General features: G+C 73.6%; 145 protein-coding genes, 4 tRNA genes, 3 pseudogenes and 1 riboswitch. Of the genes and pseudogenes, 80 read left to right on the top strand and 72 right to left on the bottom strand.

Features of this window, described 5'->3' with window-relative positions; all coding sequences use genetic code 11:
- Nucleotides 1–212: 212 nt before the first annotated feature.
- Both ACFVTF_RS14805 and ACFVTF_RS14800 read left to right on the top strand, forming a co-directional pair.
- Entirely contained in the window at nt 213–1,163 is a 951-nt protein-coding gene (locus ACFVTF_RS14805) for a phosphatidylinositol-specific phospholipase C (RefSeq protein ID WP_387813641.1), read from the top strand.
- 65 nt (nt 1,164–1,228) lie between these two features.
- Nucleotides 1,229–1,819, top strand: coding sequence for an alpha/beta hydrolase (locus ACFVTF_RS14800; protein ID WP_387813639.1), 591 nt, complete (start codon nt 1,229–1,231; stop codon nt 1,817–1,819).
- Nucleotides 1,820–1,994: 175 nt separating this feature from the next.
- Here the strand turns inward: ACFVTF_RS14800 and ACFVTF_RS14795 are convergent, their stop codons facing one another.
- Nucleotides 1,995–3,464 (bottom strand): MFS transporter, encoded by a 1,470-nt coding sequence (locus tag ACFVTF_RS14795; RefSeq protein WP_387813637.1) that lies wholly within the window; start codon nt 3,462–3,464, stop codon nt 1,995–1,997.
- 102 nt (nt 3,465–3,566) lie between these two features.
- Here ACFVTF_RS14795 and ACFVTF_RS14790 point away from each other — a divergent pair, with 102 nt between their 5' ends.
- Nucleotides 3,567–4,475, top strand: a complete 909-nt coding sequence (locus tag ACFVTF_RS14790; RefSeq protein ID WP_387813635.1) for a helix-turn-helix transcriptional regulator — start codon at nt 3,567–3,569, stop codon at nt 4,473–4,475.
- A 15-nt stretch (nt 4,476–4,490) separates the two neighbouring features.
- Here ACFVTF_RS14790 and ACFVTF_RS14785 read toward each other — a convergent pair whose 3' ends face one another.
- Together ACFVTF_RS14785 and ACFVTF_RS14780 are read right to left on the bottom strand one after the other, a co-directional pair.
- Nucleotides 4,491–4,877 (bottom strand): hypothetical protein, encoded by a 387-nt coding sequence (locus ACFVTF_RS14785; protein ID WP_387813633.1) that lies wholly within the window; start codon nt 4,875–4,877, stop codon nt 4,491–4,493.
- On the bottom strand, nt 4,874–5,572 hold the full coding sequence (locus tag ACFVTF_RS14780; protein ID WP_387813631.1) for a hypothetical protein: 699 nt from the start codon (nt 5,570–5,572) through the stop codon (nt 4,874–4,876). The genes ACFVTF_RS14785 and ACFVTF_RS14780 overlap by 4 nt, the downstream gene beginning before the upstream one ends.
- 135 nt (nt 5,573–5,707) lie before the next feature.
- Here ACFVTF_RS14780 and ACFVTF_RS14775 point away from each other — a divergent pair, with 135 nt between their 5' ends.
- The 6 genes from ACFVTF_RS14775 (at nt 5,708) to ACFVTF_RS14750 (ending at nt 13,694) form a co-directional block, all read left to right on the top strand.
- Nucleotides 5,708–6,934 (top strand): histidine kinase, encoded by a 1,227-nt coding sequence (locus ACFVTF_RS14775; protein ID WP_371516875.1) that lies wholly within the window; start codon nt 5,708–5,710, stop codon nt 6,932–6,934.
- Entirely contained in the window at nt 6,922–7,566 is a 645-nt protein-coding gene (locus ACFVTF_RS14770; RefSeq protein ID WP_387813629.1) for a response regulator, read from the top strand. Before ACFVTF_RS14775 ends, ACFVTF_RS14770 begins: the two co-directional genes overlap by 13 nt.
- Before the next feature lie 2 nt (nt 7,567–7,568).
- Complete coding sequence (locus tag ACFVTF_RS14765; RefSeq protein ID WP_371516873.1) at nt 7,569–8,357, top strand: DUF4097 family beta strand repeat-containing protein; 789 nt, start codon at nt 7,569–7,571, stop codon at nt 8,355–8,357.
- Nucleotides 8,358–8,454: 97 nt separating this feature from the next.
- Nucleotides 8,455–9,624: a tRNA dihydrouridine synthase DusB gene (gene dusB, locus ACFVTF_RS14760; RefSeq protein WP_387813627.1), complete on the top strand. Its 1,170-nt coding sequence runs from the start codon at nt 8,455–8,457 to the stop codon at nt 9,622–9,624.
- A 564-nt stretch (nt 9,625–10,188) separates the two neighbouring features.
- Complete coding sequence (gene ppdK / locus ACFVTF_RS14755; RefSeq protein WP_387813625.1) at nt 10,189–12,897, top strand: pyruvate, phosphate dikinase; 2,709 nt, start codon at nt 10,189–10,191, stop codon at nt 12,895–12,897.
- 281 nt (nt 12,898–13,178) lie between these two features.
- Nucleotides 13,179–13,694, top strand: coding sequence for a ribonuclease (locus tag ACFVTF_RS14750; protein WP_387813623.1), 516 nt, complete (start codon nt 13,179–13,181; stop codon nt 13,692–13,694).
- A gap of 36 nt (nt 13,695–13,730) precedes the next feature.
- Here ACFVTF_RS14750 and ACFVTF_RS14745 read toward each other — a convergent pair whose 3' ends face one another.
- Nucleotides 13,731–14,726 carry a hypothetical protein gene (locus tag ACFVTF_RS14745; RefSeq protein WP_387813621.1) on the bottom strand — a complete coding sequence of 332 codons (996 nt, stop codon included), beginning with the start codon at nt 14,724–14,726 and terminating at the stop codon, nt 13,731–13,733.
- Between the two features lie 111 nt (nt 14,727–14,837).
- Here ACFVTF_RS14745 and ACFVTF_RS14740 point away from each other — a divergent pair.
- Together ACFVTF_RS14740 and ACFVTF_RS14735 are read left to right on the top strand one after the other, a co-directional pair.
- Nucleotides 14,838–15,008 (top strand): annotated as a pseudogene (locus ACFVTF_RS14740) (ADP-ribosylglycohydrolase family protein); the annotation flags it as partial.
- On the top strand, nt 14,978–15,505 hold the full coding sequence (locus ACFVTF_RS14735; RefSeq protein WP_387813718.1) for a hypothetical protein: 528 nt from the start codon (nt 14,978–14,980) through the stop codon (nt 15,503–15,505). The pseudogene ACFVTF_RS14740 and the gene ACFVTF_RS14735, both read left to right, overlap by 31 nt.
- 30 nt (nt 15,506–15,535) lie before the next feature.
- On the opposite strand, the gene ACFVTF_RS14730 is transcribed toward ACFVTF_RS14735, so the two are convergent.
- Entirely contained in the window at nt 15,536–16,264 is a 729-nt protein-coding gene (locus ACFVTF_RS14730) for a GNAT family N-acetyltransferase (protein ID WP_063347487.1), read from the bottom strand.
- Nucleotides 16,265–16,909: 645 nt separating this feature from the next.
- Here ACFVTF_RS14730 and ACFVTF_RS14725 point away from each other — a divergent pair.
- The 5 genes from ACFVTF_RS14725 (at nt 16,910) to ACFVTF_RS14705 (ending at nt 23,869) form a co-directional block, all read left to right on the top strand.
- A complete protein-coding gene (locus ACFVTF_RS14725; RefSeq protein WP_371516867.1) occupies nt 16,910–17,854 on the top strand; it encodes a PAC2 family protein in 945 nt (314 codons plus the stop codon).
- A 221-nt stretch (nt 17,855–18,075) separates the two neighbouring features.
- The gene (locus tag ACFVTF_RS14720; protein WP_387813618.1) at nt 18,076–19,041 is read left to right on the top strand and encodes an SGNH/GDSL hydrolase family protein; all 966 of its coding nucleotides are present in this window, start codon (nt 18,076–18,078) and stop codon (nt 19,039–19,041) included.
- A gap of 126 nt (nt 19,042–19,167) precedes the next feature.
- Nucleotides 19,168–20,481, top strand: a complete 1,314-nt coding sequence (locus tag ACFVTF_RS14715) for a deoxyguanosinetriphosphate triphosphohydrolase (RefSeq protein WP_387813616.1) — start codon at nt 19,168–19,170, stop codon at nt 20,479–20,481.
- 132 nt (nt 20,482–20,613) lie between these two features.
- Nucleotides 20,614–22,518 (top strand): DNA primase, encoded by a 1,905-nt coding sequence (gene dnaG, locus ACFVTF_RS14710; protein WP_350878164.1) that lies wholly within the window; start codon nt 20,614–20,616, stop codon nt 22,516–22,518.
- A 136-nt stretch (nt 22,519–22,654) separates the two neighbouring features.
- Nucleotides 22,655–23,869, top strand: coding sequence for an RNA polymerase sigma factor (locus ACFVTF_RS14705; RefSeq protein ID WP_387813614.1), 1,215 nt, complete (start codon nt 22,655–22,657; stop codon nt 23,867–23,869).
- A 29-nt stretch (nt 23,870–23,898) separates the two neighbouring features.
- Here ACFVTF_RS14705 and ACFVTF_RS14700 read toward each other — a convergent pair whose 3' ends face one another.
- The 4 genes from ACFVTF_RS14700 to ACFVTF_RS14685 form a co-directional block, all read right to left on the bottom strand.
- Nucleotides 23,899–25,056, bottom strand: a complete 1,158-nt coding sequence (locus ACFVTF_RS14700) for a DUF2690 domain-containing protein (protein ID WP_387813612.1) — start codon at nt 25,054–25,056, stop codon at nt 23,899–23,901.
- 437 nt (nt 25,057–25,493) lie between these two features.
- A complete protein-coding gene (locus ACFVTF_RS14695) occupies nt 25,494–26,897 on the bottom strand; it encodes a glutamate decarboxylase (protein WP_387813609.1) in 1,404 nt (467 codons plus the stop codon).
- Between the two features lie 124 nt (nt 26,898–27,021).
- The gene (locus tag ACFVTF_RS14690) at nt 27,022–28,455 is read right to left on the bottom strand and encodes an FGGY family carbohydrate kinase (RefSeq protein WP_371516861.1); all 1,434 of its coding nucleotides are present in this window, start codon (nt 28,453–28,455) and stop codon (nt 27,022–27,024) included.
- A gap of 107 nt (nt 28,456–28,562) precedes the next feature.
- Nucleotides 28,563–28,868, bottom strand: coding sequence for a hypothetical protein (locus tag ACFVTF_RS14685; protein WP_350878155.1), 306 nt, complete (start codon nt 28,866–28,868; stop codon nt 28,563–28,565).
- 245 nt (nt 28,869–29,113) lie between these two features.
- Here ACFVTF_RS14685 and ACFVTF_RS14680 point away from each other — a divergent pair.
- Both ACFVTF_RS14680 and ACFVTF_RS14675 read left to right on the top strand, forming a co-directional pair.
- Nucleotides 29,114–29,186, top strand: a tRNA-Asn gene (locus tag ACFVTF_RS14680).
- Between the two features lie 61 nt (nt 29,187–29,247).
- A tRNA-Asn gene (locus tag ACFVTF_RS14675) sits at nt 29,248–29,320 on the top strand.
- A 159-nt stretch (nt 29,321–29,479) separates the two neighbouring features.
- Here the strand turns inward: ACFVTF_RS14675 and ACFVTF_RS14670 are convergent.
- The gene (locus ACFVTF_RS14670) at nt 29,480–30,232 is read right to left on the bottom strand and encodes a serine protease (protein WP_371516860.1); all 753 of its coding nucleotides are present in this window, start codon (nt 30,230–30,232) and stop codon (nt 29,480–29,482) included.
- A gap of 107 nt (nt 30,233–30,339) precedes the next feature.
- Nucleotides 30,340–31,218 (bottom strand): serine protease, encoded by an 879-nt coding sequence (locus ACFVTF_RS14665; protein ID WP_371516859.1) that lies wholly within the window; start codon nt 31,216–31,218, stop codon nt 30,340–30,342.
- Between the two features lie 189 nt (nt 31,219–31,407).
- Here ACFVTF_RS14665 and ACFVTF_RS14660 point away from each other — a divergent pair.
- A tRNA-Ile gene (locus ACFVTF_RS14660) sits at nt 31,408–31,481 on the top strand.
- A gap of 847 nt (nt 31,482–32,328) precedes the next feature.
- Entirely contained in the window at nt 32,329–33,030 is a 702-nt protein-coding gene (locus ACFVTF_RS14655) for a BTAD domain-containing putative transcriptional regulator (protein WP_387813603.1), read from the top strand.
- A 17-nt stretch (nt 33,031–33,047) separates the two neighbouring features.
- Here the strand turns inward: ACFVTF_RS14655 and ACFVTF_RS14650 are convergent, their stop codons facing one another.
- Nucleotides 33,048–34,934 carry a phosphatidylglycerol lysyltransferase domain-containing protein gene (locus tag ACFVTF_RS14650; protein ID WP_387813600.1) on the bottom strand — a complete coding sequence of 629 codons (1,887 nt, stop codon included), beginning with the start codon at nt 34,932–34,934 and terminating at the stop codon, nt 33,048–33,050.
- A 319-nt stretch (nt 34,935–35,253) separates the two neighbouring features.
- Between ACFVTF_RS14650 and ACFVTF_RS14645 the strand changes: the two genes are divergently transcribed.
- The 4 genes from ACFVTF_RS14645 (at nt 35,254) to ACFVTF_RS14630 (ending at nt 42,174) form a co-directional block, all read left to right on the top strand.
- Nucleotides 35,254–39,147: an amino acid adenylation domain-containing protein gene (locus ACFVTF_RS14645; protein WP_387813597.1), complete on the top strand. Its 3,894-nt coding sequence runs from the start codon at nt 35,254–35,256 to the stop codon at nt 39,145–39,147.
- A 73-nt stretch (nt 39,148–39,220) separates the two neighbouring features.
- The gene (locus ACFVTF_RS14640; protein ID WP_387813594.1) at nt 39,221–40,198 is read left to right on the top strand and encodes a TauD/TfdA dioxygenase family protein; all 978 of its coding nucleotides are present in this window, start codon (nt 39,221–39,223) and stop codon (nt 40,196–40,198) included.
- A 60-nt stretch (nt 40,199–40,258) separates the two neighbouring features.
- Nucleotides 40,259–41,071 (top strand): phytanoyl-CoA dioxygenase family protein, encoded by an 813-nt coding sequence (locus ACFVTF_RS14635; protein WP_371516854.1) that lies wholly within the window; start codon nt 40,259–40,261, stop codon nt 41,069–41,071.
- Nucleotides 41,071–42,174, top strand: coding sequence for a zinc-binding dehydrogenase (locus tag ACFVTF_RS14630; RefSeq protein ID WP_387813712.1), 1,104 nt, complete (start codon nt 41,071–41,073; stop codon nt 42,172–42,174). Before ACFVTF_RS14635 ends, ACFVTF_RS14630 begins: the two co-directional genes overlap by 1 nt.
- Nucleotides 42,175–42,254: 80 nt before the next feature.
- On the opposite strand, the gene ACFVTF_RS14625 is transcribed toward ACFVTF_RS14630, so the two are convergent.
- Complete coding sequence (locus tag ACFVTF_RS14625; RefSeq protein WP_387813591.1) at nt 42,255–43,760, bottom strand: MFS transporter; 1,506 nt, start codon at nt 43,758–43,760, stop codon at nt 42,255–42,257.
- A 43-nt stretch (nt 43,761–43,803) separates the two neighbouring features.
- On the bottom strand, nt 43,804–44,430 hold the full coding sequence (locus ACFVTF_RS14620; protein ID WP_387813588.1) for a TetR/AcrR family transcriptional regulator: 627 nt from the start codon (nt 44,428–44,430) through the stop codon (nt 43,804–43,806).
- Between the two features lie 178 nt (nt 44,431–44,608).
- On the opposite strand from ACFVTF_RS14620, the gene ACFVTF_RS14615 reads away from it, so the two are divergent.
- The 8 genes from ACFVTF_RS14615 (at nt 44,609) to ACFVTF_RS14580 (ending at nt 51,342) form a co-directional block, all read left to right on the top strand.
- Nucleotides 44,609–45,562, top strand: coding sequence for an SPFH domain-containing protein (locus ACFVTF_RS14615; protein ID WP_363620342.1), 954 nt, complete (start codon nt 44,609–44,611; stop codon nt 45,560–45,562).
- A 9-nt stretch (nt 45,563–45,571) separates the two neighbouring features.
- Nucleotides 45,572–45,799: a hypothetical protein gene (locus ACFVTF_RS14610; RefSeq protein WP_063347470.1), complete on the top strand. Its 228-nt coding sequence runs from the start codon at nt 45,572–45,574 to the stop codon at nt 45,797–45,799.
- A 37-nt stretch (nt 45,800–45,836) separates the two neighbouring features.
- On the top strand, nt 45,837–46,481 hold the full coding sequence (locus tag ACFVTF_RS14605) for a GPP34 family phosphoprotein (RefSeq protein WP_387813584.1): 645 nt from the start codon (nt 45,837–45,839) through the stop codon (nt 46,479–46,481).
- Between the two features lie 268 nt (nt 46,482–46,749).
- On the top strand, nt 46,750–47,652 hold the full coding sequence (locus tag ACFVTF_RS14600; protein WP_387813581.1) for an ABC transporter ATP-binding protein: 903 nt from the start codon (nt 46,750–46,752) through the stop codon (nt 47,650–47,652).
- A 48-nt stretch (nt 47,653–47,700) separates the two neighbouring features.
- Nucleotides 47,701–48,474: an ABC transporter permease gene (locus ACFVTF_RS14595; RefSeq protein ID WP_387813578.1), complete on the top strand. Its 774-nt coding sequence runs from the start codon at nt 47,701–47,703 to the stop codon at nt 48,472–48,474.
- Nucleotides 48,471–49,754 carry a sensor histidine kinase gene (locus ACFVTF_RS14590; RefSeq protein ID WP_387813710.1) on the top strand — a complete coding sequence of 428 codons (1,284 nt, stop codon included), beginning with the start codon at nt 48,471–48,473 and terminating at the stop codon, nt 49,752–49,754. Before ACFVTF_RS14595 ends, ACFVTF_RS14590 begins: the two co-directional genes overlap by 4 nt.
- A gap of 4 nt (nt 49,755–49,758) precedes the next feature.
- Nucleotides 49,759–50,409 carry a response regulator gene (locus ACFVTF_RS14585; RefSeq protein WP_387813575.1) on the top strand — a complete coding sequence of 217 codons (651 nt, stop codon included), beginning with the start codon at nt 49,759–49,761 and terminating at the stop codon, nt 50,407–50,409.
- 24 nt (nt 50,410–50,433) lie between these two features.
- On the top strand, nt 50,434–51,342 hold the full coding sequence (locus ACFVTF_RS14580; RefSeq protein ID WP_387813572.1) for a 1-aminocyclopropane-1-carboxylate deaminase/D-cysteine desulfhydrase: 909 nt from the start codon (nt 50,434–50,436) through the stop codon (nt 51,340–51,342).
- Between the two features lie 50 nt (nt 51,343–51,392).
- On the opposite strand, the gene ACFVTF_RS14575 is transcribed toward ACFVTF_RS14580, so the two are convergent.
- The gene (locus ACFVTF_RS14575) at nt 51,393–52,934 is read right to left on the bottom strand and encodes an LCP family protein (RefSeq protein WP_387813569.1); all 1,542 of its coding nucleotides are present in this window, start codon (nt 52,932–52,934) and stop codon (nt 51,393–51,395) included.
- A 120-nt stretch (nt 52,935–53,054) separates the two neighbouring features.
- The gene (locus tag ACFVTF_RS14570; RefSeq protein ID WP_387813566.1) at nt 53,055–53,519 is read right to left on the bottom strand and encodes a MarR family winged helix-turn-helix transcriptional regulator; all 465 of its coding nucleotides are present in this window, start codon (nt 53,517–53,519) and stop codon (nt 53,055–53,057) included.
- A gap of 105 nt (nt 53,520–53,624) precedes the next feature.
- Between ACFVTF_RS14570 and ACFVTF_RS14565 the strand changes: the two genes are divergently transcribed.
- Both ACFVTF_RS14565 and ACFVTF_RS14560 read left to right on the top strand, forming a co-directional pair.
- Complete coding sequence (locus ACFVTF_RS14565) at nt 53,625–54,650, top strand: NADP-dependent oxidoreductase (protein ID WP_387813563.1); 1,026 nt, start codon at nt 53,625–53,627, stop codon at nt 54,648–54,650.
- A gap of 353 nt (nt 54,651–55,003) precedes the next feature.
- Complete coding sequence (locus tag ACFVTF_RS14560; protein WP_063347462.1) at nt 55,004–55,498, top strand: DUF3145 domain-containing protein; 495 nt, start codon at nt 55,004–55,006, stop codon at nt 55,496–55,498.
- A gap of 106 nt (nt 55,499–55,604) precedes the next feature.
- Here ACFVTF_RS14560 and fabF read toward each other — a convergent pair whose 3' ends face one another.
- The 5 genes from fabF to ACFVTF_RS14535 form a co-directional block, all read right to left on the bottom strand.
- Entirely contained in the window at nt 55,605–56,870 is a 1,266-nt protein-coding gene (gene fabF, locus ACFVTF_RS14555) for a beta-ketoacyl-ACP synthase II (protein ID WP_371516842.1), read from the bottom strand.
- A 179-nt stretch (nt 56,871–57,049) separates the two neighbouring features.
- Entirely contained in the window at nt 57,050–57,298 is a 249-nt protein-coding gene (locus ACFVTF_RS14550) for an acyl carrier protein (RefSeq protein WP_063347460.1), read from the bottom strand.
- An 82-nt stretch (nt 57,299–57,380) separates the two neighbouring features.
- Nucleotides 57,381–58,412 carry a beta-ketoacyl-ACP synthase III gene (locus ACFVTF_RS14545; protein WP_350878134.1) on the bottom strand — a complete coding sequence of 344 codons (1,032 nt, stop codon included), beginning with the start codon at nt 58,410–58,412 and terminating at the stop codon, nt 57,381–57,383.
- Nucleotides 58,409–59,359 (bottom strand): ACP S-malonyltransferase, encoded by a 951-nt coding sequence (locus tag ACFVTF_RS14540; protein WP_371516841.1) that lies wholly within the window; start codon nt 59,357–59,359, stop codon nt 58,409–58,411. Before ACFVTF_RS14540 ends, ACFVTF_RS14545 begins: the two co-directional genes overlap by 4 nt.
- A gap of 90 nt (nt 59,360–59,449) precedes the next feature.
- Nucleotides 59,450–60,646, bottom strand: a complete 1,197-nt coding sequence (locus ACFVTF_RS14535) for a PucR family transcriptional regulator (RefSeq protein WP_371522645.1) — start codon at nt 60,644–60,646, stop codon at nt 59,450–59,452.
- 207 nt (nt 60,647–60,853) lie between these two features.
- On the opposite strand from ACFVTF_RS14535, the gene ACFVTF_RS14530 reads away from it, so the two are divergent.
- Nucleotides 60,854–61,630, top strand: coding sequence for a pirin family protein (locus tag ACFVTF_RS14530; RefSeq protein ID WP_371516840.1), 777 nt, complete (start codon nt 60,854–60,856; stop codon nt 61,628–61,630).
- 27 nt (nt 61,631–61,657) lie between these two features.
- Here the strand turns inward: ACFVTF_RS14530 and ACFVTF_RS14525 are convergent, their stop codons facing one another.
- Entirely contained in the window at nt 61,658–62,491 is an 834-nt protein-coding gene (locus ACFVTF_RS14525; RefSeq protein WP_371516839.1) for a serine hydrolase domain-containing protein, read from the bottom strand.
- A gap of 122 nt (nt 62,492–62,613) precedes the next feature.
- Here ACFVTF_RS14525 and ACFVTF_RS14520 point away from each other — a divergent pair, with 122 nt between their 5' ends.
- Entirely contained in the window at nt 62,614–63,090 is a 477-nt protein-coding gene (locus tag ACFVTF_RS14520; protein ID WP_371516838.1) for a MerR family transcriptional regulator, read from the top strand.
- Between the two features lie 71 nt (nt 63,091–63,161).
- Nucleotides 63,162–64,175, top strand: a complete 1,014-nt coding sequence (locus ACFVTF_RS14515; protein ID WP_371516837.1) for an aldo/keto reductase — start codon at nt 63,162–63,164, stop codon at nt 64,173–64,175.
- Between the two features lie 52 nt (nt 64,176–64,227).
- On the opposite strand, the gene ACFVTF_RS14510 is transcribed toward ACFVTF_RS14515, so the two are convergent.
- Entirely contained in the window at nt 64,228–64,806 is a 579-nt protein-coding gene (locus ACFVTF_RS14510; protein WP_387813554.1) for a TIGR03086 family metal-binding protein, read from the bottom strand.
- Nucleotides 64,807–64,907: 101 nt separating this feature from the next.
- Here ACFVTF_RS14510 and ACFVTF_RS14505 point away from each other — a divergent pair, with 101 nt between their 5' ends.
- Nucleotides 64,908–65,891 carry a helix-turn-helix transcriptional regulator gene (locus tag ACFVTF_RS14505; protein ID WP_387813551.1) on the top strand — a complete coding sequence of 328 codons (984 nt, stop codon included), beginning with the start codon at nt 64,908–64,910 and terminating at the stop codon, nt 65,889–65,891.
- Between the two features lie 16 nt (nt 65,892–65,907).
- Here ACFVTF_RS14505 and ACFVTF_RS14500 read toward each other — a convergent pair whose 3' ends face one another.
- From ACFVTF_RS14500 to ACFVTF_RS14470, 7 genes are all read right to left on the bottom strand, one after another.
- Nucleotides 65,908–67,122: an alpha/beta hydrolase gene (locus ACFVTF_RS14500; protein WP_371516833.1), complete on the bottom strand. Its 1,215-nt coding sequence runs from the start codon at nt 67,120–67,122 to the stop codon at nt 65,908–65,910.
- A gap of 154 nt (nt 67,123–67,276) precedes the next feature.
- A complete protein-coding gene (locus ACFVTF_RS14495) occupies nt 67,277–67,630 on the bottom strand; it encodes an MmcQ/YjbR family DNA-binding protein (protein WP_387813548.1) in 354 nt (117 codons plus the stop codon).
- Between the two features lie 156 nt (nt 67,631–67,786).
- Nucleotides 67,787–69,016: an acyltransferase gene (locus ACFVTF_RS14490; protein WP_387813545.1), complete on the bottom strand. Its 1,230-nt coding sequence runs from the start codon at nt 69,014–69,016 to the stop codon at nt 67,787–67,789.
- 32 nt (nt 69,017–69,048) lie between these two features.
- Nucleotides 69,049–70,287, bottom strand: a complete 1,239-nt coding sequence (locus tag ACFVTF_RS14485) for an alpha/beta hydrolase (RefSeq protein ID WP_387813542.1) — start codon at nt 70,285–70,287, stop codon at nt 69,049–69,051.
- A 185-nt stretch (nt 70,288–70,472) separates the two neighbouring features.
- Nucleotides 70,473–71,147 (bottom strand): response regulator transcription factor, encoded by a 675-nt coding sequence (locus ACFVTF_RS14480; protein ID WP_063347446.1) that lies wholly within the window; start codon nt 71,145–71,147, stop codon nt 70,473–70,475.
- Nucleotides 71,144–72,448: a sensor histidine kinase gene (locus ACFVTF_RS14475; protein ID WP_371516829.1), complete on the bottom strand. Its 1,305-nt coding sequence runs from the start codon at nt 72,446–72,448 to the stop codon at nt 71,144–71,146. The genes ACFVTF_RS14480 and ACFVTF_RS14475 overlap by 4 nt, the downstream gene beginning before the upstream one ends.
- A gap of 139 nt (nt 72,449–72,587) precedes the next feature.
- Entirely contained in the window at nt 72,588–73,277 is a 690-nt protein-coding gene (locus tag ACFVTF_RS14470) for a TetR family transcriptional regulator (protein ID WP_371516828.1), read from the bottom strand.
- A gap of 215 nt (nt 73,278–73,492) precedes the next feature.
- Here ACFVTF_RS14470 and ACFVTF_RS14465 point away from each other — a divergent pair, with 215 nt between their 5' ends.
- Nucleotides 73,493–75,097 carry an MFS transporter gene (locus ACFVTF_RS14465; protein WP_371516827.1) on the top strand — a complete coding sequence of 535 codons (1,605 nt, stop codon included), beginning with the start codon at nt 73,493–73,495 and terminating at the stop codon, nt 75,095–75,097.
- 188 nt (nt 75,098–75,285) lie between these two features.
- Here ACFVTF_RS14465 and aceE read toward each other — a convergent pair whose 3' ends face one another.
- Nucleotides 75,286–78,036, bottom strand: coding sequence for a pyruvate dehydrogenase (acetyl-transferring), homodimeric type (aceE, locus tag ACFVTF_RS14460; protein ID WP_387813537.1), 2,751 nt, complete (start codon nt 78,034–78,036; stop codon nt 75,286–75,288).
- 517 nt (nt 78,037–78,553) lie between these two features.
- Between aceE and ACFVTF_RS14455 the strand changes: the two genes are divergently transcribed.
- From ACFVTF_RS14455 to ACFVTF_RS14435, 5 genes are all read left to right on the top strand, one after another.
- A complete protein-coding gene (locus tag ACFVTF_RS14455) occupies nt 78,554–78,994 on the top strand; it encodes a DUF3052 domain-containing protein (RefSeq protein WP_363580692.1) in 441 nt (146 codons plus the stop codon).
- Between the two features lie 313 nt (nt 78,995–79,307).
- On the top strand, nt 79,308–79,766 hold the full coding sequence (locus ACFVTF_RS14450) for a peroxiredoxin (RefSeq protein WP_363580694.1): 459 nt from the start codon (nt 79,308–79,310) through the stop codon (nt 79,764–79,766).
- Nucleotides 79,767–79,974: 208 nt separating this feature from the next.
- Nucleotides 79,975–80,550, top strand: coding sequence for a TerD family protein (locus ACFVTF_RS14445; protein ID WP_363620377.1), 576 nt, complete (start codon nt 79,975–79,977; stop codon nt 80,548–80,550).
- A gap of 261 nt (nt 80,551–80,811) precedes the next feature.
- Complete coding sequence (locus ACFVTF_RS14440; protein WP_350878116.1) at nt 80,812–81,390, top strand: TerD family protein; 579 nt, start codon at nt 80,812–80,814, stop codon at nt 81,388–81,390.
- Between the two features lie 157 nt (nt 81,391–81,547).
- Entirely contained in the window at nt 81,548–82,651 is a 1,104-nt protein-coding gene (locus ACFVTF_RS14435) for a DUF475 domain-containing protein (RefSeq protein ID WP_371516824.1), read from the top strand.
- 70 nt (nt 82,652–82,721) lie between these two features.
- Here ACFVTF_RS14435 and ACFVTF_RS14430 read toward each other — a convergent pair whose 3' ends face one another.
- Nucleotides 82,722–83,882, bottom strand: a complete 1,161-nt coding sequence (locus ACFVTF_RS14430) for a DUF2637 domain-containing protein (protein WP_387813526.1) — start codon at nt 83,880–83,882, stop codon at nt 82,722–82,724.
- Between the two features lie 373 nt (nt 83,883–84,255).
- Between ACFVTF_RS14430 and ACFVTF_RS14425 the strand changes: the two genes are divergently transcribed.
- Complete coding sequence (locus ACFVTF_RS14425) at nt 84,256–85,002, top strand: Tellurium resistance (protein ID WP_371516822.1); 747 nt, start codon at nt 84,256–84,258, stop codon at nt 85,000–85,002.
- Nucleotides 85,003–85,065: 63 nt separating this feature from the next.
- Here the strand turns inward: ACFVTF_RS14425 and ACFVTF_RS14420 are convergent, their stop codons facing one another.
- Nucleotides 85,066–86,253, bottom strand: a complete 1,188-nt coding sequence (locus tag ACFVTF_RS14420) for a TerD family protein (protein ID WP_387813523.1) — start codon at nt 86,251–86,253, stop codon at nt 85,066–85,068.
- Between the two features lie 373 nt (nt 86,254–86,626).
- Between ACFVTF_RS14420 and ACFVTF_RS14415 the strand changes: the two genes are divergently transcribed.
- From ACFVTF_RS14415 to ACFVTF_RS14405, 3 genes are all read left to right on the top strand, one after another.
- A complete protein-coding gene (locus ACFVTF_RS14415; protein WP_387813520.1) occupies nt 86,627–87,823 on the top strand; it encodes an HpcH/HpaI aldolase/citrate lyase family protein in 1,197 nt (398 codons plus the stop codon).
- A 122-nt stretch (nt 87,824–87,945) separates the two neighbouring features.
- Nucleotides 87,946–90,444 (top strand): phosphoribosyltransferase, encoded by a 2,499-nt coding sequence (locus ACFVTF_RS14410; protein WP_387813517.1) that lies wholly within the window; start codon nt 87,946–87,948, stop codon nt 90,442–90,444.
- Nucleotides 90,444–91,355, top strand: a complete 912-nt coding sequence (locus ACFVTF_RS14405; protein WP_387813514.1) for an HAD family hydrolase — start codon at nt 90,444–90,446, stop codon at nt 91,353–91,355. The genes ACFVTF_RS14410 and ACFVTF_RS14405 overlap by 1 nt, the downstream gene beginning before the upstream one ends.
- Nucleotides 91,356–91,371: 16 nt before the next feature.
- Here the strand turns inward: ACFVTF_RS14405 and ACFVTF_RS14400 are convergent, their stop codons facing one another.
- Together ACFVTF_RS14400 and ACFVTF_RS14395 are read right to left on the bottom strand one after the other, a co-directional pair.
- The gene (locus ACFVTF_RS14400) at nt 91,372–91,602 is read right to left on the bottom strand and encodes a zinc ribbon domain-containing protein (protein WP_063347431.1); all 231 of its coding nucleotides are present in this window, start codon (nt 91,600–91,602) and stop codon (nt 91,372–91,374) included.
- Nucleotides 91,603–91,682: 80 nt separating this feature from the next.
- Nucleotides 91,683–93,050, bottom strand: a complete 1,368-nt coding sequence (locus tag ACFVTF_RS14395; protein ID WP_387813511.1) for a hypothetical protein — start codon at nt 93,048–93,050, stop codon at nt 91,683–91,685.
- A 162-nt stretch (nt 93,051–93,212) separates the two neighbouring features.
- Here ACFVTF_RS14395 and ACFVTF_RS14390 point away from each other — a divergent pair.
- The 3 genes from ACFVTF_RS14390 to ACFVTF_RS14380 all read left to right on the top strand — a co-directional run bounded on the left by ACFVTF_RS14390 (nt 93,213) and on the right by ACFVTF_RS14380 (nt 97,196).
- Nucleotides 93,213–93,287: transfer RNA gene (locus ACFVTF_RS14390), tRNA-Val, on the top strand.
- Nucleotides 93,288–93,407: 120 nt separating this feature from the next.
- Nucleotides 93,408–94,451 carry an HNH endonuclease gene (locus ACFVTF_RS14385; protein ID WP_387813508.1) on the top strand — a complete coding sequence of 348 codons (1,044 nt, stop codon included), beginning with the start codon at nt 93,408–93,410 and terminating at the stop codon, nt 94,449–94,451.
- 159 nt (nt 94,452–94,610) lie between these two features.
- Entirely contained in the window at nt 94,611–97,196 is a 2,586-nt protein-coding gene (locus ACFVTF_RS14380; protein ID WP_387813707.1) for an ATP-dependent Clp protease ATP-binding subunit, read from the top strand.
- 54 nt (nt 97,197–97,250) lie between these two features.
- On the opposite strand, the gene ACFVTF_RS14375 is transcribed toward ACFVTF_RS14380, so the two are convergent.
- Nucleotides 97,251–98,126, bottom strand: a complete 876-nt coding sequence (locus tag ACFVTF_RS14375) for a metallophosphoesterase (RefSeq protein WP_371516813.1) — start codon at nt 98,124–98,126, stop codon at nt 97,251–97,253.
- A 225-nt stretch (nt 98,127–98,351) separates the two neighbouring features.
- Here ACFVTF_RS14375 and ACFVTF_RS14370 point away from each other — a divergent pair, with 225 nt between their 5' ends.
- The 6 genes from ACFVTF_RS14370 (at nt 98,352) to ACFVTF_RS14345 (ending at nt 105,021) form a co-directional block, all read left to right on the top strand.
- Entirely contained in the window at nt 98,352–99,263 is a 912-nt protein-coding gene (locus tag ACFVTF_RS14370) for a serine protease (protein ID WP_387813505.1), read from the top strand.
- A gap of 277 nt (nt 99,264–99,540) precedes the next feature.
- A complete protein-coding gene (locus ACFVTF_RS14365; RefSeq protein WP_371516811.1) occupies nt 99,541–101,031 on the top strand; it encodes a S28 family serine protease in 1,491 nt (496 codons plus the stop codon).
- 165 nt (nt 101,032–101,196) lie between these two features.
- On the top strand, nt 101,197–101,862 hold the full coding sequence (locus ACFVTF_RS14360) for a TetR/AcrR family transcriptional regulator (RefSeq protein WP_371516810.1): 666 nt from the start codon (nt 101,197–101,199) through the stop codon (nt 101,860–101,862).
- Nucleotides 101,846–103,480 (top strand): acyl-CoA dehydrogenase family protein, encoded by a 1,635-nt coding sequence (locus ACFVTF_RS14355; protein ID WP_387813500.1) that lies wholly within the window; start codon nt 101,846–101,848, stop codon nt 103,478–103,480. Before ACFVTF_RS14360 ends, ACFVTF_RS14355 begins: the two co-directional genes overlap by 17 nt.
- Nucleotides 103,477–104,355, top strand: a complete 879-nt coding sequence (locus ACFVTF_RS14350) for an amidohydrolase family protein (RefSeq protein ID WP_371516808.1) — start codon at nt 103,477–103,479, stop codon at nt 104,353–104,355. The genes ACFVTF_RS14355 and ACFVTF_RS14350 overlap by 4 nt, the downstream gene beginning before the upstream one ends.
- A 177-nt stretch (nt 104,356–104,532) precedes the next feature.
- Nucleotides 104,533–105,021, top strand: coding sequence for a hypothetical protein (locus tag ACFVTF_RS14345; RefSeq protein WP_387813498.1), 489 nt, complete (start codon nt 104,533–104,535; stop codon nt 105,019–105,021).
- A 7-nt stretch (nt 105,022–105,028) separates the two neighbouring features.
- On the opposite strand, the gene ACFVTF_RS14340 is transcribed toward ACFVTF_RS14345, so the two are convergent.
- The 3 genes from ACFVTF_RS14340 to ACFVTF_RS14330 form a co-directional block, all read right to left on the bottom strand.
- Complete coding sequence (locus ACFVTF_RS14340; RefSeq protein ID WP_371516806.1) at nt 105,029–105,865, bottom strand: helix-turn-helix domain-containing protein; 837 nt, start codon at nt 105,863–105,865, stop codon at nt 105,029–105,031.
- Nucleotides 105,866–106,030: 165 nt separating this feature from the next.
- Entirely contained in the window at nt 106,031–106,513 is a 483-nt protein-coding gene (locus ACFVTF_RS14335; protein ID WP_371516805.1) for a DUF2269 family protein, read from the bottom strand.
- Nucleotides 106,514–106,703: 190 nt separating this feature from the next.
- A complete protein-coding gene (locus ACFVTF_RS14330) occupies nt 106,704–107,411 on the bottom strand; it encodes a 4'-phosphopantetheinyl transferase superfamily protein (protein ID WP_371516804.1) in 708 nt (235 codons plus the stop codon).
- 332 nt (nt 107,412–107,743) lie between these two features.
- Between ACFVTF_RS14330 and ACFVTF_RS14325 the strand changes: the two genes are divergently transcribed.
- The gene (locus ACFVTF_RS14325; protein WP_387813494.1) at nt 107,744–109,144 is read left to right on the top strand and encodes a choice-of-anchor A family protein; all 1,401 of its coding nucleotides are present in this window, start codon (nt 107,744–107,746) and stop codon (nt 109,142–109,144) included.
- A gap of 96 nt (nt 109,145–109,240) precedes the next feature.
- Here the strand turns inward: ACFVTF_RS14325 and ACFVTF_RS14320 are convergent, their stop codons facing one another.
- From ACFVTF_RS14320 to ACFVTF_RS14310, 3 genes are all read right to left on the bottom strand, one after another.
- A complete protein-coding gene (locus ACFVTF_RS14320; RefSeq protein ID WP_387813491.1) occupies nt 109,241–109,738 on the bottom strand; it encodes a hypothetical protein in 498 nt (165 codons plus the stop codon).
- Between the two features lie 126 nt (nt 109,739–109,864).
- On the bottom strand, nt 109,865–111,091 hold the full coding sequence (gene kynU / locus ACFVTF_RS14315; RefSeq protein WP_387813488.1) for a kynureninase: 1,227 nt from the start codon (nt 111,089–111,091) through the stop codon (nt 109,865–109,867).
- Between the two features lie 14 nt (nt 111,092–111,105).
- Complete coding sequence (locus tag ACFVTF_RS14310) at nt 111,106–111,936, bottom strand: tryptophan 2,3-dioxygenase (protein ID WP_371516800.1); 831 nt, start codon at nt 111,934–111,936, stop codon at nt 111,106–111,108.
- Between the two features lie 215 nt (nt 111,937–112,151).
- Between ACFVTF_RS14310 and ACFVTF_RS14305 the strand changes: the two genes are divergently transcribed.
- The gene (locus ACFVTF_RS14305) at nt 112,152–112,595 is read left to right on the top strand and encodes an Lrp/AsnC family transcriptional regulator (protein WP_063347413.1); all 444 of its coding nucleotides are present in this window, start codon (nt 112,152–112,154) and stop codon (nt 112,593–112,595) included.
- A gap of 67 nt (nt 112,596–112,662) precedes the next feature.
- Nucleotides 112,663–113,208 (top strand): NADPH-dependent FMN reductase, encoded by a 546-nt coding sequence (locus ACFVTF_RS14300; protein WP_371516799.1) that lies wholly within the window; start codon nt 112,663–112,665, stop codon nt 113,206–113,208.
- A 61-nt stretch (nt 113,209–113,269) separates the two neighbouring features.
- On the opposite strand, the gene ACFVTF_RS14295 is transcribed toward ACFVTF_RS14300, so the two are convergent.
- Nucleotides 113,270–113,902 (bottom strand): MarC family protein, encoded by a 633-nt coding sequence (locus tag ACFVTF_RS14295; protein WP_371516798.1) that lies wholly within the window; start codon nt 113,900–113,902, stop codon nt 113,270–113,272.
- Nucleotides 113,903–114,102: 200 nt separating this feature from the next.
- Between ACFVTF_RS14295 and ACFVTF_RS14290 the strand changes: the two genes are divergently transcribed.
- The 3 genes from ACFVTF_RS14290 (at nt 114,103) to ACFVTF_RS14280 (ending at nt 117,634) form a co-directional block, all read left to right on the top strand.
- Complete coding sequence (locus ACFVTF_RS14290) at nt 114,103–114,663, top strand: DoxX family protein (RefSeq protein ID WP_387813483.1); 561 nt, start codon at nt 114,103–114,105, stop codon at nt 114,661–114,663.
- A gap of 150 nt (nt 114,664–114,813) precedes the next feature.
- On the top strand, nt 114,814–115,440 hold the full coding sequence (locus tag ACFVTF_RS14285) for a hypothetical protein (RefSeq protein ID WP_387813480.1): 627 nt from the start codon (nt 114,814–114,816) through the stop codon (nt 115,438–115,440).
- 364 nt (nt 115,441–115,804) lie between these two features.
- Nucleotides 115,805–117,634 carry a glycosyl hydrolase family 18 protein gene (locus ACFVTF_RS14280; RefSeq protein WP_363580760.1) on the top strand — a complete coding sequence of 610 codons (1,830 nt, stop codon included), beginning with the start codon at nt 115,805–115,807 and terminating at the stop codon, nt 117,632–117,634.
- A 132-nt stretch (nt 117,635–117,766) separates the two neighbouring features.
- On the opposite strand, the gene ACFVTF_RS14275 is transcribed toward ACFVTF_RS14280, so the two are convergent.
- Nucleotides 117,767–118,327 carry a MarR family winged helix-turn-helix transcriptional regulator gene (locus tag ACFVTF_RS14275; protein ID WP_371516796.1) on the bottom strand — a complete coding sequence of 187 codons (561 nt, stop codon included), beginning with the start codon at nt 118,325–118,327 and terminating at the stop codon, nt 117,767–117,769.
- Between the two features lie 147 nt (nt 118,328–118,474).
- Here ACFVTF_RS14275 and ACFVTF_RS14270 point away from each other — a divergent pair, with 147 nt between their 5' ends.
- The 4 genes from ACFVTF_RS14270 to ACFVTF_RS14255 all read left to right on the top strand — a co-directional run bounded on the left by ACFVTF_RS14270 (nt 118,475) and on the right by ACFVTF_RS14255 (nt 123,267).
- Nucleotides 118,475–119,779 (top strand): MFS transporter, encoded by a 1,305-nt coding sequence (locus ACFVTF_RS14270; RefSeq protein ID WP_387813475.1) that lies wholly within the window; start codon nt 118,475–118,477, stop codon nt 119,777–119,779.
- Nucleotides 119,780–120,011: 232 nt separating this feature from the next.
- Nucleotides 120,012–121,628, top strand: a complete 1,617-nt coding sequence (locus ACFVTF_RS14265) for a dolichyl-phosphate-mannose--protein mannosyltransferase (RefSeq protein WP_387813472.1) — start codon at nt 120,012–120,014, stop codon at nt 121,626–121,628.
- Between the two features lie 50 nt (nt 121,629–121,678).
- Nucleotides 121,679–122,395, top strand: a complete 717-nt coding sequence (locus tag ACFVTF_RS14260; RefSeq protein ID WP_387813705.1) for an ABC transporter permease — start codon at nt 121,679–121,681, stop codon at nt 122,393–122,395.
- Nucleotides 122,396–122,676: 281 nt separating this feature from the next.
- Nucleotides 122,677–123,267, top strand: a complete 591-nt coding sequence (locus ACFVTF_RS14255; protein ID WP_350878273.1) for a TMEM165/GDT1 family protein — start codon at nt 122,677–122,679, stop codon at nt 123,265–123,267.
- Nucleotides 123,268–123,277: 10 nt separating this feature from the next.
- Here ACFVTF_RS14255 and ACFVTF_RS14250 read toward each other — a convergent pair whose 3' ends face one another.
- Nucleotides 123,278–124,405 carry a peptidoglycan-binding domain-containing protein gene (locus ACFVTF_RS14250; protein WP_387813469.1) on the bottom strand — a complete coding sequence of 376 codons (1,128 nt, stop codon included), beginning with the start codon at nt 124,403–124,405 and terminating at the stop codon, nt 123,278–123,280.
- Nucleotides 124,406–124,785: 380 nt separating this feature from the next.
- Between ACFVTF_RS14250 and ACFVTF_RS14245 the strand changes: the two genes are divergently transcribed.
- Nucleotides 124,786–126,858 (top strand): MFS transporter, encoded by a 2,073-nt coding sequence (locus tag ACFVTF_RS14245; RefSeq protein ID WP_387813466.1) that lies wholly within the window; start codon nt 124,786–124,788, stop codon nt 126,856–126,858.
- Here the strand turns inward: ACFVTF_RS14245 and ACFVTF_RS14240 are convergent.
- Nucleotides 126,855–127,913 (bottom strand): S41 family peptidase, encoded by a 1,059-nt coding sequence (locus ACFVTF_RS14240; protein ID WP_387813463.1) that lies wholly within the window; start codon nt 127,911–127,913, stop codon nt 126,855–126,857. The two genes, ACFVTF_RS14245 and ACFVTF_RS14240, sit on opposite strands and share 4 nt — an antisense overlap.
- A 41-nt stretch (nt 127,914–127,954) precedes the next feature.
- Nucleotides 127,955–128,467, bottom strand: a complete 513-nt coding sequence (locus ACFVTF_RS14235) for a MarR family winged helix-turn-helix transcriptional regulator (RefSeq protein ID WP_387813460.1) — start codon at nt 128,465–128,467, stop codon at nt 127,955–127,957.
- A 63-nt stretch (nt 128,468–128,530) separates the two neighbouring features.
- Between ACFVTF_RS14235 and ACFVTF_RS14230 the strand changes: the two genes are divergently transcribed.
- Entirely contained in the window at nt 128,531–128,941 is a 411-nt protein-coding gene (locus tag ACFVTF_RS14230) for a cupin domain-containing protein (protein WP_387813457.1), read from the top strand.
- 76 nt (nt 128,942–129,017) lie between these two features.
- On the opposite strand, the gene ACFVTF_RS14225 is transcribed toward ACFVTF_RS14230, so the two are convergent.
- Nucleotides 129,018–129,206, bottom strand: coding sequence for a hypothetical protein (locus tag ACFVTF_RS14225; RefSeq protein WP_387813454.1), 189 nt, complete (start codon nt 129,204–129,206; stop codon nt 129,018–129,020).
- A gap of 213 nt (nt 129,207–129,419) precedes the next feature.
- Here ACFVTF_RS14225 and ACFVTF_RS14220 point away from each other — a divergent pair, with 213 nt between their 5' ends.
- Nucleotides 129,420–129,746: an antibiotic biosynthesis monooxygenase gene (locus tag ACFVTF_RS14220; protein WP_363580788.1), complete on the top strand. Its 327-nt coding sequence runs from the start codon at nt 129,420–129,422 to the stop codon at nt 129,744–129,746.
- A gap of 61 nt (nt 129,747–129,807) precedes the next feature.
- Here the strand turns inward: ACFVTF_RS14220 and ACFVTF_RS14215 are convergent, their stop codons facing one another.
- The 4 genes from ACFVTF_RS14215 to ACFVTF_RS14200 form a co-directional block, all read right to left on the bottom strand.
- Nucleotides 129,808–130,521, bottom strand: a complete 714-nt coding sequence (locus tag ACFVTF_RS14215) for a creatininase family protein (protein ID WP_387813450.1) — start codon at nt 130,519–130,521, stop codon at nt 129,808–129,810.
- A gap of 17 nt (nt 130,522–130,538) precedes the next feature.
- Nucleotides 130,539–130,943, bottom strand: coding sequence for a hypothetical protein (locus tag ACFVTF_RS14210; protein WP_387813447.1), 405 nt, complete (start codon nt 130,941–130,943; stop codon nt 130,539–130,541).
- A 122-nt stretch (nt 130,944–131,065) separates the two neighbouring features.
- Nucleotides 131,066–131,713, bottom strand: coding sequence for a M15 family metallopeptidase (locus ACFVTF_RS14205; RefSeq protein WP_387813444.1), 648 nt, complete (start codon nt 131,711–131,713; stop codon nt 131,066–131,068).
- A gap of 95 nt (nt 131,714–131,808) precedes the next feature.
- Entirely contained in the window at nt 131,809–132,984 is a 1,176-nt protein-coding gene (locus ACFVTF_RS14200; RefSeq protein WP_371516779.1) for a macrolide family glycosyltransferase, read from the bottom strand.
- Between the two features lie 389 nt (nt 132,985–133,373).
- Here ACFVTF_RS14200 and ACFVTF_RS14195 point away from each other — a divergent pair, with 389 nt between their 5' ends.
- Nucleotides 133,374–133,703 carry a hypothetical protein gene (locus ACFVTF_RS14195; protein ID WP_387813440.1) on the top strand — a complete coding sequence of 110 codons (330 nt, stop codon included), beginning with the start codon at nt 133,374–133,376 and terminating at the stop codon, nt 133,701–133,703.
- A gap of 28 nt (nt 133,704–133,731) precedes the next feature.
- Here ACFVTF_RS14195 and ACFVTF_RS14190 read toward each other — a convergent pair whose 3' ends face one another.
- Nucleotides 133,732–134,202: an NUDIX domain-containing protein gene (locus ACFVTF_RS14190; protein ID WP_387813437.1), complete on the bottom strand. Its 471-nt coding sequence runs from the start codon at nt 134,200–134,202 to the stop codon at nt 133,732–133,734.
- Between the two features lie 109 nt (nt 134,203–134,311).
- Here ACFVTF_RS14190 and ACFVTF_RS14185 point away from each other — a divergent pair, with 109 nt between their 5' ends.
- A complete protein-coding gene (locus ACFVTF_RS14185; protein ID WP_387813434.1) occupies nt 134,312–135,526 on the top strand; it encodes a helix-turn-helix domain-containing protein in 1,215 nt (404 codons plus the stop codon).
- A gap of 214 nt (nt 135,527–135,740) precedes the next feature.
- On the opposite strand, the pseudogene ACFVTF_RS14180 reads toward ACFVTF_RS14185, so the two are convergent.
- Nucleotides 135,741–136,341, bottom strand: a pseudogene (locus tag ACFVTF_RS14180) (flavoprotein).
- Nucleotides 136,338–136,622 (bottom strand): annotated as a pseudogene (locus tag ACFVTF_RS14175) (transcriptional regulator); the annotation flags it as partial. The pseudogenes ACFVTF_RS14180 and ACFVTF_RS14175, both read right to left, overlap by 4 nt.
- Nucleotides 136,623–137,137: 515 nt before the next feature.
- Here ACFVTF_RS14175 and ACFVTF_RS14170 point away from each other — a divergent pair.
- A complete protein-coding gene (locus tag ACFVTF_RS14170) occupies nt 137,138–137,974 on the top strand; it encodes a helix-turn-helix domain-containing protein (protein WP_387813431.1) in 837 nt (278 codons plus the stop codon).
- Between the two features lie 26 nt (nt 137,975–138,000).
- Here ACFVTF_RS14170 and ACFVTF_RS14165 read toward each other — a convergent pair whose 3' ends face one another.
- From ACFVTF_RS14165 to ACFVTF_RS14140, 6 genes are all read right to left on the bottom strand, one after another.
- Entirely contained in the window at nt 138,001–138,864 is an 864-nt protein-coding gene (locus tag ACFVTF_RS14165) for an ECF transporter S component (protein WP_387813428.1), read from the bottom strand.
- On the bottom strand, nt 138,861–140,468 hold the full coding sequence (locus tag ACFVTF_RS14160) for an ABC transporter ATP-binding protein (protein ID WP_387813426.1): 1,608 nt from the start codon (nt 140,466–140,468) through the stop codon (nt 138,861–138,863). Before ACFVTF_RS14160 ends, ACFVTF_RS14165 begins: the two co-directional genes overlap by 4 nt.
- Nucleotides 140,465–141,568, bottom strand: a complete 1,104-nt coding sequence (locus tag ACFVTF_RS14155; RefSeq protein WP_371516769.1) for a CbiQ family ECF transporter T component — start codon at nt 141,566–141,568, stop codon at nt 140,465–140,467. The genes ACFVTF_RS14160 and ACFVTF_RS14155 overlap by 4 nt, the downstream gene beginning before the upstream one ends.
- 58 nt (nt 141,569–141,626) lie before the next feature.
- The gene (locus ACFVTF_RS14150; protein WP_387813422.1) at nt 141,627–142,394 is read right to left on the bottom strand and encodes an SCO2322 family protein; all 768 of its coding nucleotides are present in this window, start codon (nt 142,392–142,394) and stop codon (nt 141,627–141,629) included.
- Nucleotides 142,391–143,632, bottom strand: coding sequence for a prenyltransferase/squalene oxidase repeat-containing protein (locus ACFVTF_RS14145; protein ID WP_387813419.1), 1,242 nt, complete (start codon nt 143,630–143,632; stop codon nt 142,391–142,393). Before ACFVTF_RS14145 ends, ACFVTF_RS14150 begins: the two co-directional genes overlap by 4 nt.
- Nucleotides 143,633–143,749: 117 nt before the next feature.
- Nucleotides 143,750–143,825, bottom strand: a riboswitch (cobalamin riboswitch).
- Between the two features lie 92 nt (nt 143,826–143,917).
- A complete protein-coding gene (locus ACFVTF_RS14140; RefSeq protein WP_387813703.1) occupies nt 143,918–144,547 on the bottom strand; it encodes a TetR family transcriptional regulator in 630 nt (209 codons plus the stop codon).
- Between the two features lie 254 nt (nt 144,548–144,801).
- Between ACFVTF_RS14140 and ACFVTF_RS14135 the strand changes: the two genes are divergently transcribed.
- From ACFVTF_RS14135 to ACFVTF_RS14125, 3 genes are all read left to right on the top strand, one after another.
- Nucleotides 144,802–146,112 carry a glycosyltransferase family 4 protein gene (locus ACFVTF_RS14135; protein WP_387813416.1) on the top strand — a complete coding sequence of 437 codons (1,311 nt, stop codon included), beginning with the start codon at nt 144,802–144,804 and terminating at the stop codon, nt 146,110–146,112.
- Between the two features lie 123 nt (nt 146,113–146,235).
- Nucleotides 146,236–146,985, top strand: a complete 750-nt coding sequence (locus ACFVTF_RS14130) for a methyltransferase domain-containing protein (RefSeq protein WP_363372252.1) — start codon at nt 146,236–146,238, stop codon at nt 146,983–146,985.
- A complete protein-coding gene (locus ACFVTF_RS14125) occupies nt 146,982–148,043 on the top strand; it encodes a prenyltransferase (protein WP_371516765.1) in 1,062 nt (353 codons plus the stop codon). Before ACFVTF_RS14130 ends, ACFVTF_RS14125 begins: the two co-directional genes overlap by 4 nt.
- Nucleotides 148,044–148,154: 111 nt before the next feature.
- Here ACFVTF_RS14125 and ACFVTF_RS14120 read toward each other — a convergent pair whose 3' ends face one another.
- The 4 genes from ACFVTF_RS14120 to ACFVTF_RS14105 form a co-directional block, all read right to left on the bottom strand.
- Nucleotides 148,155–149,075 (bottom strand): hypothetical protein, encoded by a 921-nt coding sequence (locus tag ACFVTF_RS14120; RefSeq protein ID WP_387813412.1) that lies wholly within the window; start codon nt 149,073–149,075, stop codon nt 148,155–148,157.
- Between the two features lie 195 nt (nt 149,076–149,270).
- Entirely contained in the window at nt 149,271–150,233 is a 963-nt protein-coding gene (locus tag ACFVTF_RS14115) for an N-acetylmuramoyl-L-alanine amidase (protein WP_387813410.1), read from the bottom strand.
- Nucleotides 150,234–150,240: 7 nt separating this feature from the next.
- On the bottom strand, nt 150,241–151,419 hold the full coding sequence (locus ACFVTF_RS14110; RefSeq protein ID WP_387813408.1) for a hypothetical protein: 1,179 nt from the start codon (nt 151,417–151,419) through the stop codon (nt 150,241–150,243).
- 170 nt (nt 151,420–151,589) lie between these two features.
- A complete protein-coding gene (locus ACFVTF_RS14105) occupies nt 151,590–152,246 on the bottom strand; it encodes a class I SAM-dependent methyltransferase (RefSeq protein WP_387813405.1) in 657 nt (218 codons plus the stop codon).
- Between the two features lie 176 nt (nt 152,247–152,422).
- Here ACFVTF_RS14105 and ACFVTF_RS14100 point away from each other — a divergent pair, with 176 nt between their 5' ends.
- On the top strand, nt 152,423–153,514 hold the full coding sequence (locus ACFVTF_RS14100; RefSeq protein ID WP_387813402.1) for a Zn-dependent alcohol dehydrogenase: 1,092 nt from the start codon (nt 152,423–152,425) through the stop codon (nt 153,512–153,514).
- Between the two features lie 113 nt (nt 153,515–153,627).
- On the opposite strand, the gene ACFVTF_RS14095 is transcribed toward ACFVTF_RS14100, so the two are convergent.
- The 6 genes from ACFVTF_RS14095 to ACFVTF_RS14070 all read right to left on the bottom strand — a co-directional run bounded on the left by ACFVTF_RS14095 (nt 153,628) and on the right by ACFVTF_RS14070 (nt 163,235).
- Nucleotides 153,628–153,801 (bottom strand): hypothetical protein, encoded by a 174-nt coding sequence (locus ACFVTF_RS14095; protein WP_350885024.1) that lies wholly within the window; start codon nt 153,799–153,801, stop codon nt 153,628–153,630.
- 167 nt (nt 153,802–153,968) lie between these two features.
- Nucleotides 153,969–155,675 (bottom strand): ATP-binding cassette domain-containing protein, encoded by a 1,707-nt coding sequence (locus ACFVTF_RS14090; protein ID WP_387813399.1) that lies wholly within the window; start codon nt 155,673–155,675, stop codon nt 153,969–153,971.
- A gap of 206 nt (nt 155,676–155,881) precedes the next feature.
- Complete coding sequence (locus ACFVTF_RS14085) at nt 155,882–157,537, bottom strand: ATP-binding cassette domain-containing protein (protein ID WP_387813396.1); 1,656 nt, start codon at nt 157,535–157,537, stop codon at nt 155,882–155,884.
- Nucleotides 157,538–157,652: 115 nt separating this feature from the next.
- Entirely contained in the window at nt 157,653–157,796 is a 144-nt protein-coding gene (locus ACFVTF_RS14080; protein ID WP_159398410.1) for a VenA family class IV lanthipeptide, read from the bottom strand.
- Between the two features lie 238 nt (nt 157,797–158,034).
- On the bottom strand, nt 158,035–160,032 hold the full coding sequence (locus tag ACFVTF_RS14075) for an alpha/beta hydrolase family protein (protein ID WP_387813392.1): 1,998 nt from the start codon (nt 160,030–160,032) through the stop codon (nt 158,035–158,037).
- Complete coding sequence (locus tag ACFVTF_RS14070; RefSeq protein WP_387813389.1) at nt 160,029–163,235, bottom strand: lanthionine synthetase LanC family protein; 3,207 nt, start codon at nt 163,233–163,235, stop codon at nt 160,029–160,031. The genes ACFVTF_RS14075 and ACFVTF_RS14070 overlap by 4 nt, the downstream gene beginning before the upstream one ends.
- A 655-nt stretch (nt 163,236–163,890) precedes the next feature.
- Between ACFVTF_RS14070 and ACFVTF_RS14065 the strand changes: the two genes are divergently transcribed.
- From ACFVTF_RS14065 to ACFVTF_RS14055, 3 genes are read left to right on the top strand one after another with little or no spacing between them, the layout of a single operon-like run.
- Complete coding sequence (locus tag ACFVTF_RS14065; RefSeq protein ID WP_350885034.1) at nt 163,891–164,727, top strand: Nif3-like dinuclear metal center hexameric protein; 837 nt, start codon at nt 163,891–163,893, stop codon at nt 164,725–164,727.
- 23 nt (nt 164,728–164,750) lie between these two features.
- Complete coding sequence (locus ACFVTF_RS14060) at nt 164,751–165,494, top strand: zinc ribbon domain-containing protein (RefSeq protein WP_371516754.1); 744 nt, start codon at nt 164,751–164,753, stop codon at nt 165,492–165,494.
- A gap of 4 nt (nt 165,495–165,498) precedes the next feature.
- Entirely contained in the window at nt 165,499–166,635 is a 1,137-nt protein-coding gene (locus ACFVTF_RS14055; protein ID WP_371516753.1) for a bifunctional RNase H/acid phosphatase, read from the top strand.
- Between the two features lie 68 nt (nt 166,636–166,703).
- Here the strand turns inward: ACFVTF_RS14055 and yaaA are convergent, their stop codons facing one another.
- A complete protein-coding gene (gene yaaA, locus ACFVTF_RS14050) occupies nt 166,704–167,489 on the bottom strand; it encodes a peroxide stress protein YaaA (protein WP_387813384.1) in 786 nt (261 codons plus the stop codon).
- Between the last annotated feature and the right edge of the window lie 65 nt (nt 167,490–167,554).

The following is a 167,554-nucleotide window of genomic DNA, read 5'->3' as shown; positions in this document are numbered from 1 at the left end:
CCTATTGCGCCCCCCCCTCCCCCCGGGGCCTGTATCCACCCATCACCAACAAACCCCCCGCCCGCCAAAACCCCCCCCCCCCCCCCCCACTATACGCCCCCCGGCCCCACTCCGGGGGCGCCGCGCCACGGGTTTCGGGGCCCGTTCCATCGAGCAGATCGGGGAGGGGGCATGACAACTCCCCCTTCCAGAGGTCGATGTGAGGAGTCCGCATGAGCCCCACCCGTCGTGACGTCCTGCGCTGGGGAGCCGGTGCCGGCGGCGCCCTCCTGGCCGCCGCCGCGTTCAGTCCGGACGCGGCAGCAGCGGCGGCGGCACCCGCAGCCGCAGCCGTCAGCCCGTCCGTCTGGATGAGCGCCCTGGACGACGCCACGCCGCTGACCGCCCTGACGATCCCCGGCAGCCACGACTCCTGCTGCACCGACCCGCTGCACGGCACCGAGTGGTCCCACACCCAGAACTGGGGCCTGCCCGAACAACTCCAGCGCGGCATCCGCTTCCTCGACATCCGCTGCAACGGGCTCGCCGGGACGGCCGACGAACTCGGCATCTACCACAGCGACAACTACCAGTACGTCCGCCTCCAGGACGTCCTCGACCAGTGCCGCGCCTTCCTCGCCGCCAACCCGGGCGAGGGCCTGGTCATGCGCGTCAGGAACGAGTACGCGGGCGGGAACCGGCTCGACGACGCCGAGTTCCAGCGCCGGATCAACCACTACCTGGACGGCCTCGGCTACCGGAGCCTGTTCTGGACCAACCCCTGGTGGCCCACCCTCGGCCAGGCCCGCGGCCGCGTCGTCCTCGCCGCCGACTTCGCCAACCCCTGGTCCGTCATCCAGTGGTCGAGCGCCACCAACACCTGGTTCGCCACCCAGGACACCTTCCAGGGCATCAGCCTCGCCGCCAAGTCCAAGGCCGTCACCGACTGGTTCGACCGCGCCTTCCTCGACCAGGGCTCCGCGCGGATGTACGTGAACTTCACCAGCTACGCCAACGGCGGCTGGCCCAAGGTCAACGCGGCCGCCATCATGCCCCCCGTCCGCGACTACCTGAACGCCCGCCGCCAGCAGCCCGCCCACTTCGGCATCGTCCCGATGGACTTCCCCGACTTCCACACCGACGTCCTGCAACTGCTCATCGACAAGAACTTCATCGGCCGCTGACCAGCCCCCGAACCGGCCCGCCGACTCGCCGTTGCAGGCTCCCCGCCGCTGGGTAGCCTGCCGGCATGCCTGATCCCTCCCCCCTCGCGCTCCCCACCCGTTTCGACGGCGACCCCGACCGCGTCGCGCTCGTCATTCCCGGGGTCGGTTACTCGCCCGCCAGGCCGCTGCTCCACTTCGCCCGTGCCGTACTCATCCACCACGGTTGGACGGTGCAGGAGGTGTGGTGGCAGGTCCCGCACGACTTTCCCCAGCTGACCGTGGACGACCGGATCGCGTGGGTCGAGCGGCAGGTCGGCGGGGCCGTCGCCGCCGAGGGGGAGGCCTGCCGTCTTCTGGTCGGCAAGTCCTTGGGCTCGCTCGCCTGTGGCATCGCAGCCGATCGGAGGATGGCGGCGGCCTGGCTGACGCCCGTCCTGACGCTCGACCAGGTGGCCCGCTCCCTGCGCCGATCCGAAGCGCCGACGCTCCTGGTCGGCGGGAGCGCCGACAAGCTGTGGGATCGGCAGGTCGCCGGGTCGGTGGGGCACGAGGTCCTGGAAGTGCCCTCGGCGGACCACTCCCTTGAGCTGGCGGATGATCCCGTGGGGTCGGTCGGGGTGCTGCGGCAGGTCGTCTCGCGGCTGGACCGCTTCGTCGGCTCGCTCGAACTCTAGAAGGCGGTCGGCCGCTTCCCTCGGGGCACCGACGGGGTTCACACCTCCCGGCTGGCGGGCTGCGCAGGTGCGGGCGACTCGGGGCCGGTGATGCCCTGCGGCGTGGCGGCGGCCCCGCGATCGGGTGTCGATCGCGGGGCCGTTGCCGTCGCCGTGGCCCGTGGGGCCGGTGGGCTCAGCCGATGGAGCGGGGGAGGCGGGTGGTGAGGTACAGGATGACGAAGGAGCCGATGAGCTGGAGGCCCAGGCAGAGGGCGAGGGCGCGGTCCATGCCGAGGCTGGGGGAGAGCGACAGGTAGAGGGTGCCGAGGGTGGCGACGCCGAGGGCGAGGCTGGACTGCTGGCCGGTGGCCAGGACGCCGCTGCCGACGCCGGCCCGGGCGGCGGGCACCTTGGCGAGGACGACGCGGAACAGCGGGGTGCCGATCAGGCCCTGTCCGATGCCGGCGAGGGCGACGCCGGGCGCCATCCGCAGCGGGGAGAAGTGCGACCAGTCGGCGAGGACGGTGACGGCGAGGGTGGCCAGGCCGGCGGCCTGGATGACGGCGCCCGCGCTCAGTACCCGGCTGCCGTAGCGGCCGATCAGACGGGGGCCGGAGAGCGAGGCGGTGAAGTAGCCGACGGCCATCGGCACGAGCGCCCAGCCGGCCGCGACCGGACCGAGGTGCAGGCCCTGCTGGAGGGCGACGGCGATGACGAACATGAAGCCGCCGAAGCCGGCGAAGTAGGGCAGGGCGATGCCGAGGCCGCGCCGCATCTCGGGGATGCGCAGCAGGGACGGCGGCACCAGCGGGGTGGCGCCGAGCTGCTCCGCCCGGCGTTCGACCAGGACGAAGGCGGCGGCGAGGACGGGGAACAGCCCGAGCAGCACCCAGGACCAGATCGGCCAGCCCGCGGCGCGGCCCTCCATCAGCGGGACGAGCAGGGCGAGCAGCGAGGCGGTGAGCAGGACGGTGCCGGGCACGTCGACCCGGGCGGCCTGGGTGGCCCGGCTCTCCGGGACGTAGCGGACGGCGAGGACCAGGGCGAGCAGCGCGAACGGCACGTTGAGCAGGAAGACGGAGCGCCAGCCGGTGCCGAACAGGTCGGCGGCGACGAGCATGCCGCCGAGCACCTGGCCGATCACCACGGAGATGCCGCCGACGGCGCCGTAGATGCTGAGGGCGCGGCCGCGCCGGGCGCCGTCGGTGGCGGCGGTGATGGTGCCGAGGACCTGCGGGATCAGCAGCGCGGCCGAGGCGCCCTGGGCGGCGCGGGCGGCGACCAGCGTCCAGGCGCCGGGTGCGAGGCCGCAGGCGAGCGAGGTGAGGGCGAAGGCGGCGGCGCCGACGACGAAGAGCCGGCGGCGGCCGAAGATGTCGCCGAGGCGCCCGCCGAGGACGAGCAGGACGGCGAAGGCGATGCCGTAGCCGGCGGCGACGAGTTCGAGGACGGCGGGCCCGGCGGCCAGGTCGTGGTCGATGGTGGGCAGCGCGACGTTGACGATGAAGAAGTCGAGCATCGGCAGGAAGGCCCCGAGTAGGACGGTGACCAGCCCGGCGGTGCCGAGGGTGGGGACAGCGGTGCGGGCGGCGGTCGCGGTCGCGGTGCCGGGGGTGGTGGCGGTGCGGACCGGGTCGGGGGCGACGGCGAGTTGTTGGGTCACGGGTCCTACGATCCGCCTGGTCGTACCCTGGTACCAGAGTGTGGTTATCCAGGTATAAGAAGTACCTGGCAACAGGCTCCGGGCTGGCGCATGCTAGGAACCATGAGCCTCACCACTCCGGCCGCGCAAGCCCGGTCCGCCTCGGTCGCGCAAGCCCGGACCACCCCGGCGACGCATGCCCGGACCACCCCCGACGACGCCCGCCGGCACGACCTGGCGGCCTTCCTGCGCAGCCGCCGCGAGCGGATCGCACCCGACCAGGTGGGCCTGCCCCCGACCGGCCGCCGCCGCACGCCGGGGCTGCGCCGCGAGGAGGTCGCGCAGCTCGCCGCCGTCGGGGTGACCTGGTACACGTGGTTGGAGCAGGGGCGCGACATCCAGGTGTCCACCCAGGTGCTGGACGCGGTCTCCCGCGCCCTGCTGCTGGACCCGAGCGAGCGCGCGCACCTGTTCACCCTGGCCGGCGCGGAGGATCCGGCGCCGGTGAGGGAGTGCCCCTCGGTCACCCCGAGCGTGCGGCTGGTGCTGGAGCAGATGGCGCCGTACCCGGCCGTGGCCGTCAACACCCGCTACGACGTGCTCGCGTACAACGCCCAGTACACCGCGATCGTCGGCGATCTCAGCGAACTGCCGCCCGAGGACCGCAACTTGATGTGGCTGGCGTTCACCCCCTCGCGGTTCCGCGAGGTGCTGATCGACTACCGGACCGAACGCGTCGGCATGGTGGCCCGGTTCCGCGCCGCGATGGCCGACCACAGCGCGGAGCCCGCCTGGAAGGCACTGTTGGCCCGGCTCAAGGCCTCGCCGGACTTCGCGGAGGTCTGGCAGCGGCACGAGGTGATGGGGCCGAGCAACGGGATCAAGCGGTTCCAGGTGCCGGGTGTCGGGCTGCTGCGCTGCGAGTACACCAGCTTCTGGCTGGGCCCCCGACTCGGGACGCGGATGATCACGTACACCCCGCTGGACGAGGAGACCCGCGCGCTGATGAACGAGCTGCCCGGCAGCTTCTAGCCTGCCCGACGGCTTCTAGCGGGGGGCGAGGACGGCACGCCCGAGCAGCACGCACACCACCGCGAGCGGCAGTTCGACGCCGAGCGCCATCACCAGGGCGGCGAGCACCGCGTGGCCCGGGCCGGCGCAGGCGATGTCGGCCAGTGCGTCCCCCGCGAGCAGCAGGGCCACCGCGCCGCCGGCCCAGCCGGCGGCGGCGTTGCGACGGCGCAGCAGGGCGTCGAGCGAGAGCAGCGCGGAGAACTCCAGCAGGTCGAGCACCACCCACGGGGTCTCGTGGCAGGCGGCGAGGACCGCGAGCCAGGGCAGCAGCGCGACGGCGGCCACGACCGGCACCCGCTCGAAGCGGGCGGGCAGGACGAGGGCGGCGGCCGGGCGGCCGGCGAGGACGGCGGTGCTCATGCGGCCCCTCCGGCGACCGAGGTCTCTCCGGCGACCGCGGCCGCGCCGGCGACCGCGGCCGCGCCGGCGACCGCGGCCTCGCCCCGGCGCCGCACCCGCTCCAGCGGCTGCCGCTCGGTGGTGTCCCCGCCGGGGTGCCGGACCAGCACCCCGGTGTACGGGCCCTCGGCCCAGGCGAGCCAGAACCGCCCGGCGACCGTGACCACCTCGGCGCCGACGGCCGGCCGCTCGAACCGGAACGGCCCGGCCGACCAGAGCGACCGCACGGACCAGAGCGACCGCACGGACGGGAACGGCCGCACGGACCAGAGTGACCGCCCGGACCGGAACGGCCCGGCCAGCCTCCCGGCGGTGAACGCCACCGAAGGCGCACCGCCGTCGGCCGCCAGCCGGCCCCAGGCGAGCACGTGCTGCGCCCGCCCGCCGGCCGGGCTGCGCCGAGCACCGCGCAGCAGCTGCGGGGTGAGCCGGGCGGCGACCAGGACATCGGCCAACTCGCCGTCCTGGTACACCTCCAGCGCGGCCCGGCCGCGGCGGCCGACCAGGCTGCGGACCGACCAGGGCCCGGCCCCGACCGGCAGCGTCCCCTCCGGCTCCGCCGTCCGGCGGTGCGCGTCCCCGGGAACACCCCCGTGGCTCCCGGGGACGGGCCGCCGGTGCGGCGGGGTGGCGGAGTGCGATGCGGTGCTCGTCATGCCGTCCAGCTTCCCGTCGATCATGGGCCGCTGTCGGTGGTGCCGTGCTCCGAATCCGGGGTGTACCTAGATACACCCCGACCGTGAGCCCCCCTTCATGGCGGCCGTTGATCATGGCGCCCTACGCTGTCGGTCATGCCCTCCACCACGTTGCGCCGAGCGCTCGTCAGGAGCCTTCGGCGCCCCCCGTGGTCGCCCGAGGCCTGGCGGGACACCCGCTTCATAGCCGCCGGCCTCCCGATGGCCCTGCCGGTCTGGCTGGCCGCCACCGAGTCCAAGCTGCTCTTCCCGATGACGGTCCTGGTCCTCATCTGCACGCGCCCGCTCACCGCCGCCCAGCGAGGCCGGCTGCGCGCCCTGCGCGGGGTGGAGGTGTCGCCGCCGCGCCCGGGCGAGCCGTGGGCCTGGCTGCCGGGCCGGCTGCTGCTGGGGCTGACCTGGCGCCAGAGCGTCCACCACCTGCTGGCCGGCCCGCTGCTGGCGGTGGGCGCGCTGGTGGTGCTGTACGCCTGGGGCGCCGGCGTGGTGATGGCCAGCGTGTACGGCTGGGTCTGGCTGATGCCCGTCGGCAGCCCGCTGCGTTCGGAGCTGGCCGGGCTGGACGTGGTGATCACGGTCGCCGGGGTGCTGCTGCTGGCCGTGATGCCCTGGCTGGCGGCGCTGGCGGCCTGGCTGGAGGTGCGCACGGCCCAGCTGCTGCTCGGCCCCAACCGGGCGGAGGCGCTGGAGCGGCGGGTCGAGGAGATCGCCGAGAGCCGGGCCGGGCTGGTCGACGTGGTGGACGCCGAGCGCCGCCGGATCGAGCGGGACCTGCACGACGGCGCCCAGCAGCGCCTGACCTCCCTCGCGATGAACCTGGGCCTGGCCCGGCGCACCCTCAAGGACGTCCCGCCCGAGGTCATGCAGGTGATCGTGGACGCGCACGAGGAGGCGCAGGCGGCCATCGACGAACTGCGCGATCTCGTCCGCGGCCTGCACCCGGCGGTCCTGGAGGACCGCGGCCTGGACGCGGCGCTGTCCGGCATCGCGGCCCGCGCCCCGCTGCCGGTGCGCCTGGACGTGCACCTCGCCGAGCCGGTCGCCCCGACCGTCGAGGCGGTCGCCTACTTCACCGTCTCCGAGGCCCTGACCAACGTGGCCAAGCACGCCCGCGCCCAGCGGGTCGACCTCTCGGTGCGGACGGTCGGAGGCCGGCTGCGCCTGGTCATCAGCGATGACGGCGTGGGCGGCGCGGACGCCTCCCGCGGCACCGGGCTGACCGGCCTGCGCAAGCGTGCCGCCTCCGTCGACGGCACACTGTCCGTTCTCAGCCCCCTCGGGGGCCCCACCACCATCACCGTGGAGTTGCCGTGCGCGCTGTGATCGCCGAGGACTCGGTCCTGCTGAGGGTCGGCCTGGTCAAGGTCCTGGAGGCGGTGGGCTTCGAGGTCGCCGCCGCCGTCGGGGACGCCACCGAGCTGCTGGCGGCCGTCGAGGAGCACCGCCCGAAGGTGGTGGTGGCGGACGTCCGGATGCCTCCGGGCTTCACCGACGAGGGCGTGAAGGCCGCGCTGATGATCCGGCAGCAGTGGCCGGACGTCGCCGTGCTGCTGCTCTCCCAGTACGTGGAGGAGCGCTACGCCGCCGACCTGCTGGCCACCAACACCAGCGGCGTCGGCTACCTGCTCAAGCAGCGGGTGGCCAACGTGGACGACTTCGTGGAGGCGCTGCAGCGGGTCGCCGCGGGTGGCACCGCGCTGGACCCGGAGGTGGTGGCCCAGCTGCTGGTGCGCCGCCACCGGGACCCGCTGGAGAAGCTGACCCCGCGCGAGCGGGACGTGCTCGGCCTGATGGCGGAGGGCCGCTCCAACGCCGCGATCGCGGCCGCCCTGGTGGTCAGCGACAGCGCGGTGGCCAAGCACATCAACTCGATCTTCACCAAGCTCGACCTGCCGCCGGCCGACGACAGCCACCGCCGGGTGCTGGCGGTGCTGCGGTTCCTGGAGGTCGGGTAGCCGTGGGCGGACCGAGGAAGGCGTGGGGGCGGAAGGCCTGGCGGACCACCGGGACGCTCGCGATCGCGGTCGTCATGATCGCCGCCGGGATGCAGACCTGGGCGATGGTGGTGCAGGAGCAGACGACCTCGACGCAGCCGTACAACGTCGTCATCCACAAGCTCCGGCTGGACACCGGCAGCGCCTCGGTGCGGATCAGGGCGGGCCGCGAGGGCCGGGTGGTGGTCCGGCAGAACCTGGACTGGATGGTGCGCAAGCCGTCGGTGTCGACCACCTTCGACGGTGACGTGCTCACGGTCGGCATGGAGTGCCGGAAGTTCCTGCCGTTCGCCGACTTCGGCTGCGGTGCCCAGATCGAGCTGGAGGTGCCGGCCGGTACCGACGTGTCGGGGCAGGTGAGCTCGGGCAGCGTCGAGGTGGACGGCCTGAGCGGCGGCGTCCGGATCGACCTCACCTCGGGCGAGCTGAAACTCACCGGCACGTCCGGGCAGGTGTACGCGCACGCCACCTCCGGGATGGTGCAGGGCACCGACCTGAGCTCGGAGCAGGTGTACGCGGAGACCACCTCGGGGGCGGTCGACCTGGCCTTCTCCAGGGCGCCGCGGTCGGTGGACACCAGGAGCGGGTCCGGCTCGGTGAAGCTGGCCCTGCCGCAGGACTCCCACTACGCCTTCAGCGGCGAGGTCGGCAGCGGCAGCCGCCACATCGACCCGAGCCTGGCGGACCCGGCCAGCCCGAACCGGATCCACGGCTCGGTCACCTCGGGCTCGATCACGATCGACCCGGCCTAGCGAGGCCCTGGGAGACCCGGAACGGCCCGGAAACCGGGGCTGACCCGAGTGGGGGACAATGGAGAGTCCCGTTCCCCTGCCCCGAGGTCAGCCGCGCATGACAGCCACGCCCGCACCCACCGCGCCCGACGCCGAGTTCGCGCCGCTGGACATCGGCCCGATCCGGGTGTGGCCGCCCGTCGTGCTGGCGCCGATGGCCGGCATCACCAACGCGCCGTTCCGCACCCTCTGCCGCGAGCAGAGCGGCGGCAAGGGCCTGTACGTCTCCGAGATGATCACCACCCGGGCCCTGGTCGAGCGCAACGCCAAGACCATGCAGCTGATCAAGTTCGACGCCAGCGAGAAGCCGCGCTCGATCCAGCTGTACGGCGTGGACCCGGTGACGGTCGGCAAGGCCGCCCGGATGATCGCGGACGAGGGCCTGGCCGACCACATCGACCTCAACTTCGGCTGCCCCGTCCCCAAGGTGACCCGCAAGGGCGGCGGCTCGGCGCTGCCGTACAAGCGCAACCTGCTGCGCGAGATCCTGCGCGAGGCCGTGGCCAACGCGGGCGACCTGCCGGTCACCATGAAGATGCGCAAGGGCATCGACGACGACCACCTCACCTACCTGGACGCCGGCCGGATCGGCGCCGAGGAGGGCGTGTCCGCGATCGCCCTGCACGGGCGCACCGCCGCCCAGCACTACGGCGGGACGGCCGACTGGTCGGCGATCGCCCGGCTGCGCGAGTCCGTTCCGGCGCACGTCCCGGTGCTGGGCAACGGGGACATCTGGTCGGCGGACGACGCGCTGCGGATGATGCGGGAGACCGGCTGCGACGGCGTCGTGGTGGGCCGCGGCTGCCTGGGCCGGCCGTGGCTGTTCCGGGACCTGGTCTCGATCTTCGAGGGCGAGGTCGACTACGCCCGTCCGGACTTCGGCTACGTGGCGCGGGCCATGGTGCGGCACGCGCAGCTGCTCGGCGAGTGGATCGGGGACGAGGCGCGCGGCGTGATCGACTTCCGCAAGCACGTCGCCTGGTACACCAAGGGCTTCTCGGTCGGCTCGGAGCTGCGGGTGAAGCTGGCCAACTCCTCCTCCCTGGTCGAGCTGGCCGAAACCCTGGCCCTGGTGGAGCAGTCCCAGGCCTGGCCGGCCGGTGCGGACGGGCCGCGCGGGCGTACCGCCGGCAACAACCGGGTGGTGCTGCCCGAGGGCTGGTTGGACGATCCGTACGACTGCGCCCGACCGGGGGCTGACGCCGAATCGGACACCTCTGGCGGATGATCTGTCCGTATTGGCGAAATCGGTCCTCCCGGGGCCATTGCCACTCGGTCCCAGCCCTCTTGTCCAATCTGGACAGGAGGGCTCCTTTTCGGCGGTCCGATGTCACGGAACGGGCACGTTTCTGGACGGAGTGCGACGATCGGCGGAGGCGGACTACGTTCGACCGGTGAGATGCACTGGTGACGCTTGCCACATGCGGTGGCGCCTGACGGCGGGTCGGTGGACGAAATGGACAGGTCGACTGTGAATCGCTTCCCGAAGCCGGTGGGCCGGTGATCGGCCGATCCGGGTGCAGGAAATCAAGCCGGGGCAACGCGGGCGACCCGCGACCGCTACCCAGCGTCCGAATCGTGCGATCTTCGTGTTTCCATTCGTTCAAGACTTGAAGGCGGGCTAGCGTCATCCGGACGATTTCACCAACAGAGGTGAACGCCTTTATGTGCATTCGATCTATCGGGTTACCCCCGGGTACCGGCCTCGTACGGCCTATTCGGGGCAGAGAAGAACCTTCGAAATGGGTATGTTCTCCGGCGTCAGGGCAACCGCGTACGAGGAGACCGACCCGTGCCGTCCCAGCAGAAGTTTGTTTACTCCTTCACTGAAGGAAACAAGGACCTCAAGGACCTTCTCGGCGGCAAGGGCGCGAACCTGGCCGAGATGACCAACCTTGGCCTCCCCGTCCCTCCGGGGTTCACCATCACCACCGAGGCCTGCAAGGTCTTCCTGGAGACCGGCAGCGAGCCGGCCTCGCTGCACCAGGAGATCAGCGCCCACCTGGACGCGCTCGAGCAGGAGATGGGCAAGAAGCTCGGCCAGCCCGACAACCCGCTGCTGGTGTCGGTGCGCTCGGGCGCGAAGTTCTCCATGCCCGGCATGATGGACACCGTCCTGAACATCGGCCTCTCGGACGCCTCGGTGGTCGGTCTCGTCGCCCAGTCCGGCAACGAGCGCTTCGCCTGGGACTCCTACCGCCGCCTGGTCCAGATGTTCGGCAAGACCGTGCTGGGCGTCGACGGCGAGCTGTTCGAGGAGGCCCTGGACGAGGCCAAGCACGCCAAGGGCACCGCCAACGACCTGGACCTGGACGCCGCCGACCTCCGGGCACTCGTCGAGGTGTTCAAGGGCATCGTCGAGCGCGAGACCGGCCGGGCCTTCCCGCAGGACCCGCGCGAGCAGATGGACCTCGCCATCCACGCCGTCTTCCACTCCTGGAACGGCGACCGCGCCCGCCTGTACCGCCGGCAGGAGCGCATCCCGAACGACCTCGGCACCGCGGTCAACGTCTGCAGCATGGTCTTCGGCAACCTCGGCGAGGACTCCGGCACCGGTGTCGCCTTCACCCGCGACCCCTCCACCGGTGCCCAGGGCGTCTACGGCGACTACCTGTCCAACGCCCAGGGCGAGGACGTCGTCGCCGGCATCCGCAACACCCTGCCGCTGGCCGAGCTGGAGAAGCTCGACAAGAAGTCGTACGACGAGCTGATGACGATCATGCAGACGCTCGAGAACCACTACCGCGACCTCTGCGACATCGAGTTCACCATCGAGCGCGGCAAGCTCTGGATGCTGCAGACCCGCGTCGGCAAGCGCACCGCCGCCGCGGCCTTCCGGATCGCCGTCCAGCTGGTCGACCAGGGCCTGATCGACCTGGACGAGGCCCTCATGCGGGTCACCGGCGGCCAGCTCTCGCAGCTGATGTTCCCGCGCTTCGCCCCGAACTCCGAGTCCCAGCAGATCGCCTGGGGCCTCGCCGCCTCGCCCGGCGCCGCCATCGGCAAGATCGTGTTCGACTCCTACACCGCCGTCAAGTGGTCCCGTTCCGGCGAGAAGGTCATCCTGGTCCGCCGCGAGACCAACCCGGACGACCTGGACGGCATGATCGCCGCCGAGGGCATCCTCACCTCGCGCGGCGGCAAGACCTCGCACGCCGCCGTCGTCGCCCGCGGCATGGGCAAGACCTGTGTCTGCGGCGCCGAGGAGCTGGAGGTCGACACCAAGCGCCGCCGGATGACCACCGCCGGCGGCCTGGTGCTGGAGGAGGGCGACGTCGTCTCCATCGACGGCGCCACCGGCAAGGTCTACCTCGGCGAGGTCCCCGTCCTGCCGTCCCCCGTCGTCGAGTACTTCGAGGGCACCCTGCACGCCGGCGCCGACGTCCAGGGCGGGCTCGTCCAGGCCGTCCACCGGCTGATGGCGCACGCCGACGTCCGCCGCCGGCTCGCCGTGCGCGCCAACGCCGACAACGCCGAGGACGGCGGGCGCGCCCGCCGCTACGGTGCCCAGGGCATCGGCCTGTGCCGCACCGAGCACATGTTCCTCGGCGAGGAGCGCCGCAAGGAGGTCGAGCATCTGATCCTGGCGGACAACGACAAGGACCGCGAGCTCGCCCTCTCCACCCTGCTGCCGCTGCAGAAGGGCGACTTCCTGGAGCTCTTCCAGGCCATGGACGGCCTGCCGGTCACCGTCCGCCTGCTGGACCCGCCGCTGCACGAGTTCCTGCCGGACATCACCGAGCTGTCGGTGCGCGTCGCCCTCGCCGAGGCCCGCAAGGACCCGAACGAGAACGACCTGCGCCTGCTCCAGGCGGTGCACAAGCTGCACGAGCAGAACCCGATGCTGGGCCTGCGCGGCGTCCGCCTCGGCCTGGTCATCCCCGGCCTGTTCGGCATGCAGGTCCGCGCCATCGCCGAGGCCGCCGCCGAGCGCCGGCTGGCCGGCGGGGACCCGCGCCCCGAGGTGATGATCCCGCTGGTCGGCACCGTCCAGGAGCTGGAGCTGGTCCGCGACGAGTGCGAGCGCGTGCTCGCCGAGGTCGCCCAGTCCACCGGCGTGCAGCTGGACATCAAGCTCGGCACCATGATCGAGCTGCCGCGCGCCGCGGTCACCGCCGGTCAGATCGCCGAGGCCGCCGAGTTCTTCTCCTTCGGCACCAACGACCTCACCCAGACCGTGTGGGGCTTCTCCCGGGACGACGTGGAGGCCTCGTTCTTCACCGCGTACCTGGAGAAGGGCATCTTCGGGGTCTCCCCGTTCGAGACCATCGACCGCGACGGCGTCGGCGCACTCGTCAAGCACGCCGTCGAGGCCGGCCGGGCCACCCGCCCCGACCTCAAGCTCGGCGTCTGCGGCGAGCACGGCGGCGACCCGGACTCGGTCCACTTCTTCCACGAGGTGGGGCTGGACTACGTCTCCTGCTCCCCCTTCCGGATCCCGGTGGCGCGCCTGGAGGCAGGCCGCGCCGCCATCGAGACGGCGGGCAGCGACCCGCGCTGAGAGAGGGTAGGCATCCCCTCCTCGGCCGCGGGCCGGACTGACCGCTTCCCTCCCCGTCGGGAGGGCGTACACCGGAGCTCGGCGCAGGAGAACCGGCGTACGTAACAACGGCCGGGCGGGAACGGACAATGGCGTCCGTCCCCGCCCGGCCGTCCGTCTGTGGCCGTCCTTCCCCGGCCGTCCCTGCCCGCCCGGCCGCCCGTCCCCGGCCGGCCGGATGTGGCGGCGGCCACGTGTGTAGCTGGCCGGGCGGCGCCCGCGGGCCTGCCAAGCTGGGGCGCATGACCAGACGTAAAAGCCCGCTCGTCGTCGTGGCCGTCCTGATCCTGGCCCTCGTCGCCGGCATCGGGTACCTGCTCGCCGGCAAGGGCGGCAGCAGCCACCCCAACGCCGCCGCGAGCTCCGCCGCCACCTCGGCGGGTGCCTCGGCCGCCAAGTCCTCGGCCCCCAAGCCGTCCCCGCCCGCCGGCGGCACCCCCGCCCCGAGCGGTACCTGGGTGCCCGCCGACCCGGCGCTCGCCGACGTCTGCCGCAGCAAGCTCCCCAGCCAGGCCCAGGACACCCTCGGCCTGATCGCCAAGAACGGCCCGTACCCGTACAACCGCGACGGCATCGTCTTCGAGAACCGCGAGAGCCGCCTGCCGAAGAAGTCCGGCGGCTACTACCACGAGTTCACCGTGGTCACCCCGGGCTCCAACGACCGCGGCACCCGCCGCGTGGTCACCGGCGGCTCCGGCGAGCAGTACTGGTCGCCGGACCACTACGCGACCTTCCAGGAGATCGACCCGCGCTGCTGACACCCCGAACCGCGTGACACCCCGCGCCCGCACCCCTCACCGGGCCCGGCGCCAGCTGATCCGGCGGTGGGGGCCGTGCGGGCCGGTGGTGAGGAGGGCGGTCAGTTCGTGGAACACCGGGACGGGGTCGCGCCGGAGCTGGACCGGGGTGGTGCGGACCACGGGGAGCCCGACGGCGGTCAGCCGGTTGGCGCGGGCCAGGCCGCGTTCGTGGTCGGCGGGGCGCAGGTGCCAGGCGCGGGAGTCGATCTCCAACGCCACGCAGGCGTGCGGCCAGTAGGCGTCCGGGACGGCGAGGAAACGGCCGTCCAGGAAGAGCACCGGGTTCCACAGCGGCTCGGACAGGCCCGCGTACGCGAGGAGTTCGCGGGCCTCTCCCTCCACCACCGACCGCACTCCGGCGGTGAGGTCCTCCACCACCCGGGCCACCTGCGGCAGTGCGAGCGCGCCCGGCCGGGCCAGCAAGTGGTCCAGCAGTTCGCCGAGTTCGCAGTGCCGCCGCTGGACGGCCTCCGCGCACAGCGCCCGGAACCGGCGCTGCCCGGTCTCGCCTGGCGCGAGGTCGGCCAGCGCCCGGGCGACGGTGGTGCTCCACAGCCCGTCGTCCCGCTCGAAGCCGCCCGGCAGCGGCCCGGCCGACCGGTGGATCCGGACGAACTCGCGGTCGCCGACCCGGCGTTGGGCGGGGATCAGGACGTCGATCCGGGCCAGGTCGGCCGGGTGTCCGGCGCTCGGCAGCCCCGCGTCGGCCAGCACCGCGTCCCCGGTCAGCAGCACCTCCCCGGCCTGCGGCGCCCGCCCCTTCGGGCTCGCGTACGCCAGCGCGGCGCGCAGCCGCTGATGCGCCGTCAACCGGCCGGACTGCAGGCAGATCACCCGGGGCAGCACCTGTTGCCAGGGCCCGTCGGGGCGCAGCCGGTGGGCGATGGTGCCGGACGGCACGCCGAGCCGGCGCAGTTGCGCCCGGGTGACGATGTGCTGCTGGTCGGCGCCGAGCAGCACGACGGGGTCGAGCGGGTTCACGCGGGTCATGCCCGGGGTGCTGCCCACCAGGGTCGGATGTATGCGAAACATCGCCCGTCGGGGGAGCCCACGAGAATGAGGTTGACGCGGCACCGGTCGAACCGCTGAGCTGAGCGCCATATGACGACTCCACCCACCGGCCCCGCGCTCGACGCGCTCAACGGCCTTTCGGTAGGCGATGCCTACGGTGCACAGCTCTTCGTCCCGGCCACCGCCGCCGCCCATTTCGCCGCCCGCACCGACCCGCCCGGCCCCTGGCCGTGGACCGACGACACCGAGATGGCCTGCTCGCGGCCGGCGGCGACATGGACACGGTGGCCGCGATCACCGGGGGAGTGGTCGCCGCGCGCACCGGGACCGAGGGCGTTCCGGCCGCCTGGCTGGCCGCCCGCGAACCGCTGCCCGGCTGGGCGTTCCCCGAGCCGGGCGGCGTCCGGCCCGCCCCGGAGTGCGAGGGCCGTCTGAAGCCCATGCTGCTGCCCCGCGCCTGCCCGGTGCCGGACGTGGTCTGGACGGACGAACAGTGGCAGCGGATCCGGGCCGGGCTGCGCCCCCGGGAGATGGAGGACACGTGGGTGTCCCACACCGCCGAGGGCGTGCTGCACCTGCACCGCAGCTGGACCGGCTTCGAGATCTGGAGCGTCCGGGTCGCCCCGGTGCGCGGCGGTTGGCGGCCCGGGTCGGCGCTGGCGGAGGCGCACCCCGACCGCTTCCGCGGAGCTGCCGATCCGGAGCTCCTCGCCCGGGTCCTCGACTTGGCCACCAGGGGCTACGGGTGGCGGCCGTAGCCCCCTTCGGGCCGTGATCGGACGTCCGCTTCAGGCCGTGATCAGGTGCCCGGGGCCGCCGCCGTGTCTAAGGCACTCCTGGTTGATCGCCGGATCCGGGGCGCTGGGCGAGGTGGCGGCGGCGATCCGCAGCTCGATGATGTCCCGCACCGCGGGCCACTCGTCGTCGAGGATCGAGTAGAACGCGGTCGAGCGCACCACCCCGTCGAGCCCGCGCGAGTGAGCCCGGCGGACGCCCTCGGAGGTGGCGCCGAGCCGCTCGATGGCGGTGCGCGAGCGCTGGTTGCGGGCGTCGGCGCGCAGCGAGATCCGCTGCACCCCCCAGGTCTCGAAGGCGTGGCGCAGCATCAGCAGCTTGGCCTCGGTGTTGATGCCGGTGCCCTGGGCGCGCGGCGAGAGCCAGGTGTTGCCGATCTCGGCGGCGTCGGGGACGGCCGTGGCCGGGTCGCCGAACGGCACCCCGGGCACCGGCGGCCAGACCATCGGCCCCTGCCAGTAGTCGAGTTCCAGGAAACGGGTGGAGCCGACGACCCGGCCGGTTGCCACGTTCACCGTCGCGAACGGCAGCGACCGGCCCGCGGCCTGGTCGGCGAGGGCGCGCGCGATGTAGTCGCGGGCCGCTTCGAGGCCGTGCGGGACGGGCGTGAAGGCGTAGGTCGTACGGTCCTCGGCGCCGGCCTCGGCGATGGCCGAGGCATGGTGCGCGGCGAGGGGCTCCAGCCGCACGGTGCGGCCGGTGAGGATGACAGGTACGGGCACGGAACCTTCGGTCCTTCATCGGTCGGAGGGTGCCCACCGTGCCGGGGTACGGCTCGGGAGGCAGGGACAGTCGCCCCGGCCCCGGAGCACGCCCGCCGGTACCCGCGCACGCCGGAGAGCCGGTCGGGCGGGGCGGGGGCGGCGGCCCGGAGGCGGGCAGCGCGGTGCCGGAACGGACTCGGGTCCACGGACCGGTCCGGCGGGGATGAGCGAGGGGACAGTGTGCGTCCGCGAGATGGCCGATGAGGAAACGGGAGCGCGAAGGAAACAGGCGGCCAGATGAAGGCAAGATGCGTCGTGTGGGCTGGCCGAGCACCGGTCCGGGACGTGGCCGACGGCGTTACGGGACGACGTGACGACGACGCGACGATGCGAGGCAGCGAGAGGACGATACCCGTCAGAAGGCGGTGCGTCACTTCGCGGCACGCGAATGGCGGTGCGGGCTGCTGCGACCCGCCCCCGGACGGGCCGTTGAACACCCGTGACCAGGGGCTTTCCACCCGGGTGCGATCATGGTCCGGAGCGGTCCGGAGAGGCCGTCGGACCCGCCGCCGGGCGGGTCGGGAATTCCGGCGGTGCCCGGCACGCTGGAGAGGACGAGAAGCCGGTACGTCGTGACGAGTAGAGAACGGGGTTGGGTGCGCGGTGCGTGACTTCCAGGCGCTGTACGAGCTGGATCAGCAGGGCGTGGCCGCGGTGGCCGCGGCCACCGCGGAGCTGCGCGACACCGGTGCGGGCCTCGTGCTGCTCCAGCACTTCGAGGGCTTCATGGACGCCGGCGAGGCCGGCGGCCAGGTGGTGGCCCACCTGCTGGAGACGGGATCGCCGCAGGTGGTGGCCCGTTTCGACCACGACCGCCTGGTCGACTACCGGGCGCGCCGCCCCGCGATGGTCTTCGACCGGGACCAGTGGTCGTCCTACGAGCCGCCGGAGATCCTGCTCCAGCTCGTCCGCGACGGCGCGGGCGCGCCGTTCCTGCTGCTCACCGGCCCCGAGCCGGACGTCGAGTGGGAGCGCTTCGCCGGCGCCGTCCGCGAGCTGGTGGAGCGCTTCGAGGTCCGGCTGGCGGTGGACTTCCACGGCATCCCGATGGGTGTGCCGCACACCCGCCCGGTCGGTCTGACGCCGCACGGCAACCGGCTCGACCTGGCGGCCGGCTACCCGCAGTGGTTCGAGCAGGCGCAGGTCCCGGGCAGCGCCCAGGCGCTGCTGGAGTACCGCCTGGCCGAGGCCGGGCACGACGTGCTGGGCTTCGCCGTGCACGTCCCGCACTACGTGGCGCGCTCGGAGTACCCGGCGGCCGCCGTGCTGATCCTGGAGGCGGTGCAGTCCGCCACCGGCCTGGTGCTGCCGGGCACCCGGCTGCGCGAGCGGGTCGGCGAGGTGTACGCCGACATCGAGGAGCAGCTGGCGCACGGGGACGGCGAGTTGCGCTCGGCGATCCGCGGCATGGAGGGCCAGTACGACGCGGTGGCGGGGGCGGAGGGCCGGGAGAGCCTGCTGGCCGAGCCGGTGGACCTGCCGTCGGCGGACGAGCTGGGGCGGCGCTTCGAGCAGTTCCTGGCCGAGCACGAGCGCGGCGCGGAGTAGGCCCGGAGTGGGCCGGGGCGGGGGGTAGACCCGGGCGGGGAGCAGGTCCGGCACGGAATCGGCCTCGCAGGGGCGGGAACCGGCCGGGTCGGCGACGGCGCCGGGAGTCACGGGAGTCATTCGCGGGCCCCGTTCGTTGGTGGTGGCGGCGTCGGGGGACGCGCCGCCGTACGGAGCTGCCCGTGACGCCTATCCCCCGGGGGGATGCCATGCCCACGACCATGTCCAGGACCATCCGCCCGGCCGTCGCCCTGACGGCCGGGCTCGCCGCGCTGCTGCTCGCCGGGTGCACCCCCGCGGACGGCGGGTCGGACGGCTTCGCGGGCGCGCTGCCCGCCAAGAACGCCAAGACCACGCCCCCGCCGAACGGTCCGTACGTGGCGCTCGGCGACTCGTACACCGCCGGCCTGAAGATCGCCCCGCAGGTGGGTGAGCCGAAGGGCTGCTCCCGCTCGGGGGTCAACTACCCGTCCCTGGTGGCGAAGGGGCTCGGGCTGCCGGCCGGCCAGTTCCAGGACGTCAGTTGCAGCGGCGCCCGCACCGGGGACCTGACCGGCGCCCAGGAGACCGACCACGGCACCAATCCGCCCCAGCTGGACGCGCTGAACGCGGCCACCCGCCTGGTGACGGTCGGCATCGGCGGCAACGACGCGGGCTTCATGGAGGTCGTCAAGGAGTGCGCCAAGGAGAACCTGGTGGACGCGGTGAAGGGCATCGTGGGCGCCACCCGCGCCTCCTCGCCCTGCCGCGAGCACTACGCCTCCGGCGGGACGGACGAGGTGCAGCGCAAGGTCGACGCGGCCGGTGAGCAACTCGGCCGGATCCTGCAGGACATCAAGCACCGCTCCCCGCAGGCCCGGGTGTACGTGATCGGGTACCCGACGCTGCTCCCGTCCGACCCGGCGAGCTGCCGGCCGGTGCTGGGCAAGGCGGTCGCGGCGGGGGACCTGGGCTTCCTCTCGGAGAAGGAGCAGCAGCTCAACGGCATGCTCAAGCGGCGGGCGGAGGGCGCCGGCGCGGTGTTCGTGGACGCGGCCGCCCCCTCGGCCGGGCACGACATGTGCGCGGGCCAGGCCACCCGCTGGGTCGAACCGCCCTTCCCGGCCCCGGGCCTGGCGGCGATCCACCCCAACGCCAAGGGGCAGGAGGCGGTGGCCGCCGTCGTCCTCAAGGCCGTCCGCGGCTGAGGCCGTACGGCAGGCAGCGGGCCGGGGCGGACACCAGCGCGTACCGCAGGATTCACGCTCCGGCCCACGCCCCTTCGTGCGCGGCACACCCCGGCTGTCGGGGGCGCGGCGTACGGTGAAGGGCATATGGATGACACCGCGCACCGCCTCGCCGCCGCCCCGCTCCCGTACGACCACGCCGCCGAGGCCCGCTGGGTCCCCGAACCGGACAAGCGCCCCGGCCGCACGGCGTTCCAGCGCGACCGCGCCCGGGTGCTGCACTCGGCGGCGCTGCGGCGGCTGGCCGGCACCACCCAGGTGGTCGCCCCGATGCGCAGCGACTTCCCCCGCACCCGGCTCACCCACTCCCTCGAATGCGCCCAGGTGGGGCGGGAGTTGGGCGCCGCCCTGGGCTGCGACCCGGACCTCGTGGAGGCCGGCTGCCTGGCCCACGACATCGGCCACCCGCCGTTCGGCCACACCGGCGAGGAGGCGCTCGACCAGGCCGCCGAGGCCTGCGGCGGCTTCGAGGGCAACGCGCAGTCGCTGCGCATCCTCACCCGGCTCGAACCCAAGCGCTTCGCCCCGGAGGGTGAGCACCCCGCCGCCCGGCTCGCCCCCTGGCCCGGCCGCAGCGTCGGCCTCAACCTGACCCGCGCCGCCCTCGACGCCGCCACCAAGTACCCGTGGACGCGCGGCGCCCACCCCACCGACCCGGCCTCGCCCAAGTACGGCGTCTACGCCGACGACCTGCCGGTGTTCCGCTGGCTGCGGGCCGGCTCCCCGGCCGGGCGCAAGTGCTTCGAGGCCACCGTCATGGACTGGTCCGACGACGTCGCGTACTCGACCCACGACGTCGAGGACGGCCTCCAGGCCGGCCACATCGACCCGGCCGCGCTGCGGGCGCCGAGCGAACGGGCCGAACTCTTCAAGGTCGCCGAGCGCTACGCCCCGGACGCCGAGCCGGAGGAGCTGGCCGCCGCCCTCGACCGGCTGCTCGCCCAGGACCGGTGGCCCCAGGAGTACGACGGCACGGCCCGCGCCCGGGCCGGACTGAAGGACCTCACCAGCCAGCTGATCGGCCGCTTCTGCCTGGCCGCCGAGCAGGCCACCCGGGCCCGCTACGGCCCTGGCCGGCTCACCCGGTACACGGCCGAGCTGGTGGTGCCGCGGGGCGTCCGGCTGGAGGTCGCGGTGCTCAAGGCGGTCGCCGTCCGCTACGTGATGCAGCGCGACGAGCAGGCCCAGCTGCGGGCCCGCCAGCGGATCGTGATCGCCGAGCTGGCGTACGTGCTGACCCAGCGCGCCCCCGAGGGCCTGGACCCGGTGTTCGGCGCGCTCTACCGCGAGGCCGAGGACGACCGGGCCGCGCTGCGCGCGGTCATCGACCAGATCGCCACCCTCACCGACGCCTCCGCCCTCGCCCTGCACGCCAGGCTCGTCGGCGCCTCCTGGGCCTGACCGCCCGCGGGCCCCGGCGCCCGGCGTCCGGCCGCTCGGGCGCAACCGCCCGGCGCCCGACCGCGCGCGGTGCAACGGTCCCGGCGCGACCGGACCGCCGGGAAACCCCGGCCACCCCAGTAGACTTCCGGGGTGGCCGGGCGGATCAGGGACGAAGACGTACAAGCGGTGCGCAGCGCACTGCCGATCGACGCCGTGGTCGGCGACTACGTTCAGCTCACCAACGGTGGCGGCGGCGAGTACAAGGGCGTCTGCCCCTTCCACGACGAGAAGTCCGCCTCGTTCTACGTGAACCCCGCCAAGGGCGTCTTCCACTGCTTCGGCTGCCAGGAGAACGGCGACACCATCGCCTTCCTGATGAAGATCGAGCACTTCACCTTCGCCGAGGCCGTCGAGCGGATGGCCGCCCAGGCCGGCATCACCCTGCGCTACGAGGAGGGCGGCTACAGCCCCCGCCACCAGCAGGGCGAGCGGACCCGCCTGGTCGAGGCGCACAAGGTGGCCGCCGCCTACTACCGGGAGCAGCTGGCCTCGGCGGAGGCGGAGATCGGCCGCCGCTTCCTGGCCGAGCGCGGCTTCGACGAGGAGGCCGCGAAGACCTTCGGCGTCGGCTACGCCCCGGTGGGCTGGGAGCACCTCGTCCGCTACCTGCGCGGCAAGGGCTTCACGGACAAGGAGATCCTGCTCGGCGGCCTGGCCTCGCAGGGCCAGCGCGGCGGCCTGATCGACCGCTTCCGGGGCCGGCTGGTCTGGCCGATCCGGGACATCGCGGGCGAGGTGGTCGGCTTCGGCGCCCGCCGCCTGCGCGAGGACGACAACGGCCCGAAGTATCTGAACACCCCCGAGACGCCGATCTACAAGAAGTCGCACGTGCTGTACGGCATCGACCTGGCGAAGAAGGAGATCGCCAAGTCGGGCCGCGCGGTCGTGGTCGAGGGCTACACCGACGTGATGGCCTGCCACCTGGCGGGGGTCACCTCGGCGGTGGCCACCTGCGGTACGGCCTTCGCCGAGGACCACATCAAGATCATCCGTCGGCTGCTGATGGACACCTCGCAGTACCGCGGCGAGACGGTCTTCACCTTCGACGGCGACGCGGCCGGCCAGAAGGCCGCCCTGCGGGCCTTCGAGGACGACCAGAAGTTCGCCGCGAAGACCTCCATCGCGGTCAGCCCGGGCGGCATGGACCCGTGCGAGCTGCGCCTGGCCCAGGGCGACGAGGCCGTCAAGCAGCTGATCGACAACCCCGTCCCGCTGTTCGAGTTCGCGCTGGTCTCGGCGGTGTCCAAGCACCGGGTGGAGACGCCGGAGGGGCGGTCGGCGGCCCTGGAGGAGGCGGCCCCGATCGTCGCCAAGATCAAGGACCGCTCGATCCAGCACGAGTACGCCGTCCGCCTGGCCGGCATGCTCGGCATCCTGGACGAGCCCTTCGTCGTCCGCCGGGTCTCCCAGCTGGCCCGCTGGGACCGCGAGCGCCAGCAGAACCCCCGGGGCGCCGACCGCGGCCGCCGCGTCGAGCCCGCGCCGGTGCGCCCGGCACAGCCCGCCTTCCGGCTCAACCCGCGCGACCCGGCCCAGTTCGTCGAGCGGGAACTGCTCAAGCTGGCCCTCCAGCACCCGGACCTGGTCAGCCCGGCCTTCGACCACTACGGCGAGGACGAGTTCCCCACCCTGCCGTACACCGCCGTCCGGCAGGCCATCGCCAAGGCCGGCGGGGCCGCGTACGGGGCGACACTGCCCGACTTCACCAGCGCGGTGCGCGAGGCGGCCCCGGACGACCAGGTGCGCTCGCTGGTCACCGAGCTGACCGTCGAGCCGGTGCGCTCCCGCCGGAAGGTGGACGCGGTCTACGCCGGGGAGTTCCTGGTCAAGCTGCGCCTGCTGGCGGTGGACCGGCGGATCGCCGAGGTCCGCGGCTACCTGCAGCGGCTCGGCCACCGGGCCGACGCCGAGCAGCAGCACGCGGTGCAGACCGAGCTGTGGCAGCTCCAGCAGTACGGCCAGCAGCTCCGCAGCCAGGGCGCGGCGGGGCTGTAGGAGCGCGGCGGGGCCGGGGGAGCGGCCCAGAAAGTCGGCGCACGAGTCTCGGCCACGGAGTGTGGCGTACCGCACACTGGAGGGCGTCCCACCTCCGTTCAGCGCGGGTCCGCCAGAGTCGCGCCCGCCCCGAGGGATGCCCGTGGACCGAGGCTTCGCCGCGACCGCCAGCCCGACCTCCAGCCCGACCGCCGCACCGACCTCCAGCCAGACCGCCGCACCGGCCGGCGCGCTGAGCGCCGCACCGCCCGGGGAACGGGAGGCGGACCACGGCCGGGCCGGGGCCGCGCCCCCGGACGGCGCCCGAGGCGCGCCGGAGGGCCACCCCGAGGCCCCGGAGACGGACCCCGACGCCGACGACCCGGAGCCCGAGGCGGAGGACCCGGAGCCCGACGACGGGGACGAGGAGGAGCCCCGCCCGCCGGCCGAGGGCGACGCCGGCCCGGCACCGGACCTGCTCCGCCAGTACCTGCGCGAGATCGGCCGGGTCCGCCTGCTCACCGCCGCCGAGGAGGTGGAGCTGGCCCGCCGGGTCGAGGCCGGACTGTTCGCCGAGGAGCGGCTGAACGGCGACCCCCCGCCGCCCGACCCGCTGGCCCGTGAACTGGACACCCTGGTGGTGCGCGGCCGGATCGCCAAACGCCGGCTGATCGAGGCGAACCTGCGGCTGGTGGTGTCCGTCGCCAAACGCTACGTCGGCCGCGGACTGACCCTGCTGGACCTGGTCCAGGAGGGCAACCTGGGCCTGATCCGGGCGGTGGAGAAGTTCGACTACGCCCGCGGCTACAAGTTCTCCACGTACGCGACCTGGTGGATCCGGCAGGCGATGAGCCGGGCGCTGGCCGACCAGGCCCGGACGATCCGGGTGCCGGTGCACGTGGTCGAGCTGATCAACCGGGTGATCAGGGTGCAGCGCGCCCTGCTGCAGGAGCGCGGGCTGGAACCGACCCCGGCCGGGATCGCCGCCGCCCTGGAGCTGACCGAGGAACGGGTGCGCGAACTGCTCCGGCTGGCCCAGGAGCCGATCTCGCTGCACACCCCGGTCGGCGAGGAGGACGACGTCGCGCTCGGCGACCTGATCGAGGACGCCGACGCCGCCTCACCCGCGGAGTCCGCCACCTTCCTGCTGCTGCGCCAGCACCTGGACGCCGTCCTGGCCACCCTGGGCGAGCGGGAGCGCCAGGTCGTCCAGCTCCGCTACGGGCTGGACGACGGCCGCCCGCGCACGTTGGAGGAGATCGGCACGGTGTTCGGCGTGACCAGGGAGCGGATCCGCCAGATCGAGTCGAAGACGCTGATCAAGCTCCGCGACCACGCCTTCGCGGCGCAACTGCGCGGGTACCTCGACTGACCCGCCCGCCGGGACCGGCCGGGACCGGCCTAGGACCGGCCCGGGGAGGGCTGTGCGCCGGCGGGCTGTGCACTGGCGGGCTGCGCGTCGGTCGGCTGTGCCGGGGAGGGCGGGTCGGTGGCCGCCGCGTCCGGGCCGGTGCCCGGGGGCGGTGAGGCGGGGCCGATCGGGATCGGGGTGGAGGCCACCACGGCGGCCAGGCCGGAGACGGGCGAGGTGCAGACGTGCCCGGCCGGCTGGTACCCGCAGACCTGGAAGGTGACGGCCGGGTCGGCCGCGTCCAGCATCGACGAGTAGTTGTCGTAGCCCCAGTGGATGAGCGCCGTCTCGCTCTGGCCGGAGTCGTCGCTGATGGTCGCGTAGTCGTTCGGCTCGCCCTCGGTGATCGCCGCCCAAGCCGCCTGGCAGGTCTGGCTGTACCGGAGGTAGACGACGACCTTGCCGATGACGTCGGTCTGCAGGGTCCGGGCGTCCTTGCCGCAGCCGGTGGCCTTGGGGTCCTTGTGCGCGCAGCCGACGGCCTGGCAGACGGGAGCGCCCGGGGCGGGCTTGGCCGTGGTGGCGGTCGGGACGGGCTCGGCGACGGTCTGCGGCTGCTCCTGGTGCCGGGTGGCCCGCAGGCCGACCAGCACCAGCAGGGCCGCCAGCAGGGCGGCGCCCGCCAGCAGCGTCGCCGGGCGCCGCCACCACGGCACGGGTGCCGGCCCGGCGCCGCCGGGCTCGCCGGGCGCGGCGGTCAGGTCGAGCAGGTCGGTCACGTCGGTCACGTCGGAGGCGGCAGGTGGGGCGGCGGCCGCGGGTGTGGCGGGCGCGCCGGTCCGGTCCGTCGGGGGCTGTGCCGTCGGGGTCTGCGCCGCCCGGGGTTGCTCGGGGACCGCCTGCGCGGCGGGTTCCTCCGGGGCGGCGGGCCCGCCGCCCTCCTCGGGCCCCGCCACGGCCCGCTCCCACAGTGTCCGCAGGGCCGGGCCGTCGCAGTCCACCGCCCCGGTCAGCGCCTCCAGCGCCTGCCCGGTGATGACCCGCTTGCCGTTCAGCCAGCGCTCCCAGGAGGCCCGGCTGTAGTGCGTCCGGGCGGCCAGCTCGGACAGCGAGAGTCCGGCGGCGTCCTTGATGACCCGGAGCTCCTCGGCCAGGAGCCGGGCGGGTCCGGACAGCTCTTCGGGCAGGTTCTTCCAGGCGGAACCCATGGGGCCTTCCAACGGTGCGAGACGGGAACGGGGGACGGGGGGAGCGGAACGGGCTCCGGCCGGGGGCCGTCCGGGTGTCTCCGCTTCTCCAAACCCATCGGTCCGGCGTCCCAAACCCCAGGTCATGGCGCTGAGACGGACGGAAGTGTCTCACAACCCCCGGGAACGCTCGCATGTGCACGTGTCCGTCGTGCACAGTTCTCTCGTCGGCGCGGTTCGCCGCCCGACGGCGTCGTTCGGACGCGGACCGGTCACCGGTCCCCGCTCCGGCAGCACGTCCCGATTCCCCCACCGACCGGGGCAGCCTCGCGGGGGGAGGCTGCCCCGGCTCGTCCGGGACGCACGGCGGGGAGGACGCTACGAAGCGCCCTCCCCGCCGTGATCACGCCCCACCGCGTTCACTCCCCACCGCGTTCACGCCCCGGCGGACACCCGCCCTAGTGGTGGAAGCCCGACCGGGCCGGCACCCCGAGCTCCTTGAGCGGGCCGGGCTGGCGCCGCAGCTCCGGCAGCAGCCGGGAGAGGTCGGCCAGCAGCAGGTCGGCGAGGTCCAGCGAGAAGCCGTTGCGGCAGACCACCCGGAGCACCGACAGGTCCGTCCGGTTCGCGGGGAAGGTGTACGCGGGCACCTGCCAGCCGCGCTCGCGCAGCCGCCGCGAGACGTCGAACACGTCGAACGGCTCGTCGTCGGCGGTGGTGAGGGCGAAGACCGGCAGCTGGTCGCCGCGGGTCAGCAGCCGGAAGCCGCCCAACTGCCCGATCGCTTCGGACAGGTGGATGGCGACCTCGCGGCAGGCGCCCTGGACGGCCCGGAAGCCGTCCCGGCCGAGCCGCAGGAAGACGTAGTACTGCGCGACGACCTCGGCGCCGGGGCGGGAGAAGTTGAGCGCGAAGGTCGGCATCTCGCCGCCGAGGTAGTTGACCCGGAAGACCAGTTCCTCCGGCAGCGCCTCCTGGTCGCGCCACAGGGCCCAGCCGACGCCGGGGTAGACCAGGCCGTACTTGTGCCCGGAGCTGTTGATCGAGGCGACCCGGGGCAGCCGGAAGTCCCAGACCACCTGGGGGTCGAGGAAGGGCGCCACCATGCCGCCGGAGGCGCCGTCCACGTGCACCGGGACGTCGAGGCCGGTGCGTTGCTGGAGGTCGTCCAGGGCCGCGCAGATCTCCGCGATCGGCTCGTAGGAACCGTCGAAGGTGGAACCGAGGATGCCGACCACGCCGATGGTGTCCTCGTCGCACAGGGCGACCGCTTGCTCGGCGTCGAGGTGGAAGCGCTCGCCCTCCATGGGCGCGGTGCGGGCCTCGACCTCCCAGAAGGTGCAGAACTTCTCCCAGCACACCTGCACGTTGACGCCCATCACCAGGTTGGGCCGGGCCCCGGCCGCGTAGCGCTCGGCGTTGCGGTGCATCCAGCGGCGCTTGAGCGCCATGCCGGCCAGCATGCAGGCCTCGCTGGAGCCGGTGGTGGAGCAGCCGACCGCGGCGTCCGGGTCGGGGGCGTGCCAGAGGTCGGCGAGGATCGCCACGCAGCGCCGCTCCAGTTCGGCGGTCTGCGGGTACTCGTCCTTGTCGATCATGTTCTTGTCCAGGCACTCGGTCATCAGCCGGGTGGCCTGCGCCTCCATCGAGGTGGTGACGAAGGTCGCCAGGTTGAGCCGGGCGTTGCCGTCCAGCATCAGCTCGTCGTGGATCAGCTGGTACGCGGTGTCGGCCGTGACGGGCCCCTCGCCGAGCCGGTGCAGCGGCGGTGCCAGCTTCATCGAGCCCAGTGGGTCGGCGGCGCCCACCAGCGGACCGATGCTCAGCCGGCGGTCGTTGCCGGCCCCCTTGTGCAGCGCCATGGCGTCCTGCCGCCCTTCGAGCCGGTGGCCGTGTCCCGTCCCACGCTGCCACCGGCCGCCGGGTGACGCATCTTCACCGGCCGGTGAGACCGCCGCAGCCGAGGTCGGGCCGCCGCAGCAGGGGTCAGGCCGCCGTCTCCGGGTGGATCTGTTCGCGGGCGGCGCGGTACTGCTGGCGCACCGCCGAGCCGATCGCCAGGTCCTGCTCCCCGTCCGGCTCGACGGTCTCGGCGTCCGGCAGCTCCCACTCCGGCGGCTCCGGGGTGCCGGCCAGCGCCCAGGCGGCCTGCCGGGCGGCCCCGCGGGCGGCGTGGGCGCCCGGCGGCGGCACCACGACCGGGACGCCGAACAGCGGCGGGGCGATGTGCCGGACGGCGGGCAGCCGCCCGGCCGCGCCGAGCAGGAACACCCGCCGCACCGCGACGCCCTGGGCGCGCAGCACGTCGAGGGCGTCCGCGATGTTGCACAGCATGCCCTCGACGGCGGCCCGGGCCAGGTGCTGCGGCGTCATCGAGTCGGCCCGCAGGCCGGTCAGGGTGCCGGCCGCGTGCGGGAGGGCCGGCGTCCGCTCGCCGTCCAGGTAGGGGAGGAGCACCAGCCCGTACGCGCCGGGGGAGGAGTGCAGGGCGAGGTCGCTCAGGCCGTCCAGGTCCCGGCCGAGCATGGCGGCGGTGGCGCGGAGCACCTGGGCGGCGTTGAGGGTGGCGACCATCGGGAGGTGGCGGCCGGCGGCGTCGGCGAAGGAGGAGATCAGCCCGGTGGCGTCCACCACGGCCCGGTCGTGCACGGCGAAGATCGTTCCGGCGCTGCCGAGCGAGACCACCGCGTCGCCGGGGCGCAGCCCGAGGCCGAGCGCGGCGGCCATGTTGTCGCCGGTGCCGGCCGAGATCAGCAGGCCCTCGGGGGTGTGCCCGGCGGGTTCGGCGGGGTCGAGGACCTCGGGCAGCCGCAGCTCGTGGCCGAGCGCCAGCTCGACCAGGTCCTGCCGGTACTCGCCGGTGATCGGGGACCAGTAGCCGGTGCCGGAGGCGTCGCCCCGGTCGGTGGTGCGGCGCCTGGGGTGGCCGAGGAGCTGCCAGACCAGCCAGTCGTGCGGGAGCAGCACCTCGGCCACCCGGCGGGCGTTGGCGGGCTCGAACTCGGCCAGCCAGCGCAGCTTGGCGATGGTGTAGGTCGGGCTGGGGACGGCGCCGATCGCGGCGGTCCAGGCGGCCGGGCCGCCGAGCGCGTCCAGCAGCTTGGCGGCGGCGCCGCTGGAGCGCGGGTCGTTCCAGAGGATCGCCGGCCGGACCAGCACCCCGCCCGCGTCCAGGCCGATCATGCCGTGCTGCTGCGCGCTGACGCCGATGGCCCGGACGCCCTCCAGCAGGCCGCCGGCGGCGGCGTCGCCGAGCGAGTGCAGCCACAGCTGCGGGTCGGCCTCGCCGGGGCGGGTGTCCGGGTCCTCGGGGACGGGGTGCGGCGCCTTGCCGGAGCGCAGGACGGCGCCGGTGTCGGCGTCGCACGCGACGATCCGGGTGCGGTTGGTCGAGCTGTCTATCCCCGCGACGATGGCCATGTCGAGATCATGCCTCAGCCCGGCCCGGGACGCGTCCGGGCCGGGTGAGGTGTTGCCCGTTCGGGACGGGACGCAGGGCCCCGGTACACCCTGGCGTCACCGTCCCGTCACGGGCGGAAGGTACCCCAGCCGTCGTCCTCGGCCCGGGAACGGTTGAAGTACGGCACCCGGTCGGTGACGGCGTTCGGCAGCCGGTCGCCGACCTTGTCCGCGACGGCGCCGGCGGCCTTCCCGGCGACCGCGCCGGCCTGCTGCCTGGCTCGGTCTGCGGCGCCCTGCACCGTGGGGTTCTGGGCGATCTGCCGGGTGACCTTCGTGATCTGGTCGTAGCGCCGGCGCCCGGCCCTGGAGCCCAGGACGTAGCCGGCCGCGAACCCCGCGGCCAACGACAGCTTCCACATGATCGGATCCACCCTCTCCTGGCGGCCTTCTGCCGCATTGCCCTACCCGTCCGTCGGGACGGCGAACCGTCCGTGCCCCCAGCATCCCCGGGGGCCGTGCCGGGCGCGCGCCGGGCACGCCGCGCGGGAGGCCGCGCGGGAGCCCCGGGGGCGGTCCGGCGAAAGCGATTGGCGGACCACCCCCCCGAGTGCGCTAATGTATGTCCCGCAGCGAGCGCCGAGGAGCCCGGGGAACCGGGGGCCGAGGCGGAAGCCGATCCCCCATAGCTCAATTGGCAGAGCAGCCGACTGTTAATCGGCAGGTTATTGGTTCGAGTCCAATTGGGGGAGCTCGGGAGAGGTCTTGCAAGAGCCCTCCTCCCGTCCGTGGTACGGAAGTTCGGTACCGCGATCCCGCATAGCTCAATTGGCAGAGCAGCCGGCTGTTAACCGGCAGGTTTTTGGTTCGAGTCCAAATGCGGGAGCTTCATCGGGTCCGCCCGGTGACTGCTCAGAGCGAAGGCCCCTCGGATGACCGGGGGGCCTTCGTGTTGCCTTCGTCACCTCGCGACGGCCGGGCGGCTCGGGCGACCGCCTCCGGAGCTGGGTGGTTGCCCCCGGGTTCGGGCGACTGCCTCGCGGGTTCAGGCGGTCGCTTCCCGGTAGAGCGCGGAGACCCGCTGGTCGAAGGTGACGCTGTAGGAGGTGCCGGCCGTCTCGCCGCCCTCCTGGTAGCCGCCGATCACGCCGACGACCGCGCCGCTGTCCGTCACCCACGGGCTGCCGCTGGTGCCGTCGGTGTAGCCGTCGCAGTCGAAGCGCTCCTGGGTCGGGCTCTGCGAGCGGGTCCTGGCCGCGCAGGTGATCGGCTCGTCGCGCTCGTTCGGGTAGCCGGTCACCGAGACGGCGAGCCCGAAGCCCTGGCCGGTGGCGATCGGGTTGCCGCCGACGGCGTCCTCGACCTGCTTGCCGCCGACCGTGCCGACGGTGACGAAGGCCACGTCGTACTCGGGGTCGTCGTCGTCCGCCCAGCGCGGGTCGACGGTGATCGACTTCACCGGCCAACTGCCGTACGGGATGAAGCCGTTGCGGTAGCCGGGGGTGAACACCAGGCCGTCCAGCAGGCCGATCCGGCGGTTCTGCACGCAGTGCGCGGCGGTGACCAGCAGGTTGTGCCTGGGGCTGCGGACGACGCTCGCCGTGCAGGCCCGGGGGCCCTGCGCGGTGCGGACCGAGAGGGTGCCGATCCGGTCGCGGGTGTTGCTCTGCTGCGCGACCTCGGCGGCGGGCGCCTGGTCCTGCTCGCCCCCGTCGCACGCGGTTCCGGCGGCGAGCAGCAGGGCCGCCAGCGCGACCGTCCGTGCGGCGCGCGGGGGCCGTGCCGGGCGGGGGGCCATCGGGGCTCCGTCTCGTTCCTCGGGGCGGGCACCGGGTCCGTGCGTTCCGCCGTTCGAGAGGAAGATCTATCAGGCCGTGCCCGGCGGCGCCACTGCCGCCCCTCCGGTCAGCCGGTGGCCCGGTCGTAGAGCGCCTGGACGCGGTCGCCGAAGTAGCTGCTGTACGAGGTGTCCGGGCTGTCGCCGCCCTGCTGGTAGCCGCCGATCACGCCGACCACGGTGCCGGTCCTGGTGCTCGGGTCGAAGTCGGTCACCCAGGGGCTGCCGCTGGTGCCGCCGGTGTAGTCGGGGCAGTCGATCCGCAGCTGGGTGGAGCTCTGCTCGGTGGTGTTGTTGGCGCAGGTGATCGGGACGTCGCTGGTGCCGGGGTAGCCGGTGATCCGCACGGGCAACTGGTAGCCGAGGCCGATGCCCAGCTTGTTGGCGCCGAGCACCTGCTGCACCTGCTGCCCGTTCTGGGCCTGGACGACCGCGAAGGCGACGTCCACGTCCGGGTCGGCGTGGTCCTTCCAGCCGTCGTCGACGGTGACGGCGATCAGCGGCCAGACGCCGCTGGGGGTGTCGCCGTTGCGGTAGCCGGGGACGAAGACGAGGTCGCTGCGCTGGCCGAGTTGGGGGTCCCAGACGCAGTGCGCGGCGGTGACGATGAGGTTGAGCCCGGCGCTGTCGACGACGCTGGCGGTGCAGAAGTGGTCGCCGTCCGCGTTGCGGGTGAAGACGGCGCCGACCAGGCCGTTGAGCACGGTGGCCCTGGCGGTGCGGGTGACCCCGGTGTGCCTGGCGACGGCGCCCCTGAGCCGCTGCCGGCTCCAGCCGTGGCCGCCGCCGGAGGCCGGGGCGGATCCGGAGGGGCGGGCGGAGCGGGTGGCCGGGGCCGAGCTGACCGTCGGAGCGCCCCCGCCGGGCCCGGCCGAGGTGGTGCAGCCCGCCGCGGCCAGCAGTACCGCGAGCGCCCCGGCCGCGGCTCCCGTCCCACGTGTCGTCATCCGTCCAGGCTGCCCGTGCGGCCGTCCGGGCGCCACCCGAACTGCGCAATCAGGACAGGCGCACGCCTGTGCGTACCCGTGCGCGCCCCCGGCGCGCACCACGGGTGATCGACCGGCTATGCTGCGCGGGACGTCCTTTCGGGGCCGTCTGCTGCTGCCGTGGTCGACGACCGGCGCACGCGGCGAACCGGGGCGGTAGCTCAGCCGGTTAGAGCAGGGGACTCATAATCCCTTGGTCGTGGGTTCGAGTCCCACCCGCCCCACCTCGAACAGCCGTCAGGGCATGAGTAAAAACGATGCCCTGACCTGGCAAAACGTGCAGGACTTCGATCGGAACTGTAGAGCATGAGGCGCCCCGCCGGTCTGGCGCCGCGCCGAGATTCACCCGCCAGTGGACATGACGAGTGGTTCGCCCCCGGGCTGTCGGCAGCGTCCCGGCCGAGTGGTGCCGTCCGCCCACCGAGCGCAGCCAGGCCGCGCCGTTGCCCTCCTGCGGAGGGGGCCGTGATGGGCGGGCGGGTCAGGAACGTCTTGAGTTTCCGTCAGGGAAGTCGACCGGTTCCAGGCCCGGGTGTGGACTCCCAAGTGAACCTCGAATCCGTGGAATTCCTTTATCAATGAGCGCCATCCGGAAATCTGGCAGTATGTCTGGTTCTTCGACTATTGCTCGAAATTCGCCCGTCAGTCATGGATTCAAGCGGAATCTTTGCGTCCGAACCGGCGGTCCGGAGTTCCTCCCGCCGGGGCCGGGGTTGCCCATCCGGCGCGTGATAGGGTCCTGAATTCATGACCCGGCGCATACCAGGCCGGGTCGGCTTGGGGGAATCCAGGTGGCCCGGTGTCCTCGGGTCGCCATCGGAAATTCGGGCGCGCCGGCGGGGGACGCATGCGTGAAGGTGTGCAGTCGTCAACCTGTGCCGGGGGCTGTCGGCGCGACTTCTGCTTTCTTCACACACCATGCCCGGACTCACCGGACCATCGGTTCTGAGGATTCCGGGTCTTCTGACCGGGGGGATGAGAAGAATCGTGTACTTTCGCGTTCTCGGAGCACTTGCAGTGGAGACGGACGGCGGGACGCCGCGCACTCCGCAGGCGTTGAAGCTCCGGGCCTTGCTGGCGCTGTTGTGCCTGAACGACGGCCGCCCACTGTCCGCGTCGCAGCTCATCGACTCCCTCTGGTCGGGGGCGCCGCCGCGTACCGCGTCCACCGCCTTGCAGGTGTACGTCTCCCGGCTCCGCAAGCATCTGGCGGGTGCGGGCTTCGACGTGTCCGGGCTGCTGACCAGGCCGCCCGGCTACATGATGGAACTCGCCCCGTTCACCCTGGACCTGCACAGCTTCGAATCGCTGTGCCTGCGCGCCGGGGAGCTGCGGGCGGTGGGCCGGCTGGAGGAGGCCTCGGAGCTGCTCTCCCGGGCACTCGGGCTGTGGACCGGCCCGGCGCTGGCGGACCTGTCCACGGTTCCGGCATTGCAGAGCCTGGGCCACCAACTGGACGAGAAGCGGTCGGCAGCGCTGGAGGAGCGGGCCGAGACGGAACTGCTCCTGGGACGGCACAAGCCGCTGGTCGGCGAGCTCTACGGGTTGATCGACGAACAGCCGATGCGGGAGACCTTCCACGGTCTTCTCATGCTCGCGCTGTACCGCAGCGGCCGGCCGGCCGAAGCCCTCATGATCTACAACCGCATCCGGCGCGTCCTCATCGACGAGATCGGCATCGAACCGGGGCCCAGGCTGCGGCAGTTGCAGCAGTCGGTCCTGGCCCGGGACGCCGGCCTCGAAGAGCACACACTCGCCCATCTCGCCTGCTGAACGGGCTGACCGCATCCCTACGGCTCGTCCGGCCCCGCGACGCGCTCCGCTCGCGGGGCCGGACGAGCCGTACCGGCTCCCGCCCCCGCGAGCCCCTGCCGCAGCGGCTTGCGGCCCCACCGGGGTCGGCCGAGGGTGATGAAGGCCTCCGCCTGCATCGCCGCGAGCCCGATCCGCGGCAGATCGCGGGTGTGCGGGAAGACCAGGAAGCGCGGCACCCACTCCGGCTGGAACTTCGCGTTGAACTTGTACAGCGACTCGATCTGGAACCAGCGCGAGAGCAGGACGAGCAGCCCTCGCCAGGCCCGCAGCACCGGTCCCGCGCCGAGCCGTTCTCCCCGGGCCAGGGCTGAGCGGAACATCGCGAAGTTGAGCGAGACCCGGCGTATCCCGAGGGCGGGCGCCGCCTGGAGAACGGCGACGATCAGCAGCTCGTTGAGGCCGGGGTCGGCGGCGCGGTCCCGGCGCATCAGTTCCAGCGAGATTCCCTCGGGGCCCCAGGGCACGAAGTGCAGCACGGCGGCGAGGTCGTCGGCATCCGGCCTCCCGCCCGCCTCGTCCGATCCGACGTCCGGGGAGTGGTGTGCGGTGACCACCACGCAGCCGGTGTCCTCCGCGTCGCCGAAGCGGCCGAGGGCGGTGGAGAAGCCCCGCTCGATGTCGGTGCCGCGCCAGCGGGCCGCCGCGGCCGCGATCCGCGCCCGCTCCGCGTCGTCGAGGTCGCGGACCCGGCGGACCTTGCAGGAGTAGCCGTTGCGCTCGACGCGTTTGACCATCTGGCGCACATTGCGCATGACCCGCCCGCTCAGCGAGAAGTCGGCCGTGTGCACGACCGCTTCGTCACCCAGCTCCAGGGCGTCCAGTCCCGCTTCGCGCGTCCACACCTCGCCGCCGGTTTCGCCGCACCCGATCACGGCGGGCACCCAGGCGTGCCGCCTGGCCTCGTCCATGAACGCCTTGATCGCTCCGGGCCAGGCCTCGACGTCGCCGATGGGGTCGCCGGAGGCGAGCATCACACCGGACTCGACGCGGTAGGCGATGGCGGCCTTGCCGGTCGGCGAGAACAGCACGCTCTTGTCGCGCCGCAGCGCGAAGTACCCCAGCGAGTCGCGTTCCCCGTGCCGTTCGAGCAGCTCACGCACCCGGGCCTCGTCGTCCGCGGAGAGCTCCGCCAGCGGTTTCTCGGGCCGCAGGAACAGGTAGGAGGTGGTCAGCAGGGTGATCAGACCGAGCGCGCCGAGTGAGTAGCCGACCAGGTCCGCGACCCGATCCGAGGTGTAGCGCACCGGCCCCTCGACTCCGACGAGCCCGTACGCGGTGTGCCGCAGCCGCTCCTCCAGCGAGGGCGAGCCGGCCTCGTAGTCCGGGTGCACATTGGTGATCAGCAGCCCCAGCACGAGGGAGACGCCGCCCACCGCGACGAAGCTCAGCAGCGCTCGCCAACGGGTGCGCGGGTCGGACAGCGCGTAGAACTCCCGCCGGTACAGCAGCACCACCAGGAGCAGCGCGAACGACATCACACCGGTGGCGGTGGTGTGCCACCGCAGGAGGTGCAGCAGCCCGCCCACGGGGAGCAGCACGACCACCGCCCGCCAGGCCCGCCGCTTGCGGCGGCGCAGCGCGTGCGCCAGCAGTACGAGCAGCACGCCGACCATCAGCGAGCCGACCGCGGTCACCGTGGTGGTGCCACCGGGCAGTTGACCGGCCAGCAGGCGCACCCGGCTGTGGCGGAAGCCGGGGAAGACGGCGGCCGCGAGGTCGATCAGCCCGATCAGCAGGCAGGCGTACGCGGCGAGGGCGGGGACGCGCGGCCGGGGCGCCGGGGTGGTCAGGTCGCGAAGGATGTGCGCTGCCGGGCGACGACTCGTTGCCGGATCCGGGCGGGGAGGCGCTGGATTGTTCATAGAGCGCGAATCTAAAGCCGGATCAGGGGATTTCAGTCATCCTGGAGAATGATATCCGACGGGATTAAGGGGCGCTTTAGCGGGGTGAAATGCAAGTGGCGTGCATGTGGAGGTTTAGCGCCCGCGCCTAGCATTCTTCTCGTAGTGGGGTCAGGCGGGGCCGGGTTGTCCGGTCGGGACCGCGATGTGCTTTTCTTCCCGTTGCTTCCCGAATTTCCCGTGTGTCCTCCGCATTCTGTCCTTTTATTCGGTGGGAACCCGCCGGCCGGTGCGCACCATGAGGAGTGTGAGAGAAGTGTCAGGGTCAGGATCCGGCGACATGCGCCTTCCCGTGTCAACGGCCCAGCGTGAGATGTGGCTGGCCGAACAGGTCGATCCGACCGCTCCGCAGCAGCGCGTCGGTGAATACCTGGAACTCCACGGGGCCATCGACCGACGGGTCTTCGAAACGGCGATGCGGCAGGCCGTCGCGGAGGCCGTCCCGATGCACGCCGTGTTCGTCGAGGAGGACGGTGAGCCCCGGCAGCGCGTGACCCCCTTCTCCGACTGGGACTTCCCGGTCCTCGACGTCTGCGGCGAACCGGACCCCGCGGCCGCCGCGCTGGCCTGGATGCGGGCCGACCTGTCCCGCCGGATGGACCTTTCCCGAGGGCCGCTCTTCTCCTACGCGCTGTTCAGCCTGGGGCCGGATCGCAGCTTCTGGTACCTCAGCGCCCACCACGCGGTCGCGGACGGGCACACGGGCGCGCTGATCGCCCAGCGGGTGTCCGAGCTCTACGCCGCGATGACCGCGGGACTCCCCCGGCCGGCCGGCCGGTACGGGGCCATCCGGAAGATGCTGGCGGACGACGCGGACTACCAGGCCTCCGACCGGGGCGCGGCGGACCGGGCGTACTGGACGACCCGGTTCGCGGACGGACCGGAAGTCGCCACCCTCGCCTCCCAACCGCCGGGCGGGCCCGCCGCGCAGGGACAGGCCAGTCACACCGGCAGCCTCTCCGTAGCCGAGACCGAGCAGCTCAAGGCCGCCGCCCGCTCGGCCCGCACCCACTGGTCCGTGCTGGTGATCGCCGCCGCGGCCGCCCAGGTCCACCGGCTCACCGGCGCACAGGACGTCATCCTGAGCCTGCCGATGGCCGCCCGCACCGACGCCGCGGCGCGCACCACGCCGGGGATGTACTCCAACGCCCTGCCCCTGCGCGTCACGGTCCGCCCGGACCTCACGCTGCACGAGCTCGTCCGTGAAGTCGCCGGTGGATTCCGGGAGATGATCCGGCGTCAGCGTCACCGCGGTGAGCGCCTGGGGCGCGACCTCGGCCTGCCGGACACGGGGCGCTACCGGACCGGTCCCATGGTCAACATCATGGCCTTCGACTACGACCTGCAGTTCGCCGGTCGGCCCGCCACCGCCCACCACCTGACCCAGGGGATCGTCGAGGACCTGTCGTTCACGGCCTTCGACCGCGCGGACGGCCTGGGGCTGCGCATCGATCTGGTCGCCAACTCGGCCCGCTACGAAGCCGACGAGCTGGCCGCGCACCACGCGCGCTTCCTGCGCCTCCTGCGCGCCTTCAGTACGGACCGGGACATGCGGGTCGGCTCCGTCGATCTGCTCACCGAGGGCGAGCGGACCCGGTTGCTCACCGAACTCGGCGGCCCCGAGCGCGAGTACCCGGAAGCCGGCCTCACGGAGCTGTTCGCCCGGCAGGCCGAGGACACCCCGCACCTGCCGGCCGTGGTCTCGGCGGAGACCACGCTGACCTACCGGGAGCTGGATACCGCCTCGAACCGGCTCGCCCGGCTCCTCATCTCGCGGGGCGTCGGGCCCGAGCGGATCGTCGCCGTCGCGTTGCCCCGCTCGGCCCTGCTCGCCGTTGCCGTCCTCGCCGTCCTCAAAGCGGGCGGCTGCTACCTCCCCGTCGATCCCGAATATCCCGCCGAGAGGCTGTCGTTCATGCTGAGCGACACCGTGCCCGCCGTCGTGCTGACGACTGTGGACACGGCCCGGCGGCTGCCGCACACGGACGCCCCCCGGCTGGTCCTCGACGAGTCCGGCACCCTGGGCGAGCTGGACCGGTTGGCCGGCACGGGGATCGACGACGAGCAGCGGCCGGGCCGGCTCGACCCGGCGCATCCCGCGTACGTCATCTACACCTCGGGCACCACCGGCCGGCCCAAGGGCGTGGTGATGCCGGGGCGGGCGATGGTCAACCTCCTGTCGTGGCACGACGAGGCCTTCCCCTCGGCCGCCGGGGCCAGGATCGCCCAGTTCACCGCGCTCAGTTTCGACGTGTCCGTGCAGGAGATCCTGTCCGCGGTGCTGTTCGGCAAGACCCTGGTGGTGCCGGCCGAGGAGGTCCGGCGCGACCCCAAGCTGCTCGCCGCCTGGCTTGACGCGGAGTGCGTGAACGAGCTCTTCGCCCCCAACCTCGTCCTGGAGGCCCTGTGCGAGGCGGCCCTCGACCAGGGGTGGACCATCCCGTCGCTGCGGGTCCTGGCGCAGGGCGGTGAGGCGCTCACCCCGAGCCGCCAGGTACGCGAGTTCGTGCGGGGCAGCGCCGGGCGCCGGCTGCACAATCACTACGGCCCGAGCGAGACCCACCTGGTGACGGCCCACACCCTGGCGGCGGACGTCGACGAGTGGCCGCCCGCCGCCCCGATCGGCCGGCCGATCCCCAACATCAGGGCGTACGTCCTGGACGCCGGCCTGCGCCTGGCCCCGGAGGGGGTGCGCGGAGAGCTGTACCTCGCCGGGGCCGGGGTCGCCCGGGGCTACCTGAACCGCCCCGGACTCACCGCCGTACGGTTCGTCGCCGACCCGTACGGGCCGCCGGGCAGCCGGATGTACCGGACCGGGGACGTGGTCCGCTGGCTGCCCGACGGGCAGTTGGAGTACCACGGCCGGTCCGACGACCAGATCAAGGTCCGTGGATTCCGGATCGAGCCCGGCGAGATCAGGGCGGCCCTTGCCGCCTGCCCCGGTATCGTCCACGCCGAGGTGGTGGCCCGCGAGGTCAGGCCCGGGGACCGGCGGCTCGTCGGATACGTCGTACCGCAGACGCGGGGGTGCGACACGGCCGCGGTGCGCGAGTTCGTCCGGGCGAGGCTGCCGGCCCACCTGGTGCCCTCGGTCGTCGTCGAGCTGGCGGAGCTTCCGCTCACGCCGAACGGAAAGCTGGACCGCCGGGCGCTGCCCGAGCCCCGGCTCACCGGCGGCGCACCGGCCCGCGAACCGGCCACCGAGCAGGAGCGGGTCCTGTGCGGCCTCTTCGCCCAGGTACTGGAGGTGCCCGCGGTCGGTGTCGACGAGAACTTCTTCGACCTCGGCGGGCACTCCCTCCTCGCCGCCCGCCTCGTCGCGCGGATCAGGGCCGCGCTCGGCACGCCGCTGGAAGTGCACGCCCTGTTCGAGTCCCCGAGCCCGGCCGGGCTCGCACGGCGGATCGCGGACCCGTCGTCCGGCGCCGCGCCGCAGTCCCTGTTGCCGTTGCGCGCGGAGGGCTCCCGGCCCCCGCTGTTCTGCGTCCACCCGGCTGCCGGAATGGGCTGGCCGTACGCGGGGCTCCTGCCGCACCTGGGCCCCGACCAGCCCGTGTACGCGCTCCAGGCGCGGCGCGGCCCCGGGGAGGCGCCGGGCTTCCCGGCCACCGTCGAGGACATGGCCGCCGACTACGTGGCACAGATCCGTGCGGTGCGCCCCGGGGGCCCCTACCGGATACTCGGCTGGTCCTTCGGCGGGCTGGTGGCCCACGCCATGGCCACCCTCCTGGAGCGCGAGGGCGAGGTGGTCGACCTGCTCGTGATGGTGGACTCCTATCCCGTGGACGACCGGCTTCGGGCCGACCTGCCCGGGTTCAGCGAGGACGAGTTCGACCGCACCCTGCTCCAGTCGGTCGGCGACGACGATTCCCTCCTCGGGGACGACCGGGCCCGGGCCGAGCTCCGCGACGTCTACCGCAACGACCTCGACCTGATGGCCGGGTTCAGGCCCGGCAGGTTCCACGGCGGACTGCTGTTCTTCCGGGCCGCGGAGTCCGACCCCGGCGACCCGTACGAACCGGGCCGCAGCACCGCGGCGGCCTGGGCGGGCCACATCGGCGGCGCGGTCGAATCCCACGACGTGCCGGCCACCCACCACCGCATGATGCGGCCGTCGGCCCTGGCGGAGATCGGGCCGCTCCTCGCCGCGCGGCTGCGGTCCGCGGACGCGTAACGGCCCCGCCCCGAGGCGACGGCCCCACCAACCCCGGCGCACCCGCGCCCCGAGGACCAGGAGGTCCACCGAAATGACGACCACCCCGACCCACCCCGAGCACACGGGCGTCGACGCCGAGCTGGCGGAGGTGCGGTCACTGGCCCGCCGTGGCATCGAGGGCCGGACGGACTATCACGGCCCCCGGCTCCTGCGCAGGCTCGCGGAGGGCCGGCAGGGCGGCCCGTACGAGCACTTCGAGGTGCGTCCGTCGGGACCGCTGATCGGCGCCGAGATCCACGGCATCGACCTGCGCACCCCGCTGAGCGACGAGGTGTTCGGCGAGCTGGACCGGGCCCTGCTCGAATGGAAGGTGCTGTTCTTCCGCGACCAGGACCTCACCGCCGAGCAGCAGCGGGCCTTCGCGTGCCGGTGGGGCGCGATCGAGGGGCACCCGTTCCTGCCGGCGGGTACCGGCGAGGACGTCGTGCGGCTGGAGAAGGGCAAGCAGAACCCCGGCTTCGAGAACGTCTGGCACTACGACTTCCCGTGGATCGAGCGCCCCCCGCTCGGCGCCGTCCTGCGCATGGTGGAACTGCCCGAAGGGGGCGGCGGCGACACCCTGTTCACGGATGCGGCCGCCGCCTACGACAACCTCCCGGACGAGGTGAAGGCGCGCATCGACGGGCTGAAGACGGTCAACGACTTCACCCCGTCGGCCAACTACCGTGAGCTGATGACGGACGAGCAGCGGGCGCACTTCCAGGGGGTCTACCCGCCGGTGGAGCACCCGCTGGTGCGCACCCACCCGAAGACCGGGCGCAAGACGCTGTTCCTGACGTCGATCTTCACCACCCACATCGCGGGCCTGCCGGCGGACGAGAGCGAGGAGCTGCTGGCCTACCTCTTCCGCCAGCTGGAGTACCCCGAATACCAGGTGCGCTTCCGCTGGGAGGCGAAGTCGATCGCCTTCTGGGACAACCGGGCCGTGCAGCACTACGCCACCTCGGACTACCACCCGAACCGCCGGGTCGTGGACCGGACCGCGATCGCCGGCGACCGGCCGTTCTGACCTGAGCACCCGGTCCGGCACGCCCCGCACCCGCCACTCACGTCATACGGAGGAACACCCATGCATCTCAGCGAAGAACAGATCGCCCGGTACCACGAGGACGGGTTCCTCCTCGTGGAGTCCGTGCTGGACGACCGGGAGGTGGAACGGCTCCGGGCCGCGTTCCAGCGCGACTGCCGCGTTCACGGTCCGCAGGTGATCAGGGAGGAGTCCCGGGACGAGGTGCGCGCGGTGTACGCCTCGCACCACCGGCAGCCCGAGTACGCCGGGCTGATCCGGGACCCCCGGATGCTCGCGCCGGTGCGGCAACTGCTCACGGACGACGTGTACGTGTACCAGCTCAAGATCAACGCCAAGCCGGCGTTCGGCGGCGAGAAGTGGTCCTGGCACCAGGACTACGTCGCCTGGCGCCTCGCCGATCGGCTGCCCGCCCCGCTCCAGGTCAACGTCGGCGTCTTCCTCGACGCCGTCGACGAGTTCAACGGCCCCATGATCTTCGTGTCCGGATCGCACCGCCACGGCCCGGTGCGCGGCAGCCGCTCGGCCGAGGCCAAGTCCGCCCAGCACCTGGACCCGGAGGACATCGCGCTGACTCCCGACCAGCTCTCCACCCTGGTCGCCGAACGCGGCATGGTCAGCCCCAAGGGCCCGGCCGGCTCTCTCGTCTTCTTCTCGCCCGAGATCGTGCACGGCTCCGCACCCAACATGTCACCCTTCCCACGCCGACTGCTCATCGCCACCTACAACGACACCGCCAACCTGCCGAGCTGGACCGGTGAGCCGCGGCCCGACTACGTCGTGTGCCGGGACACCGAGCCCCTGCGCATCCTCGACGCCCCCTTCCTCGACGCCCTCGAAGGGGTGTCGGCGTGATGCGCGGGAAGGCCGTCGTCCTGGAGGAGTTCGGCCGGCCGCTCGCGCTGCGGGAGTACGAGGTCCCGCCCGCCCCGGTCGGGGGGATGCTCGTCGCCTGCCGCCACGGCGGGATCTGCGGCACCGACCTCCACCTCCAGCAGGGCCACCTGCCGATCCCCACCCCGCTGGTCCTCGGCCACGAAGGCCTCGGCACCGTCCACGAGCTCGGTCCGGGCGCCCCCGGGCACGACGCCACGGGAACCGCACTGAAGACCGGCGACACCGTGATGTGGGCGTCCTCGATCGCCTGCGGCTCCTGCGTCCCGTGCCGGCTGCACCGTGAGCCGACCCTGTGCGAGAACCGCCGCACCTACGGGGTCAACCGCTCCACCACCGACGGCCCCGAGCTCTCGGGCGCCTGGGCCGAGTTCATCGTGCTGCAGGCCGGTACGACCGTCGTGAAGCTGGACGACGGCATCGACCCGCTCGCCGCCATGTCCCTGGCCTGCGCGGGGCCGACCGTGGTGCACGCCCTCCTCGAACGCAGGCCGGTGCGCCTCGGCGAGACGGTCGTGGTCCAGGGCAGCGGTCCGGTGGGCCTCGCGGCCGCCGCGTTCGCCCGGCTCGCCGGGGCTGCCAAGGTCATCCTCGTGGGCGGTCCCGACAGCCGACTGGCCCTCGCGGCCGCCGCCGGCATCGGCGACGTGCACCTCGACATCACCGCGCCCGGCGACGCCGAGGCCGTCCTGGACCGGGTCCGCGCGGAGACCGGAGGAGCCGGGGCCGACCTCGTGATCGAGTGCGCGGGCGTGCCCGGGGCGGTCGCGCAGGGCCTCACCCTCGCCCGCCGGGGCGGCTCCTACCTGGTCATCGGCCAGTACACGGACGCGGGCGACACCCTGTTCAACCCGCACCAGATCGTCTACCGGCAGCTCGATGTCGTCGGATCCTGGGCGTTCACCGGCGCGCACCTCGTCGAGTACGTACGCCTGCTGCCCGCCCTCACGGCCCGCTTCGACCTGGCCAGCCTGGTGTCGTCCTACCCGCTGCACGACCACGGGACCGCGCTCGCGGCCGTGGCGGCCGGTTCGGTGATGAAGGCGGTCCTCACGAACCCGTAGGTGTGTGCGAGGTGGTACGCGTGCGGAGCCGCCGGACCCCGTCCGGCGGCTCCGCACGCGTTTCGGCGGCCGGACACGACCTAGTGGGGGGTCGCCGTCGGAACGGCGTCGGCCTTCTCGGCCTCGGTGTCGCCGGACCCCGTACTGCCGTTCTGCTGCCTGGCGTTGATGAGGAGGAAGGCGACGGCCGCGGCCACGGCGAGGATGCCGACGGCCCACCAGATCGCGGTGGCGTAGCCGTGCACGGCCGCCGCGTTGGCCAGCTTGGCCGGGTCGGCGCCGGAACGGGCCTTCTCGGCGAGCCAGTTGGTGGTGGCACCGGCCGCGATGGTGTTCAGCAGGGCGGTGCCGATGGAGCCGCCGACCTGCTGGGAGGTGCTGACCATGGCGGAGGCCACGCCGGCGTCCTGCGGCTGCACGCTGCGGGTGGCCAGGCTCATGGCGGGCATGAACGCCGTGCCCATTCCGAGGCCGAGGAGCACCTGTGCGGGCAGGATCAGGCCGACGTACGAACTGTCGACCTTGATCTGGGTGAGCAGCGCGATGCCGAGGGCCGAGGTCAGGAAGCCCGGACCCATCAGGAGCCGGGGCGGCAGCCGGGTCATCAGCCGGGTGCCGATCTGCGTCGACCCGGTCACCATGCCGACGATCATCGGCAGGAAGGCGAATCCGGTGCGGACCGGCGTGTAGCCCTTCACGACCTGCAGGTAGTAGGTCAGGAACAGGAAGAGCCCGAACATGCCGATGACGGCCAGTCCCAGGGAGAGGTAGATGCCGCCCCGGTTGCGCTCGGTCACCACCCGCAGCGGCAGCAGGGGGGCCGGGGCCTTGCTCTCGACCAGGACGAACACGCCGAGCAGGACCACCGAGGTGATGAAGAGCGCGACGGTGACGGGGGCGGTCCAGCCGTCGGACTCGGCACGGGTGAACCCGTACACCAGCGACAGCAGGCCGGCGGTGGCGAGGACGACACCGGGGAGGTCCAGCCGGGCGCCGTTGCGGGCGCCCATCGGCTCGCGCACCACGGTGACGGCGCCGAACACGGCCGCGACGGCGAACGGGATGTTGACGAACAGCGCCCAGCGCCAGTTCAGGTACTCGGTCAGCGCACCGCCCATGATCAGGCCGACGGCCCCGCCGGCACCGGAGATCGCGCCGTAGATCCCGAACGCCTTCGCCCGCTCCTTGGGTTCGGTGAAGGTGACCGCGAGCAGCGAGAGCGCGGCCGGGGCGAGCAGTGCGCCGAACACGCCCTGCAGGGCGCGGGCGGCGAGCAGCATCCCGGGGCTGACCGCGAGGCCGCCCAGCGCGGATGCGCCCGCGAAGCCGAGCAGGCCGATGATGAACGCGCGTCTGCGGCCGGTGAGGTCGGCGATGCGGCCACCGAAGAGCAGCAGGCTGCCGAACGCCAGCGAGTAGGCGGTGATCACCCACTGCCGGCTGCCGTCGGAGATGCCGAGGTCGTGCTGGGCCGAGGGCAGGGCGATGTTCACGATGGTCGTGTCGAGCACGACCATCAACTGGGCGATGCCGATGAATAACAGCGCTTTCCAGCGCTGTGGGTCCGACTGGGCGGTTGCGGGCATGACGCCTCTCAGTTGGCCGGGCGGCAGGGGTGGGCGGAGCTGCTCAGGGCGCCTGTTCCAGCGAGGGCAGCAGGGTGGGCAGCAGTTCGGCGACCACGTCGACTGCGGCGCGCCACGCTTCGTCGCTGCCGGGTCCGCCCGGGGCGGTCCGGGCGAGGATGCCCTCGCGGGAGGCGAGCAGGAACATGGCGAGGCTCTGCGCGTCGACGCTCGTGCCGTGGCGCTCCAGCAGGCGGGCGAGGGCCCCGGTGACGGCCTTGTCGTGTTCGTGGAGCCGTGCGCTGAGCTCCGGGCTGCGGGCCGCATCGAGCCGGAACTCCAGGAAGAGCAGGATCCAGCCCCGTTCGTCGGGGTCGACCGCCAGGAGCAGTTCCCCGATCCGTCGGGCCGCCCCCGGAGCCGGATGCTGCAGCAGGCCCTCCAACTGGTCGAGCCGGTGCGCGGAGTGATGGTCGAACAGCGCGAGGACGAGGTCCTGCTTGCTCTCGAAACTGGAGTAGAAGGCCCCCCGGGTGTACCCGGCCGCCGCGCACACGTCCTCGATGGTGGTCTTCGCGTACCCCTGCGCGACCAGCACCTGCCCGGCGGCGTCGAGCAGCCGGGCACGGGTGTGGGCACGCCGGCGGGGCGGGCGGCCGGAATCGGTGGAAGCAGTCTTCGATGGAGCCACGCGGGAACGATACATCATGTATTTAATACGCCGCGTATCAAACTGTCGTATCGCCGACCGGAGTTGACGGTGGGGTCGCCTGCCCGGCGGATGCGGCCGAGCCCCTGGCGCGGTGCGCAGAAAAAGTGATATCACTTTGACAGCTGGATCGGAAACACTCGCTGGAGGAGCTGGTCTCATGGCCACACCGCGTTCTGCCGTCGACGTCGAAGGCGGCCCCGTCCTCGACCTTCCGGCCCCCAAGATCACCGAGCGGGTCATCACCGGTGCCGCGGGGCTGCCGGTGCTCGGAGGGACGCTGCTCGGCCTGCTCGCGGGGATCGGGGCGACCATCGCCGGCGGTCTCCAACTGGCCGGCGGGTCCAAGGCGCTGGGGATCACCCTGCTGACCGTCGGGCCGCTGGCCGTCCTGGGCGCGCTGCTGCTGCTGTGCGGGCTGACCGTGGTCTCGCCCGGCCAGGCGCGGGTGGTCCAGCTGCTCGGCCGCTACCGCGGCACCATCCGCGCCGAGGGCCTGACCTGGCTGAACCCGTTCACCAGCCGCCGCCGGATCTCCACCCGGATCCGCAACCACGAGACCGAGACCAACAAGGTCAACGACGCGGACGGCAACCCGATCGAGATGGCCGCCGTGGTGGTCTGGCAGGTCGAGGACACCGCCAAGGCCGTGTTCGAGGTGGACGACTACAGCGACTTCGTCGCCATCCAGACCGAGACCGCCGTCCGGCACATCGCCAGCAGCTACCCGTACGACGCCCACCGCGAGGGCCAGTTGTCGCTGCGCGACGGCGCGGAGGAGATCAGCCGGATGCTCTCCGCCGAGATCGCGGCCCGGGTCGTCTCGGCCGGGGTGCGGGTCGTCGAGTCCCGGATCACCCGGCTCGCCTACGCGCCCGAGGTCGCCCAGGTGATGCTCCAGCGCCAGCAGGCCGGGGCCGTGGTCGCGGCACGGCGGCTGATCGTCGAGGGCGCCGTCGGTATGGTCGAGGAGGCGCTGGACCGGCTCGCCGAGCGCGACGTCGTCGAACTGGACGAGGAGCGCAAGGCCGCCATGGTGAGCAACCTCCTGGTGGTGCTCTGCGGCGACCGGGGCACCCAGCCCGTCGTGAACACGGGCTCCCTCTACCAGTAAGGCGCGGCGTTGGCGACGGAGCGGAAGAAGATCCTGCTGCGACTGGACCCGGCGGTCCACGACGCACTGGCCCGGTGGGCCGCGGACGAGCTGCGCAGTGCCAACGCGCAGATCGAGTTCCTCCTTCGCCGTGCCCTCAGCGACGCGGGCCGGATGCCCGGCGACGCGGCCCGTCTTCCCCGGCGCGGCCGACCGCCCAAGGAGAACCCGGAGACCGGCGGTTCCGACGCCGGGTGAACGGGCCCATCCACCGTCCATCTGCTTGGAGTCCATCGTGGACCTGCCCATCACCCTGCCGGAGAAGCTCTACCTGCTCGCCTACAACCCCGAGCGCGAGCGGCTCACCGCCACCGCCAGGCTCGACCTGGTGCTGCGGGCCGCCGCGCTCGCCGAACTCCTGCGGCGCGCGCTGATCCGCGACGACGGCCGGCACCCGGCCGCCGTCGACGGAGCGTCGGCCGACGGCCTCGACCCGCTCTCCGCCGCGATGCTGGAGCAGATCCGGCAGGGCCGGCGGCGCACCTGGCAGAGCTGGGTAGGCCGCCGCCAGGGCCCGGCGGCCCGCGCCGCGCGGGTGGTCCGGGACGGGCTGGCGGCGTCCGGGCGGATCCGGCTCGAACAGCGCCGCGCGCTCGGACTGTTCCCGTGCACCCGGGTCGTCCTGCCGGAGCAGCGGGTGCGCAAGTCGCTGGTGGCGTCGGTGGGTTCGGCGCTGAAGGCGCCGCTCAGCCGGGTCGACCCGGCGGACGCCGCGCTGGTCGCGCTGGTCGACGCGGCCAGGCTCGGAACCGTCCTGCCGTGGCGCCAGAGCCGCGAGTTCCGCACCCGGATCGACAAGCTGGCCCCCGCCGCGGGCCCCGTCCCGCGTGCCCTGCGCCGGGCCATCAACACCCGCAACGCCGACGCCGCGGTGGTCTGACCCAGCCGGTGTGATCCGAACGAGAGGCCCGGTCGCCGACACGGCGGCCGGGCTTCCCGCGTTCCGGGCCCGTGTCCGCGCTCGTGCTCGCGTCTGCGCCCATGCCGCGCCCGCGCCCCATCCACCGATCGGTTGATCCGCCCTCCACCGCGCCCGCCCGCAGCTCTGACCGGCCGGTCGATCCGCGGCCGGGGCCCCGCGCGGGAAGCTCGTCGCAGGCCGGAAGAACCGGCCGGACCGGCGGGGACGAGCGGGAGGGAGCGGCGCGATGGCCGTGATCGAGGTGGCGGGACTGTGCAAGGCCTACGGGCGGCGCCAGGTGCTGGAGGGGGTCTCCTTCGGCGTGGAGCGCGGCGAGGTGTTCGGCCTGCTGGGGCCGAACGGCGCGGGCAAGACGACGGCCGTGGAGTGCTGCGAGGGCCTGCGCCGGCCCGACGCGGGGACGGTCCGCGTCCTCGGCCTGGACCCGGTGAAGGACGCCCACCGGCTGCGGCCGAGGATCGGCATCCAGCTCCAGCAGGCCCAGTTGCAGGGCGCGCTGCGGGTCGGCGAGGCGCTGGAGCTGTACGCCGCGCTCTACCCGGACCCCCGGGACTGGCGCGAGCTGCTCGACGAGTGGGGGCTCGCCGACCAGCGCCGGACCCCGTTCGACAAGCTCTCCGGCGGCCAGCGCCAGCGGCTGCTCATCGCCCTCGCCCTGATCGGCAACCCCGAGGTGGCCTTCCTGGACGAACTGACCACCGCGCTCGACCCGCAGGGCCGCCGGGACACCTGGGAGCTGATCCGGCGGATCCGCGACGAGGGCGTGACGGTGGTCCTGGTCTCGCACTTCATGGACGAGGTCGAGGCGCTCTGCGACCGGGCCGCCGTCCTCGACGGCGGACGGATCGTCGCCACCGGCACCCCCGCGGAGCTGATCGCCCGCTCCGGCACCGGCGGCACGCTCGGCTTCCGCCCCAGCGGGCCGCTGGACACCGCCCGGCTGGCGGCCCTGCCGGGGGTCACCGGGGTCGAGGAGCGGGACGGCCGGGTCGAGGTCTCCGGCGTCGGGGACTTCGCCGACGAGGTCACCGGCCTGCTCGCCCGCGAGGGGATCGTCGTCACCGGGCTGCGGATCCGCGAACACAGCCTGGACGACGCCTACCTCGCCCTGACCCGCCACGACGCCTGAGCCGCCGTCACCACGCCCGCCGTCACCACGCCCGAGGGGACCACCACCGTGAACCGCACCGCCCACCGCACCTCCCACCACACCGCCCACGCCGTCCGCCGCCTGGCCGTCGCCGAGGCCCGCCTGTTCCTCCGCGACCCGCTGACCGCCTTGTTCGGCCTCGCCTTCCCCGTCGCGCTGTTCCTCGTCCTCGGCTCCGTCCCGGCCCTGCGCAAGACCTCGCCCGACATGCACGGCATGAGCACCATCCAGCTGTACGCGCCGATCCTGGCCGTCTTCACCCTGCTGCTGCTCGGCCTCAACGGCCTGCCCTCGCTGCTCTCCTCCTACCGCGAACGCGGCGTGCTGCGCCGGATGTCCGCCAGCCCCGTCCGCCCGGCGCTGCTGTTCGGCGCGCTGCTGCCGCTGTACCTGGGCGTCGCCGTCGTCTCGGTGCTGCTGGTGGTGGCGGCCGGGCCGCTGCTCGGGGTGTCGCTGCCGCGTCAGCCGCTGGGGTTCCTGCTGGCCTTCCTGCTGGCCGCCGCCGCGCTGCTGTCGGTCGGCCTGCTGCTCGCGGCGGTCGTCCCGTCCGCCAAGGCCGGCAACGCGGTCGGCGCGCTGGCCTTCTTCCCGATGATGTTCTTCTCCGGGATCTGGCTGCCGCGCGAGTTCTCGCCGGCCCTGCTCAACCGGATCGGCGACTTCACCCCCAGCGGCGCCGCCGTCCAGACCCTCCAGGACGCCTGGTCCGGGCACTTCCCGCACGCCGTGGGCCTGCTCACACTCGCGGCGTACGCGGTGCTCGCGGGGGCCGCGGCTGCCAGGCTGTTCCGGTGGGAATGATCATGCGGCCACCGGCCGACGAGAGCGCGCTCGGCGACTGGTTGGACCGGTTGGACCGGCTGATCGGCCCGCTCTGCTTCGTCGCCCTGCTGCTCGCCACCGCTCTGGCCCTGCTGGTCCCCGTCCCGACCGCGCGCTCCGCGGCCGCCACCCTCCCGGTGGCGGCCGCCGCTTTCCTGTGGCTGGTCCTGCGCTCGGTGCTCGACCGCACGCCGGGGCCGGAGGGCCGCGCCCGGTACGCCGGCGCCCACTTCGTCGTCCTGCTGGCGCTGACCACCGTGCTGGTGCTGGACAACCCGATCTTCGGCTTCTTCGCCTTCACCGGCTACCTGCACGCCGCCCAGTACCTGTGGGGCCGGGCCCGGATGGCGGGCGCGGCCGCGGCCACCGTCCCCACCTCGCTCTCCCAGGTCGGCGGGGCCCTGCCCGACAGCCCGGCGGAGTTCGGCGGACTGCTGACCGTCGTCGCCTTCAACCTGATGGTGGTCGGGTTGCTGTTCGCGCTCCGCGAGGTCGCCGACCGGCTGAGCGCCCGCCGCAAGGTCGCCAACGCCGAACTCGCCGAGGCCAACCGGCGGCTCACCGAGACGCTCGCCGAGAACGCCGGACTGCACGCCCAACTCCTCGTCCAGGCCCGGGAGGCCGGGGCCGCGGACGAGCGCCGCCGGCTCGCCCGGGAGATCCACGACACCGTCGCCCAGGGCCTGGCCGGGATCGTCACCCAGCTCCAGGCCGCCGACCAGACCCGTGCCCAGGACGCCGCGGCCGCCGAGCGGCACCAGGCGAACGCGGCGGCCCTCGCCCGGGAGAGCCTGACCCAGGCCCGCCGGGCCGTCCACGCGCTGCGCCCGATCGAGTTGGAGCGGGCCGCGCTGCCGGAGGCGCTGGCGGAGCTGGTCGACCAGTGGCGGGAGCGCAACGGCGCCGCCGCCGGGCTGACCGTCACCGGCGAGGCCCGCCCGCTGCACCCCGAGGTCGAGGTGACCCTGCTGCGGATCGCCCAGGAGTCGCTGGCCAACGCCGCCAAGTACGCGCGGGCCTCCCGGGTCGGCGTCACCCTCTCGTACATGCCCGACCTGGTCACCCTGGACGTCCGGGACGACGGCGTCGGCTTCGACCCGGCCGCCGAGCCCGCCTCCCGGGCCACCGGCGGCGGTTACGGCCTGGACGTGATGCGCCGCCGCGTGCAGCGCCTGGCCGGGCGGCTCGACCTGGAGACCGAACCGGGCGCCGGCACGACCGTGTCCGCGACCCTGCCGGCGATCAGCATGGAGGAGTAGCACCGTGAGCGACGCGACGACGATCAGACTGCTGTTGGTGGACGACCACCCGGTGGTCCGGGACGGGCTGCGCGGGATGTTCAGCGCCGCCCCCGGCTTCGAGGTGGTCGGCGAGGCGGGGGACGGCGCCGAGGCCCTGGTCCTGGTCGCCGCGCTGCGCCCGGACGTGGTGCTGATGGACCTGCGGATGCCGCGGATGGACGGCGTCACCGCGATCCGCGAGATGGCCGAACGCGGCCTGCCCGGGCGGGTCCTGGTGCTCACCACCTACGACACCGACGCCGACGTGCTGCCCGCCGTCCGGGCCGGCGCGACCGGCTACCTGCTCAAGGACGCGGCCCGGGAGGAGCTGTTCCACGCCGTCCGGGAGGCCGCCCGCGGCGCCTCGGTGATCGCGCCGACCGTCGCCGCCAAGCTGCTCGGCCAGGTCCGCGCGCCCGTGCGGGAGCCGCTCAGCCCGCGCGAGCTGGAGGTGCTGGAACTGGTCGCCTCCGGGGCCACCAACCGGGAGGCCGCGGCCCGGCTGTTCATCAGCGAGGCCACCGTGAAGACCCACCTGATCCACGTCTACGCCAAGCTCGACGTCAAGGACCGCGCCTCCGCCGTCGCCACCGCCTACAACCTGGGGCTGCTCACCCCGACCGGCCGGTCGTAAGACCGACCGGTCTAAGCTGGCCGGGTGCTCGAACCCGCCCTGCTGCCGACCCCGCTGGTGGACTGCACCGACGAGGTGTTCGCGCGGGCCGGGGTGGAACTGCGGCTCAAACGGGACGACCTGCTGCACCCGAGCGTCCCGGGCAACAAGTGGCGCAAGCTCGCGCCCAACCTGGCGGCCGCCGTCGCCCAGGGCCACACCCGGCTGCTGACCTTCGGCGGGGCGTACTCCACCCACCTGCGGGCGGTCGCGGCGGCCGCCGGGGCGCTCGGCCTGGAGAGCGTCGGGCTGGTCCGCGGCGAGGAACTGGCCGACCGGCCGCGCAACTGGTCGCTGCGGGCGGCCGAACGGGACGGGATGCGGCTGGAGTTCCTGACCCGCGCCGAGTACCGGGAGGCCACCGGCCGCGCCGACGCCGGCCCCACGGCCGGTCCGCAGGGGCGCTGGGGCCCCTGCCTGGTGCTCCCGGAGGGCGGCTCCAACGCGCTGGCCGTGACGGGCGCGGCGGCGATCCCGGCCGAACTGCCCGACCTGGGCGGGCACGACGTGGTCTGCTGCCCGGTCGGCACCGGCGGCACCCTGGCGGGCATCGCGGCCGGCCTGCCGCCGGGCGCGCGGGCGCTCGGCGTGGCCGTGCTGCGCGGCGGCGAGGGCTACCTGGAGGGCGAGGTCACCCGGCTCCACCGGGCCGCCCACGGCCGGGAGTTCGACAACTGGCGGATCGACCACGCGCACCACGGCGGCGGCTACGGCAAGGTCCCGGCCGAACTGGCGGCCTTCGCCGAGCGGTTCGAAGCCCGGCACGGCATCCCGCTGGAACGCCGCTACGTGGCCAAGCTGCTGGCCGCGCTGACCGGCCTGGCCGCGGCCGGAGCCTTCCCCCGCGGCACCCGGCTCACCGCCGTCGTCACCGGCCTGCCCGACCCGGAGTAGACCCGGACCCTAGTGGACCCGGAGCCGGAGCGGGCAGGCCCCGGAACGGCTCATCCGAAGGTCAGGTCGGCGCACGGGTCGGTGTCGGCGCCGCGGGTGTTCTCCGCTATGCCGGTGGGCACCCCGCTGGGCACGCCGCTCGGGTCGGCGGTGGCGGGGGCGGAGGGCTTCGCGCCGGGGCCGCTGCCGACCGCGTCCAGCTTGGTGGCGGGGTTGGGCCGGTAGTCGCGGCCCAGGGTGACGGTGATGCCCTCGGAACCCGGCTCCTCGACCGCGCGCGCCCCCGGGAAGAGCGCGGCCACCTGGTCGGCGGCGCCCTTCAGGGCCGGGTCGTAGCTGATCTCGGTCTGCAGCCGTCCGCCGGCGGGCTTGCCGAGCGTGACGTTCTGGAAGCCCCGGGCCCGCAGCGCCTCCCCGCCGGAGGTGGACAGGCCGGGGGTGCCGACGCCGTTGACCACCAGCACGGGGGCCGCGGCCTGCTCGGGCGTGAGCGGCGCGGCCGGGCCGGCCGTGGCTCCCGGGGTCGCGCCGTCGGGGCCGGGGGCGGTGGGGGAGGGCGCCGGGGTGTCGGTGCCGGAGGTCTTCTGGCCGTCCAGGGTGCGGTCCTCGCGCAGTAGCCGCCACAGCGTGTTGGCGTCCGGCTGGACGAGCTGGACGCGCTCGCCGGCGAAGCGCCAGGGCGCGGTCACGAAGGTGATGTCGGACAGCTTGATGTCCTGGAGCGAGCGGGCGAAGTCCACCAGCTTCATCGCGGTGCCGAGCCCCTCGTCCACGGTGAGCGAGCGGGTGGCCGCGTCGGCGAGCGGGAGCAGCGTGGGCAGGGAGAAGCCCTGGTCCTGCACCTTCTTGATCATCGAGGAGACGAAGGCCTGCTGGCGCTTCATCCGCCCGATGTCGGAGTTGTCGCCGAAGCCGTAGCGGGCCCGCAGGTAGTCCACGGCGGGCTGGCCGGAGAGCTTCTGCATGCCCTTCTGGAGGTGTATGCCGTGCGAGTCGACGTTGTTGGGGACGCAGACGTCCACGCCGTTGATGGCGTCGGCCATCGCGGCGGCGCCCTTGAAGTCGACCACGATGGTGTGGTCGATCCGCAGCCCGGTGAGCGTCTCGACGGTGTTCTGGGTGCAGGCGGGGTTGCCCTTGGGGAACTCGCCGATGGTGAAGGCCGAGTTGAACATCTGGTTGGTCCGGGGCGTGGTCCAGGTGCCGCTCGGCAGCTTGCAGGACGGGATGGTGACCAGGGTGTCCCGGGGTATGGAGACGCCGACGGCGTGCTTGTGGTCGGCGTAGACGTGCACCAGCATCGCGGTGTCGGAGTGGCCGACGCCCTCGTCGCCGCCGCCGATCGCGCTGTTGCCGTCGTCGCGGGTGTCCGAGCCCAGCACCAGGATGTTGACCGGCAGTTGGGCGCCGGGGGTGACCGGGGCGGGCGCGGGCGGGCGCTCGGTGGCGACGCCGCCCGGGTCGAAGGTGGTGATGTTGTTGTCCAGCCGGTGGTAGAACCAGGCCCCGGCGCCCACGACGGACAGCACCAGCACGGCGGCCAGGCCGATGGCTGTCCGCAGGTAGCGGCGCCTGCGCGTGCTGCTGCCCATCCTCCGTGTCCCCCCGTCTTTCCGTCTCTCGTGTTCGATGTTCGAACATTAGACGTTTCGACGGGCGGTTCGGTTACCTCCGGCGGTGGCCCGGATTTCGCTCCGGGGCTGTGATGCTGGTCACGCTCCGGGGCCGGAGGCGCCGGTGAGCATCCGGCGGAGCAGGTCGCGCAGGACGGCCCGCTCGTCGTGGCCGAGGGCGGCCAGCGGCTCGCGGGCGAAGTTCAGCGATTCGCGCAGTTCCTCGGAGGCGGTGGCGCCGGTGCCGGTGGCGGCGACCAGCTTGACCCGGCGGTCCTGCCGGTCGGCCTCCCGGGTGACGAAGCCGCGGGCTTCGAGCCGGTCGACGATGCCGGTGATGTTGGACGGCTCGCAGCTGAGCGTCTGGGCGATCTGGCGCATCGGCATGGGGCCGCGGCGCAGCAGGGCGAGCACCTTGGCCTGGGCGCCGGTGAGCGAGCGGGCGGCGGCCGCCTCCTCGTACTCGCGATGGAACAGCGCGACCAGGTTGGCCATCAGATCGACGACCTCGCGGGTGATCTCGTCGGACTGCGGCGTGGCGGCCCGGGTCGACTGGGTGTCCATGTCCGAGAGTCTACCTGAAAAGTTGACAACATGAACCTTTCATGCCCATCGTTACTTCAGTAGCTCAACCTTTCATGCATCGGAACCACCCAAGGAGCGCCTCCCATGGCAGAGCAGGCCGCACCCGCGACCGCCCGTGAATGGCACCTCGCCGCCCGCCCCCAGGGCTGGCCGGTGCCGACCGACTTCGCCCTGGTCGAGGCCCCGGTCCGGACCCCGGGCCCGGGCGAGATCCTGGTCCGCAACGCCTTCCTCTCGGTCGACCCGTACATGCGGGGCCGGATGAACGACGTGAAGTCCTACGCCCCGCCGTTCCGGCTCGGCGAGGCCATGGAGGGCGGCGCGGTCGGCTACGTGGTCGCCTCCGGGGCCGAGGGCTTCGCCCCGGGCGACGTCGTCCTGCACGGCCTCGGCTGGCGCGAGTACGCCACCCTGGACGCCCGCCAGGCGGTCAAGGTCGACCCGGTCGCCGCCCCGCTCTCCGCCTACCTCGGCGTGCTCGGCATGCCCGGCCTGACCGCCTACGCCGGGCTGCTCGCCGTCGGCGCCCTCAAGAAGGGCGACAAGGTCTTCGTCTCCGGCGCGGCCGGCGCGGTCGGCAGCATGGTCGGCCAGATCGCCAAGCTCAAGGGCGCCTCGCTGGTGGTCGGTTCGGCCGGCTCGGCGGAGAAGGTCGCCAAGCTGGTGGACGTCTACGGCTACGACGCGGCCTTCAACTACAAGGACGCCCCGGTCCACGAGCAGCTGGCGCAGGTCGCCCCCGACGGCATCGACCTCTACTTCGACAACGTCGGCGGGGAGCACCTGGAGGCCGCGATCGGCGCGCTCACCGTGCACGGCCGCGTCGTGCTCTGCGGCGCGATCGCCCAGTACAACGACACCACCGCCCCCGCCGCCCCGCGCAACCTGGCGGTCGCGATCGGCAAGCGGCTGCGCCTGGAGGGCATGCTGGTCAGCGACCACGCGGCGCTGCAGTCCCAGTTCGTCGCCGACGTGGCCGGCTGGCTGGCGTCCGGTGAACTGCGCCACGATGAGACCGTGGTGGACGGTTTCGAGCACACCGCGGACGCCTTCCTCGACCTGCTGCGCGGCGTCAACACCGGCAAGATGGTGGTCCGCCTGGGTGGCTGACCCTCCGTCAGTTCGCCGACCGCCCCGCCGCCCCCCACCGGGGCGTGCGGGGCGGTTTGCGTACGGGCGCGGGGTGATCGGCCGCACTACCGCATTCCGGCCGGATCCGAAAGTGCGTCATCCACGGTGCGGGGCGGCGCGGTACGGTGGGTCCCGCCCGGCAATGGGGCCGTTCGGGGGAGAGATCCGGCCGAGGGGTAGACCTCGTTGAGGATTCGACTAGCATTGAGCGAAAGCCTGTCCGTTTTGCTCAATTTAGTAGCTTAATGTCGGCTAACGTGGGTAACTGTGGATCAACTGCAGGCACGAGGCAGCTGGGGAAGGCGACCCTCGTCCACAGCCTGGAGGTCCCGGTGACGACACGTGGAGTTCTCTACATCCACTCCGCGCCCCGCGCGCTGTGCCCGCACGTCGAGTGGGCCGTCGCGGGGGTGCTGGGTGTGCGGGTGAGCCTGGACTGGATCCGCCAGCCGGCCTCGCCCGGACACTGGCGTGCCGAGCTTTCCTGGCAAGGGGAGCCCGGTACGGCCTCGAAGGTGGCCTCCGCACTGCGCGGCTGGCAGCTGATGCGGTACGAGGTCACCAGTGAGCCCTGCGCCACGGCGGAGGGTGAGCGGTACAGCAGCACGCCCTCGCTCGGCATCTTCCACGCCGTCACGGGCATCCACGGCGACATCCTGATCCCCGAGGACCGGCTGCGCGCCGTCCTGCTGCGGGCCCGCAGCGAGGGGGCCGACCTGGAGGCCGAGATCTCCCGGCTGCTGGGCAAGCCCTGGGACGACGAGCTGGAGCCGTTCCGCTACGCGGGCGAGGGCGCACCGGTGCGCTGGCTGCACCAGGTGGTCTGAGCCGGCGGGCGCACGACGCGGCGCATGAACAGGGGCCGGCGCTCACTGCGAGCGCCGGCCCCTCTCGGTGCGTTCGGACCCGGTGCGTACCGGGTCGGTGTGCGGACTACCGGGAGCGGAAGGCCAGCACCACGTTGTGGCCGCCGAAGCCGAACGAGTTGTTCAGCGCCGCGATCCGGCCCTCGGGCAGCGGGCGGGCCTCGCCGCGCACGATGTCCGCGTCCACGTCGTCGTCCAGCTCGTCGACGTTGATGGTCGGCGGGGCGATCCGGTGGTACAGGGCCAGCACGGTGGCGACGGTCTCGATGCCGCCGGCGCCGCCCAGCAGGTGGCCGGTCATCGACTTGGTGGCCGAGATGGCGATGTGGTCGAGGTCGTCGCCGAGCTCCTTGCGCAGCGCCTTCAGCTCGGCGGTGTCACCCTGCGGGGTCGAGGTGGCGTGCGCGTTGACGTGCACGATCTCGGCCTTGTCCAGGCTGTTGCGGTCGAACAGGTCGGCCAGCGCGCGGGCCACGCCGGCGCCGGTCGGCTCGGGCTGGGCGATGTGGTGGGCGTCCGAGGACAGGCCCTGGCCCACGGCCTCGCAGTAGATCCGGGCGCCGCGCGCCTCGGCGTGCTCGACCGACTCCAGCACGACCACGCCGGCGCCCTCGCCCAGCACGAAGCCGTCCCGGCCCTTGTCGTACGGGCGGGAGGCGCCCTCGGGGTCGTCGTTGTTCTTGGACATCGCCATCATGTTGGCGAACGCGGCGATCGGCAGCGGGTGGATCGCCGCCTCGGTGCCGCCGGCCACCACGACGTCGGCGCGGCCGGTGCGGATCATCTCGATCGCGTAGCCGATCGCCTCGGCGCCGGAGGCGCAGGCGGAGACGGGGGTGTGCACACCCGCGCGGGCGCCGACCTCCAGACCGACGTTGGCCGCCGGGGAGTTGGGCATCAGCATCGGGACGGTGTGCGGGGAGACCTTGCGGGCGCCCTTCTCCTTCAGCACGTCGTACTGGTCGAGCAGGGTGGTCACGCCGCCGATGCCGGAGGCGATGACGGTGCCGAGGCGCTCGGGGGCGAGCTTGGAGGAGTCGTCGGTGGCCGGCGTCTCGTAGCCGGCGTCGGCCCAGGCCTCACGGGCGGCGATCAGCGCGAACTGGGCCGAGCGGTCCAGCTTGCGGGCCAGCGGCCGGGGGAGGATCTCGCCCGGCTCGACGGCCGTGCGGGCGGCGATCTTGACGGGCAGCTCGGCGGCCCACTCCTCGGTCAGGGCCGCCACTCCGGAGCGCCCTGCGACCAGGTTCTCCCAGGTGGTGGCGGCGTCGCCGCCCAGCGGCGTGAAGGCGCCGATACCCGTGACGACCACGGTACGGTTTTCAGCGGTCACTGGTTCTTCTTCTCTCACGATCGTGGGGTCGGCGGCGAGCCGAGGAAGGGCCCGGCCGGGCGCCCGGTGGGGCGTCCCGGCCGGCGGGTCGGCCAGGCTCGGGGAGCCGGGCCGACGAGTCAGCCGTCCGAGGCGTCGAGAACGCCGGACGTGCTGGAGGGATCGAACGGGTCGATCGCTCAGGCGGCGGCGTTGGTGAGGATGTAGTTCACCGCGTCGCCGACGGTCTTCAGGTTCTTGACCTCGTCGTCCGGGATCTTGACGTCGAAGCGCTCCTCGGCGGCCACGACGACCTCGACCATGGACAGCGAGTCGACGTCCAGGTCGTCCGTGAAGGACTTCTCGAGCTCGACGTCCTCGGTCGGGATACCGGCGATCTCGTTGACGATCTCGGCGAGACCTTCCAGAACCTCGTCCTTGGTAGCCATACTGGCTGCTCCTCTTCGGTGTTGAACGCGTCCGACCGGCGGCCGGACACAGGCTTTGCGGAATGAGTGGGGCGAAACGCGCCTAGGGGAGCGTAACGACTGCCGCGGCGTACACGAGACCCGCCCCGAACCCGATGATCAGTGCGAGGTCGCCGCTGCGGGCCTCGCCGCTCTCCAGCATGCGCTCCATCGCCAGCGGGATGGAGGCGGCGGAGGTGTTGCCGGTCTCGGCGATGTCGCGGGCGACCGGCACCGAGTCGGGCAGCTTGAGTGCCTTGATCATGGCGTCGGTGATGCGCATGTTGGCCTGGTGCGGGATGAACGCGCCGAGCTGGTCGGCGGTGACCCCGGCGGCGTCCAGCGCCTGCTGGGCCACCTTGGCCATCTCCCACACCGCCCAGCGGAAGACCGGCTGGCCGTCCATCCGCAGGGCCGGCCACTTGGCCTCCTCGCCCACGCCGTTGACGGCGTCGGGCTTGGCGAAGGCGGTGTCCCAGGCCTGGGTCTGCGAGATGACGTCGGACTGCGAGCCGTCCGAGCCCCAGATCAGCTTGCCGATACCGGGCGTGTCGGACGGGCCGACGATCGCGGCGCCGGCGCCGTCGCCGAAGATGAACGCGGTCGAGCGGTCCGACTGGTCGGTCAGGTCGCTCAGCCGCTCGACGCCGATCACCAGCACGTACTCGGCGCTGCCGCCGCGGATCATGCCGTCGGCCAGGCCCAGGCCGTAGCCGAAGCCCGCGCAGGCGGCCGAGATGTCGAAGGCCGGGGCGGTGCCGCAGCCGAGCCGCTCGGCGATCTCGGTGGCGATCGCCGGGGTCTGCTTGAGGTGCGAGACGGTCGCGACGATCACGCCGCCGATCTGGTCCGGGGTGATCCCGGCCTGGGCGATGGCCTTGCCGGAGGCCTGCACCGACATCTCGGCGACGCTCTCCTCCGGCCCGGCCCAGCGGCGCTCGGCGATCCCGCTGCGGGTGCGGATCCACTCGTCCGAGGAGTCGATCCACTCCAGCACCTCGGCGTTGGGAATCACCCGGACCGGGCGGTAGCCGCCCACGCCGAGAATGCGCGCGTACTGCGCGCCCTCGGACGGGCGGATCTGCGGCTTCGTCATGCCTGGGTCTCCTGATCCTGACCGCCGTGCTCCGCGACGAGCGCGCGGGCCTTGTCCAGGTCGGCGGGGGTCTTGAGGGCAAGCGTCGCCACACCCTTGAGGTTGCGCTTGACCAGTCCGGTGAGGGTGCCCGCGGGGGACAGCTCGATGACGGCGGTCGCACCCAGCTGCCCGAGGGTCTCCATGCAGAGGTCCCAGCGGACCGGGTTGGAGACCTGCGACACCAGGCGGGTGAGCACCTCGGCGCCGGAGGCCACGACCTCGCCGTCCTTGTTGGAGACGTAGCGGACCAGCGGGTCGGCCACGGTCAGCGTCGGGGCCAGCGCGGCCAGCCGCTCGACACCCGGGGCCATGTGCTCGGTGTGGAAGGCGCCGGCCACCTTCAGGGCGACCAGCTTGGCACCGGCCGGCGGGTCCGCCTTCAGCGTCTCCAGCTGGGCCAGCGTGCCGGCGGCGACGATCTGGCCGCCGCCGTTGTTGTTGGCCGCGGTCAGGCCGTGCTCGGCCAGCTTCGCCGCGACGACCTCCGGGTCGCCGCCGAGCACGGCGATCATGCCGGTCTCGGTGACGGCGGCGGCCTCGGCCATCGCCCGGCCGCGCTCGCGGACGAAGGTCAGCGCGTCGTGCGCGCTCAGCACCCCGGCACCGGCGGCGGCGGTGATCTCGCCGACGCTGTGGCCGGCCACGGCGCCGACCAGCTTGCGGGCGACGTCCTCGTCCGGGAACAGCTCACGGGCGGTCATCAGACCGGCCGCGACCAGCAGCGGCTGGGCGACGGCGGTGTCCTTGATCTCCTCTGCGGAGGCCTCGGTCCCGGCGTGCACCAGGTCGAGCCCGGCGACCTCCGACCAGCCGCGGAGGCGGTCGGCGACACCGTCCAGCTCCAGCCAGGGGCTGAGGAAACCGGGGGACTGGGCACCCTGTCCAGGGGCGACGATTACGAGCACGGTTCAACCCTCTCTCGCCAGGCGCCCAGGGGCGGGTAGGCGACGGTAACGAAGAAAACCATCCGGGATTGTAAGGTCCCTACAGGCGGTTCAGCTCGGCTCCCCGGCCGCGGTGAGTCGGCCGAGGGCGAGTGCGATCCGCAGCGTGAACGCCGAACGCACGTCGGACGGGGCGTACCCCGTGACGTCGGTCACACGTCGTAGCCGGTAGCGCACCGTGTTGGGGTGGACGAAGAGCATCCGGGCGGCGCCCTCCAGCGAGGAGGCCTGCTCCAGGTAGACGCTCAGCGTTTCCAGCAGCGCCGAGCCGGCTTCGTCCAGCGGTGTGTAGATCTCCTCCACCAGCTGGCGGCGGGCGGCCTGGTCGCCGGCCAGCGCGCGCTCGGGCAGCAGGTCGTCGGCCAGCACCGGGCGGGGCGCGTCCGGCCAGGCGGCGCAGGCCCGCAGGCCGGCCGCGGCGGCGTGCGCCGAGCGGGTCGCCGAGAGCAGGTCCGGCACGGTCGGGCCGACCACCACCGGGCCCGGCGCGAACTGGCCGATCAGCGCCCGGGCCGCGTGCACCGGCTCCTTGTCGCCGCCGACCACGACCACCAGGCGCTTGCCCAGCACCCCGGTCAGCACGTGCAGCTTGGCGTACCGGGCGGCCCGGCGGATCGCCTCGACGACCAGCTCGCTGTCGCCGTCCGGGGCGCTGCCCATCACCACCCGGACCTGGCTGGGCTGGCCCCAGCCGAGCGCCGCGGCCCGCGACAGCACGCCCTCGTCCGCGTCGCCGGACAGCAGCGAGTTGACCACCAGCGCCTCCAGCCGGGCGTCCCAGGCGCCGCGCGCCTCGGCCGCCTGGGCGTACACCTGGGCGGTCGCGAAGGCGATCTCCCGGGCGTAGACCAGCACCGACTCGCGCATGTCCGCCTCGTCGCCGGGGGCGGCCACCTCCTCGATGGCCTCCTCCATCACCTCGATCGTGGTGCGGATCAGCTCGACGGTCTGGCGCAGGGTGATCGCCCTGGTCAGCTCGCGGGGGGCGGTGCCGAAGACGTCCGTGGAGATCGCCTGGGCGGCGTCCGGGTGGCGGTACCACTCGGTGAAGGCGGCGATGCCGGCCTGGGCGACCAGGCCGATCCAGGAGCGGTGCTCCGGCGGCATCCGCCGGTACCAGCCGAGCTGGTCGTCCATCCGGGAGATCGCGGCGGTGGCCAGCTTGCCCGAGGACTTCTCCAGCCGCTTGAGCGTCGCGGCCCGGCGCTCGGCCCGCTCGGCGGCGATTCTGCGCTCCTGCGCGGTCAGGCGGGGCGCCGCCCGGCCGGGGCGGTCGCGGCCGGCCCTGGGGGCCGGGCTCTTCCCGGTCGGCTCGGCTGTGGGACTGGGTTCGCTCTTGGAGTTCGCGGAAGCGGCTGGCACAAGGACAAGACTGCCTCACGTGAGTGACTGCTCGTGCACACCCCCCGGTGCAGCGGCACGGTGGTGCCGGTCACACCCACTACCGTGGGGCCCGTGACAGACGACGCCGCCCGCCCCCGCGCCGACCTGCGCCGCACCGCCGAGCGCTACCTCTCGACCCCGGCCGAGGGCGTCGAGACCCGACACGCGTTCTCCTTCTCCGGCCACTACGACCCGAAGAACACGCACTTCGGCGCGCTGCTCGCGTGCAACGAGGAACTCCTCGCCCCCGGCGCCGGGTACGAGGAGCACAAGCACCGGGACACCGAGATCCTCACCTGGGTGCTGGAGGGCGCGCTGGCGCACCGGGACTCCCAGGGGCACGGCGGGGTGGTCCGCCCGGGGATGGTCCAGCACCTCGGCGCCGGCTCCGGCGTCACCCACACCGAGCGCAACGTCGGCGGGGCCGCCGGCCCGGTCCGCTTCGTCCAGATGTGGCTCCAGCCGGACGTGTTCGACGCGCCCCCCGTGTACGGGCTGCGCAAGGTGGAACCGGCCGACGGCGGGTTGACGCTGCTCGCCTCCGGGCTGGAGCGCGACGCCGGCACGGACGCCCTGCGGCTGCGCCGCGGCGACGCCGCGCTCTGGCTGGCGACGGCGGGGCCGTGGCAGCCGCTGCCCGCACTGCCCGAGGCCGCCTGGCGGTACGCGCACCTGACCGCCGGCTCGCTCGGCTACCGGACGATCCCAGGGCCCAAGGGCGGTGGCCGCTCGATGGCCCCGGGCGACAGCGTGCGGATCACCGGCGACGCCTTCGCCGACCCGACGGCCGGCGAGACCGGCGCCGAACTCCTGCTCTGGGAGATGCACTCGCCGGTCTCGTACGGCTAGGGGCCGTCCTTTCAGCCTTCGAGTCGTTCAGCTGTCCAGTTCGGCCAGGACCGCGTCCGAGCAGGCCGGCCAGACCTCGGCGGCCCACGGGCCGAAGTCCCGGTCGGTGAGCGCGACGCAGGCCACGCCGGCCTCCGGGTCGACCCACAGGAAGGTGCCGGACTGGCCGAAGTGGCCGAAGGTGGCGGGCGAGTTGGCGGTGCCCGTCCAGTGCGGGGCCTTGCCGTCGCGGATCTCGAAGCCGAGGCCCCAGTCGTTCGGCCGGCGGTGGCCGTAGCCGGGCAGCACGCCGCTGGTGCCGGGGAAGGCGACCTCGCGGGTGGCCTGCCGGACGGTGGACGGGTCCAGCAGCTTCGGGGACTGGAGCTCGGCGGCGAACCTGACCAGGTCCGCGACGGTGGACAGGCCGCCGGCGCCGGCCGGGGACCTGTGCGCGGTGTTCAGCAGGGTGTCGTGCATGCCCAGCGGCTCGAACACCGCCTCGGCGGCGTACCGGGAGAACTCGATCCCGGCGGCGTCGGACAGCGTCCGCGCCAGCGCGTCGAAGCCCGCGTTGGAGTACAGCCGGCGGTTGCCGGGCTCGGCGAACACCCGGTCCTCGTCGAAGCCCAGGCCGGAGGTGTGCGCGAGCAGGTGGCGGACGGTCGAGCCGGCCGGCCCGGCCGGGTCGTCCAGCTCGAAGACGCCCTCCTCGACCGCGACCAGCACCGCGTACGAGGTGAGCAGCTTGGTCACCGACGCCAGCGGGAAGAGGTGCTGCTGCGGCCCGTACGTGCCCAGCACCGCGCCGTCCGCCCCCCGGACCACCGCCGCCGCGGCGTGGGGCACCGGCCAGTTCTCGATCATCCGCAAGCTCTCCATGCGCCCGACTCTAACGAAGGCCCGAAAACGGGTGGCGGGAGCACCCGGGTGCGAGGCTTGCTTGGAGTGCACTCCAACTCGATAGCGTCGTCGTCACCGCTCACCACAGGGGGTAACCGATCATGGCCACGCTCGCACCCGTCCAGCTCGACCTGCGGACCTGCGCCGACGTGTACCAGCGCCCGGTCGGCGATCCGGACCGGACCCCGCGGCACACCATCAGCGAGGTCGCCGTGGCCAGCGGGCTCACCGCCCACACCCTGCGCTGGTACGAGCGGATCGGCCTGCTCGACCCGGTCGACCGCTCCGCCAGCGGCCAGCGCCGCTACTGCGACGCCGACCTCCACCGGCTGGCCTTCCTGGGCCGGCTGCGGCTGACCGGCATGCCGATCGCCGACATGCTCCGCTACGTGGAGCTGGCCCGCGAGGGTGAGCGGACCTACGAGGCGCGGCGCCAACTGCTGGTCGACCAGCGCGAGGAGGTCCGCCAGCGGGTCGCCGACCTCCAGGCCACCCTCGCCGTCCTCGACTACAAGATCGACCTGTACTCCGGCCGGATCGCCGCGTCCGACGAACCGGCCGTCCGCTGCCACGAGTAGCCACCACCAGCACGCCGCACGCGGAGTACGCCGCAGCGGAGTGCGCCGCACGCAGAGGAAGAAGCAGAACGATGACCGTCTCCGTCCTCCCCACCGTCCAACTCGGCACCGACGGCCCGCTCGTGGGCGTTCAGGGCCTCGGCTGCATGGGCATGAGCGACTTCTACGGCCCGACCGACCGGCCCGAGGCGCTCGCCACCCTGGACGCCGCCCTGGAAGCCGGCGTCACCCTGTTCGACACCGCCGACGCCTACGGCTTCGGCCGCAACGAGGAGCTGATCGGCCCCTTCGTCCGCGCCAACCGCGACCGGGTGGTGCTCGCCACCAAGTTCGCCCTCGAGCGCACGGAGGACGACCCGGGCCGCCGCAGCATCCGCAACGACCCGGCGTACATCCGGGCCGCCGTGGACGCCTCGCTGCGCCGCCTCGGCGTGGACGAGATCGACCTCTACTACATGCACCGCCGCGACCCGGCCGTGCCGCTGGCCGACTCGGTCGGCACCATGGCCGAGCTGGTCCGGGCCGGCAAGGTGCGCCGGCTGGGACTGTCCGAGGTGACGGGCGCCGAACTGCGCGAGGCGTACGCGATCCACCCGATCGCCGCGCTGCAGTCCGAGTGGTCGGTGTTCGCCCGGGACGTCGAGCGCACGGCGGTGCCGGCCGCGGCCGAACTGGGCGTCGCCTTCGTGCCGTACTCGCCGCTCGGCCGGGGCTTCCTCACCGGGGCGTTCCAGGCCGCCGAGCAGCTCGCGGCGGACGACGTCCGGCGCACCCAGCCGCGCTTCACCGGCGCCAACGCGGCGGCCAACACCGAACTCCTGGCGCCGCTGCGGGAGATCGCGACGGCCCGCGGGGTGACCCTCGCGCAGGTCGCGCTGGCCTGGGTGCACCAGCGGGCCGAGGTGCACGGGCTCACTGTCGTGCCGATCCCCGGCACCCGCAGGCGCAGCCGGCTCGCCGAGAACACCGCGGCCGCCACGCTGCGGCTCACCGCCGAGGAACTGGCTCTGCTGGAGCCGGTGGCGGGCGAGGTCGCCGGGGACCGCTACCCGGACATGCGCCTCACCCAGGTCGGCCGGGAGTAACGGCGGCCGGGGGAGCGGTCGGCCGCTCCCCCCGCCCGTCCCGGGTGCCTTCTCAGACCTCCCGGCCCAGCCAGGCGGCCAGCCGGGTGTGCACGTCGGCGTCCGGGGCGACCGGCCGCACCTCGCCGAACGGGACCGGCCCGCCGCGGTGCTCGGCCGACAGGACGGCCTGGGCGACGGCCAGCGCGGCGTGCGCCAGGGCGTCGTCCAGCGGCTGCCGGGAGTCGAGCGCCCGGGCGATGTCCCAGGTGTGCGCGACCGTCTCCATCAGGTAGCCGCCGACCGCGGCCCGGCCGGGCACCACGCCCCAGGGCGCGTGGGCCGGGCGGTCCAGCGCGGCGTCGTCCGCCCACGCCGCGGCGGCCCGGGCGCGGGCCCGGTCCAGCGCGCCCGGCCAGGCGTCGTCCGCCAGGTCCCCGGTGGCAGCGACGACGTCCTCGGCCCGGCCGCCCTCGCCCAGGTAGGCGAACCGGTGGATGCCGCCGACCACGTGGCTCAGCAGCTCCCGCAGGGTGAACGCGCTGCACGGGGTGGGCCGGTCGAGGGCGTCCGGGGTGATCTCGGCGAACAGCTTCTCCAACTGGCCGAGGGCGAGCAGGTACTGCGGGCGGGCGTCCTGGACGGAGTTCACGAGGAATCAGCTCCCTGGGGTGGTACGGGCTTTCGGTCTCGAACGGCAATCTCCCAGTAAAACCTGACAACCGCCGTCAGGATTGCTGGGATTCTGCTGCCATGAAGGCCGACCGCCTGCTCTCCATCCTGCTCCTGCTCCAGACCCGCGGCCGGGTGCCCGCCACCGAACTGGCCGGGCGCCTGGAGGTGTCCGTCCGCACCATCTACCGCGACGTGGAGTCGCTCTCCGCCGCCGGCGTGCCGGTGTTCACCGAACGCGGCCGGCACGGCGGCATCAGCCTGCTGCCCGGCTACCGCACCGACGTCACCGGACTGACCGCGGACGAGGCCCGGGCGCTGTTCGTGCTCTCCGCCCAGGGCGCGCACAGCGACCTCGGGCTGGACGGCGCGCTCGGCTCGGCGCTGCGCAAGGTGATGGCCGCGCTGCCGGCCCCGCACCGCCCGGCCGCCGAGCGGATCACCGAGCGGATCCTGGTCGACCCGGCCCGCTGGCTGCAGACCGGCCCGGCGGCCGGCGCCGCGACCGGCCCCGAACTGGGCGAGCTGCAGTACGCGGTGTTCGCCGACCGGCGGCTGCGGCTGCGCTACCGGCACAGCGGCACGCCCGCGCCGGTGGAGTACACCGTGGACCCGTACGGGCTGGTGAGCAAGGCCGCGGTCTGGTACCTGGTGGCCGATCTGCACGGCGAGCCCCGGCTGTTCCGGGCCGACCGGGTGCTGGCCGCCGAGACCACCGAGGAGGCGGTGCGCCGCCGCGCCGGAGTGGGGCTCGGGGACGCCTGGGCGGTGCTGCGCGAGCAGGTGGAGCGGTTGCCGAAGGAGCTGCCGGTCCGGGTGCGGGTGCGGCGCGGGCGGCTGGACATGTTCGTCCGCATCCACGGCGGCCGGGTCACCGCGCCGCCGCCGGAGGCGGGCGCCGGGCCGGCCGAGGAGTGGGTCGAGGTGGCGATGGTCTTCCCGGCGCCGGCGGCCGTCCGCGCGCTGCTCGCCTTCGGCGCGGACGCCGAGGTGCTGGCCCCGCCCGCGGCCCGCCGCGAGCTGGCCCGGGCGGCGGCGGACGCGCTGCGCCTCTACCAGGAGTAGGGCGTCCGGACGGGACTCAGGAGTTCGGGGCGGGGCGGACGACGTCCTGGTAGTGGCCGAGCGAGATCGCCGCGAAGTTGTGCAGGCTGTCGGTGCCCTCGGTGAAGTAGCCGTTGTGGCCGGCCGCGCGGGCCGAGGAGATCTGCTCGGCGCCGAAGCCGCCGGCGGTCGGGTCGGCGCCGTGGCCGAGGCCGCCGACCTCCAGGTACGGGACGTTGCCGATCCAGTCGGTGGGGTTGCGGGTGGCCCAGACGTGCACGCCGGTGCCCAGCTCGCTGGTGCTCTGCACGCCCATGCCGGGGCTGCCGAACACCATCAGGTCGGTGATCCCGGAGGTGTCGGAGGGGGAGGCGGCCGCGCGCGGGATCTCGGGGGCGGCGTTGCCGCAGACCACGGAGCCGTACGAGTGACAGAGCAGCGCCGGGGGTGCGTCCGGCCGGGTGGTCTCCTTGAGCCCGGCGAGCAGCCGCTGCAGCCGGGGCGCGCCGACGTCGGCGAGCCGGGAGGTGACGGCGTCCGGGCCGAGGCCGGACGGGGTGACGTAGCCGGTCCAGGCGATCACCGCGGTGCGGGTGTTCGGCGCCTGCCGCTGCTCCTCGGTGTACAGGGCGCGGGCCATGCCGGCCGGGGAGCGCAGCGGTTCGGCGGCCTGGTCGAAGTGGCCGAGGTCGGCGTCCGAGCCGGGGACGACGACGGAGATCCGCTCGGCGTCGGCGAGGTCGCCCCACACCTCGGTGATCAGGCCGCGGCCGCGCGGGTCGAAGGCGAGGATCTGCCGGTCGGGGCCGAGCAGGTGCTCGACGTCGTTGGCGCGGGAGACGGCCAGCTCGCGGGTGTCGGCGTCGAGCTTGTGGTCGGCGGCGCGGGCCCGGGCGCTGTCGCGTTCGGCGGCCAGCGCGATCTTGTTGGCGCGGTAGCGCAGGTCCAGCGGGGCGCCGTCGAAGTTGCCGACGACCAGCGGGTAGTCCCGGATCAGCCGGTCCAGCTCGGTGGGGGCGAGCGAGGCGAAGAACGCGGCGGCGGCGGCCGGGGTGGTGGTGGCCGGGTCGGGCAGGGTGCGGTCGAAGCTGTGGTCCTGGACCCAGGCGGCGCTGCCGGCCGGGGGTGTGGAGATCGCCAGCTGCTCGGTGGAGGCGGCCGCCTGGGCCGCCGCGGCGCCGGCGTCGGCGAGCACGGCACAGCCCGCGAACGCCCCGATCAGTACCCGCTTCCAGCGCCGACGGTTGCGCACCGCACCAACTCCCTTAGGGCCCGTCACCGTTTCTCGGGCGGTGCCCGGAGGGTGCAACAAGACTGCCTGCTTCCCTGCGCAAGCGTAGGGCGCCCGGAGAGGCGACGCGCCCGCCCAAACTGTGGGATGGCTCACATGAACCGACGGTGTCGTTTCAGCGTCCCGGAGTGGCCCGCACGTCGAATTCGCGCACCATCCGCTTGGGCGCCGTGCGCCGCCAGGCCTCGACGACGAGGTCGCGCAGCTCCGCCGGATCGACCAGGTCCAGCCGGACGCTCACCCAGCCGTGCCGCCCGACGTACGGCGCGCTGGAGAACACCTCGGGCTCGGCGGCGAGCAGCTCGGCCTGGTCCTCGGGGGAGGCCTTGACGCTGACGGACCGGCCCCCGGGCGCGCCCATCGCGAAGATCCGGCCGCGGATCCGCAGGGTCTCGATGTCCCAGGTCGGCTCCTGTGCGGCCTCCGGCAGGGCGAGCGCGATCGCGCGGAACTCCTCGAACGTCACCATGCCCGCAGCGTAGGGCAGGGGGCCGACAGCGCGCGGGCCCGGGCAGGGTGCTCGGAGGGATGCGGACCGGAGGGCCCCGGAACCGGTTCCGGAACGGCCGGAGGGGCGCGGACCGATCGGTCCGCGCCCCTCCGGTGCCTCACTCTCCGGCGCAGGTCACACCATGCCCAGCGCGTACGCGGCGAACAGCGCCGCGCCCGCCGCGGCCAGCGCCTTCCCGGCCCGGGAGAAGGCCGTCCACGGACCGTCGAACCGCCGGGTGAACCACCCGATCGCCACCAGCACGGCCGCGAACAGCGGGATCAGCGCCACCCGGGCGGCCACCCAGGCGATCGAGTCCGGCGCGGTGGTCAGCCCCGGCACGGCGCCCAGGCCGGCCGCGCCGGGCACCGCCACCGCGAGCATCGCGCTCTGGTGCCAGCAGAAGATCGTCATCGCCGAGAGGTTGACCACCACCACCGGCAGCCACAGCAGCGGACGGCGGGTCAGCAGCCGGCCCAGGCGATCCCGCAGCAGCACCGCGGCGCCGCACTGCGTCGCGGCCAGGGCCAGCACCAGCAGGGACGGCGGGTGCGAGTTGGTCCGCTCCATCCCGGGCACCCCGACCATGCTGGCCGGGTAGTGGAACGCCAGCAGCAGCGTGGCGAACAGCGCGCCGCCGCCGACCAGCAGCACCCGGGCCACCGGGCGGCCGAGCCGGCCCTGCGCCCACAGCACGCCCAGCTGGTAGCCGAACAGCCAGCCCGGCAGGATGTTCAACAGCCCGACCCAGGACGGCACCGCCTCCGCCCACGGCCCGTACCGCAGCAGGTCGACGGCGGCGACGGCGGCCACCAGGACGCCCGCCGACCAGCCGCCCAGCCGGCGCCCGGCCGCCACGCACAGCGGGGTGAGCGCGGTCAGCCCCAGGTAGACCGCGATGTACCAGAGCGGCTGCACCACCAGCGTCGCGCCGGTCCGCACGGTGTCCCCGGGGACGCCGAGCGCGGGCAGCAGTGCGATCAGCAGCGCCCAGACGGCCGTCACCCCCAGCACCGGGCGCAGCAGCCGCACCGACCGGCCGCGCAGCCAGCCCAGGTACGTCACGCCCTTGGCCCGGGCCCGCTCCAGCGACTGGACCGAGGAGTGGCCGCCGACCAGGAAGAACACCCCGAGCATCTGGAGCACCCAGCTGATCGGGGCGAGGCCGCCGAGCGAGGAGAGCGGGCTCGCGTTGTGCAGGGCGCCGTCGGCGGAGAGCGTGAAGCCGCCGAGCAGCCAGTGCCCGACCGGCACGGCGAGCAGGGCGAGGGCGCGCAGCCCGTCCAGGGCGCGGTCGCGGGTCTCGGGGGTGCGGGCGTCGACCTGGTGGGCGGCGCGGCGCAGGGCGGTCAGCGGGTGGGCCATGGCGGTGCTCCTTTCGGTGAGGCGGTCGGTGGTCAGCGGTCGAGGCCGAGCGCGATGGCGGCGAAGGCGGTGAGCGAGGCGGTGCCGGGGGCGAAGTAGCCGGCGTGGCCCTCGGCTCCGGTGGCGGGCAGCGGGTGGGCGCCGAAGCCGGGGGCGGTCGGGTCGGCGCCGTGGCCGAGGCCGAGCACCGAGACGTAGGGGACCCGGCCGATCCAGTCGGAGTCGTTGCGGGCGGTGGCCCAGAGCGGGACGCGCGGGTCGAGGGCGGCGGCCGAGCCGACGCCCATCCCGGGCGAGCCGAGGACGACCACGCCGGAGGCCTGGTCGGGCCCGGGGCGGGCCAGCCCGCAGACCACCGAGCCGTAGCTGTGGCAGAACACCGTGGCCGGGGCCTGCGGGCGGGTGCTGACGGCGAGTCCGTCGAGCAGCCGGGTGAGCCGCGCGGCCCCGGCCCGGGCCAGGTCCTCGGTGGCGGCGCCCAGGCCGATCCCGACCGGGGTGGTGTAGCCGGTCCAGGCGATGACGGCGGTCTGCCGGTCGGTGGCCCGGTAGAGCGAGCGGGCCATGCCGGTGGGGGTGCCGTACGAGCCGGGGGAGCGGTCGAAGTTCTCCAGGTCGTTGTCCGAGCCGGGGACGACGACGGCGGTGCGGGGGGCGGCGGCGGGGGGGGCGGAAAACCCCGGGGCCACGCCGCCGGCGCCGGGGGGGCGGTCTTTGTTCTCCTGGTGGGTGGCCGGGGGGGGGACCCGGTGGGGGGTGGGGGGGGTGGGGGCGTGCTCGCCGAAGACCTCGGCGACCTCGCCGCGGCCGCGCGGGTCGAAGACGAGGATCCGGCGGTCGCCGTCCAGCAGGGCGCGGTAGCGCTCGGCGCGGGTGCGGGCCTGCTCGTGGTCCTGCGGGGTGAGCGCCGGGTCGGTGGCCCGGGCGAGTTCGCGGCCGAGCTCCGCGGTGAGGGCCAGCGTGTTGGCCCGGTACCGGAGTTGGACCGGTGCGCCGTCCAGGTTGCCGACCACCAGCGGGTGCCGGACGGCCAGCGCGCCCTGCTGGGCGGGCGTCAACCCGGCGAAGAAGGCGGCGACTTCGGCCGGGGTGGCGGTGGCCGGGTCGGGCGGGTGGATGCCGAGCGCGGTGTCGGCCACCCAGGCGGCGCTGCCCGGCGGCGGGCCGGTGACGGCCTGTTGGGCGTCGGTGGAGAAGCCGCCGAGACCGAGCACCGCGGCCAGCATCACCGTACTGGCCGCGATGGCTCTCTTGACCCGAAACTTCCCCATGTCCGGCCCCTCCCTCGTCCGTTCGACTTCGACGGAAAGGAAGGTAGAAATGCGACGGCCCCGCGGACGTCACACCGCGGGGCCAACTCCCGGGTGCTACCGGGGTACTACTCGGGGTATCGCTCGGGGTACCACGGGGGGTGCCGCCCGGGCGGGGGCGGCCGGGACCACCGGCCCGGCGGGCGTCACTGGCCCGGCGTCACGAGGCCGGACTCGTAGGCGAGGACGACGGCCTGGGCGCGGTCGCGCAGGTCGAGCTTGGCGAGGATGCGCCCGATGTGGGTCTTGACGGTCTGCTCGGCCAGGACCAGCCGGCCGGCTATCTCCTGGTTGGACAGGCCGCGGGCGATCAGCTCCAGCACCTCGGTCTCACGCGGGGTGAGGCCGTTGAGCCGCAGTTTGGGGTCGCGCCGCCGGGCCGGCCGGTTGCGGGCGAAGTCCTCGATCAGCCGGCGGGTCACCGAGGGGGCGAGCAGCGCCTCGCCGGCCGAGACCACCCGGACCGCGGAGATCAGGTCGGCCGGCGGGGCGTCCTTGAGCAGGAAGCCGCTGGCCCCGGCGCGCAGCGCCTCGTACACGTAGTCGTCCACGTCGAAGGTGGTCAGCATCATCACCTTGGGCCGGTGCGCGCCGGGGACGGCGGGGTCGAGCAGTCGGCGGGCGGCCTCCAGGCCGTCCATGACGGGCATGCGGACGTCCATCAGCACCAGGTCCGGGTGGGTGCGGCCGCTCACCTCCAGGGCCTGCGCGCCGTCCGCCGCGTCCCCCACCACGTCGATGTCGCTCTGGGCGTTGAGCAGGGCGGCGAAGCCGGCCCGCACCATGGCCTGGTCGTCGACGATGATCACGCGGATGGTCATGCGGGCTTCTCCCGGGGGGTTTCGAGGGGCAGGACGGCGGCGACCTTGTAGCCGCCGTCCGGCATCGGGCCGGTCTCCAGCCTGCCACCGACCAGCCGGGCGCGTTCCCGCATTCCGATCAGTCCCTGTCCGGTGCCCTCCATCGAGGCCTCGAGCGACTCGGTGTGCCGGGGCGGGGCCGTGTTCACCACGGTCAGCAGCAGGGTGGCGCCCTCGTCGACCAGGGATATCCGGGCCCGCGAACCGGGCGCGTGGCGCACCACGTTGGCCAGCGCCTCCTGCACGATCCGGTACGCGGACAGGCCGACCGCCTTCGGCACCGCCTCGGCCAGCCCCGGATCCACCACCAGCTCGGCCGGGACCCCGGCCCGCCCCACCGTCTCGATCAGCTGCGGCAGCTGCTCGATCCCGGGCTGCGGCACCTTCTCGGCGGCGGACTCCTCGCTGCGCAGCACGCCCAGCAGCCGGCGCATCTCGGTCAGCGACTCGCGGGCGGTGCCGGCGATGGCGGTGAACTCCTCGGTGGCCGCGGCCGGTACGCCGGTGATCCGGTACGGCGCGCTGGCCGCCTGCACGGCGATCACCGACATGTGGTGGGCGACCACGTCGTGCAGCTCCCTCGCGATCCGGGCGCGCTCCTCCAGCAGGGTGCGCCGCTCGCGTTCGGCCTCGCTGATGTGCTCCTGTTCGGCGAGCAGCCGGCGGGCCTCGGTGCGGTCCTGGACGGCCCAGCCGAGCAGCAGGGCGGCGCCGCCGAGGGCGACCAGCAGCATGGTGGTGCCGTCGTCGGCGTGCGGGAAGCCGAGCGTGGTGGTGAGCAGGGTGAGCAGGATCGTGGCGATCCAGACCGCGATCAGGGTGGCCCGGCTCTCCCGCAGCGCGAGCGCGATCAGCAGGAAGACGTACGCCAGGACCATCGGCGCCGTCCACGGCCAGGTGCCGCCGAACTGGTGGTGCCGGGCGGTGATGGAGGCCGTGGTGACGAGGGTGGCCGCGCTGATCCACCAGGCGGCCAGCGGCCGGGTGATGGCGAGCAGCAGCGGCGCGGTCTGGGCGACGGTGAGCGCGCCGGCGATGGGCACGGCGACGCCGTAGAAGTCGACCAGGGCGGCGATCCCGGTGGGGATCAGCGAGGCCTGCATGATCAGCGCGACGACGTACGGAAGCCGGCGCAGCCAGGCGCGGGGCGAGTCCCCGAGCAGCGGGGTGGACCCGCCGGTCGGGGTGGTGAGGTGGTGCCGGAGCGAGCGGAGCAGCCGGAGGGCCTGCGCGCGGACTTCGGTCGTGGTGATCGTCTTCATCGCGGGCCAGCCTAGGAGGGGTGCTGTCCGCCCGTCGTCGCACTGGGGTCGAACATCGGAGTGCTACCGGAGTAGGGGGTGCTACCCGGGTACTACTGCGGGCGGGACCGTTCCGGGGGCCGGAGCGGTGCCCGCGGTACTACTGCGGGCCGGTGCGCCAGTGGCCGGCCAGGGCCGGGCCGAGCTGGTCGAAGTGGCGCTCGATGACGGCGACCATGCCCTCGGGCCCGGCGGGTTCCTGGTCGGGGGTCCAGGACAGGTGGGCGGCGCGCAGCACGCTGCCGAAGACGGCGGCGAGCACGGTGGGGCGCAGGTCCTCGACCGGGTCGAGGCCCTCGCGCTCGGCGAGGACCCGGACGACCACCCGTTCCTGCTCGGTGACCCGGCGCAGGTGGGTGGCGAGCAGGGTGGGGGTCTCCTCGATCATCCGCATCAGTTCGAGGGCGGTGGTGATCGAGCGGGGGCCGGTGCGGTGTTCGGCGCCGAGTTCGCGCCAGGACTGGACGATCGCGGCGCGCAGGGCCTGGAGCGGGGACTCGTGGGCCGGGCGGCGGCAGAGGCACTCGATGAAGTAGTCCTCGGCGTCGGCCATCACGGCGAGCGCGACCTCGTCCTTGTTGGCGAAGTAGCGGAAGAAGGTGCGCTGGGAGACCTCGACGGCGGAGGCGATCTCGTCGACGGTGGTGCGGGCGAAGCCCTGGCCGAGGAAGAGCACGTGGGCGGCCTGGACCAGGGCGTCCCTGGTCTGCTGCTTCTTGCGCTCGCGCAGCCCTGGCAGCCGTTCGGGGGTGCCCGGGGCGGCGGTGGGGGTGGGGGTGCGAGCGGCCATGGCGGGGCCTTCCGAGCGCGTGCGGGCGGGGTGAGGAGCACAACCTTAGCGCTCTGACAAATGTCAGCCAGAGTCAGAAGTCAGTGTTTGCCGAATGTCAGTGGCTGACATAATCTGCCGGAAGTGGCGCTCGCCGACCGGGCACTCGTGGGGACGGGTGGGTCGCGGCGCCACGCCCACGTTCCGTTCTCTGCCACGCCCCCGGAGGGCCCCAGATGAGCCAGTCCGTCGTCAAGAACGCCAAGGCGGACGTCCCGCCGCAGCGCACGCCACCGGGCGGGGGAGGGCTGAAGGGGCACCCCTGGCTGACCCTGCTGACCGTCGCGGTCGGCGTGATGATGGTCGCCCTGGACGGCACGATCGTCGCCATCGCCAACCCCGTCATCCAGGCGGACCTGAAGGCCGCGCCCTCCGAGATCCAGTGGGTGACCAGCGGCTACCTGCTGGCCCTGGCGGTCTTCCTGATCACGGCCGGCAAGATCGGCGACCGGTTCGGCCACAAGAACACCTTCCTGGTCGGCGCCGTCGGCTTCGCCGCCACCTCGGCCGCGATCGGCTTCGCCGGCAACATCCAGACCGTGATCGCCTTCCGGGTGCTCCAGGGCCTGTTCGGCGCGCTGCTCCAGCCGGCCGCGCTCGGCCTGCTGCGCGGCGCCTTCCCGGCCGAGAAGCTCAACATGGCGATCGGCATCTGGGGCGGCGTGATCGGCGCCTCGACCGCGGCCGGCCCGATCGTCGGCGGCCTGCTGGTCGAGCACGTCAACTGGGAGTCGGTCTTCTTCATCAACATCCCGGTCGGCCTGATCGCGCTCGGCCTCGGCCTGTGGATACTCAAGGACGTGCGGGCCGAGAAGGCCGCCAAGTCCTTCGACCTGCCCGGGATCGCGCTGCTCTCGGTGGCGATGTTCGCGCTGGTCTTCGGCATCATCAAGGCCCCCGAGTGGGGCTGGGGCGACGCCCGCACGCTGCTGTTCCTGGGCGGCGCGGTGGTCCTGATGGTGCTCTTCGCGTTCTGGCAGGCCCGGGCGAAGGAGCCGCTGATCCCGCTCAGCCTGTTCCGCTCGGTGCCGCTGTCGGCGGGCACCCTGCTGATGGTGCTGATGGCCTTCGCGTTCTTCGGCGCGATCTTCTTCGTGACCTTCTACCTGCAGAACGTGCACGGGATGTCGCCGGTGTCGGCCGGCGTCCACCTGCTGCCGATGACCGGCATGATGATCATCGGTTCGCCGGTGGCGGGCATCGCGATCGGCAAGCTCGGCCCGCGGATCCCGATCGTGGCCGGCATGCTGATCACCACCGCCGCGATGTTCGGCATGTCCACCCTGGACGCGGGCTCCGGCACCGGCGTGATGTCGCTCTGGTTCGTCCTGATGGGCCTCGGCATCAGCCCGGTCATGGTCGGCGCCACCGAGGTGATCGTCGGCAACGCCCCGCTGGAGCTGTCCGGTGTGGCCGGCGGCCTCCAGCAGGCCGCGATGCAGGTCGGCGGCAGCCTCGGCACCGCCGTGCTGGGCGCGCTGATGGCGGCCAAGGTCGGGGACGTGCTGCCCGGCAACTGGGCCAAGGCCGGCCTGCCGCCGGTCCAGGGCGCCGAGGGCGAGGGCCTCAAGCAGGCCGCGCAGCTCGGCATCGCCCCGCCGGCCCCGGCCGGCACCCCGCAGCAGGCGGTGGACGCGATGGCCGGAGCCGTGCACGACTCCTTCGTCAGCGGCATGTCGCTCGCCTTCGCGGTCGCGGCCGTGGTGGCCTTCGCCGCCGCCGTGCTCGGCCTGCTCACCCGCCGGGGCACCGTCGACGCGGGCCCGGCCGTCCACATCTGATCCCGCGCCACGTCTGATCCCCGCGCGACCAACGATCGACGACCGACGACCAGCGGCCCCGGACTCGATGGAGTCCGGGGCCGCTGCGCGCCGTCGTCCGCCGCCCCGGGCCGGTGACGGTGCCCGGGTACGCCGAAGGGCCGGACCTCCGTGCTCGGAGGCCCGGCCCTTCAGGGTCTAGCGGGTGATCAGGCGTCGCCGCCGGCGGCGCCCGGGTCGGCCGCGGCCACGTCGAGCAGCTGGTAGCGGTCGATCGCGTCCTTCAGCGCACTGCGGTCGATCTTGCCCTGCTTGGCGAGCTCGGTGAGCACGCCCAGGACGACCGACTGCGGGTCGATGTGGAAGAAGCGACGGGCCGCACCGCGGGTGTCGGCGAAGCCGAACCCGTCGGCACCCAGCGACTGGTACTGACCGGGCACCCAGCGGGAGATCTGGTCCGGCACGGCGCGCATCCAGTCGGACACGGCGACGACCGGGCCCTCGGCACCCTGGAGCTTCTGGGTGACGTACGGCACGCGCTGCTGCTCCTCGGGGTGCAGCAGGTTGAACTCCTCGGCCTCCACCGCGTCGCGGCGCAGCTCGTTCCAGGAGGTCGCGGACCAGACGTCGGCCTTGACGTTCCACTCCTCGGCGAGGATGCGCTGGGCCTCCAGGGCCCACGGCACGGCCACGCCGGAGGCGAGGATCTGGGCCGGGATCTGGCCGGCGGTGCCCGGCGCGTACTTGTGCAGACCCTTGAGGATGCCCTCGACGTCCACGTTCTCGGGCTCGGCCGGCATCTTGATCGGCTCGTTGTAGACGGTCATGTAGTAGAACACGTCCTCGCCGTGCGGGTGCTCGGCACTGGTGCCGTACATCCGCCGCAGACCGTCCTGGACGATGTGCGCGATCTCGAAGCCGTACGCCGGGTCGTACGCGACGACGCCGGGGTTGGTCGAGGCCAGCAGCTGCGAGTGGCCGTCGGCGTGCTGGAGGCCCTCGCCGGTCAGCGTGGTGCGGCCGGCGGTGGCGCCGATCACGAAGCCGCGGGCCAGCTGGTCGGCCATCTGCCAGAACTGGTCGCCGGTGCGCTGGAACCCGAACATCGAGTAGAAGACGTACACCGGGATCAGCGGCTCGCCGTGGGTGGCGTAGGAGGAGCCGGCGGCGATCAGCGAGGCGGTGCAGCCGGCCTCGGAGATGCCGTCGTGCAGCATCTGGCCGGTCGGCGACTCCTTGTAGGCCAGCAGCAGGTCGCGGTCGACCGACTCGTAGGTCTGGCCGAGCGGGTTGTAGATCTTCGCCGACGGGAAGAGCGAGTCCATGCCGAAGGTGCGGTACTCGTCGGGCGCGATCGGCACGAAGCGGTTGCCGATGCCCTTGTCCCGCATGAGGTCCTTGAGCACCCGGACGAACGCCATGGTGGTGGCGATGGTCTGGTTGCCGGAGCCCTTCTTGACCGCCTTGTACGCGTCGTCGCCGGGCAGTTCCAGCTGACGCGGGCGCACCTTGCGGGTCGGCACGTAGCCGCCCAGCTCGCTGCGGCGGTCGTGCATGTACTGGATCTCTTCCGAGTCGCGGCCCGGGTGGTAGTAGGGCGGGTAGCCCTCGTCCAGCTGCTTGTCGGTGATCGGCAGGTGCAGCCGGTCGCGGAAGCGCTTCAGGTCCTCGACCGTCAGCTTCTTCATCTGGTGGGTGGCGTTGCGGCCCTCGAAGTTGGGGCCGAGCGTCCAGCCCTTGACCGTCTGGGCGAGGATGACCGTCGGCTGGCCCTGGTGCTCGCGGGCAGCCTTGAACGCCGCGTAGATCTTCTTGTGGTCGTGGCCGCCGCGACCCAGGTGCTGGACCTGCTGGTCGGTCATGCTCTCGACCATCTTGCGCAGGCGCAGGTCGCTGCCGAAGAAGTGCTCGCGGATGTACTGACCGGTCTCGGTGGCGTAGGTCTGGAACTGGCCGTCCACCGTGGTGTTCAGCTTGTTGACCAGGACGCCGTCGCGGTCCTGCGCGAGCAGCGGGTCCCAGCTGCGGTCCCAGACCAGCTTGATCACGTTCCAGCCGGCGCCCCGGAACTGGGACTCCAGCTCCTGGATGATCTTGCCGTTGCCGCGGACCGGGCCGTCCAGGCGCTGCAGGTTGCAGTTGACCACGAAGGTCAGGTTGTCGAGGCCCTCGCGCGCGGCCAGCGACAGCTGGCCCAGCGACTCCGGCTCGTCCATCTCGCCGTCGCCGAGGAAGGCGTAGACCTGCGAGTCGGAGGTGTCCTTGATCCCGCGGTGCTCCAGGTAGCGGTTCATCCGGGCCTGGTAGATCGCGCCGAGCGGGCCGAGGCCCATGGACACGGTCGGGAACTCCCAGAAGTCCGGCATCAGCCGCGGGTGCGGGTAGCTGGAGAGGCCGTACGGGGCCTTCGACTTCTCCTGGCGGAACGCGTCGAGCTGCTGCTCGGACAGTCGGTCCAGCAGGAACGCGCGGGCGTAGATGCCGGGGGAGGCGTGGCCCTGGAAGAAGATCTGGTCGCCGGACTCGCCCTCGGCGTCCTTGCCGCGGAAGAAGTAGTTGAAGCCGACGTCGTACAGCGACGCGGAGGAGGCGAAGGTGGCGATGTGCCCGCCCACGCCGATGCCCGGGCGCTGCGCCCGGGAGACCATCACGGCCGCGTTCCAGCGGGTCGCGTTGAGGATCTTGCGCTCGATCTCCTCGTTGCCGGGGAAGAACGGCTCGTCCTTGGTCGCGATGGTGTTGACGTAGTCCGTGCTGCGCATCTCGGGCACGGCGACACGCTTCTCGCGGGCGCGCTCGATCAGGCGGAGCATCAGGTAGCGGGCGCGCTCGCGCCCCCGCTCGTCGATGGCCGCGTCAAGCGACTCCAGCCATTCCGCGGTCTCCTCGGGATCGAAGTCCGGGACCTGACTCGGAAGGCCGCCAATGATGATCGGGTTGCGATCGGATCCGGAAGCCACGCTGTTCCTTCACTGTCGGTCGAAACTGAGGTGTGTCGCGCCGCCTCCATCGTGCTACCGCGCTCGGAGATCCGTCATCTCTACCGATCGGTAACCGTTCCGCCTGGTGGGCGGGACGGTCTGGCGGCGCGCGGTCCGGGCGACTTCGCCCGCCCCGCACACCCCCGGGTGCTACGTACAGAGGTGGTCCGACCTGGTGTCCCGTCCGCCCGATGGCGGGCGGCCGGGGTGAGGGCCAACAGGAGACTCTACGCCCGCGCACGCGCGGACCCGAATGCCGTTCGTATCTCGGGCATCCGTACGCCCTGTGGGCCGGGACCACCCGAAGCATCCTTGTCTCATGCAGAGAAGGGCAAATCGGTGTGATTCCCGACACAACGAACGGCGTGTCCCCGCTGTGGCACGTCAACCTTTGGGGGGGATCGGGGGTCGGGTACTTGCGCGAACCGCCGCGCCCGTGTGGACTACGGCCACAGCCTCGGCATGGATGCCGGGCCGAATACTGGAGGTTATTCCCGTGAGCGCGACCGCGGACCCCGCGGACAAGTCCAACCCGGCGACCCGTCTCGGCTTCGAAGAGGGCCAGATCATCCAGGAGCTGGGGTACGACGACGACACTGACCAGGATCTCCGCGAAGGCATCGAGGAGCTCACCGGGACGGATCTCGTCGACGAGGACTACGACGACGTCGCCGACGCCGTCCTGCTGTGGCACCGCGACGACGACGGGGACCTCACCGACTCCCTCGTCGACGCCCTGGAGTACCTGGCCGAAGGCGGTCTGATCTGGCTGCTGACGCCCAAGACCGGGCGCGACGGCCACATCGAGGCGTCCGACATCGCGGACGCGGCCCGCACCGCCGGTCTCTCCCAGACCAGCTCGATCGCGGTCGCCAAGGACTGGGCGGCCACCCGGCTCGCCACCAAGTCCACGGCCAAGCCGGCCGGCAAGCGCTGAGCGGGCTCTGAGGCCCCGCACCGGGCCCCGCCGGAGGATCCCTCCGGCGGGGCCCGACCGTTTTCCGGGTCCGGAGCCGGGTTCGGAGCCGGGTCCTGAGCCGGGGGCGACACCGCCCCCGTCGTCACGGAGCGTGGTCACGCGGGGGCGTTCCCGCCCCGGGGCCGACCCGGAAACGCGTTCGCCCAGGGCGAAAGCGGTGGAGCGCGCGGGTGCCGCCCTCATCCATTCGGCGGAACGTGCCCGAACGGATGCGAGGATGGCGCTGGCCGCGCCGCCCGCGCGGCGCGGTCGCGTCAGAAAGGTCACGTTCATGGCCATCGAGGTCGGCACCGAGGCTCCGGACTTCGAGCTCAACAACCAGCACGGCGAAGCGGTCCGCCTCTCCGACTTCCGGGGCGAGCGGAACGTCGTCCTGGTCTTCTACCCGTTCTCCTTCACCGGCGTCTGCACCGGCGAGCTCGGTGCCATCCAGCGGGAGCTGGCGCAGCTGCAGAACGACCGGGTCCAGGTGCTCGGCGTCTCCTGCGACTCGCAGTTCACCCAGCGCGTCTTCGCCGAGCGGGAGGGCCTGGAGTTCCCGCTGCTGGCCGACTTCTGGCCGCACGGCGAGGTCGCCCGCGCCTACGGCGTCCTCGACGAGCGGAAGGGCTGCCCCGTGCGCGGCACCTTCGTGATCGACACGGCGGGCACGGTGCGCTGGAGCGTCGTCAACGACCTCCCGGACGCCCGGGACGAGCAGGAGTACCTGAAGGCCCTCGGCGCCCTCTGAGGCCCCGCGTGGGGCCCGTGGCGGTGGCCGCGGGCCCGGGCCCCGCGAACTTCGAACAGCCGCGCCGGGCCCGTTCGCACGTCCGGACGGGAACCGCGCACTACGCTCGGTCCGTTGGTCGGGTGGGGCACGTGAGCCGCTCGCCGGCCGGCGCCTCGAACCGCACCACGGGGGCACCAGGGCGTGCCTCCCGATTCTTGGAGGACAAGTGGGTGTCAGCCTGAGCAAGGGCGGCAATGTCTCGCTCACCAAGGAGGCCCCGGGGCTTTCGGCCGTGGTCGTCGGCCTGGGCTGGGACGTCCGGACCACCACCGGGACGGACTTCGACCTGGACGCCAGCGCGCTGCTCTGCAACGAGCAGGGCAAGGTCGCCTCGGACGGGAACTTCGTCTTCTTCAACAACCTGAAGAGCGCGGACGGCTCCGTCGAGCACACCGGTGACAACCGCACCGGCGAGGGCGAGGGCGACGACGAGGCGATCAAGGTCAACCTGGCCGGCGTCCCGGCGGACGTGCAGAAGATCGTCTTCCCGGTCTCGATCTACGACGCCGAGAGCCGCGGGCAGAACTTCGGCCAGGTCCGCAACGCGTTCATCCGCGTGGTGAACCAGGCCGACAACACGGAGCTGGCCCGCTACGACCTCTCCGAGGACGCCTCCACCGAGACCGCGATGGTCTTCGGCGAGCTGTACCGCAACGGCGCCGAGTGGAAGTTCCGGGCCATCGGCCAGGGCTACGCCTCCGGCCTGCGCGGCATCGCCCAGGACTTCGGCGTCAACGTCTGACCGGACGACACCGGTCGACACCGGGCGACACGACGCGACACGGGGCGGCGGCGGACGACGCCGGCCGCCCGGCGCGGGAGCCTTGTACGGGGCGGCCCCGGACCTCCAGAGGTCCGGGGCCGCCCCGGCTTCGTGTCGGCTCCGTGCGCTGCGAGGATGTGAGTTCAGGAAGTTCAGCCGGCCAAACGGGGCCGGCCCGGGCCGTGGGGGACTACACCTTGTAGGCGCGCCCCGGGAGAAGGCAAGGGAGGAAGAACAGTCATGGTGGTCACGCTCGCCAAGGGCGGGAACGTCTCGCTCACCAAGGCCGCGCCGAACCTGACGCAGGTCCAGATCGGCCTCGGCTGGTCCGCCCGTTCGACCACGGGCGCACCGTTCGACCTCGATGCGAGCGCCCTGATCTGTGGTGGCGGCCGGGTGCTCGGTGACGAGTACTTCGTCTTCTACAACAACCTCAAGAGCCCCGAGGGCTCGGTCGAGCACACCGGTGACAACCTCACCGGCGGCGAGGACGACGGCGACGACGAGGTGGTCCTGGTCAACCTGGAGCTGGTGCCGGCGCAGGCGGACAAGGTGGTCTTCGCGGTGTCGATCTACGACGCCGAGGCGCGGCTGCAGAACTTCGGGCAGGTCCGCAACGCCTACATCCGGGTCGCCAACTCCCTCGACGGCCAGGAGATCGCCCGTTACGACCTGTCCGAGGACGCGTCCAGCGAGACCGCGATGATCTTCGGCGAGCTGTACCGCTACGCGGGTGAGTGGAAGTTCCGCGCGGTGGGCCAGGGCTACGCCTCCGGCCTGCGCGGCATCGCCCTCGATTTCGGCGTAAACGTACAGTAAGGGCGAAAAGGCGAAAATCAGAACAATCGCACCCAACCTACGATCATGAGAACAGAAGGCAGTGCGGGGGTGACCTGACCGGGCCCGGCCCGGTCAGGGCGTCTCGGGACGAGGCCGCCCCCGGCACGGCCCGAAACCCGAAAGGTAACCAAGTCCCGTGTTCCTCCGCACTTTCGGCTGGTCGTTCGCGATCACCGTCCTAGGCCTGATCGCGGCCGGACTGCTCTGGGGGGCCCAAGGATTCGGCATCGTGCTGATCCTCTCCATCCTGGAGATCTCCCTGTCGTTCGACAACGCGGTGGTCAACGCCACGGTGTTGAAGCGGATGAACCCGTACTGGCAGAAGATCTTCCTGACCGTCGGCGTGCTCATCGCCGTGTTCGGCATGCGGCTGGTCTTCCCGCTGCTGGTGGTCGGCCTCACCGCGAAGCTCAACCCCGCGACGGTCATCGACCTCGCGCTGCACTCCGACAAGACGCACGCCGGCCTGACCTACGGTCAGTACCTGGAGGCGGCCAACCCCGCCATCGCGGCCTTCGGCGGCGTCTTCCTGCTCATGATCTTCCTCGACTTCGTGTTCGACGACGAGAAGGAGCACAACTGGCTGGGCTGGATCGAGCGCCCGCTGCAGAAGGTCGGCAAGCTGGACGCCTTCTCCAGCGTCGTCGCGCTGGTCGTGCTGGTGCTGGCCTCCAACTTCTTCGCCGAGGAGCACGCCGAAACCGTCCTGCTCGCCGGCGTCCTCGGCCTGATCACCTATCTCGTGGTCGGCGGCCTCTCCTCGATCTTCGAATCGGGCCTGGAGGAGGACGCCGAGCGCGAGGAGGAGGCCGAGAAGTCCGGCAAGTCGATCCTCCAGGTCGGCGGCAAGGCCGCGTTCTTCCTCTTCCTCTACCTGGAGGTCCTGGACGCCTCGTTCTCCTTCGACGGCGTGGTCGGCGCGTTCGCCATCTCCAGCGACATCTTCCAGATCACCCTGGGCCTGGGCATCGGCGCGATGTACATCCGCTCGCTGACCGTCTTCCTGGTCCGCAAGGGCACCCTGGACGACTACGTCTACCTGGAGCACGGCGCGCACTACGCGATCGGCGCGCTCTCGGTGATCCTGCTGGTCGGGATCAAGTACCACATCCCGGAGATCGTCACCGGCCTGATCGGCGTCGCCTTCATCGGGCTGGCGCTCGGCTCGTCGATCCTGCGCAACCGGCGCGAGGCCGCGCGGGACGAACCGGAACTGGTGAGTACGAGTACCGGCGAATAGCCCGCCGGGTACGCGAAACGGCCGCCTCCGGGAATCCGGGGGCGGCCGTTCCACGTCGCGGTGGGCCCGCTCAGCCGAGCTGCTGCTCGATCGCGCGCAGCTTGCGCTCCAGCGAGTCCAGCTTGGGCATCGACAGGGTGTCGTCGTCGGCCGTCAGGTCGATGGCCGAGCTGCGGTAGGACGAGCCCGAGCCCGATCCGGCGGACGAGGAGGAGTAGGACGACGAGTAGGACGAGGAGGACGCCGAGGAGGACGGCGCGTACGACGAGCCGACGGCGGCACGCGGGCGGCGGCCGGCGTCCAGCGCGGCCGGCTCCAGCGGGCCCGAGCCGGCCTGGTGCGAGGAGGCGGTGTCCGACTCGGCGGCTAGGGCAGGCTCCGTAGCGGTCTGGCCGTCGCCGGCAGCCGTGAGCGCGGGCACCTGGCGGCCGCCGCGGGCCCGGGCGAGCATGCCGCCCTGGCGGGAGATGGCCTTCAGCTCGGCCCGCTCGCGGCGGTCGGCCGTGCGGGCCCGCACCTTGGCGTCCAGCTTGGCCTGGCGCTCCTCGCGGACCTCCTCGACCGCCTCGTCCAGGCTGCGGACGTTCTCCAGCAGCATCAGCGACCAGGCCGCGTAGGTCTCGCGCGGGGCGCGCAGCCAGCGGACGATCCGGATCTGCGGCAGCGGGCGCGGCACGAGCCCCTGCTCGCGCAGCGCGGCCTTGCGGGTCTGCTTCAGCGCGCGGTCGAACAGGATCGCCGCCGAGATCGACATGCCGGAGAAGAACTGCGGGGCGCCGTCGTGCGACACGCCGCGCGGCGCGTGCACCCAGTTGAACCAGGCCGAGGCGATCGCGAACACCCAGACCAGCAGGCGGGAGCCGAGCGCGGCGTCACCGTGGCTGGCCTCGCGGACGGCGAGCACCGAGCAGAACATCGCGGCGCCGTCGAGACCGAACGGGACGAGGTACTCCCAGCCGCCGGACAGGCCCAGGTTCTCCTTGCCGAAGCCCACCAGGCCGTGGAAGGACAGCGCGGCCGCGACACCGGCGCAGCAGAACAGCAGCGTGTAGGAGGAGATGCCGTAGATCATCTCCTTGCGCCGCCGACGCTCCTCGCTGCGCTCCCAGGAGTCGCCGGCCTCTTCCTTCTTCGTGTTCTTGAAACGCAGCGTCGCCAGCAGGACGGCGACGAACAGCAGGGCTGCGCCGCCGACGACGGTCCAGACCAGCTGTATGGAAGTCAGGTTCATTGCGGGTCGGGCCTCGGGTTTCCGCAGGGGACGGGTTCACAGAGCGACACAGGCGGTCAGCTCCCGGTACTCGGGTCGCGCCTGACGGTTCGTTCGTCGCCGCACGGCGTACCCGCCGCACCCGCGCAGGGGCGGACGGGACACCTGTGCGGCTAGACGATATCGCGTCCGAAGGGGCGGCATGTTACGGGAGGGGGGCTTCCTCCCGCCAATCGACCCACCGGCCGCCCCACTCGTCGACCCGGCGGTGAGCGCCGGGGGGCCCGACGGGGTAGGGGAGGGGAAGGTTTGGGTATCCGAGGGCCGGGCTGATGCCCGATCATGGAGCGGCGGACCGTCAGATCGCCTGACGGGAGCAGGGGGAGAGGGCGGGATGGTCTCGATCTGGGAGTACCTGCGCGGGGAGCGGAACTACACCTTCGACAACCCGGGCGGTCAGCACAAGGTCATACTCACCAAGTCGACCCCGCAGCACGCGATCACCGGGTCCGCGGCCACCACCGGCTACCTCTACGTCAACCTGCACTGGACCACCCGCTCCGGGGCCGTCCGGCCGAGTGCCCGCGAACGCGCCAAGCGCCTCTTCAGCCCCCGCATCCTGCGCCCGCTGGAGCCGGACTCGGTGCAGAACGAGCAGGTCAACGTCGACCTCGACCTGGCGTGCATGTACGAACTGTCCGACGGGAGCAGCGGCGTGGTGCAGCCGCTCGGCGGCTACTTCGGCGACCTCCGGGAACCGCCGTACATCAAGCTCAGCGGTGACGACCAGTACGGGGCGCCGTCCGGCGAGACGATGTACGTCAACCTGGAGAAGAAGGACAAGTTCAAACGGCTGCTGATCTTCGTCTATATCTACGACGGCACGCCGGCCTTCGAACAGTCCCACGCGGTGGTGACGATCGTGCCGCAGACCGGGCCGCGGATCGAGATCAAGCTGGACGAACGGGCCCGGGCGGCGCGCTCGTGCGCGGTGGTGCTGATCGAGAACGCGGGGGACAACCAGCTGACGGTGCGCCGCGAGGTGCGGTACGTCAACGGGTTCCAGGCGGACATCGACCGGCTGTACGGGTTCGGGATGCAGTGGCAGCGCGGGTACAAGAGCCAGGGCGGCTCCGACTAGGGGCTCTCTTCCGGATCGCGCCGGGCGGCGGTGGTGTTCTGAGCGGGCCGATCAGCGGGCCGCTCAGCGGGGCTGGAACTGCGGGCCCTGCGGCGGCAGGGCGAACTCCTCGCCGGTGGGCGGCTGGGCCGGGGCCGGGGCCTGGGCCGGCGGTTGCGCGGGGGCCTGGGCCGGAGGCTGCTGGCCGGTGCCCGCGTGCGGGTAGCCGTAGCTGCCGGGGTGCTGCTGCGGGGCGGGCTGCTGCTGGTGCGGGTAGCCGTAGCCGGTGCCCTGCTGCTGCGGGTACGGCTGGGGGGTGGGGTGCGGGTACCCGTAGCCGGTACCGGGCTGCTGGTGCGGGTAGCCGTAGCCGGTGCCGGGCGGCTGCTGGGGCTGTGGCTGCTGCGGGTAGCCGTAGCCGGTGCCGGGCTGGTGGGCCGGGGGTGCGGTCGGGGCCGGCGGCGCGGCCGGGGGAACGGTGGGCGGCGCGGTCGGCGGGGGCGGCACCGTGCCCGGGGCAGCCGCGGCGGGCTGCTGCTGGGGCCGGCCCTGGGGGGTGGCCGACGGCTGCGGGACGGCCGGGGCCAGGGTGAAGGTGCCGGGCTCGGGCGGGGCGGTCGGGCGCGGGGCGGGCAGCGGGGTGCTGCGCGGGTCGACGGCGGAGGTGGGGGTGGCCGTGGGGGTGGCCGTCGAGGCCGCCGCCGGGGCCGGGTCGGACTCCGCCTCGTCGTCGACGGTGATGCCGAAGTCGGTGGCCAGGCCGATCAGGCCGGAGGTGTAGCCCTGGCCGATCGCCCGGAACTTCCAGGCGCCGCTGCGCCGGTACAGCTCGCCCGCGACCAGGGCGGTGACGTTCTCGCCGTCGGAGATCGCGAACTCGGCGAGTGCGGGCGTGCCGTCCCCGGCCGTGGCGTCGAAGAGCAGCAGGCGGAGCCCGGGCACCGCGCGGAAGGAGCCGCCCTCGGAGGAGCCGGCCAGCACCACCCGGTCGACGTCGGCGGGCAGCTTGGCGAGCTCGACCTCGATCGTGTCGATGATCTCGGCGCCGCCGGAGGTCTGCTGCTTGGGCAGGTGGCGCACCAGGCCGGAGGGGTGCCGCGGCTGGTTGTAGAAGACGAAGTCGGCATCCGAACGGACCTTGCCGGTGGCGCCGAGCAGCAGCGCGGACGCGTCCACGTCCGGCGCACCGGGCGTGGCGCTCCAGCGCAGCACGGCGCGGACCGCCGCGGCCGGCAGTGCGATGTTGGCGCCCTTGGCCATCACGTGCGTCATAGCCGACCATCCTGCCCGTTCGCCACCCCTTCGGACAACGTGACCGGGACCGTCGGAACCGGGTCGAACTTTGCCAAGACTTGCGCTTGCCGGGGGTTTGCCGGTGCTCGACCGGTGATCGGTGATCTGGACGGCGATGTTCCGGGAGTTCAGTGCCGAGGAACCGGGGACGGCCGGAATCCGTCCGTACGATGGGCGGTCCAAGGGCCCGCCGGGGTCGGGCGGAGGGGGGTCCGCCGGCGCCCGTCCGGGAACCACGGAGCCCCGTGGACCGGTTAACCATGGTGTCGCACCGCTGGATCGCGGTGTCGTCCCGCGCCGCCGCACGCCCCGGCAACGGACCGGTGGCCGTCAAACCTCTGAGGAGAGCACCTTGCGCCATTTCGGCCACCTCGCCGACGACGTACGCGGTCGCCTCTTCCTCGAACCGCCCCGGCCGTTCACCGCGCGGAGCGAGGCCGCGGTGCTGGCCACCGCCCTCGGCGGCACCCTCTACAGCCCCGCCACCCGGCCCGCGCTGGCCGCCGACATCCGCAAACAGGCTGCTCGGGGCGTGGTGTCGATGGTGCTCTGCCTGGAGGACGCGATCGCCGACCACGAGGTGGACGCGGGGGAGCGGAACCTGATCGAGCAGTTGAATGACCTGGTCAGGGATTTCACCGACTGCGCACAAGGCCACCCCCTGCTCTTCATCAGAGTTCGAGCCGCCTCCCAGATCCTCGACCTGGCCCAGCGGCTCGGGCCGGCCGTCGAGCTGCTGAGCGGGTTCGTCCTGCCGAAGTTCACCACGGAGACCGGCGGCGCGTACCTGGCCGCCCTGGCCGCCGCCGAGGCCGCCACCGGGCGCCGGCTGTTCGCCATGCCCGTCCTGGAGTCACCCGAACTCGCCCACCTGGAGACCAGGCGCCAGCAGCTCTTCGGCATCGCCGACCTGCTCGCCGGGCACCGGGAGCGGGTGCTCGCCGTCCGCCTCGGCGTGACCGACCTCTGCTCCGCGTACGGCCTGCGCCGCTCGCCCGACCTCACCGCGTACGACGTCGCCCTGGTCTCGGCGGTGATCGGCGACGTGGTCAACGTGCTCGGCCGGGCGGACGGCACCGGGTACACCGTCACCGGTCCGGTCTGGGAGTACTTCCCGGTCCAGGAACGGATGTTCAAGCCGCAGCTGCGCCGCACGCCGTTCGCCGAGGCCCCCGGGACGGCCCGGGCCTCCGGCGAGGAGGTCCGCCGGCGGATCATCGAACACGACCTGGACGGGCTGATCCGGGAGGTCGAGCTCGACCGGGCCAACGGCCTGCTCGGCAAGACCTGCATCCACCCCAGCCACGTCCCCGCCGTGCACGCCCTCTCGGTGGTCACGCACGAGGAGTACTGCGACGCCCGGGACATCCTCCGGCAGGAGCAGGACGGCGGCGGGGTCCTGCGCTCGGCGTACACCAACAAGATGAACGAGGCCCGGCCGCACCGGGCCTGGGCGGAGCGGGTGCTGCTGCGGGCGGAGGTGTTCGGGGTGGCCCGGGAGGACGTGAGCTTCGCGGATCTGCTCTCGGCCTGCCTGTGCGGGGGGTGAGGGGGCTGTCCCGCCGCTTCGACCCATCCGAACGGTCCGACCGATCCGACCGTCGACTGACTCCGACCGATCCGACCGATCCGAAGACCGCACCACCGCACCATGCGAAGGCAGGACCAGCAGTGACAGCACAGCAGACGTGGACCGGCAGTTGGGTCGCCGACCGGGCCGGCATCGCCCTGACCGGATCGGACCGCCTCCCCGAACTCGTGGGCCTGGCCCTGCGTTCCCAGAACCCGAAGCGCGCCCACCTGCTGGTCTCCACCGTGCTCGGCAAGCACGTCCCGCAGCGGCCCGCGGTCGTCCACGGCGTCGGGCTCGAACTCGGCTGTCAGGTCCGAGAGTTGCTCGGCGACGAGGCCGCCGGGCGGGCCGTCGTCCTCGGCTACGCGGAGACGGCCACCGGTCTCGGCCACAGCGTCGCCGACGGCCTCGACGCCCCGTACCTGCACTCCACCCGCCGCCCGGTGGCCGGTGTGCCCCCGCTCGGCGGCTTCGAGGAGGAGCACTCGCACGCCACCTCGCACCTGCTGCTCCCCGCCGATCCCGAACTCCTCACCGGCAGCGGCCCGTTGGTGCTGGTCGACGACGAGTTCTCGACCGGCCGCACGGTCCTCAACACCATCCGCGAACTGCACGCCCGCCACCCCCGCGACCACTATGTCGTCGTCGCCCTGGTCGACCTGCGCTCCGCCGCCGACCGCCGCCGGCTCGCCGACACCGCCACCGAACTCGGCGTCCGGCTCGACCTGGTGGCCACCGCCAGCGGCGCCGTCCAACTGCCCGCCGACGTCCTGGACCGCGCCGAGCGGCTGATAGCCGAGGCCGCCCCCGCCCCCGCCGTGCCCCCCGGAACGCCCGCGCCGCTCGCCCGGGTCGACCTGGACTGGCCCGCCGGGCTCCCCGACGGCGGCCGGCACGGGTTCACCGCCCGCGACCGCGCCCGACTGGACACCGCCCTGCCCCGCCTGGCCGGACAGCTGGCCGACGCACTGCCCGCCACGGCGCGGCGCGTGCTGGTCCTCGGCTTCGAGGAGCTGATGTACGCCCCGCTGCGGCTGGCCGGCGCACTCGCCGACCGGCTGGGCGGCGACCGCGTCCGCTACTCCACCACCACCCGCTCGCCCGTCCTCGCCGTGGACGACCCCGGCTACGCCATCCGCACCCGCCTCGCCTTCCCCGCCCACGACGACCCGCAGGACGACGCTTCGCGCGAGCGCTACGCCTACAACGTCGCCCCCGGCAGCGACCCGGCCCGCCGCTTCGACGCGGTCGTGCTGGTGGTCGACGACGTCGCCGACACCCCCGCCCTGCGCGAGGGGGAGCGCGCCCTGCTCGGCCAGCTGCGGCAGGTCACCGACCAGGTGGTGCTCGCGGTGCTGCCCTCCCACCGGCCTTCCCGCCGGCCGTCCGGGCTGCCGTCCCAGCTGCCTTCCCACGTGCCTTCCCGCCTGCTGTCCGGGCTGCCGTCCCGCCTGCCGTCCCCGTTGTACGGCCCGGCGTTCTCCTCCTACCGGCCCGACGAGGTGGCCTGGCTGCTCAAGGACCTCTCCGGCGTCCCGCTCGAAGCCCCCACCGAGGAGCGCGAGGAGGCCGTCCAGAACGGCGGCGCGCACTACGCCGAATCGCTGCCGGTCGAGTACCAGCCCAGCCCCGAGTACCAGGAGCTGTTCCACCAGGCGCTGCGCGCCTCCGCCCGCCGCATCGCGCTCGCCGCCGGCACCGTCGCCGAGACCCTGCTGCGCGAGCGCGGCCCCGGCCTGGTGCTCGCCTCGCTGGCCCGGGCCGGCACGCCCGTCGGCATCCTGGTCCGCCGCTGGCTCGCCCACGTCCACGGCCTCGACACCCCGCACTACGCCGTCTCCATCGTCCGCGGCCGCGGCATCGACCCGGTCGCCCTGCGCTACCTGGCCGCCCACCACCGCGCCGGCGACGTGGTCTTCGTCGACGGCTGGACCGGCAAGGGCGCGATCACCCGCGAACTCGCCGAGGCCCTGGCCGGCACCGGCTTCGACCCGGACCTCGCCGTCCTCGCCGACCCCGGCCGCTGCGCGCGCACCTACGGCACCCGGGACGACTTCCTGATCCCCTCCGCCTGCCTCAACTCCACCGTCTCCGGCCTGGTCTCGCGCACCGTGCTGCGGCCCGGCCTGATCGGCCCGGACGACTTCCACGGCGCCAAGCACTACGCCGAACTGGCCGGCGCGGACGTCTCCGCCGCCTTCCTCGACACCGTGGCCGACCACTTCGACGCCGTCCGCCCGGAGGCCGTCGCCGCCGCCGACCGGCTGTCCACCGCCCCGGACCGCACGCCCGACTGGGCCGGCTGGGCCGCCGTCGAGCGGATCAGCACCGAGTACGGCATCGACAGCGTCAACCTGGTCAAGCCCGGCGTCGGCGAGACCACCCGGGTGCTGCTGCGCCGCGTCCCCTGGCGGGTCCTCGCCCGGCGCGGCGCCGGCGCCGACCTCGACCACGTCCGGCTGCTCGCCGCCCAGCGCGGCGTCGAGGTCGAGGAGGTGGACGGCCTGCCGTACTCCTGCGTCGGCCTCATCCACCCCCGCTACAGTCGGGGAGCGACCGGGGCCTCCGGTAGGACCGTTGTGGTGAAGGAGTCCTGATGAACGCCGATGTCCTCGTCGCCAGCGACCTCGACCGGACGCTCGTCTACTCCAACCGGGCCCTCGCCCTGGACGTCCCCGACCGGCTCGCGCCCCGGCTGCTCTCCGTCGAGGTGCACGACGGCAAGGCGCTCTCGTTCATGACCGAACAGGCCGCCGCGCTGCTCACCGAACTCGTCCGGCAGGCCTGGTTCGTCCCCGCCACCACCCGCACCCTCGCCCAGTACGAGCGGATCAACCTGCCCGGCCCGACGCCCGGTTGGGTCCCCGCGTACGCGATCTGCGCCAACGGCGGGCACCTGCTCGTCGACGGCGTGCCCGACCAGGACTGGCGCACCGAGATCACCGCGCGGCTCGCCTCCGGTGCGGCCCCGCTGGAGGAGGTCGTCCGGCAGCTCGCGCTGAGTGCCGACCCCGAGTGGACGCACAAGCGCCGCGTCGCCGACGGGCTGTTCGCCTACCTCGTCGTCGAGCGCGCCGCACTGCCCGCCGGCTGGCTCGACGAGCTGACCGGCTGGTGCGCCGAACGCGGCTGGACGGTCTCGCTCCAGGGCCGCAAGGTCTACGCCGTCCCCGCGCCGCTCAGCAAGAGCGCCGCCCTCGCCGAAGCCGTCCGGCGCACCGGCGCGAGCACCGTGCTCGCGGCCGGTGACTCGCTGCTCGACGCCGACCTGCTGCTCGCCGCCGACGCCGCCTGGCGGCCCGGGCACGGCGAACTCGCCGACGGCGGCTGGACCGCCCCCGGCGTCACCGCCCTCGACGAGGTGGGGGTGGCGGCGGGGGAGGAGATCGTCCGACGCTTCCTCGCCCGGGTGGCCGCCACGCCCGTCGCGACCGTCATGCCCGTCGCGCCCGTCGCGCCCGCCACGACCGTCGCGCCCGCCACGACCGTCGCGCCCGTCGTTTCCTGAGGGGAAGCGGGAGCGGTCAGCCGCAGCAGCCGCCGCCGCAACAGCCCCCTCCGCCACCACCGTTGCCGGAGGGGGCCTGGCGCGGGGCGCCGCCCGAAGCGGAGCCGGTGACGGCGACGGCGGACAGCAGCTTCACGGTGTCCTCGTGGCCCTGCGGGCAGACGGCGGGGGCGCCGGCCTGCGCCATCGGGCGGCGGAGTTCGAAGGTGGCTCCGCAGGAGCGGCAGCGGAAGTCGTAGCGTGGCATACCGGCAGGGTACCCAGGCGGCGCCCTGCCAGTGCCCTGCCAGTGCCCTGTCTGCGTCCTACGGGGGTCCTGCCGGGGTGCTACCGGTGCCCGCCCAGATCGCCGCGGATCAGCCCGATCACCTGCGCCGCCGTCTCCCGCACGCCCGCCAGCTCGGTCAGGAAGTGCCAGTAGTCGGGGTGCCGGCCGGCCGCCTCCAGGGTGGCCACGGCCCGGTCCAGCCGCGCCACCGCCTCGTCCAGCGGGGCGGCGTGCCGCGGGTCCGGCGCGCTGCGGCCCGTCATCGCCAGCCGCTGCGCGTCGCGCAGGGCGAACCGGGCCCGCTCCACCTCCCGGTGCGGGTCGTGCTGCACCTCGTTCAGCTGCCGCAGCCGCTCGTTCACCGCGACCACCGACCCGTCCGCGGTGTCCAGCAGCGCGCGCACCGTACCGATCGCGCCCGTCGCGTCCGCCCAGCGCTGCTCGTCCCGGGCCCGGGCGGCCTCGGCGAGCTTGCGCTCCGCCGCCCGCCCGGTCTCCGCGACCTGCTCCGACACCCGCTGGAGGTCCTGCCAGCAGGCCGCGCTGAACCGGCGGCGCAGCTCGCTCAGGGCCGGCTCGACCGTCTCCGCCTTGGTCTCCAGCGCCTGGATCCGGGTCCGCAGGCTCGCCACCCGCCGGTCGATCTCCCGTGCCCGCTCCGGCAGTTGACCGGCGTCGGCCGCGATCGCCTCGGCGCGCTGCCGCACGTCGTCCGCGCGCCGCAGTGTCGGCGCCACCCCGTGCCGGGCCGGCCCCTCGTTCAGCAGCCCGAGCTCCGGCGCCAGTTCGGCCAGCCGGGCCGCCAGGTCGTCCGCCCGCAGCCCGGCGCCGCGCACCGCGTCCAGCGCGTTGCTCGCCTGGAGCAGCGCGCGCTTCGCCTGCTCCACCGCCGGGGTGACCCGCATCAGCTGCTGCTCGGCGCGCTGGAGGATCGGCTGCAGCCGCTGGAGGAAGTCGTTCAGCTCCGCCCGGGCCGAGCCGAGCTGCCCCTTCACGTCCTCCAACTGCCGCCGGGCCCGCGCCGCGGTGCCGGCGTCCAGCGCCTCGTCGTCCAGGTTGTACGCGTCCAGCGCGCCCAGGTAGTTCACGGTGACCTGGTCCACCCGGCCGGTGATCCCCGCCAGGTCCGCCAGCGCCCGGCGGGCCGCCGCCTCGTCCTCGGCCGCCCGGACGGTCTCCACCGCCAACTGCACCTCGCGCTGCGTCGAGTCCAGGTCGTAGAACGCCTCCTGCGCGGCGTCCCGGGCCGCCTTGGCGTCCGCCCGCACACCCTCCCCGCCGCGCCGGCCCCACCAGCCGCCCGTCCCGGCCGAGGCCAGCCCCAGCGCACCCAGCGCACCCGCCAGCACCACCGGCACCACCAGTGCGTCGGCCAGCGCACTTCCCGCCCGACGCCACCCCCGCCCGCTCCCGCCGGCCACCGTCACTGCGCGCTCCCTGCTCCGACCCGCTGATCCACCCCCATTCTTCCCGATCACCCCGCCGCACCGGCACCCCCACCCGTCCCACTCCCCGACCACCCGCACCACAGCACCCCCCGGGACCAGGTACCCTAGGCAGTCGTCGTGCCCCCACCGGGCCGCGACAGGGGGCGCGTAGCTCAGTGGTAGAGCGCTGCTCTTACAAAGCAGATGTCGGCGGTTCGAAACCGTCCGCGCCCACCACCGTTCGAAGGGCCGGTCCCAGGAGAGATGTCTCCTGGGACCGGCCCTTCGTCGTTTCCGGGCTGCACTGTCGGTGCGGCGTGCAAGGCTCCTCGCAGGACCGGTACGTGGGGAGCGTTCATGGGGAACCGCAAGAAGCTACGGAAGAATCCGATGCAGGGCGAGCGGCCTAAAGCTGTCGCGATCTATCACGATATGGCGGTCTATGAGAACTTCGAGCGTGCCGCAAAGAGGATCTTCGAATGCGTGCAATCTGCCGAGAGGGAGAAGCCCGGGGCCCCGCGACACCTCTACATCGATGTTCAGGGGCACCGGAACGAGCAGGGCGGATTCGACCATGACGCTTTTGAGCTGATCCATGACTTCGCCCTTAAATATCTCTTCGAGTATCTGACCGAGGTCGGGACCCCGCTCATCCACGTCAGGAACAACAAGCCGCAGAGGAATGACCTTCCGGATGCCCTGCGCATCGGCTACCCGGATGACGGGAGTGATTACGGGTACAGTGCTGCGGAGCTGGCGGTGAAGCCTCGGGAGCAGCAGCCGGATGACAGGAAGTCGCCGCCCACGGTGCGCGCGATCGCCGAATATCTGGGTGTGGGGGAGGACCCCGCTTGTTTGATCTGCTGGCGCAGGCCGGTGGAGCGCGCGCACGTCATCCCCCTTTCCCTCGGGGGATCCATGGATGTCCGGAACTTCGCGCTTCTGTGTAAGGCGCACCATGCGGAAGCCCCTGATGTCGCAGATGCCGAGAGCTTTTGGGCCTGGGTGGACTACGCCGAACTTCGTGATAGCCCGGACAAATGGCTGGACGCTCCGGACGAGTTCAAGGAATGGCTTCGGTCGAACAACATGAAGATCGGTGTCGGGCAGCGCGAGCCGATATCCTTCTTCGCTGCGGTCAAGCGAGAGCTCAAGTCCCTCTACGGATGGCAGGAGTCGGACTTCGTGGACGTGGAATGGCAGCGGTTGATGGAGGAGTTCCATCACGTTCTGGACTCCTCCACCGGGAAACATTTTTCGATCGAAAAGAAGATCTCCACTCACGCCTGGGCGTATCACGTCGCGCGTGAGCGCGCTACGTCCCCGAATGGGCGGACCTTGCCCATTGCCAACCTCGTGCCCGAGGTTCTTGGGGGTGGGACGGCGGAGCAAGCTGACTGAACGGCAGGTTGCGGAGGCCCTGGGCGTGCGGCGGGCGGGGCGGGGGAGTTGGGGGGGGTGCTGCCAGGGGGCGGGAGGGGGCGGGGCTCGGGAGGCGGGGTGGGGCGGGCTGTGTTTGGGTGGCTGCACACCGCTTGGGAGAGGTGATCCTCCGTGACCATGCCCCCGTTCGGATCGAGCGATCCGTTCTCCGATCTGCTCAGCCGCTTCTTCGGGATGAGTCCGATGGCCTCCCCGCCCGCCGTGCAGCGGGTGCCGATCGGGCGGCTGCTGAGCGAGTCCTCGCAGGAGCTGCTGGGGCTGGCCGCGCACCGGGCCGGCGAGGACGGGACCAGCGACCTCGACACCGGGCACCTGGCCTGGGCGGCCACCCGGGTGGAGCCGTCGCGCCGGATGCTGGAGCGGGCGGGGATCGACCCTGACCAGCTGGCCGGTGACCTGGAGCGGGCGCTGCCGTCCGGGGACGGGGCGGCGGTGGGTGACGGGCAGCCCGCGCTGACGCCGTCGGCCAAGCGTGCGCTGCTGGCGGCGCACGCCCGCTCGCAGGCGGCCGGGGCCTCGTACATCGGGCCGGAGCACATCCTCGGCGCGCTGCTGGACCAGGAGCGGTCCGGGGCGGGGACGGCGCTGCGCAACGCGGCGCCCTCGCAGGAGGCGCTGAAGACGGTGCTGGAGGGGCGCGGCGTCGGCGGGGAGCGCAGCAGCACGGGCGCGCACCCGAGCGAGACGCCGACGCTGGACGAGTACGGGCTGGACCTCACCGAGGCGGCGCGCTCGGGCCGGCTGGACCCGGTGGTCGGGCGGGCCGAGGAGATCGAGCAGACCGTCGAGATCCTGTCCCGCCGGACCAAGAACAACCCGGTGCTGATCGGCGAGCCGGGTGTCGGCAAGACCGCGATCGTGGAGGGCCTGGCGCAGCGGATCGTCTCCGGGGACGTGCCGCAGAGTCTGCGGGACAAGCGGGTCGTCACCCTGGACCTGACCGCCCTGGTGGCCGGCTCCAAGTACCGGGGCGAGTTCGAGGAGCGGCTGAAGAAGGTGATCGACGAGGTCACGGCGGCCGAGAAGAGCGTGATCCTGTTCCTGGACGAGCTGCACACCGTGGTCGGCGCGGGTTCCGGCGGCGAGGGTTCGATGGACGCCGGCAACATCCTCAAGCCGGCGCTGGCACGCGGCGAACTGAGCGTGGTCGGCGCGACGACGCTGGACGAGTACCGCAAGCACGTGGAGAAGGACGCCGCGCTGGAGCGCCGCTTCCAGCCGGTGCTGGTGCCCGAGCCGAGCGTCGACGAGACGGTCGAGATCCTGCGGGGGCTGCGGGACGCGTACGAGGCGCACCACCAGGTGCGGTTCACCGACGAGGCGCTGGACGCGGCGGCGACGCTGTCCGACCGGTACGTCAGTGACCGCTTCCTGCCGGACAAGGCGATCGACCTGCTGGACCAGGCCGGCGCCCGGGTGCGGCTGCGCAGCCTGAGCGGCTCGACCGAGGCGACCGGGGTGCAGGACCGGATCACCAAGCTGAAGCGGGAGTTGGACGAGGCCGTCGCGGACGAGGAGTTCGTGCGGGCGGCCAACCTGAAGGCCGAGCTGCGGCAGACCGAGGACGAGCTGGCGGCCGTCGCCGAGTCCCGCGAGGAGGTCGTCGACGTGACCGCCGACGACATCGCGCAGGTGCTGTCGTCCCGGACCGGCATCCCGGTCGCGGAGTTGAACGCGACCGAGCGGGAGCGGCTGCTCAAGCTGGAGGAGCACCTGCACGAGAAGGTGATCGGCCAGGACGAGGCGGTCACCGCGGTCGCCCAGGCGGTGCGCCGCGGGCGGGCCGGGATGGGCGACCCGGACCGGCCGACCGGCTCCTTCCTCTTCCTCGGCCCGACCGGCGTGGGCAAGACCGAGCTGGCGAAGGCGCTGGCCGCGCTGCTGTTCGGCGACCCGGACCGGATGATCCGCTTCGACATGAGCGAGTTCCAGGAGAAGCACACCGTCTCCCGGCTGGTCGGCTCCCCGCCCGGGTACGTCGGCTACGACGAGGCCGGGCAGCTGACCGAGGCCGTCCGTCGCAAGCCGTACAGCGTGCTGCTCTTCGACGAGGTGGAGAAGGCGCACCCGGACGTCTTCAACCTGCTGCTCCAGGTGCTGGACGACGGGCGGCTGACCGACGCCCAGGGGCGGACGGTCGACTTCCGCAACACCGTGGTGATCATGACCAGCAACATCGGCTCGCAGCGCATCCTCGACCACGCCGGGAACGTGGACGAGATCCGCGGCGACCTGATGCGCGACCTGCACCAGCAGTTCCGGCCGGAGTTCCTGAACCGGATCGACGAGGTGATCGTCTTCCACGCGCTCACCCGGAAGGACCTGCTGTCGGTGGTCGGTCTGCTGCTGGAGCGCAGCCGGCGCCGGCTCAAGGCGCAGGACGTGCAGCTGGAGGTCACCGAGGCGGCCAAGGAGTGGCTGGTCAACCGCGGGTACCAGCCGGAGTTCGGGGCCCGGCCGCTGCGCCGGACGATCCAGTCGGAGCTGGACAACCGGGTGTCCAACCTGCTGCTGGACGGCACGGTGCGGGAGGGCGACACGCTGATCGCGGAGGTGAGCGACGGCGACCTGGTGGTCACGCTCGCCCGGCCGGAGGCGTCGGCGACCTTCGAGGAGGCGGAGAAGAAGGCGCAGGAGGAAGCGGGGGAGAAGGCGGAGGAGGAGGCGGGGGAGAAGGCGGAGGAGGAGGCGGGGGAGGCCTGATCCGTCGGAGATCCGCCCCGCCGCCGGACGGTCGGGCGGCGGGGCGGCGCGTACCTACGCCTGCGGGAAGACCTCGCGCAGCAGCGGCTCCGGCAGCCCGCGCTTGCGCCACTCGCGCGGGTAGCCGAGCGAGACCTCCTCGAACGGGACGCCGTCGTAGCTGGTCTTGCGGGGGATGTGCAGATGGCCGTAGATCATCGCTGCGGTGTTGAAGCGGCGGTGCCAGTCCGCGGTCAGTTCGGTGCCGCACCACTGGGCGAACTCGGGGTACCAGAGGATCTCGGTGGGGTGGCGGACCAGCGGGTAGTGGTTGACCAGGACGAGCGGTACGTCCGGGTCGCAGGCCGCCAGCCGCTGCTCGGTCAGCCGGACGCGCTCGCGGCACCAGGAGTCGCGGTCCGGGAACGGGTCCGGGTGGAGCATCCGCTCGTCCGCGCAGACGATGCCGCTCTCGTAGGCGGCCGCCAGGGACTCCTCCTTGGTGGTCGTGCCCGGCGCGCGGAATGAGTAGTCGTACAGGAGGAAGAGCGGGGCGATGCGGACCGGCCCGCCGGCGCCCTGCCAGAGCGGGTACGGGTCCTCGGGGGTCAGCACGCCGAGGTTCCGGCAGAGGTCGACCAGGTGGTCGTAGCGGGCCACGCCGCGCAGCTGCACCGGGTCCTCGGGGTGGGTCCACAGCTCGTGGTTGCCGGGGGCCCACACCACGCGGGCGAAGCGTTCGGCGAGCAGCCCGAGCGCCCACTCGATGCTGGTGGTGAGCTCGGCGACGTCTCCGGCGACGAGCAGCCAGTCGTCGGGGCTGGTGGGCCGGAGCTTCTCCACCAGGTCGCGGTTCTCCTGGTAGGAGATGTGCAGGTCGCTCACGGCGAGCAACCGCCCACCCGCCCCCGTGGGCTCCGACGGCGCGTCGCTGCGGTACTCGGTAGTCACTCCTGCCCCCTGTGGTCACCCGTCCGATGTCGCCACAGTACGTGGCGGACGGGGGCCGTGGGGCGGGTTGACGCGATCGGCGGTGCGAAGGGAGGGGCCGGCGCACCGCCGCCACCGCGCGAACGAGCCATTGCGGCCGAAGTGTTTTCTTGGTGTCGTCTTGACTCTTGACAGTGAGTCATGTCCGCGACAGCTTTGGTGCACCCCCACACCGAGAGGTCTCTCATGAAGAAGCCGCTCATAGGCATGCTCGCCACCGTCCTGGTCGCCGGAGCAACCGCCCTCGCCGGCGCCCTCCCGGCCCAGGCCGCCGCGGAGGCCCCCGCCGCGGTGTCCGCCGCGGCCCAGGACGGCCAGTCCCTGAGCGCCCAGGCCCAGCTCACCGACACCAAGGCGGCCCCCCGCGCCGTCAACTTCGCCGGGACGGTGGCCCTCAACAACTGTTCCGGTTCGCTGGTCCGGATGCCGGGCTCGGCCGCGAGCGACCCGGCCCTCGTCCTGTCCAACGGCCACTGCCTGGAGTCCGGGATGCCCGGCCCCGGCGAGGTGATCCTCAACCAGCCCTCCAGCCGGACCTTCACCCTCCTCAGCTCCACCGGCAGCGGGCTCGGCACCCTGCGCGCGACCAAGGTGGTCTACGGCGCCATGACCGACACCGACGTGTCGATCTACCAGCTGAACACCAGCTACGCCTCGATCCAGTCCCGGTACGGGATCGCCCCGCTGACCATCTCCGCGGCCCACCCCACGCAGGGCACCTCGATCAAGGTCGTCTCGGGCTACTGGAAGAAGATCTACTCCTGCTCGATCGACGGCTTCGCCTACCAGTTGAACGAGGCCGACTGGACCTTCAAGGACTCGGTCCGCTACACCTCCGGCTGCAACGTGATCGGCGGCACCTCCGGCTCGCCGGTGGTGGACGCGAACACCGGGCAGGTGGTCGCGGTCAACAACACGATCAACGAGAACGGCGAGTCCTGCACCCTCGACAACCCGTGTGAGGTCGACGAGAACGGCTCGGTGACGGTGCACCAGGGCATCGGCTACGCCCAGGAGACCTACGGCATCCCGGCCTGCTTCGCCGCCGGCAACCGGTTCGACCTCACCCTGCCCGGCTGCACCCTGGTCCGGCCCTGACCCGACCGTCGCGACGGCCCTGACCCGACCGTCGCGAAGGCCGATCCGAACTGGCCTGCCTGGCCTGGCCTGACCTGAACCGACCGCCGCCCCGTGCCCGACCGCCACGTCGTGACGGAACCGGGGCGACCCCGCTGACCAGCACCGATCCCCGATGGGCCACCCGCGAACGGCGGGTGGCCCATTCGGCCGTCCACCGGGCGGCCGCCGCACCACCCGCGCCGCGCTGTCGTCCCGACAGGGCGGCAGTCATATCCGCGTGACCAATGGAGAGTTGATGACCACCACGCTGCGAAGGCTGCTGGTTTCCGTCCTGCTGATACCGCTGCTCGCGCTCGGCGGCCTGGCGACCCCGGCGCTGGCCGCCGGCGCCCAGGGCGCCGACGCCGCCGGGGCCGCCCACGGCCGGAGCCCCGCCGACGACCCGAATGCCGACATCAAGGACCGGCTGGCGGCGATCCCCGGGGTGACGATCACCGAGGAGAAGCCGACCACCACCGGCCACCGCTACTTCCTGCTCACCTACACCCAGCCGATCGACCACTTCCGCCCCTGGCTGGGCACCTTCCAGCAGCGCTTCAGCGTGCTGCACCGGGGCTACGACCGCCCGACCGTCTTCTACACCAACGGCTACACGCTGGGCACCAACCCGTCCCGCACCGAGCCGACCCGGCTGGTGGACGGCAACCAGGTGTCCATCGAGTACCGGTACTTCACCCCGTCGCGCCCCGAGCCGGCGGACTGGTCCAAGGCCGGCATCCGCCAGCAGGCCGCCGACTCGCACCGGCTGGTGACCGCGCTCAAGCGGATCTACCAGCAGGAGTGGCTCTCCACCGGCGCCAGCAAGGGCGGCATGTCCTCCACCTACTTCCGCCGCTTCTACCCGGACGACGTCGCGGGCACGATCGCGTACGTGGCGCCGAACAACACCGACGTCAACGACTACGCGGCCTACACCAACTTCTTCCGCACCGTCGGCACCCCCGAGTGCCGGGCCGCGCTGAACGCCGCCCAGCGCGAGCTGCTGGTGCGCCGCGACCGCCTGGAGACCCGCTACGTGGCCGACAACAAGGCCGCCGGCTCGACCTTCAACACCCTCGGCACGCCGGACCGGGCGTACGAGGCGGGCGTGCTCGACGTGGTCTGGGCGTTCTGGCAGTACAGCACCGAGGCGGACTGCGCCAAGGTCCCGGCCGCGGCCACCGCGACCGACGACGCGCTGTACGCGTGGTTCGACTCGCAGTCCGGCATCACCGGCAACAGCGACCAGTCGCTGGCGAAGTACACCGCGTACTACTACCAGGCCGCGACCGAGCTGGGCGCGCCGTTCTTCGACGTCTCGCACCTCAAGGGCGTGCTGCACTACGACTACAAGGAGCTGTACGCGGCCCGGTCGTACGTGCCGAAGGACATCCCGATCTCCTTCAACCCGAACACGATGCGGGACATCGACCGCTGGGTGAAGCACGACGCCGAGCGGATCATCTACGTCTACGGCGGCAACGACCCGTGGGGCGCCAAGCCGTTCAAGCTCGGCCGGGGCAGCGACGACAGCTACGTCTACACCGTGCCGGGCGGCAACCACGGCTCCAACATCGGCCAGTTGCCGGCCGCGCAGTCGGCGGAGGCGACCGCCAAGGTGCTGGAGTGGGCCGGCCTGGGCGACCAGGACGCCGCCCGCTCGCTCGGCAAGAAGCAGCAGATCCCGCCGTTCGGCCCGCTCGACGAGGAGGGCCTGAAGCTGGAGTCGCAGCGCCACCCGCTGTAGAGCGCCACCCGCTGTGACCGGCAGGTCGTAGCACCGTGTGACGCCTTGGAGGAGGCCGCCCCCGGCCGGGGGCGGCCTCCTCGCGCGTCCGGCGGGGCCGACCCACCGGGGACGGGCTCCGTCCGACCCCTATCTGAAGCACTGAATCGGTGCTTCAATACTTTCATGGCCTACCGACGCACGCCCGCCGTCCAAGCCCGGCTGGACGCCCAGCGCGAGGCCGTGCTGCAGGCCGCCGCCCTGCTGCTTGCCGAACGCGGCTACGGCGGCTGCACGATGGCCGCCGTGGCGGACCGCGCCGGGATCGCCACCGGAAGCCTCTACCAGCACTTCGCCAACAAGGCCGAGCTGTCCGTGCAGCTGTTCCGCCGGGTGGTCACCCGCGAGATGGCGGCCGTCGACGCGGCCGTCGCCCTCCGGGAGGGCCCGCGGCAGCGGATCGCCGCGGTCGTCGAGACCTTCGCCGCCCGCGCCCTGCGCGCGCCCCGGCTGGCGTACGCGCTGCTGGTCGAGCCGGCCGACGCGGTCGTGGACAGCGAGCGCCTGGTGTTCCGCCGGGCGTTCCGGGACGTGATCGCCACCGAGATCGCCGCCGCCGTGGCGAGCGGCGAACTCCCCGAGCAGGACCCGGTGCTGACCGCCGCCGCGCTGGTCGGCGCGGTCGGCGAGGCGCTGGCCGGCCCGCTCGCGGCCGCGCCCGTGCCTGCGGCGACGGCCGCACCCACGGAAGCGGCCGCGCCCACGAAGCCGGCGGGCACCACCGACGTGGTCCCCGCCCTGGTCTCCTTCACTCTGCGTGCCCTGGGAGGACGCGATGACAGCGACGCATGAGGTCACCAACCAGGTGCCCCTGCCGTACGGACACGACACCGCCGCCGATCCGACCCTGCTCGCCGCCCTGCACCGGGCCGGCGCCGGCTGGGCCGAGGCCGAGCTGCACGAGCTCGGCCGCCTGGCCGGCTCCGAGCAGGCCGCCGAGTGGGGCCGGCTGGCCAACGAGAACCCGCCCGTCCTGCGCACCCACGACCGCTTCGGCCACCGCGTCGACGAGGTCGAGTTCCACCCGGCCTGGCACGAGCTGATGCGCACCGCCGTCTCCCACGGCCTGCACGCCGCGCCCTGGCGGGACGAGCGGCCCGGCGCGCACTCCGCCCGGGCCGCCAAGTTCTTCGTCTGGGGGCAGGTCGAGGCCGGCCACACCTGCCCGATCTCGATGACCTACGCCGCCGTCCCGGCCCTGCGCGCGAACCCCTCCCTGGCGGGCGAGTTGGAGCCGCTGCTGGCCGCCACCACGTACGACTTCGGGCTGCGCGAGCCGCGCACCAAGCGCGGGCTGATCGCCGGCATGTCGATGACCGAGAAGCAGGGCGGCTCGGACGTCCGCACCAACACCACCACCGCGACCCCGCACCCGGACGGCACCTACCGGCTGACCGGCCACAAGTGGTTCACCTCGGCGCCGATGTCCGACCTGTTCCTGACGCTCGCCCAGGCGCCGGGCGGGCTCAGCTGCTTCATGCTGCCGCGCGTCCTCCCGGACGGCACCCGCAACCGCCTCCAGCTGATGCGGCTCAAGGACAAGCTCGGCAACAAGTCCAACGCCTCCGCCGAGCTGGAGTACGACGGCGCGGTCGGCTGGCTGGTCGGCGAGGAGGGGCGCGGGGTGGCGACCATCATCGAGATGGTCAACATGACCCGCCTGGACTGCACCGTCGGCGCCGCCTCCGGCATGCGCTACGGCGCCACCCGGGCCGTCCACCACGCCCTGCACCGGCGCGCGTTCGGCCGGCCGCTGGTGGACCAGCCGCTGATGCGCAACGTGCTCGCCGACCTGGTGGTGGAGTCCGAGGCGGCCACCGTCGTCGCGATGCGGCTCGCCCGGAGCACCGACCTGGCGCTGGCCGGGGACGAACCCGAGGCGCTGGTGCGGCGGTTGGGCCTGGCGGTGGCCAAGTACTGGGTCTGCAAGCGCGGCCCGGCGCACGCCGCCGAGGCGCTGGAGTGCCTGGGCGGCAACGGCTACGTCGAGGAGTCCGGGATGCCCCGGCTCTACCGGGAGGCGCCGCTGGTGTCGATCTGGGAGGGCTCCGGCAACGTCGCCGCCCTGGACGCGCTGCGCGCCATGGCGAAGCGCCCGGAGACGGTCGAGGCCTTCCTCGGCGAGCTCGACGCCGCCGCCGGGGCGGACCGCCGGCTGGACGCGGCCGTCGCCGACCTGCGCAAGCAGCTCACCGACCAGGCCGACCTGGAGTACCGGACGCGCCGGCTGGTCGAGTCGATGGCGCTGGCCTTCCAGGGCGCGCTGCTCGTCCGCCACGGCAGCCCGGCGGTGGCGGACGCGTTCTGCGCCACCCGCCTCGCCGGCGACCGCGGCTCCGCCTTCGGCACCCTGCCGTCCGGCGTCGACACCGCCGGGATCATCGACCGGGCCCGCCCGGTGCCGGCGTGAGCGAATCCCAGGAGGTCCGCGCGTTCTGGCAGGCCCTGGGCCTGCCGGGCCTCATCGACGTGCACACCCACTTCATGCCGAAGAACGTCCTCGACAAGGTGTGGGCGTACTTCGACGCGGCCGGCCCGCTGGTGAACCGGCCCTGGCCGATCACCTACCGCGAGGCCGAGGAGCAACGCGTCCAGCGGCTGCGGGACTTCGGCGTCCGGGCGTTCACCTCGATGCTCTACCCGCACAAGCCCGGCATGGCCGGCTGGCTGAACGCGTGGTCGGCCGACTTCGCCGCCCGCACCCCGGAGTGCCTGCACACCGCGACCTTCTTCCCCGAGCCCGAGGCGCCCGGCTACGTGGCCCGCGCGATCGAGGACGGCGCCCGGGTGTTCAAGGCGCACGTGCAGGTCGGCGGTTACGACCCGGCGGACCGGCAGCTGGACGAGGTGTGGGGGCTGCTCGCCGAGACCGGCACGCCGGTGGTCACCCACTGCGGGTCCGGACCGGTGCCGGGCAACTTCACCGGCCCCGGTCCGATCGGCGAGGTGCTGAAGCGCCACCCCGGACTGGTCCTGGTGGTCGCCCACCTCGGCATGCCCGAGTACCGCGACTTCCTCGACCTCGCCGAGCGCCACCCGGCCGTCCGGCTGGACACCACGATCGCCTTCACCGACTTCGCCGAGGCCGACGTGCCGTTCCCGCGCGCCGAACTGCCGCGCCTGCGCGGCCTCCGGGACCGCGTCCTGCTCGGCAGCGACTTCCCCAACATCCCGTACCGGTACGTGCACCAGCTGGAGGCGCTGGCCGGGCTGGGCCTGGGGGAGGAGTGGCTGCGGGCCGTCTGCCACGACAACGCCGCCGGGCTCTTCGGGCTGCCGGGCTGAGGCGGCCGGTCGCCGGGGGCGCGGCTCTGAGCGCCCCCGGTCCCGGTCCTGGCCCCGACCTCGGCTGGGGGCCCTTACCTGCGGGGTAATCGACGCCCGGCGGCCGGGCGGGCAGGGTGGGTGGCCCGGCCGGCGTCACCGCCGCCGGGCCCATCCCCGTCAGGAGGCTGATCCGCCATGTCCGCGAACACCCTCACGCCCACCCGCCCCGGCTCCACCTCCCCCCTGTGGACGGTGCGCGGCGTGCTCGCCCTGGACGCCCTGGTCACCGGCGGCAACGGCCTCGTCTACCTGGCCTTCGCCGGCCCGGTCGGCGAACTGCTCGGGGTCGGCCGCAGCGTCCTGCTCGCCCTCGGGCTCTTCCTCACCGGCTACGCCCTCGGGGTCGGCGCCCTGGCCGCCCGCCGGCGGCCGCCGCGGCTCGCGGTGCAGGCGGTGATCGACCTCAACGCCGTCTGGGTGGTGCTCAGCCTGGTGGCGATGGCGGCCTGGCTGGAGCCGACCACGGCCGGCGCCGTCTGGATCCCGGTGCAGGCCGTGGTGGTGGCCCTGTTCGCCGTCCTCCAGTTCACCGCGCTGCGCCGACGCGACGGCCGCGTCGGTCGCGACGGGGGTGACGGCCGCGACGGCCGCGTCGGGGGCGGCACCGAGGGGCGCCGCACCTGAACCGGGGTCAGCGCTCCGGGCCGACCGCGTCCTGGAGGAACCGCACCGTCTCCGCGTCGGCCGGCAGGAGGGTCTCCATGGCCAGCTCGGAGACCGTCACGTCCAGCGGCGTGTTGAAGGTCGTGATGGTGGACAGGAACGACAGCACCCGCCCCTCGTGCCGGATCCGCATCGGCAGCGCGAACGGGAACGGCCCGGCGCCGTCCGCCTGCTCCCCGCCCGGGCCCGGGTCGTCCGCCGCCGTCGGGTAGCCGGCGACCTCCTCGTACAGCCGCCGCAGCGCCTCGCCGCGCAGCAGCTCGATCCGGTGCTCCACCCGCTCCAGCAGGTGCCGCCGCCACTGCGGCAGGTTCACGATGCGCGGCGCCAGCCCCTCGGGGTGCAGGGCGATCCGCATCGCGTTGAGCGGCGGTTCCAGCAGGTGCGGGGCGACGCCGTCGAGGAGCAGTCCGAGCGAGCGGTTGGCCGCCAGCACCCGGAAGGTTCCGTCGACGACCAGCGCCGGGTACGGGTCGTGGGCGGCGAGCAGCCGCTCCAGCCCGCCGCGCAGCGCGTCCATCGACGGGTCGTCCAGCGGCGTCTCGGGGAAGTGCGGGGCATAGCCGGCCGCGAGCAGCAGGGTGTTGCGTTCGCGGACCGGGACGTCCAGGTGCTCGGCGAGCCGCAGCACCAGCTCCCGGCTCGGGCGGGACCGGCCGTTCTCGACGAAGCTGAGGTGCCGGGTCGAGGAGTCCGCCCGCAGGGCCAGTTGCAGCTGGCTGAGCTGCCGCCGTTCGCGCCAGCCGCGCAGCAGCGGACCGACTCCGGTACCCGTCGGGCTGCCCATGCCCGCCATGATCGTCATGGCCAGGACGGTACTGGACCGGGCCCGCCCCGGGGGAGAGGGCCTTCCGGCCCGGGAAGCGTGGCGCCGGGCGGCGTGGTTCCGGACGGCGTGGCGTCGGGCGGCACGGCTGGGCGGTGGAGTCGCTCGTTCGGTAGGGCTTCGGTACGGCTTCGGGGGCCCGGCTCAGACGCCGGTGCTCGACCCCGGCCGGATGACCATCAGCACCACGACCACCGCCCACAGCAGGTTGAACACCCCGGCCGTCATCGGCAGCAGCCGCAGGCCCTGGACGGCCTTGGCGTGCTGCTCCGGCGCGGTGTCGGCGCCGAGCGCGTCCACCGCGGCCTGCTGCCCGGGCAGGACGAAGAGCAGCAGCGAGAGCGCGGCGATCGCGGTGAGCACCATCGAGACGATGATCCAGGACTGTCCGAGCACGTCCATCACCTGGGCGAGGCCGATGCCCATCACCGGCACCGCGACCCCCAGCAGGGCGTAGACCTGGGTGATCCGGTGCAGGATGCGCAGCACGCCCGCGTCCGCGGCCTGGTCCGGCCCGCCGGCCAGCGCGGCCTTGGCCCGGCGCGGGAACATGCTGACGGCCACCGCGACCGGGCCTATGAACAGGACCGACGCGAGGACGTGCAGGCTCAGCAGGAACTTGGCCATGGCGGGGACACCCTTACATCCGGCGGTGGGCAGCTGGTGCGGCGGGCGTCCGGTGGCGGCGCGCCCGCGATCAGGCACGCTAACACCGCTTATCCGGGGGCCCGCCGCGCGGGTGGGCGTGCTCGTTCCGCAGGGCGGCGGAGTTCCGCCCTGGTCGGCCCGCCCTGTCTGGCCAGCTCGCCCTGCCTGCTCAGCCCGCCGTCGTCAGCTGGACGATCCTCGGCGCGGCGGTGCTGACCGCCGCGACGGCGGCGCCGTGCTCCGGGTCGGCCCAGTCGAGCAGGTGCAGGTCCTGGTGGCGGCTGCGCAGCGGGGCGCCGGGCGGGACGTCCAGGGGCAGGTCGGACAGGTCGACGGAGGCCAGGGTGTCCAGGGTGGCCCGCCCGATCTTGATCAGCGACTCCTTGCGCACCCACAGCCGCAGGAACGCCTGGTCCGGCTCCGGTGCCGCCTCGACCAGGCGCAGTTCGGCGGGGGAGAGCACCCGGCGGGCGACCGCGCCCAGCGATCCGCCGCGCGCGGCCAGCTCGACGTCCACCCCGACCGGCTGGTGGCCGGCTCCGGCCGCGACCACGCCCCGGGTGTGCGACAGGCTCACGTGCACCTCGGGGTGGTCCGGCAGGTACGGCTTGCCGTGGTCGGCCAGGCCGCAGTCCGGGCACTGCTGGGCGAGTGTGAGCGAGGCCGCCGGGACGTCGAGCAGCCGGGCGGCGCAGAGCCGGACCAGCACGTGGCCGGCGGTGAAGTCGATCCGCCCGGACTCGTGCCGAAAGCGGGCGGCGCGTTCGAGTTCGAGGGGGGTGAGCAGGTGCTCGCCCGCTTCGGGGTGCCGCAGTACGGCGTCGGCGGACGCGACGGCGACGAGCGGCGTGCTCTGGTCCTGGGCCTCGGAGGTCATTGCTCCAACCTAACGGGCGCGGACGTCGGGCGGGGGCGGCGCGGAGGTCGTCCGGGCAGGGCCGGTGGGAGACGACTGCTGCGCCGCGCGGTGGATTCTCGGATCGGATCTGAGGATCTGTAGGGTAGGAATCGCCCGATTTGAGGTTGGATGTCCCGGATCTGCGGGATCGCCAGCAGATAGTACGAACGGGGCAGGTTGTGCGCACCTGCTCCTTTTCCTATGCGCGGAGGAATGTGTCGATGGGTCAGGGCACCGGTACGCCGGATCACAGAACGACCGCGGCGAGAAGAGAACCCGCCACCCGCGGGCGTCGGACCGTCCGGGTCGCCGTGGCGACCGTCGTCGCGGCGCTGCCGCTGGCGGCGGTGCTGACGGTCGGTTCGGCCGCGCCGCTCGCCCCGCCGCTGGGCGCCTGCACGGGCCCCGACTGCCCCGCCACCTGGCCGCCGCCGAACAACGGCGACTTCCCCGGCCGGGACGCCAGCATCAACGTCTTCACCGGCGGCAACTACACCGTGACCGGTCGGGCCGCGGAGGCCGAGGGAAAGATCGTCGCGCTGGGGAACCTGACCGTCGAGAAGAACGGCGGCGGCATCTACAACATGGGCGTCGTCGGCGTCGGCTCGCGCGTCGTGCCGCCCAACGGCAGCGACTTCGTCACCACCGGCGGCAACGTCGACGTCGTGACCGGCAACTCGATCCTGATCGGCGGGAGCGACTCCCACGGCCCGGCCTTCGGCAACCTGCGCCACGCGGGCAGCGTCACCGGCACCGTCAGCATCGACCCCACCGGCGAGTCGATCCAGGACCCGAACGCCGCCGCCCCGTACCAGACGGTGCTCACCCAGATCGAGGAGATCTCCGACTGCGTGGGGAAGGCCGCCGCGACCGGCACCGTCGACATCTCCTCCAGCCAGGCGACCTTCACCGGTGACGGGACCAGCCTGAAGCAGGTCTTCAACGTCAGCCAGAACCTCGCTTCGCCGAGCGGCGGGCAGATCGGACTGGTCTTCGACAACATCCCGGCCGGGGCCACCGTCGTGGTGAACATGCTCGGGGACAGCCCGATCATCAACACCTACACGGGCACCGGCCTGGCCGGGGACCAGACCACCGAGATGCGGTCGAAGCTGATGTACAACTTCCCGACCGCGACCTCGGCGCGGATCCTCGGCAGCGCCCAGTTCCAGGGCTCGGTCCTGGCCGGCAACCCGGGCGGCACCACGACCATCGCCCAGCCCGGGATGAACGGCCGGGTGTACCTCGCGGGCAACCTGATCCACACCGGCACCGGCGGCTACGAGATCCACAGCTACCCGTTCGACGGGGACCTGCCGGACTGCCAGACGACGCCGAGCCCGTCGCCGTCGACCTCGCCGTCCTCCTCGCCGTCGTCGTCGCCCTCCTCTTCGCCGTCGTCGTCCCCGTCCTCCTCGCCGTCCTCCTCGCCCTCGTCCTCCCCGTCCTCCTCGCCGTCGGCGTCGCCCTCTTCCTCGCCGTCGTCGTCCCCGTCCTCGTCGCCCTCGGCCAGTCCGTCCAGCTCGGGCCCCGCCCCGACCAGCCACCATCCGTCCGAGCACCCGACCAGCCACCACCCCGGTGGCGGCGGTCAGCTGCCCTCCACCGGCGCGGGCAACGCCCCGGTGGTCTTCGGCCTGGCCGGCGTCGGCCTGCTCGGCCTCGGCGGTCTCGCCGTCGTGGCGGCCCGCCGTCGCGGCCGCCACAGCTAGCGCTCGCAGGGAACGCCTGAACGTTTGGACAACAGCAACAACGGCCCAGGCACACGTCGGCCCCTCGCCCCGCACGGGCGAGGGGCCGACGTCGGTTCAGCGGGAGCGGAAGAAGCGGTCCACCGTGCGGCGACTGGCGGCGACGGCGTGCACCGGTTCACCGACCACCCGGCCGGCCAGCGTCACGGCCAACTCTCCTACGTCCTGGCGGAGTTGTTCGGCGGCCTCGGCCCGGTCGGCGGCGATCCGCGCGTGGGTGGCGGTGACCAGCCGGTGCCGGTCGCGGACACCCTCCGCGCGGGCCGCGGCGACGGCCGCCGCACCCTGCTCGGCGTACTCCTGCCGGATCCGGGCCGCCTCGTGCCGGGCCTGGGCCAGTTCCTGCCGACCGGCGTCGTGGGCGGCCTCCGCTTCGGCGCGGATGGCTTCGGCGCGTTCGGCGCGGCCCTCGGTCGCGTCCCACCGCTCGGTCTGGATCCGCTCGACGCGGGGGAGGATGCGGTGGCCCAGCGTCCACGTGATCAGGAAGAACAGGGTCAACCCCAGGGCCAGCATGAAGGGTTCGGGCGAAAGCGGTCCGAGTTCGATGTTCACGCAAACCTCCCCTTGCGGCTGACGGTCAGTCAATCGAGAGGTTTCCCAAGGGTGATGGGAGTCGAACTCTACCCGGGCATGACGTGCGTCACTGTCCCATGGCGGACCGCGCCGCGCCGCCGGTCCTCAGGTCACCTCGCCCCGGCGGGAGAACCGCTCCTCCCGCCACTCCCCGCAGGCCAGCACCTCGGCCAACTCCCGGGCCGCGTCCCAGACGTCGGTGTACGAGAGGTACAGCGGGGTGAAGCCGAACCGCATGAGGTCGGGTGCGCGGAAGTCCCCGATCACGCCGCGCGCGATCAGCGCCTGCACCACCGGGTAGCCGTCGGCGTGCCGCAGCGCGACCTGGCTGCCCCGCCGGGCGTGCTCGCGCGGGGTCACCACCTCGATCCCGTCCAGGCCCTCGACCAGTCCGATGAACAGGTCGGTCAGGGCCAGGCTCTTCGCCCGGACGGCGGCGAGGTCGACGCGCTCCCAGACGTCCAGGCTCGCGCCCAGCGCGGCCTGCCCGAGCAGCGACGGCGAACTGGTCAGGAAGCGCCCGATGCCCGGCTTGGGGTCGTACCCGGGCTCGAAGGCGAACGGGCGGGCGTGCCCGAACCAGCCGCTCAGCGGCTGCCGCGGGCCGGCCGCGAGGTGCCGCTCGGCGACGTACAGGAAGGCCGGCGAGCCGGGGCCGCCGTTCAGGTACTTGTAGGTGCAGCCGACCGCGAAGTCCGCTCCCGCGGCGCCGAGTTCGACCGGCAGCGCGCCCACCGAGTGGCAGACGTCCCAGATCATCAGCGCGCCCGCGGCCTGCACCCGGGCGGTGATCCCGGGCAGGTCCAGCAGCTCGCCGGTGCGGTAGTCCACGTGCGAGAGGACGACCGCGGCGACGTCGCCGTCCAGGTGCCGGTCCAGCTCCTCGGGCCGGACCAGCACGCTGCGCGCGCCCTCGACCAGGCCGGTGGCGCCCTCGGCGATGTACAGGTCGGTCGGGAACGCCTCGCCGTCGCCCAGCACCGTGCGCCGCCCGGGGCGCAGCCGCAGCGCGGCGACGAGCACCTTGAACAGGTTCACCGAGGTGGTGTCGCAGACCACCACCTCCTCCGGCCCGGCCCCGACCAGCGGGGCGATCCGCCGCCCCAGCCGGTACGGCTGCTCGAACCAGCCGGCGTCGTTCCAGCTGCGGATCAGCTCCCGGCCCCACTCCTCCTCGACCACCTGCCGCACCCGCTCCGCGGTGCGCACCGGCAGCGCGCCGAGCGAGTTCCCGTCCAGGTAGACCACCCCGTCCGGCAGGGCGAACTCCTTGCGGAACGCCGCCAGCGGGTCGACGGCGTCCAGCGCCGCGCACTCCTCGCGCGTGACCATGCCCATCCCCTCGTTCACAGCTCGTCCCGGATCGTCCACAGCTCCGGGAACACGTCCTGTTCGGCGGACCTGCGCAGCCAGCTCAGCCCGCTGGAGCCGCCCGAGCCGGGCTTGCCGCCCATGGTCCGCTTGACCGCGGACAGGTGGCGCTGGCGCCAGCGGGTGACCCGCTCGGCGACGTCCAGCAGTGCCTCGGCGAGCGGCTGCAGGCCGGCGTGCTCCGGGTCGGTGTAGACCAGGCGCCAGGCCGCGGCGACGTCGTCGCCGGCGCGGTAGCGCTGCTCGGAGGGCTCCGGGTGCAGCGGCAGGCCGCGCCGGGCCAGCAGGGCCAGCGCGTCGTCGTACAGGCCGGGGGAGCGCAGCGCCTCGGTCAGCTCGGCCTGCGTCCGCGGCATCCCGTCGTACATCGTGAGCAGGGCGGCGTTCTTGTTGCCGAGCAGGAACTCCAGGTGCAGGAAGGCCGCGGACTGGAAGCCGGAGGCCTGGCCGAACGCCGCGCGGAAGCCGTTGAACTCCTGCGGCGTCATGGTGGCCAGCAGGTCCCAGGACTCCACCAGCACGTCCTGCACGTGGGTGCCGCGCCGCAGCGCGGCCAGTGCGGCGGGCAGGTCGTCCTCGCGCAGCGCGCGCTGGGCGAGCGTCCACTCGTGCCGCAGCAGGTCGAACAGCAGCTCCATCACCTGCGTGGTGACGATGAACGACAGCTCGGCCGGCACCTTGCTGCGCGGGTGCTGGAGGCTGTGCAGCTCGTCCAGGCACACGTAGCGGGCGTACGGGGTGCCCCGATCCGGCTCCCCGCGCCGATCGAACGACAGGCTGGGCGTCTCCACCGTGTCGTGCCCCATCCCGATTCCTCCTGATCCACCCGGGCCCGTCGCCCGGACCGGCGACCAGACGGACGGCCTGGTTCCACCGGGGTGCCCATTGTGCGGCGGTGCGACCCCCCGGTTGAATGGTCGACGGACACCGCAACCGCGATCCGGGCTGTTGTTCGCGAGGCGTTCGGCCGATTCGCTTTACGATCGCGAAACCACCCATTCCAGTCACTCCGGGAGCCGCCATGGACGCCGTCGACCGCCGCCTGCTGGCCGAGTTGCAGACCGACGCCAGGCTCTCCTACAACGAACTCTCCCGCCGGGTGAGCCTGTCCGCACCCGCGGTGGCCGAACGGGTCCGCCGACTGGAGTCCGACGGCGTGATCACCGGGTACCACGCCCACGTGGACCTCAGCCGGGCCGGACTGCCGATCACCGCGCTGGTCCAGATCCAGTGCTACGGCCCGCGCTGCGTGCTGCGCGACCCCCAGGTGGCCGCCTGGCCGGAGGTGCTCCAGTTGCACCGGGTCACCGGCGGGGCCTGCTGCGCGCTGCTGGTCGCGGTGCCCACGATGGCCGATTTCGAGGCCCTGTGCGACCGGCTCGGCGGCTACGGCCAGCCGTCCAGCTCGATGATCCTCTCCAGCCCGGTGCCCTGGCGGCCGGTGGTCGCGCCCGCCGGGGCGTAGCGCCACGGCATCATGGCGCCGGCGCGACCGACGAGCGGCCCGGGGCCGGAACGGTAGGTTCCTCGGCATGCCGAACGAGCGTCACATCCTGCTGCTGCCCGGGAGCCTGCGGGCCGGTTCCGCCAACGAGACCGTGCTGCGCACCGCCGCCGCCGTGGCCGCCGCCACCCCGGGCCTGCGGGCCACCTACTACGCGGGGCTGGCCGGCCTGCCGCACTTCAACCCGGACCACGACACCGACCCGCTGCCCGGGCCGGTGGCCGCCCTGCGCGCCGCCGTCGAGGCCGCCGACGCGCTGCTGGTCTGCACCCCCGAGTACGCCGGGACGCTGCCCGGCTCCTTCAAGAACCTGCTGGACTGGACGGTCGGCGGGACGGAGATCGCGGACAAGCCCGCCGGCTGGATCAACGCGGCCGGCCCGGGCCGGGGCCAGGGCGCCGAGGCCACCCTGCGCACCGTCCTCGGCTACACCGGCGCGGCCGTGGTGGACGGGGCCTGCGTCCGCATCCCGCTGGACCGCGGGGCGGTCGGCCCGGACGGGCTGGTCGCCGATCCGCTGGTGCGGGAGCGGATCGGCGAGGTGCTGGCCCGGCTGGCGGCGGCCGCGGCCTGAGGGGTGGCGGTCTGGCGGGCGAGGGTCTGACGGGTGGCGGCCTGACGGGCGGCGGCCGGGCTCAGTGCCCTTCGGGCAGGTGGACCCCGAGCCCGGCCAGGCCGGTCAGGAACAGCTCCACGCCGACCGCCGCCAGCAGCAGCCCGAGCAGCCGGGAGAGCACCTCCAGCGAGGTGCGGTGGGTGCGCTGCATCAGCGGCGCCAGCAGGGCCACGCAGACGTAGTTGATCACCACGACCGCGAGGTAGGCCCCGCCGATGGTGGCCTTCCAGCTCCAGTCGTTGCGGGCGAGCGAGGCGACCAGCACGGCGGTGACCGCGAGCGGGCTGGCGATGTACGGCAGCAGCAGTTCGCGGATGCCGTCCACCATCGGGTTCGGCAGGTGGTCGTCGTCCTCGTTCTCGCCGCCGAGGTGGAAGCCGAAGACCAGCGCGACCGCGTAGATGAAGAAGATCGTCCCGCCGGCGAGCTGCAGCGACTGGTCGCTGATGTGGAAGAGCGTGGTGACCTCGTCCGCGGTGAAGCCGAGCACCAGGCCGATCACCGCCGAGATGATCGTGCTCCACGCCGCCAGCCGTCGCAGTTCCCGGGTGCTCCGGGTGGAGGCCAGCCGGGCGAAGGCCAGCAGGACCTTGGGCGGGCCGACCACGGCGAAGAAGGTGATGAAGGCGCTGCTCAGGTTGAAGACGAACATGCGCCAAGCATGACCGCGGCGGCCGGTGCGGCCGCTCCGCCACGCCACGCCCCGCGGTCGGGCGTGGCGTGAATCTCGCCGGGGAGCGGTTCATTCCCGGTCGCCGACGAATTCGCCCGGATGGCCGTCCCGGCTCGAACGGGTGCGCGCTCTCGGCTCCCATGGAAGTCGGATCACCTCCCCGGGAACGAGGGTGCGACATGTGTCTGAACCGTAAGGACCTGGGCCTGCTGGCCCTGCGCGGCGCGGTCGGCGGGGTGCTGATCGCGCACGGCACCCAGAAGCTGTTCGGCTGGTTCGGCGGGGGAGGCCTGGAGGGCACCGCCCAGGCGATGGAGCACATGGGCTTCCACCCCGGCCGGCAGAGCGCCATCGCGGCGGGCGCCGGTGAGGCGGGCGGCGGCGCGCTGCTGGTCGCCGGGCTGGCCACCGGGGCGGCCGGCGCGGTGGTGGCCGGGACGATGGCCGGCGCGGTGGCGGTGCACGCGCCCGGGGGCTTCTTCGCGACCTCCGGTGGCTACGAGTACCCGGCCTTCCTCGGCGCGGCCGGGCTGGCGCTCGGCCTGGCCGGTCCGGGGCGGTACTCGCTGGACCACCTGACCTGCCACGTCCTCGACCAGCCCTGGATGGGCCTGGTGGCCTTCGCGGGGTCCGTCGCCGGGGCGTACGGCGTGGTGGCGCGGCGCCGGCACGTGGTGCGGCTGCGCGAGGAGCGGGCCGCGATGGAGGCGGACGAGCAGGAGGGCTCGGGGCTGTCCTGACGCGCCGGCGGCCCCCGGCGGCCCGCACCGGCCTTGCCCGCCCCGGTCACCCGGAGGCAGCAGTCCTGCTGGCGGCCCCCGGGCGGCCCTCGGAGGGTGGTCGGGAGGCGTGCCGGGCAGCCCGGCGCCGGGGCAGAAACGAGGGACCGCATGGACCGCATGGACCGCCAGCCGCTCACCCGGATAGGTTCGAGGCCGCGGGTCACCGCACGGCGGCCGGACGCGCCGCCGGTGCGCCGCCGACGCCGGGCGGTGGCAGGGGTGTTGGCCACCACCATGGTCGCCGCGGCGGGGCTGGCGGGCTGCTCCTCCGGAAAGAGCGCGAGCAGCGTGGCCACCTCGGCCTCCGCCGCGATCGAGCGGGGCGCCTCGGCCGCGGCCTCCGCCGCCTCGGCGCTGGCCTCGGTGGCGGGCGGGGCGGGGGCGGTGATCGCCTCGGCGGAGGCGCGGGCCTCGGCGGCGGTGTCGGCGGCCTCCTCGGCGGTCGCCGGGATCAAGGGCGGGCTGGACGCCAAGGGGGACGTGGCCGTCGGGGCGGTGAGCACCGGCTCGGACGGCAGGGCGCAGGTGGAGCTGACGATCACCAACCACGGGCAGCAGTCGTACCGGTACGTGATCCAGGTCGACTTCACCGACGACTCCGGCGCGGTGCAGGACGCGACCGCGGTGACGGTCGAGGAGGTGGCGGCCGGCCGGAGCGCCCAGGCGACCGCGCGCAGCAACCGGGACCTCTCGGGCAGCCTGAAGGCCGTGGTGGCGAACGCGCTGCGCTACTGACCTCCCGCCACCGACTTCCCGATACGGGCTCCCCGCTGCTGGCGCGCAGGTCAGCGCGGGTGCCGGGCGGGGGCCGAACCTTAAGCGCGGCTCAAGGCCCAACGGGACCCCTTGACGGGGGAGTTGGTCTAGTCCATTTTTATTGCCCAGGTGCAGGGAGCCCCTGAACCGGCGTCAACGGCCTCGTGCCGCGGGCGCCGGTTCGGCACATCCCGGTGTCCGTCCAGGCCCGATCCCGCTGATCCCGCTCGACTTCCCCGCACGATTCCCCGCACTGAGCTGTCATGTCCCGGTCGTCCGACCCCACCTCGGGCGCGCCCCCACGGGACGACGGAAATCCCCCACAACCAGGAGTCACGCACCCATGCTGCGTTCACGCATTGAAAGGGCCGGGACCCCGGCTCCGACGGGCGGCCGTCGACGCCGCCCGAAGAGCCTGGCCGCCGTCGCGGCCGGCACCGCCGCCTCCGTCCTGCTCGGCGCGGGCCTCGCGCTGACCGGCGGCGCCGCGGCCAACGCCGCGACCACCAACACCACCGGCGCGGCCGCCACCAGCGGCGGCATCAAGGTCGCCTACTACGACCAGTGGTCGGTCTACGCCAACGCGTACTACCCGAAGACGATCCAGGACACCGGCGTGGCCGGGAAGCTCGACTACCTGATCTACGACTTCGCGAACATCCACCCGACCGACCTGGGCTGTTTCGAGGCGACCAAGGCCGCCGACACGAACGACAACAACCCCAACGCGGGTGACGGCGCGGCCGACGCGTTCGCCGACTACCAGAAGAGCTTCGGCGCGGACATCTCGGTCGACGGCGTCGGCGACGTCTGGAACCAGCCGATCGCGGGCAACTTCAACCAGCTGAAGAAGCTGAAGGCGAAGAACCCCAACCTCAAGATCCTGCTCTCGATCGGTGGTTGGACCTACTCCAAGTACTTCTCGCCGGCCTCCGCCACGGACGCCTCGCGCAAGCACCTGGTCTCGTCCTGCCTCGACATGTTCATCAAGGGCAACCTCCCGAGCGACGCCGGCTACGGCGGCCCGGGCTCCGGCGCCGGCATCTTCGACGGCATCGACATCGACTGGGAGTACCCGGGCGGCGGCGGCCACACCGGCAACATCTCCAGCCCGGCCGACAAGCAGAACTTCACGGCGCTGCTGAAGGAGTTCCGCACCCAGCTGGACGCCCAGGGCAAGGCCGACAACAAGACCTACGCCCTGTCGGCGGCGGTCGGCGCCGGCCAGGACAAGATCATGAACGTCGAGACCGACAAGATCGGTCAGTACCTCACCTTCCTCGACGTCATGACCTACGACATGCACGGCGGCTGGGACGCCCAGGGGCCGACCAACCACCAGGCCGCGCTCTACGCGGGCCCGAACGACCCGTCGACCCCGGTCAAGCCGGGCCACGGCAAGTACTCGATCGACAACGCCATCAAGGCGTGGACGGTCGGCGACGCGGACTACGGGATCCCCGGCGGCTTCCCCGCGAACAAGATCAACATGGGTGTGCCGTTCTACTACCGCGGCTGGACCGGCGTCCAGAACAACGGCAAGAACGGCCTGTTCCAGCCCGCCGCCAGCCCGGCGACCGGCGCGGCGATGTCCGGCAACGTCCCCGGCATCCAGATGTACAAGGAGCTCGCGGGCTTCGTCGACAACCCGTCCAGGACCTTCTGGGACGACGACGCCAAGGCCACGTACTTCTACGACGGCAACACCTTCTGGAGCGGTGAGGACACCCGGTCGATCCAGGCCAAGCTCGACTACGCGCACTGCAACGGCCTCGGCGGCTCCTTCGCCTTCTCGCTGTACGACCTGGGCACCAAGACCGGCCTGTTCGACACGATGGTGAACGCCACCAACGGCTCCGCCGCCGGTTGCCCGGCCCCGCCGACCGGCACCCCGAGCAGCACGGCGACCCCGACCCAGACCCCGACCGGCACGCCCACGGGCACGCCGACCGGCACCCCCACGGGTACCCCGACCGGCACCCCCACCGGCACCCCGACCTCGCCGGCCGGCTGCCCGGCCGCCCCGAGCTGGGACGCCAACACCACCTACGCGGCCGGCGGCACCAAGGTCTCGTGGAAGGGCCACTACTACACCAACAAGTGGTGGACCAAGGGCGATGACCCGAGCCAGAGCGGCCAGTGGGGCGTCTGGACCGACAACGGCGCCTGCTGACCCCTCGGGCGGCACGCACTGAGGGCCTGACGGACCCTCGCGGCACCTGAACCAAGCAGTCCGGCCCGCCGGGGGAGCACCCCCGGCGGGCCGGACTCGTTGCGTTTCGGGGGCGCGGCCCGGGCGCGCGGCTCAGGCCGGGTCGGCGGTGCGCCCGGGCGCGTCCGGCCGGCTCTCCTCGATCCGCCGCAGCATCCGCGCGAGCATCGCGGACAGCACGGCCCGCTCCTCGCCCGTGACGTCCTGGAGCAGTTCCTCCTCGAACACCGCGGCCATCCGCATCGACTCCAGCCACTTGTCGCGGCCGTTCTCGGTGAGCTCGATGATCACCCGGACCCGGTTGGTCTCGTCGCGCTCCCGGGTGACGAGGTCCTCGGCCACCATCCGGTCGATCCGGTGCGTCATCGCGGCCGGGGTGAGCCCGAGCCGCTTGGCCAGCTCGCCCGGTCCGAGCTGGTACGGGCTGCCGGAGACCACCAGCGCCTTGAGCACCTCCCACTCGGCGCCCGTGATTCCGAGCACAGTCAGCTGCCGGTCGTAGGCCACGCCCATCCGCCGGGCGACCCGGGACAGGGTCTGCACGATGGTCTCCACCTGGGGGTCCACGGTGGGGAATTCCCGCTGGTAGACGGCCACCTGCTCGGCGATGCCGAGCTCCCTGGCGGTGGCCGGAGCGGGCTTGTCCGTAGTCATGCGGACCAGTGTCGCACGGAGACGTGCATCCCTTAAGCCTTTGACTCGACACTCTTCCGGTGCTAAGACTTTATCTCGTCAAACTTTAGCTCTGAAATCTTCTGGACCTTAAGAGTATCCAGTTGAATCCAGGAAGGGATGTGCACGGTGACCGGCACGGTGAAGCAGCAGAGGCAGCAGCGACGCGGGGCGGGCGGCCCGCTGCGCCGCGTCCAGATCGGCAACGCGCTCAGCGCGTTCGGCAGCGGCTTCACGATGCCGTACATGTTCGTGTACGTGGACCAGGTGCGCGGGCTGGGTTCGCTGGCGGCCGGGATGGTGTTCACCGTCTTCGCGCTGGCGGCTCTCGTCGTCCTGCCGTTCACCGGTCGCGGCATCGACAGGTACGGCCCCCGTCCGGTCCTGCTGGCCGGTACGGCGCTCGCCGCCACCGGCGCGTTCGCCTTCGGCCACGCCACCGGCACCCCGGCCCTGCTGGTCTCCTCCTTCCTGTTCGGCGCGGGTGTCACCACCTGCCAGCCGGCGCTCGCCACGATGATCGTCCGCTGCTCGACGGCCGCGACCCGCTCGCACGCCTTCGCGCTCCAGTTCACCCTGGTCAACCTGGGCATGGGCATCGGCGCCCTGGTCGGCGGCCAGATCGTGAACGTCGCCGACCCGGCCAGCCTCACCCGGCTGTTCACCATCGAGGCGGCGACCTTCCTCGGCCTGGCCCTGGTCACCGGCACCGCCCGGATGCCGGCCAACCCGCTGATCCCCCTCCAGGAGAAGAGCGACGGCCCGACCGGCCTGCGCGCGCTGGTCGCCGACAAGGCGATGCTGCGGCTCTGCGTGCTCGCCGGGCTGATCTTCTTCACCTGCTACGGCCAGTTCGAGTCCGGCGTCGCGGCCTTCGCCACCGACACCGTCGGCACGCCGCCCTCCACCCTGGGCTTCGCGATCGGTGCCAACGCGCTGACCATCGTCGTCCTGCAGATGTTCATGGTGCGGATCACCGCGCGCCGCCGCCGCACCACCGCGATGGCCGCGGCCGGCGTGGTCTGGCTCGGCGCCTGGGCGATGGCCCTGGTGGCCGGCCTGATCCGGACCGAGACCATGGCCGCCACGGTCGCGATCGTCTCGATCTACGCCCTGTTCGGCGTCGGTGAGTCGCTGCTCGCGCCCACCATGGGTCCGATCGTCGCCGACCTCGCCCCGGCCCGGCTGCTCGGCACCTACAACTCCGGGTACGCCCTGGTGAAGCAGATCGCCATCGCGGTCGGCCCGGCCGTCGGCGTGCTGCTGGTCGGCTCCGGCACCTGGCCGCTCTACCTCGCGGCCATGGCGGGCTCCACGCTGCTGGTCGTCGTCCTGGCGCTGCGGCTGCGCCCGTACCTCACGCCGGAGCAGGACAACGCGGCCCCGGCCGTGGTCCGCACCACGGTCGTCCGGGAGCTGCAGACGGCGGCGTGACCGCCGACGGGGGGCTGTGGGCGGTGGTGTGACCGCCCACGGGGAGTTGCGGACGGCGGCGTGACCGCCGATCGAACAGGCGTGCCGACGGGCGCCGGCCAGGTCACCTGGTCGGCGCCCGTCGCGCTTGGCTTCGCGACCACCGCCACATAGTGTCAGTGGCTGTTGGCCGCCCGGCCCGGTCGGTACAGGAGACCCGGCCGGCACAGGAGACAGGCGAATCGGCGAGGCAATGACGCAAGCGGCGCTCACGCACCCCCCGGCGGCCCAGGCCCCGGCCCCCGCCGCCCCGGCACCGGCCCGGGGCCGGCTGCCCCGCCTGCCGGCCGACTGGTCCGGCTGGCTCGGGCCGATCGGCGTCGCGCTCTTCGCGGGCCTGCTGCGGTTCTGGAACCTCGGCTACCCCAACGCCTTCGTCTTCGACGAGACGTACTACCCCAAGGACGCCTGGTCGCTGCTGCGGCAGGGCTACGAGGGCAGCTGGCCGGACCACGCCAACGCCGACATCCTGGCCGTCCCGCAGCACATCCCGCTCACCTCCGCGCCCGAGTTCATCGCCCACCCTCCGCTCGGCAAATGGGTGATGGCGATCGGCGAACAGCTGTTCGGCCTGCACCCCTTCGGCTGGCGGTTCATGACCGCCCTGCTCGGCACCGTCACCGTGCTGATGCTCGCCCGGATCGGCCGCCGGCTCTTCGGCTCCACCCTGATCGGCTGCACCGCGGCCCTGCTGATGGCCGTCGACGGCCTCCAACTGGTGATGAGCCGGGTCGGGCTGCTCGACGGCATCCAGATGTTCTTCGTGCTCGCCGCCTTCGGCAGCCTCCTGATCGACCGCGACCACGTCCGCGCCCGGCTGGCCGGCGTCACCGACGGCGACCGCGTCCGGCTCGGCCTGCGCCCCTGGCGGATCGCCGCCGGGGTGCTCCTCGGCGCCGCCTGCGCCGTCAAGTGGAACGGCGCGATGATCCTCGCCGCCTTCGGCCTGCTGACCGTCCTGTGGGACCAGTCCGGCCGACGCGGGGCCGGCGCCCGCCGCCCCTGGCGCTCGATGCTGCGCCGCGACGCCGTCCCCGCCTTCCTCGCCATGGTCGGCTCCGCCCTGGTGGTGTACGTCGGCGCCTGGGCCGGCTGGCTCGCCAGCGGCGGCAACGGCGAGGGCGGGTACGACCGGCACTGGGCCGACGGCCGCCCCGGCCTGTCCCCGGACACCTTCCTCGGCATCCCGCTGCCGCAGGTGTCGATGAGCTGGGTGCCCGAGTCGCTGCGCAGCCTGTGGCACTACCACTCGCAGATGTACGACTTCAACACCGGGCTGAGCACCCCGCACACCTACCAGTCCAACCCCTTCAGCTGGCTGGTCGTCGGCCGCCCCGTCTCCATGTACTGGGAGCAGGTCCCGAACGGCCAGCACGGCTGCACCGCCACCGGCGGCTGCGCGTCCCAGATCCTCGGCCTCGGCACCCCGCTGCTCTGGTGGACGGCCTGCTTCGCCCTGGTCTACCTGCTGTGGCGCTGGTTCTTCCGCCGGGACTGGCGCTCGGGCGCCGTGCTGTGCGCCGTCGCCGGGATCTACCTGCCCTGGTTCCAGTACCAGGAGCGGACCGTCTTCTCCTTCTACATGGTCGTCCTGGTGCCGTTCCTGTGCCTGGCCGTCGCCCAGATGCTCGGGGCGATCCTCGGCCCGGCCGGGTGCAGCCCCGAACGCCGCCGGATCGGCGCGGCCGGCGCCGGGCTGATCGTGCTCGCCATCGTCGCCTGCTTCGCCTTCTTCTACCCGCTGTACACGGCGGAGGTGATCCCGATGACGTCCTGGCAGGACCGGATGTGGTTCACCAGCTGGATCTGACACCGGTGACCCTGTCCGCCGCGGGCGGCCAGCTGCTGCCCGTCACCCCGATGCTCGGGGTGGTCACCGCCGTCCTGCTGCTGGCCGCCGTCGCGGTGGCCGGCCGGGGCCTGCTCGGCCACGGGCACGCGGTGCTGCGGGCCGGACTGCGCGCGGTGGTGCAGCTGGCCGCCGTCGCCGCGGTGATCAGCTGGGTGGTCGGCTCGCTCTGGTGGTCGGCGCTGTTCGTGCTGCTGATGTTCAGCGTCGCGGTGCGCACCGCCGGGCGGCGGATGACCCCCGGCCCCGGCTGGGTCTGGGCGGCCGCGCCGATCGGCGCCGGCGTGCTGCCGGTGCTCGCCCTGCTGCTGGACGTCGGGCTGCTGCCGGCCAAGGGCCTGTCCGTCATCCCCGTCGCCGGCATCCTGATCGGCGGCGCGCTCACCGCCACCTCGCTGGCCGGGCGGCGCGCCCTCGACGAGCTGCGGCAGCGCCGCGGCGAGGTGGAGGCGGCCCTGGCGCTCGGCTTCGAGGACCGCGACGCCCGGCTGGAGATCTGCCGCACCGCCGCCGCGACCTCGCTGGTGCCCGCCCTCGACCAGACCCGGACGGTCGGCCTGGTCACCCTCCCCGGCGCCTTCGTCGGCATGCTGCTCGGCGGGGCCTCGCCCGTCCAGGCGGGGGCGGTGCAGCTGTTCGTCCTGGTCGGGCTGCTGGCGGTGGAGTCGGTGGCGATCGTGGTGGTGCTGGAGCTGGTCGGCCGGGGGCTGGTGAGCGCGGGCTGGTGAGCGGGGGGGGGTGCCGGGTCGGGCCGGACGTGGGTGGGAACCCGGCCGCCTTGGGTACCGGACGCGGTCGGGTACCCTTGAGCACGTTGAAGGGGAGTAGCCCTCCACCGGACCGTCGACATACTGGCCCTCAGGGGCCCGGCGCCCGGGGCACCCGATCCTCCGGGGTCGGTGCCGGCGAGACCTTCGGCCGCAGTGCTGTGACCATGACCAGTGCTGTCGGGCCGAAGCGTCCCCTGACGGACCTGCGGAGGCCGGGCAGCCCGACCGAGGGACCCTTTCTGATGAGTTTGACCGTGGCCGCGCTGACGTTCGGCATCATCTTCCTGGCCGAACTGCCGGACAAGACCGCGCTGGCCAGCCTCGTACTCGGCACCAAGTACCGTGCCAGCTACGTCTTCGCGGGTGTCGCCGCCGCGATGGGCGTTCAGGTCGTCCTCGCGCTCGCCGCCGGGCACCTGCTCTCGCTGCTGCCGCACCGCTGGGTGGAGGGCGTCACCGGCGTGCTGTTCCTGGCCGGCGCGGCCATGCTGCTGTTCCACGGCGGGGGCGACGACGAGGAGGGACACGCCGCCAAGGAGCCGTCCTCGAACAGCTTCTGGAAGGTGGCCGGGGCCAGCTTCGTGGTCGTCGCGGTCGCCGAGTTCGGTGACCTGACCCAGATCATGACCGCCAACCTGGCCGCCAAGTACGCCGATCCGCTGGCCGTCGGCCTCGGCGCGTGGCTGGCGCTGTGTGCGGTCGGCGGGCTCGCCATCGTGGGCGGGCAGAAGCTGCTCAAGTACGTGCCGATGAAGCTGATCATCCGGGTCGCGGCGGCGATCATGGTGGTGCTGGCGGGCATCAGCATCTTCGGGGCGATCACCGGCTGACCCCGGTCGGTCAGCAGGTGGTGCGCTTGTCCAGGGCGGCGCGGGTGTAGGGGCCGTAGACGCCCTTCTTGTCGCCCTGGACTCCCTGCATGCGCTGGAAGTAGCTGACGTAGCTCGCGGTTTCGCCGTCGTAGGTGCCAGTCACCGGGACGTCCATCCAGCACAGGGCGACGCTCAGCTTCGACTGCATGGTGGAGACCTCGGGGCCGGACATCCCGATCTGCAGGACTTGGGAGGTCGGCGTCGCCGTCGCGGACGGCGTGGGCGTCGGGGTCGGCGTGGGCGTCGCGGTGGTGGGTGTGGGTGTGGGTGTGGGTGTCGGGGGCGGGGTCGGGACGGAGGCCGGGGCCGGGGGAGCGGCGGCGACCGGGGCCTGGGTGGTCGGCGTCGGCGCCGGGGTGGCCGTCTTCGTCGGGCTCGGCTTGCGGGTGGGGGCCGACGTCGGGCTCGGCGCCTCGCTGGTCGGCGGCGGCGTGGCCGGGTCCGTCGGTGCCGGGGCGGTCGGCTCCACCGGCGCGGGCGCCAGGGTGGTGGGCAGGGGCTGTGCCTGCCGGGTCGTCGGCGCGGGCGAGGGCGTCACCGCGTACGCGATGCCGATGGTGAGCGCGACCAGGCCGGCGCCCACCCCGGCCAGCAGCAGCTTGTGCCGGGCCAGCGGGTTCTGCGCGGCCTGCTCGGCGGCTCTGCGCGCGGCCCGGCCGCCGACGGGCTCCGGTTCGGGCCCGGGCGTCGCGTGGTCGAAGGGGAAGACCCCGAGGTCGCCGCCGGACGCGGCCTGCGGGGCCGTCGCCGCCGCGTAGGCGCCCGGCCCGGAGGCGGGCACCGGCGGCAGCACGGTGGTGGCGTAGGCGTCGGCGTCCGGCCCCAGCGGGGGAACCGCGGGCGGGGCGGGGTGCACGGGGGCCGACTGCCCCGGGGCGACCGGCGGCAGGACGGCGGTCGCGAACGGGTCGACGGCGGGGACGTCCGCCACGGGCTCCTCGGCGACCTGGCCGACCGCCTGCGGCACGTACGGGCGGACCAGCGGCGGGCCTTCGAGGTGCGGGAGGACGGCCGTCTCGGTGAGGCTCGGGTCCGGGACGCAGCCGCACCCGGTGGAGCGTGCGGTGCCGCACGTCGGGCAGTGCTGGTCCGGCATCGGCCGGTCCTCCTCGGTTCTCGGGCGGTCTCCGTGCCCCGGGGCGGTTCCCGGGCTCACGATCGCGCCTGATTATGCAGGACGTCCCGGAGGGGGGACAGGGGCGTCCGGACCCGGGCGGGGGTGTTGTGCCGGTTGGTGGCGGTTGTTTCCCGAGGAACGGTCGGGGAGCGGCGGATGTCCCCGGCGCCGGCGGTCGGGTCGGTGCGTCGGGTGCGGTCGGGTCGGTGCGGTGTGTCCTGGGTCGGTGGGCCCGGCGGCTACGTTCGGCTCAACCCGAGGGAGCAAACCGGGGCATTTCTGACAGCATGGTGAGCTGGGAGTGATCATCCGCACGGGCCCGCCGCCTCGGCCGGGGCCCGCGACCCTACGGAGCCGCCATGACGGACTCGCGCGCCGCGTCCGACCGCAGCCCGGCGTACGAGCCCGGCCCGCCGGAGGTCACCGTCCCCAACCTCTGGGTGCCGATCGGCGCCCTGCTGCTGGCGATGCTGCTCGCCGCCCTCGACCAGACCATCGTCTCCACCGCGCTGCCCACCATCGTCAGCGACCTCGGCGGCCTGAACCACATCTCCTGGGTGGTCACCGCCTACCTGCTGGCCTCCACCGCCGCCACCCCGCTCTGGGGCAAGCTCGGCGACATGTACGGCCGGAAGCGCTTCTTCCAGGCCTCCATCGTGATCTTCCTGCTCGGCTCGGTACTCTGCGGCATCGCCCAGAACATGGGCGAACTCATCGCCTTCCGCGCGCTGCAGGGCCTGGGCGGTGGCGGGCTGATCGTGCTCACCCAGGCCATCGTCGGCGACCTCGTCTCCCCCCGGGACCGCGGCAAGTACCAGGGCCTCTTCGGCGCCGTCTTCGGCGTGACCAGCGTCCTCGGACCGCTGCTCGGCGGACTGTTCGTCGACAACCTCAGCTGGCGCTGGGTCTTCTACATCAACCTGCCGATCGGCATCGTCGCCCTGGTGGTGATCGCCGCCGTCCTGCACGGGCAGGAGGTCAGGCGCCAGCACCGGATCGACTACCTCGGCACCGTGCTGATCGCCGCCGTCGCCACCTGCCTGGTGCTGATGACCTCCCTCGGCGGCACCACCTGGGGCTGGACCTCCTGGCAGATCGTCGGACTCGGCGTGCTCGGCCTGGTGCTGCTGCTCGCCTTCGTCCTGGTCGAGCGGACGGCCAGTGAACCGGTGCTGCCGCTGCGGCTGTTCCGCTCCCGGACGTTCAGCCTGGTCGCGGTGATCTCCTTCGTGGTCGGCTTCGCGATGTTCGGCGCCCTCACCTACCTGCCGACCTTCCTCCAGGTCGTCATGCAGGTCTCGCCCACCCTGTCCGGCATCCACATGCTGCCGATGGTGCTCGGCATGCTGTTCACCTCGATCGGCTCCGGCCAGATCGTCGCCCGCACCGGCCACTACCGGATCTTCCCGATCGCCGGGACGGCCGTCACCACCGTCGGCCTGCTGCTGCTCTCCCGGCTCGACGAGCACAGCAGCACCACCGAGATGAGCCTCTACTTCCTGGTCTTCGGCCTCGGGCTGGGCCTGGTCATGCAGGTCCTGGTGCTGATCGTGCAGAACTCCGTCGGCTACCAGGACCTCGGCGTCGCCACCGCCGGCGCCACCTTCTTCCGCTCCATCGGCGCGTCCTTCGGCGTCTCCGTCTTCGGCACCCTGTTCGCCGGCGGGCTGCGCGAGCGGCTCGCCGACGCCCTCGCCGGGCTGCCGCTGCCGCCCGGCTTCCACCCCGAGGCCATCACCTCCGACCCGCGGGTGGTCACCCGGCTGCCCGTCGCCGCCCAGGAAGCCGTCCACCACGCGTACGCCGAGTCGATCACCAGGGTGTTCCTGTACGCGGTGCCCGTCGCGCTGGTCGCCTTCGTGCTGTCGCTGTTCCTGCGCGAGCAGAAACTGCGCTCCACCGTCACCGCACCCGACCTGAGCGAATCCATCGGCGTCAACCCCGTCCAACGCTCGTCGCTGGACGAGATCGCCCGCGCGCTCTCGGTGCTGAGCTCCCGCGAGGCCCGGCGCGACCTCTTCCGGCGGATCACCGAGGTGGCCGGGCTGGACCTCCAACCCGCCTCCAGCTGGCTGCTGTTGCAGATGCACCACCACGGCTCGGTCGAGCCGGCCGAACTCGCCGAGCGGCGGATCATCCCGATCGCCGTCATCGAGAGCGCCGTCCGGGAAGTCGAGGGCCGGGGCCTCGCCGTCCGCAGCGGCGGGCTGCCGCTACGGCTCACCGAACCGGGGGCGGAGGCGGCCGTCAAGCTGGTCGCCGCCCGGCGCTCGCAACTCGCCGACCTGCTCGGCGACTGGGACGAGCAGCAGTATGCCGACCTCGCCGACCTGCTCACCCGCCTCAGCTCCACCCTCTGCGCCGACCGGCGCGACCGCCCGGACCGGCCCGCCCACGAGCCGCCGTACCGGGGCGAGGGGCGGTCGTTCTAGCCCGCCTTGCAGGGGGCCTGGCCGGAGAGCCAGGTGACGGCGGCGGCGAGCGCGGGGTCGTCGTCCTTGCGGGGGTCGGCCGTTTCGACCGGCTCGTCCGGCTCGATCGGGCCCTCGTGGACCCGGCCGGTGCGGTCGGCCTCGGCGGCGCCGGTGAGCAGCAGGACGGCGCCGTCCCACAGCCGGTGGGCGGCGTTGCCGGTGGGCACCCCGTAGGTGGGCTGGCCGAAGCTGCGGGTGGCCGGGCGGCCGATGAAGGCGATGGCGACCGCCTCGCCCGCGCTGCCGGTCGCGCGGCCGGTGAGGACGGCGACGGGCGTTCCGGGCGCCTCGTTGTGGTGGGAGGGTGCCTTGTCGTGGCGAGTGGGCGCCTCGTCGTGGCGGGTGGCGGGGGAAGCCTGCGGGGCGTCGTCCAGGTACGGCACGCCGTCGCGGACCGACCAGGTGCTGCGGGTGCCGTCCGCGGTGACGAAGGCGCCCAGCGGGCCGTCGCCGAGGATCGGCGCCGCGACGGCCAGCGGGGCCCACATCCCGCCGCCGGTCTCGCCGCGCAGGTCCACCACCCAGCCGCAGGCACTCACTTCGGCGACGGCGGCGCGGCCGCGGGTGACGTACTCGGCGTAGGTGCGCTCCGATCCGTTCACCGCCGGGAGGGTCAACTGGGCGATGCGGCCGGGGAGTTGCCGGGCGGTCGGGGCGTTCACGGCCTCCGGGTCGGCGTCGACCTTCGCCGCCTGGTCGGGTGGGTAGAAGCGGCTGTGCTGGTCGTCGAGGGCGGTGACGGCGGCCCTGATCGCGGTGTGGGTGTCGGCCGGGGTGCGGGCCGTGGCCGCCTGGGCGAAGGCCTGGGTGCGGAGCTTCGGCCAGTCCACCTTCGCGGTGTTGAGGGACTTCTGCTGGATGAGGTCCAGGGCCTCCGAGAGGTAGCCGCGGGCCTCGGGGGACATGTGCTCGGAGGCCGGTGACCCGGGGGCCGGTGACTCGGGGGCCGGCGAGGAGCAGGCCGCGAGCGTCAGTACGGCCGCCGCTGCGACCGTTCGTCCCAGTCGTCTCATCCGCTTCCCCCCTGTGGGTCGTGCCGTTTCCTGATTCTTCCTCACGGACCGCCGAACCAGCGAGGGGTGTCGAGGCGGAACGGGTCGCCGGGGGCGAGCAGGCGCAGGGCCGTCTCCACCTCACGCAGGCGCTCCTCGCCGAGGGTGGCGGACCACTCGGCGCGCAGCTCGTCGAAGATCCGGGCGGACCGGACCAGGCAGTCCACCCCGCGGGCGGTCAGCCGGACCACCTTGCGGCGGGCGTCGGCCGGGTCGCCGCCGCGTTCGACGTAGCCGAGCTGCTCCAGGTTCTCGATGGTCTTGCCGGCGGCCTGCTTGGAGACGCCGAGCCGGCGGCCGAGGTCGACGGCGGTGGTGCCGTGCGGTCCGATCGCCTGGAAGACGAAGCCGTGCATGGGTCGCAGGTCGGGGTGGCCCTCGCGGGCGATGCGCTCGTGCAGCTCGTCGATGATCGTCCGGAAGGCGAGCAGCAGGCGCAGCGGCAACTCGAAGCCGGGCGGGGCGGGTTCGTTGGTGGGAGTGCTGGTGGGTGTGCTCGCGGGCTCGCTTGACATAGGTAGACAACCTCATTGACCATATAGACAACGTCATTGACCATCTTAGGGGGTTCCCTCGCCATGCCCGTGATCCGCCACGCCGACGCCCGTCGTACCGAGACGCCGAACGCCGTCATGACCACCTACGCCTCACCCACCCAGGGCTCAACCGCCCTCGCCCTGTGGCAGGTCGACATGACGGCCGGCAAGAGCGGCCCGCTGCACGCCATGGACGTCGAACAGATCTGGACGCTGCTCACCGGCACCGCCACCGTCACCCTCCCCGACGGCCCGGTGCCCCTCGCCGCCGGCGACACCCTCGTCCTCCCCGCCGACCTCGCCCGCCGGATCACCACCGAAGACGGCTTCACCGCCGTCGTTGCCGGCCCGTCCCCCGCCCACGCCTACAATCCCGACGCCGTCACCCCCGAAGGCGCCTGCGGCCTCGCCCCCCGCGACGCCGAGCGCCTCCTCCCGCCGTGGATCGCCTGATCCGCGAGGCGGTCCGGGCACGGGTACGGGGACGGTCGAGGGCCCACCCCTGACCGTCCCCGCCTGGTCCTGGCCGCTACTTCCGGTCGTCGATGTCGTCCTGCAGGTCGTCCAGGTTCTGCTGGCCCGGCTGCTGGCCCTGTTGCTGGGTCTGGGCGGCCTTCTGTTGGGCGTCGTCCCCCTTCGGGGGCTTGTTGCCGAGGCGGGACTTCGCTTCCTCCTCCAACTGCTCGGCCTTGTCCCGGAACTTGTCGCCGATACCCATGGCTGTGCCCCATTCGGTTGGATTTCGGGTTCTCCAACCAGGCTTGCACGCCCCTTCTCCGGCTGCACTTCGGGCAAGTTGCCGTGGAGCATCACGATCGACAGACCCCGGATCGCCCGACCCACGCGGTGTGAGGTGTAGGAGACTGCTGACCGCAGACAGTCACCGGACCGGCGGCCGCACCCGCGGCCCCGGCGGAGCAGAAGGAGCGGCATGTCCGTCGTCAAGATCAACGTACTGACGGTGCCAGCCGAGCAGCGGGAGGTGCTGGAGCAGCGCTTCGCCTCCCGCGCCGGCGCGGTGGAGAACTCGGACGGCTTCGAGTGGTTCGAGCTCCTCCGCCCCGTCGAGGGCACCGACCAGTACCTCGTCTACACCCGCTGGCGCAGCGAGGAGGACTTCAAGGCGTGGATGGAGGGCCCCATGCAGGCCGCCCACCGCCCCGCCGCCCCGGAGGGCGAGGCCCCCAAGCGCCCCGCCGCCTCCGGCTCCACCCTCTGGTCCTTCGAGGTCGTCCAGTCCGCGGGCCCCAAGGCCTGACGCCTCACTTCGCGGTTGCTTCGGGCCCTTCCCCAGCCGGGGAAGGGCCCGAAGTGCCTTCTCAGCCGCCCGCGAGGATCGAGAGATGCGCGGCGGCGGATCGGGACAGGCTGTCGAGGAGGGCGCGACCCTTCGCCGCCGTTCCGAGGGAGGGCTGCCCGATGATGCCGTTCTTCGTGTACCCGGCCATGCCGAGCGTGAGCAGGTGCGGGCGCTCGGGGGCGGAGTGGTCGTCCTGCTCGATGCCGTCACGGATGAGCTCCGGCGCACCGTGGAGGAGGAGCGACACCTCCAACTCGCCGCCGTGCATGTCCTCGGCGCCGCTGCTCACCAGGCCCGCCGCCTTGCGGGCCTGGTGCCAGTCCTCGCGGACCGGGAAGAGGGCGACGCGCGGGCCGGAGGTGTTGGCCTCCTGGACGACGTTGGAGAGGACGTAGTTGCCCCCATGGCCGTTCACGATGAGCAGGCCGGGAACGCCGGACGCCTGGAGCGACTTCCAGATGTCGTTGACGACGGCGTAGAGCGTGGCGGCGCTGATGCTGACGGTTCCGGGCATGTGGGCGTGCTCATGCGAGCAGGACACCGTGCTGGGCGGCAGGAGGAACAGGCCGTAATCGGTGGCGATCCGTTGGGCGATCAGGCCGGCGACGACGGTGTCGGTGGTGAGCGGCAGATGGTCGCCGTGCTGCTCGAAGCTGCCGACCGGCAGTACGGCGATCTTGGCGCCGCGCCGGCGTTCGTCTGCGGAGGTGGCGGCCGTGATCAGTGCGTCCATGGCCCCACCCTCTCTCATCAGCCTGTCGCAGGTCGAGAGGGCGCCGTACCGCTCATCAGCTTCAACCGGCCGGTGAAGACGGCGACTTCGGACACGGTGTGCCACCGCCGGAGGGCCTTGTCCGCGGCGGACAGCTCCGCCATCGCTCGCGCGGACTCGGTGTCGATGGCGATCGACAGCGCGCGGTCCGCCGCCGCGGCAGCCTGCTCCGGCTCGCCGGACACCGCGTAGGCGCGGGCCAGCCGGGAGAGGTACACGCCTTGGTCGTTGCGGTACACCGGAGGGAGCGCCCGGAGCTCGGCCTCGAACATGGCCACCGCCGTGCGCGGGTCACCCAGTTCGAGCAGGCAGTTCGCGCGCTGCATCTCGATGTACGTCGGCGTGCAGTAGGTCTTCGAGGTCGTCCAGTCCGCCGGCCCCAAGGCCTGACGCCTCACCGAGTGACCGATGCGCCCCGGGGCTTCCGAGCCCCGGGGCGCTCTGGGTGGCCCGTTCTGTCGTCGGAGGGGCGGGCGGAGCTTGCGGGTGGGCGGTTGTGTGGGGGTTATCGGTGTTGGGGGCCGTAGAGGGCGGTGGGTGCGCCGGTTGTGAGGGCCCAGTAGCGGTCGCCGTAGGACCAGTGCCACCACTCGGTGGGGTAGTTGACGAGGCCGGCGCGGGTGAGGGTGTGGCTGAGGAGTTGCCGGTTGGTGCGGGCTTCGGGGGAGAGGCCGGCGGCGTCGGTGTAGCAGGCGCCGGCGCTTTCTTCCGGGTTGGCGTTGACCCGGGTGCCGAGGTCGAGTTCGTGGCCGTCGGCGTCGGCCAGGGTGAGGTCGACGGCGGCGCCGGCGCTGTGTGGCGCGATCTCGGGCGGGGAGACGTAGCGGCTCGCGGCCGAGCGGAGCCGTGCGGCCGGCCAGTCCGGGTGTGCGGCGCGCAACTCGGCGGCGTACTCGTCGAAGTAGCGGCTCTGGAGGGCCGGTGGGCGGTAGCCCTCGACGAAGAGCAGCCGCAGGCTGTCCGGGAGGTGCGATTGGGCGTCGAGGAGCCGGTCGAGCACGCCGGACCGCAGGTGGGCGAACGCCCCGGCGTCGTCGCGCTTGCGGTCGTCCAGCAGGAGTTCGTGCTCGCGTACGTCCAGGAGGCGGTCGCCGCAGTCCTGGACGGGGACGGCGGCCACCTGCGGGTCGGACATGAGGATGATCTCGGTCAACAGGTCTCCTGGGGGAGGGGAACGGCGGTGCGGGCCCGGCGGCCGGTGGGGTGCCCGCCACCGCCCCGGGTGTCGGGGCGGTGGCGGACGGGGGTTCAGATGAGGGCGGCCTCGACCAGGTCGGCGGCCCTGGCCGCGCTGCCGCCCGCGCGGACCTCGCGGCTGAGCTCGGCCAGCCGGGCGGTCACCGCCGGGTCGCCGGTCAGTTCCAGGACGGCGGAGCGCAGCGCCTCCGGGGTGGCCTCGGGGGTGTCCAGCCGTCGGGCGACGCCGAGTTCGACCAGCCGGTCCGCGTTGTCGAACTGGTCGGCGGCCTGCGGCACCGCGACCATCGGCAGCCCGCAGTACAGGCCCTCGCTGCACCCGCCCATTCCGGCGTGGGTCACGAACGCGTCGGCCTGCTGGAGCACGGCGAACTGCGGAACCCACTGGTGCACTTCGATGTTGGCCGGGATCGTACCCAGTTCGGCTGGGTCGGTTGCCTGGCCGACCTGGAGCACGACGTGCCAGCCGGGCAGGTCGCCGAAGGCCTCCAGGCACGCGCGGTAGAAGTCGGGCTGGCGGGTGAAGGTGGAGCCGAGCGAGACCAGCAGCACCTTCTGCGCGCCCTCCGGACGGGTCCAGCCGCCCTGGTGCTCGCGGGCGCCGAGGCAGGGCCCGGCGAAGGAGAAGATCTGGGGATCGACCAGCTCGATCTCGGGCTGGAGCACCCGCGGGATGAGTGCCAGCCCGCGATCCGGGCGCAGCATGTACCCGAACGGCTCGTCCGTCGACACGCCGTTGTCGGCGAGCCACTGCGCGAACCGCTCCGGGATCTTCTCCGCCTCCAAGGCCTCCCGCGCCATCTCGAAGCGCGCCAGGTGGGAGTCCTCCCGGATGATCATGGAGGGCGAGATCAGCATGGACGGCACGCCCCAGCCGTCGGCCAGCGCCCGGCCCGCGTACGCCATGAAGTCGTACAGGACGAGGTCGGGCCGGTCGTCGTGGAAGGCCTCGCGCAGTCGCGGCAGCATCGCCTGCGCCTCCTCGAAGATCATGGTGTGCACGCCGGCCCCGATGTTGGGGTCGACCCCGCCCTTGACGATCGACAGGGTCGTGTCGTGGGGCACGAGTTGGGCGCCGGTGGACTCGATCTGCTCGGCGAACGACGGGTCGTTGACATAGCTGACCCGGTGGCCGCGGGCGACCAGCTCCCGCATCACCTCCAGGCTGGGGTTGACGTGGCCGTGCGCCGGGATGTTCACCATGGCGATGTGTGCTGGTCGGGACATGTCTGGCCCTCTCCTCGTATCTCGTTAGGTGTCCTGCGTTCGGCTGGCTGACTTGACGTCAACTCGCCTCTCAGCACAGTACGTAACGTTGGAATTCGTTGCGGTGACGAGGGGTGGGGTTCGGCCGAAGATCGGGTGGTGTGGAGGATCACACGGAGGGGCGTGAGGCGGGGCGGCCGGAGTGAGGCGGGGGCGGTCGGGGTGAGGCGGGCGGCCGGGGGGCGAGGCTGTCCACATGGCGCACGTCCACGGCCGAGCAGTCGCTGTGCGATCGCGGGGGCGGTGCGTGACGGCGCGGCGCGGAGCCGGCGCCTCGTGGGCCGGTTGGATCTCGGGATCCGGGCCCTGAGGCGAAAGTGCGGGCCGGCGCGGGTTGTTAGGGTCCGGGCATGGCGCGTTTGAAGATCGAGATATCTGTCCCGGAGAGTCACGTCGAGAAGGTGATCGATGCTCTCCAGGCGGCCGGCGCGGGGCGGGTCGGCGACTACGCCCGGTGCGCCAGCACCTGGCGGGTCACGGGAACGTGGAGGCCGTTGCCCGGTTCTCGGCCCTACGACGGTGAAGTGGGCGAAGTGCAGCAGGGCGAGGAGAGCAGGGTCGAGTCCGTGTGCGATGCCGAGCAGGCCGCGGCTGTGCTGCGCGCAGTGCGTGCGGCTCACCCGTACGAGGAACCGGTCATCCACTTCCTGCCTCTGTACGAGCCGGGCGTCGAACGATGACCGAGCTGTAGCCGCAGAGGCCCCTGGTTTACGCGTGCGGCGCTCCGTGCTCAAGGTAGGCGGTCTCGCCCTGTGTCCGGGCGGCGTATGCGGCGTGGACTCGGCGGGCGAGTCGGGGGATGAGGAGCGCGTCGAGTCGGTCGACGTGGTGAAAGCAGTACTCGCCGATCTCGACCTGGTCGACGGTGATGCGGTCGAGTTCGGCGGTCGGGAGAACCCCTCCGTCGAAGACGAAGAGGAGTTTGTCGCCCTCGTTGGGGTGGGGTGCCCAGTCGGCGACGAGCAGGCGGCCGATCGGCGGGGTGATGCCGAGTTCTTCCTCGACCTCCCGGGCTGCTCCCGCGCTCGGGGTCTCGCCCTCATGCAGGTAGCCGCCGGGGATCTCCCAACCGGGCTTGTATGTCGGCTTCACGAGGAGGATGCGGTCCTCCTCGTCGAAGAACAGCACGCCGGCTGCGGTGCGCGGCCGGGCCAGGGCTTCGTGCGGAGAGTCGGTCACGGCGAGACTGTAGTTGCCGTGACCGACTCCCCTGGGCAGCTGGATCCGGGGCGTGCCCAATTCCGTTCTCCGGCTGCCTTGGTCGACCCGGCGGCCCTACGCTGATGGCATGGCTGTGGATCCCGCTCTGCCCGTAGGCCGGCGCATCCAGTACTACCGGGAGCGCGCCGGGAAGTCTCGTCCGGTGTTGGCCGCGCTGCTGGGGCGGTCGCCGAGTTGGCTGAAGCAGGTGGAGAACGGGGCGTTGCTGCCGCCGCGCCTGCCGATGCTCGTGCGCATCGCTCAGCACTTGGGGGTTGATGATCTCTCGTTGCTGACGGGCGACGTCAGCATGCCCAGGGCGTTGTACTCAGGCGTGGAACACGCGGCGCTGGACTCCGTCCGGCGGGCGGTTGACGGTACGCAGCTCGGGTCGGCCGGTGGGCCGGTACCCAACCTCGACCACATCGAGGCTCAGTTGGCGAACGCCTGGCGGACCAGGACGACCAGAGGCGACCACCGGACCGCCTTGGCGGAGCTGCTGCCGGCGCTCGTGTCGGCGGCCTCCCTGGCAGTTGCGCATCAGGACTGCGCCGATCGGCGTCGGGCAGAGGTGATGTACGCCGGCGCACTGAACCTGACGCAGATGTATGCGGCCTTCCAAGGGGACGGCAACCTGGTCTGGCGGGTCGCCGAACGGGCGCTGGCCACCGCGCGGGCATCGGACGACCGGCGGGCGATCGCGCAGGCGTGCTGGTTCCTGGTGGAGGCGTTCCGGAAGTCCGGGCAGTGGGACAGCGCCCAGTCACTGACCGAGGAAGCTCTTCGCCTGCTCGACCCCGTCCGCGGGGATTCGCCGGAACTGGCCTCGGCGTGGGCGGACATGGCCTTCCACGCCGCCATCACGCATGCGGTCGCCGGTGAGGCCGGTGAGGCCTGGGGCTGGATCGACCGGGCGGCGGCTGTCGCCGAGCGCCTTCCCGCAGGCTTCTGGAACGCCCCGACTTCGGGCTCCCGCCAGGCCGTCGGGCTGCACTCGGTCACTGTGGCGGTCGAGCTTCGCCAGACCGGCACCGCACTCCGGTGGGCCCGGCGGTTGCCGGTGGCCGAGGTCACGGCGATTCCGCGCCGTGGCCGCCATCTGATCGAGGTCGCGCGGGCACACGCCCTTCGCGGGGAATCGGCGTCCGTGGTGGAACTGCTCACGCATGCCGTTGCGGTCGCGCCTGAGACGGCCCGGTGGAACGAGGAGACGCGGGCCATGGTCCGAGGGTTGATGGATGGCCGTTCGCCGGTTCAGGAGGCCGGGCGTCGACTCGCCGAGTCCATCGGGATGGCCGCGTAGAGGGCTGCCGGAATTGACCGATGACGCGCGATCGGCCGTGCGGCCGTCGTCAACTTCGCTTCCCTGCATGAGCGATGGCGTCCACCGGGGTTGTCCTGTTGCGGGCGCTCTGCCGCGCGGGCCCGCGAGGACGGGGCTCGCTCTCGAAGGGAGGCCGGGCGCACTCCGGGGAGCTCGGGCCCGGCCGGGGCGGGCGCCGCGCGTTTCAGGTGTCTCAGCTCTGGCCTGTGCGCCCCGGGCCTTGGTCCCGGGGTGCACGCTGTGAGTTCTGGTCTGTGATCGAGGTCAGGACGGGGCGAAGCAGGTCGAGGACGTGGGTCCAGTTGTACTTGTCGCGGCCTCCGCCGGACTTCGGCTTGTGGGGGATGTAGTCGCCGATCAGGACGCCCATCGAGCGGAGTCGTTCCAGGCTCTCGCCGTACGCAGGGTGGGCTGCTTGGGCCGAGTTGACGTAGGGCTGAACGGCAGTGGGGATGCCGAGCCCGAACGCCTCGCAGAGAATGCCGAGCGCGAGGGTGTCGGATATCCCGGCGGCCCATTTGTTGATGGTGTTGAACGTGGCGGGCGCCACGGCGATGGCGTCCGCCGGGGGAAGCGGCTGGGGGATTGCAGGGGTGCGCCAAGGCGAGCGGATCGGGTAGCCGGTCTGGCGCTCGACGGCTTCCGGGTCGATGAACCCGAGCCCCTGGGGGGGTGGCGATGACGCCGACCTTCCAGCCTTCGGCCTGGGCGGCGTTGATCAAGGTGCCGACGTCGTCCGCGATGCCCGAGGCGCAGACGACGACGTAGAGGAACGGCTCGCGTTGGTCGGTCAAGTCCGGACTCCCAATTCCTGGCAGAAGCGGCGAAGTCCCGGGACAGCGCCGTGACGGTCGCGGGCGACCATGTCGCCAACCAACTCCAGCGCGCCGGGGCGCCGACGGATGTCTTCCGGCGCACAGCTCGCCGCGATTCTGAGCGCTTTGTATCCCTCGGCCAGTCTGTCTTGTTGGCTGTACGCCCGTGCGGAATCCACCCAGAGCGCGGCCCGTCGCTCGGGAACGGGGATGGGTCGGCGCAGCAGGGGCCGGGCAGCATGCAGTGCCGCTCCGGCATCATGCCGGAGACGATTGCTGAGTCGAGGGCGGCCAGGCTGTCGCGGCAGGCGGTGCGGGAGTTGGATCCGGCCGCGACACACGGGTACGGCATCCGCTGGGACCCGGCGGCGCGGCGTGAGCACCTGGAAGCCCGTGTGCGTGGGGCGAATTGGGTGTCCCGGTGGAACTGGTGGAGGCAGGGCGCGACACCGCTTCGGGGCCGGTCGGCGACTGTGGGCAATGCGCCGATACCGTCGCAGGTGAGCACCGGGTGTGGCCGGATGGCCCGGACCGTGTGATCGGCTGACGGCGGCTGGGAGTGCGCCCCGGGCTTGTGGGGCTGGGGCGCGCTGGGGGGTGTGCGCTTGCGCCGCCCGTTTGGGTGATGTGGTGGGGAGTTTGACGCTCGGTTAGCGCATTACGGTGATCATTGGGTCGGCGCGGGCCTTCGGAGTGACGGCCTGTCCGCGACAAAAGTGAGCCCCGGCGGTGCGCGAACACCCCGGGGAATGGCACTAGGAGTAAAGGCTCCCGAATGCACATTCATCGTATCCCGAAGCACTCGCCCGGGTACACGATCCTCGACAACGGCCACGTCGTCCGGAAGCACTCACTGAGTTGGGCGGCGCGTGGGCTGCTCAGCTACCTGCTCAGCCTGCCGGACGGTGCGCGGGAGGACATCCGGACGTTGGCGGCGAAGAGCGTCGAGGGCCGGGCGACGGTGGCGCGGGCGCTCCGTGAGCTGGAGGCGGCCGGGCACTACGTGCGGCGGACGCAGCGGGATCCGGTGACGGGGCAGGTGCGGACGATCGTCTCGGTGCACGAAGTGCCGGTGACGGGCAAGGCGGTTCACACCGTGCCGCCGCCTCCCGCGTCCCCGGCCGCCGGTGGGCCCGGAGCTGGGGTGGCGTGCGCCGGGAAGGCGGGAAGCCCTTCCGAAAAGGTGAGGGTGAAGGAAGCGGAAGTTCCCTCCGTCCCTCCGTCCGGGAAGTTGACGGCGGGCATGGCGTTGCTGCTCGAACTCGGGCGCAGGGATCCCCGGATGGCGTTGGCGGGCAAGCCGCTGTGCGATCAGGCCGCGCGGGTGGAGGGACTGCTCGCGGGCGGGTGGAGCGGGGAGGCGCTGGCGGGGATTCTGGCCGCGCCCTTGCCGGAGAGGGTCACGCACAGCGTGGGGGCGGTGCTGGCGGGGAGATTGGCGAAGGTGCCGCCCGTTCCGTTGACCTCGTTGACTCCGCTGGACGGCGGCGGGTCGGGGCCGCGTCGGCATGAGTGCCCCGGGCGGGACGGCTTGTGCGGGCGGCCCGTCGCGGGCGCCGGGCAGGTGTGCGGGGAGTGCCGGGCTCCGAGGGGGTTGCGGGCCTTGCCGTAGTCGACCCCGCTGCGGGGCGAAGGAGTTCACCCGCTCGGCGGCTGGAACGCCACCGGCGCGTCGAAGGCGGCCCGGCGGGTGGCGCGGCGCAGGGCGCGCAGGACGGCGGTGCCGAGGGTGAGGCAGAGGACGACGGTGAGGGCGGCGCGGGGGAGGTCCCAGCCCAGCGACGTGGTGAGGCAGTAGGCGGCGAAGCGGACCAGGTTGGCGGGCAGCGGGTCGCCGGGGACGAAGGAGATGGAGCCGGAGAGCCCGGCGATGTACGGCCAGCCCTGGAGGTTCATGATCGTGCCGTAGAGGACGGAGGCCAGCGCGCCGTAGCCCGCGAGCAGCCAGAGCTCGCGCCGGCCGCGCAGACGTGCGGCGCCAGGGAGGAGGCCGGCGCCGAGGCAGACCCAGCCCATGGCGAGCATCTGGAACGGCAGCCAGGGCCCGACGCCGCCGGTGAGCAGCGCGGACGCGAACATCGACAGCGAACCGAGGACGAATCCGAAGCCCGGCCCGAGCACCCGGCCGGACAGCACCATGAGGAAGAACATGGGCTCCAGCCCCGCCGTGCCCGCGCCGAGCGGCCGCAGTGCCGCGCCCGCCGCCGCCAGCACCCCGAGCAGGGCCACGGACTTGGCGTCCAGGCCGGGAGCGCCGCCGCCCGCCGTGCGGCCCTCGGAGATCTGGGCGATGACGACGGCGAGGAGCAGCGGCAGCAGCAGGGCGAACAGCCAGGGGGCGTCGGTGGCGTGGCCGACCAGGGCGGACTTGGTGGAGGCGAGCAGCGGCCAGCCGAAGGCCGTCACGCCGACGAGGGAGGTCAGGAGCAGGGCCGTCACGGACCGGCGGCCGAGGGGCACGGGGCGACCGGCAGGAACACCGGAGGGAACGGGGCGGCTCATGCGCTCAGTGCCTCCGCGACCTGGCGGACGGTGAGCCACGGGCCGGGTGCCAGCACCTTGGCGACCTGCGGGGCGAACGCGGGGGAGGAGACGACGATGTCGGCCGTCGGGCCGTCGGCGACGATCTCGCCCTCGGCCAGGATCACCGTGCGGTGGGCGAGTTCGGCGGCGAGTTCGACGTCGTGGGTGGCCAGCAGGACGGCGTGGCCCTGTGCCGCGAGGTCGCGCAGGATCTCCACCAGCCGGGCCTTGGCGGCGTAGTCGAGGCCGCGGGTCGGCTCGTCGAGCAGCAGCAGCGGGGGCCGGGCGGTGAGCACGACGGCGAGCGCGAGGGTGAGCCGCTGGCCTTCGGAGAGGTCGCGCGGGTGGGCGGTGTCGGCGATGCCGGGCAGCAGCCGTTCGACCAGGGCGCGGCAGGTGCCGGGGGCGGCGTCCGCGTCGGTGTCGGCGGCGGCGCACTCGGCGGTGACGCTCTCGCCGTAGAGGAGGTCGCGCGGGTCCTGCGGGACGAGGCCGACCTGGCGGATCAGTTCGGCCGGGCGGGTGCGGTGCGGGGTGCGGCCGCCGACCGTCACCCGGCCGGAGGCGGGGGCGTGCAGGCCGACCAGGCTGCCCAGCAGGGTGGACTTGCCGGCGCCGTTGCGGCCCATCAGGGCGGTGATCTCGCCGGGGTGCAGTGCCAGGTCGACGCCGCGCAGGGCCTGGACGGGGCCGCGCCGGACGGCGAGGCGCTCGGCGGTGGCGGTCGGTGCGGCGGTCGGAGCGGCCGCAGCGGACGCGCCCGGGTGCAGGCCGTCCAACCGGGAGCGCAGCCCGGCGGCCTTGCGGCGGGCGTCGCGGACGGACAGCGGCAGCGGCCGCCAGCCGGCGAGCCGTCCGAGGCCGACCACCGGCGGGTGCACCGGCGAGTGCGCCATCACCTCGGCGGGCTCGCCGAGGACGGGCGGGGCGCCCGGGGTGAGCAGCAGCACCTGGTCGGCGTACTGGACGACGCGCTCCAGCCGGTGCTCGGCCATCAGCACGGTGGTGCCGAGGTCGTGCACCAGCCGCTGGAGGACGGCCAGCACCTCCTCGGCGGCGCCCGGGTCCAGCGCCGAGGTGGGCTCGTCGAGGACCAGGACGCGCGGGTGCACGGTGAGCACCGAGCCGATCGCGACGCGCTGCTGCTGGCCGCCGGAGAGGGAGGTGAGGGCGCGGTCGCGCAGGTCGGCGAGGCCGAGCAGGTCGAGGGTCTCCTCGACCCGGCGCCGCATCACGTCGGCGGGCAGGCCCAGGGACTCCATGCCGTAGGCGAGTTCGTCCTCGACGGTGTCGGTGACGAAGTGCGCCAGCGGGTCCTGGCCCACCGTGCCGACCAGGTCGGCGAGTTCGCGCGGCCGGTGCTCGCGGGTGTCCCGGCCGCCGACCGTGACCCGGCCGTGCAGGGTGCCGCCGGTGAAGTGCGGGACGAGCCCGCTGACCGCGCCCAGCAGGGTGGACTTGCCGGAGCCCGACGGGCCCACCAGCAGGCAGAGTTCGCCTTCGGGGACGGTCAGGTCGACGTCCGCGACGGCGGGGGCGGCGGCGTCCGCGTACCGGACGGAGACCTGCTCGAAGGTGATCACGAAGCCCTCCGGGGCGGGGTCGGGGCGGCGAACGCCGGTACCAGGCCGAGCAGTACGGCCAGTACGGCGGCCAGCGGCAGCGCGGGGACGGTCGGCGGGACGACGGTGGGCGCGAAGGCGGCCGGGTCGCGCGTGGACAGGTAGATGGTCAACCCGGCGACGGCGGCGCCCGATCCGGCGGTCAGCCACTCGGGAAGTGCCCAAGGATCGGGTCGGTAGCGGGTCCTGACGGATCGTCGGCTGCCCAGCAGCAGCCCGGCGAAGGCGGCGGCCAGGCCCAGCAGCAGCACCGGCGGCGCCCAGCCCGCGCCGCCCGCGGTCAGCAGCCCGTACGCGGCCAGGCAGATCCCGAGCAGGCCGGCCAGGGTGAGCGCGGCCGTCGCCCGGGCGAGCCGGCGCGGGACGTCCGCGGTGCGGCCGAAGCCGCGGGTGTCCATCGCCGCGGCCAGCGCCACCGAACGCTCCAACGCGCCCTCCAGGACGGGCAGTCCGACGCTCAGCACGGCGGCGATCCCCCGGTCGGTGCGGCCGCGCAGGCGGCGGGCCGCCCGCAGCCGGCGGACGTCCGCGACCAGGTTCGGCGCGAAGGTCATCGCCACCACCACCGCCACGCCCGCCTCGTACAGCGCGCCGGGCAGGGCGCGCAGCAGGCGGGCCGGGCTGGCCAGCGCGTTCGCGGCGCCCACGCAGACCAGCAGGGTGGCCAGGCGCAGCCCGTCGTACAGGGCCGCGAGCAGGCCCTCCACGGTCACCCGGCCGCCGATCCGCACTCCCTGCGCCCAGACGGGGAGCGGCACTTCGGGCAGGGTGAACAGCACGTGCGTGCCCGGAATCGGCGAGCCGAGCAGCACCGCGAACACCAGCCGGATGCCCAGCACCAGCAGGCCCAGCCGCAGGAACGCGCCGTACGAACGCGACCAGGGCGCGTCGCCGCGCCGGGCCGCGACCACGTACCCGGCGACGGCGGCGAGCAGCAGCAGGATCACCGGATTGGTGGTGCGGGTCGCCGCCGCGCCCAGCCCGAGCGCCCACAACCACCAGGCCCCGGGGTGCAGTTGCCGGGGGCCGGTGGGCGGGCGGGTGGTGCGGGCGGTGCTCATGGGTCAGTCCAGGTGGAGGGGTCCGGAGGGGGAGCGGCTCGGGGGGCTTCAGGAAGCTTCAGGAGGTACGGCGGCGGCGCGCCTGCCAGACGGCACCGCCGGCCAGCACGGCGATCAGCGCGCCACCGGCGATCAGGCCGACGTCCGGGCCGGAGTCCGAGCCGCCGCCGTCGCCGGACGGGCCGGCCGGCTTGGCCGCCGACCCGAGCTGGTCGGCGCACCCGGCCTTCGGGAAGCCCGCGATGGCGCAGAGCAGGCCGTTGGCGTCGTAGCGCAGCGGCGGGGCGACGGCGGCCAGCACCTCGGCCGAGGTGGCGTTCGAGACGACGCTGGCGCACGCGCTCCGCTGCTCGGGCGGAGTCTCGCCGGAACCGGAACCGGAACCGGAAGCCGAGCCGGAGCCGGAGCCGGAGCCGGAAGCCGAGCCAGAGCCCGAGCCGGAAGCCGAGCCCGAGCCGGTGTCGGCGGCGGTGCCGAAGTCCAGCACGACGGCGACCCGCTTGTGGCCCGCCTGCGCGGGTGTGTCCGCACAGACGGCGGCGAAGTCGCCCGCCGTCCGGGGCCGCGCCGCATCCTGCCCGCCGTCCGGGCTCACCGCGAACCGCCACCCGTCGACGGCCCCGTCCGGAGGCACGGCGACGGCCGGCCCCTGCTGCTGGTACAGCCACCCGTCGCCGCCGGCACGCCAGAACGACCAGTACCGGTACCCCGTCGTCGCCTCCGCCGGCGCACCGGCGGAGGCGACCAGCAGGAGCACCGCACCGAGCAGCGCACCGAACAACGAGCCGAGGCCGCGGCGGCCCGGGCGCGCGGGGCGGGGTGTCACAGGCTCTGGCCGCGCTTGCGCTGGAGGCTGAGGAGGAGGCCGCCGCCGAGGCCGACGAGGAGCCCGACGATGATCAGCCAGTACTGGCCGATGCCGTCGTCCTTCTTGGACGCCGTCGTCGCCGGGGCGGCGCCGGCGGTGGCCTTGAGGGCCGGGCCGAGGGCGGTGAGCTCGGCGGTCAGCGGGGCGGTGTCGCGCTGGGCGGCCTGGGTGACGAGCAGGAGGCTGGCGGTGGCGGCGGCGTCGGTGCCGCCCTTGGTCCAGCCGGCGCCTTCCTTGGCGAGCCAGTCGACGGCGCCGGCGGCCTGCTGGGGGTGGCCGCTCTGGATGAGGCCGAGGGCGGCCCAGGCGGTGGCGTTGTAGTCGGGGGTGGGGGCGGCGCCGGGGGTGGTGAGGGTGAGGTGGTTGTCGCCCGCGGCGAGCTGGGCGGTGAGGTACGCCCCGGCGGCCTCGCCGGAGTCGGCGTGCGCGACGGGAGTCGCCGCGGCGGAGGCGGAGTCGCAGCCGAGGGCCTTGGGCGCGGCGTCGGTGCGGGCGGTGGTGGCGACCGGGAGGTGGCCGCCGGCGGCGGCGAGCGAGGCCTGGGCGCTGGCGAGGGCGTTGGGGGCGAGGGCGCCGGAGGACGGGTCGGGCTGGTAGGCGAAGGCGCCGCGCTGGTCGGCGGGGGCGGCGCAGCCGAGCTGGAAGAGGGCGAGCCCGTCGAAGGCGTTCTTGCCGGCCTTGGCGACGCCGGCCGGGTCGGTCTTGGCGGCGAAGAGGGCGTTCACGGCGAGGCCGGTGGAGTTGGCGTCGCCGGGGCTGCCGGGGTTGTAGGGCCAGCTGCCGTCGGCGTTCTGGGTGGCCTTGAGCCACTGGACGCCCTTGTCGACGGCTTCCTGGTGCCCGCCGAGGGCGACGAGGGCCTGGACGGCGACGGCGGTGGCGTTGCTGTCCTCGGTCTTGGGGTCGCAGGCGGCGCCGGCGGCCCGGAAGGAGGGCCAGCCGCCGTCCTCGCACTGCTGTCCGGTGAGCCAGCCGACGGCGGAGTCGGCCGGGACGGCCTTGGCCGCCGCGAGCGCGGTGAGCGCGAGGGACTGCCGCCAGACGCCGTCGTACGTCGGGTCGCCCTTGCCGTAGAGGCCGTCGGGGACGGCGGCGGCGGTGGGCGCGGGGCTGTCGGCGAGGGCCGGGCCGGCGGCGGCGCCGGCGAGGAGCGCGGCGGACAGGGCGGCGGCGCCCAGGCGGGCGGCGGTGAGCATGGTGGAGGTGTGCCTTTCGGTGAGCGGTGGTGGCCCGGCGGGGCCGTTCCGTAGTCCTCGACGGTGCCGGGCGGTGCGCGTGGCGGGCCCGGGCTGGCCGCTCGCCCCTCCACGGGCGGTCCGACTCGCCCGGGCCGTCACGGGGGCCGGGCTCACGGTTGCGGGGTCAGCGCCGGATTCGCACCGGCTTCCCCCGGGGGAGGGACGGGATGAAGTTGTGCTGTCCGTCGACTTTAACCGCCGGGCGCGGCCGACCCCTCCTGCCCGGGCAGGAACAGGTTCCAGTCAGGGCAGGGTGAGCAGTCGGGCCGCGGTGTGCAGGTCGGCCCGGACCTCGGCGATCGAGGCGCGGCCGGAGAGCCAGGCGACCAGGGCGGAGTGCCAGGTGTGCTCGATCACCCGGACGGCCGCGCGCTGGCTCTCGCTGGGTGGCCCGGACTGGCCGATCGCGTCCAGGATGAGCTGGCCGGTGGCGGTGCTGACCTGGTCCACCTCGGCGCCGACGGAACGGTCCGCGAAGGACAGTGCCCGGACCATCGCCTCGGCGAGCAGCGGTTCGCGCTGGAGCGCGTGGAAGGCGCGGGTGAGCGTGTCGGCGACCCGCGGGGCCGGCTCGGGGTCGGTCGGCGGGTGGCGCCGGATGTGCTCCTGGAGGCCCTGCAACTGCTCCAGCATGACCGCGACCAGCAGGTGCACCTTGGACGGGAAGTACCGGTAGAGCGTGCCGAGGGCGACCTGGGCGGTCTCCGCGACCTCCCGCATCTGCACCGCCTCGTACCCGCCCCGGGCGGCCAGGGTGGTGGCGGCCCGCAGGATCCGGCGTCGGCGTTCGGCCTGGCGGGCGGTCAGCGGCGGCTCGCCCGGCTGTGCGGGGGGCGGGGTGGTGGGGCTCGTGGAGGTGGTCGGCGGCGGCAAGGAGTGCTCCCGGGGCGCGTGGGTGGCGGCGTGCTCCACAAGGTCGGCAGGGTCGGCGTGGCGGGAATCACCAGCCCTGGCTCCTGAGGGAAAGCTACGGGCCGGTATCTTCGAGGTCTCTCATTGTTCACATGGTCGATGACGAGTTCCACAGCCACTGAAACCTGATCTACTTTAGCGACCGGCGGCAGCGCCGTCGCCGAGGCAGAGACAGCAGCAGCACAGGAATAGCAGCTAGAGATGAGGGCCCGAGGATGACCGCGCAGCCGCTGCGGATTGCCCTGCTGTCGTACCGCGGGGACCCCTTCTGCGGCGGTCAGGGCGTGTACGTGCGCCACCTCTCCCGTGAGCTGGCCAGGCTCGGCCACCACGTGGACGTGATCGGTGCCCAGCCGTACCCGGTGCTGGACGAGGTCGAGGGCCCCGGTTCGGTGCGCCTGGTCGAGCTGCCCAGCCTGGACCTCTACCGCGCCGAGGACCCGTTCCGCACGCCCGGCCGCGGCGAGTTCCGCAGCCCGGTGGACGTGCTGGAGTTCGCCACCATGCGCACCGGCGGCTTCCCCGAGCCGCTGACCTTCTCGCTGCGCGCCCGCCAGTACCTGGCCCGGCACAAGGGCCGCTACGACGTGGTGCACGACAACCAGACGCTCGGCTACGGCCTGCTGGGCCTGGCCCGGCACGGCTTCCCGCTGGTCACCACGATCCATCACCCGATCACCGTGGACCGGCAGTTGGAGCTGGACGCGGCCACCACCCGGGTCAAGCGGCTGTCGCTGCGCCGCTGGTACGCCTTCACCCGGATGCAGCGCCGGGTCGCCGCCCGGCTGGACCACGTGATCACCGTCTCCGGCACCTCGCAGCGCGAGATCGCCGAGCACCTGGGCGCCGCGCCGGGCGCGATCTCGGTGGTGCCGATCGGCGCCGACACCCGGCTCTGGTCGCCCTCCGAGGAGATCGCCCGCGTCCCCGGACGGATCGTCACCACCTCCAGCGCGGACGTCCCGCTCAAGGGCCTGGTGTTCCTGGTCGAGGCGCTGGCGAAGGTGCGCACCGAGCGCCCCGCGCACCTGGTGGTGGTCGGCAAGCCGCAGAAGGAGGACGGCCCGGTGGCGGAGGCGGTGCGCCGCTTCGGGCTGGCCGACCACATCGAGTTCCGCAGCGGCCTGACCGACCAGGAGCTGGTCGACCTCTACCGCTCGGCCGAGGTGGCCTGCGTGCCGTCGCTGTACGAGGGCTTCTCGCTGCCCGCCGCCGAGGCGATGGCCACCGGCACCCCGCTGGTCGCCACCACCGGCGGCGCGATCCCCGAGGTGGCCGGGCCGGACGGGGAGACCTGCCTGGCCGTGCCGCCGGGGGAGCCGGACCGGCTGGCGGCGGCGCTCGGCCGGCTGCTGGACGACCCGCCGCTGCGCGCCCGGCTCGGCGCGGCCGGCCGGGAGCGGGTGCTGGCCCGGTTCACCTGGGCGCGGGCCGCCGAGCTGACCGCCGACGCCTACCGGGCGGCGATCGCCACCGGCGCCGGCGCCCGGGCCCGCTCCGGGCCGGGCTGGCGGTACGTGCCCTGAGTCGCTGCGGCCGCCCTGCGCGGCGCCCGCCCGGCGGCCCCGGCCGCCCGGTGCGGAGCGGTAGCGGATCGAACTGACGCGGCGTCAAGTTCGCTTGGTAGCAAAAGGAATGGGAGCCCTGCAGTGCTGACCGTCGATTTCTCGCGCTTCCCGCTCGCCCCCGGCGACCGGGTGCTCGACCTGGGCTGCGGCGGGGGCCGGCACGCGTTCGAGTGCTACCGCCGCGGCGCCAACGTGATCGCCCTCGACCAGAACGCCGAGGAGATCGCCGAGGTCCAGAAGTGGTTCGCCGCGATGGAGCAGGCCGGTGAGGCCCCGGAGGGCGCGTCGGCGGTCGCGATGGAGGGCAACGCGCTGGCGCTGCCGTTCGAGGACGACTACTTCGACAAGATCATCATCTCCGAGGTGATGGAGCACATACCGGACGACAAGGGTGTGCTCAACGAGATGTTCCGGGTGCTCAAGCCGGGCGGGCTGCTCGCCGTCACCGTGCCGCGCTGGCTGCCCGAGAAGATCTGCTGGACGCTGTCCGACGAGTACCACGAGGTCGAGGGCGGCCACATCCGGATCTACCGGGGCGACGAACTGCTCGGCAAGCTCAAGGACGCCGGCCTGGAGCCCTACGGCACCCACCACGCGCACGCGCTGCACTCGCCGTACTGGTGGATCAAGTGCGCGGTCGGCGTGAACAACGACAAGGCGCTGCCGGTCAAGGCCTACCACCAGCTGCTGGTCTGGGACATCGTCGGCACCCCGGTGATCAGCACGCTCACCAAGGCCGCCGAACGGGCGCTCAACCCGGTCATCGGCAAGAGCTTCGTCGCCTACGCGTCCAAGCCGCGGCGGACCGAGCCCGGGCGCGTGGACGCATGACCGCCGCCGTCCCCGAGGCACTGCTGCTCGACGGGGTGCTCGACGCCGAACAGGCCGCCGGCACCGTCCGCAGCATCCTGGCCGAACAGCGCCCCGACGGCGCCATACCGTGGTTCGCCGGCCACCACCTCGACCCGTGGGACCACACCGAGGCCGCCATGGCCCTCGACACCGCCGGCGAGCACGCCGCCGCCGAGGCCGCCTACCGCTGGCTCGCCGCCACCCAGAACCCGGACGGCTCCTGGTACGCCGCCTACACCGACGGCGCCGTCACCGACCGGGCCAAGGAGACCAACTTCTGCGCCTACGTGGCCGTCGGCGTCTGGCACCACCACCTCAGCGCCGGCGACGACGCCTTCCTGGAGTGGATCTGGCCCGTCGTCCGGCGCGCCCTGGACTTCATCGTCGGCCAGCGGCTGCCCGGCGGCCCGATCGCCTGGCGCCTCGACGAGGACGGCACCGCCACCGACGAGGCGCTGCTCACCGGCTCGTCCAGCATGCTGCACGCGCTGCGCTGCGGGCTGGCCATCGCCGAGTACCTGGAGGAGCCGCAGCCCGACTGGGAGCTCGCCGCCGGCCGGCTGGGACACGCCATCACCCACCACCCCGAGCGGTTCCTCGACAAGGGCCGCTACTCGATGGACTGGTACTACCCGGTGCTCGGCACCGGACTGCGCGGCGACGCGGCGCTGGAGCGGATCGACCGGGACTGGGACCGCTTCGTCGTCCCCGGCCTCGGCGTGCGCTGCGTCAGCGACCGCCCGTGGGTGACCGGCGGCGAGAGCGCCGAACTCGCCCTCGCGCTCTGGGCGATCGGCCGCTCCGACCGCGCCGTGGAGATCCTGCGCTGGATCCAGAAGCACCTGCGGCACGAGGACGGCTCCTACTGGACCGGGTACGTCTTCGAGGACGACGCCGTCTGGCCGGAGGAGCGCACCACCTGGACGGCTGGCGCGCTGCTGCTCGCGGTCGCCGCGCTCGGCGGAGACCCGGCGACGGTCGCGGTCTTCGGCGGCGAGCAGCTGCCCGCCGGGCTGGTGGTCCAGGACTGCTGCTGAGGTCCGTGGCCGTGGCCGTGGCCCCTGCGACGGCTGGGGCCCGTACGGGCAACGCGAAGGGGTGGGACCGGAGAGATCCGGTCCCACCCCTTCGTCGTACGGGCGGGGGCGTCAGCCGCGCTGGATGCCCGAGGTGTCGGCCAGCAGGCCGACGGTGCCGTCCTGCAGCTGGGCGACCAGCGCGCTGCCGCGCTGCTCGACCGCCAGGTACCAGGTGCCGGGCACCAGCTCGCCGACGGGGGCGCCCGCCGGGTTGTCCTTCGACGCCAGCGGGCGCGGGGCCGGGACGGCGAACCAGAACGGTGCGAAGTCGGCCGCCGGGGCGGCCGGGGTCGGCTGCGGCTGCGCGGCCGGGACCGGCTGCGGGGCGGCGGCCGCGTCCTGCGGCTGACCGGCCTGCACCGGCTGCGGCTGGCCGGCCGCCGGGTAGCCGTAGCCACCGGGCTGGGCGCCGTACGCCGGGGCCTGGTTCGGGTCCTGGCCCGGGGCCGGGTAGCCGTACTGGCCGGGCTGCACCGGCTGGCCGGGCTGGCCCGGGGCCGGGTAGCCGCCCTGGTAGGGGACGGCCGCCGGACGGTCGGCGACCAGCGGGGCCTTCAGCGCGGGCACCAGCGGCGCGGCCACGGCCGCACCGGCCAGCACGATCAGCGCGATGAGGCCGAGCCAGGCGCCGAAGCCGTGCCCGAAGCTGCCGCCGGCCGGGCCGCCGGCCAGCGACCACAGCGACGTCCACAGCGCGACGACGGCGAAGGAGATGCCCCACTGGTCCAGCCGCAGGCCGAGCACCTGGCGCCCGGCCGCGGCCTCGCCCTGGAAGCGGTGCAGCAGGATCAGCACGGCGGAGGCGATGCCGAGCAGGTAGATCGAAGGCAGGATGGGGAACAGCTGGGTGCTCCACGCGTTCTGCGACGTGTCGCCGCAGTACCGGCCGGTGCAGTCCACCGTCCAGTAGGGCAGGAAGGAGGCGATGAAGAGCAGGACGGCCGCGCCGGCGACGGCGGCGTCTCCCCTGGTGAGAGCGCGCAGATTCACTAACGTTCCCCTCGTTGACGTGTCGTGGACGGCGGTTCGTGCGGTCGGGCTGACCGGCCGAAACTCCCGAACGGACCAGAAGCCTAGGCCCAACCGCACCGCCGGTGCACGGCGGGACCGGGAATGGGGCGAAGTCGTTGCCAAAGGCGCGACCCGGGCGTCGCGCACGCCGTCGGCCGCCCCGGCCCAACTTCCTTACCGGGTGGTCAGATACGCCGTCAGCGCGTCGGCGATCCCCTGGGCCGCCCGCTGCCGCCACTGAGGATCCGTCATCCGTTTGGCGTCCACCGGGTTGCGCATGTTACCGCACTCGATGAACACCTTCGGCACCGTGGACAGGTTCAGGCCCCCCAGGTCGGAGCGGGTGTCCAGGCCGTCGCTCGCGGTGTAGTCCGCGTACGGCTCGCCCGTCGCGGCGCGGAAGTGCTCGCGCAGCAGCAGGCCGAGCCGGCGCGAGGGCTCGACGATCGCCGCGTTGTCCGCCTTCCCGGCCGCCACCTTCGCCGGGAGGATCACGTGGAACCCGCTGCCGCCCGCCGGACCGCCGTCCCCGTGCACCGACAGGGCCACGTCGGCGTGCGCGTCGGCGCCGGCCCGGGCGCGCTCGTCGATGCAGGGGCCCCACGGGCGGTCGCCGTCCTGCGCCAGCACCACCGTCGCGCCGCGGGCGGCCAGGATGGCGCGGGCCCGGTGGGAGACGTCCAGGGTGTACTCGGCCTCGGTGTAGCCGGAGTTGGTCTCGGTGCCGGTGGTGTCGCACTGCTTGCGGGAGTTGCCGATGTCGACCAGGCGGTTGATCTCGGCGGTGTGCGCGGAGTTGCCGGGGTTGTGGCCGGGGTCGAGCAGGATGGTGCGGCCGGTGAGCGCGGTGGGGGAGACCGGGGTGTCCGACGGGGCGGGTGTCGTCGGAGTCGCCGGGGTGGTCGGGGGCGCCGGGGTCGTCGGCGTCTGGGCCGGGGTTCCCGGTGCGGTGGTTTCCGGGGTGGCGGTTGCGGCCGGGGAGGTGGCCGGCGCGGCGGTGCCGCCCGCCGCCGCGGTGTGGCCGAGGGACTGCCAGCCCAACCAGCCCGCCAGGCAGAGCGGAACGGCCGCGCCCACCGCCGTGGTGGCGCGCAGCAGGGTGGAACGGCGGGGCGGTCGGGAGTTCGGGCCGGTCACGGGTGGATCAGATCCTGTCCTGGGTGCGCGGGGTGAGGCCGTAGGTGTCGGCGATCGGCTTCCACTTGCCCGCGAAGTCCTTCTTCGCCTGGGTGGCCTGCGGGTTGAGCTCGTCGGCCCGCTTCTTGTCGGCGGTGGTCGGGGCCGAGCCCGAGCAGCCCTGGCCGGCGACCGCCCGCGCCCAGTTCGCGTACGCCCGGTCGATGTCGGCCGACAGCTGCCAGGCGGACTTCAGCGACGCCATCGCGTCCGCGCCGCCCGGCACGTCGGAGGCGTTCAGCTTGGCGAGCTTGCGCAGCAGTTCGTCGCGCTGCTTGGCGCCGTTGTCGAACACCTGCGCCGCGCTCTCGATGTCGGCCTTCGCCGGGCAGCTGCTCACCTTGGCGACCGCGCTGCCGATCGGGGCCTTCGCGCTCTCGCCCTCGGTGAGCAGGCCGTCCAGGGCCTGTGCCTGCGTCTTGGCGTTGGCGCCGGCACCGCTCGCGGTCGGGGACGGCGCCGGGGCGGACGAGGCCGGGTCGCCGGCGCCGTTCGGCGTGGCGTCCGTACCGGTCGCCGGGCCCGTCGGCGGGTTCCCGGTGGACGTCGCGGAGGCGGACGGCGGGGCGGGCGCGGCCTGGTCCTTCTTGTCGCCGCTGTTCCGGGCGGCCACCAGCAGGCCGCCGCCGACCGCCACCACCAGGAGCAGCGCGAAGCCGATCAGCAGCGGTGCCTTCCGGTTGTTCGGGCGGTCCTCGTCGTCCGGGTCCTCGTAGCCGGCGGGATAGGCGGAGGGGTGGTCGGCGGGGTGGTCGGGCTGCCCCTGGTACGGGACGTACGGGGGCTGCTGCGGGCCGGCGGGCGGCTGCGGCGGGTACACGTAGCCGGGGCCGGGGACCTCGCCGGACACGTAGCCGGGCCCCGGGGTCTGCGCGGACGCGTGGGAGGGGAACGGCGCCGGCGGCGGCACGGACGGCGGCTTCGGGGCGGCCAGGTACGGGCGGGCACCCAGCGGCGGGCCCTGGTCCCCGACGGCGCCGGCGGCGGGCGGCAGCGCGGCCCCGTCCCGCGGTGCGGCGGGCTGGGCGGGGGCGGGCTGCGCCGGGGTGGGCTCGGCGGGTCGCTGCGGGCCGCGCACCCAGCCGCCCGCGCCGCCGCGCGCGGTGGGGTCCCAGACTGCCGGAGCGGTGTTGTGCTGGTCCGTCATGTGCCGCTAGCCCCCACCGTCCGCCGATGCTCTGCCTGGTGCTGCGCGGACACCGTACCGTTCGAACCTCCGCCCGACAGCTCCGGCACGACGTTAGAGCATCCGTGCAGGGCTGTGGGGCCGCTCGGCGGATCGGGCGGTGGGCGGATCGGGCTGCGGGCGGCGGGCGGTCAGCTCGTGGCGGTCCGGCGCAGGACGCGCAGCGAGCCCGTCACCGAGACCTCCTCGAAGCCCTCGGCCAGCGCCCGCAGGTACACCCGGTACGGGGCCTGGCCGCCGTCCGCCGGGTCCGGGAACACGTCGTGCACCACCAGCAGCCCGTCCGGCGCCAGGTGCGGGGCCCAGCCCTCGTAGTCGCCGGTCGCGTGCTCGTCGGTGTGCCCGCCGTCGATGAACACCAGGGCCAGCGGCCGGCCCCACAGCGCCGCGATCCGCGGCGAGCGGCCCACCAGCGCCACCACGTGCTCCTCCAGCCCGGCGGCGTGCAGCGTCCGGCGGAACCGCGGCAGGGTGTCCATCAGCCCCACCTCCGGGTCCACCAGCGTCGGGTCGTGGTACTCCCAGCCGGGCTGCTGCTCCTCCGAGCCGCGGTGGTGGTCCACCGTCAGCGCGGTCGTCCCGGTCTCCCGGGCGGCCGCCGCCAGCAGGACCGCCGAGCGGCCGCAGTAGGTGCCGATCTCCAGCACCGGCAGCCCGGTGCGCCGCGCCGCCGTCACCGCCGCCGCGTACAGCGCCAGCCCCTCGTCCACCGGCATGAACCCGGTGGCCGCCTCGAACGCCGCCAGCACCTCGGCCGCCGGGCGGACACTCTCCAGCAGGTCGGACATGACGGTGCTCCTCGGGCTCGGGACGTGCGCGAACGCGTTCGACCCGGACCCTACTCGACGGTAGAGGGGCGGACCACAGCGGCCCTGGAACGTGTTCTAGTCGGGTCGGGGCGCCCGTGCCAGAATCGGGCCCGACCGTGGAAACCGAGCACACGAGGCACACCGGGAGCAGCCCCATGCGCGCAGCCGTCCTGCACAAGACCGGCCAGGAGACCCTCGACGTCCGGGAGGACGTGACGGCCGTCGGCTTCGGGCCGGGCGCCGTACGGGTCCGGATGCGCGCCGCCAGCCTCTGCCACTCCGACCTCTCGGCGATGAGCGGCGTCCTGCCGCAGCCCGCGCCGTTCGTCCCCGGGCACGAGGGCGCCGGGGAGGTCGTGGAGGTCGGTGCGGGCGTGACCGGCCTCGCCCCCGGCGACCGCGTGGTGCTCTGCTGGATGGCGCCCTGCGGCCGCTGCGCGCACTGCGAGCGGGGCCGTGGCCACCTGTGCATCGCCAGCCTGCGGCGGCTCGGCGCGCCCGGCTTCCGCTTCGAGGACGGCGGCGCGGTGGTCGAGGCCTCCGGGTTCTACGGCACCGGGGCGTTCGCCGAGGAGGTCGTGGTCGCCGCGGACGCCGTCATCAAGGTGCCCGCCGACCTGCCGTACGAGGCCGCCGCGCTGATCGGCTGCGGGGTGACCACGGGCGTCGGCGCCGCCGTCAACACCGCCCGGGTCGAACCCGGCGCCTCCGTCGCGGTGATCGGCGCGGGCGGCGTCGGGGTCGCCACCGTGCAGGGCGCCCGGGTCTGCGGCGCCGCCCGGATCACCGTCGTCGACCCGGTCGCCTCGCGCCGCGAGCGGGCCCTGGCCTTCGGCGCGACCGAGGCGATCGCCCCCGAGGACCTGAAGGCGACGGCGAAGGGACTGCCCGGCGGCGGCTTCGACCACGTCTTCGAGGCCGTCGGCCGGTCCGCCACCGTCCGGGCCGGTTACGACGCGGCCCGGCGCGGCGGCGCGGTCGTGGTGATCGGCGCCGGCGCGCAGGACGACCTCGCGCAGTTCACCATGGGCGAGCTGTTCTTCAACGAGAAGCGCCTGCTGCCCTCGCTCTACGGCGGGGCGCCGGTGGCCCGCACCATCGCCCTGGTCGTCGACCTGTGGCGGGCCGGGCGGATCGACCTCGACGGCATGATCAGCCACCGCGTCGACCTGTCGGACGTCAACGAGGCGATCGCCCAGATGCGCAGCGGCGAGGCGCTGCGCACGGTCGTGACGCTGGGGCGCTGAGCCGCGGGCCCTGCCCGAACCCCGGACCTAGGACCCCGAACCCAGGACTCGGGACGCGACGAGGGCCCGCCGGGGGGTGCTCCCCCCGACGGGCCCTCCCGGTGCGGGTGTGGTCAGCCCCGGTCCGCCGCGGCGCGGTGCCGGCCGTGCGGGTCGGCCTCGGGCTTGTCGTCGGCGGCGGAACGGCCCCGGTGCCGGCCGTGCGACGAGGTGTCCCCGGCGGTGCTCTCGTCGGCGTCGGTCCCGTTGGCCGTGGGTCCGGTGGTGTCGGTGAGGGTGTCGGACATCAGAAATCGTCTTTTCCGTGCGGAGGGTGCAGGTCATCGGCGCCCGACCGGCGCTTGGCGGCGCGCGGTCGGGTCCCCGATCGGGCGCTCGGTACGCGCCACAGCCGGTGATCGCGGCCCGTGCCCCGGCCACCATAACGGCCGGAACGGACGAGATCCTATCGAGATCATGACGCGCGACCCGCCGTCGAACCCAGCCAGTGACCGACCAACTCGCGGTACAGCGGGGACAGCACCTGAAGATCGCCGTGCCGGGCGAGCACCCCCCGCCCGCCGTCCAGCAGCAGCACCCGGTCCGCGCGCAGGGCCGAACTGATCCGGTGCGCCACCACGACGAGAGTCCCGGGCCGGGCGGCGAACGCCCGCTCGACCCGCTCCTCCGCGCGCGGGTCCAGATGGCAGGTCGCCTCGTCCAGCACCACGACCGGCGCCGGCGACAGGTACGTCCGCACCAGCGCGATCAACTGCCGCTCCCCGCCCGACAACACGCCCGGATCGGGCAGGACGGCCTCCGGGCCGCCCAGCCGCGCGACCAGCCGGTCGGCCCCCAGCACACGGACGGCACGGGCGAGTTGCTGCTCCGTGACCTCCGGGGAGAGCCAGGTCAGATTGGACCGCACCGGCCCCGGGAACACGTACGCCTCCTGCGGCACCAACGCCACCAGCCGCGCCCGCGCGGCCCCCGCCAGCCCGTCCGGCCGCACTCCGCCCACCGACACGGCCCCGCCCGTCGGCGCCAGCACCCCGGCCAGCAGGGCCGCCAGCGTCGACTTCCCCGCCCCGCTCACCCCCACCACGGCCACGTGCTCCCCGGGCCCGAACCCGACCTCCAGCCCCTCCAGCACCGGCGCCCCGGCCCCGTCGTGCCCGTACCTCAACCCGCTGACCAGGACCTCCGGCTCCGGCCCCGCGGCTGCCCCGGGCGGCGTGCTCGGGGGCGCGTCCGCCGGGGGGTCGCCCGTGGTGGCGGCCAGGCGGTCCAGGACGACGGCGAGGTTGAGCAGCCAGCCGCCGACCGTACCCGCCAACGTCCTTACCGCCGGGTCGAGTTGCTGCAGCAGGTAGGTCGCGACGCCGAGCGGTTCGCCGGGGGTCAGGGCCTCGCGGGCGAGCAGCCACGGCGCGGCGGCGAGGACGGCCGGCACGGGCAGCCGGCCGCCGAGGGCCACGACCAGCGCGCGCAGGGCCGAGGCCCGGCCCAGGGCACGGGAGGCGGCGGCGCTCGCCCGGGCGGCCCCGGTCAGCGCCTCGGCGACCTGCTCCCGGGTGCCCGTGGCCTGCACGTCGCGCAACCCGTGCAGCGCCCGCCCCGCCTCGGCGGCCAGCCGCTCCTCGGCGAGCACGACCGCCCTCCGCCGCGCCACCAGCGGGCGCAGCAGACGGAAGAAGAGGAACCCGGCGGCGAGCAGCGGCAGCAGGACCAGCGGCAGGACGACGGGCGCCAGCAGCGCCAGGCCCACCAGGGCGGCGACCAGGGTGACCCCGACGCCGCGCAGGGTGCGCAGCAGGGTGGCGGTCAACTGCCGCGCGGACTCGACCTGTTCGGTGAGCCGGGCGACCTCGGCCGGATCCGCCGACGGCCGGGCGAGCGCGCTGTGGACCAACCGCTCGACCAGGGCGTCCCGCAGCGGCTCCACCACCCCCGCCAGGTGCGGGAACCCGGCCCGCGCCGCGTACGCCCGGACGGCCATCGCGGCACCGAACCCGGCCAGCCAGGCCACCCCGGCCCCCGGCCGCCCGGCCAGGAACCCCTGGTCGACGGCGGCCGAGACGAACAGCCCGGACAGCAGCGGCGGCAGCGCCTCCACCCCGGACCACCCGAGCAGCCGGAGCAGCGGTCCGCGGGTGACGGCCAGTTGCCGGAACAGCAGCACCCAGCCGGGGGAGGCGGACGCGGGAAGTCGGCGTCGCCGACTTCCGGTGCCGGGCCGGCGTGGGGCCCCGGCCGGTGCAAGCCGTGGTGCGGCACGTCGGCGATGCCGACTTCTCGTGCCGGGCGGCGCCGGGGCCGGTGGGTGTACGGGAAGTCGAGCGGGCCGACTTCCCGCACCGCCGTCGGGCCGGGAGCGGTGGCGGGCCATCAGGCGGCGGCCGTCTGGAGGGCGGTGTCCGACAGGGCGGCGCGGTAGTCGGGGTCGGCGAGGAGGGTGGCGTGCGGGGCGAGGGCGCGCAGACGGCCGGCGTCGAGCCAGGCGACGAGGTCGGCGCGGGCGGCGACGGCGGCGCGGTGGGCGACCACCAGCCGGGTGCGGCCGAGGGTGGCGCGGTCGAGGGCCTCGGTGACCAGGTACTCGGTGGCGAGGTCCAGGCCCGAGGTGGCGTCGTCGAGGACGACGACCCGGGCGGGCTGGGCCAGGAGCCGGGCCAGGCCCAGGCGTTGCAGTTCGCCGCCGGAGAGCCGGAGTTCGTCGAGCGGGGTGTCCCAGCCCCGGGGCAGCCGCTGGAGGAAGCCGTCCGCGCGGGCGGCCGCCGCCTCGGCGGGCCCGGCGCCGGCCAGCGCGTCGCGGACCGTACGGCCGGTCAGGGCGGGCCGGGCGAAGGCGTAGCCGACCGCGTGCCGCAGTTCGGCCGGGGCCAGCGCGTCCACCGGGACGCCGTCGATCAGTACGGCGCCCTCGTCGGGGTCGCGCAGCCGCCCGGGCAGCGCGGCCAGCAGGGACTTGCCGGAGCCGGAGCGCCCCACCAGCGCGACCGTGCGGCCGCCGGGGACCGTCAGGTCGAGCGGGCCGAGCAGCACCCGGTCGCCGTCGCGCACCACCACACCGCGCAGGACGACCTCCCCGTAGCCGCCGGCGGGGAGGGCCGCCAGGCCGGGTTCGGCCGGGCGGACGGCCAGCAGTTCGTCGGCCCGGGCCTGCCCGGCGCGGGCGTGCGCCACCGCGACCAGCGCCTCGACCTGTTCGAAGAGCCCGGCGCCGAGGGCCGCCCAGCCGGCCGCGGCGGCGAGCGCTCCGGGGGCCAGAGCACCGTCGGCGAGGAGCGCTCCGGCGGTGGCGAGCACCGCGACCTCGACCACCGCGATCAGCAGGGTGGCCTGCCAGGCGGTGCGCCGCTGCGCCGCCCAGAGCGCCTGCCCGGTGGCGGAGAGTTCCGGCAGCGGCGCCAACACCCTTGCCGCCTCGCGCTGTTCGGCACCGGCGGCGTGGATGCTGCGCAGCCCGGTGAGGGCGCCGCTGAGCCGGGCGGCCAGGTCGGCCTGGACCTCCTGATAGCGGGCGAACACCGGCCCGGCCTCGCGCAGGAAGAGCCGGATCAGCACCACGCCGGGGACGACGCCCGCGAAGAAGGCGAGCGCCAGCCACGGCGACAGCAGCCCGAGCCCGACGATCGCGCCCGCCGAGGTGAGCAGCGCCGTGGCCGCGCCGAGGACGGCGGGCAGCCGGCCGCCCGCGTCGCCGGCCGAGCCCAGCAGACGGGCGGCGAGGTCGCCGGGCGGTGGTCCGTGGCGGAGCCGGCCGCCGGGCCCGAGGGCGAGCAGGTGGCGGACGAGGCGCCCGCGCAGGGCGGCGGTGGCCTCGGCGGAGCAGGCCGGGCCGGCCGCGGCGGCGGTGGCGTCGGCCGCGGCGGCCACGCCCAGGACGAGGACGAGCCGTACGAAGGCGCCGGGCCCGGGCCGGTGGCCGAGGGCGGCGTCGACGGCCGCGGCGAGGGCGGCGGGCAGGGCGAGCGTGGTGGCGGCCCCGATCGGCAGGGCGATGCCGAGTGCGAGGGTCCAGCCGGTGGGGCGGCGGGGCAAGTCGGAGCTCCCGTCGGAACGTTGAGTCGGGGGGGCGGGCACGTGCGGGGAACGGACGGTGCCGTCCCCGCCTGTCCGGACAGGCGGGGACGGCACCCACGGCTCACCGCCTGGATCAGCTGTTGGTGAAGATCAGGCAGGTGAGGATGAGACAGGTGTACTGGCAGCCGGCGCCGTGGCCGGTCAGCTCGACGGACTCGGTCTCCGGCAGGTCCTGCAGCGCCGCGAGGTCGGTCTCGAAGTCCACCATGTTCTCCATGATCGGGTTCCTCCCCTGGAACTACGCCCGCCGCGATCTGCCTGCGGGCATCGGGTGTCGCCCCCGGGCGGCTCGGTCCGCCGCGCCGGGGTGGTGCCCCGGGCCGCGTCGGGCCCGGGAGTCTGTGTGGTGAAGGTGTCGACGTCCTGGGGTGTCGAGGAGCCGAGGAGTCGACGTCCTGACGGGTCGAGGTGTCGACGTGCCGAGGTGCCGAGGTGCCGAGGTGCCGGGGCTCCGGTCAGCCCGGTCGGCCGGTCCGCAGGAAGGCGGCCAGCAGCTCGTGCAGCACGGCCGCGCCCTCCTCGGCGAGCACCTCGTGCCCCGATCCGGCCGCCTCGACGTATCGGAAGTCCGCGCCCTCGACCCGCCCGATCCGCAGCAACTCGTGCCGCAGCGAACGGGACTGGCTCACCGGCACGACCTCGTCCCGGTTGCCGTGCACCACCAGCAGCGGGGCGCTCAGCCGGTGCGCCAGCTGAAGGACGTCGCGCGGGCCGCGGGCGTCGGTGATCGGTTCGTCGCCGGCCAGCCGGGTGGTCAACGCCCGTACGGGGGCCGCCGCCTCGGCCAGCAGCCGGGCGCCGGACAGGAACGGTGCGACCACCGCGCAGCGGGACACCTGCTCGGTCGGCGCGTGCGCGGCCGCCAGCAGTGCCAGGAACGCGCCGTAGCTGACCCCGAACAGGGCCGGCGGCTCCAGCCCGAGTGCCGCGCGCTGGCCGGCGATGCCGTCCAGCAGGTACAGCACGTCGTCCAGGTCGGGCCCGCCCCAGGCGCCCCGGATGGCCATCGCGTGCGCCACCCCGTAGCCGGTGGAGCCGCGCTGGTTCGGTGCGATCACGGCCAGGCCCTCGGCGGCCATCCGCTGAAGGGCCGGGTCGAACTCCAGCCGCCAGGCGTCCGCCGGGCCGCCGTGCAGCGCCAGCACCAGGTGCGGGCTGCTCAGCCAGGTGTCCCCGCCGTACACCACGGCCTCCAACGGACCGGCCGGTCCGGCGAGTTCGAGGCTCTGCGCGGGCTGCCAGCGGCCGCCGTCCCCGGGTGCGGTGCTGCCGTCCACCCGCCAGCCCGGCGGCGGGGTGCGGGGGGCGCGCGGACCGCCGGGCTGCCAGGGCAGCACGGTGTCCCGCCACGGGCCGGGCAGGCCGGAGCCCAGCGGCGCCAGTTGCAGGGGCAGCGGCATCGGCATCGGGCCGGATCCGGCCCTCGCCGGGCCGTGCGCCAGCAGCGCGTCCACGTCCAGGGCGGCCAGCGCCGCCGGGTGGTCGGGCGAGGAGTACGGGAGCCGCAGCGCCGCTCTGCCCCAGTGGCCGACCGCGCCGAGCCGGCCGGGCGGCACCGGCAGCTGGTCCAGCCGGCCGGCGGCGGCCCGCCACAGGGCGAGCGCGGAGCCGGCGCCGTGGTCGACCTGCACCGCCACCTGCGGGCCGTCCGCCGTCCGCCGCAGCGCGACCGGCCGCAGGAACATGCCCGCCACGTGCAGGCACTCCGGGAACCGCAGCGGTTCGCCGCCGCCCAGCACGCCCCAGCCGAGCCGGTCGGTGCCCGGTGCGTCGCTGCGCACCATCGCGAACCGGCTGTCCGGGTCGAACAGCACCAGCCGGTCGTTGCTGCGCTCGCCGATCTCCAGCAGCGGGGTGGTCGTGCCGCTGCGCAGGTCCAGCGCCACGGTGCGGACGAGCCCCGCGTTCACCCGGTCCAGCGCCAGCAGTGCCCCGGCGTGGTCCAGCCAGGCGCCGCCGCCGTGCAACCCCGGGATCTCGGCGATCCGTTCGGGCTCGCTGCCGTCCGTCCGCACCAGCCAGGCGGTGGTCGCCGGGCGGGTGTCCGTTCCGAGGGCGAGCGCCACCGGCGTCCGAGGACCGGCGCCGGGGGGCGCCGGGACCGGCAGCAGCCGCAGCCCGGGCATCCGGATCGTGGCCAACTGCTGTTCCACGGCGCCGTTCTCGCCGTACGAGAGGCGGACCAGGTCGTGCCGATCGCCGTCGTGCCGGCAGACCAGCACCGAACCGTCCGGCAGCGCGACCAGTTGCGAACGCAGGCTCTCCGACCGGTTGCCGGACAGCGGCAGCGCCAGCGGAGTGGCCGGCCCGCCGTCCGAGGGCAGTCGCCAACTCTCCACGTACCAGCCGCCGTCGGCGGCCGAGGCGAGGCAGGCGGCGTGACCGCCGTCGGCGGCGAAGGTGAAGCTCAGCCGGCGCAGCGCCTGCGCGACGGTCCGGGTGGCCACGTTCATGCCCCGCTCACCCCGCTGCCCGTGCCCTGGATCCGGCGTACGGCGGGCGGCACCGGATCCACCCAGAGCCGGGGGCCGCCGTGCCGCAGCCGCAGCAGGAAGGCCAGCGCGCCCGCCGCGCCGGTGCCGTAGCCGGCCGCGCAGCCCGTCCCGGTCTCGTCCGGCAGTATCAGCAGGCCGCCCCGCAGCGCCGACCGGGCGGCGATCAGCTGCGCCAATTCCTCGGCGCCGGAACGGAATTCGGGCTCCGCGGCGACCTCGGCGAGGTCGAGCAGGTACTCGCCGTCGCCGGCCAGGCCGTGGCAGGCGCTCACCCCGCCGTGCCAGCGCCCGGCCAGTACGGCCCGCCCGGCGGCCAGCGCCAGCCCGTGCGCGGTGGCGTCGCCGGTGGCCCGCCAGAGGCGCAGCAGGAAGGTGCCCACGCCGGACGAGCCGCTGCACCAGTGCGCCAGCCGGACGCGGTCCGGATCGCCCGCGCTCTGCGGCCACCAGGCGCTCTCGCGCGGCGCGTCCCAGCGGACGGTCGCGGCGAGCGTGTGCCCGGCCTCGACGGCGCCGGCCAGCAGTTCGCGGTCACCGGTCGCCTCGGCGGCGGCCAGCAGGAAGGCGCCCACACCGGCCACGCCGTGCGCGAAGCCGAGATGGGTGATCCCGGCGAGCGCCGAGTCGAAGTCCGCCGGCACCGGCCACACCCGGCCGTACGGCTCGGGTCGGGCGGCGGCGAGCAGGGCGTGGCCGCAGTGGGCGGCGCGGTCGAGGAAGGCCGGGTGGCCGGCGGGTTCGGTGGATTCGGCGGTTTCGGCGGCGAATCCTTCGGCGGCGAAGCGGAGTTGGGTGAACCCGGCGCCGGCCGCGCCGTGGCAGACGTCGGGGTTGGGCCACTCGACGGGGATCCGCCGGGCGAGCGCGGCGGCCCGCACGGCCAGCCCCTCGTCGCCCAGCGCCCGGGCGGCGTCCAGCAGCGCCCAGGCCGTCCCCGACCGCCCGAAGTGCAGCCCGGGCAGCACCACCGGCTCGGCGGCCAGGCGCCGTTCGATCCAACCGGCGGCCGTCCGCGCCGTCCGCGCGGCCTCCGCGCGCACCCCGCCCGGCAGGCCCTCCGTCGCCACCGCCCGCGCCAGCACCGCCAGCACCCCGGCGGCGCCGTGCTGCACGTTGCACGGATCCGTCCGCTCCCCGGCGGGCACGACCGGCCACAACCGGTCCCGCCGCCGGGGCGTGGCCGTGGCGGCCAGCTGCCGCAGGCCGTCGCACAGCACCCGGTCGAGGAGGCCGGCCGACGCGCGGCGGGCGGCGTCCGGCTCGGCGCCGTCGGGTCGAACGGCAGCCCGGAGGCCGCCGGCCGTGGCGGTCACGGCGGTCGCATCGGTCGCGTCGGTCGCGGAACGGTCGTCGTGGGTGTCGCCGGAGTGCTCGGCGGGCGTGGCCCGGTGGGCCGCAGCGTCCCGCAGGGGAGCCGCGGCGGCCCGCATGGCACCGGCCCTGACGGGCGCGGCACTGCCGTCGGCACCGGTCGCGCGGGCGGCCTGCGGGCCGTCGCGGCGCCCGGTGTGCGCGGTCCGCCGGTTCGGCGCCTGCCAGAGAGGGGTGACGGCGGCGGTGGTCTCCTGGCCGTGCGCGGCACCGGGGGCCCCGCCCTGGTGTGTGTCACCTCCGCGCCGGCCGTCCGCAGTGGTTCCGCCCGTGAGCGCCGCCCTGGCCTGGGCGAGGCTCCAGCGCTGCCCCGGCTGTTCGGCCCGGAGGCCGAGGACGGCGGGGGCGAGGCGGCGGGCGGTGGTGCCGGTGCGGGCGGCGAGGGCGAGCCAGCGGCCGAGGCGCTCGGTGACCGGGCGGGCCCGGGGGAGGTCGTCCGGGAGCAGCGGGTCGTGGCCGGTGGCGAGGAGGAAGAGCAGGCCGCCGAGGGCGTACAGGTCGACGGCCGGGTCGGCGACGCAGGTGCCGTCGTGGACGAGGCCGAGCCGGCCGGGCCCCTGTTCGGGGGCGCGGTAGCCGGGGGTGCCGGCGGAGCCGGCGGGGCGGCCGGTTTCGGCGGCGAGTTCGAGGTCGACGAGCCGGAGGCGGCCGTCGGGGCGGACCATCACGTTGCCGGGGGAGAGGTCGCGCAGGACGAGCCCTTGGGCGTGCACCTGCTCGACGAGGTCGAGGAGGGCGTGCGCGACCGGTCCGGCTTCGGCCCAGTCGACGTCGGGGCTGCCGTCGCGCCGCAGCCGGGCGGCGACCCACGCGCCGAGCGGCTGTCCGGCGATTCGTTCCTGCACGAGGAAGAGGGAGTCGTCCCGTTCGATCAGTTCGATCGGGTGGGGTGCCAGGCCCTGCCCGTCCAGCCGGGTCAGCAGGGCGGCCTCGTGCCGCAGGGCGTCGCGGGCGTCGGTGCCGGCCCGGTCGACCTCGATGTGCGCGCGGGCCTGCTTGACCACGACCTCGGCGCCGCTCGCGGCCTCCCGGCCGAGAAAGACCCCGCCCTTGGTGCTGTGTCGCACGGCGGCGGTGATCGCGTACCGCTCGGCGAGCAGCACGCCCGTGCCGCGCTTCGCCCCCGGCCGGGCCGCACCGGTCTCCAGCGGGTCCCTGACCCAGGACGGCGCCCGGTAGGAGGCGCCGCGCACGTCCTCGGCCCGTTCGCCGTCCGGCCCGTGCAGGACGGAGCGGTACTCCCCGTCGTGGCCGAGCTCGGCGCGGGCGGCGAAGGCGCCGTACCGGTAGTGGACCAGGCTGCCGGGCCGGTAGGGGCGGTCGGAGAGCACGACGGGCCCGGGCAGTCCGGCGGTGGCCCGGTCGAGTCCGGCGGCCAGCCGCCGGAACTGGGCGTCGTCGGCCGGGTAGACGGTGATGAACTTGCCCGCCGAACCCCGATCGCTGTTACGGGAGTTGAGTTCGCGCAGCCGTTGCTCCCCGGCGGCGAACTTGAACGGGCACGGGTCGTCGGCGAGAGTCCGTACGACGGCCGCGAGCACCGCCTCGCCCGCCGCCGAGGCCGCGCTGACGTGGAGCTTCCAGCCCTGCTCCGGGAGTCGAACCGACGCGGGCGGCCTGGCCGTGCACCAGAAGCCCCCGGCGGTGACCTCCCAGTCGCCGCCGCCTCCCCGGCCGCCGGCGTCCGCCAGCGCCGCCCGCGTCGTCTCCGGCCACGGTCCGGCCGCACCCGGCCCGTGGCCCGCCGATTCCCCGCCCCCGGCCGTACGCAGCGATGTGCCCGCCGCCATTCGCCACCACATCCCTTCGTCTCGTCCGCCGCCCGCGGGTGCCCACTGCTCCGGCACCCGGGCGTGCGGCCCGGCCTGATCGGTTTCCTCGGAAGGAGCGGGAGTGCCGCCCCTGAACGGGAGTGCCGCCTCGGTATGGCGTGCCGCCCCGGCGCGGCGCACCGCCCTGGTACGGCGGTGCCGCGCCTGGGGCAGGAGCCCCGGCCGCGCCCGCCCCGGGCCCGGTCTCGCCAGGACCCGTGTCCGGCGGAGCGCCTTCCCGACCCCCGGTCGGGGCAACTGTCGGGGCAACTCCCGTTCGCAGGACTGAAGTTACTTTCGAGGCGGGAGTGGCTCAACGTAGAGCCGGTCACTTCACTCGTAAGGGTGATCAGGAGGCGGTTTCGAATTCGTGCGAGGGCTCCCGTGTGAGCAGTGGGCGCCGGGCGCGGGGGCGCGTGCGACCGGCGCCGGCCCCTTCCGGGCGCCCCCGCCGCAGGTTGACGCGCGTCCGTACGCCACCGGCACCCGTGTCCGAACCGCGCCGCCGCCTCGCCGCCGCCGGACACCCGCCGCCATCCCCGCCGCACCGGCCGCCCCGCTGCCGCCGCACCGCCGCCCAGGTCGCCGAACGGCCGAGGCCCGACCGCCCCCGCGCGCACGGTAGTCTCGACAGGTGCCGAAACTGTCCGACGTCATCACCGCGCTCGAAGAGGTCTACCCGCCGCAGTGGGCGGAGGCCTGGGACGCCGTCGGCCTGGTCTGCGGAGACCCCCAGGCCGAGGTCGGCCGCGTGCTGTTCGCCGTCGACCCCGTGCAGGCGGTCGTCGACGAGGCCGTCGAGTGGGGCGCCGACCTGGTGGTCACCCACCACCCCCTCTATCTGCGCGGCACCACCAGCGTCGCCGCGACCACCTTCAAGGGCCGGGTCGTGCACACGCTGATCAGCAACGGCATCGCCCTGCACGTCGCGCACACCAACGCCGACCACGCCGACCCCGGCGTCTCGGACGCGCTCGCCGAGGCCGTGGGCCTGCGGGTGACCGGCCCGCTGGTGCCGGACCCGACCGACCCGCTGGGCCGCCGCGGCACCGGCCGGATCGGCCTGCTGGAGCCCCCGCTGCCCCTGTCGGCCTTCGCCGCGCAGGTGGCCGAGGGCCTGCCGGCCACCGCCACGGGCGTCCGGGTCTCCGGCGACCCGGACCGGCTGGTGAGCCGGGTCGCGGTGTGCGGCGGCTCGGGCGACAGCTTCTTCGCCGAGGTGCGGGCGGCCGGGGTGGACGCCTACCTCACCGCCGACCTGCGCCACCACCCCGCGTCCGAGGCCGCCGAGGCGGCGCCGGTCGCCCTGGTCGACGCCGCGCACTGGGCCACCGAGTGGCCCTGGCTCGCCCTGGCCGAGCGGGCCCTGCACGCCGCCGCCGACCAGCGCGGCTGGGCCGTGGAGACCAAGGTCTCCCACCGGGTCACCGACCCGTGGACCGCGCACGCCCCCATGTCCTTCACCGCCTGACCCGATTCACAGGAGCCTTCCCCTTGAACGCCGCGCCCGCCGACCAGATCCGCCTGCTCGACCTCCAGGCCTTCGACTCGAAGCTCGACCAGCTGGCCCACCGGCGCCGGAGCCTGCCCGAGCACGCCGAGATCGAGAAGGCCTCCGCCGACCACACCGCGCTCAAGGACCTGGTGGTCGCCGCCGAGGCCCAGCAGGGCGACACCACGCGCGAGCTGACCAAGGCCGAGCAGGACGTGGAGCAGGTCCGCACCCGGTCCGCCCGCAACCAGCAGCGCCTGGACTCCGGCGCGATCACCTCGCCGAAGGACCTGGAGAACCTCCAGCACGAGATCGGCTCGCTGGCCAAGCGCCAGGGCGACCTGGAGGAGATCGTGCTGGAGGTCATGGAGAAGCTGGAGAGCGCCCAGACCCGGGTCACCGAGCTGACCGCGCGCCTCCAGCACTCCACCGTCGTCCTCACCGAGGCCGAGACCCGCCGGGACGCCGCCTTCGCCGAGATCGACACCGAGGCCGACAAGGTCAAGCGGGACCGCGAGACCGTCGCCGCCGTCATCCCCGCCGACCTGCTGAAGGTCTACACCAAGCTGCGCCAGACGCAGGGCGGCGTCGGCGCGGCCCGCCTCTACCAGCGCCGCTGCGAGGGCTGCCGCACCGAGTTCTCCATCACCGAGTTCAACGCCATCAAGGCCGAGCCGGCCGACAAGGTGGTCCGCTGCGAGAACTGCTCGCGGATCCTGGTCCGCACCGCCGATTCGGGCGCCTGACCCGGTGGCGGCTCGCTTCATCGTCGAGGCGGACGGCGGGTCCCGGGGCAACCCGGGGCCGGCCGGCTACGGCGCGGTGGTCCGGGACGGCGACACCGGGCAGATCATCGCCGAGGCCGCCGAGTTCATCGGCCACGCCACCAACAACGTGGCCGAGTACAAGGGCCTGATCGCCGGCCTCAAGGCGGCCCGGGAGCTCGACCCGGACGCCTCGGTGGACGTCCGGATGGACTCCAAGCTGGTCGTCGAGCAGATGTCCGGGCGCTGGAAGATCAAGCACCCCGACATGCAGCCGCTCGCCGCCGAGGCCCGCACCGTCCTCCCGCGCGCCCGGGTGACGTACACCTGGATCCCGCGCGAGCGGAACAAGGACGCCGACCGGCTCGCCAACGAGGCGATGGACGCGGGCAAGGCCGGCCGCCAGTGGGAGCCCCGGCCGCGGGCCGCCGCGGTGGTGGACGAGCCGCCGCTGGAGACCGCCGCCCCCAAGGCCGGCTGGGCCGCCCCCGCCGACCTCGGCACCCCGACCACGTTCGTCCTGCTCCGCCACGGCGAGACCGCGCTGACCCCGCAGAAGCGCTTCTCCGGCAGCGGCGGCAGCGACCCGGAACTGTCCGACAAGGGCCGCTGGCAGGCCGCGCGGGCCGCCGAGGAACTGGCCGCCCGCGGCAGCATCCAGGCCGTGGTGGCCTCGCCGATGCGCCGCACCCGGGAGACCGCCGAGATCGTCGCCGCCCGGCTCGGCCTGGAGGTCCGGTACGAGGACGGGCTGCGCGAGGTCGACTTCGGCGACTGGGAGGGCCTGACCTTCGCCGAGGTGCAGGAGCGCCACCCGGAGGACCTGGCGGCCTGGCTCGGCTCGGCGAAGGCCAAGCCCACCGGCAGCACGGAGAGCTTCACCACGCTCACCCACCGGGCCGGCGTCGCCCGGGACAAGATCATCGCCCGGCACCCCGGCAGGACCGTGCTGGTGGTCTCCCACGTCAGCCCGATCAAGACGCTGGTCCGGCTGGCGCTCGGCGCCCCGCCGGACGCGCTGTACCGGATGGAGCTGTCCGCCGCCTCGTTCTGCGCCGTCCAGTACTACGCGGACGGCAACGCCTCGCTGCGGCTGCTCAACGACACCTCGCACCTGCGCTGAACGCCCGGGGCTGAACGCCCGGGGCTGAACGCCCGGCTCCGGGAGGGGTGCCCCCTCCCGGAGCGGGCTCAGTGCACCTCGGTGACCACCACGTCCAGCTGCCACGGCTTGCGCGCCGTGCCCTCGGCGGCGAGCTCCACCCGGTGCCCCAGGCCCCGCAGCGCGTCCAGCAGCTCGCCCGGCGTCTTCGGCTCGATCCCCGCGACCAGCAGGTCCCGCACCAGGCGCCCCTTGGTCGCCTTGTTGAAGTGGCTGACGACCGTGCGCTTGCCGTTGCGCTCCTGGAGCACCCGCACGGTCGCCGTCCGGGAGGCCACCTCGCCGGCCGGCTTCCACGCCGCCGCGTACGCCGAACTGCGCAGGTCCAGCACCAGCCCGTCCGCCACCTCCGGCAGCACCGACGCCATCGCGCTCCGCCAGTACGCGCCGAGCGCCCCCGGGCCGGGCAGTTTCACACCCATCGAGCAGCGGTAGGGCGGAATCCGGTCGGAGATCCGCACGGCGCCCCACAGGCCCGAGAAGACCAGCAGCGACCGCTCGGCCCGGCCGTACGCGGCCGCGTCCAGCGTGGCCAGACCCAGGTTGTCGAACAGCACCCCGGTGTACACCTCGCCCGCCGGACGGGCACCCGCCGCCGGCAGCCCGGCGTTGCGGGCGATCTCGCCGCGCAGCCCGGGGCTGAGCCCCAGCACCTCCGCGGCGGTGTCCTCGTCACCCCGGCACAGGCCGACCAGCGCGTCCAGCACCTCGCCGCGCGCGGCCGTCAGCCCGGGCAGCGACAGCCGGTCGAGCGCCACCGGCACCCCGTCCCCGGACGCGGCCTTGCCCTCCGAAGGCGGCAACAGCACCAGCACAGCGGACTCCTCAACACTCTGTGGCGGATGAACCCCGCCACCCTACGCAAAACCGGCCCGCCCCG

This window comes from Kitasatospora sp. NPDC057940, from assembly GCF_042887425.1.
Taxonomy (GTDB): Bacteria; Actinomycetota; Actinomycetes; order Streptomycetales; family Streptomycetaceae; genus Kitasatospora.
This window is presented reverse-complemented; position numbering and strand designations above follow the sequence as displayed.

Excerpts from the sequence above, each read along its gene's own strand:
- ACFVTF_RS14805 (WP_387813641.1), top strand. The coding sequence starts at position 213 with ATGAGCCCCACCCGTCGTGACGTCCTGCGCTGGGGAGCCGGTGCCGGC.
- ACFVTF_RS14715 (WP_387813616.1), top strand. The coding sequence starts at position 19,168 with ATGGATGACACCGCGCACCGCCTCGCCGCCGCCCCGCTCCCGTACGAC.
- ACFVTF_RS14105 (WP_387813405.1), bottom strand. The coding sequence starts at position 152,246 with ATGTCCGACCTGCTGGAGAGTGTCCGCCCGGCGGCCGAGGTGCTGGCG.
- ACFVTF_RS14230 (WP_387813457.1), top strand. The coding sequence starts at position 128,531 with ATGCCCGTGATCCGCCACGCCGACGCCCGTCGTACCGAGACGCCGAAC.
- ACFVTF_RS14645 (WP_387813597.1), top strand. The coding sequence starts at position 35,254 with ATGCGCCTTCCCGTGTCAACGGCCCAGCGTGAGATGTGGCTGGCCGAA.
- ACFVTF_RS14095 (WP_350885024.1), bottom strand. The coding sequence starts at position 153,801 with ATGTCCGACACCCTCACCGACACCACCGGACCCACGGCCAACGGGACC.
- ACFVTF_RS14700 (WP_387813612.1), bottom strand. The coding sequence starts at position 25,056 with ATGGGTTCCGCCTGGAAGAACCTGCCCGAAGAGCTGTCCGGACCCGCC.
- ACFVTF_RS14240 (WP_387813463.1), bottom strand. The coding sequence starts at position 127,913 with ATGAGACGACTGGGACGAACGGTCGCAGCGGCGGCCGTACTGACGCTC.
- ACFVTF_RS14345 (WP_387813498.1), top strand. The coding sequence starts at position 104,533 with ATGTCCGCGAACACCCTCACGCCCACCCGCCCCGGCTCCACCTCCCCC.
- ACFVTF_RS14070 (WP_387813389.1), bottom strand. The coding sequence starts at position 163,235 with ATGGCGGCGGGCACATCGCTGCGTACGGCCGGGGGCGGGGAATCGGCG.
- ACFVTF_RS14335 (WP_371516805.1), bottom strand. The coding sequence starts at position 106,513 with ATGGCCAAGTTCCTGCTGAGCCTGCACGTCCTCGCGTCGGTCCTGTTC.
- ACFVTF_RS14075 (WP_387813392.1), bottom strand. The coding sequence starts at position 160,032 with ATGAACGTGGCCACCCGGACCGTCGCGCAGGCGCTGCGCCGGCTGAGC.
- ACFVTF_RS14470 (WP_371516828.1), bottom strand. The coding sequence starts at position 73,277 with ATGGCCGCTCGCACCCCCACCCCCACCGCCGCCCCGGGCACCCCCGAA.
- ACFVTF_RS14690 (WP_371516861.1), bottom strand. The coding sequence starts at position 28,455 with ATGGCCATCGTCGCGGGGATAGACAGCTCGACCAACCGCACCCGGATC.
- ACFVTF_RS14165 (WP_387813428.1), bottom strand. The coding sequence starts at position 138,864 with ATGAGCCGCCCCGTTCCCTCCGGTGTTCCTGCCGGTCGCCCCGTGCCC.
- ACFVTF_RS14290 (WP_387813483.1), top strand. The coding sequence starts at position 114,103 with ATGTGTCTGAACCGTAAGGACCTGGGCCTGCTGGCCCTGCGCGGCGCG.
- ACFVTF_RS14370 (WP_387813505.1), top strand. The coding sequence starts at position 98,352 with ATGAAGAAGCCGCTCATAGGCATGCTCGCCACCGTCCTGGTCGCCGGA.
- kynU (WP_387813488.1), bottom strand. The coding sequence starts at position 111,091 with ATGGTCACGCGCGAGGAGTGCGCGGCGCTGGACGCCGTCGACCCGCTG.
- ACFVTF_RS14185 (WP_387813434.1), top strand. The coding sequence starts at position 134,312 with ATGGCTGTGGATCCCGCTCTGCCCGTAGGCCGGCGCATCCAGTACTAC.
- ACFVTF_RS14695 (WP_387813609.1), bottom strand. The coding sequence starts at position 26,897 with ATGGCGCTGCACAAGGGGGCCGGCAACGACCGCCGGCTGAGCATCGGT.
- ACFVTF_RS14665 (WP_371516859.1), bottom strand. The coding sequence starts at position 31,218 with ATGACGACACGTGGGACGGGAGCCGCGGCCGGGGCGCTCGCGGTACTG.
- ACFVTF_RS14575 (WP_387813569.1), bottom strand. The coding sequence starts at position 52,934 with ATGGGCAGCAGCACGCGCAGGCGCCGCTACCTGCGGACAGCCATCGGC.
- ACFVTF_RS14475 (WP_371516829.1), bottom strand. The coding sequence starts at position 72,448 with ATGAAGACGATCACCACGACCGAAGTCCGCGCGCAGGCCCTCCGGCTG.
- ACFVTF_RS14705 (WP_387813614.1), top strand. The coding sequence starts at position 22,655 with ATGCCCGTGGACCGAGGCTTCGCCGCGACCGCCAGCCCGACCTCCAGC.
- ACFVTF_RS14600 (WP_387813581.1), top strand. The coding sequence starts at position 46,750 with ATGGCCGTGATCGAGGTGGCGGGACTGTGCAAGGCCTACGGGCGGCGC.
- ACFVTF_RS14380 (WP_387813707.1), top strand. The coding sequence starts at position 94,611 with ATGCCCCCGTTCGGATCGAGCGATCCGTTCTCCGATCTGCTCAGCCGC.
- ACFVTF_RS14250 (WP_387813469.1), bottom strand. The coding sequence starts at position 124,405 with ATGCCGGACCAGCACTGCCCGACGTGCGGCACCGCACGCTCCACCGGG.
- ACFVTF_RS14785 (WP_387813633.1), bottom strand. The coding sequence starts at position 4,877 with ATGAGCACCGCCGTCCTCGCCGGCCGCCCGGCCGCCGCCCTCGTCCTG.
- ACFVTF_RS14265 (WP_387813472.1), top strand. The coding sequence starts at position 120,012 with ATGACGCAAGCGGCGCTCACGCACCCCCCGGCGGCCCAGGCCCCGGCC.
- ACFVTF_RS14630 (WP_387813712.1), top strand. The coding sequence starts at position 41,071 with ATGCGCGGGAAGGCCGTCGTCCTGGAGGAGTTCGGCCGGCCGCTCGCG.
- ACFVTF_RS14520 (WP_371516838.1), top strand. The coding sequence starts at position 62,614 with ATGGCCACGCTCGCACCCGTCCAGCTCGACCTGCGGACCTGCGCCGAC.
- ACFVTF_RS14790 (WP_387813635.1), top strand. The coding sequence starts at position 3,567 with ATGAGCCTCACCACTCCGGCCGCGCAAGCCCGGTCCGCCTCGGTCGCG.
- ACFVTF_RS14225 (WP_387813454.1), bottom strand. The coding sequence starts at position 129,206 with ATGGGTATCGGCGACAAGTTCCGGGACAAGGCCGAGCAGTTGGAGGAG.
- ACFVTF_RS14570 (WP_387813566.1), bottom strand. The coding sequence starts at position 53,519 with ATGGACACCCAGTCGACCCGGGCCGCCACGCCGCAGTCCGACGAGATC.
- ACFVTF_RS14515 (WP_371516837.1), top strand. The coding sequence starts at position 63,162 with ATGACCGTCTCCGTCCTCCCCACCGTCCAACTCGGCACCGACGGCCCG.
- ACFVTF_RS14305 (WP_063347413.1), top strand. The coding sequence starts at position 112,152 with ATGGACGCCGTCGACCGCCGCCTGCTGGCCGAGTTGCAGACCGACGCC.
- ACFVTF_RS14720 (WP_387813618.1), top strand. The coding sequence starts at position 18,076 with ATGTCCAGGACCATCCGCCCGGCCGTCGCCCTGACGGCCGGGCTCGCC.
- ACFVTF_RS14170 (WP_387813431.1), top strand. The coding sequence starts at position 137,138 with ATGCACATTCATCGTATCCCGAAGCACTCGCCCGGGTACACGATCCTC.
- ACFVTF_RS14275 (WP_371516796.1), bottom strand. The coding sequence starts at position 118,327 with ATGACTACGGACAAGCCCGCTCCGGCCACCGCCAGGGAGCTCGGCATC.
- ACFVTF_RS14355 (WP_387813500.1), top strand. The coding sequence starts at position 101,846 with ATGACAGCGACGCATGAGGTCACCAACCAGGTGCCCCTGCCGTACGGA.
- ACFVTF_RS14330 (WP_371516804.1), bottom strand. The coding sequence starts at position 107,411 with ATGACCTCCGAGGCCCAGGACCAGAGCACGCCGCTCGTCGCCGTCGCG.
- ACFVTF_RS14495 (WP_387813548.1), bottom strand. The coding sequence starts at position 67,630 with ATGGTGACGTTCGAGGAGTTCCGCGCGATCGCGCTCGCCCTGCCGGAG.
- ACFVTF_RS14235 (WP_387813460.1), bottom strand. The coding sequence starts at position 128,467 with ATGTCAAGCGAGCCCGCGAGCACACCCACCAGCACTCCCACCAACGAA.
- ACFVTF_RS14195 (WP_387813440.1), top strand. The coding sequence starts at position 133,374 with ATGGCGCGTTTGAAGATCGAGATATCTGTCCCGGAGAGTCACGTCGAG.
- ACFVTF_RS14615 (WP_363620342.1), top strand. The coding sequence starts at position 44,609 with ATGGCCACACCGCGTTCTGCCGTCGACGTCGAAGGCGGCCCCGTCCTC.
- ACFVTF_RS14565 (WP_387813563.1), top strand. The coding sequence starts at position 53,625 with ATGGCAGAGCAGGCCGCACCCGCGACCGCCCGTGAATGGCACCTCGCC.
- ACFVTF_RS14745 (WP_387813621.1), bottom strand. The coding sequence starts at position 14,726 with ATGACCCGCGTGAACCCGCTCGACCCCGTCGTGCTGCTCGGCGCCGAC.
- ACFVTF_RS14405 (WP_387813514.1), top strand. The coding sequence starts at position 90,444 with ATGAACGCCGATGTCCTCGTCGCCAGCGACCTCGACCGGACGCTCGTC.
- ACFVTF_RS14800 (WP_387813639.1), top strand. The coding sequence starts at position 1,229 with ATGCCTGATCCCTCCCCCCTCGCGCTCCCCACCCGTTTCGACGGCGAC.
- ACFVTF_RS14340 (WP_371516806.1), bottom strand. The coding sequence starts at position 105,865 with ATGACGATCATGGCGGGCATGGGCAGCCCGACGGGTACCGGAGTCGGT.
- ACFVTF_RS14550 (WP_063347460.1), bottom strand. The coding sequence starts at position 57,298 with ATGGCTACCAAGGACGAGGTTCTGGAAGGTCTCGCCGAGATCGTCAAC.
- ACFVTF_RS14635 (WP_371516854.1), top strand. The coding sequence starts at position 40,259 with ATGCATCTCAGCGAAGAACAGATCGCCCGGTACCACGAGGACGGGTTC.
- ACFVTF_RS14650 (WP_387813600.1), bottom strand. The coding sequence starts at position 34,934 with ATGAACAATCCAGCGCCTCCCCGCCCGGATCCGGCAACGAGTCGTCGC.
- ACFVTF_RS14200 (WP_371516779.1), bottom strand. The coding sequence starts at position 132,984 with ATGTCCCGACCAGCACACATCGCCATGGTGAACATCCCGGCGCACGGC.
- ACFVTF_RS14080 (WP_159398410.1), bottom strand. The coding sequence starts at position 157,796 with ATGGAGAACATGGTGGACTTCGAGACCGACCTCGCGGCGCTGCAGGAC.
- ACFVTF_RS14135 (WP_387813416.1), top strand. The coding sequence starts at position 144,802 with ATGACCGCGCAGCCGCTGCGGATTGCCCTGCTGTCGTACCGCGGGGAC.
- ACFVTF_RS14155 (WP_371516769.1), bottom strand. The coding sequence starts at position 141,568 with ATGAGCACCGCCCGCACCACCCGCCCGCCCACCGGCCCCCGGCAACTG.
- ACFVTF_RS14280 (WP_363580760.1), top strand. The coding sequence starts at position 115,805 with ATGCTGCGTTCACGCATTGAAAGGGCCGGGACCCCGGCTCCGACGGGC.
- ACFVTF_RS14110 (WP_387813408.1), bottom strand. The coding sequence starts at position 151,419 with ATGACGGACCAGCACAACACCGCTCCGGCAGTCTGGGACCCCACCGCG.
- ACFVTF_RS14215 (WP_387813450.1), bottom strand. The coding sequence starts at position 130,521 with ATGGACGCACTGATCACGGCCGCCACCTCCGCAGACGAACGCCGGCGC.
- ACFVTF_RS14360 (WP_371516810.1), top strand. The coding sequence starts at position 101,197 with ATGGCCTACCGACGCACGCCCGCCGTCCAAGCCCGGCTGGACGCCCAG.
- ACFVTF_RS14260 (WP_387813705.1), top strand. The coding sequence starts at position 121,679 with ATGCTCGGGGTGGTCACCGCCGTCCTGCTGCTGGCCGCCGTCGCGGTG.
- ACFVTF_RS14590 (WP_387813710.1), top strand. The coding sequence starts at position 48,471 with ATGATCATGCGGCCACCGGCCGACGAGAGCGCGCTCGGCGACTGGTTG.
- ACFVTF_RS14245 (WP_387813466.1), top strand. The coding sequence starts at position 124,786 with ATGACGGACTCGCGCGCCGCGTCCGACCGCAGCCCGGCGTACGAGCCC.
- ACFVTF_RS14425 (WP_371516822.1), top strand. The coding sequence starts at position 84,256 with ATGGTCTCGATCTGGGAGTACCTGCGCGGGGAGCGGAACTACACCTTC.
- ACFVTF_RS14670 (WP_371516860.1), bottom strand. The coding sequence starts at position 30,232 with ATGGCCCCCCGCCCGGCACGGCCCCCGCGCGCCGCACGGACGGTCGCG.
- ACFVTF_RS14300 (WP_371516799.1), top strand. The coding sequence starts at position 112,663 with ATGCCGAACGAGCGTCACATCCTGCTGCTGCCCGGGAGCCTGCGGGCC.
- ACFVTF_RS14485 (WP_387813542.1), bottom strand. The coding sequence starts at position 70,287 with ATGGGGAAGTTTCGGGTCAAGAGAGCCATCGCGGCCAGTACGGTGATG.
- ACFVTF_RS14220 (WP_363580788.1), top strand. The coding sequence starts at position 129,420 with ATGTCCGTCGTCAAGATCAACGTACTGACGGTGCCAGCCGAGCAGCGG.
- ACFVTF_RS14145 (WP_387813419.1), bottom strand. The coding sequence starts at position 143,632 with ATGCTCACCGCCGCCCGCCTGGGCGCCGCCGCCCTGTCCGCCGCGCTC.
- ACFVTF_RS14490 (WP_387813545.1), bottom strand. The coding sequence starts at position 69,016 with ATGGCCCACCCGCTGACCGCCCTGCGCCGCGCCGCCCACCAGGTCGAC.
- ACFVTF_RS14430 (WP_387813526.1), bottom strand. The coding sequence starts at position 83,882 with ATGAACCTGACTTCCATACAGCTGGTCTGGACCGTCGTCGGCGGCGCA.
- ACFVTF_RS14285 (WP_387813480.1), top strand. The coding sequence starts at position 114,814 with ATGGACCGCATGGACCGCCAGCCGCTCACCCGGATAGGTTCGAGGCCG.
- ACFVTF_RS14295 (WP_371516798.1), bottom strand. The coding sequence starts at position 113,902 with ATGTTCGTCTTCAACCTGAGCAGCGCCTTCATCACCTTCTTCGCCGTG.
- ACFVTF_RS14640 (WP_387813594.1), top strand. The coding sequence starts at position 39,221 with ATGACGACCACCCCGACCCACCCCGAGCACACGGGCGTCGACGCCGAG.
- ACFVTF_RS14480 (WP_063347446.1), bottom strand. The coding sequence starts at position 71,147 with ATGACCATCCGCGTGATCATCGTCGACGACCAGGCCATGGTGCGGGCC.
- ACFVTF_RS14440 (WP_350878116.1), top strand. The coding sequence starts at position 80,812 with ATGGTGGTCACGCTCGCCAAGGGCGGGAACGTCTCGCTCACCAAGGCC.
- ACFVTF_RS14775 (WP_371516875.1), top strand. The coding sequence starts at position 5,708 with ATGCCCTCCACCACGTTGCGCCGAGCGCTCGTCAGGAGCCTTCGGCGC.
- ACFVTF_RS14525 (WP_371516839.1), bottom strand. The coding sequence starts at position 62,491 with ATGGAGAGCTTGCGGATGATCGAGAACTGGCCGGTGCCCCACGCCGCG.
- ACFVTF_RS14450 (WP_363580694.1), top strand. The coding sequence starts at position 79,308 with ATGGCCATCGAGGTCGGCACCGAGGCTCCGGACTTCGAGCTCAACAAC.
- ACFVTF_RS14310 (WP_371516800.1), bottom strand. The coding sequence starts at position 111,936 with ATGGGGCACGACACGGTGGAGACGCCCAGCCTGTCGTTCGATCGGCGC.
- ACFVTF_RS14385 (WP_387813508.1), top strand. The coding sequence starts at position 93,408 with ATGGGGAACCGCAAGAAGCTACGGAAGAATCCGATGCAGGGCGAGCGG.
- ACFVTF_RS14750 (WP_387813623.1), top strand. The coding sequence starts at position 13,179 with ATGACCAGACGTAAAAGCCCGCTCGTCGTCGTGGCCGTCCTGATCCTG.
- ACFVTF_RS14125 (WP_371516765.1), top strand. The coding sequence starts at position 146,982 with ATGACCGCCGCCGTCCCCGAGGCACTGCTGCTCGACGGGGTGCTCGAC.
- ACFVTF_RS14545 (WP_350878134.1), bottom strand. The coding sequence starts at position 58,412 with ATGACGAAGCCGCAGATCCGCCCGTCCGAGGGCGCGCAGTACGCGCGC.
- ACFVTF_RS14365 (WP_371516811.1), top strand. The coding sequence starts at position 99,541 with ATGACCACCACGCTGCGAAGGCTGCTGGTTTCCGTCCTGCTGATACCG.
- ACFVTF_RS14420 (WP_387813523.1), bottom strand. The coding sequence starts at position 86,253 with ATGACGCACGTGATGGCCAAGGGCGCCAACATCGCACTGCCGGCCGCG.
- dusB (WP_387813627.1), top strand. The coding sequence starts at position 8,455 with ATGACAGCCACGCCCGCACCCACCGCGCCCGACGCCGAGTTCGCGCCG.
- ACFVTF_RS14625 (WP_387813591.1), bottom strand. The coding sequence starts at position 43,760 with ATGCCCGCAACCGCCCAGTCGGACCCACAGCGCTGGAAAGCGCTGTTA.
- ACFVTF_RS14100 (WP_387813402.1), top strand. The coding sequence starts at position 152,423 with ATGCGCGCAGCCGTCCTGCACAAGACCGGCCAGGAGACCCTCGACGTC.
- ACFVTF_RS14780 (WP_387813631.1), bottom strand. The coding sequence starts at position 5,572 with ATGACGAGCACCGCATCGCACTCCGCCACCCCGCCGCACCGGCGGCCC.
- ACFVTF_RS14505 (WP_387813551.1), top strand. The coding sequence starts at position 64,908 with ATGAAGGCCGACCGCCTGCTCTCCATCCTGCTCCTGCTCCAGACCCGC.
- ACFVTF_RS14400 (WP_063347431.1), bottom strand. The coding sequence starts at position 91,602 with ATGCCACGCTACGACTTCCGCTGCCGCTCCTGCGGAGCCACCTTCGAA.
- ACFVTF_RS14465 (WP_371516827.1), top strand. The coding sequence starts at position 73,493 with ATGAGCCAGTCCGTCGTCAAGAACGCCAAGGCGGACGTCCCGCCGCAG.